This is a genomic window from Thermomonas sp. (assembly GCF_041919455.1).
GTDB lineage: Bacteria > Pseudomonadota > Gammaproteobacteria > Xanthomonadales > Xanthomonadaceae > Thermomonas.
Window position 1 is genome coordinate 1 of the sequence record NZ_JAYRTQ010000003.1, and the last position, 209,548, is coordinate 209,548.

The following is a 209,548-nucleotide window of genomic DNA, read 5'->3' on the forward strand; positions in this document are numbered from 1 at the left end:
CCGCTGCACAACAGCGGCTGAGCAGGCTGGGCATCGAGCGTGATCTGGACGAGATCGGCACCGACCTGGAGGTCGGCCACATGAAAGCCCTCCCAGAACGGTAGGCAAGCTTTACTATCTGACATGGCAACGGTGGCTTCGGTTTAGACGTTTGGTCGCACAAACATCTTCACCCGAATCCGCCGTTCCTTTTTTTGTGGGCGCTCCCCGGACTTCCGTGATGAACCTTAAAATCAGATGATGCCGACCGACGCCGACACCCGCATCGCCGAACTCCGCTCCCGCATCGAGGACGCCAACCGGCGTTACCACGGGCTGGATGCGCCGGACATCACCGATGCGCAGTACGACGCGCTGGTGCGGGAGCTTGAGGCGCTCGAGCAAGCGCATCCTGAACTTGCCCGTACCGATTCGCCGACCCGCAGGGTTGGTGCCGCGCCCTCGGGCCGCTTCGCGGAAGTCGTGCATGCGGTGCCGATGCTGTCGCTGGGCAATGCCTTCGAAGACGGTGAAGTGGGCGATTTCGTACGCCGGATCCGCGAACGTCTGGATCACGATGAACCGGCGTTTTCCGCGGAACCGAAACTCGACGGCCTGGCGATCAGCCTGCGCTACGAGGATGGCGTGTTCGTGCAGGGCGCGACCCGCGGCGATGGCGCCACCGGCGAGGACGTGACCGCCAACCTGCGTACCATCGGTGATATCCCGCACAAGCTCTTGGGCACCGGCTGGCCACGCGTGCTGGAAGTCCGCGGCGAGGTTTACATGGGCCGCGCCGACTTCGAACGCTGGAACCAACAGGCGCGCCTGCATGGCGGCAAGGTTCTGGCCAATCCGCGCAACGGCGCTGCCGGCTCCCTGCGGCAGATCGACTCGAAGCAGACCGCGCAACGCCCCTTGAGCTTCTTCGCCTACGGCATTGGCCAGGTCGAAGGCGGCGCGCTGCCGACCACGCATTCCGCGACGCTGGCCAAACTGCGCGACTGGGGCTTCCCGGTCAGCGACCTCGCCACGGTGGTGCAGGGCGTCGACGGCCTGCTGGGCTATTACCGGCGCATCGGCGAGGCCCGTGATGGCCTGCCGTTCGACATCGACGGCGTGGTCTACAAGCTCGACGACATCGCCGGCCAGCGCGAGATGGGCTTCGTGTCGCGCGCGCCGCGCTGGGCCATCGCCCACAAGTTCCCCGCGCAGGAACAGGCGACCGTGCTTGAGTCGATCGAAGTCAACGTCGGTCGCACCGGTGCGGTCACGCCGTGGGCGTTGATGCAGCCGGTACAGGTCGGTGGCGTCACCGTCACCCGAGCGACCCTGCACAACGCCGACCACGTGGCCAGGCTCGACGTGCGCAACGGCGACACGGTGATCGTCCGTCGCGCCGGCGACGTGATCCCGGAAGTCGTGCAGGTGGTGCTCGAGCAGCGACCGGCGAACACGGTGCCGTGGGCGATGCCGATGGCCTGCCCGGTCTGCGGTTCCGAGGTGGTACGCGAGGAAGGCGCGGCGGTCTGGCGCTGCTCGGGCGAACTGAGCTGCCCGGCGCAACTGGTGCAGGCGGTCTTCCACTTTGCCAGCCGCCGGGCGATGGACATCGACGGGCTGGGCGAACGCTACCTCGAGTCGCTGGCCGACTTCGGCTTCCTGCAGGACGTGTCGGACCTGTATCGACTGAGATTGGACGACCTGCTCGAGATGAAACGCCGCGCCGAGGAGCGCGACGACGCGATCCCGGAAACGGTCAAAGCCGGCAAGGTCGCCACCAAATGGGCCGACAACCTGATCGCCGCGATTGACCGCAGCCGCGACACCACGCTCTCGCGCTTCCTCTACGCGCTCGGCATCGAACACGTCGGCGAGAGTACGGCGAAGGCGCTGGCGCAGTGGTTCGGCGACCTCGAATTGATCCGGCGCCTGCCGTGGCCGCTGTTCAAGCACGTGCCCGACATCGGTGGCGAAGTGGCGCGTGCGCTCGGTCATTTCCTCGATCAACCCGGCAATCAACACGTCATCGATCGCTTGCTGGAACGCGGCGTGCGCATCGGCGACGCGCACGCGCCGAATCCGGCACTCGGCGAAGGACTGGACCTGGCCACGCTGCTGGTCGATCTCGAAATCCCCAAGGTCACCCCCGTCCGGGCGGCGCAACTCGCCGCCGCATTCGCCGACGCCGAAGCGCTGGTCGATGCGCCCGTGCATTCGATGGTCACGGCCGGCCTGCCGAACGACAGCGCCAACGTGCTCGCCGCATGGCTCGAGGACGAGGCCAATGCCGGCTTGCTGCTGCGCAGTGCGCAGGCAATGAAGACGCTGCGCGACCGGTTGCCGGAACGCAGCGGACAGGTCGTCGGCCCGCTTGATGGCAAGACCGTGGTGCTGACCGGCACGCTGGCCGCGATGGGGCGTGACGAAGCCAAGGACAAACTGGAAGCGCTGGGCGCCAAGACCGCCGGCAGCGTGTCGAAGAAGACCAGTTTCGTCGTCGCCGGCACCGAGGCCGGATCGAAGCTGGCCAAGGCGGAGGAACTCGGCATCGAGGTCTGGGACGAGGCCGCGTTGCTCGCCTTCCTGGCCCGGCACGCATGAGGTTCGCCGCGGGCCCGGTCTGGCGCGATGGCCTCGATCCCGATGCCACGTGGACGCCGTCCGCATCCCGCGATGCGCTCAGGCTGCGTGCATGGGTCAATCGGTTGATCCGCGAGTTCTTCCACGCACGCAACGTGCTGGAAGTGGAAACCCCGGTACTGTCGCTGGCCGGCAACACCGATCCGAACATCGCGTCGTTCTCGCTCGAGTTCTCCGGCCGCACCGACGGCGCGCCGCGCACGCGCTGGCTACGCACCTCGCCGGAATTCGCCTTGAAGCGCCTGCTCGCGGCGGGCGTCGGCGATTGCTATGAACTGGGCCGGGTCTTCCGCGACGGCGAGGCGGGAGGGCGGCACAACCCCGAATTCACCATGTTGGAGTGGTACCGCGTCGGCTGGGACCACCTGCGGCTGATCGAAGAGACCGCGGAACTCGTGCGTGCGGCGCTATCGCTGCTGGGTCGCGACGCTTCGCTGCGGGTGATCCGTTATCGGGATCTGTATCGCGGCGGCCTCGGCCTCGATCCACTCACCGCCAGCGACGGCGAGCTTCGCGCTGCATTGGGCGACGTCGTCATCGACCCCGCCGGCCTGACCCGGGACGACTGGCTCGACCTGCTGATGACCCATCGGCTGCAGCCGGCCTTCGATCCGGACGGCCTGCTGGCGATCGTCGATTATCCGGCATCGCAATGCGCGCTGGCCCGACTGCGCGACGATGGCGACGGGTTCCCGGTGGCCGAACGCTTCGAGCTGTACTTCGGGTCCATCGAACTGGCGAATGGCTATCACGAACTGCTGGATGCCAGCGAACAGCGTGCGCGCTTCCAGCGCGACGGCATCGTGCGACAGCAGCGGGGCGATGTCGTCCCGCCGATGGACGTTCGCTTGCTGGCAGGTCTGGAAGTCGGCTTGCCGGCCTGCGCAGGCGTCGCGCTGGGCGTGGATCGATTGCTGATGGCGATGTTGGGCACGTCGCGTATCGCCGACGTGTTGGCGTTCGATTTCGCACGCGCCTGAGCATGCAGCTGAATGGGAGGCTTATGTTCGGCTGGCGTTGGGATTCCCTTCGCGTGTTGTTAATCCTGCAGGCCGGAAAGTGTGGGCCAGGACAACGACCGGAGGGGTCACCATGCGTCGCCTGATCTTTGCTACCGCCATGCTTGCCGCGGCGTCCGCCGCACCCGCTATCGCCGCACCGCAGTCCTGGCAGGAATACGGCCCGGGCACCGGGGTGGTCCGTTGCGAATCCAACGATGGACGCATGAACCGCTGTTCGCTCCCCGGTGGCGGCGGCCGGGTGGTGCTGGAACGCCAGCATTCGCGCACCGCCTGCATCGAAGGCCGGTCCTGGGGGCAGGATCGGGGCGGCGTCTGGGTGGATGACGGCTGCCGCGCCGACTTCCGTGTCGCGGGTTACGGTGGCGGTTACAACGATGGCTACTACGGTGGGGGGTACGGCAACGGCGGCTACAACGACGGTTACGGCAACGGTGGATATGGCCAGACCTTCCGTTGCGAGTCCAACGACGGTCGCACGCGCCAGTGCAACGGTAATGGCCGTGGCCGCGCGGAGCTGGTGAAGCAACTGTCGCGTACGGCTTGTGTGGAAGGCCGCACCTGGGGCTCGAACCGCAACGGCGTGTGGGTCTCGCAGGGCTGCCGTGGTGAATTCGCGATGGGCGGCGGGTACGGCGGTAACAATTACGGTGGTGGGTATGGCGGGCCCAACAATGGCTTCGGTCGCCTTTTCCGCTGCGAATCCAGCGATGGCCGCACCCGCGAATGCGCGGCGAATACCCGCGCCGGCGTGCAACTGGTGCGCCAGTTGTCGCGCGCCGCCTGCATCCAGGGGCGCACCTGGGGCTACGGCCGCAATGGCATCTGGGTGTCGGACGGGTGCCGCGCGGAATTCCGCAGCTACTGAGTCTCTACTTCATGTCCGAAACCGGCGCCTGCATGGCGCCGGTTTTGTTTCACGATGACGGATAATCCGGCGATGGACAACGCCCTCGATTTCGACCGTTACGACCGCATCCGCCCGATCCGCTGGACCGGCGATTCGCTGGAGCTGCTCGACCAGCGCAACCTGCCGTTCGCGGTGGCCTACGAGACCAGCACCAGCAGCGACGACGTCGCCACCGCAATCCACGCGCTGACCGTGCGCGGCGCGCCGGCGATCGGCATCGCCGCCGCCTGGGGCGTGGTGCTGGCGGCGCGCGAGGTGCAGGCCGCCACTGGCCGCGAGGCCGCGCTCGCGCTCGCACCTGCGATGGCCCGCCTCAATGCCTCGCGACCGACCGCGGTCAACCTGGCGTGGGCGCTGGCGCGCATGCAGCGGGCGCTGGAAGCCGCAGGCAGCGACTGGCGCGAAGTGCTCGAACGCGAAGCCCGTGCGATCGAGACCGAAGACCTCGCCGCGAATCGCCACATGGGCGCGTTGGGTGCGGCGCTGATCGCGCCCGGCAGCAGCGTGCTGACCCACTGCAATACCGGTTCGCTGGCGACGGCCGGCTTCGGCACCGCGCTGGGCGTGATCCGCGCCGGCGTGGCGGCGGGCCGCATCGACCAGGTCTTCGCCGGCGAAACCCGTCCGTGGAACCAGGGCGCGCGGCTCACCGTCTGGGAACTGCAGCAGGACGGCATCGACGCCACCCTGATCGCCGATGCCGCGGCCTCGCACCTGATGAAGACCGGGCAGGTGCAGTGGGTGATCGTCGGTGCAGACCGCATCTGCGCGAATGGCGACACCGCCAACAAGATCGGCACCTACCAGCTGGCGATCGCGGCGCGCCATCACGGCGTCAAGTTCATGGTGGTGGCGCCGTCCTCGACCGTGGACATGGACACGGCGTCCGGCGAACTGATCGAGATCGAGGAGCGTGACACCGCCGAGCTGCTGTCGTTCAAGGGCGCGCGCACTGTGTCCGAAGGCGTGCGTGCCTGGAACCCGGTGTTCGATGTCACCCCGCACGATCTGATCGACGCCATCGTGACCGAGCAGGGCGTGGTGGAACGGCCTGATGCTGCATCGATGCAGACGATGTTCCAGCCCTGATTCCCGGCGATCGAAACCCTTTCAGGGCGGGTATGGCGTGGCTCCGTAAAGCGGGCCATGGATGGCCCGCGGCGACGCGTCGAACAGGATGTTCGCACGCGTCGGGAAGGAGCCATGCCGTGCCCGCCGAGCGACGTACTGCCACACCCGCCTTCGTGTACCGGAATCCTCGCGTAAGTCCTTGTTTCTTCGTCGAAATTGGCGATGTTTGAAAGCGCCGGAAATGCTACAATTTCACGTTGCTGAAAACCCCCTTGGAATCCCTGCGCGGAATCGCTTCCGCAGGCGTTTCGCGGGCCGCGGAATTTGCTGACAACCGGACGCACGATGGCCGAGCTCGCCAAGGAAATCATCCCCGTCAACCTGGAAGACGAGATGCGTCGCAGCTACCTCGATTACGCCATGAGCGTGATCGTGGGGCGCGCCCTCCCGGATGTCCGCGATGGCCTCAAGCCGGTGCACCGGCGCGTGCTGTTCGCCATGCACGAGCTCGGCGCGCACAGCAACAAGCCGTACTACAAGTCCGCGCGCATCGTCGGCGACGTCATCGGCAAGTACCACCCGCACGGCGACCAGTCGGTGTACGACACCCTGGTGCGCATGGCCCAGCCGTTCTCGCTGCGCTACCTGCTGGTGGACGGGCAGGGCAACTTCGGTTCGGTCGATGGCGACTCCGCCGCGGCGATGCGTTACACCGAAGCGCGCATGGCGCGCCTGACCCATGAACTCATGGCCGACATCGACAAGGAAACCGTCGATTTCCAGCCGAACTATGACGAAAAGGAACTCGAGCCGACGGTCATGCCGACCCGGTTCCCGAACCTGCTGGTCAACGGTTCCGCCGGCATCGCGGTGGGCATGGCCACCAACATCCCGCCGCACAACCTCAACGAGGTGGTGAACGCGCTGCTGGCACTGATCGACGATCCGTCGATCGACATCGACGGCCTGATGGAGCACATCCCCGGCCCGGATTTCCCCACCGCCGGCATCATCAACGGCGTCGGCGGCATCCACCTGGCCTACCGCACCGGTCGTGGCCGCGTGCGCATGCGCGCGCGCGCGGAGATCGAAGTGGCCGACAACGGCCGCGAGGCGATCGCGGTCAGCGAGATCCCGTACCAGGTGAACAAGGCGCGGCTGATCGAGAAGATCGCCGAGCTGGTGAAGGAAAAGAAGCTCGAGGGCATCAGCGAGCTGCGCGACGAGTCCGACAAGGACGGCATGCGCATCTACATCGAGGTCAAGCGCGGCGAGTCCGCCGAGGTCGTGCTCAACAACCTCTACTCGCAGACCCAGATGGAGTCGGTGTTCGGCATCAACATGGTCGCGCTGGTCGATGGCCGCCCGCAGCTGCTGAACCTCAAGCAGATCCTGCAGGCCTTCGTGCGCCATCGCCGCGAGGTGGTGACCCGCCGGACGATCTTCGAGCTGCGCAAGGCGCGTGCCCGCGCGCACATCCTGGAAGGCCTGACCGTCGCGCTGGCCAACATCGACGAGATGATCGAGCTGATCAAGACCTCGGCGAACCCGAACGAAGCGCGCGAGCGGATGCTGGCCAAGACCTGGCAGCCCGGGCTGGTGGGCGCGCTGCTCAGCGCCGCCGGCAGCGATGCCTCGCGTCCCGACGACCTGCCGATGGGCGTGGGCCTGGTCGACGGGGGGGCTCTTGGAAATGCTTATCAGCTGACCGAGATCCAGGCCCAGCAGATCCTGGAGATGCGCCTGCATCGCCTGACCGGGCTGGAGCAGGAAAAGCTCACCGAGGAATACAAGCTGCTGCTCGAGACGATCCGCGGCCTGATCGAGATCCTCGAGGATCCCGACGTGTTGCTGCAGGTGATCCGCACCGAGCTCGAGAACGTCAAGGAAGAGTTCGGCGATGCACGCCGCAGCGAGATCCGCGCGTCCGAGGAAGACCTCGACATCCTCGACCTGATCGCCCCGGAAGACGTCGTGGTCACGCTCTCCCACGCCGGCTACGCCAAGCGCCAGCCGGTCAGCGCCTATCGCGCGCAGAAGCGCGGTGGTCGCGGGCGCAGCGCGGCGGCGACCAAGGACGAGGATTTCATCGACCAGTTGTGGCTGGTCAACACCCACGACACGTTGCTGACCTTCACCAGCAGCGGCAAGGTGTTCTGGTTGCCGGTGCACCAGTTGCCGGATGCCGGCCCGAATGCGCGCGGCCGCCCGATCATCAACTGGATCCCGCTGGAAGCCGGCGAGAAGGTGCAGGCGGTGCTGCCGGTGCGCGAATACGCGGACGGCCAGTACGTGTTCTTCGCCACCCGCGACGGCACGGTCAAGAAGACCCCGTTGACCGAATTCGCGTACCGCCTGGCGCGCGGCAAGAAGGCGATCAACCTGGACGAGGGCGATGCCCTGGTCGGCGTGGCGCTGACCGACGGCCAGCGCGACGTGCTGCTGTTCGCCAGCAATGGCAAGACCGTGCGCTTCGGCGAAGGCAAGGTGCGCTCGACTGGCCGTACCTCGACCGGCGTGCGTGGCATCCGCATGGCCAAGGGCGAGGAAGTGGTCAGCCTTATCGTGGCGGAGTCGGCCGGCGGCATCGAGCTGGACGAGGAGATCGGCGACGAGGTGGTCGATGACGCGATCGAGGTCCGCAGCGACGTGGTAGAGGCCGTGGTCGACGACGGCGCGACCGCCTACATCCTGACCGCGACCGAGAACGGCTACGGCAAGCGCACCCCACTGGCCGAATACCCGCGCAAGGGGCGCGGCACCCAGGGCGTGATCGGCATCCAGACCACTGAGCGCAACGGCAAGCTGGTCGGCGCGGTCCTGCTGGGCAGCACCGATGAGGTCCTGCTGATTTCGGACGGCGGCACTTTGGTGCGCACGCGTGGCTCGGAGATTTCCCGGGTGGGCCGCAACACCCAGGGCGTGACCCTGATCCGCCTGTCCAAGGGCGAGAAGCTGCAGGCTGTCGAACGCCTGGACGGCTCGCTGGCGGAAGAGGCGGAGGTTATCGGCGAAGCGGTTGCCGGGGATGCAATCGATCCACCCGCGGTGCCTTGATCGTCACCGTGTTGCAAGACGAAAGCCCGGCTGAATGCCGGGCTTTTTGTTTGCGCGCGCCCCGGCCGGCCGGCGTGCCGATCCGCGTCCTATACTCGAAACCGACTGGCAGGAAGGAACCGCGATGCGTATCCGAGGGATGTCGATGGCGCGCGCGTTGCGCCGCTGGTTGGTGGTGTCGCTGGTGCTCTCGCTGGCCCTGGGGTTGCCGGCTTGCAAGCGCGATCCGGCCGGCCAGCTGCCCGCGACCAGTGGCGAGGCGATCCAGGCCAAGCGCGAGGAGGTCAAGGGCTTCGCGGTGGTGCGCGCCTACCCGGACCAGGGGCGCGACGCGCTGGCGATCGCGGTGGAGTTCTCGCGGCCGCTGGTCGGCACCCAGGACTTCGACAAGCTGCTGACCTTCGACACGGCCGCCAGCAACGAGGAAAGCAGTTGGGCCCTGGACGACGACGGCAAGATCCTGCGCTTCCCCCATGTCGAAGCCAACAAGACCTACACGCTCACTGTTGCCGCCGGCTTGACGGCGGCGGATGGCAGCAGGATCGGCCGCGATATCGAGATGAAGGTCTTCACCGGCGAACTGGAACCGGCGGTCGGCTTCGCCTCGCAGGGCAGCGTGTTGCCGGCCAAGGATTCGCGCGGCCTGCCGGTGGTGTCGGTCAACGTGGCCGAGGTCGATGTCGAATTCCTGCGCGTGCGCGAAGCCTCGCTGCCGCGCTTTTTCGCCGAGTACCAGCGTGGTGGTCGCCGTGGCAGTTGGGAACTCGACCCGTCATGGTACGACGAAAGCGACGAGGACAGCCGCCCGCCGATCTCCAAGCTGGCGGAGCCCGTGTACGTCAACCGCTTCGTGCTGGGCGGCGCGCGCAACGAACGCGTGCTGACCCACTTGCCGGTGCAGGACATCGCCGAGTTGCAGCAGCCCGGCCTGTACTTCGCGGTGATGAAGAAGGCCGGTGCGTTCAAGGACGACTACGACACCGCGTTCTTCACCGTCAGCGACATCGGCCTGCATGTGCGCGCATACAAGGACAAGCTGTTCGTGCATACCGCTTCGCTGGCGGATGGCGATGCGCTGGCCAATGCCGAGTTGCGGGTACTGGATGCGCGGGGCGCGCCGGTGTTCAGGGGCAAGACCGACGGCAACGGCAACGCGGTGCTGGACTACACGCTGGACGCGGCCCACGTGCTTACTGCGGCGCGCGGCAAGGACGTGTCGATGCTGCCGTTCAACCAGCCGGCGCTGGACCTGTCCGAATTCGCGGTCAGCGGCCGCGGCCAAGCCTGGTTCGACGTGTTCGCCTGGTCGGGCCGCGACCTGTACCGCCCCGGCGAAACCGTGCGCGTCTCCGCGCTGTTGCGCGACAACGACGGCAAGCCGGTGGTCACCAAGAACGGCAAGGCGCAATCGCTGTTCGTGCGACTGAAGCAACCGGATGGCAAGACCTTCGTCGAGTCGCGCATCGAGCCCGGTGCGCAGGGCTACTTCCGCTTCGAGAAGGCGATCCCGGTGGAAGCGCCGACCGGCAAATGGCAGGTCGAGTTCCGCACCGACCCCGCCAGCAAGGAAGCGGTGCAGGGCATGGCCCTGCGCATCGAGGAATTCCTGCCGGAACGCATGAAGCTGGACCTCGACAGCGCGGATCCGATCCTGCATCCCGGTGAACCGCTGCGCCTGCGCGCTACTGGTGCCTATCTCTATGGCGCACCGGCATCCGGCAACCGCTTCACCGCGAAACTCGCGGTCACGGTCGACCAGCATCCGTTGGCGCAGGCCAAGGGCTACTTCTTCGGCGACCCCACGGTGGAACTGCCGAAGGAAGCCAAGGACGTGGTCGAAGGCACGCTGGATGCCGAAGGCAAGCTGGCGCAGGACATCGCCCTGCCGGCCGAAGTGAAGGGCAACACGCCGGTGAAGGCGATTGTCTCCGGCAGCCTGTACGAGTCCGGTGGGCGCAGCGTCAACCGCAGCGTGGAGCGCGTGCTGTGGCCGGCCGATGCGCTGGTCGGCGTGCGCCCGTTGTTCGACGACGGGGACGGCGCGGACGCGAATGCCAACGCGCGCTTCGAGCTGATGCGCTTCGGTCCCGACGGGACGCCGCGTCCGCTCAAGGGATTGAAGGTCACCCTGGTGCGCGAACATCGCGACTACCACTGGAGCTTTGATGACGACACCGGCTGGGACTACGACTTCACCCGCCGCTTCGAGAACAAGCAGGTGCTCACCCTGGACGCGGGCGCGACCGCGGTGCGCTTCGACGTGCCGGTGGAGTGGGGCGAATACCGGATCGACGTGTTCGATCCGGCGACCAGGCTGACGTCGCGCTACCCATTCCATGCCGGCTGGGGCTGGGACGATGCCAACCGCGGCCTCGATGCGCGTCCGGACAAGGTCAAGCTGGCATTGGACAAGACCGCCTACCGCGCCGGCGACACGCTGAAGGCGACGTTGACGCCGCCGCATCCGGGCAAGGGCCTGCTGCTGGTGGAAAGCGACCGCATGCTGTTCGTGCAGGCGATCGACGTGAAACCCGGCACGGTGGTCGAAGTGCCGGTGACCAAGGACTGGGAACGCCACGACGTCTACGTCACCGCGCTGGTGTTCCGTGGTGGCAGCGCGACCAGCAAGATCACGCCCGCGCGTGCAGTGGGCGTCGCCCATGTGCCGATGGATCGACGTGATCGCAAGGTCGCGGTGGGCTTGGCAGTGAAACCGCGGGTGCGTCCGGAGCAACCGTTGCAGGTGATCGTCAGCGCGCCGGCACTGGCCGGCAAGCAGGCGTACGCGACAGTGTCGGCAGTGGATGTCGGCATCCTCAACATCACCCGTTTCCCGGTGCCGGACGCCAACGCGCACTTCTTCGCCCAGCGCCGTCTCGGCGTGGATGCATACGACATCTACGGGCGCGTCATCGAAAGCTTCGAGGGTGGCATCGCTAAGATGCGCTTCGGTGGCGACATGCCGCTGGCCGCGTTGCCGCAGGCACGCCGACCGACCGCGCGCGTGCAGACTGTCGACCTGTTCGCGGGTCCGGTACAACTCGATGCGAAGGGCAATGCGCGGGTCTCGCTGGCGGTGCCGGATTTCAATGGCACCTTGCGGGTCTCGGCGCTGGTGTACTCGGACACGCAGTACGGCAATCGCGATGCCGAAACCGTGGTGCGTGCGCCGATCGTCGCCGAGGCCAGCATGCCGCGGGTGATGGCGCCGGGCGACCGCGCCACGGTCACCCTCGACATCACCAACTTCACCGGCAAGCCGGGCGAGTTCAAGGTGCGCGTGGACGGCATCGGCCCGGCGTCGGTGGGCGAGGGCAGCCGCACGCTGCAACTCGCCGGCGAGGCCAAGTCCACGCTGAGTTTCCCGCTGGCCGCGCAGGAAGGTTTCAGCGTGGCGCAGGTGCGGGTGCGGGTGGATGGGAACGGGGCGAAGGTCGACCGCAAGTACGACCTGCCGGTGCGGCCGGCATGGCCTTCGGTCGTGCGTTCGCGCACCCAGGTGCTGGGCGAGGGCAGCGCGGCGACGATGGACGCCGGCTTCGCTGACGGCCTGATGCCGGGCTCGGTGAGCGCGCGCATGCTGGTCAGCGCGGTGCCGCCGATCCCGTTCGCCGCCGCGCTCAAGGGCGCGTTGGACTATCCCTACGGTTGCGCCGAGCAGACCACCAGCAAGGGCTATGCGGCGCTGTTGCTGGATGCCGCCAGCGCGAAACAGTTCGGCGTGGGCGGGCTGGATGCGGCAAAACGGCGTGCGCGGATGGAAGGCGCGTTCGGACGGCTGGCCTCCATGCAGGTCGCATCCGGCCATTTCTCGATGTGGGGCAGCGACGACTACGTCGATCCCGCGTTGACGCCGTACATCGTCGAGTTCCTGCTGGACGCGCGCGAAGGCGGCTTCGCTGTTCCGGATGCCGTGCTGCAGAAAGCCCTGCAACGGCTCAGCGAGGACCTGCTGGCTGGCGGCCACGAGTTCTATGGCCGCGACCAGCGCGAATACCTGAAGTTCGCCTACCAGGCGCATGCGGGCTATGCGTTGGCGCGGGTCAATCGCGCGCCGCTGGGCACGCTGCGTGCCTTGTACGACAACGAGCGCAAGAAGGCCTTGAAGGGCTTGCCGCTGGTGCAGCTCGGACTGGCGCTGGCGATGCAGGGGGACAAGGTGCGTGGGCAGAAGGCGATCGCCGAAGGCTTCGCGTTCCAGGGTGATCGCGTGGGCTACCTCGGCGACTACGGCAGCCCGCTGCGCGACGGCGCGCTGATGATCGCGCTCACCCACGAGCGTGGCTACGCGAAGCCGGCGTTCGATGCGAAGGTGATCGACCTCGGCCGCGACCTCGATGCGCGTCGCAACGCGCCGTGGTTCTACCTGAGCACGCAGGAGCAGATCGCGTTGGCGCGTCTCGGCAAGGCACTGCTGGCCGACCAGAAGAAGCAGGTCGCCGGCACGCTGACCACTGCGGCGGGCGTTGAGGCCATCGCCGCGGCCAAGGCCTTCGGGCGCGATTTCGATTTCGCCGCACTGGCCAAGGGCGTGCGCTTCGTCCCGCAGGGCGAGCCACCGTTCTACGCCAGCCTGGACGTGGCCGGCGTGCCGCGCAGTGCGCCGGCGGCCGATGCCAGCGTGATCAAGGTCGAGCGGGCCCTGTACGGCACCGACGGCAAGCCGTGGACGCCGCGGCCGCTGAAGGAAGGCGAGGCGTTGATCGTGCGGGTCAGCATCACCGCCGATCGCGACATGCCCGACGCGCTGCTCACCGACCTGCTGCCGGCCGGCCTGGAGATCGAGAACTTCAACCTGGGCGACGGCAAGCAGTGGGCCGACGTGGTGGTCGACGGCATCGACATCACTTCGCGCGGCGGCGAAGCGGAGATCCGCCACGAGGAGTTCCGCGATGACCGCTACATCGCCGCCCTGAAGCTCGGTGCGGGCAGCCGGGCGCGGTTGTTCTACCTGGTGCGCGCGGTCACCCCCGGCACCTACACCGCGCCGCCCTCGTTGGTCGAGGACATGTATCGCCCGGCATTGCGCGGCGTGGGCAAGGCGGTGCCGGCGAGCATCACGGTGGTGCAGCCGTGACGAATATGGCCCCTCTCCCGCCGGGAGAGGGGGTGGGGTGAGGGTTCGGCGGGCACAGACTGTGGGATTACCACGAACCCTCATCCGGCGCTTCGCGCCACCTTCTCCCGGTGGGAGAAGGGAAAAAGCAACGCTGCGATGCCTGCTGCCCTGGCTGCCCTGGCTGCCCTGGCTGCGCTGGGGCAGCGTCGCACTCCTGTCGACGTTGCTGTTGCTCGATCTGCTGTTCCCGCTGCCGTTGCCGTCCAGGCGCGACACCAGCATCGTGGTTTCGGCACGCGACGGCAGTCCCTTGCGCGCGTTCGCCGATGCGCAAGGCATCTGGCGTTACCCGACCCGCATTGAACAGGTCTCGCCGCTGTATGTGCAGGCCCTGCTGGCCTACGAGGATCGCTGGTTCTGGAAGCATCCCGGCATCAATCCGGTCGCATTGCTGCGCGCGGGTGGCCAGGTGCTGGGCAACCGCAGGATCGTGTCGGGCGGCTCGACCCTGACCATGCAGGTGGCGCGCATCCTCGATCCCGGCTTGCGTGGATCGCGCACGCGCACGCCATTCGGAAAACTGCGGCAGGCGCTGCGTGCGTTGCAACTGGAAGCGCACCTGTCAAAGCGCGAGATCCTCACGCTCTACCTGGAACGCGCACCGTTCGGCGGCACCATCGAAGGCGTGGAAGCGGCGAGTTGGGCCTATCTAGGCAAGCCTGCGGCGCGGCTGTCGCATGCCGAGGCCGCGCTGCTCGCCGTGCTCCCGCAAGCGCCGAGCCGCCTGCGGCCGGACCGCTCGCCCGACGCCGCGCGCCAGGCGCGCGACAAGCTGCTGGCGCGGATGGCGAGCAGCGGCACCTGGACGCAGGCGCAGGTCGAGGATGCGCGCATCGAAAGCGTCGTCTCGCGCCGGTTGCGTCCACCGATGGATGCCGCGTTGCTCGCCCAGCGCCTGCGCACCACGTACCCGAAGGTGGAGCGCATTGCCTCGACGCTGGATGCCTCGCTGCAACGCACGCTGGAGGAGCGCGTCGGCACCTATTTCTCCGACCTGCCACCGCGCACATCGGCCGCATTGCTCGTCGTCGACAACGCAACGCTGGAAGCGCGTGCCTACGTGGGCTCCGTCGCATTCGGCGACAAACCGCGCCTTGGCCACGTCGATATGGTGCAGGCCTGGCGCTCGCCGGGCTCAACGCTCAAGCCGTTCCTGTACGGCATGGCGCTGGATGCCGGGATGATCCACTCCGAAAGCCTGCTGGTCGACGCGCCGCAGTCGTTCGGCGGCTATCGGCCCTCCAATTTCGATGCCGCGTTCAACGGTCCGGTCGGCGCAGCCACTGCGTTGCGGTTGTCGCTCAACGTGCCGGCGGTGGACCTGCTGGAGCGCGTCGGTCCGGCGCGGTTCGCCGCGCGGCTGGAGCATGCCGGCATCATCCTGAAATTCCCGCGCGGTGCGTCGCCCAACCTGTCGATGATCCTCGGCGGCACCGGTGCGCGACTGGAGGACCTGGTCGGTGCGTTCGCGGCGCTGCATCGCGATGGCATCGCCGGCCGCGTGCGCTATTCGCCGGCCGATCCGCGCATCGAGCGCCGATTGCTGTCGCCCGGCGCGGCGTGGATCGTGCGCGAGGTGCTGGCCGCCAATCCGCGACCCGGCGAGGGTGAGGGCACCTTCGACACTGGCCGCCGCCCGCGGGTGGCGTGGAAGACCGGCACCAGCTACGGCTATCGCGATGCATGGGCGATCGGCGGCACCCGTCGCTACACGGTCGGCGTGTGGGTGGGCCGTCCGGATGGCACGCCGCTGCCGGGCCAGTACGGCGCGGTCACCGCGCTGCCGTTGCTGTTCGAGGTGGTCGACAGCCTGCCGCGCCAGCCGGGCGATGCCGGGCGCGTGGCGAAGCCGGCAAGCGTGACGGAAGCCGACATCTGCTGGCCGCTGGGCATCGCCGCCGATGCGCAACCGGCCGCACTGTGCCAGAAGCGGGTGCCGGCCTGGGTGCTGGATGGCGCGATTCCGCCGACCTTCGCCGAACGCGATGCGCGGCTGTGGAATGCCGGCATCGAACGCTTCCAGGTCGATGCGCGCAGCGGCCGTCGGTTGTCTGCCGACTGCGCATTTCCGCATGACACGCGCTCCGCGGAACTCGCCCGCTGGCCAGCGCTGGCGTCACCGTGGTTGCCAGCGGCGTGGCGCCAGGCCTCGCGCCTGCCGCCCCTCGCCGACGACTGCAGCGACGATGGCCGCGATGCTGGCACCGCGCTGCGCATCGAAGGTCTCAACGATGGCGCAACCTTGGTGTCGCCACCCGGCGGCGATGGTGGCGTGCGCCTGTCATTGCGCGCACTCGGCAGCGAGGGGCGCGTGCAATGGCTGCTGGACGGCCGCTGGATCGGCGAAACCGATGGTGGTCGTTCGCTGGTGCATGTCTTCGACACGCCCGGCACGCATGAACTGACCGCGCTGGCGGATTCCGGCGCGTGGCACGGCATCCGCTTCAGCGTGCTGGCACCGGCGCGCTGACGGACGGGCGCCTGCCCTGGTTCAGGCGGGCAGATGCGCCAGCACGTTCTCCGCGGACGACACCCGGAACTCGCCCGGTGCCTCGACGAACAGCTCGCGCACCACGCCGTCTTCGGCATACAGCGCGAAGCGCTTGCTGCGGGTGCCCATGCCGAAGCCGCTCGCATCCATCTCAAGGCCCAGCGCGCGGGTGAAGTCGGCGTTGCCGTCGGCGAGCATGCGCATCCCTGCAGGCACGTGCTGGCTCTCGCCCCAGGCCTGCATCACGAAGGGGTCGTTGACCGCCATGCAGGCGACCTCGATGCCGCGTTCGCGGAACGCATCGAAGTGCTCGACGAAGCCGGGCAGGTGGCGTTCCGAACAGGTCGGGGTGAACGCGCCCGGCACCGAGAACAGCACCAGCTTGCGACCTTCGAACAAGGCCAGGGTGTCGATCTTGTGCACGCCGTCGGCGACGTACTGCAGGATCGACTCGGGGATGCGTTCACCGGGTTGAATCGACATCGCTGGACCTCATCTCGGCAGGGTGCGCCAGTCTACCTGCCGCGCACGGGGCGATCGGTTAACCTCGTCCGCGATTCGCGGCTTGGAGCGCACATGGAGTTCAAGGATTACTACGGAGTGCTGGGCGTGGAGCCGAGCGCGGGCGATGCGGAGATCAAGACCGCCTACCGGCGGCTGGCGCGCAAGTACCACCCCGACGTCAGCAAGGAAGCGGGCGCCGAGGACAAGTTCAAGGCGGTCAACGAAGCCTACGAGGCGCTGCGCGATCCGGAGAAGCGCAAGGCCTACGACCAGCTGCGTGCCGGCGGCTATCGACCGGGCGACCAGGTGCGGCCGCCGCCGGGCGGGTTCCGCGGCGGACCCGGCGGGCACCCCGATTTCGACGAGATCTTCGCCGGCGGTGGCGCGGGCGGCGGATTCTCCGATTTCTTCGAAAGCATGTTCGGGCGTGGCCGCGCCGGGCCGCGCGGGCCGCAGGCCGGCGGACAGCCGCGCGACGGCACCACTCGTGCCAAGCTCGCGGTGCCGCTGGAGTCGGTGTATGCGGGCGGCAGCGTGCGCATCGGCGTCAATGGGCGCACCCTTGAGGTGCGCGTGCCCAAGGGCATCAAGCCCGGGCAGTCGATCCGACTGGCGCGGCAAGGCAACAGCGGGGGCGACCTGCTGCTGGAGATCGAATACGCCGCGCACCCGCAGTTCGAGGTCGATGGTCGCAACGTCATCCACGTGCTCCCGGTGGCACCGTGGGAGGCGGCACTGGGCGCGACGCTCAGCGTGCCGACCCTGGGCGGGTCGGTGGAACTCAAGATCCCCGCGGATTCGGAGGCCGGCCGCAAGCTGCGCCTGCGCGGACGCGGCCTGCCGGGAGGTGCGCAGGGCACGGACGGCGACCAGATCGTCGAACTCGAGATCCTGGCGCCGCGTGCGCACGACGATGCCCAGCGCGCGGCCTACGCGACCATGCGCGATGCCTTCGGCGACGACTGGCGGCGCGCCTGAGCAGGCGACGGTTGACCCATCCGCGCACACGACAACGCCGGCATTTCGCCGGCGTCTTCGTTGTTGCGGATAGCTCGCTCGGCCGCGGATCTGCGGCTGCCGCAGGCCGCAGGCCTCAGGCCAGGTACTGGACGATCAGTTCCGAGAGTTCGGATTCGCTGAAGGGCTTGGTGATGTAAGCCTTCGCGCCTTGGCGCATGCCCCAGACGCGGTCGGTGTCCTGGTCCTTGGTGGTCACCAGGATCACCGGGATGTGCTTGGTGGTGGGCTCGCGGGTGATCGAGCGGGTGGCCTGGAAGCCGTTGAGGTTCGGCATCACCACGTCCATCAGGATCAGGTCGGGGATTTCGCGCTTGGCGGCTTCCACGCCTGCCGCGCCGTCTTCGGCAGTCAGTGCGTCGTGGCCCAGCTTTTCGACGATGCGGCGGATGCCCATCAATTGGGAGGGCGAGTCGTCGACGATCAGGATGCGTGCCATGGAGTTCCCCGTGTTTGTGCCGATTGTAGCGGGCGCGTGAATGCCCGCAAGCCGGTCAGTGCGATTCCGCGAGGCGCACCACGGTCCGGCCCAGCGAACCGCCTGCAAGCATCGTGCCGAAGACCGCGGACAGTCCGTCCAGCGTGGTTTCACGGGTGCAGATGGCGTCCAGACCGGCGGGCTTCCAGTCCGACGAAAGGCGTCGCCAGACCTCGTCGCGGATGTCGCGCGCGGTACCGGCCGAAGCCACCCCGAGCAGCGACACGCCGCGGATGATGAACGGCATCACCGTGGCATGCAGTTCATGGCTTGCCGCAAGTCCCGCGGTCGCCACGTTGCCGTACGGCGCGGTCTGCGCGAGCAGGGCGGCGAGCATCGGCCCGCCCACGTTGTCCAGGCCGCCGCCGAAGCGCGCGTTGTCCATCGGGCGAGTGGTGGAGAGCGCATCGCGGCCGAGTACCTCGTTCGCACCGAGGGACTTCAGGTAATCGGTCTGGTCGGCCTTGCCGCTGATTGCGTGCACCTGGTAGCCGGCCTTGGCGAAGATCGCGATCGCCAGTGAACCCACGCCACCGGTTGCGCCGGTGACGCCCAGCGGGCCAAGCGCGGGCGACTGCCGGTTGTCCTGCATCCGCAACAGCGCCAGCGCGGCAGTGAAGCCGGCGGTGCCCAGGATCATCGACTCGCGCAGGCTCAGGCCGCTGGGCAGGGCAACGACCCACTTCGACTCCAGTCGTGCGTATTCGGCGTAACCGCCGTCGCGGGTTTCGGACAGGCCGCTGCCGGTGACCAGGACCGCATCGCCTTCCTTGAAGGTCGGATCGGTCGATGCGACCACGTGGCCGGCGACGTCGATGCCGCCGACCAGCGGGAACCTGCGCAGGATCTTGCCCTGGCCGGTGCCCGCCAGCGCGTCCTTGAAGTTGACCGAGGAGTACGCGGCCTTGATGACGACTTCGCCGGGATTGAGGTCGTCCAGCGCGATCGTTTCGATGCCGCCGCGGTAGCCATCGGCGTCGTCGTGGATGCGGAAGGCGCGGAAGGTCGCGGGAACGCTCATACATCCTCCGGCGTGAGCTTGAGCTGGCTGCGGCGCTTCTCGTCCAGCCACTTGTCGGCCTGCGCCGGCAAGTAATCGCGCATCCAGGCGAGCAGGATGTCGATGTCGTCGCCGTGCCAGAGGTCGTTGCGTTGTTCCGCGTGCAGGAAGCGTTCGCGCACCATGCTGTCGAGCATCGCCATCAAGGGCTGCCAGAAGCCGTTGACGTCGAGGAACGCGCAGGGTTTCTTGCCCAGGCCCAGTTGCCGCCAGGTCAGCATCTCGAACATCTCGTCCAGCGTGCCGAAACCGCCGGGCAGGGCGACGAAACCGTCGGACAACTCGAACATGCGCGCCTTGCGCGTATGCATCGAGTCCACGACTTCCAATCGGGTGACGCCGCGATGCGCGACTTCCCAGTCGACCAGTTGCTGCGGGATCACGCCGATGACGTCGCCGCCATTGGCAAGCACGGCATCCGCGACGATGCCCATCAGGCCGACGTTGCCGCCGCCGTAGACCAGCGCGATGCCATCGGCCGCAAGTCGTGCGCCGAGCGCTCTCGCTTGCGCCGCGTAGGCGGGATTGTTGCCGGCGTTGGAGCCGCAATAGACGCAGATGGTGTTCATGTGTTCAAGCCCCTCTCCCGCCGGGAGAGGGGTTGGGGTGAGGGTACGGCGAAGCCTTGCCGCTTCCAGGACTCCGAACCCTCATCCGGCGCTACGCGCCACCTTCTCCCGGAGGGAGAAGGAGCTGACATCAATTCGCCTTGTGGATCGCCCGCTTGTGCACCGCCATCGCCGCGTCGTGCACGGCTTCGGACAGCGACGGATGGGCGTGGCAGATGCGCGCCAGGTCGTCGGCGCTGCCCTTGAATTCCATCGCCAGCACGCCTTCGTGGACCAGCTCGGAGACGTTCACGCCGACCAGGTGCATGCCCAGGATCGTATCGGTCTCGGCATGCGCCAGCACCTTCACGAAGCCCGCAGGCTCCGCCATCGCCACCGCGCGACCGACCGCCGCGAACGGGAAGCTGCCGGCCTTGTACGGAACGCCCTCTGCCTTCAGCTGCTCCTCGGTCTTGCCGACCCACGCGATTTCCGGCTCGGTGTAGATCACCCACGGAATCGTGTCGAAATTGACGTGGCCGGGCAGGCCGGCGATCAGTTCCGCCACCGCGATGCCTTCCTCGAAGCCCTTGTGCGCGAGCATCGGGCCGCGCACGCAGTCGCCGACCGCCCACACGCCATCGACGCCGGTGTGGCAGTGCTCGTCGACTTCGACCAGGCCACGATCGGTGAGCTTCACCCCGGTGCCATCGGCCAGCAGGCCCTTGGTCGCCGCGCGGCGGCCGACTGCAACCAGCAGCTTGTCGACCACGATGGTCTGCTCGCCCTTGTCGTCGGTGTAGCTGACGTGGACGCCGTCCTTCTTCACTTCGGTGTTGCTGACCTTGCAGCCCAGCCTGATATCCAGGCCCTGCTTCTTGAACTCGCGGGCGGCGACCTTGGCCACTTCGGCATCGGCGGCAGCAAGGAAATTCGGCAGACCCTCGAGGATCGTGACCTGTGAGCCGAGGCGGTTCCACACGCTGCCCAGCTCCAGCCCGATCACGCCGGCACCGATCACGCCCAGGCGCTTCGGCACCGTTTCCAGATCGAGCGCGCCTACGTTGTCGATGATGTGCTCGCCGAACTTCGCGAACGGCAGTTCGATCGAATCCGAGCCGGCCGCGATGATGACGTTGGTTCCCTTCAGTTCGACTTCGCTGCCGTCGTGCTGCTTCACCTTGACGATGTTGCCCGGCTGCAGCTGGCCGAAGCCGTAGAACGCACTCACCTTGTTCGCCTTGAACAGCGCGGCGATGCCGCCGGTGAACTGCTTCACGATGCCGTCCTTGCGCGCGACCATCTTGGCCACGTCGATCGCCGGCTTCTCGAAGCTGATGCCGTGCTGGTCGAAGATGTGGCCCATGTTCCAGAACTGGCGGCTGGAATCCAGCAGCGCCTTCGACGGGATGCAGCCCACGCGCAGGCAGGTACCGCCCAACGCCGGCTTGCCGTCCTTGCCCAGCGCGGCGTCGATGCACGCGGTCTTCAGGCCCAGCTGCGCGGCGCGGATCGCGGCGTGGTAGCCGGCCGGGCCGGCGCCGATCACGACGACATCGAAATTCTGCACTTCACTCATTGCACTTTTTCCTTTCGTTCAAACAGGAAGCCCCGCATGGCGGGGCTTCGTGCGATCACATGCCCAGCAGCATCCGGTGCGGATTCTCGAGCTGGTTCTTGATGTCGACCAGGAACAGGACCGCGTCCTTGCCGTCGATGATCCGGTGGTCGTAGCTCAGCGCGATGTACATCATCGGCGCGGCGACGACCTGGCCGTTCTCGACGATGGCGCGCTCCTTGATCGCATGCATGCCGAGGATCGCGCTCTGCGGCGGATTGACGATCGGCGTGGACATCAGCGAGCCGAAGGTGCCGCCGTTGGTGATGGTGAACGTGCCGCCCTGCAGGTCTTCCAGCGCCAGCTTGCCGTCGCGCGCCTTCTTCGCGTAGTCGGCGATGGCGCCTTCGATGTCGGCGAAGCCCATGCGCTCGACGTTGCGCAGCACCGGCGTGACCAGGCCCTTGTCGGTCGACACCGCGATCGAGATGTCGGCGTAGCCGTGGTAGATCACGTCGCTGCCGTCGACCGAGGCGTTGATGATCGGGTGGCGCTGCAACGCGTTCGCCGCGGCCTTGGCGAAGAAGCTCATGAAGCCGAGCTTGATGCCGTTGGCCTTCTCGAACGATTCGCCCAGCTCCTTGCGCATCGCCATGACCTTGCCGAGGTTGACCTCGTTGAACGAGGTCAGCATCGCGATGCTGTTCTTCGACTGCATCAGGCGCTCGGCGATGCGGGTGCGCATGCGGGTCATCGGCACGCGCTCTTCCGGGCGCGCGCCACCGCTCGCGCCCGCGGTCTTGCCGCTGGCGTAGTTGACGATGTCTTCCTTGGTCACCATGCCGCGGCGGCCGGTGCCGGCCACGTCGACCGGGTTCACGCCGCTGGTGGTGGCAGCGAAGCGCGCACCGGGCGGCAGGTCGCCGGCGGCGGGTGCAGGCGTGGTGCTGGCCGGAGCCGCGGCATGCGCGGCGGCGGCCTGGGCCTTCGGCTGCACCTGCTCGGCGCCGGCGGCCGGGGCGGCTTTCGGTGCTTCGGCGGCGGGTGCTGCCGCTGCGGCAGCGCCTTCCTCGATGACCGCGATCAGCTGCTGGCTGGTGACGGTGGCGCCAGCTTCGAACTTGATTTCCTTGAGCACGCCATCGACCGGCGAGGGCACTTCCAGGACGACCTTGTCGGTTTCCAGGTCGAGCAGGTTCTCGTCGCGCTTGACCGCGTCGCCGGCCTTCTTGTGCCAGGTGGCGATGGTGGCGTCGGACACGGATTCGGGGAGAACCGGAACTTTGACTTCGGTGGCCATGCGGGCGTCCTGTCGGTGATGCGTTGGAATGATGATGCGTGGGGGCTTATTCGGCGCTGATCTCGGCGCCGACCGGATTGACCAGCGCGTCGGCGACCAGCTTGTTCTGCTCGGCGACATGCTCGGCCAGGTGTCCGGCGGCGGGCGAGGGCGAACGCGGGCGGCCGGCGTAGCTCAGCGACTGCTTGCCCTGCAGGCAGGCCTGCAGGTGATGCTTGATCTGGTACCACGCGCCCTGGTTTTGCGGCTCTTCCTGGCACCAGATGACCTCGGTGGCGGAGGCGAAACGCTTGAGTTCGGCGGCGAGTTCGGGGCGCGGGAACGGATACAGCTGTTCGACGCGGACCAGGGCAACGTCGGTGATGCCCTGCTTCTGCGCCTCGTCAAGCAGGTCGTAGTAGACCTTGCCGGAGCAGGCGACGACACGGCGTACCTTCTTCGCGGAGGCATTGCTGTCCGGGATCAGGCGCTGGAACTCGCCATTGGCCAGTTCGTCCAGCGTCGACACCGCCAGCTTGTGGCGCAGCAGCGACTTCGGGGTCATCACCACCAGCGGCTTGCGCGTGCCCATGCGCATCTGCCGGCGGATCATGTGGAAATCCTGCGCGGGCGTGGTCGGCGCGCAGACGATCATGTTCTCCAGCGCGCACAGCTGCAGGAAACGCTCCAGGCGCGCCGAGCTGTGTTCCGGACCTTGCCCTTCGTACCCATGCGGCAGGAACAGCGCGAGGCCGCACAGGCGATCCCACTTGGCCTCGCCGGAGGACAGGAACTGGTCGATCACCACCTGGGCGCCGTTGGCGAAATCGCCGAACTGGCCTTCCCAGATGTCCAGGGTCATCGGATCGGCGGTGGCGTAGCCGTATTCGAACGCCATCACCGCTTCCTCGCTGAGCAGCGAATCGATGATGGTCACGTCCTCCAGGCTGCGGGTCGGCGTGTCCTTCACCAGTTCGCGCAGCGGCAGGTAGTAATTGTCGGTGGCCTGGTCGTGCAGGATCGCGTGGCGATGGAAAAACGTGCCGCGGCCGCAGTCCTGGCCGACCAGGCGCAGGCGATAGCCTTCCTGGACCAGGGTGGCGTACGCCAGGTTCTCGGCGAAGCCCCAATCGCCGGCCTGCTCACCGGCGGCCATCTTGCGGCGGTCCTCGTAGATCTTGGCGACGCGCGGATGCAGCTTGACCGCGTCCGGGATCGCATTGATGCGGGTGGCGAGGTCGTCGAGGGTGGCGCGCTCGACGCGGGTGTCGACCGGGTCGGACAATTTCGCCGACAGGTACGGGCGCCAGTCGATGGTGAATTCGTCAGCCTTGACCTGCACGACCTCGGTCGTCACGTCGCCGGCGTCGAGCTTGTTGCGGTAGCCATCGACCAGCGCCTGCGACGCGGCCGCGGCCACGCTGCCTTCGCCATCGAGCCGCGCGGCGTAGAGCTCGCGCGTGGTCTTCATCGCGCGGATCTTCTGGTACATCAGCGGCTGGGTCGCCGCCGGCTCGTCGGCCTCGTTGTGGCCATGGCGGCGGTAGCAGACCAGGTCGATGACCACGTCCTTGCCGAAGCGCTGGCGGAAATCGAAGGCCATTTCCGACACGAAGGCCACGGCTTCCGGATCGTCGCCGTTCACGTGCAGGATCGGCGCGCCGATCATCTTCGCCACGTCGGTGCAGTACAGCGTGGAACGCGCGTCTTCCGCGGCGCTGGTGGTGAAGCCGACCTGGTTGTTGATCACGATGTGCACCGTGCCGCCGACGCGGAAGCCGCGAGCCTGCGACATCTGGAACAGTTCCATCACCACGCCCTGGCCGGCGAAGGCGGCATCGCCGTGCAGCAGGATCGGCAGGACCTGCTTGCGCTCCTTGTCGTTGCGGCGCAGCTGGCGCGAACGCACGCTGCCGACCACCACCGGATCGACGATCTCGAGGTGCGACGGGTTGAACGCCAGCGCCAGGTGGACCGGGCCGCCCGGGGTGGCGACGTCGGCGGAGAAGCCCATGTGGTACTTCACGTCGCCGGTGTGCGCATGGTCGCCGGCGCGGCTGTGCTCGAACTTGCCTTCGAACTCGTCGAACAGCTTGCGCGGCGGCTTGCCCATCGTGTTGACCAGCACGTTGAGGCGGCCGCGGTGGGCCATGCCGATCACGATGTCCTTGACCCCGTCGCCGCCGGCGCGCTGGATCATCACGTCGAGCATGGGGATGAGGCTGTCGCCGCCTTCCAGCGAGAAGCGCTTCTGGCCGACGTACTTGGTGTGCAGGTAGCGCTCGAGGCCCTCGGCGGCGGTCAGGCGCTCGAGGATGCGCTGCTTGTCGTCGGCGTTGCGACCGTAATTGCCGGCGGCCTTCTCCAGGCGCTCGTACATCCAGCGGCGCTGTTCCGCGTCGGTGATGTGCATGAACTCGGCGCCGACGCTGCCGGCATAGGTCGCCTTGAGCAGGTTGACCAGTTCGCCCAGCTTCATGCGCTCGCGGCCACCGACGCCACCGGTGCTGAACTCGCTGCCGGTATCGCTTTCGGAGAGGCGGTGGAAGCCCAGTGCCAGGTCGGGTGCCTCGGGCTTGATGGTCAGGCCGAGCGGATCGAGGTTGGCGGCCAGATGACCGCGCGACCGGTACGCCGTGATCAGCTTGCCGACCCCGCGCTCGCGTTCGTCGCCCGCGCCGCTTGCCGCCGTGACCACGCCGCGCGCGGCCAACCGGCCGGCCTGGGCGATCTGGTCGATGACCGCGGAGTGCGGGACGTCGCCGGCTTCGCGGCCCTTGAGGCCGTCGAAGTACTGCCGCCACTTGGCGTCGACGCTGTCCGGGGCGACCAGGTATTGCTCGTAAAGATCCTCCACATAGGCGCCATTGGCACCGAGTTGCGAGGTCTGGGCAAACTGCTTCAGGAGACTGTCCACCATGGCGTGGCTAGCGGCCTTGCGATAAGTGATTGATCCGGATGAAGTTGCCATCCGGTGCGGGCCCGATGAATGGGCGGGCGAAAGGATCGGAATTATAGCCGGAGCGGCTTGCGCACCGCATCACATCCCTTCGTCGAAGGGGCAGAGGGTTCACAGTCCGAGCGCGCGGTACTCGCTCACCGGGCGCGAGCGCTGCCAGCCGTCGTCGAAGCGCGCGGCCAGTTGCCGGACCTTGGCGGGGGCATCCTGTTCGGCCTCGCCCTGCACGCGCTCGCCGAGCCCACGCAGGTAATAGCCGCCGCCATCGCCGGCGATCCAGGCGGCCGGATCGTTGCGGTCCACGGGGTCCTGCAGCTCGCGGAACTGGAAGATGCTGGGCAGGCGCTGGGCCAGCGCCAGCAGGGGCGCGTGCGCCTGCTGCGGGGCGGCGGCATCGTGCAGCAACACCAGCACCTGCTGCCCGCCTCCACGGGTGGCGAAGCCGCGCAGGGCCTGCAACACGCTGCCTTCGTCGTACAGCCACGGGTCCAGCGCGACGCTGCGGATCCACACCGTACGGCGCGCGCGTTCGATGATGCCGATGGCGGCCTCGATGCCGGCCTCGCGGCTGTCGATCCGTGCCGGGCCGGTGAACGCAAGCACCATCGCCTGGTGCTCGATGCCGGCTTCCATGAAGCGCTCGCCCTCGGGCTGGAAACCGTGCCGCGCGTAGAAGCCCATCGCGCTGGCCTGCGAATTCAGCCGCACCTCCGGCCAACCGCGCCTGCGCGCTTCGTCCAGCAGGGCGCGCAACAGCGCATCGCCGATGCCGCGCCCGCGCCAGGCCGCACGCACCGCCATCCGCCCGATGTGGTGGTCCGGGGTCAGTCGCGCGGTGCCGACCGGGCTGCCGTCGAGCAGCCGGGCCAGCACATGCGTGCACAGTGGATCCAGCGCATCGCGTTCCAGGGTGATCGGCACGCCCTGTTCGCCGACGAAGACCTCATCGCGCACACTGCGCAATTCGGCGAGCGCGGTATCGAAGCCGACCACGTCGACCCGGTAGGGCTGCAGGCGCGGGTCGTCTGTCATTCCGCTTCGTCCTCGCCGGTATCCAGTCGGTAGTGCCCGCCTTCCAGCAGGGCGAAGACGACATCGCGCCCGGCGGCGGAGAGGCTGTCGTAGAGCGTGCCATCAACCTCGTTCGCGGCTGCCAGTCGCTGCGCGTCGCGCACCGGCAATGCATGGGCCTGTCCGCCCGCATAGAGGCGGGCACCCTTCGATGCGCGCCGCCACGCCATCCGCGACCAGGGATGGCGTTGCAGCAGTGCGCCGTGGCCCAGGTCCCATTCGACCTCGATGCGCGGCCTCGGGGTATCGTCGGCGGCCGGTTGCACCGCGCTGCGATAGGTGGTCACGAAGCCGCCGAACCAGTCGCCGAAGCGGTCCGGGTCGTCCATCCGCAGTTGGCGCAAGGCCTCGACCACGCGCTGCATCGCCGCCTCGTCGATTTCGTGCGCGTCCCTCGGTGGTTGCAGGTCCGGGTCGGCGTAGCGCAATGCGTCCGGCGCCTCCGCGCAGAGGGCATCAACATAGTCGCCAAGCAGTTCCGCCGTCGCCGGCGCGCGCATGCCGACCGAGAAGGTCAGGCACGGATCCTGGGCAATGCCGTGGTGGGGAACGCCCGGCGGCAGGTAGAGCATGTCGCCGGGGGCGAGCACCCAGTCGTGGTCCGGATGGAAGTCGCGCAGCAATTTCAGTTCCACGTCGTCGCGGAACGCGAGTGGTGGCGCATCCGACGCATCGATCTGCCAGCGCCGGTGGCCCTGGGCCTGCAGCAGGAACACGTCGTACTGGTCGACATGCGCGCCGACCGAACCGCCGGTGGCGGCGAAGCTGACCATGACGTCGTCGATCCGCCAGCGCGGCAGGAAATCGAAGCGGTCGAGCAGGGCGCGCAGGTCGCCGTCCCACTTGTCCATGTCCTGCACCAGCAGGGTCCAGTCGTGGTCGGGCAGGCCGGGAAAGTCCTCTTCCGCGAACGGCCCGTGGCGCACGCGCCAGCCATCGCCGGCCGCGTCGTGTTCGATCAGCCGGGCCAGCACGCCGTCTTCGCAGGCCAGTCCGGCCAGGTCCTCGGGTTGCAGCGGCGACTCGTAACCGGGGAATGCGTTGCGGATCAGTAGCGGCTTCTTCTGCCAGTAGTCGCGCAGGAATTCGGCGGCAGGCATGCCGAGGAAGTGCTTCGCGGTGGCGTGGACTTCGATCATGGCGCGGTTCCCTTGCGTTCCTCGCCGAGGCGCTTGTCGAGGTTGCTGCGCGCGCCCGCCGCGAATCGCCTGCAGGCGGCCGCATCGATCAACGGCGAATCACCCTTGAAGCGCGCCAGCAGGTCGCTGGCCACGGGGTGCGGGGTGATCAGCAGGTCGCATGGCAACGCCTCGACCACGTCGAGGCTGCGCTGGAACGCGGCGACATAGTCCGGATGATCGGAAAACCGGTACGCGTCGTCGGTCAGCGCGCTGTGGCTGTCCACGTAGGCGATGTCCACGCATCGGGTGCCTTCGCAGGCGCGCCAGGTCCAGCTGGTGCCGCCGGGTGCGTGGCCGGGCGTGGCGTGCGAGGCCAGTGCGAGCGTACCCAGGCGCACCACCTCGCCGTCGGCGAGCGCGCGCACGTCGCCCACGGGCGGGAAGCCGGTGAGCTCGCCGAGTTGCGGATCCTCGCGATCGGAGCTGCCGCGGCGCAGGGTGGCGATGGCGGGGCCGCGCGCGAGGAGCGGCGCGCCGGTCTCGCGCTGCAGGCCTGCCAGCCCGCCGGCATGGTCCATGTGTTCATGGGTGTTGAGCAGCCGCTTCACCTGGCGCGGATCGAAGCCCAGGGCGCGGATGTTCGCGAGGATCGCCGCGGGTGCCTGTTCGGTGGCGCCATCGATCAGGATCGCGCCGGCATCGCCCACGACCAGCACAGCGGCGATGCCGCAGGTGCCCACGTAATAGGTGTTGCCGAAGATCTTCCTCGGCGGCGCGCGGTCGCTCCAGCCGTCCATCGGGCTGGCGTCCAGCGGGCAGGCCGGCACATTGGCGAGGTCAGCGACGGCGGCTGGCGTCGCGGCGTGGCGCTCCGCCGGTGCCGCGCAGGCTGCGAGCAGCGCGGTGGCGATCGCCGCGGCGAATCTGTGCGGCCTACTCATACCGTCTGCGCGAGCTGTTTGGCCAGGCCGGTGTAACTGCCCGGGGTCATCTCCAGCAGGCGCTGCTTGTCGACGGCGGGCAGGTCGAGGGTGGCGATGAACTCGCGCATCGAGGCTTCGGTGATGCCCTGGCCGCGGGTGAGCGCCTTGAGTTGTTCGTACGGGTTCGGCAGTCCATGGCGGCGCATCACCGTTTGCACGGCCTCGGCGAGCACTTCCCAACTGGCATCGAGGTCGGCGGCCAGCCGCTCCGGATTGACGCTGAGCTTGCCCAGCCCGCGCTGCAGGGCATCGAAGCCGATCAGCATGTGGCCGAACGCGGTGCCGAGCGCACGCAGCACGGTGGAGTCGGTGAGGTCGCGCTGCCAGCGGCTGACCGGCAGCTTGGCGGCGAAATGCTCGAACAGCGCACTGGCGATGCCGAAGTTGCCTTCCGCGTTCTCGAAGTCGATCGGGTTGACCTTGTGCGGCATCGTGCTGCTGCCGACTTCACCGGCCTTCAGCGCCTGCTTGAAGTAGCCCTGCGAGATGTAGCCCCAGACGTCGCGGCACAGGTCGATGGCGATGGTGTCGATGCGCTTGCAGGCATCGCAGAGTTCGGCGATGCCGTCGTGCGGTTCGATCTGGGTGGTGTAGGGCTGCCAGTCCAGGCCAAGCGATCCCACGAAGCGTTGCGAGAACTCGGGCCAGTCGATATCGGGATACGCGGCGACGTGGGCGTTGTAGTTGCCCACCGCACCGTTGATCTTGCCCGGCATCGGCAGCGCGGCCAGCGCTTCGCCCTGGCGCTGCAGGCGGGCGACCACGTTCGCCAGTTCCTTGCCGACGGTGGTCGGTGAAGCCGTCTGCCCGTGGGTGCGCGACAGCATCGGCAACGCAGCATGTTCGCGAGCCATTTCGCGCAGCTTCGCGATCAGCGCATCGAGCTTTGGCAGCAGCACGTGCTGGCGCGCCTTGCTCAGCAGCAGGGCGTAGGAGAGGTTGTTGATGTCCTCGCTGGTGCAGGCGAAATGCACGAACTCCAGTGCCGGGCCGAGCTCGGCATCGTCCTGCAGGCGTTCCTTGATGAAGTACTCGACCGCCTTCACGTCGTGGTTGGTTGTCGCTTCGATGGCCTTGACCCGCGCTGCGTCCTCGACCGAGAAGTCCTGTGCCAGCGCACGCAGGCTGCCCGTGGCGGCTTCGGAGAACGGCGCCAGTTCGGGGATGCCGGGTTCCGCGGCCAGCGCCAGCAGCCATTCGACTTCCACCTTCACCCGCGCGCGGATGAGGCCGTACTCGGAGAAGATCGGGCGCAGGGCGTCGACCTTCGAGGCATAACGGCCGTCGAGCGGCGACAGGGCGGTCAGGGTCTCGGACATGGGGTTTCGCGCGGGTGGGGAACGCCAATTCTAAACCCCGCCGGCGCTATGCTCGGCCAATTCCCAATGGAGCAGGCCGATGGCCAAGCCGGCCAGCAAGAACCCCCGGATGCGCATCGAACGCGACAGCATGGGCGAGTTGCGCGTCCCGGCATCCGCCCTGTGGGGGGCGCAGACACAGCGTGCTCTGGACAACTTCCACCTGTCCGGCCGGCCGATGCCGTCGGCCTTCGTCCAGGCATTGGCGCTGGTGAAGGCCTCGGCGGCGGTGGTCAATGGCCACCTGGGCCTGCTGGATCGCGCGCGTGCCGACGCCATCATGGAAGCCGCCACCGCCATCGCCGGTGGCGCGCACGCGGACCAGTTCCCGGTCGACCGCTACCAGACCGGGTCCGGCACCTCGAGCAACATGAATGCCAACGAGGTCATCGCCCACGTGGCCGCGGCGGCCTCGCAGCAGGCGATCCATCCCAACGACCACGTCAACCTGGGCCAGAGCAGCAACGATGTCATCCCCACCGCGCTGCGGGTGATGGCGGTGCAAGGCGCCAGGCAGGATCTCCTGCCGGCGTTGCGCCACTTGCGCAAGACCATCGACAAGCGCGCCAAGGCGCTCGGCAGGATCGTCAAGACCGGCCGCACGCATCTGATGGACGCGATGCCGCTGACCGTGGCGCAGGAGTTCGGCGCGTGGTCGGCGCAACTGGATTCCGCGCAGGCGCGCATCGAGGACAGCCTCAAGCGCGTGCGCCGGCTGCCGATCGGTGGCACCGCGATCGGCACCGGGATCAATGCGCATCCGAAATTCGGAAAGGGCGTGGCCAAGGCGCTGTCGGTCGCCACCGGGGCGAAATTCGAACAGGCCACGAACACGTTCGAGGGGCTCGCCGCGCAGGACGACCTGGTGGAGTTGTCCGGCCAGCTCAACGCGCTCGCGGTGGCGCTGATGAAGATCGGCAATGACCTGCGCTGGATGAATTCAGGCCCGCTGGCAGGACTGGGCGAGATCGAACTGCCGGCATTGCAGCCGGGCTCTTCGATCATGCCAGGCAAGGTCAATCCGGTGATCCCGGAGGCGCTGTGCATGGCCTGCGCGCAGGTGATGGGCCTGCATCACGCGATCTCGATCGCCGGGCAGAGCGGCAATTTCCAGCTCAACGTGATGTTGCCGTTGATCGCCTGCGACATCGATGAGTCGCTGCAGTTGCTGTCGACCACCATGGTCGCATTGGCCGACAAGGCGATCGCCGGCCTGCGCATTCGCGAAGGCAATCTTGCCGCGGCGCTTGATCGCAATCCGATCCTGGTCACCGCGCTGAATCCGGTGATCGGCTACGAGAAAGCGGCGTCGATCGCCAAACGCGCCTATGCCGAAGGCCGGGCAGTGCTGAACGTCGCGCTGGAGGACAGTGGTCTGGACGAAAAAACGCTGCGCCGGTTGCTGGATCCCGCCGATCTTGCGAAAGGCGGCATCAAGGCCGGGGCAGTGGCTGGTGCGGGCTGAGCGAAGCGAAGGATCTGCCTGATGAAAAGCAGGTCCTTCACCTTGTTCAGGACGACAGCTTCATCAGTCGCGCGCCGGCCATTCCCCCGGCACCTTCATGCCGCCCAGGAAGGCCAGTGCGCCCTGGCAGGTCTTGGTCTTCTGTTCCGGCGTGCCCGAATCGAGCGCGCCAAGCCGCTTGGCGATGATCCGTTCGCGATAGCTGCGCACCGTTTCGTCGGGCTGCAGTTCGGCGAGGGTGAGCATCCGTCCCCGTTCGATCTGGTCCTGGTGCGTGTTCACGTAACGGAAGTAGAGCGGTGCCGCACGTTGCAGGTAGCCGGCGTCGGCCACGCTGCATTTCTCGATCAGGACCGGCATCGCGAACGTGGCGACGTAGGCGACATGATCCTGGAACGCCTGGTTGAGCTTGGGGTCGTCCGCCGCTTGCGCGACGGTGAACGGCGACGCCAGGGCAAACGCAAGCAGCATGGGTTTCATCATGGTCGTCCGGGTCAGCCGCTGGTGACCGCAACGCCCTTGCCCTTGCCGACATCCTTGCCGCAGTCCTCGATGTCAGCCTGGGTCATGCGCGCGTAGGGTTTGAACTCGGGCAAGGTGGCGGCCAACGACTGCTGGCCGGCCATCAATGCCGGCAGGCGGGAGCAGAGCTTCATCGCCTCGGCCTCGATCTTGGTGGCCTCGGCTTCGATCTTCTTCTCGAATTCCTTTTCGCCGTCCTTGCCGCCGAAGATCGCGCCGACCGCGCCGGAAATCGCATGGCCGGCGATGTTGGCGCCCTGGGCGCCGATCGCCATGCCAGCCTCTGCAATGCCCATGATCTGGCCGCGATAGGCCAGCAATTCGGTGCGTTGCGCCGGGGTGATCGCCACGGCCTTGCCTTCGATCAGCAAGTCGCCCTGCGGGGTGATCTCCGCTTTCGGGAGGCTGCTGTCGCCGGTGTTCCACTCGCGGCCGTTGACGTTGATGTTGACGCCGTCGCTGATGCTGATGTTCTTGGTGGCCAGTTCCTTGCGGGCCTCTTCGATCGCCCCGCCCACGTGGCGGCCGATGAAGCTGTCGTTGCCGCTGGCGACCGGCGGTGCCGGTGCCGCCGGCGGCGCGGGCGGTGCCGGCGGCTGGCTGCAGCCGATCAGCGGGACACCTGCGAGCAGCGCGATGGCGAGGAGGTTGCGGGTCTTCATCGTCTTGTCCTGGAATGAGGGGGGAGGTGGCTCAGTTGTCGTCGCGCCAGCGGCGCAGGCGGACCGCACCGACCAGCATCACGATGCCGGCGGCCGCACCGATCCACAGTTGCGGGGTGGTCAGCACGCTGTAGGTCGAACGCAGCACCATGGCATGGCTGGGCAGGTCGCCCTTGGCAAGCGCGCCGATCTCCATCGCATCGATCCAGGAACCGGGGAACACGCTCAGCAGGCTGCGGGCCACGATGTTCTTCCAGAACCAGCCGCTCTGCAGGTCGAACACGTTCATCACTTCGAACCAGCTGATGAAGATGCCGGCGAACACCGGAATCACGATCGCCCACAGGAAGGGCATGCTCTTCGACCAGGCCGAGCACAGCATCAGCCAACCGACCGCCGGCAGCGCCCACAGGGCATAGATCGGGATCGAGGCCAGCAACAGGCCGGCATTGGCCAGCGGGCTGCCAGGACCCCACAGCAGGGTCAGCGGGTTGCCGTTGTGCAGCACCATCCACGCGCTGATCAGCAACAGGAAGGCGAACATGCAGGCGATCGCGGCGCCCACCGCCAGGGCCGGGGCGACCAGCAGCGCGCTGGCGGCCTTGGAGAACACCGTGTCCCGGTCGGACAGCGGCAGCGACTTCCAGAACAGCACGCTGCGATCCTTGCGTTCGTCGTACAGGCTGCCCAGGCAGTAGAAGAACACCACGAAGCCGAGCACCACGAGGGGCCACATCGACGATGCCAGCATGCTGAGGTCCACGCCCCCGGCCAGCTTGTCCATGTCGCCGGGGTCGATCTTCGAGGTCAGTGCGCCCAGGTCGAGGCCGTTGATCTTCACGTCACCGTCGATCTGCATCTTGCCGCTGGCGATCGCCTTGCGCGCCGCCACCTCGCCGACCACCAGCGCCATCAGCGCCAGCAGCAGGGAGACCGCGCCCGCCCACACCGGGGCCCAGAGGAAGCCGCCCTTGTGCTCCCAGAACTCGCGTTTCAGCAACAGCTTGAACTTGTGCGTGGCATGCGGCGCCGTGCGCGGCGCGCGCGGGGTCGCGACATCCATTTCCATCGCGTCGACGGGGGTGTTCATGCGTAGGTTCCCTTCATGGTGGCGACGAACAGGTCGGCCAGGCCCGGCGTGCGGGTCTCGCCCAGCGCGGCCAGGCGCGCCGGGTCGGTGCCGTCGAACAACATCACGGTCTTGCCGAACGGCAGGGCGCGTTCGTCGATCGGGTTGAGCGCGCGCGCTTCGTCCTGCTTGCCGGCATCGACCAGTACTTCGGTGTAACGGACGGCGAGGGTGTCCATCGGCGCATCCAGGACCATCCTGCCGTCGCGGATGAACATCACGTCGGTGAGGATGTGCTCGATCTCCTCCACCTGGTGGGTGGTGACGATGATCGTCTTGTCCTCGTCGAAGTAATCCTCCAGCAGGCGCTGGTAGAACTGCTTGCGGTAGAGGATGTCCAGGCCCAGGGTGGGTTCGTCCAGGACCAGCAGCTTGGCCTCGATCGCCATCACCAGCGCCAGGTGCAGCTGCACGATCATGCCCTTGGACATTTCGCGCACGCGCAGGTTGTCGGTGAGCTGGGTGCCGTGCAGGAAGCGGCGGCACTTGGCGGCGTCGAAGCGCGGGTGCACGCCGGCGACGAACTCGATGGCGTCCTTGACCTTGATCCAGCGCGGCAGCACGGCGACGTCGGCGATGAAGCAGACCTCGTTCATCAGCTCGTCGCGCTGGGTGCGCGGATCCTTGCCCAGCACCTTCAGTTCGCCGTCGAACGGCACCAGGCCCAGGATCGCCTTGAGCGCGGTGGTCTTGCCGGCGCCGTTCGGCCCGATCAGGCCGACGATGCGCCCGCCGCGGATATCGAAGTCGGTGCCATTCAACGCGACCTTGTTCTTGTAGGCCTTGCGCAGGCCGCGCGCGGTGATCACGGAACGGTCCATGGCGGCGCTCATTTCGCCCCCCACTTGCCCTTCGGGTCGAGCAGTTCCTGCAGGTCCAGCCCCAGCCGCTGGATGCGTTCCAGCACCAGCGGCCATTCCTCGCGGAGGAAGCGGTCGCGTTCGCTGGTCTTCAACCTGGTCGCGGCGCCTTCGGTCACGTACATGCCCAGTCCCCTACGTTTTTCGACGAGTTGGTCGTCCGCGAGCTCCTGGTAGGCGCGCGAGACGGTGATCGGATTCAGCTGGTACTCGGCGGCGACCTGGCGCACCGACGGCAGGGCATCGCCCGGCTTCAGCACACCATCAAGCAGCATCGCCACCACGCGTTCCTTCAGCTGGCGGTAGATCGGAGCCCCATCGCTCCATTCGACGGCGGCCACGGCTCAGCCCCGGGGAACGAACGAGAAGAACGGCATCTGCACCGTCTGCCCGCGAGCGTGGGATTTGCGACGCGGCGCCTCGACGCCGTCGTCGAGCGAAGCGCTGTCGACCGTGCTCGCGTCGGCGATCACGATCATCGAGTGCGGGGCCAGCGACTGTTCGGCGGGCACTGCCGCCAGCAGGCCGAAGACGAGCAGCGCACTGCTCGCGACCACGGCCATCAGGGAGTTGTGGAGCTTGCGGTTCATGAGAACGTCCTGCTCTGGGTGTTCAGTGTTGTAGGCAACTATAACACTAGATTTTCCGCGGTCAAGTCCCCGTGCCCCCAACTGAAGTCATGGTGGGTTCGGCTGGCGGGATTGCCCCGCCAGACGCCTGCACGGACAATGGCGGGCTTGCCGCGCGGCGGCCGACCGGAGACCACCATGAACTTTTCCTTGCGGGCGCTGGCTGCGCTGCTGATCGCGACGCTGGCCACGGGCCTGGCGCATGCGCAGGAGGCGGGGCTGCAAAGCGACCGCGACAAGATCAGCTACATGGTCGGCATGGACGTGGCCAAGTCGGTCGGGCCCGCATTGCCGGACATGGACATCGCCGCCTTCGAGCGCGCGATCGCGAACGGCCTGGCCGGCGGCAAGCCCTTGCTGGACGAGGCCGCGGCCAAGCAGACATCCCAGGTGCTGATGACCAGCATCGACGCGCGCAAGAACGGCAAGCCCGCGCCAGCGATCGATCGGCAGAAGGCCGGCCTGCTGATCGGCGGCAACGTGGGCGGCTCGCTTGCCAGCATCAGCGGCGAAGTCGATGTGCCGATGCTGATGCGTGGCTTCAAGGACGCGACCACTCCCGGTGGCAATACCATGCTCACCGCTGCCGAAGCGGACGCCTTGCGTGCCAGTTTCTCGGCGCGGATCAGCGCGGCGAATGCCGCCCAGCGCATCGCCCGGGCGCAGGCGACCGTGAAGGAAGAAGAAGCGTTCCTCGCCAGGAACAAGACGGTGAAGGGTGTGTTCTCCACGCCATCCGGCCTGCAGTACATGGTGCTGCGGCAGGGCAACGGCGTGCGTCCGAAGCCGGGCCAGCGGGTGAAGGTGAACTACGAAGGCAAGCTGCTGGACGGCACCGTCTTCGACAGCTCCTACGAGCGCGGCCAGCCCGCCGAGTTCGGCCTGAACCAGGTCATCGCCGGCTGGACCGAGGGCGTCGGCCTGATGCCGGTCGGCGGCAAGTACCGGTTCTGGATCCCCGCCAGGCTCGGCTATGGCGAGCGGGGAACTCCGGATGGCTCGATCCCGTCCAATGCCACCCTGACCTTCGACGTCGAACTGCTCGGTGTCGAATAAACAGACAGATACGCCGCACCAACGCATCTTCCCGCCGCCGCATCGCGCCGGCCCAACCCATCGCATGTCCCGGAGTCCGTTCCTGATGAAGCCCTACGCCCGCATCACCCTGCTTGCCCTCGCCACCACGCTCGCGCTGGCCGCCTGCGACAAGGCCGCGCCGAAGCCGGCGGATGGCGCCGACAAGACCGCCGAAGCCGGCAAGGACGCGGCCGCCAAGACCGGTTACCCGGGCCTGCCGACCGAGAAGGAACAGGCCAGCTACATGATCGGCATGTCGATGGGCAAGCAGCTCAGCGAGATCAAGGAAGACGTCAACGTCGATACCCTGGTGAAGGGCCTGCGCGCCTCGATCGCCGGGGAGAAGCTGCTGCTCACCGAAGAGCAGGCCAAGGAGATCGGCGAGGCCTTCGGCCAGCGCATGCAGGCCAAGCAGATCGCCAAGGCGATGGCGGAAGCGAAGGCCAACCTCGAGAAGGGCCAGAAGGCGCTGGCGGAGAACGGCAAGAAGCCCGGCGTGGTGACCACCGCCTCCGGCCTGCAGTACCAGATCCTCACCGAAGGCAAGGGCGCGAAGCCCGCGGCCACCGACGGCGTCAAGGTGCACTACAAGGGCACCCTGCTTGACGGCAAGACCTTCGACAGTTCCTACGATCGCGGCGAGCCGGCGGTGATGCCGCTGCAGGGCGTGATCCCGGGCTGGGCCGAGGGCCTGCAGCTGATGCCCGTCGGTTCCAAGTTCAAGTTCTGGATCCCGGCGCAGCTGGCCTATGGCGAGCAGGCACCGCCCACCATCGGTCCCAACCAGCCGCTGGTGTTCGAAGTCGAGCTGATCGAAATCGTCAAGCCCGGCGCGAAGTAACCTCGCCGTACGACAGGGGACGTATCCTCGCGATGCGTCCCCTTTTTTCTTGAGCCTGGATTCCCCCACGCATGCGCGTCTGCATCTTCGGCACCGGCTACGTCGGCCTGGTCAGTGGTACTTGCCTGGCCGAGGTCGGCCATGACGTGGTCTGCGTCGATGTCGATGCGGCCAAGGTCGCGGGCCTGCAGGACGGCATCATCCCGATCTACGAGCCCGGCCTGACCCCGATGGTCCAGGCCAACCATGCGGCGGGGCGGCTGCGCTTCACCACCGATGCCGCGGTCGGCGTGGCCCATGGCGATGTCATTTTCATCGCGGTCGGCACGCCACCGGACGAGGACGGCAGCGCCGACCTGCAATACGTGCTGGCGGTCGCCAGGACGATTGGCCGGCACCTGCGCAAACCGGCGGTGGTGGTCGACAAATCCACGGTCCCGGTCGGCACCGCCGACAAGGTGCGCGCCACCATCGCCGCGGAACTGGGGACGCGTGGCGAAGCGATCCCGTTCGATGTGGTCTCCAACCCCGAATTCCTGAAGGAGGGCGCCGCGGTCGAGGACTGCATGCGCCCCGACCGCATCGTCATCGGCGCCGACAATCCGGCGGCGGTGGCCACCCTCAAGCGCCTGTACGCGCCGTTCAACCGCAACCACGACCGCATCGTGGCGATGGACGTGCGTTCCGCCGAGCTGACCAAGTACGCGGCCAACGCGATGCTGGCGACCAAGATCAGCTTTATGAACGAGATCGCCAACATCGCCGAGCGGGTGGGTGCCGACATCGAGCACGTGCGCAAGGGCATCGGTTCGGATCCGCGCATCGGCTGGCACTTCATCTATCCCGGTGCCGGCTACGGCGGTTCCTGTTTCCCCAAGGACGTACAGGCATTGGCCCGCATCGCCGACCAGCATGGCGTGCAACCTCGATTGCTCGGTGCGGTGGAAGCCGTGAACGAAGCGCAGAAAGGCCATCTGTTCGAACTGATTGCGCGCCACTATGGTGGCGTCGACGCGCTGCGCGGCAAGACAGTGGCGTTGTGGGGACTGGCGTTCAAGCCGAATACCGACGACATGCGCGAGGCGTCCAGCCGCCGCCTGCTGCAGCAGTTGTGGGAGGCCGGTGCGCGGGTTCGCGCCTACGATCCCGAGGCGATGGAGGAGGCCCGGCGGATCTTCGGCGAGCGCGACGACCTCGCGTTGTGCATCTCCGCGGGCGAGGCACTGAAGGGTGCCGACGCGCTGGTCGTGGTCACCGAATGGAAGCAGTTCCGCAGTCCGGATTTCGCGATGCTGAAGAACGCAGTGCGCGACCAGGTGGTGTTCGACGGCCGCAACCTCTACGAGCCGGCCGAGGTCGAGTCCGCCGGCCTGGCCTATTACGGCATCGGCCGCGGGCGCTCGCTGCGCTCCCCGGCGTGAGCATCGCCCGATGAATGTCGATGCCATCGAGCAGCGCATGATCGATCTGGAAATGCGGCTCGCGTTCCAGGAGCAGGCACTGCAGGATCTCAGCGATGCGCTGGCCGCCGCTCGCGACGAGGAGTCGCGCAATGCGTTGTTGCTGCATCGCGCGCTGGAGGAGCTGCGCCACCTGCGCAGCGCGATGGCCGCCAGCCCGGTGGCCGGCGATGCCGCCAGCGAACCGCCACCGCCCCACTACTGAATCGAAGACGCCGCATGACCATTTCGCTACGCGACCAGTTGCTGGGGCTGGGCTTCAAGGACGCGCCGAAGCCCGAACGGGCGCTGCCGAAGAAGCCGCATCAGGCCGACCCGCGCCGCAGCGGCAAGCCCGCGCAGGCGGATAACCGCCCGCGCAATCAGGCGTCGCAGGCATCCGGGCCGCGCGCGAACGACGCGCACAAACGTTCGCAGCAGAAGTCGCGCAGCCGCGAGGACATCGACCTGGCCAAGGCCTATGCGATCCGCGCGCAACGCGAGAAGGACGAGCGCATCGAGGCCGAACGGCTGAAACAGGAAGAGGCACGCAAGCGTCGCGATGCCAAGGCGAGATTCGCCGAACTCATCGCCGGCAAGGGTTTGAACGCCGCCGATGCCGACCACGTCCGCCACTTCGAGTACGGCGGCAAGATCAAGCGCATCCACGTCACCGCAGACCAGCTCAAGGCATTGAATGCCGGCGAGTTGGGCGTGCTGCAGCACGACGGTCGTTACCTGCTGGTCACCGCCGCGCTGCTCACGGAAGCCGAGGCGATCTTTGCGCCCGGGGTTGCGCTCAAGGTCGATCCCGCTGCGCCTGCTGCCGACGATCCGTATTCCGATCCGCAGTACCAGGTGCCCGACGACCTGGTCTGGTAGTCAGCCGGCGTCGTCGCGCGCTTCCACCACGCGGCCGATGCCTTCCGTCTCCACCGCGTCCCGCAGCTTCGCCATCGAGACCGGCATCGCGTCCAGCCCGATCCGGAAATGCAGTTCGCCGTCCGGCGTGCGCGAGGAATGGATCGATCCCAGGTTGACGCCCAGGCGTTCGAACACTTCCAGCAGCGCACGCAGCGAGCCTGGCCGGTCCTGCGGCAGGTACACGCTCAGGTAGCGCCTGCCCTGCAGGTCGGCCTGCAGGTAACCCATCCGTTCGAAGCCGTGGCTGCGCGCCGCGAGCTCGTCGCCACCGAACCAGGCGGCGGGCTGCTGCAGGAACCTGTCGCGCACCACCGTGCGTGCATCGTCGCTCCCCTCGGTGACCTGTGCGAGGAGCAGGGCGACTGCATCCGACAGCCGTTCGAGCATCGGCATCACATGCGGATTGCCGAACTGGATGTCCTCATAGATCGCCGGGTTGCCGGAGAGGATGCGCCCGGTCACCGTCAGGTCGAGGTCGTGGCCGATCGTGCGCAGCGCGTGCAACCCCGGCAGGCCACCGGCCGCAGGCGCGAGCTCACGCAGCACGGCGGCCTGCGCCATGTGCGATGCATGCACGAGGCCCTGCACCAGCGCCATCGCGCGGTCGTGCGCGAGCGGGTCGATGTCCACGCAATCCGCCTGCGACGTGGCCAGCAAGTGATCGAGCCAGGGTTCCCAGCGATCGATGCGCGCGCGGCACACCGCCATCGTGCGGCCGGCCAGCGTGTCGAGCTTCGGTGGCGCGGTCATCGGGTGAAGGCCTGCGACTTCGGCACTCGAGCGCAGCATCGCCGCGACCGGTTGCTGCTTGATCGAAGTGAGGTCCAGCCAGAGTTTGCCGGCCTCGTCGCCGGCCGCGGCATCGACGTACGTATCGATGATCGCCACGGTGCGACGGATCGGCGCGCTGAACAGCAGTACATCGGCTTGCAGGGCAAGATCGCGCGGCGACAACGTGGTATCGCCGGCGGGATCGTGGCCGATGACCTGCAGGCCCATGCGCTCGCGCAGGAACTGCGCCATCCAGCGCCCGAACGCGCCCCGGCTGCCGACGATGCCGACCACCGGCGGCATGCCGGACGGGCCCGGGAACGCATTCATTCCGGATCGTAGTCGAGGTTCGCCGCCAGCCAGCGCTCGGCCTGCTGCAGCGTGACGCCCTTGCGCCGTGCGTAATCCTCGGCCTGTTCCTTCGAGACCCGGCCGACCACGAAATACTGGCTGCGCGGATGGCTGAAGTAATAACCCGACACCGCCGCGGTCGGCAGCATCGCGAAGCTTTCGGTCAGCTGCATGCCGGCATTGTCCTCCGCCTCGAGCAGTGCGAACAGCGTGGCCTTCTCGCTGTGCTCGGGGCAAGCCGGGTAGCCCGGCGCGGGGCGGATGCCGCGGTACTGCTCGGCGATCAGGCCTTCGTTGTCGAGCGTTTCGTCGGCGGCATAGCCCCAGGCGTCGGTGCGCACGCGCTGGTGCAGGCGCTCGGCCAATGCCTCGGCCAGGCGGTCGGCCAATGCCTTGAGCAGGATCGCGTTGTAGTCGTCATGGTCGGCCTCGAAACGGGCGACATGCGCATCGATGCCGATGCCGGCGGTCACCGCGAACGCCCCGATCCAGTCGCGCTTGCCGCTGTCCTTCGGTGCGATGAAATCCGCGAGGCAGAAATCCGGGCGCTCGACCGGCTTGTCGACCTGCTGGCGCAGGAAGTGCAGGGTGGTCGCGCCGTCGCCGGTATCCACCACCACGTCGTCGCCGATGCTGTTCGCCGGCCACAGGCCGAACACCGCTTTTGCGGTCAGCCATTGCTCGCGGATGATCGTGTCCAGCATCGCGCGTGCGTCGCGGTACAGCTCGCTGGCCTGCGTGCCGACGACCGGATCGGTCAGGATCGCCGGGTATTTGCCGGCGAGTTCCCACGCCTGGAAGAACGGCGTCCAGTCGATCACCTCGACCAGGTCGTCAAGCGGATAGTCGCTGAAGACATGCAGCCCCGGCATGTTCGGCGCGGGCGGGTCGTAATCGGCCCAGCCGCCGTCGAAACGTTGCCCGCGCGCCTTCTCCAGCGAGACCAGTCGCTTGGCATCGCCGCGATTGCGATGGCGCTGGCGGATATCCGCGTAGTCGGCGTCGTTGGCGGCCATGAACGGTCCGCGCAGGTCGGGCGACACCAGCGACTGCGCCACGCCGACCGCGCGCGACGCGTCCTTCACCCACACCGTCGGCGACTTGTAGTGCGGGTCGATCTTCAGTGCGGTGTGCGCGCGCGACGTGGTGGCGCCACCGATCAGCAACGGCACCGTGAAGCCCTGGCGCTGCATCTCGCGCGCCACGTGGCTCATCTCTTCCAGCGACGGGGTGATCAGGCCGGACAGGCCGATGATGTCGGCGTTCTCGGCGCGGGCGCGATCCAGGATGGCCTGCGCCGGCACCATCACCCCCATGTCGATCACTTCGAAGTTGTTGCAGGCCAGCACCACGCCGACGATATTCTTGCCGATGTCGTGCACGTCGCCCTTGACCGTCGCCATCACGATCTTGCCGTTGTTCCTGCCGACGTCGCCGGTGCGCAGCTTTTCGGCCTCGATGAAGGGCAGCAGGTGCGCGACCGCCTTCTTCATCACCCGCGCCGATTTGACCACCTGCGGCAGGAACATCTTGCCGGCGCCGAACAGGTCCCCGACCACGTTCATGCCGTCCATGAGCGGGCCTTCGATCACGTCCAGCGGGCGCGCGGACTGCAGGCGCGCGTCTTCGGTATCGGCCTCGATCCAGGCGTCGATGCCATGCACCAGCGAATGGCTCAGGCGCTCGCGCACCGGCTTGTCGCGCCAGCGCAGGTCTTCGGTTTTCTTCTCGCCCTTCTTGCCCTTGAACCTGTCGGCGATTTCCAGCAGCCGTTCGGTGCCATCACTGCGGCGATTGAGCACCACGTCCTCGACCCGCTCGCGCAATTCGACATCGAGGTCGTCGTACAGGGGCAGGGCACCGGCGTTGACGATGCCCATGTCCATGCCAGCGCGGATCGCGTGGTAAAGGAACACCACGTGGATCGCCTGGCGCACCGGCTCGTTGCCGCGGAAGCTGAAGCTGACGTTCGACACGCCGCCGGAGATGTGGCTGTACGGAAAGCGCCGCTTCAGTTCGCGCGCCGCCTCGATGAAGTCGACCGCATAGTTGTCGTGCTCCTCGATGCCGGTGGCGATCGCGAACACGTTCGGGTCGAAGATGATGTCCTCGGGCGGGAAACCGATTTCCTCGGTCAAGAGTCTGTAGGCGCGCGAACAGATCTCGACCTTGCGCTCGATGCTGTCGGCCTGGCCGACTTCGTCGAAGGCCATCACCACCACCGCCGCGCCGTAGCGGCGTACGAGGCGCGCCTGGCGCAGGAACTCGGCCTCGCCTTCCTTCATGGAGATCGAGTTGACGATGCCCTTGCCCTGCAGGCACTTCAGCCCGGCCTCGATCACGCTCCACTTCGAGGAATCGACCATCACCGGTATTCGCGCGATGTCCGGCTCGGCGGCGATCAGGTTGAGGTACTCGACCATCGCCTGCTGCGAATCCAGCATGCCCTCGTCCATGTTGACGTCGAGCACCTGAGCGCCGTTCTCGACCTGCTGGCGCGCGACCACGACCGCCTCGTCGAGCCGGCCTTCCAGGATCAGCTTCTTGAACTGCGCGCTGCCGGTGACGTTGGTGCGCTCGCCGACGTTGATGAAGTTCGACTCGGGCGTGATCTGCAGCGGCTCGAGGCCGCTGAGGCGGGTGTTGCGTGGCAGGCTCATGCGGCGCTCACCAGTTGCGGAATCGCGCGTGGAGGCAGGCCGCGCACGGCGTCCGCGATCGCGGCGATGTGCGCGGGCGAACTGCCGCAGCAGCCGCCGACCAGGTTGAGCAGGCCTGACTCGGCGAATTCGCGCAGTACGCCGGCCATGTCCTCCGGGGTTTCATCGTAGCCGCCGAACGCATTCGGCAGGCCGGCGTTCGGGTGGCAGCTGACATTCGTGTCGGCGACCTGCGACAGCACGTCGATGTGCTGGCGCAGGTCCTTCGCGCCGAGTGCGCAGTTCAGGCCGATCGCCAGCGGTTGCGCGTGGCGCAGCGAATACCAGAACGCCTCCGCAGTCTGACCGGAGAGCGTGCGCCCGGAGGCGTCGGTGATCGTGCCGGAAATCATCACCGGCAGCCGCGCGCCGATCGCCTCGAACACGTCGTCGATGGCGAACAGCGCGGCCTTGGCATTGAGGGTGTCGAAGATGGTCTCCACCATCAGGATGTCGGCACCGCCCTCGACAAGGCCCTGCGCAGCCTCGCGATAGGCCTCGGCCAGTTCATCGAACGAGGTCGCGCGGAAGCCGGGGCGATTCACGTCCGGACTCAACGATGCGGTTCGGCTGGTCGGACCCAGCACGCCAATCACGAAACGCGGTCTCGCCGGGTCGGATGCCTCGATCGCATCGCATTCGATCCGCGCCAGGCGCGCGCCCTCGCGATTGAGCTCGCGCACCAGGTGCTGCAGGCGGTAGTCGGCCAGCGAGATGCTGGTCGAGTTGAAGGTATTGGTCTCGACCAGGTCCGCGCCCGCTTCCAGGTACTGGCGATGGATGTCGCGGATGATGTCGGGGCGGGTCAGCGTCAGCAGGTCGTTGTTGCCGCGCTGGTCGTGGCCCTCGCAGCCGCAACCCGCGCCGTGGGCATGGCCGTCAACCGCGAAAAACGCGTCGTAACCTTGGGCGAAGCGCTCGCCGCGGTAGTCGGCTTCCTGCAATTCGTGGCGCTGGATCATCGTGCCCATCGCGCCGTCGATGACCAGGATGCGATCGCGCAGCGCGGCTTCAAGTTTCGCAACGCGCTCGGGGTGCCGCCAGGGCAATCCGCTCACGGCTTTTCCCCGATCAGCGAGATCACCTCGAAGTGCGGCGGCCGGCGTTCGCGGGTGACGGTTTCGCAGCTGGCGATGCGCAGGCCGGCCTTCTCGGCGAACTTGCGCAGCTCCTTTTCGCTGAAGCCGAGGTTCTGGTGGCCATAGGCTTCGACCACGTTCCGGTGTTCGTGGCGGGCCAGGCTGGACAGCAGCATGCGGCCACCCTTGCGCAGCACGCGCGCACTCTCGGCGACGGCCTGCGCGGGCTTGGCCGCATAGGTCAGCGCATGCATAAGCACCACCAGGTCGAAACTCGCGTCCTTGAACGGCAGTGCGTGCATGTCGCCTTCGCGCACTTCCACGTTCGCGTAGCGGCGCAAACGCTCCGCGGCAGCGGCGACCACGCGCTCGCTGGCGTCAACGCAGACGTAGCGATGCGCGTGCGGGGCCAGCAGTTCGGCCAGCACGCCGTCGCCGGAGGCGATGTCGAGCACGTCGCCAGGGGTGAGCAAGGGCAACGCGGTGCGCGCCAGCGCCTCCCAGGTGCGGCCGGGCGAATAGTGGCGCTCCATGTCGCCGGCCACGCTGTCGGCCCAGTTCTGGTCGGCGGCGCGCATCGCCAGCACCGCCGGGACGCGTTCGGCATCCTGGCGCAGCAAGGGATCGTCGCTGCCGGTGCTGATCGACTGCCACAACGCGCGTTGCGCGGGGTCGAGTGCGGCGTCGTCGAAGCGGTAATAGGCGGATACGCCGGCGCGACGGTCGCGCACGATGCCGGCTTCCTTGAGCTTGGCCAGGTGCGTCGACACGCGCGGCTGCGCGAGCTGGGTGATCGCCGAGAGTTCGGCCACGGTGAGTTCCTCGCCCTCGAGCAGGGCGAGCAGGCGCACGCGGGTGGCATCCGCGAACACTTTCAGACGGGACGACCAGCCTTCCAGATCCATGTATATCTTTCCATCGCGATTCGGAGATAAGTGTCGTGCGCGATGGGCCGCGGGTCAAGCGATGTCCAGCGGTGGCCACCCCGAGGGTGGGGTTTTGCGATGTCGCGGCGGTACAATTGGTATCGATTGCAACGATGCGGAGCGCGACGTGGAGTTTGGTTTCAGCGAAGAGCAATTGATGCTGCAGGACGTGGCCCGGCGGATCGCGCAGGAGAAGATCGCGCCCAGCGCCGAACACCACGACCGCAGCGGCGAATTCCCGCTCGAGAACATCCGCACCCTGGGCGAGAACGGCCTGATGGGGATCGAGGTGCCGACCGAATACGGCGGCGCCGGCATGGACCCGGTCAGTTACGTGCTGGCGATGGTGGAGATCGCCGCGGCCGACGCCGCGCATTCCACGATCGTCTCCGTGAACAACTCGCTGTTCTGCAACGGCATCCTGACCTTCGGCACCGAGGCGCAGAAGCAGTTGTACGTCCGCGCCATCGCCGAAGGCCGCGAGATCGGCGCGTTCGCGCTGACCGAGCCGCAGTCGGGTTCCGATGCCACCGCGATGCGCTGCAAGGCGACGAAACAGGCCGACGGCAGCTACATCGTCAATGGCAAGAAGAGCTGGATCACCTCCGGCCCGGTGGCCCGGTACATCGTGCTGTTCGCGATGACGGATCCCGACAAGGGCGCGCGCGGGATCAGCGCCTTCATGATCGATACCGAGCGCGCCGGCTTCCACCGTGGCAAGACCGAGCCCAAGCTGGGCATCCGCGCTTCGGCCACCTGCGAGATCGAATTCACCGACTACGTGGTCCAGGCCGACGAGTTGCTGGGCGAGGAAGGCCACGGCTTCAAGATCGCGATGAGCGTGCTGGACGCCGGCCGCATCGGCATCGCCAGCCAGGCGATCGGCATCGCCCGCGCCGCCTACGAGGCGACCCTGGCCTACGTGAAGGAGCGCAAGGCCTTCGGCCAGCCGATCGGCGCGTTCCAGATGACCCAGGCCAAGATCGCCGACATGAAGTGCAAGCTGGATGCCTCGCTGCTGCTGACGCTGCGCGCTGCCTGGTTGAAGGGGCAGGGCAAGCGCTTCACCAACGAGGCAGCGGTCGCCAAGCTGACCGCGTCGGAAGCCGCGATGTGGATCACCCACCAGGCATTGCAGATCCACGGCGGCATGGGGTATTCCAAGGAAATGCCGATCGAGCGGTATTTCCGCGACGCCAAGATCACCGAAATCTACGAGGGCACCAGCGAGATCCAGCGCCTGGTGATCGCCCGCCACGAAACCGGCCTGCGCTGACGGCACGCCACCCACGACGAAATCGACACGCTGGCCGCGCCTTGCGCGGCCTTCTGCCTTTGGAGCGATTGCGACCATGAGCAAGACACAAGACGCCACCCCAGCGACCCACGCCAACCACCTCGACCCGATCCTGGCCGCGCTGGCCCGGCGCGTGGCCAAGGCAAAACTGGCCGAGGCGCGCGCCTTCGCCACCGCGTTCTACCAGCGGATGGACGCCGAGGAATTCGCCCAACACGGTGCCGAAGGCTGGGCCGAGCTGGCTGCCGACATGCTGGAATTCGTCCGCGCGCGCAAGCGCGGCAAGGCCAGCATCCAGTTGTTCAACCCTAGCTTGAAGGCCGAGGGTTGGGAGTCGCCGCACACGGTGGTGCAGGTCGCCAACGACGACATGCCGTTCCTGGTGGATTCGGTGACCATGGCGCTGGCCGAGATGGGCATCGGCGTGCACGTGCTTGGCCACCCGGTGATGCGCCTCACGCGCGACAAGGCCGGCAAGCTGCTCGCCATCGGCGAGGGCGAGCGCGAATCGCTGATGCACCTGGAGATCGACCGCCAGTCGCAGGCGGCGATGGCCACCATCAAGGCACGCCTCGCGCAGGCACTGGAAGATGTCCGCGCCATCGTCGCCGACTGGGAACCGATGCAGGACCGCATGCGCGAAGTCGCCGAGGAACTCGGCACGCGGACGCTGCCGCTGTCGGATGCGGGCAAGCGCGAGGCGCAGGAGTTCCTGCGCTGGGCCGCGAACGACCATTTCACCTTCCTCGGTTACCGCGAATACAAGGTCGCCAAGCAGGGCAAGGACGAAGTCCTCGTGGCCGATGAAGACAGCGGCATGGGCCTGCTGCGCGGCAAGGACGGCGGCAAGCCGCGCCTGCTGAAGTCGCTGGCCGCGCACTACATGCCGCAGTCGGGATCGGTCGATGCGCTGATCCTGACCAAGACCAATGCGCGCGCGACCGTGCACCGCCCCGGCTACATGGACTACATCGGCGTGCTCGGCTTCGATGCCAAGGGCCGGCCGACCAGCGAGCAGCGTTTCCTCGGCCTGTACACCTCCAGCGCCTACAACCGCAGGCCGTGGGACATCCCGGTGGTGCGCCAGCGCCACGAATACGTGATGCAGCAGTCCGGGCTGGATCCAAACAGCCACAGCGGCAAGGCCCTGCGCCACATCCTGGAGACCCTGCCGCGCGAGGAACTGTTCCAGTCCAGCGAGGAGGAGCTGTTCCGCACCGGCATGGGCATCCTGGGCCTGCAGGAACGCGTGCGCAGCAAGCTGTTCCTGCGCCGCGATCGCTACGGCCGCTATTTCTCCGCGCTGGCCTACATCCCGCGCGATCGCATGAGCACCCAGGTGCGGCACAAGATCGAGGCGATGCTGAAGCGCGCGCTCGACGGCGAGCAGGTCGACACCAGCGTGCAGATCGGCGAATCGCCGCTGGCCCAGCTGCACATCATCGTGCGTCCGAAGGGCAACGAGCCGGTCGATGTCGATCTGCCTGCGCTGGAAGCGAAGCTGGCCTCGATCGTGCGCGACTGGCGCGACGAACTGCGCGAGCAACTGGTCAAGCGGCATGGCGAGGAAGCCGGCCTGAAGCTGGCCGACTGCTATGGCCGCGCCTTGCCCGCGGGTTACATCGAGGAAGTCAGCCCCGGCATCGCCGCCACCGACGTCGAACACCTGGCCGCGTTGACCGGGCCGGACGACCTGCGCCTGTCGCTGTATCGCTCGCGCCGCAAGGACGGCGGGCTGCGCTTCAAGCTGTATCGCCAGCTGGACGACATCCCGCTGTCGGATGCGCTGCCGATGATGGAGAACATGGGCCTGCGGGTGATCTCCGAGCATCCGTACAAGGTCGATGCCGCCAGCGGCCTGGCCTACATCCAGGACTTCGAGGTCGAATCCCTGCAGGGCGAACTCGAGGTCGATGCGATCGACGAGGACTTCGAGGATGCGTTCGCCCGCGTGTGGCGCGGCGAGGCCGAGAACGACGGCTTCAACCGCCTGATCCTGACCGCCGGGCTGTCGTGGCGGCAGGTTGCGATGCTGCGCAGTTACTGCAAGTACCTGTTGCAGGTCGGCGTGCCGTTCTCGCAGAGCTACATGGAAGCCACCCTGGCGCGCTACCCGTTGCTTTCGCGCCTGCTGGTGGAACTGTTCGAGGCGCGCTTCGATCCGCGCACCGGCAGCGAAAGCGATGCCGAGATCAAGCGCGGCATGAGCCGTTTCGGTGCGCAGTTGAAATCACTGTCCGCCGATGACGAGGCCGCGATGAACGCGCTGAAGTCGGTGGTCGAGGCACGCGCGAAGGGTCGCAATGCGCAGGTGGACGCCGCGCGCAACGCGCTGCTGGGACTGATGGACCGTGTGTCCAGCCTCGACGAGGACCGCATCCTGCGCAGCTTCATCGGGGTCATCGACGCGACCCTGCGCACCAGTTACTACATCGACTACAAGGACGGTCTGCGCAAGGACGGTGGCCCGTCCGATTACGTCAGCTACAAGCTCGATTCGTCGAAGGTGCCCGACCTGCCGAAGCCGCGTCCGTACCGCGAAATCTGGGTCTGCGGCCCGCGCGTCGAAGGCATTCACTTGCGCTTCGGTCCGGTCGCGCGCGGCGGCCTGCGCTGGTCGGATCGCCGCGAGGATTTCCGCACCGAAGTGCTGGGCCTGGTCAAGGCGCAGATGGTGAAGAACACCGTGATCGTGCCGGTTGGCAGCAAGGGCGGCTTCATCTGCAAGCAGTTGCCGAACCTGGCGCTGGATCGCGATGCGTGGTTTGCCGAGGGCGTGGCCTGCTACAAGCGTTTCATCAACGGCCTGCTGGACGTGACCGACAACCTGGCCGCCGACGGCAAGCTGCTGCCGCCGGCCGGCGTGGTCCGCCACGATGGCGATGACCCGTATCTGGTGGTCGCCGCCGACAAGGGCACTGCCACGTTCTCCGACATCGCCAACGGCATCGCCCAGGCGCATGGCTTCTGGCTGGACGATGCGTTCGCGTCCGGCGGCTCGGTTGGCTACGACCACAAGGGCATGGGGATCACCGCGCGCGGCGCATGGGAATCGGTCAAGCGCCATTTCCGTGCGCTTGGCCGCGACTGCCAGACGCAGGACTTCACTTGCACCGGCATCGGCGACATGTCCGGCGACGTGTTCGGCAACGGCATGCTGCTGAGCAAGCACATCCGCCTGGTCGCCGCGTTCGACCACCGCCACATCTTCATCGACCCCAACCCGGACGCCGCGAAGACCTTCAAGGAGCGCGCACGCCTGTTCAAGCTGCCGCGCTCGAGCTGGGAGGATTACGACAAGGCGCTGATCGGCAAGGGCGGCGGCGTGTTCCCGCGTTCCGCGAAGTCGATCCCGTTGTCGGCCGAGGCGAAGGCGGCGCTGGGCATCGAGTCCGACGCGACCGCGATGAGCCCGAACGAGCTGATGAACGCGATCCTGCGCGCACCGGTCGACCTGCTGTGGAACGGCGGCATCGGCACCTACGTGAAGTCCAGCCGCGAGAACAATGCGGACGTCGGCGACCGCGCCAACAACGGCCTGCGCGTGGATGGCGAACAGCTGCGCTGCAAGATGGTGGGCGAGGGCGGCAACCTGGGCCTGACCCAACTTGGTCGCATCGAGGCCGCGCTGCACGGCGTGCTGCTCAACACCGACTTCATCGACAACTCCGCCGGCGTGGACACTTCGGACCACGAGGTGAACATCAAGATCCTGCTCAACGCCGAGGTGCAGAAGAAGAAGCTCAAGCTGGCCGACCGCAACACCTTGCTGGCGTCGATGACCGACGAGGTCGCGCAGCTGGTGCTCAACGACAACTACCGCCAGAACCAGGCGATCAGCCTGATGGAACGGATGAGCGTGTCGCGGCTCGGCTCCAAGCAGCACTTCATCCGCACGCTAGAATCGCAGGGCCTGCTGGACCGGCAGATCGAGTTCCTGCCGACCGATGCCGAACTCGCCGAGCGCAAGGCGCGCGGACAGGGCCTGACCCGGCCGGAACTGTCGGTGCTGCTGTCGTACTCCAAGCTGGTCGCATTCCAGCAGTTGCTGGACTCCGACGTCCCCGAGGACGCCTACCTCTCCAAGGAACTTGAGCGCTATTTCCCGCAACCGCTGCAGGCGAAGTACGCCAAGACGATGCAGCAGCATCGCCTGAAGCGCGAAATCATCGCCACTGCGGTCACCAATTCCACGATCAACCGGATGGGCGCCACCTTCCTGCTGCGCATGCAGGAAGACAGCGGCCGCTCGCCCGGCGAAGTGGCGAAGGCGTTCACGATTACCCGCGAAACCCTGGATGCACGCGAGCTGTGGGCGCAGGTCGACGCGCTCGACGGCAAGGTCGCCGAATCGGTGCAGATCGATGCCCTGCAGGTGATCTGGGAGCTCCAGCGCAGCTTCACCCGCTGGCTGCTGTCGCGCCCCGGCGCGATCCCGGACATCACCAGCGCGGTCGCGCGTTTCCACGACGGCTTCCGCGACATCCGTGCCGGCGAAGGCATCCTGCCGGCGTCGCAGCGTCCAGCGTATGAGGCCAGCCGCAAGGCCTGGCGCGATGGTGGCGTGCCTGCGGCGCTGGCCGACCAGCTGGCCGCGCTGCCGTACCTGGAGGCCAGCCCGAACATCATCGAGCTGGCGCGCGAGCGCAAGCTGCGCGCGGTCGAAGTGGCCAAGGTCTATTTCCGCCTGGGCGATGCGTTGCGAGAGCCCTGGCTGCAGGAACAGATCGACGCACTGAAGGTCGATGGCCGTTGGCATGCGGTGGCACGTGGGGTCTTGCGCGATGAACTCTTGTCGCAGATGCGCACGCTCACCGACCAGGCGCTGGCGATGCCGGGCAAGGACGCCGAGGCCAAGGTCGCCGCGTGGATGTCGCGCGACGACCAGACCCTGCGCTTCACCCTGGCCATGCTCAACGAACTGGCCGCGCAGAAGTCGCTGGACTATCCGACCGCATCGGTCGCGGTTCAGCGCCTGGCGCAGTTGGCCAGTCGCGGGTGATCCGGGTGCGTCGGGTCGATGGCGGTTCGGCATCGACTCGACGCACTACGCCGGTGTCACCGCATGACGGTATGCTCGGCCCATGAGCACGCTTCGACTTGCCCTGCTTGCCAGCCCTGCCGACGAGGCGCAGGCCGCGCTGATGGCCCTCAGTGGGTTGCACCCGCAACACGCACCGCAGGATGCGGACGTCATCGTCGCCCTGGGTGGCGACGGCTTCATGCTGCAGACGCTGCATCGGCATGGCGCACTGGGCAAGCCGGTGTACGGGATGAAGCTGGGCACGGTCGGGTTCCTGATGAACCAGCATCGGCCCGAGGACTTGCGCGAACGCATCGCCAGCGCCGAACCCGCGGTGCTGCATCCATTGGAGATGCTGGCGCAGACCGAATCCGGGACGACCGTGGGTTCGTTGGCCTACAACGAGGTCTCGCTGCTGCGGCAGACCCGGCAGGCAGCGCACGTGGCGATCGAACTCAACGGCGACGTGCGCCTGGACGAATTGATCTGCGACGGGGTGATGCTGGCCACGCCGGCCGGCAGCACCGCCTACAACTTCTCCGCGAACGGGCCGATCCTGCCGTTGGGCGCCAACGTGATGGCGCTGACCCCGATCGCGCCGTTCCGCCCGCGTCGCTGGCGTGGCGCGGTGCTCAAGTCCGGCACCGAAGTGCGCTTCCGCGTGCTGGATCCGCACAAGCGGCCGGTCAGCGCGACCGCCGATTCGCACGAAGTCCGCGATGTCATCGAGGTGCTGGTGCGCGAGCAGCGCGAGCGCAGCGTGACCCTGCTGTTCGATCCCGAGCACAACCTCGAGGAGCGCATCATGATCGAGCAGTTCACGGTCTGAAGCCGCCTGATGTAGCCCGGGTAAGGCCAATGGCCGCACCCGGGAATCAACGTGCGATCCACCCCGGGTGCGCTTCGCTTACCCGGGCTACAGCGTGACGTGGCCATCGCAGCCTGCGAGACGACCATCGGCCATACTTCACGCATGCCTGAACCCGTCGCCATCCTGACCGTCGCCATCACCGCGCGGGCCCTGTTCCACATGGAGGACAGCCACGGCCTGTTCGAGGCCGAGGGCGTCAAGGCCTACGCGGAATTCCAGCGCGAGCGCGAGGACGACGTGCTGGAGCCGGGGATCGCGTTCCCGCTGGTGCGCAAGCTGCTGGCGTTGAACGACGGGACGCCTGCCGACGCGCCACGCGTCGAGGTGATCCTGCTGTCGCGCAATTCCTCCGACACCGGCCTGCGCGTGTTCAATTCGATCCAGCATCACGGACTCGACATCCGCCGCGCCACGTTCACCTCCGGTGCGCCGGTATGGCCCTACATCGTGCCGTTCGGCGCGCAGCTGTTCCTGTCGGCCAATCCGGAATCGGTGCGCAGCGCGCTGGAAGCCGGCGTGGCCGCGGCCACGATCCTGCCGGCGCTGGCCCCCGAGTCCCGACACGATCAACTGCGGATCGCGTTCGATGGCGATGCGGTGATCTTCGGCGACGAAAGCGAGCGGGTGTCGCGCGAGCAGGGCGTGGAGGCCTTCGGCCGCCATGAGCGCGAACGCGCGCGCGAGCCGCTGAGCGGTGGACCGTTCCGCGGGTTCCTCTCGGCCCTGCACGACCTGCAGGCGGCATTTCCGCGTGGCGAGTCATCGCCGATCCGCACCGCGCTGGTCACGGCGCGTTCGGCCCCTGCGCACGAGCGGGTGATCCGTACCCTGCGCGAATGGGAGGTGCGGCTGGACGAGGCGCTGTTCCTCGGCGGGCGCGGCAAGGGGCCGTTCCTGCAGGCCTTCGGTGCCGACATCTTCTTCGACGATTCGCCGCACAACATCGATTCCGCACGCCTGCACGTGGCTGCCGGGCATGTGCCGCACGGCGTGGCCAACGAGCAAGCGCAGTAGCGCCGATCCGCTGCTCAATCCTCGGGCAGGTCGATCCCGGTGAGCTTCCAAGCCAGTCCGGTGCGACGGAACTCGAACACCACCGGCTGCCCCTCTGCGTTCTGGACCGTGGCGGTGAACAGCGACGGCGAGACGTATCCGGTTTTCGCGCCCTTCAGTGGGTCGACCGCACGCACCTTGCCATCGGCATCCTTCTGGCCACTCACCTGCCTGACCAGGGCGCTGCCGCGCAACAGGGTGGCGACGCCGACCGGGGAGACCATCGCGTCGACCGCCGGTTTCGAGATCAGATCGGTGACACCGGTCAGGGCATCCGTGCTGCCGCCTGGGCCGGTGCGTTCCAGGATGCCGCGGGCGATTTTTTCCTGGATCTGCGGGCGCACGTTCTCGCGTAACCGGTCGAAATCGACGAAGCGCCACAACTCGCCATAGTTGCCGCTGGCCACCACGTTGCGGATGCCATTGATCGCCAGCCACGGGCCCGCAGCCACGAATGCGAGCAGGGCAAGCAGAATGAGTGCCGCGATGGCGAGCAGCCACTTGGTCTTCTTGTTCATTGGCGGATCCGTTGCGGGGTGCCTGCATCCTGCGCAAACGACGACGGCCGGGCAAGCCCGGCCGTCGCGTGCATTGCACCGATCAGAAGCGCGCGCCGCGCGCGCGCGACTCGATCGGAGCGATCCGGCCCTGGTCGTTGAGCTCCAACTGGCGCACTTCGAATGGTGCGCCATAACCCGCTGGCACATGCGCGCGGCCAAACTGCAGGACGAGCATGCCGTCGCCCGCCTCCATCCACGCGGCCGCATGCGCCTGCGAGACCGGGCGCAGGCTGCCGTCCTTCGCGGTGGCGTAGAGCGTGCCGCGGGCTTCATAGCGTCCCGGCGAAGCGGCTTCCACCGGCAGCGACACCCGCAGGTTCGCCGCATCCACGCCGAAGATGCCGCCGAAGCGCGCAGTCGGCTGCCCCACCGCGAAGGCAGTGCGGGCATCGCGCGGCACGTCGCCGACATCGCCGAACACCTGCAGCTCCCACAGCCCCTTGGCCTGGCTGGCGGTGGCAGGCACGGTGAAGATCGCCTCCTGGCCTCCGCCCAAGGCATCGCGCACCGCAACCGGTTGGCTGCTGCCATCCGGCGCGACCAGCAGCGCCTGCGATGCGACGCCGATGTTGCGACCGGCGTCGGTGGCGCCGATGGAAACGCGCATCGGACTGCCGGCCAACGCATGGTTGCGATCGGCGCGCGCGAACAGCACGCGGTCGCTGGCGGGCTCGAACACATGCACGACGTAGCGACCTCGCGCATTCGCCGCGCGCAGGAGGTGGCGACCCGCGCCGCTGCCATCGCCGAGGCGGATCACCTGAGTGCCTGCGCTGGCGTCCATGCCGGCCTTGCGCAGCGTTTCGGCATCCGCCGCCTGTGCTATGCCGATCTTGCGGCTGCCGGCATTGACCGAAAAATCGTTGGCGCGAAGTCCCGCACTGCCTTTGGCCGGACTGACGCGGATCAGTGCGCCGGGTGCGGTCATCTGCAAGGGCACGCCGCGCTGGAGTTCGGCGGCTTCGACCGTCATCCAGTATTCGCGGCTCTCGGCCAGGAAGGGCGCGGGATCCGACAAGGCCTCGTTCGGATCGAGTGCCCAGGAAAACGCCACGGGCTTGCGTTCGATCGCGCCGCCGGGCGCGGGCAGCACGGCAAGCCGTTGCGGAATCTGGTCCGATGCGCCCGCAGGCAGCAGCGGTTGCGCGGCATGGGCGATGCTGGCGACGAAGGTAGTGGCGAATGCGGCCAGGGCCGCGACACGAAAGATCGATGTGCGCATGGTCGTGGCCCTTACTTCATGTCGTTGCGGAGGATGGTGTCCAGGCCGAAGCAGGCGCGCCGGCTCTGGTTGTGGCTCAGCGGTTCGCTGCCGGCCATGCGGGTCTTGTCCTGGAACCAGACGCTGCCAGCGGCGGACTGGCTGCTGCAGTTGAGGAAACCGTCGGAGCAGCTGTTGAGCCAGTTCTGGGTGGTCTCCAAGCCGACGTTCTCCACGTAGCCGGCGCAGTAACTGTCCGAATCCCAGATCGCGGAATCGACATCGGTGCCGACCACGCTGCGGAACAGTTTCGGCAACGCCGGCCGGCCGCTGGTGCCGTACAGGTTGTTGGCGTTGTAGCTCGCCATCCAGCTGACCTGCTGCATGCGCACAGCATCGGACTTGTAGCCCAGCAGCCAGCCAAGCGAGGTTTCGAAGACGTTGCCGTTGATGGTGGCGTCGGCCAGCGGGGTGCCGGCGGAGGACGGCGCGAGCGCGTTGACCCGGATGATCTTGTTGATGATGTTCGGATAGCGGCTGTCGTAGGTCGGATTCGACATGATCCAGCGGACGACATTTCCGCCGTTGGAGTGGGTGATCACGATCAGGCGGGTGATGCCCTTGGCGTTGATGAAGGTGGTCAGTTGCCCGGCCAGGCAGCCGGCGGCGCGGCTGTCCCACATGTACTGGTTGAAGTCGCAGTTGATGACGACATAGTTGGCCGGATTGGCCAGCCCGTTGCGGACGTTGTTGACCATCCTCGGCTGCCAGTAGTCGTTGTAGGCATTGGTCTGGCTGCCGGTGCCGTGGACGAAGGCGACGCCGGTGTTTGCGTTGGCGTTTGAAGCAGCGAATAGCGCGGCGCAGGACAACAGCGCGCCGAATGCGTGGTTGCGCATGGACTCTCCCCAGTCTGTAGCCGCGTCGCCCGCGGCGGGTGCGATGCAGCGCCCCCACGCCGACATCGGGGTCGAGCATACGTAGCGGTATGGGAAAGTCATGACGCACTGCGACAGCCGTCACGTTTTGGCAGGAGTGGCCTATTCCAGCGTCTGCGCGATGCCGTCGCCCCAGGCCTGCAGGCGATCCAGCAGCGCAAGCCTTGCGCGATCCTCGGAATGTGCGATGCGCAGTTGCGCGATCTCGACGCTGAAGGCTTCGTAGCTCGCCTCGGCCAAACCGTTGTCGGCCAGCAGACGCTGCCGACGGTAGTCGTCCCAGCGCGTGCGTTCCGCCGGCAACAGGCTGTCGGGCCAGTTGCGCGCGCGATAGCGGAACAGCAGTTCCGGCAGGCGCGCATCGCGGAACGCGTACTGCGCCTTCGCCAGCAAGTGCGGCGGGGTCCCGCGGACCTGGGCGATCAGCCGCTTGTCGCCGTCGCCGATGAAGCCGTCGTACAGCGCGGCATCGACGTCCACGTCATCGGACGGGCGCTCGCGGGCGAATACGCGGCGCACCTTTTCGGCAATCGCCGGACCCTCGGCGCGGATGCGTGCCGCGCGTGCCAGCGCGACGTCCCGGTCGATGCCGAGCCGGGCGAAGTCGGCATCGCGCAAATGATCCCAGGCGACCAGCGCCGGCGATTTGTTGGCATGTACCGTCTTCAGCGGGACGCGTCGCTCGCCCTCCGGCAAGTCGGCCTGACGGATGTACAGGCGTTCGGCGATGGCGTCGGCGTCGAAGTCGAGCAGGCCATCGGGTTCTTCGCCCAGGTCGAACACGATCACCTGCGAATCGATCTGCGGATGCCGTGCCAGCGGGATCACCGGCGCGGCGCACAGCCGCGACGCGGGGAAGCGCTGCGACACGTGCAGCACCGGCGTCATTGCCACCACGTCGAGCATCGACGCGGCGTAGCGCTTGTCGCGCAGGCGCAGCGCGTAGTCCCACAGCCGCGGCTGGGCCTGCTTGAACAGGCGGGCCAGGCCGATCGTCGCGCGCACGTCGCTCAAGGCCTCGTGGGCGTCGCCGATGCGCAGGCCATTGTCCTCGGCCAGGTGCTCCAGCTTGAAGCTGGTGCCGCCGCCGTCCTCGCGCGGCCGCCACGCGATGCCGTCCGGGCGCAACGCATGCATCAGCCGCAACGCGTCCAGCAGGTCCCAGCGCGAGTTGCCGCCGCGCCATTCGCGCTCGTAGGCATCGTGGAAATTGCGGTACAGGCCATGGCGGACGAATTCGTCGTCGAAGCGCAGGGAGTTGTAGCCGAGGCTGCAGGTCTCGGGACGTCCCATTTCCTCGACGATGCGGGCGAAGGCCTCGGCTTCGTTGACGCCGTCGCGCAGGGCGTCCTGCGGGGCGATCCCGGTGATCAGGGTGGCGACAGGCGAGGGCAACAGGTCGTTGGCAGGCTGCACGAAGAAGCTGACCGGTTCGTCGACCTGGTTGAGGTCGGCATCGGTGCGGATCGCGGCGAACTGGGCGATGCGCGTCTTGCGCGGATCGGCGCCGAAGGTCTCGAGGTCGTAGAACAGGAAACTGGCGGTCATGGCGTCATTGTAGGAGGGGCTTGAGCCGCGATCCGTAGGAATTCCCGCCGATGGCGATGCGACAGACCGCAAGAGCGGTGTCACGCATGCGCCGACGCCTAGCGTCGTGGGTTCGCGACGCCGCTCGAAATGCGGCTGTGCGAATCCCCCGACGGTCTCGTCGGCGCGCCACCCGTCAGGCGATCGGGCTCAGATGCGCGAGCACCGCAGCATCTGCAGCTTGCCAATCGACGTCATCCAGCGAAGCGAGTCCGCGCGTGGCGTCGACCAATATGTCGCGCTGCACCTCGCTGCGATGCAGGGCGACCGAGTACGGAATGCGCATGAAGCTGACCATCGCGTAATGCGGCACGAAGCGGCCGGGATGGCGCTCCTGCAGCGCGAGCTCGAGCTGGCGTTGCAGCAGGAACGCGGCATCGTCCACCTTGTCGCGCATCTCGATGTAGTTTTCCAGTGCCATCTGCTGGATCGCCTCGGCATCCGGCTTGCGCTGCGCCTCGAAGGCAGCGAAGGCCTCGGCCAACGATGGCGATGACTCGAGATGATCGGCCAGCGCCACGCAATCCTCGAACGCGCAGTTCATGCCCTGGCCGTGGAACGGCACCATCGCGTGCGCGGCGTCGCCGATCAGCACGGCGCGGCCTTCCAGATGCCAGCGATCCAGGTACAGCGTGCCCAAGGTGCCGACCGGGTTCGCTTCGTAATCATGGCGCAGTTCGGGGATCAGCGGCACCGCGTCGGGGAATTCGCGTTCGAAGAAGGCCTGCGCCTCGTCCGCGCTGCGCACGGTCTCGAAGCTCGGGTGTTCGCCGGCATGCGGCATGAACAGGGTGACCGTGAAGGTGCGCTCGTCGTTGGGCAGGGCGATGCACATGTAGTGGCCGCGCGGCCAGATGTGCAGCGCGTTCGCTTCGATGCGGAAGCTGCCATCGTTGGTGGGCGGGATCTCCAGTTCCTTGTAGCCGTGGTCCAGCCATTCGGTGCGTTCGCCGAGCGGCAGCACCCTGGCGATCTCGCCGCGCAGGCTGGAGCCGGCGCCATCGGCACCGACCAGCGCACGGAACGGGATGCGCGTCTCGTGGCCATCGCCCTTGAACATCGCGACCTTGTCGACGAAATCCACCGACGCCAGCCCATGCTCGAAATGCAGGCGCGCGCCATGCGATTCGGCGATGTCGAGCAGCACGATGTTGATCTCGCCGCGGCTGATCGACCAGATCACCTCGGAGTCGTCGCGGCCGTAGCGCTGCAGGCCGGGCTCACCCTGCAGCGGATGCACGTAGCGGCCGCGCATCATCACCGCCTGCGCCATCACCGCGCCGTCGGCACCGGCCTGGCGCAGCGCATGCAGGCCGCGTTCGGCCAGAGCGAGGTTGATCGAGCGGCCGCCGGCGTAGCCATGCACGCGCGGATCGCCGCGGCGTTCGTACACATCGACCGACCAGCCGCGCTGGGCGAGCAGGATCGCGAGCAAGGCGCCGGCCAGGCCGCCACCGACGATGGTGATCTCGCGCGCCTCAGCGGTCATCGCGCCACTCCCGCACCGTGTTGGCGAAGCGCAGGACATCGGCGTGGGTGTTGTACAGCGGGACCGGCGAGATGCGGATCACGTCGGGTTCGCGCCAGTCGCCGAGGACACCGCGGGATGCGAGGAAATCGAACAGGTCGCGCCCGAGGCTTCTATCAGACATGTTGCGGCCACCGATGACACAGATCGACAACTGGCAACCGCGCCGGGGTGCCTCGCGCGGGGTGACGACCTGGAGCACATCGCGGAGGTCGGCATCGATCAATGCTTCGAGGTAACCGGTGAGCGATTCCGACTTCGCCCGCAGTGCCGGCATCGTCGCGCGGTCGTACTGGTCCAGCGAGGCACGCAGCGGTGCCAGCCCGAGGATCGGCGGATTCGACAACTGCCAGCCATCCGCGCCGGGCGTGGGGTTGAACTCCGGCCCCATCCTGAAACGCACGCGCTGGTCGTTGCCCCACCAGCCTGCGAAGCGCGGTCGGTCGGTACGCGCATGCCGTTCATGGACGAAGCAACCGGCGACGGCGCCCGGTCCGGAGTTCATGTACTTGTAATGGCACCAGACCGCGAAGTCGGCGCCGCTGTCGTGCAATTGCAGGGGCAAGTTGCCGACCGCATGTGCGAGGTCGAAGCCGACCATCGCGCCTGCCGCATGGCCAAGCCGGGCGATCTCCTTGAGGTCGAAGGCCTGGCCGGTGCGGTATTGCACGCCGGGCCAGACGATGCATGCCAGTCGCGGGCCGTGTTCCTTGATCGCGCGCTCGATGGCGGCCATCGAAAGGGTGCCGTCGGCTTCGTCGGGCTCGACCTCGACGAGAGCATCGGCCGGGTCGAAGCCGTGGACGCGCAATTGCGATTCCAGCGCATAGCGGTCGGACGGGAACGCACCGGCTTCCATCAACAGCACCGGGCGTTCGCGGGTTGGCCGATAGAAGCTGACCAGCATCAGGTGCAGGTTGGCGGTCAGCGAGTTCATCGCCACCACTTCGGATGGTTGTGCGCCCACCACGCGCGCCAGCGGGTCGCGTACCAGTTCGTGGTAGGGCATCCACTGCGCCTGGCCGGTAAAGTGGCCTTCCACGGCCTGCGTCGCCCATTTGTCGAGGACTTCCTCGACATGCGCGCGCGCGCCCTTCGGCTGCAGGCCCAGCGAGTTGCCGACGAAGTACGCCTGCGGTTCGCCGTCGTGCAGGGGCAGGTGGAATTCGTCGCGGAAGTGGCGCAGCGGATCCAAGGCGTCGCGCGCTTGCGCGTAAGCGTCGGAATAAATCTCGGTCATGCAAACCTCGAGGCAGGCAGGCCCAGCCATTCCAGCGCGGTGCCATGGTAGATGCGTGCACGTTGCGCTTCGTCCAGCGCCAGGCGTTCGATGCCTTCGCCCGGCACCTGTTCGCCGAGCGGGAAGGGATAGTCGGTGCCCAGCATCACCCGGTCGATCCCGCATGCCTCCAGCAGGTAGCGCAGCGCGGCGTCATCGGCGACCCACGAATCGAAATACAGGCGCTTCAGGTACTCGCGCGGGTTGCGGAAATTGTCGGTGGCGACCAGGTCCGGGCGCATGTTGAAGCCATGCTCGATGCGACCGATGGTGTACGGAAAACTGCCGCCGCCATGCGCCATGCACACGCGCAGTTTCGGCAGGCGTTCCAGCACGCCGCCGAACACGAGGCAGCAGGCCGCGCGCGATTGCTCCGCCGGCATCCCGACCAGCCACGGCAGCCAGTATTTCGGCATGGTGTCGGTGCCCATCATGTCCCAGGGGTGCACGAGGATCGCCGCACCGAGGTCGCTGGCCGCTTCGAAGAACTCGAACAGTTCCGGCGCGTCCAGGTTCCAGTGCGTGTCGTTCGGGCCGTTGAGATGCGAGCCTATCTGCACGCCCTGCAGGCCGAGCTCGTCCATGCAGCGTTCGAGTTCGCGGATGGCGAGCTGCGGACTCTGCAGCGGCACCGTGCCGATGCCGGCGTAATGACGCGGATAATCGCGGCACGTCTGCGCCATGTGGTCATTGAGCGCCTTGTGCAGTTCCAGCGCCTGGTGCGGCTTGGCCCATTCGCTGAACATCACCGGCACCGTGCTCAGTACCTGCACCTGCACGCCGAAGCTGGCGTAGTCGTCGATGCGGATCTGCGGGTCCCAGGTCTTCGGCCAGATCTCGCGGAAGAACTTGCCGTCCTTGTAGATGCGGTGGCGGCCGTCGTCGCCGTGGTGGATCACCGGGAAGCGGGCGTCGCCGTACTTCGCGGCCAGGTCGGGCCAGTCGCGCGGAAGGTAGTGCGCGTGGGTGTCGATCTTGAGCATCAGGTGATGTCCGCCTGCGTCTGCGCGTCCATCTCGTAACGCGTCGGGCGCGGGTTGAGGGTGCCACATTGCTTGCAGGTGCGTAGCGCGTCATCGCGATAGAAGCGCTCGAACACGCGGAAGAAATCCTGCTCGATGTCGACCAGGTGGAAGAATTCCTCGTACAGCTTGTGGTTGCAGGCCACGCAGAACCACATCAGCGCATCGTCCTCGTGCGCCAGGCGCTTGCGCTCGATCACCAGGCCGATGCTGCCCGGCATGCGCTGCGGGGAATGCGGGACATGCGGCGGCAGGTAGAACATTTCGCCGGCGCGAATCGGGATGTCGCGTGCTGCGCCCTGCTCTCCATCAAAATGTTCCTGGATGCGCAGCACCATCTCGCCCTCGAGTTGATAGAACCACTCCGGGCCATCCTCGAAGTGATAGTCGGTGCGCGCATTCGGGCCGCCGACGATCATCACGATGTAGTCGCCGTCGACGATGCACTTGTTGCCGACCGGCGGCTTCAGCAGGTGGCGATGCTCGTCGATCCAGCCCTGCAGGTTGATCGGGTTCGGCAGCATGTCAGTCCTTCAGCACCGCGATGCACTTGAGTTCGATCGCGATCGGCGTGGGCAACGCGGTGATGCCCAGCGTGGTGCGGCAGGGCGCGCTGGCGGCATCGGGAAAATGTTCCGCCCAGAGTGCGTTGTAGGTCTTGAAGTCGCGGGCCATGTCGGTGAGGTAGACGGTGACGTCGACCAGATCCTCCCAACCCGCACCACTGGCCTTCAGCACCGCGCGCACATTGGCAAACACCGCACGCGTCTGTGCCTCGATGTCGTACTTGCGCAGGCGGCCGTCGGCGAAATAGTCGTTGCCGGGAATCGTGTTGTCGGCCGGATTGCGCGGCCCGATGCCGGACAGGAACAGCAGGTTGCCGACCCACCGCGCATGCGGATAGCTGCCGACCGCTTTCGGCGCGGCATCGGCATGGATCGAACGATCCTGGTCCGCGCCCGACATCAGCGATCTTCCTTGTCGATGCTGATCGCGGCGAGCGCGGCGGCGAACTGTGGTTCCAACTGGTCGGACGCCGCCACGTTAAGGCCGAGGTCGTGCACGCGGCCGTCGCGCAGCGTGTACACCCAACCATGCACCGACAAGGTTTGCCCGCGCGCCCAGGCATCGCGGACGATGGTGGTCTGGCAGACGTTGGCGACCTGTTCGAGTGCGTTGAGCTCGCAGAGGCGGTCATGCTGCAGCGGTTCGTCACCGGCATCGAGCAACAGCTGCGCGTGTTTCGCCGAGACGTCGCCGACGTGGCGGATCCAGTTGTCGGCCAGGCCCACGCGCGCATTGGTCAGCGCCGCATGCACGCCGCCGCAGCCGTAGTGCCCGACCACCAGGATGTGCTCGACCTTGAGCACGTCCACCGCGAACTGGATGACCGACAGGCAATTGAGATCGGTATGCACCACGACATTGGCGATGTTGCGATGGACGAAGACTTCGCCAGGGGCGAGGTCGACCACCTGGTTCGCCGGCACCCGCGAATCCGAACAGCCGATCCACAGGTACTTGGGTGCCTGCTGTCGCGAAAGGCGCTCGAAGAACGTCGGATCCTCGCGCGAGACGCGCTCGGCCCAGGCCTGGTTGTTGCGCAGCAGGTTGTCGAGTCGGTTCATCCGGATTCCAGTGTCAGAGGGCGATGCCGACGTTGCGCGGCTCGGTGAAGAAACGCATGGCCTCCAGCCCGCCTTCGCGGCCCAGGCCGGAGGCGCCGCTGCCGCCGAACGGCGTGCGCAGGTCGCGCATCAGCCAGGTATTGATCCAGACCATGCCCACGCGCAGTTGCGCGGCGAAGCGATGCGCGCGGCCGAGGTCGTTGGTGAACACGGATGCCGATAACCCGTAGTCGCTGGCGTTCGCGAGCATCAGCGCGTCGGCGTCGGAATCGAAGGCCTGCAGCGTGACCACCGGGCCGAAGATTTCCTCGCGATTGGTCGCGCATTCCGGACCGAGCCCTTCGATGACGGTCGGGGCGATGAACCAGCCGGCACGATCCAGTGCCTCGCCGCCACAGAGGACGCGACCGCCTTCGCCGCGGGCGCGTTCGATGCAGGCCAGCACCTTGTCGAACTGCGCCTGCGAGACCAGCGGGCCGAATTGTGCGCCGGCCTGCAGCGGGTCGCCGATGCGCAATGCCTGCACGCGTTCGACGAAGGCGTCGCGGAATTCATCAAGGATGCCGCGCTCGACCAGCAGGCGCGAACCGCACAAACAGATCTGCCCGCTGTTCTGGAACGCGCTGCGCACCAAGGTGTCGAGGTGCTTGCGCCAATCGCTGTCGGCGAACACCAGGGTGGCGTTCTTGCCGCCCAGTTCCAGCGACGTCTTCTTCAGCATTGGCCCGGTGATGCCGGCGATGCGGCGACCGACTGCGCTGCTGCCGGTGAAACTGATCGCCTTGATGGCAGGGTGGCGGACGATCGCTTCGCCGACCTCCGGGCCACGGCCATTGACCACGTTCAGCACGCCGCGCGGAAAGTCGATCTCGGCGGCGACCGCGGCCAGCAAAGTCGCGCTGCGCGGGGTGACTTCGGAAGGTTTGGCGATGACGGTATTGCCGGCGGCCAGCGCGGGCGCGATCTTCCAGGTGAACAGGTAAAGGGGGAGGTTCCACGGGCTGATGCAGCCGACCACGCCCAGCGGCAGGCGCAGCGTGTAGTTCAGGCCGGCCTCGCCGTGGTGGGATTCGCTGGAGAACTGGGTGGCTGCGTGGGCGAACAAGCGCAGGTTGCTGATCGCACGCGGGATCTCGGCGTCGTGGGCGAGGGCGAGCGGCTTGCCGCCATCCTCGGCTTCGATGCGTGCGAACTCGTCGAGACGTGCCTCAACGGCGTCGGCGAGCCGTTCCATCCAGCGCGCGCGGACGCTGTTCGGCAACGCCGACCATGCGGGAAACGCAGCTTGTGCGGCCGAAACCGCGGCATCGACATCGGAGGCGTCGCCATCGGCCACCCGCGCAGCAACCTCGCGCGTGGCGGGGTCGAACACGTCCAGCCATCGTCCGTTGGCGGGCGGGACAGGCGTGCCGTCGATCCAGTGCAGGTCGCGATGCATGCGCCTAGTTTAGAGCGAAAGCTCCGGATCGCCGACCACGCGGCCGGATCAGATCGACTGCATGCGCCCGCCATCGACCGCGATCGACTGGCCATTGACGTAGGCCGCAGCCGGCGTACACAGGAAGGCGATGACGCCGCCGACCTCCGTGGCCTCGGCGAAGCGGCCGACCGGGACGCTGGCCAGCATCGCGCTGGCGATCTGGTCCTGCGGCTTGCCGGTCGCGCTGCTCCGATCGGCCAGGATCTGGTCCAGGCGTTGGGTGCGGGTGTAGCCGGGCAGGACATTGTTGACGGTGATGCCGTCCCCGCCGAGTTCGCGCGACAGGGTCTTGGCCCAGCTCGCCACCGCGCCGCGGATCGTGTTGGACACGCCGAGGTTGGGTATCGGCTCGTACACCGAGGTCGAGATCACGTTGACGATGCGACCCCAGTGCGCGCCGCGCATGCCCGGCAGCACGGCCTGCAGCAGGGTCTGGTTGGCGATGAGGTGCTTGTGGAAGGCGTCGAGGTAGGCCGCGATCTCCGCGCCATGCGCACTGCCGCCGGGCGGGCCGCCGGTGTTGTTGACCAGGATGTGCACCGGATTGATCGCGACGAGTGCCGCAACGGCATCGGCCAGCGCCTGCGTTTGCGACACGTCGGCGATCAGGTAACGGTGGCGCTGCGTGCTGTTGGATGGCAGCGCGGCCACGGCCTCGCGCAGGGCGTCCTCGCGGCGAGCGAGCAGGGTGACGTCGGCACCGAGCGAGGCGAGTTCGATCGCGGTGGCGCGGCCAATGCCCTCGGAACCGCCGCAGACCAGGGCGTGCTTGCCGATCAGGTTCAGCTCCATCGTGTCCAGGTCCTCAAGGCAGGGTAGTGCGCATCAGTGCGGCGACGGCGCGGGCGTCCTCCGCGGCTTGCGACGAGAGTGCGTCGATCACTGCCTGCCGGTTCGCCAAGGGATGGTTCTGGCTCAACTTGAGCTTGATGTCGACACGATCCGGCACGAAGCGAAAGCCGACGATGCCGCGCAACATCGCGTTTTGGCGTGGATCCGTCGCGTCGAACTCCCAGTCGCTGCCGACGCTCGCCTCGAAATGCGCACTGAGGCGCGTGACCAGGTCGGTGAGCGAGGACTCGTCGTCGAACGTGTGCAGTTGGCCGCGCAGGTGCGCCACGGCGTAGTTCCAGGTCGGTACGCGGCCGGCTTCGTGCTTGTCCGGGTACCAGCCCGGCGACACATAGGCATGTGCGCCGTGCACGATCAGCAGCGCATCGCCGGCGTGCCGGGCCTGCGGGTTCGGTTTCGCCCAGTGGCCTTCGATGCGTACCAGCTCGCCGTCGCGGTGGTACAGCACCGGCAGGTGCGAGGCGAATGGCGCGCCGGTCTCGTCCCGGGTGATGAGGGTGACGAACGGGTCGGCAGCAAACAGGGCGTCGAGTTGCGCCGGATCGGTGCCGATGAAGGCGCGCCGCTGGTACATCGCGCTCAGGCGCGGCTGCCGAGTTGCTGGATCATGCGTCCGCGCAAGGCCTCGTCGTCGCGCGCTTGCGGCGGTGCGACCTCGTGCAGCGAGAAACCGCGTTCCAGCGCGTCGTATTCGTCCAGCCCGTCGTACTCCACGAACTCGGCATCCATCAAGGCGGCGCGTGCGGTGTCCAGGCTGTCGTAGGCCAGCGTATTGCCATCGCTGTCGAACACCTCGGCGGTACCGGCCTCGCGTTCGCGCAGGCGTGCCCAGACGAGGGTGTTGCCCAGCGAGGCCAGCCACCAGCCTTCATGTCTCGTGCCGTCCATGTCGATCTCGTTCATGCCAAGGCCTGTCCGATGATCCACAACAGGCCGCCCATGGCGATGCCGGCGAGGATCACCAGCAGCGAGATGCGCGAGGGCGTGGCCAGCCCACTCAGGTTGCGGTCCGGCGTGGCGTAGTAGTCACCGCGCAGCAGCCACCACAGCGCTTTGGGTTTCAGGAACGCGCCTTCGCCAAGTCGCGCGGTGATCTGCGGATGACGGTCGCGGATGTGCACCAGCGCCAGCGGCCAGAAGATCACGAACGCGGTGGCGCCGGCGATCGCGATGGCGAAGGCTGTGAGCGCGAGGAACAGGACGAAGTCGGCATCCACGTAATCAGAACTCCGCGGTGCCCGGCGCGCGCGGGTAGGCGATGGCGTCGCGGATGTTGGCAAGCCCGCAGACGTAGACCACCAGGCGCTCGAAGCCCAGGCCGAAACCGGCGTGCGGGACCGTGCCGTAGCGGCGGAAATCGCGGTACCAGCCGTAGTGCGCCGGATCCAGGCCGAACTGGCCCATGCGTGCGTCGAGGATGTCCAGGCGCTCCTCGCGCTGGCTGCCGCCGATGATCTCGCCGATGCCGGGTGCCAGCACGTCCATCGCGGCGACGGTGCGGCCGTCGTCGTTCAGGCGCATGTAGAAGGCCTTGATCTGCTCCGGGTAATTCATGACCACGACCGGGCGGCCCACGTGTTCCTCGGTCAGCCAGCGCTCGTGCTCGGTCTGCAGGTCCAGGCCCCATTCGACCGGGAAGTCGAACTTCTTGCCGGACTGTTGCAGCAGGGTGATCGCGTCGCTGTAGTCGATCCGCTCGAACGGCGCGTTGATGAAGCTTTCCAGGCGGGTGATCGCGGTCTTGTCGACGCGCTCGGCGATGAAGGCGAGGTCGTCGCCGCGTTCGTCCAGCACCGCGCGGAACAGGTACTTGAGGAAGTCCTCGGCCAGGTTGGCGTCGTCGTTGAGGTCGGCGAAGGCGATCTCCGGTTCGATCATCCAGAACTCGGCCAGGTGGCGCGTGGTGTTGCTGTTCTCGGCGCGGAAGGTCGGGCCGAACGTGTAGACCTTGCTCAGCGCCAGGCAGTAGGCCTCCACGTTGAGCTGGCCGCTCACGGTCAGGAAGGTCTCCTTGCCGAAGAAGTCGCGGCTGAAGTCCACGTTGCCCTTGCCGTCGCGCGGCAGGTTGGCCATGTCCAGGGTGGAGACGCGGAACATCTGGCCCGCGCCTTCGGCATCGGAGGTGGTGATGATCGGCGTGCTGATCCAGTAGAACTGGCGCTCGTGGAAGAAGCGGTGCACCGCCTGCGACAGGCAGTGGCGGATGCGCGTCACCGCGCCGAACAGGTTGGTCCGCGGGCGCAGGTGGGCGAATTCGCGCAGGTATTCCAGCGAATGCTGCTTGGGTTGCATGGGGTAGGTGAGCGGATCTTCCACCCAGCCGGCGACTTCAATGCCGGAGGCCTGGATCTCGTAGCTCTGCCCCTGGCCCTGCGACTTCACCAGGGTGCCGGTGCAGATGACCGCGCAACTGGTGGTGAGGTGCTTCACCTCGGACTCGTAGTTGGCCAGGGTGTCCGGCGCCACGACTTGGATCGGCGCGAAGCAGGACCCGTCACTCACGTTGACGAAGCTCAGGCCGGCCTTGGAGTCGCGGCGGGTGCGCACCCAGCCGCGCACGGTCACCTGGCCGCCTTCCGGCACGCGCCCGGCGAGCGCCTGGGCCACGGAGATCGTCGTCATCTTGAAATCCTGCGTTGCAGCATCGAAATAGGCCGGGCAGTTTACCGGAGCTACAATCCTTCCATGGCCATCACCCTTACCGAATCCGCCCGCGCCCGCATCCGCGGCTACCTCGACGCCGATCCGGCCGCGCTGGGCCTGCGTTTCGGCGTGGCCCGCACCGGCTGTTCCGGCTGGGGCTACAAGGTCGACATGGCCCGCAGCCTGGCGCTTGGCGACACCGTGTTCGATGCCGACGGCATCGGCATCCACGTGGATGCCGACAGCCTGCCGCTGGTGGACGGCACCGTGATCGACTTCATCAAGCAGGGCCTGAACGAGCAGTTCGTGTTCCGCAATCCCAATGTCGCCGGCGAGTGCGGCTGCGGGGAATCGTTCACGACGGGCGCCGACAAGGGTGAGCTGAGGCGCGCTTAGCGCGGCACCGCCGCGCTGCCTTGGCGAACGCCCGGCCAAGGATGGCCGGGCCGGGTGATCCGAAGCCGACGTCTGTATCGCCAAGGATGGCTTCGTGGTCGCAAACAACGCCAAAGGCGCAGGATTTGCGCCCAAGTCATTGAATCTGCCATACTTTGCGGCTCCCGTTCGCGGGAGCTCTTGCCCGAACGCGCCGTGATCACGGTGGCCGAGGGCTTCGGCCGGCATCCCGCCGCCCGATATCCACAAGGAAACGACCATGCGTCATTACGAAATCGTGTTCCTGGTCCACCCGGACCAGAGCGAGCAGGTGCCTGCCATGATCGAGCGCTACAAGAGCTCGATCGAAGCCGGCAACGGCACCATCCACCGCCTGGAAGACTGGGGCCGCCGCCAGTTGGCCTACCCGATCAACAACCTGGTCAAGGCCCACTACGTGCTGTTCAACATCGAAGCCGAGCAGGCTGTCCTTGACGAACTGGTCGACGGCTTCCGCTTCAACGACGCCGTGCTGCGCCACCTGGTGATGCGCCGCGACGACGCGGTGACCGAGCAGTCCCTGATCATGAAGAACAAGGACGAGAAGGGCGACAAGCCCGAGCGTGGCGAGCGCCGCCGCCGTGACGACGAGAGCGACAGTGCCGTGGGCACTGGCGATTCCGAATCCGCCGAAGCCGCTTAAGGAGCCATACCCATGTCCAAGTTCTTCCGCCGCCGCAAGTTCTGCAAGTTCACCGCCGAAGGCGTGACCGAGATCGACTACAAGGATCTCAACACCCTGCGCCAGTACCTGACCGAGACCGGCAAGATCGTGCCGAGCCGCATCACCGGCACCAAGTCGAAGTACCAGCGCCAGCTGCAGTCGGCCGTCAAGCGCGCGCGTTTCCTGGCGCTGATCCCCTACACCGACAACCACAACGTCTGATTGCTGCGCCAGCTCGGTCTGGCGTCGTTGCCGGGCCGGTTTCGCAAATCCTCATTGGCTTATGCCAACTGCGGTTTGCTCACCGGCCCGCGCCTAGCCAGCCCATCGCTGGCTGTGCAATCGACGGTCGTCGCACAAACACCGTCCATTCGGACAGCAACCGTTGCGGCGCGCGATCCGTGCCGCTAACGAATACGGAGCACTGAAATGCAACTGATTCTCCTGCAGAAAGTCGTGAACCTCGGCAACCTTGGCGACAAGGTCAGCGTCAAGCCGGGCTACGGCCGCAATTTCCTGGTGCCGCAGGGCAAGGCCGTGCCGGCCACCGCCGCCAACCTGGCCGAGTTCGAAGCCAAGCGCGCCGACTACGAAGCCAAGGCCCAGGCCACCCTGGACGGCGCGTCCGCGCGCCAGGCCAAGCTGGCCGATGCCAGCGTGACCATCAGCGCGAACGCGTCGACCGAAGGCAAGCTGTACGGCTCGGTCGGCCCGCGCGAGATCGCCGAAGCCGCCACCAAGCAGCTGGGCGTGACCGTCGGCAAGTCGGAAGTGGTGATGGGCGAAGGCCCGATCCGCCACACCGGCGAGTTCGAAGTGCTGGTGCACCTGCATGCCGACGTCGAGTCGAGCCTGAAGGTCATCGTGGTGCCGGACGCGGCGTAATCCCGTCCATCGGGATGTTGTCGAGACGGGCGCCGCAGGGCGCCCGTTTTCGTTTCGCCGGATCGCGGCTGCTGAGATGGGTTATCCACAGGATGTCCCACGACTTGTCTGCAACGCCCGTGGCGGGAACCACCCTACGATGCCTGCCTCGAACAAGAACAAGGCGGTCCGCGATGACGGGCCGTATTCCGGAGCCTTTCAGCCGATGAGCGCACGACCGGGCTCCCGCCCCGACGCCAGTTTCCATACCCGCAACGACGCCATGATCGAGCACCTGCGGGTGCCCCCGCAGTCGCTGGAGGCCGAGCAGGCGGTGCTGGGTGGCCTGATGCTCGATCCGAACGCCTTCGACCGCGTCGCGGATCAACTGGTCGAGGACGATTTCTATCGTCGCGACCACCAGCTGATTTATCGCGCGATCCGCGAACTGGTGGAGAAGAACCAGCCCTGTGATGCGGTCACGGTGGGCGACTGGTTCGACTCGCAGGGCAAGGCCGAGCAGGTCGCGGGTGGCGCCTACCTGGTAGAACTGGCGGCCAGCACGCCCAGCGCCGCGAACATCAAGGCGTACGCGGACATCGTGCGCGACAAGGCGATCCAGCGGAAGCTGATCGATGTCGGCACCGGCATCGTCAACGACGGCTTCCAGCCGGAAGGCCGCGATTCCGCCGAGCTGCTGGCCAAGGCGGAGCAGGAAGTCTTCGCCATCGCCGAGGGGCACGGGCGTGGCCGCCAGGACTTCACCCCGGTGCGCAGCGCCCTGATCGAGGCCTTCGACGTGCTGCAGAAGCGCGCGGAGAACGGCAGTGGCGTGACCGGGTTGCCCACCGGCTACACCGAGTTCGACGAGATGACCGCGGGCCTGCAGCCCACCGACCTGCTGATCCTGGCCGCGCGCCCGGCGATGGGCAAGACCACCTTCGCACTGAACATTGCCGAATATGGCGCGTTGAAGTCGAAGAAGGCGGTGGCGGTGTTCTCGATGGAAATGTCGGCCTCGCAGCTCGCGCTGCGCCTGATTTCCTCGCTGGGGCGGGTCAATGCCACGCGCCTGCGCACCGGCCAGCTGGAGGACGAGGACTGGAGCCGCGTGACCGGCGCGATCGCGCAGATGAACGGGGTCAAGATCTTCATCGACGACACCCCGGCCCTGTCGCCCGACGTGCTCCGCGCCAAGTCGCGCCGGCTCAAGCGCGAGCACGACCTCGGCCTGATCGTGATCGACTACCTGCAGCTGATGGCGGTGCCGGGCAACAGCGAGAACCGCGCCACCGAGATTTCCGAGATCAGCCGCTCGCTCAAGGGCCTGGCGAAGGAGCTCAACGTGCCGGTGATCGCGCTGTCGCAGCTCAACCGCTCGCTGGAAACCCGCACCGACAAGCGTCCGGTGATGGCCGACCTGCGCGAGTCCGGTGCGATCGAGCAGGACGCCGACGTGATCGTGTTCATCTACCGCGACGAGTACTACAACAAGGAAAATTCACCTGACAAGGGCCTGGCCGAGATCATCATCGGCAAGCAGCGAAACGGACCGACCGGTTCGTTCAAGCTCAAGTTCTTCGGCGAGTACACCCGCTTCGACAACCTGGCCCACGATATGGTGGGGAGTTTCGAGTAAGGCAAACCGGGATCCAGCATCGCACCGAAGTCCGCCCCCGTGGGCAGGGTTCGAGCGCGCCATGGATGGCGCGCGCCCGCGCATCGTAGCCGGATGCGAAGCCTAAGCGGCGAATCCCACCCACGGGGGCGGACTTCGGTGCGAGCCTCCAACTTCCCGAAGCCGTTGCTTGAACATCCGACTGCGCCGACGTGGCGATCCGGATATGGTCGAATAGCCGCATGAGCGAAATCGCCAGCCAGCGTCCCAGCCGGATCGTCGTCGACCTCGATGCGATCGGCCACAACCTGCAGGCCATCCGCACCCGCGTCGGCGTGCCAGTGATGGCCATCGTCAAGGCCAATGCGTACGGCCATGGGCTGGTGCCGGTGGCCCGCCACCTGCAGGCACAGGGCGTCGATCAGTTGGGGGTCGCCTTCGTCGAGGAAGGCATCGCGCTGCGCCGCGCGGGCATCACCACGCCGATCCTGGTGCTGGGCGGCATCTTCGGGCCGCAGGTTGCGCAGTTCCTGGAGCACGACCTCGAAATCACCGTGTCGTCGCAGGACAAGCTGCGCCAGGTCGAAGCCACCGCGCAGGCGATGGGCCGCAAGGCGACCATCCACCTGAAGATCGACACCGGGATGGAACGGATCGGCGTGCACAGCTACTGCGCCGGGCCGTTCATCGAGGCCGCGGTGGCCTCGCCCTGGTGCACGCTCAAGGGCATCTATTCGCACCTGGCCTGCGCGGACGATCCGGCGTCGCCGATGACGGCGCTGCAACTGGAGCGCTTCAACGAAGCCTGCGCGCATTTCGAGCGGATCGGTGCGCCGATGCCGCTGCGCCACCTTGCCAATTCCGGTGGGGTGCTGAATTTTCGGGAGACCTGGCTGGACATCGTCCGCCCTGGCATCGTCCTGTATGGCGTGCTGCCGGATCCTGCCTCGCTGCCGACCGTTCCTGTGCGTCCCGCGTTGTCGCTGGTCTCACGGGTGGTGTTCTTCAAGGTGGTCCAGGCCGGCAATCCGGTCAGCTACGGCGCGACCTGGCAGCCTGCGGTGGACACCCGCATCGTCACCGTTCCGGTGGGGTATGGCGATGGCTATCCGCGCGCATTGTCGTCGCGCGGGCAGGTGCTGCTGCATGGACAACCGCATCCGCTGGTCGGCCGCGTGTGCATGGACCAGTTCATGGTCGACATCGGGCCGGAGGGCTCGGCGTATAACGAGGACGAAGTCGTGCTGATCGGTCGCCAGGGCGATGCCGGCATCAGCACCGAAGCGCTGGCCGAGCGCGCGGGCACGATCCCCTACGAGATCCTGACCGGCCTCAACGAGCGCATCCCGCGCGAGTACATCGGTGGCGCGGACTCGCGTTGACCGTCCACCACGGCGCGTGATTCACTCGGCCGATGATCCTGGGGAGGAACGGATGGCCACGTCGAAACTGCGCGCGGAACGCCCGAATGAAGGGCACGGCAGGCGACTGAAGCGCGAGCCGATGTCGCGGGTCGACACCGCCTGGCTGCGGATGGAGCGGCCGACCAACCCGATGATGATCACCGGCGTGATGATGTTCGCCGAGCCGATGAGCTTGGTGCAGCTGAAGCGGGTGGTCCAGCAGCGGTTCCTCTCGTATGCGCGCTTCCGGCAGAAGCCGGTGGACGGCGCGACGGGTGCGCAATGGGTGGAGGACGCCGACTTCGACCTCGATTGGCACGTGCGCATCTCCGGATTGCCCGGCAAGAGCAATCCCGCAGCGGAGAAAAAAGCGCTGGAGCGTTTCGTCAGCCAGTTGGCCTCCAGCCCGCTGGATCCGACCAAGCCGCTCTGGCAGTTCCATCTGATCGAGCGCTACCAGGGCGGTTCCGCGATCGTCTCGCGTATCCATCATTGCTATGCCGACGGCATCGCGCTGGTGCAAGTGCTGCTGTCGCTGACCGACACCAGCCGTGAGTCCTCGCAGGCCAGCCGCCTCGACAAGGCGTGGCTGAAGCAGGATGCGGCGCCGGTGGCGCGCCGCGTCGGTGCCGTCGACAAGTACATGAAGCTGGGCGGCAAGGTACTGGAGCAGGGGATGGCGATGTATCGCGATCCCACCCTGGCTGGCCTGATTGCGAAGGAAGGTGGTGAACTCGCACGCGAGCTGGTCACCGCGTTGGCCCTGCCGGACGATCCGCCGTCGCTGTTGCGTGGTCGATTGGGCGTGAGCAAGCGCGTGGCCTGGGCCGAGCCGCTGGACCTGGAGGAAGTGAAGGCGGTGGGGCGCGCCTGCGACTGCACGGTCAACGACGTGCTGATGGCCGCCGCGGCCGGTGCCTTGCGCGGCTACATGCTGGATCGCGGGGAAAACCTCGACGGCATGACCCTGCGCGCCACCGTGCCGGTGAACCTGCGCCCGCTGGAACATGCCAAGAAACTCGGCAATCACTTCGGCCTGGTGTTCCTCGACCTGCCGGTCGGTGAGGACAACCCGCTACGGCGCCTGGAGCGGGTCGCGGAGTGCATGAATCAGCTGAAGAGTTCACGGCAAGCCATTGTTGCATATGGTCTTTTGGCGGCACTCGGACTGGCGCCGCCGCAGTTGCAGGAAGTCGCACTGGAGATGTTCAGCCGCAAGGCGAGCGCGGTGGCGACCAATGTGCCCGGCCCGCAGCAGCCGCTCTACCTGGCCGGCTGCATGCTGCGCGACATCATGTTCTGGGTACCGCAGACAGGGTCGATCGGCTTGGGTTTGTCGATCCTCAGCTACCGCGGGCAGGTGCATTTCGGCCTGGTGACCGATGCGCGCCTGATCCCGGATCCGGATGCGGTCGTCCGGCGCTTCGGTGCGGAATTCGAGAAGTTGCTCTACCTGTCCCTGATGGGAGGCTGGGAGCATCCCCTGGATGCGGACAGCGCCACCGCGTTGCTGGAAGAGTCAACGCCGGCTTAACGGTGCCGGCAGCGTTCACCTGCCGGCTACGTTTGCCGGCCTAGCCTGTGGCCGCATTCAGGATTTGCCCTGGACGACAAACGTACCCACGGAGCTTCGACGCGCATGAATACCCAGACTTTGAAAGTTGCTGCACTCGCCGCCACTCTGGCTGCCTTCACCTCCGGCTGCGCGACCTACACCGGCCAGACCAACGACCCGAACGATCCCAATCGCACCCGCAACGGTGCCCTGATCGGCGCGGCAATCGGCGCGGCGGCCGGGCTGCTGAGCGGTGGCAACGCGGTCGAACGCCGCCAGCGCGCGATGGTCGGCGTGGGCGTTGGGGCGTTGGCGGGCGGCGCAGTGGGGGCCTATCAAGATCGCCAGGAAGCCGAGCTGCGCCGCGCCACCGCGGGCACCGGCGTCGATGTCACCCGCGACGGCGACGTCATCAAGCTCAATCTGCCTGATGGCGTCACCTTCGACTTCGCCAAGTACGACATCAAGCCGCAGTTCTACCCGGCGCTCAACACCATCGCCAACACCCTGCGCGAGTACAACCAGACCATCGTGGAAGTGAGTGGGCACACCGACAGCATCGGTTCCGATGCCGCCAACCAGACCCTGTCGGAGCGCCGTGCGAATTCGGTCTCCAGCTACCTCGTCGGCCAGGGCCTGCAACGCGAGCGCTTCGAAGTGGTTGGCATGGGCAAGCGCTACCCGATCGCCAGCAACGACACCGAGCAGGGCCGCGCACTGAATCGCCGCGTCGAGATCCGCCTGCTGCCGCTGCAGGGTTGATCGCACTGCACGGTACGTGGGGCGCGAGCTTGTGAAAGCGGCTCGTGCCCCTATACTGATCCAGTCGGCGACAACGACGTTACCCGGGGGTGCACTGGCTTCGACGGGGGCAGCGAAATCGCACGGCGCATGCCGAGGGGGTAGCTTTCCTCGTTAATCCAGCTGCAAAAACCCAGACGCCAACGACGACGTCTACGCTCTCGCCGCTTAAGGCGTAAGCCCCGAACCCACTTGTGCCCGTGCTCGTGGATGTAGGGTCATTATCACGGAACCGGCCCTGGCGGCGACCCGCCAACCAGTGGCTTAACTCAAGCGGGTGTGTCCTGCGGCGTGCTTCGCACACCGTGTTGTCGCAGGCCGAGACCAAACGGTGAGCTAAGCATGTAGTGCCGGGCATGGAGTTCCTTCGGACGGCGGTTCGATTCCGCCCACCTCCACCATCTCCACCGCATCGGGCCGCGCAAGCGGCCCGATGTGTTTCCGGCGTCGACGTGTGCCGCGATCGACCCGGTATGCTGGGGCGATGGCATCGCCGCAAGTCCCGCATCCAGCCGACGCACCGCATGCACTGCGCCGCATGCGTTATGGCTACCCGTTTGCGATCCTGGTGCTGGTGGTGTCGGTGCTGTTCGTGCTGGTAGCGTGGGATCATGCGCGGCAGCGTGAGTTGCGGCTGGCATCCGAGCAATTCCGCGGCATCGCCGGGCAGCAGGCGTCACTGGTGCAGATGCACCTCAACAACATCGAGGTCACCTTGCGTGGGGGCGCGTCCCTGTTCGCGGCGGTCGACCAGCCCACGCCCGAGCAATGGCGCGGTTACGTGGATGGCTTGCGGGTGCAATCGCGCTTCCCGTACGTGCTCGGGCTGGGCTACGCGGTCTACGTGGACGGACGCGAGCTGACCCGCCTGCAGGAAGCATGGCGCGAGGACGGCCGTGGCCTGCTGGAAATCCGCCCGCGCGGCCATCGCGAACACTACGGGCCGATCCTCTACATGGAACCGCAATCGCCGGAGAACCGCGGCGCGGTGGGGTTCGACATGTATTCGGAGGCGACCCGCCGAAGTGCGATGCACGCGGCCATGCACAGCGGTCGATCGCAACTGAGTGGCCGGCTGGTGCTGATGCGCGACGTGGCGAATCCAGAATATTCGCTGGTGCTGTACATGCCGGTCTACGCCGGGCTGGAAGCTGCCGATTCCCCGCAGCTGCGGCGGGCGTCGATGCGCGGTTGGGTGTATGCGCCGTTCCGCATCGGGGCGATGTTGCGATCGGCATTGCGCCCGGCGCAGACGCGGACGATGCTGCGCGTGGTCGATACCACCGATGGCGGCCACGCGGTCCTCCACCAGGATCCGGGGATCGACGACAGCGGCCATGCATTCACCCACAGCCTGGCCATGCAGTTCTACGGACGGCGATGGCGTTTCGATTTCTTCTCCGGACCGACCGAGAGCGCTGCGCCGCAACTGGCGGCCCTGGACAAACTGCTGCTGGCCGGGCTTGCCGCGTCGCTGTTGCTGTTCGCGATGACCTGGATGCTGGCCTCGACCGAAGCACGGGCGCGTCGCATCGCCGCGGACATGACCCAGAGCTATCGCCGCAGCGAACAGCGTTTCCGCAATGCCATGCAGTATTCCGCGATCGGCAAGGCCTTGCTGGATTCGAACGGTGCGATCGTCGAGAACAATCCCGCCTTCGGCCGCATCTTCGGCCGCAGCGAGGATGTGCTGCAGGGACATTCGCTCAACGAATTCCTCGACGAAGGCGATACCCAGCCGCTGGTGACCTCGCAGATGGAGGTGCTCGACGAATCGGGTGGGGTGATCCGGCTGACCCGCACCTTGCGTCGAGGCGATGGCGAGGTGCGCCACGTGCACCTGACCTTCGCTCCCGTGCCGAACGAGCCGGGCATCGACGTGTCCCGGCTGGTGCAGGTCGAGGACGTGACCGAGCGTGTCCGCGCGGAAGCGGCGGTGCAGGCGCTCAACCGCACCCTGGAGGCGCGCGTCGCCGCGCGCACGCGCGAACTCAGCGAGGCCAACCGCGAACTCGAATCCTTCGCCTATAGCGTGTCCCACGACCTGCGCGCGCCGCTGCGCGGGATCGAAGGCTTCAGCCGGATGCTGGGCGAGCGCCACGCACAGGGGCTGGATGCCACCGGGCGCGATTATCTGGAGCGCGTGCGCAGGGGCACGGCGCGGATGGGCGAACTGATCGATGCCCTGCTCAAGCTGGCGCGGATCGGTCGTGCCGAACCCGAGGTGGCCGATGTCGACATGAGCGCGCTGGCGGAGGATGTGGTCGCCGGGCTTGCAGATGCCGATCCCGGGCGCGCCATCGACCTGCGCATCGAGCCCGGCATGCGTGCGCAGGGCGATCGCACGCTGCTGCAGAACCTGCTGGAAAACCTGCTGGGCAATGCCTGGAAGTTCACCCGCGATCGCGACGATGCGCGCATCGAATTCAGCAGCGAGATGGGCGACGATCAGCGCCCGTGGTTCGTGGTGCGCGACAACGGCGCCGGCTTCGATCCCGACTACGCCGGCAAGCTGTTCAAGCCGTTCCAGCGCCTCCACAGCCAGGATGAATTCCCCGGGCACGGCATCGGGCTGGCCTCGGTCAAGCGCATCATCGAGCGCCACGGCGGCGAGATCCGGGCGGAAGGCCGCCCGGGGCAGGGGGCCGCCTTCCGTTTCAGGTTGGGGACGCACCTTCCATCGGCAATCGACCCGGAATGACCATCGTCATCCTGTGAGTCGGCAAGCTCCGCCTTGGAAGCCCCCAGGTTGGCGGTGGATTCGCGCCAAGGGCGCGAACGGGGGACGGAAGCATGCAGTGGGGCCCATGATTCGCTTGCGCATCTTGGGGATGTTTCCGGCGATGCCGGAAACCTCACGCATCCTTGTTGTGCTGGCGCATCACCCGCTGCTTTTCGCGGTTCCAGTCGCGTTCCTTGCTGGCCTCGCGCTTGTCGTGGTTCTGCTTGCCGCGCGCCAGCGCCAGTTCCATCTTCACCTTGTTGCCCTTCCAGTACAGCGCGGTGGGGATCAGGGTATAACCGTCTCGCTGCACCCGGCCGATCAACTCGTCGATCTCGTGGCGATGCAGCAGCAGCTTGCGCGAACGCCGGTCGTCGGCGACCACATGCGTGGACGCCTGGATCAGCGGGGTGATCTGCGCGCCGACCAGGAACAGTTCGCCTTGCAGCACCACCGCGTAGCCATCGGTGAGATTGGCGCGGCCCGCGCGGATCGATTTCAGTTCCCAGCCCTGCAGCGACAGGCCGGCTTCGAATTTCTGTTCGAAATGGTAGTCGTGGCGCGCGCGCTTGTTCAGCGCGATGGTGCCGCCGCCGTTTGGCTTATCCTTGCCCGTCTTCTTGTTCATCCCGCCATTCTCGCCGATATCCGCCCACGTCGCGGCGTATCGGCTCCGTCGGAGTCGCGATGCCGGTCATCCTGCGCAGTGCCCTGGTCGAACATGCCGCCGCGCGCATGTTCGCGCTGGTCAACGATGTCGCCGCCTATCCGCGGCGTTTCGACTGGTGTCGCGAGGCACAGGTGCTGGAGCAGGGCGACGATCGCCTTGTCGCGCGCCTGGACCTGGGGCTCGGTGGTTTCCACACCTGGTTCACGACCGAAAACACGCTGTCGCCACCGCACCACATCGACATGGCCTTGCGTGATGGCCCGTTCCGCCGCCTCGACGGCCGCTGGCAGTTCCACGCGCTCGATGAATCCGCCTGCAAGGTCAGCCTGCGTCTGGAATTCGAACCGCAGAACCGGCTGCTGGGGCCGGCGCTGTCGCTGGGCATGCAGGGCCTGGCCGATCGCATGGTCGACGACTTCGTGCGCGAGGCCGACAAGAGCGGCAGCTGATGCGCGTCGAAGTGCTGCGCGCATGGCCGCATCGCCACGAATCCCGGACGCTGGAGATCAGCGAGGGAACGACGGTGGCGATGGCGTTGGATGCCGCCGGCTGGACGCTGGACGCGGAATTCACCGCGCTGGCGGTGTTCGGCGTGGCTGCCGCCGCAGACACGATCCTCCACGAGGGTGATCGGGTGGAATTGCTGCGTGCCCTGCAGGCAGATCCCAAGCAGGCGCGACGCTTGCGGGCAGAGCGGCGGCCACTGAAATCAGGCCGCTGAAGCTCCTCTCAGCGGCCGCCCTTCTTCTTGTCCTTCGCGAGGTTGCCGAATCTGGACATGGTCTTGGCGAGTTCGGAATCTTGTTCGGGGAAATATTCGCCTTCCCACTTCGACAGGCTGCCGTTGGCGAACCACAAGGTCATGTTCTTGACTTCAGTGGGGCCGCTGCGGCCTGTCTTGCGGCTGGCAACGTAATCCCAGCGTTCCTGGTGGAACGGATCCTGGATCGACGGCGTGCCCAGCAGGGTCATCACCTGGCGCTTGTCCATGCCTTCCTGCAACTGGTCCACCGCCGCCTTGTCGAGCAAGTTGCCCTGGTAGATCGGCTGCCGGTAAAGCACGCCGCAACCGCTGGCGAACAGGACCACGAGGACGATGACGAGCAGCTTGCGCATGGAGGCGGGGGCGAGTGGCGGAAACACCGATGATACACTCCAAGCCCGCTGCGACGGCATTCGCGGCGGCACTGCCGGAGCGGTGCAGGGCGCTGCATTCACCCGACGTTGGCGATCGACGAACCATGCCCGGAGGGCCGATGGAATCGCAGGACTTACGCAAGGCAGGCCTCAAGGTCACCCATCCGCGCATGCGGATCCTGGAACTGCTGGAGCAGACCAAGCCGCGGCACATGACCGCCGAGGACATCTACCGGCAATTGCTGGGCGATGGCGAGGAAATCGGGCTGGCCACGATCTACCGGGTACTGACCCAATTCGAATCGGCGGGGCTGGTGCTCAAGCACAACTTCGAGGGCGGCCATGCCGTCTACGAACTCGACCGCGGCGAACACCACGACCACATGGTCGACGTCGACACCGGCAAGGTGGTCGAGTTCCACAGCGACGAGATCGAGGAACTGCAACGGCAGATCGCCGCCGCGCATGGTTACGAGATCGAGGATCACGCCCTCGTCTTGTACGTCAGGAAGAAGCGCTAGAAGCTTCGAGCAATCGCTTGGCCGCGGCGCGTGCTTCGTCGGTGACTTCGGCACCACCCAGCATCCGCGCGATTTCATCGGTGCGGCCGTCGGTATCGAGCATGGCGACCGAGGACTGGGTCATGCCGTCCGTGGCGGCCTTGCTGACCCGGTAGTGCGCATGCCCGGCCGCGGCGACCTGCGGCTGGTGGGTCACGCACAACACCTGACGCGGCGCACCGAGTGCACGCAACTTCGCGCCCACCGCCGCGGCAACTGCACCACCGATGCCGGAGTCGACTTCGTCGAAGACCATCGTGGGCACGGCGTCGAGGCCCAGCGTGGCGACTTCGATCGCCAGCGAGATCCGCGACAGCTCGCCGCCGGAGGCGACCTTGCGCAACGGGCGCGGCGGTTGCCCGGCGTTGGCCGAGACCAGGAAGTCCGCGCGCTCGGCACCCTGTGGATCCGGCGTGTCGCTGTCGCTGTCTTCCAGTTGCACCTCGAACCGCCCACCTTCCATGCCCAGTTCGGCGATCAGCGCGGCGACCGACTCGCCAAGTGCGTCGCCGGCCTTTCGCCGCGAGGCGCTGAGCTCCGCGGCCGACATGCGCCATGCGGCATGCGCCTGGGCGATGTCGCGTTCGATCCGTTGCAGGCGTTCGTCGGCATCGGCAAGGGTGTCGAGTTCGCGCGCCAATGCATCACGATGCGCGGCCAATCCCTCGGGTGAGACCCGGTGCTTGCGTGCGAGGTCCTGCACGCGTGCCAGGCGGCGCTCCAACGCATCCAGCGCGTCCGGATCCAGGTCAAGGTCGTCGCGGATGCGTTCCAGCAGGGCGAAGGCTTCGTCCAGCTGGATCGCGGCCGAGTCCAGCAGGGCATCGACCTCGCCGAGGCGCGGCTCGTGCGCGATTTCGCGCTGCAAGCTGCCGCGAAGATGGTGCAATTGCGCGGCGATAGCGTGGTCGCCACCCAGTTGTTCGAGCGCCTGTTCGCAGGTCGAGATCAACGAGGCCGCATGGGCTTGCCGGCGATGGCTGGCATCCAGTTCCGCCAACGCCTCGGGCGCAAGGGCTTCGGCATCGAGTTCCTGCAACTGGTGGCGCAGCCAGGCCTGCCGTTCGCCGACGTCGCCGCGGGCGAGCAGGGCGGCGCGTTCCTCGTGCAGCGCCTTCCATTGGATCGCGTTGCTGCGCACGGCTTCGAGCAGGGCCGGGTGGCGTGCATGCGCATCGAGCAGGCGGGTCTGGTGCGCGCGCGACAGCAGGGCCTGCTGCTCGTGCTGGCCATGGATTTCGACCAGCAGGGCGGCCAGTTCCGCCAGTTGCGCCATCGGCACCGGGCGGCCATTGATCCACGCGCGCGAGCCACCATCCGCACGCAGGGTGCGGCGCAGCTGGCAGGCGTCTTCGTCGTCGAGTTCGGCTTCGCGCAGCCAGTCGATGGCGGCGGGGCAATCCACCAGGCTGAATTCGGCGGCCAATTCGGCGCGTTGCGCACCATGGCGCACGGCGCCGGCATCCGCACGCGCGCCACCGAGGAAGCCCAGCGCATCGACCAGCAAAGACTTGCCGGCACCGGTTTCGCCCGATACCACGGTCAGGCCGCGCCCGAAGGCCAGCTCGGCATGGGCGACCACGGCGAAATCGCGGATGGACAGGCGGCTCAGCATCGGCGCGCATTGTGCCTGCCTGCGGGGGCGTTCCGGTAGCGCTTGCATGACAAGGGCGGCGCGCATACAACCAGCGCATGAGCCGCCATCCCGCCGACATCGCCAGCGACCCGCGTGCGCGCCAGTTGCTGCGCACGCTGGTGGCCCGGCATGTGCGCGATGGCGAGCCGGTCGGCTCGCAGACCCTGGCCCGCCATTCGGGGCTGGACGTCAGCCCGGCCACGATCCGCAACATCCTGGCCTCGATGGAAGAGGCCGGCCTGCTGGCGGCGCCGCACAGTTCCGCCGGACGCATCCCGACCGCGCAGGGGTATCGGCTGTTCGTCGATTCGCTGCTGCAGGTCAAGCCCTTGGGCGATGCCGAGTTGCAGCGCCTGCGCAGCGAGCTGCCGGTCGGTGCCGGCACCCAGGCCTTGCTGGGGAATACCTCCGAGTTGTTGTCGGCGATGACCCGTTTCGCCGGCATGGTCAGCGTGCCGAAGCGGGAGGGATTCGCCTTCCGCCAGATCGAGTTCGTCGCGCTGGATCCGCAGCGCGTGCTGGCGATCGTGGTGTTCGCCGATGGCGAGGTGCAGAACCGGGTGGTGCAGGTGCGGCGTGCCTTCGACCCGTCGGAGCTGGAGCAGACCGCGAACTACCTCAATGCGCATTTCGCCGGGCAGCCGCTGGCGCAGATCCGGGCCGTGCTGCTGCGCGACCTGCGCGATGCGCGCAGCGAGATGGAGCGCCTGCTGGCGACATCGCTCGACCTGGCCGAGCAGGCATTCGCACCCGCCCGCGAGGACGCCGCCTTCGACGGCATGCTGGTGGCCGGGCAGACCCGGTTGATGGGCCTGCAGGACCTCAACGACCTCGACCGCCTGCGGGCCTTGTTCGAGGCGTTCGCCGAGAAGCGCGAACTGCTGCAGTTGCTGGAGCGCACCGCCAAGGCACCGGGGATGCGGGTGTTTATCGGCGAGGAAACCGGGATCGCGCCGCTGGAGGGCATGTCGCTGGTGACCGCGCCCTATGGCCGCGACGGCCGGGTATTGGGCGTGCTGGGCGTGATCGGCCCCAGCCGGATGGCCTACGAGCGGGTGATCCCGGTGGTCGAAGCCACCGCGGCCATCCTCGGGGCGGCGCTCGACGCACCGCCCTGATCCGGCACGCCCGGCCCATCCGCATCCCACCTTGAATCCGTTTCGGTGAAGCCCCATCACCATGCCGGGCGCGGCGGAGGCCGCACATCAAGCACGGGAACCAACATGCAGGATCCGATCCAGGACGTGAACGACGTGGCCGGCGAGATGCCGCAGGACGATGAACTCGAAGCGCTGCGCGGCGAGCTCGAGCAGCTGAAGGCGCAATCGCTGCTGGAGCGCGCCGACCTCGAGAACCAGCGCAAGCGCATCGCCCGCGAGATCGACAATGCCCGCAAGTTCGCCAACGAGCGCCTGCTCGGCGACCTGTTGCCGGTGTTCGACAGCCTGGATGCCGGCCTGGCCGCGGCTGGCAGCGAGCCAAGTCCGCTCCGCGATGGCCTGGAAATGACCTTCAAACAGTTGCTGAAGGTGGCCGGCGAGAACGGCCTGGTCGTGCTGGACCCGACCGGGGAGGCGTTCAATCCCGAGCATCACCAGGCGATCAGCCAGATGCAGGCCCCCGGCGTGGCGGCGGACCACGTGGCGCAGGTGTTCCAGAAGGGCTATCTGCTCAACGGCCGTTTGCTGCGCCCGGCGCTCGTCGTGGTCGCGTCCTGAGGCAGCAGCTGAATTGCGTGGTGCGGGGCTCTTGAAGCCGCGCGCCACAACCCCACATCGCAGTCATCGGCGCATGGCGCCCCCGACATCCGGATCCAAGAGGAAAGACTAATGGGCAAGATCATCGGCATCGACCTGGGCACCACCAACTCCTGCGTCGCCATCATGGAAGGCGGCAAGGCCAAGGTCATCGAGAACAGCGAGGGCGACCGCACCACCCCGTCGGTGGTCGCATGGTCCAAGGACAATGAGGTGCTGGTCGGCGCGTCCGCCAAGCGCCAGGCCGTGACCAATCCGAAGAACACCTTCTACGCGGTGAAGCGCCTGATCGGCCGCAAGTTCAGCGACGCGGAAGTGCAGAAGGACCTGGGCCTGGTGCCGTACGCCATCACGGCGCACGAGAACGGCGATGCCTGGGTGTCGCTGGTCGACGGCAAGAAGCTGGCGCCGCAGGAAGTCTCTGCCAAGGTGCTGGAGAAGATGAAGAAGACCGCCGAGGCCTACCTGGGCGAATCGGTCACCGAAGCCGTGATCACCGTGCCGGCCTACTTCAACGACAGCCAGCGCCAGGCGACCAAGGATGCCGGCCGCATCGCCGGCCTCGACGTCAAGCGCATCATCAACGAGCCGACCGCGGCCGCGCTGGCCTACGGCATGGACAAGGGCGACAAGAGCGATCGCAAGATTGCCGTGTACGACCTCGGCGGCGGCACCTTCGACGTCTCGATCATCGAGATCGCGAATGTCGACGGCGAGAAGCAGTTCGAGGTTCTGGCCACCAACGGCGATACCTTCCTCGGCGGCGAGGACTTCGACAAGCGCGTCATCGACTACCTCGTGGAAGAGTTCCAGAAGGAGCAGGGCATCGACCTGCGCAAGGATCCGCTGGCCCTGCAGCGCCTGAAGGACGCGGCCGAGCGCGCCAAGATCGAGCTGTCGTCTTCGCAGCAGACCGACGTCAACCTGCCGTACGTGACCGCCGATGCGACCGGCCCGAAGCACCTGAACATCAAGCTGACCCGCTCCAAGCTGGAAGCGCTGGTCGATGACCTGGTGAAGAAGACCATCGAACCGTGCCGCATCGCCCTGAACGATGCCGGCCTGCGCGCCAGCGACATCGGCGAGGTGATCCTGGTCGGTGGCCAGACCCGCATGCCGCGCGTGCAGCAGGCGGTGACCGAGTTCTTCGGCAAGGAGCCGAAGAAGGACGTGAACCCGGACGAAGCGGTGGCCATCGGCGCCGCGATCCAGGGCGGGGTGCTGCAGGGCGACGTCAAGGACGTGCTGCTGCTCGACGTGACCCCGCTGTCGCTGGGCATCGAGACCCTGGGTGGCGTGTTCACCAAGATCATCGAGAAGAACACCACCATCCCGACCAAGGCCGCGCAGACGTTCAGCACCGCCGAGGACAACCAGTCCGCGGTCACCGTGCACGTGCTGCAGGGCGAGCGCGAGCAGGCCCGCTACAACAAGTCGCTGGCCAAGTTCGACCTGACCGGCATCGATGCTGCGCCGCGCGGCATGCCGCAGGTGGAAGTCGCGTTCGACATCGATGCCAACGGCATCCTGCACGTGTCGGCCAAGGACAAGAAGACCGGCAAGGAGCAGAAGGTCGAGATCAAGGCCGGTTCCGGCCTGAGCGACGACGAGATCCAGCGGATGGTCCAGGACGCGGAGGCCAACCGCGAGGAAGACAAGCGCTTCCATGAGCTGGTCACCGCGCGCAACCAGGCCGACGGCCTGATCCACGCCACCCGCACCGCGATCAAGGACAACGGCGACAAGGTCCCGGGCGACGTGATCGGCCGTGCCGAAGGCGCAATCGCCGAGCTCGAGACGGCGATGAAGGGCGACGACAAGGGCCAGATCGATGCCAAGGCCAAGGCGCTGGAAGAGGCGGGCCAGGCATTGTTCGCTGCGGCGGCAGCGTCCGGGCAGCCGGGTGCGGCTGGCGATGCGGCAGGCCAAGGCTCGTCGGCCGGCGACGACGTGGTTGACGCCGAGTTCACCGAAGTCAAGGACGACAACAACAAGGCCTGATCGCGCAAGCGGTGGGACAACGCGACGGGCAGGCCAGTGGTCTGCCCGTCGCCGTGAAGGATGTAGGCAGGATCGATGAGCAAGCGCGACTACTACGAAGTGTTGGGCGTGGCCCGCAATGCCAGTGATGAAGACCTGAAGAAGGCCTATCGCCGCTGCGCGATGAAACACCATCCCGACCGCAACCCCGGCGACGCCAGCGCGGAAGCGGCGTTCAAGGAGTGCAAGGAAGCCTATGAAGTGCTGAGCGACGGCGGCAAGCGCCGCATTTACGACCAGCACGGTCATTCCGCGTTCGAGCACGGGATGGGCGGCGGCAATGCCGGGCCGGGCTTCGGCGGCGCCGACATGGGCGACATCTTCGGCGACATCTTCGGCAATATCTTCGGTGGCGGCGCGCGCCAGCAGGGTTCGCGCCGCGGTGCCGACATCGGTTACGTGATGGAACTCGACCTCGAGGACGCCGTGGCCGGCGTCGAGAAACGCATCGAGATCCCCACCCTCGCCAATTGCGAACCCTGCAAGGGCAGCGGTTCGGCGGACGGCAAGGTCGAAACCTGCGCCACCTGCCATGGCCGTGGCCAGGTGCGGATGCAGCGCGGGCCGTTCCAGATGCAGGCGCCGTGTCCGCACTGCAGCGGGACCGGCAAGACCATCCCGAATCCATGCCCGCATTGCGACGGTAACGGCCGCGTCGAGGACGAGAAGACGCTGTCGGTGAAGATCCCCGCCGGCGTGGACAACGGCGACCGCATCCGCCTGGCGGGCGAGGGCGAGGCGGGCCCAGCCGGCGCGCCCGCTGGCGATCTTTACGTCGAGGTGCGGGTGCGCCCGCATGACATCTTCGCCCGCGATGGCGACGACCTGCATTGCGAGGTCCCGATCCGCATTTCGCAGGCGGCGCTCGGCGATGCCGTGCGCGTGCCGACCCTCGGTGGCGAGGTGGAGCTGCGCATTCCCGTCGAGACCCAGACCGGCAAGGTGTTTCGCTTGCGAGACAAGGGCGTGAAATCGGTGCGCAGCAGGCACCCCGGCGACCTGTATTGCAAGGTGGTGGTCGAGACGCCGGTCAACCTCACCGCCGAACAGCGCGAACTGCTGGAACGGTTCGAGGCCACCTTCACCGGTGAAAACGCGCGTCGGCATTCGCCGAAATCCAGCACCTTCCTGGATGGCGTGAAAGGGTTCTGGGACCGCATGGTCTCCTGAAACGTGCGCATGGTCGGAAAAACTGTGGCGCAATCGGCAAAACCGAAGGGCGACAGCGACATGTGGTGCAAACCCGCGTAGCCTGACCAATGGCTCAATCCCCCTTTCAGGGCCCCATGTCCTTCCGTACCCCCACGGAGATCCCCAACCAGACCCCGCCCGACCGGGGCCGGCTCCTCGACAGCCTGCAGAAGCAGATGCTGGAGCGGGTGCTGCCGGCGCTCGACCGTGCCTTGGGCAAGGTCGACGACTTCATATTCGACCGAAGCCAGCAGGGAGACGAGGAGTTCGGCCTGATGGCGCTGCGCGAATTGCGCCGCCAGCGCGGGCAGATCGCACGGCGCTATGAAGAGGTGGTGCAGGCGGGTTTCCGCAACCTGCGCAGCGCCAGCGAATGGTTCCCGGTCGATGGTCGTTCGTCCGACCTCAGCCTGCTGTCCGAGCAGGAACTGGAAGAGCAACTCGCGGTGGAGCAACTGGGCGATGCGCTGGTGCGCCTGCATGGGCCCGGCGTGGAGATGGCGAGCAAGCGCATCGCACACGTCGCTGGCCGCGAAGACCTGCAGGCCCAGGACAATCCGCTGGCCCCCGCGTTCCTGGCCGCCGCGTTGCGTACCGCGCTGGCCCAGTCGGAACTGGAAGCCGGCGTCCGCATCGTGGTGTTCAAGTTCTTCGAGCGCGAGCTTGGCGCGGTGCTGGGTGCCGCCTACGAGCGCGCCAATACCCTGATGATCGCCGCCGGCGTGCTGCCCGAGTTGCGTGCAACCGTGAAGGTTTCGCAGCAGGTGCCCGGTCCCGCCGGTGCGCAGGCGCAGGATCCGCATGCGCCCGTTGCACCGCATGGGCAGGTGCAGTTGCCGGCGCAGGTGAGTGCGGTCGACCAGGCCATGTTCGGCAACCTGTTGGGCCTGTTGCAGGGCTGGCGCACGGCGATGGGCGGCAACCAGGCCGATGCCGACGGTGGGCAGGGACAGCCCGGTGCGACGCAAGCGCCGGTGACCAAGCTGGGATCCAGCGAGTTGATGTCGATCCTGTCGCTGATGCAGCAGGACATGCCGAACGCGCCGCTGCCTCCGCGCGAGCATGGCGGCAACCATCGCACGCTGGCCGAACAATTGCGCCAGGAAGTCGCGCAGAACGCGCGCAAGCTGGGCGTGGCTGGCGACAACCTGCACCTGGACGGACTGGACGAGGACGCGGTCGACCTGGTCGCGCTGCTGTTCGACGTGCTGCTCGACGGCCCGCAGTTCGATGCCAACATCCGCCGCAAGATCGGTCGCATGCTGGTGCCCTACGTCAAGGTCGCGGTCAAGGACCGGCGCATGTTCCTGTTGAAGGAGCATCCCGCGCGCCGCCTGTTGAACACGGTGGCGGAGGCTTGCGAAGGCAACCACGGCGATGCGCCGCAGGAACAGGCGTTGCTCAACCGCGTCGACTACACGATCGATCGCCTGGTCGCCGAGTTCAACGAGGACGTGGCGATCTTCGAGACGCTGGAGCAGGAACTCCGCTCGTACATGGCGCAGCACCGCAAGCGCTTCGAGCTTGCAGAGAAGCGTGCCACCGAAGCGCAGCGTGGCCGCGAGCGCCTCGACTTGGCCCGCAGCGCGGTCGCCGCCGAACTGATGCAGCATCGCGGCGAGCGCGAGTTGCCGCTTGTCATGGAAGAATTCATTGGCCGCCATGTGTCCCATCACCTGACCCAGGTGATGCTGCGCGACGGTCACGGCTCGCTGCGCCACGAACAGGCGATCCAGGCCGTCGATCGCCTGCTGCTTGCGTTCGACTACGCCGAGGTTCGCAGCCCCATCGAGGAATTGCCCGCGCTGCCACGCGGCCAGTTCGAGTTGATCCTGTCGAGTTCCGGTTGCACCGGCGATGCCGCGCAACTGGCGATCGACTCCCTGCAGGATGCGCTGGTGCGCTTGTGCTCGGGCGAGCGCGCCGCGGACAACCCCAACCACATGCCCGAGCAGGTCATCCTGCCGGAACCGAAGGCAGTCGAACCCGAGCCGCAGCTCGAAGTGGTGGCCGGCAACGATCACCTGGATTTCGAAGGTGCGATGCTGGATCGCATGCGCAAGCTGCAGGTGGGAAGCTGGCTGCAACTGGCGACATCGGCGGATCGGGTGGAGCCCGCCAAGGTGTCGTGGATCAGTCCGATTTCGTCGCGCTTGTTGCTGGTCAACCGCCGCGGCATCCGCGTGCTGGTGGCTTCGGCCGAGGAACTGGCGGCGATGGCCAAGCTCGGCAAGGTCAGCCTGCGCGAAGGCGACAGCGTGTTCGACAACGCGATGCACCAGGTCGCCGATCGCCTCAAGAGCGCCGCCACCCAGTTGTAGTGCAACGTGCACCCGGCTTGTCGTGGCCGGGCCTGCCCGCTAGCCTGCAGGCATGACGAATCCGGTTCGATTGCTGGTCCATGGTGCCAACGGGCGCATGGGCCAGAGCCTGCAACGCCTTTGCCGCGACGAAGACACCGGCTGCACCGTGGTCGCCGCGGTCTCGCGCAAGGTCGGTGCGCGCGTCGTCGATGGCATTCCGCAGTTCGCCGCCAGCGAACTTGCCGGCGTGCCGGCGTTCGATGTCGCCGTGGACTTCAGCCTGCCCGAGGGCTTCGACGCGATCCTCGGCCTGTGCCTCGCCCGCGGCGCGGCGCTGGTGTCCGGCACCACCGGCTTGTCGGCTGCGCAGGAAACGGACTTTGCCGATGCGGCGACGCATATCCCGCTCGCATGGGCCAGCAACTACAGCCTGGGGGTTGCCGTCCTGCATGACCTGGTGGAACGCGCCGCGCGCGTCCTGCCGGGTTGGGACTGCGACATTGTGGAGTCCCACCACGCCCGCAAGCGGGATGCGCCTTCGGGCACCGCGCTGACGCTGGGTGCATCAGCCGGGCAGGGTGGTGCCACCCCGCATTACGCCTCGATCCGCGCCGGCGACATCGTCGGCGAACACCTGGTGCAGTTCACCGCCGCCGGTGAGCGGATCGAACTCGTCCACCGCGCGACCAACCGCGACATCTTCGCCCGTGGCGCCCTGCACGTGGCGGCACGGCTGAAGGGCCGGGATGCGGGGCGCTATCGGGTCGCCGATTTGCTCTGACGGGCAGTCTCCGCGCGACGTCGGCGGGGTGAATCCGGTTGTGCCCGGATGAATCAGGATGCTGGCGACCGCAGGCACATGCCGGTACAATTCCCGCTCGCCTGAACCCCCTCCGCTCCGAACCGGCACAGCCGCTTCGGCGCTTTTCTGCAACCTCTCGCAGGGCGACACTCTTGAACATACCCGCAATCCTCGTGCTTGAAGACGGAACGGTCTTCGAGGGCATTTCCGTGGGCGCCGCCGGCCTGTCCGTGGGCGAAGTGGTGTTCAACACCGCCATGACCGGCTACCAGGAAATCCTCACCGACCCGTCGTACGCGCGGCAGCTGGTGACCTTGACCTACCCGCACATCGGCAACACCGGCTGCACCACCCAGGATGACGAAGCCGACCGCGTCTGGGCGGCCGGCCTGATCGTGCGCGACGTGCCGCGCCGTGCCAGCAGCTGGCGCAGCGAGATCGCGCTGCCGGAGTGGTTGCGCACGCGCGGCATCGTGGCGATTTCCGGCATCGACACCCGCAAGCTCACCCGCATCCTGCGCGACCGCGGTTCGCAGAACGGCGCGCTGATGGCGGGCGCGTCTCCCGATGAACAACTCGATGTCGACAAGGCGGTGGAAGCCGCGCGCAAGTTCCCCGGTTTGAAGGGCATGGACCTGGCCAAGGTGGTCAGTACCCAGGCGGCCTACGCGTGGAGCGACGGCCAGTTGGACCTGGACAGCAACGCCTTCGTGCGCGCCGAACCGAAGTTCAAGGTCGTCGCCTACGACTTCGGGGTGAAGCTCAACATCCTGCGCATGCTGGCCGAGCGCGGTTGCGACGTCACCGTGGTGCCGGCACAGACGCCTGCCGCCGATGTGCTGGCGCTGCAGCCGGATGGCGTGTTCCTGTCGAATGGCCCGGGCGACCCCGCGCCCTGCGACTACGCGATCGCGGCGATCCGCGACTTCATCGCGGCCGGGATCCCGACCTTCGGCATCTGCCTGGGCCACCAGTTGCTGGCGCTGGCCGCCGGTGCGCAGACATTGAAGATGACGCATGGCCACCACGGCGCCAACCACCCGGTGCAGGACCTGACCGGGGCGAGCGGCGGCAAAGTGATGATCACCTCGCAGAACCACGGCTTCGCGGTGGATGAAGCCAGCCTGCCGGCGAATGTGCGGGTGACCCACCGGTCGCTGTTCGACGGCACCAACCAGGGCATCGAACTCACCGACGCCCCGGCCTTCAGTTTTCAGGGGCATCCGGAAGCCTCGCCCGGCCCGCACGACGTGGCGCCGCTGTTCGACCGATTCGTCGCGCTCATGGAGACGCACTGATGCCGAAGCGCACAGACCTCAAGACCATCCTGATCATCGGTGCCGGCCCGATCGTCATCGGCCAGGCCTGCGAGTTCGATTACTCCGGCGCGCAAGCCTGCAAGGCGCTGCGCGACGAGGGGTACCGCGTGGTGCTGGTGAATTCCAACCCCGCCACGATCATGACCGACCCGGAGATGGCCGACGCCGTCTACATCGAGCCGATCAACTGGCAGATGGTCGAGAAGATCATCGCCAAGGAGCGCCCGGACGCGCTGCTGCCGACGATGGGCGGGCAGACCGCACTGAATTGCGCGCTGGACCTGGCCGACAACGGCGTGCTCGAAAAATACGGTGTGGAGCTCATCGGCGCGAAGCGCGACGCGATCCGCATGGCCGAGGACCGTGAACTGTTCCGGGTGGCGATGAAGGAGATCGGGCTGGAATGCCCGAAGGCCGAAGTCGCGCGCACGCTGGAGCAGGCGCTGGATATCCAGACTCGTGTCGGCTATCCGACCATCATCCGCCCGAGCTTCACCCTCGGCGGCAGCGGCGGTGGCATCGCCTACAACCGCGAGGAACTGATCGAGATCGTCAAGCGCGGCCTCGAACTGTCGCCGACCACAGAAGTGCTGGTCGAGGAATCGGTGCTGGGCTGGAAGGAATTCGAGATGGAGGTGGTCCGCGACACCGCGGACAACTGCATCATCGTCTGCTCGATCGAGAACCTCGACCCGATGGGCGTGCACACCGGCGACAGCATCACCGTCGCACCGGCGCAGACCCTGACCGACAAGGAATACCAGCGATTGCGCGATGCCTCCATCGCGGTACTGCGCAAGATCGGCGTGGACACCGGCGGCAGCAACGTGCAGTTCGGCATCAATGCGCAGACCGGTCGCGTGGTGGTCATCGAGATGAACCCGCGCGTGTCGCGTTCGTCGGCGCTGGCGTCGAAGGCGACCGGTTTCCCGATCGCCAAGGTCGCGGCCAAGCTCGCGGTCGGCTACACGCTGGACGAACTCAAGAACGAGATCACCGGCGGCCTGACCCCGGCCAGCTTCGAGCCGGCGATCGACTACGTTGTCACCAAGATCCCGCGCTTCGCCTTCGAGAAATTCCCGGCCGCCGACGCACGCCTGACCACCCAGATGAAGTCGGTGGGCGAGGTGATGGCGTTCGGCCGCTGCTTCCAGGAATCGCTGCAGAAGGCGCTGCGCGGGCTGGAGACCGGCAAGATCGGACTCGACCCGACCGGCCTGGACCTGGTGGACGAAGACGATCTGGTCAAATTGCGTCGCGAATTGAAGGAGCCGGGTCCGGAGCGCATCTTCCACCTGGCCGATGCCTTCCGCGCCGGCATGTCGGTCGAGGAGGTGCACGCCCTGTCGTTCGTCGATCCGTGGTTCCTCGACCAGATCGAGGAACTGATCGACGCCGAAGTCGACGTGGTCCATCGCGGCCTGGACGGGCTGGACAAGCGCCGCCTGCGCGCGCTGAAGCGCATGGGTTTCTCGGACGCGCGCATCGCCCAGCTGGCGCGCACCAGCGAATCGGCGGTGCGTGCCCTGCGCAAGGCGTTCAATGTGCGCCCGGTGTACAAGCGCGTGGACAGCTGCGCGGCCGAATTCGCGACGACGACCGCCTACCTCTATTCGACCTACGAGGACGAGTGCGAGGCCAACCCGAGCGAACGTCGCAAGATCATGGTGCTGGGTGGCGGCCCCAACCGCATCGGCCAGGGCATCGAGTTCGACTACTGCTGCGTGCACGCCGCGCTCGCGCTGCGCGATGACGGGTTCGAGACCATCATGGTCAACTGCAACCCGGAAACCGTGTCGACCGACTACGACACGTCCGACCGCCTCTACTTCGAGCCGCTGACGCTGGAAGACGTGCTGGAGATCGTGGAGCTGGAGAAACCGTTCGGCGTGATCGTGCAGTACGGCGGGCAGACCCCGCTGAAACTGGCGAAGGCGCTGGAAGCGAATGGCGTGCCGATCATCGGTACCTCGCCGGATTCGATCGACCTGGCCGAAGACCGCGAGCGCTTCCAGAAGCTGGTGGAGCAACTGGGCCTGAAGCAGCCGCCGAACCGCACCGCGCGCAGCGCCGACGAAGCGCTGGCGCATGCGCGCGAGATCGGCTATCCGCTGGTGGTGCGCCCGAGCTACGTGCTCGGCGGGCGCGCGATGGAAGTGGTGCATGCCGATGCGGACCTGGCCCGCTACATGCGCGAAGCGGTGAAGGTCTCGCACGATTCGCCGGTGCTGCTGGACCGCTTCCTCGACAATGCCGTCGAGGTCGACATCGACGTGATCGCCGACCGCGAGGGCAACGTGCTGGTCGGCGGCGTCATGGAGCACATCGAGGAGGCCGGCGTGCATTCCGGCGACTCGTCCTGCTCGCTGCCGCCGTACTCGCTGTCCGCCGACACCCAGGCGCGCCTGCGCGTGCAGGTGGTGCAACTGGCCAAGGCGCTCAACGTGATCGGCCTGATGAACACCCAGTTCGCGGTGCAGGCCAACGAAGCCGGCGAAGACACCATCTTCCTGCTGGAAGTGAATCCGCGCGCCAGCCGCACGGTGCCGTTCGTGTCGAAGGCGATCGGCCAGCCGCTGGCCAAGATCGCGGCGCGCTGCATGGCCGGCATGACCCTGGCGGAGCAGGGTGCGACGAAGGAGATCATTCCTGGCTATTACTCGGTCAAGGAAGCGGTGTTCCCGTTCGCGAAGTTCCAGAACGTGGATCCGATCCTCGGCCCGGAGATGCGCTCCACCGGTGAGGTGATGGGCGTGGGCCGCAGCTTCGAGGCCGCGTTCGCGCGCGCCGAGGAAGCCGCCAACATCAAGGCGCCGCAGCCAGGCAAGGCCTTCATCTCGGTGCGCGATCCCGACAAGGCACGGGTCGTACCGGTGGCGAGGTACATGCTGGACAAGGGCTTCAGCCTGGTCGCCACCGAAGGCACGGCCGACTACCTCGGCGCCGCCGGCATCGAGTGCGCGCGCGTGAACAAGGTGATCGAGGGCCGCCCGCACATCGTCGACCTGATCAAGAACGGCGAGATCTGCTACATCATCAACACGACCGAGGGCCGGCAGGCGATCGCCGACTCGTTCTCGATCCGGCGCGAGGCGCTGCAGCAGCGCGTCACCTATTCCACCACCGTGTCCGGCGCGAGTGCGTTGCTGCACTCGCTGGACCACCGCGGCGCGGGCGACGTGCTCTCGCTGCAGGAACTGCACAAGGAATTGCCCTGATGCGCTTACCCATCACCGCGAAAGGCGCCGTCCGCCTGCGTGCCGAGCTCGAGGAGCTGAAGTCGGTCAAGCGGCCGGAAGTGATCGCCGCGATCGCCGAGGCCCGCGCGCATGGCGACCTCAAGGAAAATGCCGAGTACCACGCCGCCCGCGAGCAGCAAGGCTTCATCGAGGGCCGCATCAAGCACCTGGAGGGCGAACTCTCGCACGCACAGGTGATCGACATCGCCACGCTGTCGGCGGGCGACAAGGTGGTGTTCGGCGCCACCGTGGAACTGGCCGACGTCGACACTGACGAGCAGAAGACCTACCAGATCGTGGGCGACCTCGAAGCCGACATCAAGCAGGGCCTGATCGCGATTTCCTCGCCGGTCGCGCGCGCGATCATCGGCAAGCACGAGGGCGACGCGATCACCATCGAGGCGCCGGGCGGCACCCGCGAATACGAGATCGTCTCGGTCAAGTACCTGGGCTGAGCCCGTGCCGCGGCTGACCCTGCTGCTGCCGGCGACGTCGCGGTTCGCCGGCATTGCGCTGCCGCAAGTGCTTGCACGCGCACTCGGGCGTGCCGATCGCGGCGTGCATGACGCAGGCGAGGACGCACAACTCGCGCGGCATTTCCAGTTGGTGCCGAATCGGTGGGCGCATGCGGCGCTGACCCGCGTGGTCGACGGCGGCGTCGAGGATGCATCGCTCAGCGGTTGGCTGCGTGCGGATCCGGCCTACATCCGCCCGGATATCAACGGCGCGCGCCTGCTGGCCATCGGCGATGCATTGGGCCTGGATCAGACCGACGCCGACGCGTTCCTGCCGGCACTGCGTCCGTTGTTCGGCGATGCCGGGTTCCCGCTGGATGCACCGACGCCCGGCCGCTGGTACCTGCGCTTGCCGAAGGAAGCGAAACTGCCCGCGTTCACGTCGCCCGCGCAGGCCTTGGGCGATGACGTGTTCGAGCATATTCCCGCCGCGCCCGAGGCGCGCCGCTGGCGGGTCCTGTCGAGCGAGGCGCAGGTGGTGCTGCACAACCATCCGCGTAACGCCGCGCGTGCCGCTGCCGGTAGGCCGCCGATCAATTCGCTGTGGTTCTGGGGCGGCGGGGTGTTGCCCGACCACGTGGCAAGCCAATGCCCCACCGTGTATTCCGACGATGTCCTGCTGCATGGACTGGCGCGCGTGGGCAAGCTGGCCTGCATGCCGCTGGATGCCGCCAAGCGATTGAATGCCGATGCGTTGATCGATCTGCGTGCGCAGCGCGATCCGCGGGCGATGCTGGAACACTGGCTGTCACCAACCGCGATGGCGCCGTTGCATGGCGAGGTCGCGTTCGACTTCGCCGATGGCGTGGTGTTCACGCTTGCAGCCGGCCAGCGTTGGCGGTTCTGGCGCAGGCCGCTGGCCGCGATCGACGCATGAGCGCGACCCGGCGCATCGTCCGTCGCGACGCCGTGGAAGCGTGCGGCGACTGGCCGGCATCATGGCCGCCGTTGCTGCGCCGGGTGCACGCCGCGCGCGGCAGCGATGCACGGGAGGCGATGCCGCGACTCGTCGACCTGCTGCCGTTCGCCGGGATGGCCGGCATCGATGCCGCCGCCGAGCTGCTGGGTGAGGCGATCGACCGCAAGGCCCGCATCCTGGTGGTTGGCGATTTCGATTGCGATGGCGCGACCGCCTGCGCCGTCGGCGTGCGCGGGCTGCGCATGCTCAGCGCGAAACACGTGATGCATGCCGTACCAAACCGGATCGTGCATGGCTACGGGATGACGCCGGGCCTGGTGGAGGAACTCGCGGCGCTGCAGCCGGACCTGGTGATCACCGTCGACCACGGCATCGCCTGTCATGCCGGCATCAGTGCCGCCAAGGCGCGCGGCTGGCAGGTCCTGGTCACCGACCACCACCTGCCGGGCCCCACGCTGCCGGCGGCAGATGCCATCGTCAATCCCAACCAGCCCGGCGACACGTTTGGCAGCAAGGCGATGGCCGGCGTGGGGGTGATCTTCTACCTGCTGCTGGCGCTGCGGGCGCGGCTTGGCGCGAGAGTGGACCTGACCTCGCTGCTGGATCTGGTCGCGGTGGGCACGGTCGCCGACATGGTGGCGCTGGATGCGAACAACCGTGCGCTGGTTGGCGCCGGGCTGCGCCGCCTGCGCGCCGGGCAGGGGTGCGCGGGGCTGCGCGCCCTGATCGACGTCTCCGGCCGGCGCGAGGCCACGTTGTCCACCGCCGACATCGGCTTCGCGATCGGTCCGCGCATCAATGCAGCGGGGCGCTTGGAGGACATGGGCATCGGCATCGAATGCCTGCTGACCGACGACGTGGGCCACGCCCGCCATCTGGCCTCAGTCCTGCACAGCATCAACGAAGAGCGGCGAGCGGTCCAAGCCGACATGCAGGACGTGGCGGATTCGCGCTTGGAGGGCGTGGGACAAGGTGCGCCGGCCGCCTGCCTGTTCGACGAAGACTGGCATCCGGGCGTGGTCGGCCTGGTGGCGTCCAAGTTGAAGGAACGCCTGCATCGGCCGGCCATCGCCTTCGCGCCGGTCGAGCCGGGCGGGGCGGCATTGCGGGGCTCGGCGCGCTCGATCCCCGGCTTCCATATCCGTGATGCGCTGGCTTTGGTCGATGCCCGTCATCCGGGCCTGATCGATCGTTTCGGTGGTCACGCGATGGCGGCCGGCTTGAGCCTGCAAACGGAGGCCTTCCCGGCCTTCCGCGAGGCCTTCCTGCAGGTCGCCTCGGACTGGCTCACCGATGACCTGCTGACCGATGTGCTGCGCAGCGACGGGGTCCTGGGCGACGACGATTTCCATATCGACACCGCGCTCGCCCTGCGCGACGGCGGCCATTGGGGGCAGGGCTACGCCGAGCCCCTGTTCGATGGCGACTTCGACGTGCTGGCTTGGCGCATCGTCGGCGAGCGCCACCTCAAGCTGGAACTGGGCATGGGCGCCAGGCGCCTGAATGCCATCCACTTCGGCGGCTGGGACGGCGATGCGCCGCCCTCGCGGCTGCGCATCGCCTATCGACTGGTGCCCGACGATTACCGCGGCAACGGCGCTATCCAGTTGCTGGTCGTGCACCGGGAACCGGCGTCGACTTCGCCTCACGCTTGAGGCCGAACAGTGGCCGTAGCAGCGGGACACGCCGGATGATTTCGTAGCCCAGCAAACACAACCCGAACGTGACCACGATCAGCAGCGGACCTTCCAGCGCGGGCGCGATGTGCAACGGCTTCATGTTGTGGGCCAACAGCACGATCACGGTCTGGTGGAGGATGTAGAACGGGAACACCGCGACGGTGAGGTAGCGCAATAACGGACTGTCCTTGGGGTTCCAGTTGCGCGCATAGCCCAGGATCGCGGCGATCGCAGCCCATTCCATCATTCCCCAGAAGGTCCAGATCAGGCTCATCCACGTTGCCGGGAGGGGGGCGGCGGCGTCGAATTGCAGCCAGACCGTGAGCATCGACAGGTAACTGACCGCCGCCAGCAGCAACATGCGGTGGCGGTGGCGACGCAACTGCTCCCAGGGACCATCCGCAGATGCCAGCAGGTAGCCGAGGGCGAACACCAGCCCGTATTGCAGGTGGTTGTAAGCATCGACCACCAGGTCGTGGCTCGAAGGCGCGTGCGGATACACCAGCACCCGCGCCGCGACCAGCGCCAGCATCGGCCACCACAGGATCCCCTGGCCACTGCATCCCTTGCGCACGAAGGCCGCGCCCGTGTCCCGCCAGGCTTGCGGCAGCAAGCGGCAGATCGCCCACAACATCGCCGAATACACCCACAGGTAGGCGACGAACCAGAGGTGGTTCCAGGTCGGGGCATCGACGCAATCGCCCGGTGCCATGCAATGCAGGTCGCCGGCCTTGAGATAGTCGGCCATGAAGCCGAGGTAGCCGGCGTGGTAGCCGCCCGGGACTTTCTCGACCAGTTCCAGGTAGGCCTGCGGGGGCACCACCACGTACATGCCGAACAGCAACGGCAGCAGCAACCGCCAGGAACGCTGGCGCAGGAAGCCGACCGGGAGTTTCGCCCGCAGGTGGGCAGTTGCCACGCCGGACACCAGGAACAGCAACGCGAGCCGCCACGGCGCGCTGAGGATCATGAAAGGCTCCAGGGCGGGAACCAGCTCCGGGCTTTTGACGTGCCAGTCCCAGCTCACGTAGTACATGCCCACGTGGTACGGGACGAGCAGGGCGAAGGCGAGGATGCGCACCCAGTCGAGATCGAAGCGGCGTTGCATGTGGTCGATTCCGTGACGAAGCAGTCGCCAACATCCGTCGCATCGGATCCTCCCGCCAGCGGGGAGTGACCGCGCGATGCAGTTCTGGGCCGGGTCGCGGGATGCGGGGACGAGCCGCGGGGCCGTGTCGCAGAGCGGCCCGTAGAATGCGCGGATGGATGCAGCGGCCCCGACACCCTTCCAGCGTTACCAGCCGTGGCGGCGCAGTGTCGAAATCGGGTTCTGGGTGGTCTCCTACCTGTTGAGTGCGATCGGCAACAGCGTGACCACCAACATGGACGTGCGCCGGTTGGAACTGGGCTTCGCGAGTTGGCAACCGGTGGCCTGGGAGGCCAGCAGCGCCATCGCCGCGCTGGCGCTTGTCCCGGCCGTGGCCTGGTTCACCAAGCGATGCCCGCTGCACCTGGACAACTGGCGGCGGATGCTGCCTGCGCACCTGTTGGCCAGCGTGGCCTGGTCCGCGCTGCACGTCATCAGCATGGTCGCAATCCGCAAGGCGGCCTATGCCTTGCAGGGCGACCACTACGACTTCGGCACATGGTGGTGGGAATTCGGCTACGAGTACCTCAAGGACATCCGTTCCTATGCCGGGGTAGTGGCCACCATCGAGGCCTACCGCTTCGTGCTGCGGCGCTGGCAGGGTGAGGCCAGCCTGCTCGACGTGCCGGACGAGGGCCCGCCGGTGGAGCCGGTGGATCGCCCCGAACGCTTCCTGGTGCGCAAGCTGGGCCGCGAATTCCTCGTCGCCGCGAACGACATCGAATGGCTGCAGGCCTCCGGCAACTACGTGAACTTGCGCATGCGCGGCCACGATTACCCGTTGCGCAGCACCATCGGCGGCATCGAGGGCAAGCTGGATCCGGAACGCTTCGTCCGCGTGCACCGGAGCTACATCGTCAACCTCGACCAGGTCGGCTCGATCGAGCCGCTGGACACCGGCGATGCCCGCGTGCACATGAAGGACGGCAGCAACGTCCCGTGCAGCCGGACCTATCGCGGCGGGTTGCGGCAGCGGGTCTGGATCGACGCCTGATCGCGCAACCCCGTTGGACGCGGCCACTCGTTGCATGATGGCGACCAACAGGGAGTCCACCGCATGAACCGCCTGCTCTTGACCCTCGCCGCCGGTGTCGCCGCCATCGGCATCGCCCTCGACAGCCCCGCCCAGCATGTACGGCCGCTGCCGCAACCCCCGGCGCCCGGGTGGATCGAGGTGCAGGGCGCGGAAACGCCGGTGACGCTGGAACGGGTGGAGGTCGACGTCGCATCGGTGGGCAGCCAGGCGCGCACCAGCTTGCTGCTGACCTTGCGCAATCCGAATGCCCGCATCCTCGAAGGCATGTTGCAGTTCCCGCTGCAGCCCGGCCAGCAAGTGACCGCGTTCGCGCTGGACATCGACGGCGTGATGCGCGACGCAGTGCCGGTGCCGAAGCAGCAGGGTCGCCAGGTGTTCGAGAGCATCGAGCGCCGCAACGTCGATCCGGCGCTGCTGGAGCAGACCGCCGGCAATCATTTCCGCCTGCGCGTGTATCCGCTGCCGGCGCGTGGCACGCGGCAGGTGCGACTGGTGCTGGACGAAGCGATGCGTCGCGATGGCGATCATTGGCGGCTGGGGTTGCCGGCAGGATTGTTGTCGGCGGCCTCCGCGGTGTCCTTGCGCGTGCACGGCGCGGCGAACGCCCCGATCCTCGACGGCACCTTCTCGCGCCCGCAATGGCGTCGTGATGGCGATGGCCAGCGCACCGAACTGCAGCGTGGCGATGCCGGTTCCGCGGCCGGGCTGTCGCTGCGGTTCCCGGCATTGGCATCGGTGCGTGCCTACGCGGGCCAGCATGGCGATGCGCATTACGTGCTGGCCGAAATGCCGGTCGTCGCCACGGCGAAGCCCCGCGCAATCCCGAAGCAGGTCGGCCTGTTGTGGGATGCCTCCGCATCGGGCCGCAAGCGCGACCATGCCGGCGAACTGGCATTGCTGGATCGTTATTTCCGGGCGATGGGTGATGGCCGCGTCCAGCTCCGCTTGCTGCGTGACCGCGGCATGGATGCCGGATCGTTCACGGTGCGTGGCGGCGACTGGAGCGACCTTCGCGAGGCGTTGTCGGCGGTGATCTACGACGGCGCCACCGACCTCGCGGATTGGACGCCTGCACCAGGCACGGGTGAATACCTCTTGGTCAGCGACGGCCTGCAGAACTACGGCATGCAGGCGATGCCGACGCTGCAGGCGGGCCAGCGCCTGTATGCGCTCGCCAGCACCGTCGCCGATGCAATGCGTCTGTCCGCGCAGGCGGAAGCGCGTGGTGGTCGCTTGGTGGCGTGGCAGGGCCGTGCCGGGCTCGATGACGCCGCCACGGCGCTGTTGGTGGAGGGCACGCATGTGGTCGGGCTGGAAGGCGAGGGCGTCGACCAGCTGGTGGCGCAGTCGCACTGGGTCGACGGCGGCATCCTGCGCGTGGCGGGGCGCCTGCGCGAACCCGAAGGCAGGATCATCGCCACCGTCGAAGATGCCGACGGACGCCGTCGCATCGAGGTGCCGGTGACGAGTCGCGGCATCGCCCATGCGCAAGTGCCCCAGGCGTGGGCGGCATGGTCGGTCGCGCAGTTGTCCGCGGAACCCGAACGCAACCGGGCCGCGATCACGCGACTGGGCAGCGAATTTTCGCTGGTGACCGCAGGCACCTCGCTGCTGGTACTCGATGATCCGGCCGACTACGTCCGCTACGACATTCCGGTACCGCCGGCCTTGCAGGCGCAGGTGGCGGCCATCCGCGACAAGCAGCACCGCGAACGCGAGGTGTCGCAAAGCGGACGGATGGACAAGCTGGCGGCCGCTTTCACTGGCCGCATTGCCTGGTGGCAGCGCGAATTTCCCAAAGGTGCGCGGCCAGTCGCCGAACCCGGGAAAAAGGCCGAAGCCGGTGCCGGCACGCTGGACACGGTCACAGTGACCGGCTCAACGCTCAGGGAGCGGAATGCAGCTCAATCGGTAGCGCCGCCTCCACCGGAGGAAGCGCCCGTCGTGTTCAGCGATCCGAGCCCGATGGATGCGGCGGCAGCGGCCCCGGTTCCATTGCTCGCACCCGGTACCGTGCTGGCACGCGAGCAGGATGCCGGCGGTGGACGAACGACCGAAACGCATGCTGCAACGATTCGCCTGCAACCCTGGGAACCGGACTCGCCCTACGCCCGCCGCCTGCGGAGTGCACCCGCCGACCAGCTCTACCCGCTGTACCTGGACGAGCGCGACAGCCATGCCGCCAGTACCGCGTTCTACCTGGACGTGGCCGATCTGTTGCTGCAACGCGAGCGCCGCGACGAGGCCCTGCGCGTGCTGTCCAACCTGGCCGAACTGGAACTGGAGAACCGCCACGTCCTGCGCGTACTGGGCTATCGACTGATGCAGGCGAAGGCCTATCCGCTGGCGGTGCAGGTGTTCCGCCAGGTGCTGGAGATGGCCGATGAGGAACCGCAAAGCCATCGCGACCTGGCCCTGGCGCTGGCCGCGAATGGCGAGCGACAGGAGGCGATCCGCCATCTGTACGACATCGCCGTTCGCGAATGGGACGGCCGCTTCGCCGAAATCGAACTGGTCGCGTTGAACGAACTCAACCAGATCGTCGCCACCGCACCGACGCCGTTGGATACCGCTTTCATCGATCCTCGCCTGCTGCGCAACATGCCGCTCGACCTGCGCGTGGCCCTGTCCTGGGACAGCGACAACAGCGACATGGACCTGTGGGTGACCGACCCGAACGGGGAGAAATGCTACTACGGCAACAAACTGACCTACCAGGGCGGCCTGATCTCGGATGACTTCACCGGCGGTTACGGGCCGGAGGAATTCGTGCTGCGTGATGCCAAGCCGGGCAAGTACAAGATCCAGGCGCATTACTTCGGCGACCGCCAGCAGGTGGTCACCGGGGCGACGACGCTCTCGCTCAGGCTGAGCACCGGCTGGGGCACGCGCACGCAGCGCGACCAGACCGTCACCCTGCGCCTGTCGGGCAAGGACGAGTCGGTGCTGGTCGGGGAGTTCGAGGTGGAATGAGCATGGGAGGCAGCCGGGTCAAGCTGCCCGGCTGCTATCATTCACGGCCATTTTCAGCCGCCTGCGCCTGCAGGGAATGCCCCATGATCGAGCTCAATCCCGTCCGCAACCGCATCGCCGACCTGATCGGTCGTCTCGATTCGCTTCGGGGGTTTCTTTGACTACGATGCCAAGCGCGAGCGCCTGGAAGAAGTAGAACGCGAACTCGAGAACCCCGAGGTCTGGAACGACCCCGAACGCGCGCAGGCGCTCGGCAAGGAACGTTCGACGCTGGACAAGACCGTCAACGGCATCCGTGAACTCACGGAGGGCCTGGCCGGCGGCAACGAACTGCTCGAACTGGCCGAGATGGAAGACGACGAGGAAACCGCGCTCGCCGTGGTGGCCGACGTCGATCAATACGAAGCGCGCGTGGAGAAGATCGAGTTCCAGCGCATGTTCTCCGGGAAGATGGATTCGGCCAGCGCCTTCGTCGACATCCAGGCCGGCGCCGGCGGCACCGAGGCGCAGGACTGGGCCGAGATCCTGCTGCGCATGTACCTGCGCTGGGCCGAACATCGCGGCTGGAAGACCGAGTTGATGGAAGTCAGCGGCGGCGACGTCGCCGGGATCAAGTCGGCCACGTTCCGGGTCGAGGGCGAATACGCCTACGGCTGGCTGAAGACCGAGATCGGCGTGCACCGTCTGGTGCGCAAGTCGCCGTTCGATTCCGACAACCGCCGCCACACGAGCTTCACCAGCGTGTTCGTCTCGCCGGAAGTCGATGACGACATCGACATCGAGATCAACCCGGCCGACCTGCGCACCGACGTGTACCGTTCGTCCGGTGCTGGTGGCCAGCACGTCAACAAGACCGAGTCGGCGGTGCGCATCACCCACATCCCGACCAACACGGTCGTGGCCTGCCAGAACGGCCGCAGCCAGCACCAGAACCGCGACACCGCGATGAAGATGCTGGCCGCGAAGTTGTACGAGCTGGAGATCCAGAAGCGCAACGCCGAGAAGGACGCGCTGGAAGCGACCAAGTCCGACATCGGCTGGGGCAGCCAGATCCGCAACTACGTGCTGGACCAGAGTCGCATCAAGGATCTGCGCACCGGCATCGAGCGCAGCGATACGCAGAAGGTGCTGGACGGTGACCTCGACGAATTCGTGGAAGCGAGCCTGAAGTCGGGGCTGGAGGCCGGGTCGAAACGGAGCGATGCGGCCTGACCGCATCGACGCCCTGTTTCGACCTTCGACCCCACACGACAAGACGCCCATGACCGACGACACGCAAACCCAGCAACCCGACGAAAACCACCTGATCGCCGAGCGCCGCGGCAAGCTCGCCGCGTTGCGCACGCAGGGCATCGCCTTCCCGAACGACGCGCGTCGTGCGGATTTCGCCGGCGACCTGCAGGCCGATTACGCCGACGTGGAGGCGTGGACCGCGGAGGCGCTGGAGGCAACCGGGCGCCGCGTTGCCATCGCCGGGCGCCTGCTGGCCAAGCGGGTGATGGGCAAGGCCGCATTCGCGACCGTGCAGGACATGACGGGTCGCATCCAGCTGTTCCTGCAGTCGACCGCGCTGGGCGAGGCCTACGATGCGTTCAAGGGCTGGGACATCGGCGACATCGTCGCGGTGGAAGGCGGCGTGACCCGCACCCGCACCGGCGAGCTGTCGGTGAAGGTGGATGCGCTGCGGCTGCTGGTGAAGTCGCTGCGGCCGCTGCCGGACAAGTTCCATGGCCTGGCCGATGTCGAGCAGCGCTATCGCCAGCGTTACGTGGACCTGATCGTGAACCCGGAAGCGCGCGACGTGTTCATCGCGCGCTCGCGCATCGTCGCGGCGATCCGCCGCTGGCTGGACGCGCGCCGCTTCCTGGAAGTGGAGACGCCGATGATGCATTACATCGTCGGTGGCGCCACCGCCAAGCCGTTCACGACACACCACAACGCGCTGGACCTGGACCTGTTCCTGCGCGTGGCGCCGGAGTTGTACCTCAAGCGCCTGACCGTCGGTGGCCTGGAGCGCGTGTACGAGATCAACCGCAACTTCCGCAACGAAGGCGTGAGCACCCGCCACAACCCGGAGTTCACCATGCTCGAGTTGTACGAGGCGTATGCCACGTACATCGAAGTCATGGACCTCACCGAAGGCATGATCCGCGATGTCGCCAGCGAGGCGATGGCGACGACCGTGTTCGAGTGGGACGGCAACCGCATCGATGTCGCGCCCGCGTTCCGTCGCTGGAAGCTGGAAGAAGCGGTGCGCGAACTCAACCCGGAGATCTCGGTCGCCGACTGTCGCGACCGCGACGCGCTGGCCGGTCATTGCGCGCGCCTGGGCGTCCACGTGAAGCCGGCGTACGGATGGGGCAAGCTGCTGCTGGAGATCTTCGAGAAGACGGTGGAAGCGGGACTGATCCAGCCGACCTTCATCACCCACTACCCGGTGGAAGTCAGTCCGCTGGCGCGTGAGTCCGATGTCGAGCCGGGCATCACCGACCGCTTCGAGTTGTTCATCGGCGGCAAGGAGCTGGCGAACGGTTTCTCCGAGCTCAACGATCCGGAAGACCAGGCCGCGCGGTTCCGTGCCCAGGTCGAGGCGAAGGACAGCGGCGACGACGAGGCCATGCATTTCGATGCCGACTACATCCGTGCGCTCGAGGTCGGCCTGCCGCCCACCGGCGGGCTGGGCGTGGGCATCGACCGGCTGGTGATGCTGCTGACCGGATCGTCCTCGATCCGCGACGTGCTGCTGTTCCCGTACATGCGGCCGGAGCACGCGGCAGGCTGAAGCAGGTGGATGGCCGGGGCCATCCGTTGGCCGCGTTGTCACTCGAGCGAGGATGAGGTGACGCAATGCGTCACCCCTGACGACATCCCCTTGCCAAGTGCCCTGCATTGCGCAGACGATGCAAGGACGCGAAGGCCTGCATTCCCCCGAAGTGCAAAGGAGCCGCGCAAGGAGCCGCGCATGGACATAGTCATCGTCGACGACCAGCCTTCCGCGCGAACCATGCTGCGGCACATCGTGCAGGACATCGGTCCGCAGCTCGACGTGCACGATTTCGGCGAGCCCGATGTCGCGCTCGAATGGTGCAACGAGAACCGCCCGGACCTGCTTCTGCTGGATTACCGGATGCCGGGCATGGACGGGCTGGAAATGGCCAAGCAGTTCCGTCGTCCGCTGCGCAACCGCGACGTGCCGATCGTGCTGGTCACCGTGGTGGGCGACGAGCCGGTGCGCCAGGCCGCGCTGGATGCCGGGGTGATCGATTTCCTGGTCAAGCCGATCCGCCCGCGCGAATTGCGTGCGCGTTGCCGCAACCTGCTGCAGTTGCGCCAGCAGTCCGAATCGGTGAAACAGCGTGCGCTGTCGCTGGAGCAGCGCCTGCTGGCGAGCATGCACGAAGTCGAGGAGCGTGAGCGCGAGACGCTGTCGCGGCTGGCGCGCGCCATCGAATTGCGCGACAGCGGAACCAGCGCCTACCTGGAGCGCATGGCGCGGATCGCCGGATTGATCGCGGAATCGCTGGGCCTCCCGGAAGACCAGGTCCGCATCATCGAACTGGCCGCTCCCCTGCACGATATCGGCAAGATCGCCATTCCGGATTCGTTACTGATGAAGCCCGGCGCACTGGACGACGACGAGCGCCGCAGGATGCAGACGCATCCCAGGATCGGCTACGAACTCCTGCAGGACAGCCAGAATCGATTCATCCAGGCAGGGGCCAGGATCGCCCTGCATCACCATGAACGCTACGACGGCACCGGCTATCCGGATCGGCTGGCGGGCAACGAGATCCCGATCGAGGCGAGGGTGGTGACCACCTCCGATGTGTTCGACGCGCTCATTTCGCCGCGTCCCTACAAGGCGGCATGGAGCATCGAGTCCGCGCTCGACTACCTGCGGGAGCAATCCGGTCGCCTGTTCGACCCCGCCTGCGTGGATGCCCTGATCCGCGAGGAAAGGCGCTTGCGCGAAATCTGCGCGGCCACCGCCGTGCCGGCCCGGACGCCCTGGTTGCAGTAGCGATCACGGAAACTGCGAACGGGACGCCACCGGCGACCCAGACAATTCCACTATCCTGCAGTCGATGGGGCTTGGCCATCGATCTTCATGCGATGATCGCCCCGGAACCGGGTCAATACCGGTGCATGCCGGACGGCAGGATGCTGGCCGCTGAGGCAGCGCCCCTGCAACCGTTCGGGAGTTCCGATGCAGCAACAAGTCGCGATCACCGGCCTTGGCGTGATCTCGCCGATCGGCCTTGATGTCCAGTCGGTCGCTGCCTCGCTGCGCGATGCGCGCTCGGGCATCAGCACCATGCAAGCACCCCCGTTGCAGCGGGACGTGGCAGCGGGTGCGATCGACGCGTCGTTCGAGGATGCTTTCACCCGCTTGGAATTGCCGTTCCTGGATCGCTGCCAGCAAATGGCGATCCTTGCCGCCCGTCAGGCGGTGGAGGACGCGGGTTTCGATCGTTTCGATGGCTTCGGCCAGCGTGCCGGGCTCTACTACGGCAATGTCAACGGAGGCGTGGCCTCCGCCCAGGCTTGGTACCAGCAGATGTTGTTGGAAGGCAAGCAGGCCTCGCGTCCGTATTCGGCGATGGCGATCATGGGCAACGCGGGCGCCGCCCAGGTGGCGCTCCGCCACAAGGTGCTGGGACCGGTGGTCACCAATGCCACCGCCTGCGGCTCTTCCGGGGTCGCGATCAGCGATGCCGCGCGGGCGATCCGCGATGGATACCTGGATGTCGCGATCGCTGGCGGCGCCGAGGCGCCGCTGGTGGCAAGCCTGGTCGGCGTCTTCCAGGGGACTCGCGCGATGTCGCCCCCCGATGCGCACGACCCCGCAAGGACGTGCAAGCCGTTCGCCCGCGATCGTTCCGGGTTGGTATTGGGGGAGGGCGCGGCCTTCCTCGTGCTCGAGTCCGTCGCGCATGCGCGGGCGCGCGGCGCCCATTGCCATGGTTATGTCTCGGGGTCCGGCATCTCCAATGATGCGCACCACATCGGCATGCCGGCGAGCGAGGGACAGGTGCGTGCGCTGCGTGCCGCGCTGTCCGATGCATCGCTGCACCCGGGCGATATCGGCTATGTCAATGCGCATGCCACCGCGACGGATGGCGGCGACGTGATCGAGGCGGCCGCACTGCGCGACGTGTTCGGCGCAGGGCCGGACGCTGCGCGCGTGTCTTCGACCAAGTCGGTGCATGGCCACCTGCTGGGCGCGGCCAGCGCGCTCGAACTGCTGCTCACGATCGTGGCGATGGAACGCAACCTGCTGCCCGCCAGCGCCCACCTGGACCAGGTGGACCCGCGTTGCGACCTCAACCATGTCGGCGCGCAACCCATCGCGGATCACGCGATCCGGCATGCCCTGTCTTTTTCGTGCGGTTTCGGCGGCACCAATGTCGCGCTCGTCGTCTCCCGCAGGCCGTCCGATCCTTCCACCTGAGCCCCCGTAGGAGTACGCCATGAACGCCGTCGTCGTCCAGCATCCCAATTCGCTCGCTCTCCGCAACAAGCCTCGCCTCACCACCGAGATCCGCCGCCTGCACGCGGAGGCCCTCTGGATCACGCTCCACAAGGACGCAGCCACCGGCCTGCAGAACTTCACCCCCGACCTGGTGGGCGAGTTCCAGCAGTTGGTGGAAGACCTGCAGTACGAGCGGTCGGCCTCCGCGGGTTATGCGGTGGTGCAGTCGGCCGATCCGGACTACTTCAGCATGGGCGGCGACCTGCGCTTCTTCCGCGACTGCATCCAGCGTCGCGACGCGCTCCGCTTGCGGGACTATTCGATGCGTTGCCTCGATCTGTTGCTGTCGTGGAACGGCAAGCTCAAGGACACCGGCACCTCGATTGCCCTGGTGCAGGGCCGGGCGTTGGGCGGCGGTTTCGAGATGGCGCTGAGCACGGATTACCTGATCGCCGAGGAACACAGCTCGTTCGGCTTCCCGGAAATCATGTTCGGCCTGTTCCCCTGCACCGGGGCGATGGGGCTCCTGTCCGCGCGCATCGGCGCCCGCCAGGCGGAACGCATGATGACCAACAAGAAGATCTACACGGCGATAGAACTGTACGACATGGGCCTCGTCGACGAACTCTGCGGCCGTGGCGAGGGCGAACTGGCGGTGGGAAGGTTCATCGCCAGCCATTCCTCGCGACAAAAGGCGCGGCTGAAGGTGCAGCAGAGCCGGTACCGGCACACGCCGCTGGACCGGGCAGAGGGCAGGCGGATCGTGGAAGACTGGGTGGAGACCGCGATGCAGTTATCGCCGGAGGAAATCCGGGCGATGGACATGCTGATCCTGATGCAGCAGCGCGAGGTTGCAGCACCGGCCCGGAGAGCCGCCGTCGCTTGAGCGGGAAGATCAACCCGCGTTGGCGGTGCCCTGTGTCCGGATCGTCTCGCCGAGCGATTCCAGTGCCGCCAGGCTGAGGTCGACGCTCTTTCGCAGGTCGGCCATGCGCTCGTCGGCGGTGTCCTCCAGTTCGCGTTGGCCGATCTTCATCAGGCGATCGGCCAACGCGGCCACGCGCACGGCACCCACGCTCAGGCTGACCCCGCGCAACGCATGCGCCTGGCGATGCACCGCCGTCAGCTCGCGGGTCATCAGCGCCAGCGACAGTGCCTGGTCGATGCGTTCGATGTCTGCCGTGCCCTCGGCGATCATCCTGCGCAGGAATTCGGGGGTGTCGCGCACTTCGCGCAGGGTTGCGATGGCGCTCGGATCCAGGTATTCGACCGGGATCGGGCGCAGATGCGGTGCGGGGCGCTGGGTCGCAGTCGGCGCCTCCTCGTCGGCATCCTCCCCGAACAGGCCGGACACCGCGGCGCGCAGCTTGTCGAATGTCACCGGCTTGTAGATGACGCCTGCGGCACCGAGCGACTCCAGTCGTTGCGCGGTCACGACGGAGGTATCCGCGGTCACGAAATAGGTCGGGGCCGCGTCCAGGCGCCCGAACCGGTAGGTTTCGTAGACGCTGGCGCCGTCGATGTCGTGCATGTTGAAGTCGAGGAAGACCAGGTCGAAGTCCGCCGACGCGAGCGCTTCCAGGGCTGCCTCCCCGGATTCCACCGCGACCACCGAATGGCCGTCGCTTTCCAGCATCTGCGCGATCAGCAGCAGGTTGGTCCGGTTGTCGTCCGCCACCAGGATCCATTTGCCCCGCACGATCTTCGCCGCAGCGTTGGTCGTCGCGGCTTCCGGCATGGTGGTCGTCTGCAGTCGCAGTTCGAACCAGAAGCGGGTGCCTTCGCCGGGAATGCTGGCGACCTGCAGCTCGCCGCCCATCCGGCGCACATGCGCCATCGCGATCGACATGCCGAGACCGGTGCCGCCGTATTTGCGGACGCTGCCAGTCTCGACCTGGAAGAAAGGTTCGAACACCCTCGACACGAACTCCGGCGCGATGCCGATGCCCGTGTCTTCCACGCTGAAGCGGATCCGGTAGGCATCCGCTTCCTGTTCGACCAGGTCCAGGCGCACGACGACCGAGCCCGCATCGGTGAACTTGACTGCATTGCCCACCAGGTTCAGCAGCACGCTGTTGAGCGACTGCAGGTCGCTGAGCATCGGCACGGAGATGGCGGGGTCGGTCGTGACCCGCAAGGCCAGCGACTTGGCTGCAGCCACCGGCGAAAGCGTGCGCAGGATGTGCCCCGCGAGCTGGCTTGCCTGGAACGCGACATCCTGCCCGCGGTCGCGGCCTGCCTCGATCCGTGAGAGATCGAGCAATTGCTTGATCTCGAGGTCCAGGCCCATGGCCAGTTCGATGATCGAATGCGCGCGCCCGACACTGATCGGATCGGGCGACTTCGCTTCGATCAGGGATGCGGTCGACACGATGCCGGTCAACGGGGTGCGCAACTCGTGGCTCACCTTGGCGAGCAGTTGCGACTTGGCCTGGTTCGCGCGTTCCGCGACTTCGCGGGCATCCTGGAGCTTGCCGATCAGGACGCCCGCGTAAAGCGGCACCACGGTCAACAGGACCAGGTGGGAAAAACCGAACAAAGGGTGGGTATGCCAGTCCGGGGACAGCATCGCCACCAGTCCGAATCCCAGCATGGAAATCGCCTGGCAGAGGTGCATGGCGCTGCGGCCGATGCGGAAGCCGAAGCCCAGGATCGTGAACAGGTAGAAACCGACGAACAACGGCGATGCCTGGCCCACGATGAACAACCACGCCGACAGCATCAGCGGATCCAGCACCGCCGTCACCACGATCAGGTCGCGCGGCGGCAGCAACTGGCTGCGGTGCGCAAGCCAGTAAGCCGCCAAGTTGTACGCCAGGTAGAAGGCTGCGATCCCGCCGACTTCCCATGCCTGGTTCTCCGGCCTCGAAGCGCCCCACCAGCCCACCGCAGCCAGCATCAGCACGACGACGACCAGGCCGAATTTCAGTCGCAACGTGGCCTGCGCGCGCACGCTCTGCAAGAGTTCAGTCGATGACAAGTGGTCCATGCCTCGAACCTCCGGTTACGATACCGCGACCTGCCGAGGCGCAATGGCGGCAGGGTACCCCGATCCGGTCCCCCGCACGCAACCCGGATCGACGAAACCGGAGCAACCAACGATGGAACGAAACGAGATCCTCTCGTATCTCAAGGCGATGCTGCACGAGCGATTCGGCATCGATCCCGCCACGATGTCGGGCAGCACGACCCAGGAACAGCTGGGCATCGACTCGTTGTTGATGGTCGACATGATGCTCGACCTCGAAACCGGCCTGGGCTTCAGCTTCGAGTCCATGGACCTGCCGCGCAATCCGGACCTGGACACGATTGTCAACCTGGTCCAACGCAACATGTCGGGCAAGCCGGCCAGCTAGGCCGGCCATCCCGATCCTGATGCCATGCGGGTTCAGGCCTGCGACGGACTCCGCAGTTCCTTGCGCAGGATCTTGCCGACGTTGCTCTTCGGCAGTTCGTCGCGGAATTCGACGAAGCGCGGCTGCTTGTAGCCGGTGAGTTGCTCGCGGCAGAACGCCTTGACCTGGTCCGCGGTGAGGCTGGGATCCTTCTTGACCACGAACACCTTCACGGCTTCGCCAGACTTGTCGTCCGGCACGCCGATCGCGGCCACTTCGAGCACGCCCGGCATCATCGCGATAACGTCCTCGACTTCGTTCGGATACACGTTGAAGCCGGACACCAGGATCATGTCCTTCTTGCGGTCGACGATATAGAAGTAGCCCTGCTCGTCCATCCGCGCGACGTCGCCGGTGTGCAACCAGCCATCGGCGTCGATCACCTTCGCGGTTTCCTCGGGGCGCTGCCAATAGCCGCGCATCACCTGCGGCCCCTGCACGCACAGCTCGCCGATCTCGCCGACCGGCAGCATGTTGCCGTCGTCGTCCTTGATGCAGGCGTGGGTGGACGGCACCGGCAGGCCGATCGCGCCGTTGAACGCGCCCAGGTCGAGCGGGTTGATGCAGACCGCGGGCGAGGTTTCGGTGAGGCCGTAGGCTTCGGCCAGGGTGCAGCCGGTGACCTGCTTCCACTTGTCGGCGACCGCGCGCTGCACCGCCATGCCGCCGCCCAGGGTCAGGTGCAGCTTCGAGAAATCGATCTCGTCGAAGCCGGGCGTGTTGAGCAGGCCATTGAACAGCGTGTTGACGCCGGTGATCGCGGTGAACGGGATCGACTTCAACTCCTTGACGAAGCCGGGCATGTCGCGCGGGTTGGTGATCAGGTGGTTGTGCGCGCCGAACTTCATGAACACCAGGCAGTTCGCCGTCAGCGCGAAGATGTGGTACAGCGGCAACGCGGTGACGATGAGTTCTTCGCCCAGCCGAACGTTGGTGCCGACCCACGCAGCCGCCTGCTGCATGTTGGCGACCATGTTGCGGTGGGTCAGCATCGCGCCCTTGGACACGCCGGTGGTACCGCCGGTGTACTGCAGGAAGGCGAGGTCGCCGGCGGCATTCCTGATCTCGGGCAACTGGTGCATGCGGCCGAGGGTGAGGGTGTCGCGGAAGCGCACCGCGCCCGGGATCTCGTAGTCCGGCACCATCTTCTTGATGTGGCGCAGCACGAAGTTGACGATCGCGCCCTTCGGGAAACCCAGCATGTCGCCCAGGCCGGTGGTGATCGCGCGCACGCCCGGCGTCTGCGCCAGCACTTCCTGCGCGACGTTGCCGAAGTTGTCCATCACCAGCAGCACGGTGGCGCCGGAGTCCACCAACTGGTGCTTGAGCTCGCGCGCGGTGTACATCGGGTTGGTGTTGACCACCGTCAGGCCGGCGCGGAGGACGCCAAGCACCGCGACCGGGTACTGCAGGCAGTTGGGCATCATGATCGCGACACGATCGCCCTTCTTCAGCTTCAGCTCGCCGAGCAGGTAGCCGGCGAAATCGCGGCTCAAGCGATCAAGGTCGCCGTAGGTGAGCGTCTTGCCCATGTTGGTGAAGGCGGGCTTGTCGCGATACTTGAGCACCGCTGAATCGAAGACATCGTTGATCGAGGCGAACTCGTCCAGGTCGATTTCGGCCGGCACGCCAGCGGGGTAGTGGGCCAACCAAGGACGTTCGGAACTCATGCACGATTCCCCTGCGAGTGAACGCCGTCATATTCGCCGGCGTATGGATTGCGGTCGATTCCAGCATAGGCTCCAATCGTTGACAAGGCGATTCGATCACACGGGAGCAATGCCGCAATGCAGCAATTCCGCGGGTTCCAGCGCATCGCGGCCGGCTTGGCCATGGCCGCCTGCCTGTGGCTGGGCGCATGCGCCAAGGACGATCCCGAGCAAGCAGTGCGCCAGCAGGTGGAGGCCATGCAGGCTGCCATCGATGTGCGCGACGCCGGCGATGTCGAGGACCTGCTGGCCGAGGATTTCGTCGGCAACGAGGGCATGGATCGCCGTGCCATCCGCCAACTGGCCGCCGCGGTGTTCCTGCGCCACAAGAACGTGTCCGCCAAACTGGGTCCGGTGAGCGTGGAGCTGCGCGGCAACACGGATGCCATCGCGCGTTTCAGCGTGCTCGCCACTGGTGGCTCAGGCGGCTTGCTGCCCGAGAGCGGCCAGCTCTACCAGGTCGAAACCGGCTGGCGCCTCGTCGATGGCCGTTGGAAGCTGCTCAATGCGCGCTGGACACCCAATCTGTAAACGCGACACGCGCGACTGGCCTCATTCGGACTGAAGGATCGCAGCGGCATCGACGCCAGCCACCTGCAGTTGCCGCCCGGCCCGTGGCAGAGCGTGCTCGCCGGGCTGTGCGCACGCTTTCCGCGGATCGAACGCGAGGCATGGACGCAGCGCTTCGCGCGTGGACGCGTGCAGGACACGAACGGACTCTCCCTTGCGGCGGATACGCCGTATCGGGCGGGGATGGCGGTGCGTTATTTCCGCGAGGTCGACGACGAGCCGCGGATCCCGTTCGAGGGGAAGATCCTTTTCGCCGACAACGATCTGGTGGTGGCGGACAAGCCGCACTTCCTGCCGGTGACGCCGGCCGGGCGTTTCGTCGCGGAGACGTTGCTGGGGCGGCTGCGGCAGCAACTGGACAACCCGATGCTCGTGCCCCTGCACCGCATCGATCGCGAAACCGCGGGGCTGGTGTTGTTCTCGGCCAATCCGCACACGCGGTCCGCCTACCAATCGTTGTTTCCACGACGCGCGATCGAAAAGACCTACGAGGCGATCGCCCCGCCGCTGCCCGCGTTGTCGATGCCGCATGTCCGCCGTTCGCACCTGCGCGCCGGCGAGCCGTTCTTCCGGATGTGCGAGGCCGACGGCGTGCCCAACAGCGAAACCCGCATCGACGTGATCGGGCGGGAACCACTTGCCTGGCGCTATCGGCTGCAGCCGATCACCGGCCGCAAGCATCAATTGCGCTTGCACATGGCGGCGTTGGGCGCGCCCATCGTCAACGACAGTCTCTATCCCGAGCTGGCAATGCGGGCGCCGGATGATTTCAGCAGGCCGTTGCAGTTGCTGGCCAAGGCACTGCGGTTCAACGATCCGATCGACGGGCAGCCAAGGTCGTTCGAAAGCAGGCACATGCTCTCGACCCTCTGAGTCAGGCCTGCAGCGCGAAGAAACCGGGCTTCCGCCCGGCCTGGTGCGGCTTACACCTCGCGAGCCGCCAACTGCCGCAACACGTATTGCAGCAAGCCGCCGTGGCGGAAGTACTCGACTTCCTTGGGCGTCAGCAGCAAGACCTTGGCCTCGAACGTCACGACGCCGCCACCGGCCTTCGTCGCAGTGACCGCGGCCGTCTTCGATGCGCCGTCGGCGAGGCCGCTGATCGAGAACGTCTCCGAACCGTCCAGTCCGAGTTCCAATGCGGTGTCGCCATCGACGAACTGCAGCGGCAGCACGCCCATGCCGACCAGGTTGGCGCGATGGATGCGCTCGAAGCTCTCGGCGATCACCGCCCTCACGCCCAGCAGGTTGGTGCCCTTGGCAGCCCAGTCGCGGGATGAGCCGGTGCCGTACTCCTTGCCGGCCAGCACCACCAGCGGCACGTCGTCGGCCTTGTACTTCATCGCGGCGTCGTAGATCGCGAGCTTCTCGGGCTTGGCATCGCCACTGAAATACAGGGTATTGCCGCCTTCCTCGCCGCCGAACATCAGGTTCTTGATGCGGATGTTGGCGAAGGTGCCGCGCACCATCACGTCGTCGTTGCCGCGGCGTGAGCCATAGCTGTTGAAGTCCGCAGGCTGCACGCCGCGTTCCTGCAGGAAGCGGCCCGCCGGCGAGCTGCTCTTGATGTTGCCGGCCGGCGAGATGTGGTCGGTGGTGATCGAATCGCCGAACAGCCCGAGCACGCGGGCGCCGTGGATATCGTCGATGCTGCCGACGTGCATGGTCATGCCCTCGAAGTAGGGCGGGTTCTTGATGTAGGTGGACGCGGCATCCCATTCGAACGATTCGCCTTCCGGCGCGTCGATGGTGTTCCAGCGCGAATCGCCCTTGAACAGGTCGGCATAATTCTGCGCGAACAGCTCCGGGCCGACCGTCGCCGCGATGCTGTCGCCGATTTCCTTGTTGCTCGGCCAGATATCGCGCAGGTAGACATCGGTGCCATCTGCAGCCTTGCCAAGTGGCTCGCGGGTCAGGTCGATGTCGACGGTGCCGGCGATCGCGTAGGCAACGACCAGCGGCGGGGAAGCGAGGTAGTTTGCCTTCACTTCCGGGTGGACGCGGCCCTCGAAATTGCGGTTGCCGGACAGCACCGAGGCGACCACCAGTTCGTTTTCGGCGATGCCCTTGCTCACTTCGTCCGGCAGCGGGCCGGAATTGCCGATGCAGGTGGTGCAGCCGTACCCGACCACATAGAAGCCGAGTTGCTCGAGGTCAGTAAGCACGCCGGCCTTCCTGAGGTAATCGGTGACCACCAGCGAGCCCGGGCCGAGCGAAGTCTTCACCCAGGGCGCGGACTTCAGGCCCTTCGCCACCGCGTTGCGCGCAAGCAGGCCGGCGCCCAACATCACCGCCGGGTTCGAGGTGTTCGTGCACGAGGTGATCGCCGCGATCACCACCGAACCGTCGGTCAGTTCGGCATCGGTATCGCGGATGCGGATCTTCGAGATCGGTTTCGCGGCCAGGTGCTCGGCCTGCGGCTGCGCGCCGCCTTCGGCCTTGAGTTCCTCCACTGCGCAGCCGGTGCGTGGCCTGCGGTGCGCGACCAGCGGGCCGAGGTTGTCGGCGAAATTGTCCTGCACGTCCTCCAGCAGCACGCGGTCCTGCGGACGCTTGGGACCGGCCAGCGATGGCTTCACTTCGGCCAGGTCAAGCGCCAGCACGGCTGAGTAGTTCGCCTCCGGGGAAGCAGCGTCGTGCCACAGGCCTTGCGCCTTCGCATAGGCCTCGACCAGCGCGATCTGTTCCTCGCTGCGGCCGGACAGCCGCAGGTAGTTCAATGCCTCGGGATCGATCGGGAAGATGCCGCAGGTCGCGCCGTATTCCGGCGCCATGTTGGCGATGGTGGCGCGGTCGGCCAGCGGCAGGTGTTGCAGGCCCTCGCCGAAGAACTCGACGAACTTGCCGACCACGCCGTGCTTGCGCAGCATCTGGGTGACGGTCAGCACCAGGTCGGTGGCGGTGGTGCCCTCGGGCAATTTGCCACTCAGCTGGAAGCCGACCACTTGCGGAATCAGCATCGACGACGGCTGGCCGAGCATTGCGGCTTCGGCCTCGATCCCGCCCACGCCCCAGCCCAGCACGCCGATGCCGTTGATCATCGTCGTGTGCGAATCGGTGCCGAACACGGTGTCCGGGAACGCCCACAGTTCGCCATCGACCTCACGTTCCATCACGACACGCGCGAGGTTCTCCAGGTTCACCTGGTGGACGATGCCGGTGTTCGGCGGCACCACCTTGAAGTTGCCGAACGCCTTTTGCCCCCAGCGCAGGAAGCTGTAGCGCTCCGCGTTGCGTTCGAATTCGATCTTGCCGTTGAGGTCCAGCGCATCCGGGCGGCCGAACACGTCGACCTGCACCGAGTGGTCGATGACCAGTTCCGACGGGATCAGCGGATTGATCTGGCTGGCGCTGCCGCCGAGCCGGGTCACCGCATCGCGCATCGCGGCGAGGTCGACCACGCAGGGCACGCCGGTGAAGTCCTGCAGCACAACGCGGGCCGGCATGAAGGCGATCTCGGTATCCGGCTCGGCCCCGGCATCCCAGCGGGCCAGCGCCTCGATGTGGTCCTTGCCCACCGTGATGCCGCCGTCCTCGTGGCGCAGCAGGTTCTCCAGCAGGATCTTCAGCGAGTAGGGCAGGCGGGCGATGTCGAAGCGTTCGCCCAGTTTCGCCAGGCTGGCGTAGGTATACGACGTGCCATTGACGTCGAGGCGGGCGCGGGTGGCGAAGGGGTCGGTCATGTGGAGGCTCCGTGGCTGGCGGGGGAGTCGGGCCAGTGTACGTGCGGCCGGATGACCGCGTCGTTGCGGTGGCGCAACGCTCCAGCCGACAGGCGGGTCTCGGTACGCATTTGGAAGTATGTATAATTTCCGCATACTTTTTGCGCGTGGAGATCCCGATGGAAGCCACCGTGGCCGAACGCGGCCAGATCACCCTGCCCAAGGCCGTGCGCGACGCGCTGGGCTTGGCCAAGGGCAGCGTGCTGAAGGTCGAACTGGAAGGCGGCCGCATCGTGCTGAGCAAGCACGTGGACGACGCGATCTCGCGGGTGCGCGGCAAGTTCGCGCTGGACGCCTCGGCCGGCGGCAAGGCTTGAGCCGATGATCGCGGTCGATGCTCCTGTGCTGGTGGAACTGCTCACCGACGGGTCGCGTGCCGACGCCGCGGAAGTCTCGTTGCGGCAAGCACTGGGCAGCGGTCGGGTGGTGGTTTGCGACGCCGCGCTGGCTGGCGTGTGCGCATCCTTGCGTAATGGTGCCGATGCGTTGGCTGCGCTCGAGGAAATGGGCGTGCATTACAACGCCATCGAATCCAAATCCGCGCTGCGTGCCGGGGAGATGCAGCGTCGCCAGCGCCAGCGCAGTGGCGACGTGCACCCGATCGCCGATTTCCTGGTCGGCGCGCACGCACTCCTGCAATGCGACGCGCTGATCACCTACGACACCACCTTCCATCGCGACTACTTCAAGGGCCTGAAGCTGATCGTTCCGAAGGCCTGACACCCGATACCCGTTGCAACTTTCCCCGGAGACGCCCCCATGCTGGAAGCCTATCGCCACCACGCCGCCGAACGCGCCGCCCTCGGCATCCCGCCGCTGCCGCTGAGCGCGCAACAGACCGCCGAAGTCATCGAGCTGTTGAAGGCGCCACCCGCCCGCGAGGAACAATTCCTGGTCGACCTGATCACCAACCGCGTCCCGGCGGGCGTGGACGATGCCGCCAAGGTCAAGGCCAGCTACCTGGCCGCGCTGGCCTTCGGCACGGAAACCAATCCGCTCATTTCGCGCGCGCGCGCCACTGAGCTGCTGGGCACCATGCTCGGTGGCTACAACGTGCACCCGCTGATCGAGCTGCTGGACGATGCGGTGGTCGGCGCCATCGCCGCCGATGCGCTGAAGCACACCCTGCTGGTGTTCGATGCCTTCCACGACGTGCAGGAAAAAGCGAATGCCGGCAATGCCAACGCGCAGGCCGTGCTGCAGAGCTGGGCCAACGCCGAATGGTTCACCAGCAAGCCCGAAGTGCCGGCCTCGCTGACCATCACCGTGTTCAAGGTGCCGGGCGAAACCAATACCGACGACCTGTCGCCGGCGCCCGACGCGACCACCCGACCGGACATCCCGCTGCATGCGCTGGCGATGCTCAAGAACGCGCGGCCCGACGCGCCGTTCGTGCCGGAGGAAGACGGCAAGCGCGGCCCGATCGCGCAGATCCTGGCGCTGAAGGACAAGGGCCACCTGGTCGCGTACGTCGGCGACGTGGTCGGCACCGGTTCGTCGCGCAAGTCGGCCACCAACAGCGTGCTGTGGTTCACCGGAGAGGATATCCCGTACATCCCGAACAAGCGCTTCGGTGGCGTCTGCCTGGGCTCGAAGATCGCGCCGATCTTCTACAACACGATGGAAGATGCCGGCGCGCTGCCGATCGAACTCGACGTGTCGCAGATGCACCACGGCGACGTGGTCGAGTTGCGCCCGTACGATGGCAAGGCGCTCAAGAACGGTGATGTCATCGCCGAGTTCCAGGTCAAGTCCGAGGTGCTGTTCGACGAGGTGCGTGCCGGCGGCCGCATCCCGCTGATCATCGGCCGCGGCCTGACCGCCAAGGCGCGCGAGGCGCTGGGCCTGCCGGCATCGACCCTGTTCCGCCTGCCGCAGCAGCCGGCCGACACTGGCAAGGGCTTCACCCTGGCGCAGAAAATGGTCGGTCGCGCCTGCGGCCTTCCCGAAGGGCAGGGCGTACGCCCGGGCACCTACTGCGAACCGAAGATGACCTCGGTGGGTTCGCAGGACACCACCGGTCCGATGACCCGCGACGAGCTGAAGGACCTGGCTTGCCTGGGGTTCAGCGCCGACCTGGTGATGCAGTCGTTCTGCCACACCGCGGCCTATCCGAAGCCGGTGGACGTCAAGACCCACCACACCCTGCCGGATTTCATCTCCACCCGCGGCGGCATCGCCCTGCGCCCGGGGGACGGCATCATCCATAGCTGGCTCAACCGCATGCTGTTGCCGGACACTGTCGGCACCGGCGGCGACTCGCACACGCGCTTCCCGATCGGTATTTCGTTCCCGGCCGGCTCGGGCCTGGTCGCGTTCGCCGCGGCCACCGGGGTGATGCCGCTGGACATGCCGGAATCGGTGCTGGTGCGCTTCAAGGGTACGCTGCAGCCGGGCGTCACCCTGCGCGACCTGGTCCACGCGATCCCGCTGTACGCGATCAAGTCCGGCCTGCTGACCGTGGCGAAGCAGGGCAAGAAGAACATCTTCTCCGGCCGCATCCTCGAGATCGAAGGCCTGCCGGACCTGAAGATCGAACAGGCATTCGAGCTGGCCGACGCCTCGGCGGAACGTTCGGCCGCCGGTTGCACGGTGCGCCTCAACGAAGCGCCGATCGTCGAATACCTGACCAGCAACATCACCCTGCTGAAGTGGATGATCGCCGAAGGCTATGCCGACGCGCGCTCGCTGGCCCGCCGCATCGCCAAGATGGAAGCGTGGCTGGCCGCACCGCAGCTGCTGCAGCCGGATGCCGATGCCGAATACGCCGCGGTCATCGAGATCGACCTCAACGAAGTGATCGAGCCGATCGTGTGCTGCCCCAACGATCCGGACGATGCCAAGACGCTGTCCGACGTGGCCGGTGCGACCATCGATGAGGTGTTCATCGGCTCGTGCATGACCAACATCGGCCATTTCCGCGCCGCCGCGAAGCTGCTGGAAGGCAAGCGCGACATCCCCACGCGCCTGTGGGTGGCACCGCCGACCAAGATGGACGCGGCCGAACTGACCAAGGAAGGCCATTACGGCACTTTTGGTGCCGCCGGCGCGCGCATGGAGATGCCGGGCTGCTCGCTGTGCATGGGCAACCAGGCGCAGATCCGCGAAGGCGCCACCGCGATGTCCACGTCGACCCGCAACTTCCCGAACCGCCTGGGTCGCAACACCAATGTGTACCTGGGCTCGGCGGAGCTCGCGGCGATCTGCTCGCGCCTGGGCCGCATTCCGACCCGTGAGGAATACATGGCGGACATCGGCGTGGTGAATGCCAATGGTGAGAAGATCTATCGCTACATGAACTTCGACCAGATCGGCGAGTACAAGGACGTGGCGGATACCGTCGCGGCCTGATCGAGATCTGCGATGCATGCAAAACGCCCGGCAATGCCGGGCGTTTTCATTTGCGCGGGAGAATTGGTCATCGCGTATCGCCCGACGGCCGGCCTCCAACCGCGAATGTCCTCCGCCAGCGATGAAGCCGCTGGCTCCCCCTTGATTTCGCGGTTGGAGGCCAGCCATCGGGCGATCTTCATGTCGTGTTGTGGTCTGGCAGAGCGAGCCTTTCCATCACTCGTCTCTGATGGTCGGGCAGGGCGTTTGGCAGCGGGGCTATTTTGGCGAAATCAAGGAGGAGGCAGCGGCTTCATCGCTGCCGGGGGACATTCGCCGGAATAGCCCCGCTGCCGAGCGACCTGCATGCAATGAACAACAACCTCAGCGCAAAAGCCCGTCGATCGCCTCTGCCATCTGCCGACGCTGAAAAGCGAAATCCCACAAACTGCCGCCGTTCTGCCGCCACAACACGGCGGAACGCAAGGCAGCCAACAACAGCGCGCGGACTTCGGCGACCACGCCAGCCTGCCCCAGGTAATGCGGGTTGCCTTGCACCATCACCCGCGGACGCAGGGTGCTGACCGTGTCCGCATACAGGCTGCCGAGGCCGGCGATCACGTCCGGATGCGTGCTGCCCAGTCGCTCGGCGGGCGCCGACAACGCGCTGATCCCGGTCTGCACCTTGTGCACGATGCCGGCATCGCCCTGGAAGCGACGTTCCAGTTGCAGCACCGAGAGCCCGAGCTTGGCCAGGGTTTCGTCGCGCTCGTTGTTGGCCAGGTAATTGCGCAGCAGGCGCAGGCCGGCGTTGACCGCACCGGCATCGCCATAGACTGCCTGGGTCGTGGCGGCGTCGATGCGGAACACGCTGTCCATCGCGACCCGCGCCTGTGCGGTCTCCGACTGTCCGGTCTCGGCGATCCGGCGCACTTGCGCCAGCGCCTGCAGCACGCCGGCCAGGGCGAGTACGCGGTCTTCCATGTCACTCATGCAGCGTCGTTCCTTGTGATTTCGTGTGCAACTGCAGGTGCATCGGTGTGCAGGATGACCGCGCCACCCAGGCAAACGTCGCCGTCGTAGAGCACCAGCGATTGCCCGGGCGTGACCGCGCGTTGCGCGCGCGCGAATCGCACGCCGACGCTGCCGTCCTCGTGCACCTCGACCTCGCAGGCTTCGTCCGGTTGCCGGTAGCGTGTCTGTGCCGTGCAGGCGAAGCGCGTGGCCGGCGCATCGCCGGCGATCCAGTGCATCGCCTCGGTGCGCAAGGATCGCGACTGCAACCACGGACTGTCGTGGCCCTGGTCGACGTACAGCAAGTTGCGCTCGACATCCTTGCCGACCACGAACCACGGTGCCTGCGCGCGGCCGCGCACGCCACCGATGTGCAGTCCTTCGCGCTGGCCGAGCGTGTAATAGAAGACGCCCGGATGTTCACCGACCCGGTTGCCGGCAGGATCGCGGATCTCGCCGCTGCGGGCTGGCAGGTATTGGCCAAGGAACTCGCGGAAATCGCGTTCGCCGATGAAGCAGATACCCGTCGAATCCTTCTTGGTCGCGGTCGGCAGTTGCTGTTCCGCGGCGATCCGGCGCACCTCGTCCTTGTGCAGCTCGCCCAGCGGGAAGCGCGTGGCGGCCAGTTGCCGCTGCCCCAATTGGTGCAGGAAATAGCTCTGGTCCTTGCCGCGATCCCTGGCCCGGAGCAATCGGTAACGACCGTTCACGCAGTCGACGCGGGCGTAGTGGCCGGTCGCAATGGCCTCAGCGCCGAGGTCATGTGCGGCATCGAGGAAGTGCTTGAACTTGATCTCGCGGTTGCACAGCACGTCCGGGTTGGGGGTACGGCCTGCGGCGTACTCGTCGAGGAAATGCCGGAACACGCCGCCCCAGTATTCACTCGAGAAATCGCGGAAACGGATCGGCAGGCCCAGCTTTCCGCTCACCGCGACCGCATCGCGGCGGTCGTCTTCGGCCCTGCAGTCGCCCGAACCGTCATCCGCCCAGTTCTGCATGAACAAGCCAGTGACGTCGAAGCCGGCATCGTGCAGGAGCAGGGCGGCGACCGACGAATCCACGCCCCCCGACATGCCGACGACGATGCGGGCCGCACTCATGCCAGTTGCCGCACCAGGTCCAGCGGATGCCGGCTGCCGCCGAGGTGGTCGGCAACGCAGCGCCAGACCAGCGGACTGCGATGGCGCGGTGCCAATGCCTGCAATTCGGCGGGTGCCAGCCACAGCGCACGCACGATGCCCTCGTCGAGCTTCGCGCCCGGGATTTCGTCGATCGGTTCGGCGCCGAAGGCGAAGCGCAGATAGTGGCGCCCGGTCTCCGCCTTCCATTGGTAGGCCCCGACCAGGTGGGTCACCCGCACGTTCCAGCCGGTTTCCTCGCGGGTTTCGCGCACCGCCGCTTCGATGAGACTTTCGTCCGGCTCCAGGTGCCCGGCCGGCTGGTTGATCACCAGTTGCCCGTTGGCCCGCTCCTCCACGCACAACAAGCGGCCGTCGCGCACCACCAGCGTGGCCACGGTCACGTCGGGCTGCCAGAAACGACCCTCGCGATAACTCATCTCAGAGGTCGTCCTTGCCCGGGGTCAGCTCGTGTTCCATGTCGTCGGCGGTGCCGGCGATCACGTCCACCAGGGTTTCGAAGTGGGCGGCGGAAATCCCGACCGGGATCTTGCCGCCGAAATACAGGTTCTTCCCCGCGAGTTCCCAAGCGCCGAACTTGTATTTGGCATTGTCGCCAAGCAATCGCCTGGCGAGCGCAGGGTCGATCGTCGCGTCGTCGATCACCTTCGCGGGCGAGAAGATTTCGTAGAGTTTCACCCCGTCCAGTTCTTCGGGCGTCCCGGAGATGTAGACCAGTTGCGAGCGCTTGTCCTTGGACCATTCGTACACGACCTTGTAATCGCCGTCGTCGTCGACCTCGAAGGGGATATCCGCGGCCTTCAGCAGCGCTTCGAGGGCGGGATCGGCGGCACTCGCGCACGGGGCCGCAAGCGCGAGAAATGCGGCAATGGCAAGACGGGTGACGTGCATCGCTGGGCTCCTGGTGACGGCACCATTGTGCCGGCCATGGCAGGCCAGCGTCCACGCCGCCGCCGGCGCGGCTCCGTATAATTCGCCCATGCCCCAGACGCCCGACAACCCCCATCACGAGCACGACCATGGCGTCGTGGTCGCGCCCGCCAAGCCGGACACGGCGCGGCCGCCGCTGTATTCCGTCTTCCTGCTGAACGACGACTACACCCCGATGGACTTCGTGGTCGACGTGCTGATGCGTTTCTTCACCCTCGACCTGGAGCGCGCGACGCAGGTGATGTTGCACGTGCATACGCGTGGCCGCGGGGTCTGCGGGGTGTTCACCCGCGAGATCGCCGAGTCCAAGGTGGCGCAGGTGAACGAGTACGCCAGGCTGAACCAGCATCCGTTGCTGTGCACGATGGAGCGGGCGTAGTCGCGGACGGCACTTGTACCGCGGGCGAATGCCCCCTACATAGGAAGCAGTCGTTCCGGAGGGTTTCGCCCCCATGTTCAGCAAGGACCTCGAGCACAGCATCGGCCAGTGCTACAAGCGCGCACGCGATGCGCGCCACGAATTCATGACCGTCGAGCACCTGGTGCTGGCACTGCTCGACAATCCGTCGGCGGAGGCCGTGCTGAAGGCCGTCAACGCCGATATCCCGCGCCTGCGCCATGAGCTGGAAGAGGCCATCGAGGTGTCGGTCAACCGGCTGGCGGAAGACGACGGTCGCGATACCCAGCCCACGCTGGGCTTCCAGCGCGTGCTGCAGCGTGCGGTCTACCATGTGCAGTCGTCCGGCAAGAAGGAAGTCACCGGCGCCAACGTGCTGGTCGCGGTGTTCGGCGAAAAGGATTCGCACGCCGTCTACTTCCTCAACCAGCAGGATGTGCACCGGCTCGATGTCGTCAACTACATCTCGCATGGCGTTGCCCGGCAGGGCGACGAGCAGGCCCCGCAGTCGCAGGACGGCGAGGGCAAGGCCGAGGGTGGCGAGGGCGATTCCAAGAGCGATCCGCTGGCCGAGTTCACCGGCAACCTCAACGACCTCGCCCTGGCCGGCAAGATCGATCCGCTCGTGGGCCGCTCCGAGGAAGTGGAACGCACCATCCAGGTGCTCTGCCGCCGCCGCAAGAACAACCCGCTGTACGTGGGCGAGGCCGGCGTGGGCAAGACCGCACTGGCTGAAGGACTGGCCAAGCGCATCGTCGAAGGCGACGTGCCCGAGGTGCTGGTCGAGGCAGTGATCTATTCGCTTGACCTCGGCGCACTGGTTGCCGGCACGAAGTACCGCGGCGATTTCGAGAAGCGCCTGAAGGGCGTGCTGGCGGCGTTGAAGAAACTCCCGCACGCGATCCTGTTCATCGACGAGATCCACACCATCATCGGCGCGGGCTCGGCGAGCGGCGGGACCATGGATGCCTCCAACCTGATCAAGCCGGTGCTGGCGAATGGCGAGCTGCGCTGCATCGGCTCTACCACGTTCCAGGAATACCGCGGCATCTTCGAGAAGGATCGCGCGCTGGCGCGGCGTTTCCAGAAGATCGACATCGTCGAGCCGACGGTGGGCGAGGCCATCGAGATCCTCAAGGGCCTGAAGCCGAAGTACGAGGCGCACCACGGCGTCAGCTATGCCGATGACGCGATCAAGGCCGCGGTCGATCTGTCGGTGAAGCACATCGGCGACCGCCTGCTGCCGGACAAGGCGATCGACGTGATCGACGAAGCCGGCGCACGCCAGCGGCTGATGCCGGTCGACGCGCGCAAGAGCCTGATCGATGTCGAGGAAATCGAGACCATCGTCGCCAAGATGGCGCGGATCCCGCCCAAGCAGGTCAGCAGTTCCGACAAGGACGTGCTGCAGCACCTGGATCGCAACCTGAAGATGGTGATCTTCGGCCAGGATCCGGCGATCACCAGCCTCACCTCTGCGATCAAGCTTGCGCGCTCCGGCCTGGGCAATCCCGACAAGCCGATCGGCAACTTCCTGTTCGCCGGCCCGACCGGCGTGGGCAAGACGGAAGTGACGAAGCAACTGGCGATGCAGCTCGGCATCGAGCTGGTCCGCTTCGACATGTCCGAATACATGGAATCGCATTCGGTCAGCCGCCTGATCGGTGCGCCACCGGGCTACGTCGGCTTCGACCAGGGCGGCCTGCTCACCGAGAAGATCGTCAAGACGCCGCACTGCGTGCTGCTGCTGGACGAGATCGAGAAGGCGCACCCGGATATCTTCAACATCCTGCTGCAGGTCATGGACCGCGGCGTGCTGACCGACACCAATGGCCGCGAGGCGAACTTCCGCAACGTGATCCTGGTGATGACCACCAACGCCGGCGCGAGCCAGGCCGCGCGGCGCAGCATCGGCTTCACCAAGCAGGACCACAGCACCGATGCGATGGAAGTGATCCGTCGCGGGTTCACCCCGGAATTCCGCAACAGGCTCGATGCGGTGGTGCAGTTCCAGGCGCTCGGCTTCGATCACATCCTGCGGGTGGTCGACAAGTTCCTGATCGAGTTGGAGATGCTGCTGCACGAAAAGCAGGTCACCCTGTCGGCCACCCCGGCCGCGCGCGACTGGCTCGCCCAGCACGGCTTCGACCCCTTGATGGGAGCACGCCCGATGGCGCGCCTGATCCAGGACCGGATCAAGCGCCCGCTGGCCGACGAACTGCTGTTCGGCAAACTGGTCGCGGGTGGCCGCGTGTCGCTGGATGCGGCCGATGGCGAGTTGGCGCTGGACGTGCAGGCCGAACCGGAGAAGCTGCTCCCGGCGGTGGTCGAGTAAGACGATCCAGGCAACAAAAAAAGGCGGCCATTGGCCGCCTTTTTCTTGCCGCCAATCAACGATGGCGGTACGTGATGCGTCCCTTGGTCAGGTCGTAGGGGGTCATTTCCACCTTGACCCGGTCGCCCGTGAGGATGCGGATGTAGTTCTTGCGCATGCGTCCGGAGATGTGCGCGATGATCTCGTGGCCGTTCTCCAGCTTGACCCGGAACATGGTGTTCGGGAGGGTCTCGGAGATCGTGCCTTCAAATTCGATGACGTCGTCTTTTGCCACTGTGGGTGGTATTCCTGCGTTTGGAGCGTGAGGTTGCTGGCTTGAAGCCTGGGCCGCGACCGCGACCCGAAAGCGCGGCATTCTGACACGTGGGGCCGGGGCTTGCAAAAATCCCGTTAATCCGCCGGTGGGTGCGCCAGCAGGGAGGCCGGCATCGTGCCGAAGGCCTTGGTCCACGACCCGGTGTGGCTGGCTTGCGTGCGCAGCTCGGCAAGGGCGCGCAGGTACTCGTCGCGCGGCCAGGCCTGCACACCCAGGCTGCGGGTATGCGCATTGGGCACCTGCGCGTCGATCAACGGCCAGCCCCATGCGTGCAACCGGCGGGCGAGGGCCGCGAGGGCGATGGTGGATGCGCCGGTTTGCGCGGAATACATGCTTTCCCCGCAGAACATCCGGCCGATGGCCAGCCCATACAGGCCGCCGACAAGCAGCTCGCCATCGAAGACCTCGATGCTGTGCGCATGGCCAAGGCGGTGCAGTTCGACATAGGCCTCGACCATCGCGCCGGTGATCCACGTCCCACCGTCCTGGCCGGGTCGGGGCAGGTGGGCGCAGGCTTCGATGACCGTGCGAAAACAGGTGTCGGCACGCACGACCAGCGCGGACTTGCGCAGCTCGCGCCTGCGCCTGGAGGACAACCGGATGCCGTCGGTACGGAACACCGCACGTCGCGACGGACTCCACCACAGGGGCGGCTCATCCTCCGAGAACCACGGGAAGATGCCCTGACGATAGGCGTTGAGCAGGCGAGTCGGCGACAGGTCGCCGCCGAACGCGAGCAGGCCATCGGGGTCGGTCAGCGCCTGCGTGACTGGCGGAAAGGGCGCTTGCGGATCGTCATCCAGTTGGGCGATGCGCAGGCTCATCCCGGTGCAGCCCGGAACGGCGAGTGCGCATACAACTGCTGGAGGTGCTCACGGGTCGAGACGCGTTCCTCCGCGCACCATGCGCCGATCGCTTCGGCGAAGCGCGGATCGGCGATGCGGTGCCGGCTGCGCACGAGGGTCGGCAGGAAGCCGCGGGCGATCTTGTGCCGGCCCTGCGCGCCGGGTTCGAAGCGGGCAAGGCCTTCGCGCAGGCAGTACTCGATCCCCTGGTAGTAGCAAGCCTCGAAATGCAGGCCCGCATGCAGTTCTGCAGCGCCCCAGTAGCGGCCGTAGAGCGTGTCGCTGCCACGCAGGCACAGGGCCCCGGCGACAGGAATCCTCCGTTCGTGGTGAGCCTGTCGAACCACGCGTTCCGCCAGCACGATGACCAGTTGCCGCGGCATCGCCCGCGCAAGGCGGCGGATGAAATCCAGCGTCAGCGCCGGCGAATTGCCGTACTCGGCGAAGGTTTGCAGGTAGAACCCGTGCATCGCAGCCAAGTCCGCTTCGCTGGCCTCGTCGCCATGCACGATGCGGAATGTGACGCCCGCCTCGCGCACCCTGCGGCGCTCCTGGCGGATGTTCTTGCGATGCTTGTGGTCCATCGCCGCGAGGAAGTCCTCGAAGTCGTTCCAGCCCGCATCGTTATGCCAGTGGTACTGGATGTCCTCGCGCAGCAGCCAGCCGTTGTCGAATGCTTTTTCGTCCGCTGCATCGTGGAAATTCACGTGCGCCGAGGACAGGCCGGACTGCTGCAGGAAGCCGTCGATTGCATCCAGCAACGCGCGCTTCGACGCCTCATCGCGCGCGAGCAGGCGCGGTCCGGTCACGGGCGAGTAGGGCACCGCACCGAGCCACTTCGCGAAATAGTCCAGCCCGTGCCGCGCATAGGCGTGCGCCCAAGAGTGGTCGAACACGAATTCGCCGTGCGAATTGGACTTGAGGTAGCCGGGTGCCGCCGCGACCAGCGCATCGCCTTCCCACAGGCCCAGATGGCACGGCGTCCAGCCCCAGTCCTCACGCAAGCAACCGGTTGTTTCCAGCCCGGAAAGGAAGGCATGCGCCACGAACGGGTTGCGCCTGCCGTGCAGGGCATCCCAATCGGCAGCGGGGATCTGCGACAGCGCACGGTGCATGCGAATTTCAGGCATCGGCGAAGACTACCGCGACTCCCGTCCATGGCTCTGTCCTGCCCGGCCATCCATGACCGGTTGCTCGCAGCCGCGCGGATTGCCGATAGGGCAATCCGCAAGCACGGCTACTCGCCGTCCAGGAACTTCTCGGCGTCCAGCGCGGCCATGCAGCCGAAGCCGGCGGAGGTGATTGCCTGGCGATACACCTGGTCGGCGACGTCGCCCGCGGCGAACACGCCGGGCACGCTGGTCTGGGTGGCGTTGCCTTCCAGGCCGGTCTGGATGCTGAGGTAGCCGTTCTTCATCGCCAGCTGGCCGTCGAACAGCGAAGTGTTCGGCGAGTGGCCGATGGCGACGAAAAAGCCGTGCACCGCGATCTCGCGGGTGCTGCCATCGAGCACCGACTTGACCCGCATGCCGGTCACGCCGGCATCATTGCCCAGCACTTCGTCCACGGTGTGGTGCCAGACGGGCTCGATCTTGCCGGCCTCGATCTTGGCGAACAGCTTGTCCTGCATGATCTTCTCGGCGCGCAGGGTGTCGCGGCGATGCACCAGGTAGACCTTGCGAGCGATGTTGGACAGGTACAGCGCTTCCTCGACCGCGGTGTTGCCGCCGCCGATCACCGCCACGTCCTGGTCCTTGTAGAAGAAACCGTCGCAGGTGGCGCAGGCGGAGACGCCGCGGCCCTTGTAGGCCTCTTCGGAGGGGATGCCGAGATACTTGGCGGTGGCGCCGGTCGCGATGATCAGCGCATCGGCGGTGTAGTCGCCGGAGTCGCCCTTCAGCCGGAACGGGCGCTGCGACAGGTCGGCGGTGTGGATGTGGTCGAACACGGTTTCGGTATCGAAGCGTTCCGCGTGCGCCTGCATGCGCGCCATCAGGTCCGGGCCCATCAGGCCGTGGGCGTCGCCCGGCCAGTTGTCGACCTCGGTGGTGGTCATCAGCTGGCCACCCATCGCCATGCCGGTGACGACCACGGGTTTCAGGTTGGCGCGCGCCGCATAGACGGCAGCGGTCCAACCGGCGGGGCCGGAGCCCAGGATCAGGAGACGGGTGTGCTTGGTCGGGGTCATGGGGGTTCGCTTGGGCGCCAGGTTGTTCCGTGCATCGATTGATCCACAGCCGGTGCATAGCTTGGAGGCGGGGTCGCCGCCGCACAAGGCGCGCAGCCCGCAACGCTGTCGTCCGCCCGAGACCAGTGGCCGTGCAATCGGTGTGCGGCGATGTCCTGCAGCGTGGATCACACCGGATGCGCGGGGATGCCGTAGCGAGCGCAAACAGCCGGTCGTACGCTTGCGCAGCGCACGCATGAAACTTTGAAGTATTATCAAAGGCCTAGGGGAACTTCCTGAGGCCTGATCACAGGTGGCACGCACCGCGTCCGAGACCGGCAAGAGCAGTCGCAAACCGGCAACGAAACCCGCGGCTCCGCGCGCGGCGGCGAACCCGCGCCGGCAACGCCTGTGGCGCGATCTGGCCTTGATCGCGGTCGCGCCGTTGCTGCTGTTCCTGCTTGCGAGCCTGGTCACCTATTCGCCCGCGGATCCCGGCTGGTCGCATTCGGGCAGCATTACCGCGCCGCTGCAGAACGCCTGCGGGCGGGTGGGCGCCTGGATCGCCGACGTATTGCTGTACCTGACCGGCTACGTGGCGTTCCTGTTGCCGTTCGTGCTGGGCGCGATCGCCTGGATCGCGCTGTTCGGCATGGACAGCGATGGCGACGGCGATGCCGACCTCGGCCCCGCGTTGCGCCTGGTCGGGATCGTCGGTTTCCTGGTCGCCAGCTGCGGCCTGCTGTACCTGCGGATCAGCGGGTCGAACGATTTTTCGGCGGGCAGCGGCGGCATCCTTGGCCAGTTGACCGGGCGCTCGCTGCTGCGCGGGTTCGGCCCGGTCGGCGCCAACCTGTTCCTGGTCAGCCTGTTCCTGATTTCGGTGACCTTGGCGACCGGTTTGTCGTGGCTGGCGGTGATGGACCGGATTGGCGCCTTTGCATTGTCGTTGCCGGGCCTGTTGACCCGTGGCGCACGCAAGGGCGCCCAGCAGGCCAATGACTGGAGCGAAGCGCGTGCGTTCCGCGAGGAGCGTGTCGAGGCCCGCAAGGTCGACAGCGAATTGCGCGCCAAGCGCGAGAAGGTGCGCATCGAACCGCCGCCGGCACCGGTCGTGGAAAAAAGCGAGCGCGCCAAGCGCGAGCAGCAGATCCCGCTGTTCCATGTGGCCGATGGGTCCGGCATCCCGCCGCTGGCCCTGCTCGACGATCCCAAGCCGCAGCCCAAGGGTTACAGCGAGGAGACACTGGAAACGCTGTCTCGGCAGATCGAGTTCAAGCTCAAGGATTTCCGCATCGATGCCGAAGTCGTCGGCGCCTATCCCGGCCCGGTGATCACCCGTTTCGAGGTGCAGCCGGCGCCAGGCGTGAAGGTCAGCCAGATCTCCTCGCTGGACAAGGACATTGCCCGCGGCCTGAGTGTGAAGTCGGTGCGCGTGGTCGACGTGATCCCGGGCAAGTCGGTGATCGGCCTGGAAACCCCGAATACCCATCGCGAGATGATCTATCTCAGCGAGCTGTTGCGTTCGAAGGAATACGACAAGTCCACCAGTCCACTGACCCTCGCGCTGGGCAAGGACATCGCCGGACGACCGACGGTGGCCGATCTGGCGCGCATGCCGCATTTGCTGGTCGCCGGCACCACCGGCTCGGGCAAGTCGGTGGCGGTCAACGCGATGGTGCTGTCGCTGCTCTACAAGGCGTCCGCGAAGGACCTGCGGATGCTGATGATCGACCCGAAGATGCTCGAGCTCAGCGTCTACCAGGGCATCCCGCACCTGCTGGCGCCGGTGGTCACCGACATGAAGGAGGCCGGCAACGGTCTGCGCTGGTGCGTGGCCGAGATGGAGCGCCGCTACAAGCTGATGAGTGCGGTCGGCGTGCGCAACCTGGCCGGTTTCAACAAGAAGGTGAAGGACGCGCTGGACAGCGGCCAGCCGATGATGGACCCGTTGTTCAAGCCGAATCCGGACCTGGATGAGGTGCCACGCCAGCTGGAGACGCTGCCGTTCATCGTCATCTTCATCGACGAATTCGCCGACATGATGATGATCGTCGGCAAGAAGGTGGAGGAGCTGATCGCGCGGTTGGCGCAGAAGGCGCGCGCCGCCGGCATCCATTTGATTTTGGCCACCCAGCGGCCTTCGGTCGATGTCATCACCGGCCTGATCAAGGCGAATATCCCGACCCGCATCGCGTTCCAGGTCTCCAGCAAGATCGACAGCCGGACCATCCTCGACCAGAGCGGCGCGGAAACCCTGTTGGGCCATGGCGACATGTTGTACCTGCCACCCGGCACCGCGATGCCGGACCGCGTGCACGGCGCGTTCGTCAGCGACGAGGAAGTGCATCGCGTCGTTGAACACCTCAAGCAGAGCGGCGGCCCGGACTACGTCGAAGGCGTGCTGGAAGAATCGCAGACGATGTACGACGGCAGCAGCGTGGGCGCGACCGGCCTGCCCGAGGCGAGCGGCGGCGGCGACGAGTCCGACCCGCTGTACGACGAGGCGGTGAAGATCGTCACCGAGACCCGGCGTGCGTCGATTTCCGGCGTGCAGCGTCGTTTGAAGATCGGCTACAACCGTGCCGCGCGCCTGGTCGAGGCGATGGAGGCCGCGGGCGTGGTCAGCACGCCCGAGCACAACGGCGACCGCACCGTGATCGCGCCGCCACCGCCAAGGCCCTGATGCCTGCACGTGAACCGTGCAGTCGCATTCAGCTTTGCCCGGACACACTGCGGCCAACGTTGCAGGAGACACCTCATGAACACATTTGGCATGAAGCCCGCTACCACCATCCTGTCCGCTGCGCTGCTGCTGGCCGCCAACATCGCCAACGCGGGTGCCCGCGACGAGCTCAACGCATTCACCAAGGGCCTCAAGGGCCTGGACGGGCAATTCAGCCAGCAGGTCTTCGATGCGCGTGGCAAGCAGAAGGAAATCTCCAGCGGCCGGGTTGCGGTCTCGGCACCGCGCCTGTTCCGCTGGGAATACGTGAAGCCTTATCCGCAGTTGATCGTCGCCGATGGCAAGACCGTGTGGGTGCACGACCCCGACCTGCAGCAGGTCAGCCGTCGTGCGCAGGGCGTGGAGGAGGCCAGCAGCCCGTTGGCGATCCTGCTGGATCCGTCGAAGCTCGATCGCGACTTCGTGGTCAAGGACGCCGGTACGACGGGCGGCATCGAATGGCTGCAACTCACCCCGAAACAGGCGGAAGCGCCGTTCAAGTCGGCCCGGCTCGGCTTCGCCAACAAGGGCCTGGCGCAGATGGAGTACGTGGACGCGCTCGGGCAGCGCACACGGATCAGCTTCACCGGCTGGAAGCGCAACCCGGTCTTCGCCCGCGGCACCTTCGTCTATGTGCCGCAGAAAGGCGTGGACGTGATCGGCGGCTGATCGCAGGCCCTGTTCGCCATCGATTCAGGCTGACGCGGTCCACCTCACACTGGCTCCACGTGGCGATGCGCAAATTGACGCAACGCCACGAACGGAAGCCTCGCCATGGATCGCAAGGGACTCAATCGCACCGCCATTGCCGCCGCGTTGGCCATCGTGATGGCCGGTGCGCTGGTCGCGCAGGCGGGAACCCCGACCACGCCGAATGCAGTCGTGGTCGAGGGCCATAGCAACGATCGCGAATCCGCCGGCAATGCGCTCGATTCGCGGATCCTTGCGTCGATCGACGACGCCACCGCCGCTGCATTGATCGGTGCCCTCGAAACCCGCTTCGCCGGTCGCGAGGTCGCGCTGCGGATGGGCAAGGTCGAAAACGAGCGAGCGAGCCTGCGTGACATCGCCCTACACGGCACCGCACAGATCCGACTGGACGGGGACGCGGCCTGGTTGCCGATCCGTTTCGAGGCGCTGTACGACACTGATACCCAAGCGGTGCTGAGTCCGGCCATCGTGCTGGAGGGCACGGGTGTTGCCGCTGCACCCAAGCTGCCGCTGCCCGGCCTGCAGGCGCAGGTGCGCGCGGCGATGGGCGACGAATTCGCGTCGCAAGACGTTGATCTGTCGCTGCGCAAGGCAGAGGTCATCGGCAACGATGGGAGCCGGCTGGTGGTGCGGGCGCAGGGCATCGCCCGCTTCGACGGCAGCGAGACCGCTCCGGTCACGGTTCGCGCGCTGTACGAACAGGGCAGCGGTCGCTGGCTGGACACGCAGTACGATTTCGACGTGGTAGGCGGCTGAAACCCATCATCGTCGCTGCCGGCGAGACCACGCCGAGTAGAATCGGCGCGTGGCCAAACCCGCGAAGCACAAGACCGCCGACGAGATGAGCTTGCTGCCCGCCGAATCGGGCGGCGACAGGACGTCGCGAATCGCGGATGCAGCGGAGGTCCTGGCGATGCGTCCGCTGGCCGAACGCATGCGGCCACGCACCCTGAACGATATGGTCGGGCAGCGTCGCCTGCTCGCGCCGGGATCCGCGCTGCGGCGCGCGGTCGAGAGCGGACGCGTGCATTCGATGATCCTGTGGGGCCCGCCCGGCTGCGGCAAGACCACGCTCGCATTGCTCCTGGCGCGCTACGCCGACGCCGAGTTCGTGGCGATCTCCGCCGTGCTGTCCGGCCTGCCGCAGGTGCGCGAGGTGCTGGCCGAGGCGCAGGCGCGCTTCGAGGGCGGCCGCCGAACCGTGTTGTTCGTGGACGAGGTACATCGTTTCAACAAGGCGCAGCAGGACGCCTTCCTGCCGCATATCGAGCGCGGCAGCATCCTGTTCGTGGGCGCCACCACCGAGAATCCCTCGTTCGAACTGAATTCCGCGTTGTTGTCGCGTTGCCGCGTACACGTGCTCGAAGCGGTTTCCGCCGACGACATCGTCATCGCACTGCGACATGCCGTGGACGATGGCGAACGCGGTTTGGGCGTGCGCAACCTCGATGTTACCGATGCTGCCTTGCGCGAGATCGCCGGTGCGGCCGATGGCGATGTGCGGCGTGCGCTGACCCTGCTCGAGATCGCCGCGGACATCGCCGACGGCGAGGGCGGGACGATCAGCGAGGCAACCCTGCACCAGGTGCTGGCCGATCGCACGCGCCGCTTCGACAAGGGCGGCGACCAGTTCTACGACCAGATCTCGGCGCTGCACAAATGCGTGCGGAGTTCCAACCCGGATGCCGCACTGTACTGGCTGGCGCGGATGCTGGACGGCGGTGCCGACCCGGCCTACCTGGCGCGGCGGTTGACCCGGATGGCGGTGGAGGACATCGGCCTGGCCGATCCGCGCGCCCTGCAGATGGCGATCGAGTCCTGGGACGCCTACGACCGGCTGGGTTCGCCGGAGGGCGAACTTGCGCTGGCCCAACTCACGCTCTACCTGGCCAGCACCGCGAAATCCAATGCGGCCTATCGCGCGTACAACACCGCGCGCGCGGACGTCGATGCGCTTGGCACGCAGGACGTGCCGCTGCATTTCCGCAATGCGCCCACGAAGCTCATGAGGTCGCTGGGCTACGGCAAGGATTACCAGTACGACCACGATGCCGACGGTGGCATCGCGCTGGACCAGACCGGCTTCCCCGACGCGATGGGCGAACGCATTTACTACGCGCCGACGACCCGCGGGATGGAAGGCAAGCTCAAGGAAAAACTGGATGCCTTGCGCACCGCGCGTGAACAGGCGCGCAAGCAGCGGGGTGATGGATGACCGGCGGCTGGACGCAGCAACTGCTGTTGGTGATGGCCGGCGGCGCCCTGGGGGCGGCCGGGCGTTTCTGCCTGGGTGGCGCGTTGCTGCGTTCGTTCGGCAACGGCATTCCGTGGGGCACGCTGGCGGCGAACCTCATTGGTTCGTTCGCGGTGGGCTTCATCGCGGTCTGGCTGGAAGGGCGCGGGACAAGCGCGCTGTACTGGCGCGCCTTCCTGATCGTCGGCGTGCTGGGCGGCCTGACCACGTTCTCGGCCTTGATGCTGGAAGCGCTGCTCTTCACGCGTGCGCAGCGCAACGACCTGTTGCTGGCCTATCTCGGCGGCACCCTGGTCGCGGGCCTGCTGCTGGTCTGGGCGGGTGCGCGGCTGGCCGAGGCGCTGCGTGCGGCTCCACCCTGACCGGGCGCGACGGTCCTACTGGCGAACGGCGTAGGGCCCGAACGTATTGCCGATGAAGCCGCCGGCGCGGTCGACGCTGAGCAGGCTGGCATCCAGCCGATTGAGCAGGCTGTTCCATGCACCTGTTTCGCTGCGCCACGTGACGTCGAGGTGCTGGCTGTCCAACTGGAAACGCAACGACACCGCATCAACGGTCGATGCCAGCGGCACCCGCTTCAACTCGCGTCCCGCGATCGGATCGTCCTTGCCGGCACGCAGGCGCAGCACCAGCGCGGCACCGGCGGCGTTGCGTTCGACCATTGCCAGGACGTGATGGGTCTCGTTCTGCAACAGCGCCAATCCGGCCTGTTCGCCCACATCCAGCGACGCAGGTTCCAGCGTGGCCTCGATGCGCGCGTGATGATGCTGCAGGCGGTGCGCGAGATAGGTCGGCTGGCCATTGCCGGCGCTGCCGTGCGCGCCAAGCGCGGTACGACCGGGCACGATGCGGAGTCCGTCACCGCCGGTACGAAACCACGGCTGTTGCGGGGCATGCAGGGTCAACCATTGCGGGCCGGGCTTCGCAGTGAACCGTTCGCTCCACGCCATCGGCCCGGACATCGGCCTGGTCGCCGGATCGCGCGGCAGGGCGGGACGTGATGCAACGGCCGGCACGCGTGCGCCGCGCGGCAAGACCATCGGCCAGCCATCGTCGGTCCAGCGGACCGGCAGCAGGAACGTCTCGCGGCCCAAGTTGTACTGGTTGCCGCGATACGGCCGCGTGCCCAGGAACACCGTCCACCACGAGCCGTCCTGCAGCTCGATGAACTGCGCATGCCCGGTGGAGGTGATCGGCGAGGGCCGGTTCGGGTCGAGGTCGCGCTGGGTCAGCGAGGGATTGCCGGTCCAGGCCACGTACGGGCCTTCGACATCGCGGCTGCGCCACACCATCTGCGCATGCTGCTCGCCGGTACCGCCTTCGGCGGCGGTGAGGTAGTACCAGTCGCCGCGCCGGAAAATATGCGGGCCTTCGACGTGTTCGGGTTTGCTGGCAGGATCCACGCCGCCATCGACCAGCACCTTGCGTTCGCCGACCAGTTGCATGGTGGCGGTGTCGTAGCGCTGCAGCCAGATCGCGCGGTGGCCGTCGTAGCGCATCGGCACCTGCGGGATGCCGTTGCTGACCAGCCAGGCGCTGCCGTCGTCGTCGAAAAACAGCGACGGGTCGATGCCGTCGAACGACATCCAGTGCGGATCCGACCACGGACCGGCGGGGTTTTTCGCGCTGATCACGAAATTGCCCATGCCTTTGCCAGGGCAATAGAAACAGGTATTGGCGATGTAGAAGGTGCCGTCGTGGTGGCTGATGGTGGCGGCGAACAGGCCGCGGGTGAGTTCTTCGGCCTCGCCATAGGGCATCTGTCCCGGCCGGTCGATGGCGTTGCCGATCTGCCGCCACGACACCAGGTCACGGCTGTGGAACACCGGCAGGCCCGGGAAATAGCCGAAGGTCGAGGTGACCAGGTAGAAATCATCGCCGACGCGGATTGCGGACGGATCCGGATAGAAGCCTGCAAGGACCGGGTTCCGGTACTCGCCGGCAGCGGGAACCGGACCGCCATCGTCGCCGCTGTAGTCGATGCGGGTGAAGCGGGCTTCGCCGGCCGCGGCGGCCACGCTGCAGGCGAACAGGGCGATCGCAAGACCGCAACGATGCATCGTCATCAGACACTCTCCGGAATCGATCGGCCCGCATGGCGCTTCGACCACAGCGCATGCAGGCCATGCGCGGCGAGGTCTTCGGGATGGCGTTGCACGCCGATGCCGAGCGATGTCAACGCATGCGCATACGAGGCGAGCAGGCGGTCGTTGCCGACCAAGTGCACCTGCGCAGGCCGCGGTTTCTGCGAAAACGCACCCGAGGCGCGCAGTTCGTGGCCGATCAGCAGGCCGGAGAGATACGACGGCAAGGCCGTCTCCGCGATCTGCTGGAACAGGCCGGCGGTGCGCACGCCGAACAGATGGTGGAGCAGGCCGCCGTCGTGTTCGCTGCGGCGCAGGCCGGCATCGAAGGCGAAGGCATCGAAGCGGCTGTCTTCGACCGGCATCAGCCGGCCGAGGATGCTGTGTTGGCGCAGCACCGCGTACAACTCGCCGGTCATGGCAGTGGCGATGCGCTGGATGCGGCCGTCGCGCACGCCGACCCACTTGCTGTGCGTGCCCGGTAGGCAGACCAGGTGGCTGCCGACCGCCAGGTGGCCGAGCAGCACGGCGAGTTGGGTTTCCTCGCCACGCATCACGTCCGGCACGCTGTCGGAGACCAGGTCGCGCAGGCCCGGCATCAACCACAGCGCACGGCCGTCGAAGCCGGGCGGATGGAACCGTTGCATGCCGTCGGCGAGTTCGGCGATGCCGGCCGGGCAATCGAGGTACGACACTTCCTGCCAGCCGCCGCGTCCGCCGACCATGCCGCACAGCATGATCACCGGATCGTCCCAGCCCGCGATGCCGCGCGCCAGCACCTCGCCGAAGCGGCCAGCGCTGGCCAACACGCCCTCGTCGCTGCGCCGCCGCTCCAGCACCATGCCGCCCGCATCGAGGCGGTACAGGCGCAGGCTGCTGGTGCCCCAGTCGACGGCGATCATGGCAGTCGCACCCGGTCTTCGCCGCGCGACAGCACCCGGCCCACGTGATGGGCGAAGATGCCGCCGGAGGCCGGCTGCGCGGCCAGTACATGTGCCGGCAGGCCGACGCGCGCACTGCTGATGAACAAGGTGTCGCCACGCAGGGCGACGCGACTCGGCTGCGGCGCGGCGATCCGGACGATGCGGTCGACGCGGCCGTCGGGCAGGTAGCGGACCACCCGGCTTGCGCCCCATTGCGCGTTCCACAACGCGCCTTCCGCATCGACGATGGAGCCGTCGGGCGATGCGCCCTCGGTGTCCAGTTCGACGAAGACCTCGACATCGCCCACTGTCGCGCGTTCCGCGTCGTAGCGGCAGCTGAGGATGCGTGGGTCGATGGAGTCGCAGAAATACATGCGGGTGCCGGCGGCGTCGAAGCAGATCGAATTGGGAATCGCGGAAGGCGGCAAAGCGAGTGCGCGCAGGCCATGCGCCGCGGTGTACTGGTAGAAGCGACCGGCGCGGCGTCCGTCCGGGTGCTCGCTCTTGGTGCCGAACACGAAGCCGCCGCTGCGGTCGGCGCGACCGTCGTTGATCCGGGTCATCGCATCGCCGGGCTCGACCTCGACCAGCTTCGCCAGCGGCAAGGTGGAGGCGTCCGCATGCGCGTCGATGTTGGCGGCGTAGAGACCCTTGGCCAATCCCAGCAACAGCCGGCCGTCATCGCCCAGGCCGATGCAGGCCAGCGGCTGCGGCAGGGTCCAGTCGTGGGTGTGGCCATTGGCCGGGTCGTAGCACCACAGCTTGCAGGCGAGGATGTCGACCCAGTACAGCCGTTGCCGGCGTTCGCACCAGAGCACGCCTTCCCCCAGCTCGCAGCGGCTGTCCAGCAACAGCGTGGCCGTCGCGCCCTTCATCCGTTCACCACTCCGCCACGCTGCCGTCGGCATGCCGCCACAACGGATTGCGCCAGCGTGGTGGCAGCTTGTTGGCGGCGATGAGGCGTTCCTCGTCGATCTCCACGCCCAGGCCCGGCTTCGGCAAGGCGGCGATGCTGCCGGTGCTGTCGCAGCGGAAATCGTCCTTGTTCAACACGTAGTCGAGCAGGTCGGCGCCTTCGTTGTAATGGATGCCGATGCTCTGTTCCTGCAGCATCGCGTTCCAAGACACGAAGTCCACCTGCAGGCAGGCCGCCAGTGCGACCGGGCCGAGCGGGCAGTGCGGGGCCAGCGCCACGTCGTGCGCTTCCGCCATCGCCGCGATCTTCACGCATTCGGTGATGCCACCGGCATGCGAGAGATCGGGTTGCAGGATGGCGAGCCCGCCCGCGGCGAGCACCGGCTTGAACTCGGCGCGCGTATACATGCGTTCGCCGGCGGCAAGCGGGATCGACGTGGCATCGGACAGCGGCCGGTAGTACTCCCAGTGTTCCGGCAGCACCGGTTCCTCGACGAACAAGGGCTTGAACGGTGCCAGTTCGCGCAGCAGCACGCGCGCCATCGGCGTGCTGACCCGGCCATGGAAGTCGATGCCGAAATCGACCGCATCGCCCATCGCCTCGCGGATCGCCGCGACCTTGGCGACCGCGGCGTCGATCGTGCGCGGGCTGTCGATCAGCTTGAGTTCCTCGGTGCCGTTGAACTTGAAGGTATCGAAGCCCTGCGCCTGGTAGGCGCGCATCTGCGCGACGATGTCGGCGGGGCGGTCGCCACCGACCCAGCGATAGGTCTTCATCCGGTCGCGCACCAATCCGCCGAGCAACTGGTAGACCGGCACGCCGAGCGCCTTGCCCTTGATGTCCCACAAGGCCTGGTCGATGCCGGCGATCGCGCTCATCAGGGTCGCGCCGCCACGGTAGAAGCCGCCGCGGTTGAGCATCTGCCAGAGGTCGTTGATGCGTGCCGGATCCTGGCCGATCAAATAGTCGCCGAGCTCGTGCACGGCCGCTTCGACAGTCGCGGCGCGACCTTCGATGACCGGCTCGCCCCAGCCGCTGATGCCCGCGTCGGTCTCGACTTTGAGGAACAGCCAGCGCGGCGCGGCCTGGTAGGTGGTGAGCCGGACGATCTTCATGCCGCGTGGTCCAGCCAGGCCTGTCGGAAGGCGCGCGCATGCGTGCGCGTGGCGTCGACCGATTGGCCGGGCTTGTAGAGTTCGCCGCCGATGCCGGCGCCCGCGCAGCCGGCGGAGAGGTAGCCGGGGAGCGTGTCGGCGGTGACGCCACCGACGGCGAAAAGAGGGACGGGCGGCAATACGCTGCGCAGGGCGCGCACCATCGCCGGCCCGTGGATGGAGGCGGGGAACAGTTTCAGCAGCTGCGCGCCGGCATCGAGCGCGGCGAAGGCTTCGCTCGCGGTGGCGCACCCCGCCGCGACCAGCAAGTCGCGCTCCACCGCGTGACGGATGACAGCGGGGTTGGTATTCGGGGTGACGGCAAGGCTGCCGCCGGCATCGACCAGCGCATCGACATGCGGAAGCGTCAGCACGGTGCCGGCACCGATACGTGCGTCCACGCCGAACTCGCGCGCCGCGATCGCCACGCTCTGCTGCCAGTCGGGCGAGTTGGTCGGGACCTCGACGGCATCGAACCCTTCCTCGACGAGCGCGCGGACGTGATCCGAGGTCTCGTCGGGGGTGATGCCGCGCAGGATCGCGATCAGCGGCAGGCGGAAGGGCGTGGCGAGGGCGTCCATGCGGATCAGTCGTGGTAGACCTGCGAGCGACCGCCATCGATGAGGATGTCGGTGGCATTGATGAAGCGCGCTTCGTCGCTGGCCAGGAACAGCGCGGTGTAGGCGACTTCCTCCGGACGGCCGATGCGCCGTGGCGGCAGCAGTTCGGTCTGGCGCTCGCGTGCGCCGGGTTCGCGCTCGAACCAGTCCTCGATGCGCGGCACCAGGATCAGGCCCGGCGAAATCGAATTGACCCGCACGCCGCGCGCGGCGTACTCGATGCCGAGCGAACGGGTCATGCCGACCAACGCGTGCTTGGCGACCGGGTAGGGGAAGGCGCCGGGGATGGTCTTGTGCCCGTGCACCGAGGCGATGTTGACGATGCTGCCCGCGCCCTGTGCCAGCATCGCCGGCAGCACCGCGCGGCACAGGTGCCAGGCGCCCTTGAGGTTCAGCGACAGGCAGCGCTCCCAGTCGGCATCGCTGAGCGACAGCGGTTCCGAGAACACAGTCGCACTGGCGGACCTGATAAAAGCAGCTGCAAACGCTGACGGCGGCGTCCATTTCGAGCCGCCGAAGTTTCCAAAAGAAGCGCTTGCTCTCGATTACGATGAGGTGTCCACCGCCTTCGGGCAGGCAAATAGCCGGTGGGTTCTAAAGCAGGTTTGCTACATCGTGGTGACCGGCCTGCTGCCACTTGTAGAGGCGATACAGTCCCGCGACACCCCCCGATGAACTGTACTGGCGTCATGTGCAGCCTAGGCAGAGTCACCGGCGATCGGGCCGACGGCGGAGGCGCTACCTGCAAAGCCTGACCCATAGCAGCGTGGAGTCGTGAGTATGCAGAACGTCGCATAATGCATATTCCCGACGGCTGGAATGCCTCTGTGGCTTCCTGAGCCGCCATCCCTGACGCTTTCGCAGGGGTAGCCGCTGGGAGGGTAGCGGCCAGCATCAAGAACACCGCCGCTGCGCTCGCAGCTAGCTTGCGCCACACCGACTTTTCTTCGCGGCTGATCGCGCGGGCTTCGCCCACGATCCCTAGGACACGTGCGAGAGGCACGCCGGTTACGCCCGCAATCGTCGCGCACTGCACCGCGTCGGGGTAATTCCGACCGCTCCGCCAGTTGCTGACAGACGCCCGGGTTACCCCAAGCGATCTGGACAATTCCGCATCACTGCTGGCCTTCATCGCCTTTTTAGCCTTGTCAAGTAGCGCTGCAACATCACTCATCGGTTAGACCCTCTTGACAGCGTGCGTTCAGCGGGACTATACAAGCGCCCGTGCTTAGAGACTCTAAGCAATCGACCATGCCGCGCGGGGCTGGTCACGGGAATGGGGCTGCGCCCTCGTAGTACCGGATTGGCCCCGCCGGCTCCAGCAAGGGGCAGGGGATGACCACAGCACTCGTACTCTCGATTTTGATCGGTGGAACTGCCCTCGGTCTTGTCGTCGTCGGCGTCCTTCGTTTGGTTCGGCAATGAGCCGCCGCAAGCCGCGTGTTCTGACCGATCGCGAGCGTGGCGCGAGGATGGCGCTTCAGGCAGCAACCGACCGCCTGCATCAGCTTTCGACCGAAACGCAGCGTGATCTTTTCGTATCCCGGCGAGCGCTTCTCGCTGAGTGGATGGGCATTCGCGCCGCTGCGCGGCTCGCGCTCGCATGACCACGCGCGACAACCTCCTTGAAGCCGCTGCACGCCGTCGCGAGGACGCAAATCGCGTCTTAGCGCCCGGCATTCCGTGGTCATCGAAGGGGAGCCGCGAAGCGGCGACCCTTGGGCTTGTCCCTTCTTCAACAAGTGGTCACGGCCTCCAGCGAGTGGCGATCACATTGGATCAGGCGCGCATCCGTGCGATGCGGCTTAGAAAATCAATCATCACCGGATCGAGGCTCCATGACCAAGAAGCGCGGGAAGGCTCCATTCGGGGGGCGTGGTACATGCTCACAACGACGTACCGAGAGGGAAGTAACAGCAGCCCTCGCGACGTTAGCGATTTGGTTCGATCAGTCCGGCGCTATTTCAATCGAATTGCAGAACGTAAGCACCGGGCGAATCGTCCGCGCTTCCGTTATCTCTGGGTCGGTGAACTCACAAAGCGGTTGCGCCCGCACTACCACCTGTTGATTTGGATTCCGCGCGGCTTCTGGCTGCCGAAAGCGGATCAAACCGGCTGGTGGCCTCACGGCTCCACGAAAATCGAAAAGGCCCGCAACGCCGTTGGCTATCTCGCGAAGTACGCGAGCAAGTTCACGGGTGCGATGGCCGAAGCATTTCCCAAGGGTTTTCGCACGCACGCCATTGGCGGATTAGGCGAGGAATCCAAGCGGGAATTGCGGTGGTGGAAAGCACCCACTGACGCGCGCAATGCACTCGGCCCCCATGCCGACATTCGCAAAGTTCAAGGCGGATACGCCGACAAGCACACGGGGTCTTTCTGGCCCTCTCCGTGGCGCTGCTTCTTCGATAAGGGTCGGGTTATCGCATGGAAACTGGAACCCATCACATGAGCAATTTCAATTGCATCGTCATCCGCAGCGGCAAGGCCACACCGCGAATCATCAAGAAGAAAGACGGCACCCAAATGATCTTCAACGAACAACGCGCCGCCATCGAAACCGGCGAGGAATTCCCGCGACCGTTCACCATCAACTTGCAGGAGGGACAGAACCCGTTCCCGCCCGGCAATTACGTGCTTGATCCGGCATCTCTCGAAGTGGGCGATTTCGACTCGTTAAAAGTCGGACGCCGCATCGAGTTGATCCGCCTGCCTGACCCGGCACCGGCGAAGTAATCCCCATGCCGCGCGTCCTCGTCTGTCTTGATCCAGAACCCGCGAGTGATGCGGGGACGTGCGCGCAGCAAGCATGGATGGAAGTCAACACGATTCCGCCATTGCCGACTGTCGAAGAAGCCACGATGGTGGGTAGTGCGTTTTTCATTGGCCTCGCGACCCTCGGCGCTCTCCGGGGAATCCTCAAACCAAGGGACTCAGAAGTATGAACAATGTCAACAAAGAGAGCGTGATTCATCGCGCGAAGAACACCGCTCGCAACCTCGCCAATCGTGCGGCTGTGGGGGGTACTGCCCTGATGGGATCGGGCGCTGCGATGGCCGGTGGTGGTGGCTTCGACGGCTCGGAAATCGTGACCACCATCGGCACCTACGTGGCCGCCGGTGTCCTGATCATGACGGCTTTCGTGGTGGGCCGCTGGACCTTGAAGGCTTTCGGCGTCATCAAGTAAGCCGCCCTCGCTGGGGGTGGAACCTCGCCCCGGTTATGCCGGGGCGTTTTAATTTCAGAGGGCGCAAATATGGAAGGCTTGCTAGTGCTGCTGTTCGCCATCATGGCCGGCAACATCGTCGGGGGAATTGGCGATGATTGACTTCTTCCGCGACATTCGACGTGCGATCTCGCGCCGCATCGGGTACTGGATCGCAGGTGTATTGCTTGCGGCCATCCTTGGTCTTGCGGGCATCGGCAAAGCGTCCGCGCAGAATCCCGCGTTGAACTGCGGCGACCTGACGAAAGGGCGCGGAAATCCTGCGACGCCCAGTGACACGCCGGTCTGCGCGGATCATGGCGAAGCGCTAGTTATGGCCAAAGCCGTTGCGATGAAACAGCGAGCGGAGTCGCCATGGGCTAACCAGCCCATCACGAGCGACATTCCCTATGTCGCGAGCTGCGGCGGTCCCGTTGGCGGCATCGTCTACTGCCATGTCAAACACGCGATCTTTTCCGGCGTAGCGAATCTCGGTACCCGGTATTACCGTGGCGGGAACGATTGCCTTTCACGGAATGCTTCGCTCGGGACGGGGACACGGCCAACGAAGTGGATACCAGGCGACGGCGACACGACCTGCATTCACGGATGCACCTATAAAGCGATCGAAGATAAGACCCTGCGAACCGTGCACGCGAACACCGCAGGGCAGCCATCGGTGCAGACGGGCAAGATGCTCGGCAGTAGCGCGTGGGAATACACCGGCGATACCTGCCAGGTGCCGACCGGCGAGGAATCGAAGCCTCGGACGGAAGAGAAGCAGAACAAGCCCGAGTGCGTGCCAGCAGGATCGGGTCGTACCTATTGCATTAAGCCGAATGGCGACTACTGCGCCACGGCGAAGTCCGGCCGGGCGATGTGTTGGGCTCCAGGCGAGCAGGGCATCAAGAATGACGGTGATATTTCCCAGGAGTCGAAGCAGGGAACGCATGCGCCATCGCCGCCGGAGGGATCGACGCATACGAACACGACGAATATCACCAACACTACCAACAACACCACGACCAACACGACGGTCAACAACTACCAGACCAATAACGGTTCGCCAGCGGGTCCGGTTAACCAGGGGCAGGGCACCGATGGTTCTGGCGCGCCAAGTGGGCAACCAGGCGGAACGCCAGGCGGCACGGGAACGAATCCAGGCGACGACGGTGACGACGACACCGCGAGCGGTGGATCAGGCTGCGAATCCCCACCCACGAGCACAGGCAATGCGATTCTTGGTGCAATCCTCAAACAGACCTATGAGACGCGCTGTGCTATCGAAAAAGGACTTGGGTCTTTGGAAGGCGAGGGCGAGTGCAGTGAGCATGGAACCGTGGTTGCTTTTAGCTGTTCCGGCGATACCGTGGGATGTGCGCTTGCATTGCGCGCCCGTGAGCGAGGCTGCAAGGAAGCACAAGCCAATCAGCAATTAGTGCGCGACGGTGAGGGCTCATCAAACGGCGACGAAGGCGGCGAGATTTGGGGAACTGGCGATGGAATTGGCAACCTCAATGGCTCGCTTATCAGCGTCGGTGGTGGCGGTGATTTGGTGCCCATCGTTTCGCTCGGAAGCCAAACTGTTGACCTCAACGGGCCAGTCGGCAATCTGGTCGCGATCCTGAAAATGATCATCATCGCAGCCGCAGCAGCAGCGGCAGCATTCATCGCCGGGGGTCGCAACTAATGGCCGCGTTCGAGCATCCGTTGCTGCAAGGCCTTAGCGGTTTCGTTCAGTGGATCGCAGAGAGCAAGGTCAAGTTGTTTGTCGGCAAAATTTTAGGCGCGCTAGGCCTTGCCTTCGTCGCCGATAAATTCATCTATGACCCGATGATTCAACAGGCGCAGCAGTATTGGTCAATGGTGCCGGCGATGGCGGCAACGTGGGTGCATGCGCTTGGTATCGACACAGCCGTGTCGCTCGTGCTCAGTGCCTACGGGCTTCGCAACGCGTCACGAATTTTCATGCGAAAGGCTGAGCAAGCCGGCGGGGTCGATCAATGATCGGTGATACCGCTTCAATCAACCTGCTCACCGGCTTGCCCGGTGCAGGTAAGTCATTGCGCCAAGTCGAAGCCATCCTGCACGCGCAAGAGAAAGGCTTGTTGGTCTACCACTGCAACATCGACGGCTTGAACGTCGATGGTGTCATGCCGTGGGAAGACCCGAGAAAGTGGCAGGAGCTGCCCCCAGGCGCGATTCTGTTTGTCGATGAGGCACAAGAGTTTTTCCCTGCGCGACGCTCGGGCGAGCCACCCGACTACATCAAGGCGATGTCGAAGATTCGCCATGAGGGCGTGCGGTTAGTTCTTGCAACGCAACAACCCGATTATCTCGATAGCTACCTGCGCGGACTGGTCGGGATGCATGAACACCTCTACCGCATCGCCGGCAAAGACCAGAGTTTCATTTTTCGCAACCATCAGCTAATGGATCAGGTGCGCGTTTCGCTCAAGCGAATCAAGGCGCTCTATGACCATGAAAAATGGACGCTTCCCATCGATCTGTTCAAGTACTACACGAGCGCACAGACGCATACCGTGAAGTACAAAATGCCGGCGCTTATGAAAAAAGTGTTGGTGGCGGCACCGCTCGCATTAGCGTTGTTCGCCGCGCCTATCGGATACCTGATCTACAACGCGATAAAAGCGAAGAGCGACGCTGCCGAAACCGCAGCATCGGCGGGCCCCGTCCCGCCGGGCGAGGATCGGCAAGGAGCGATGAGCGCTGCACAAGGCAATTCATCAGGTGACACAAGGCGCGTCGAAACCGCCGATGAGTTCATTCTTAAGCAGGTGCCGCGAGTCGCGCATCAGTTGTGGTCTGCGCCGATGTTCGATGAGTCCATGCGCTCGCCTGTCGCTAAACCTGAGCTTTACTGCATGTCGTCGGGCGAGGGCAGGATGGCCGATGGCAAATGGCAGGGCGACACGTGTTCATGCCTGACAGAGCAGGGCACTCGGTACCAGTTGGATCAGCAGACCTGTTTCGCGGTGGTGCGCGAGGGTGGTGTCTATAACCCGTACCGTCAGCCGAAGCAGCAAAACGGCGAGGTCAAGCGTGAGCCTGAGCAACGCGAGGAACGGAGCGTTCAGGCCGAGAAGCGCGCATTGGTCGGTGTCACGTCTGAAGAACAGCAAGCGGGCTATGGGCGGATGCGCAACAAGGAGCATCCGACTGAACTTTCGACGTGGAGCATGTGATGGACGCGACGGCAAGGCGGTATGAATTGACGTTCGATCCGGCTGCGTTGCTTGCCTTAAAGCTGCTCGCGTTCGGAGTGATGATCGCGGATCACGCAGACATGTTTTTTGGAACAGGGCAGGGCGTGCATGCGCTAGTTGGGCGCATCGTCTTTCCCATCTTTGGGATCGTCTTTGCGTTCAACCTTGCGCGCATGGCTGAGAAGAAGGTCGAGCAACTTGCTACACGCTTGTTGGCGATTGGCGCTGCGTCACAACTGCTGTACGCCTACCTGCAAGGCGCATGGTTGCCGATCAATGTCTTAGTGAGCTTGGCGCTGGCGGCGCTAATGTTCGGGGCTATCAATCGTCGCGCGTGGCTTCTGGGACTTGCCGCGTTCGGACTGTCGCCATTTGTCGATTATTCGATGTGGGGCGTCTGCGGCATTGTGGGAATGGCGATTGCGTTCCGCGACGGTGCGGCGTGGCAGAAGCACTGTGCGGTCTTCGGATTCGTGTTGTCGCTAGGCCTCACGAACGGGACGCAATGGGCGCTGCTCGCGCTTCCCATCGTCTACGTCGCGGCAGCGGTGCGAGCAGGTGCAGCGCCCCGCCTCAAATGGCTTTTCTACGTTGGGTACCCGGTACACCTGCTGGTGTTGGCGATCTTCAAGCTCGGCGGATAACGTCGCGCGTCACGAAATGCATTAACGTCACGCGTCACTTAATCGTCGGACGGCGGATCAGCAGGCATAGCCGCAATTCGGTTCGCCAGTTCTTCGAGATACATTTCCGCTACGCCCTTCATGCCGCGAGTCATCGCCCAGCGTATCCGATCGGTCAGGGCGCTTACTGTCATTTGGTCACGCGTCACGTAATCTTTGCGCATGCGGTAGAGCTTTGCGCGGAGTGCGCCGGGCATAGGCTTACCGCTAGCCGTTGTCGATGGCCGGCCGCGCTTCTTGGCCAGCGGCAGTTCCAGTGTTCCCGGGTCCTTTTCGTCACGCATCACGTAATCCCCTGTCCGTTGTCGATGGTGAGATATTACGTGACGCGTCACGAAATGTCTAATGACCATTCGTTATAAGTGACATGTCACGAAATGTCACCGGGCCGGACCCAGGTGCGCAACGCGCACGGTGACGCTTCACGCTCTCGGGCTTTGCTTCATCCCATGCAAACCCGCTCTTAGTGCGTTGTCACGCTGATAGACCCATCAGGCAGCGTCGTCATGGTGGCTAGCTTGCCTTCCCATAGACACTCAACGCTCTCAGCTCGCTCTGGAAGTGGCCCCATCAAGCAGTGACTATCAAGCATGAATTCGACCGGCTCGGGCGGCGCGGGCCAGTGCCAAAGAGTCCAGGACAAGCAGCCGGCGAGGGCGAGGGCAAGGCCTCGCCAGAGTAGGTTTCGCATCGCATCCCCCGATCAGGGGCGCAGTTTAAGCGTAGCCGGCGAATCGTTCCCGCGCCGGGATCATCGTCGCCACCGGACACGGTGTCCGCTTTTTTTCCCGGCGGCGGTTGAGGTAGTTCTGTGACGCCTCACGAAATAGCAGCCCCCGCAAGCGCTCCGGGCTGATTCGTTGCCGATCCGGTGCCACAAGGTCACGACCTGCCATCCGCCAGCCTGTCCACGGGCCATGCAAGGCCGTGTGGTTCTCGACCACGCGGCGAAAGTGGTCCTCGGTCGATTCGGCTTTGCAGTAGTGGCAACAGGTCATGCGAACGCCTCCATAGTCTCCGGCGTTGGTTTCGGCCGGCGGTTTAAGCGCCAACGTATCCAGAGCCACAGCAGGGACAACCCTCGTCGCAGACTTCGCATAATGCCTATTATGTAGGATCAGAAGTGACCCAACCACGAATCAGACCCGATGCCCACTTGCTTCCACTGCAAGGCCGAATCCGATGCCGCCCACTACGACCGCGTGGTCTACAACGAAACCCGCCTGCATGGCCCTTGGCAAGACTGGCGGATGTCCGGACGCTATCTGATTGCGCCGAACAAAGCCGGCAGGATCACGCCGGAACTGCTCGGCGCGCAGTTGTTCCTGCAGACGCAGCGCGCAAAGCTGCACGCGCAGACGAAGCCGCAACCCGGCATCACCAGCGGCACGCGGCCCTGACCGGCTCATCCAGGCGGCTCAAGTCCGCATAGGTCCGCTTCAAGCCCAATTGCGCCAAGCGCTGTTCGCGCTTTGCCTTCGCCTGCAGGCACGGATCCGCCTTGGCACCCGCAGCACTGCCAGCACGCCGTGAACCACGTGCGGGCCTCATGCCGGTCGCACTGGAGCGTTTTCCGCGAATGGTCGTCGCCATCGGCTGCGAATCAGGCACGGCCCTGAATTCGACGGTCCGATCCATGCGCTGGCCAGCCACACACGGCTTTGCCTGGTAGCTGACCTGGCTGCCGTCGCCCACGCAGCGGTACAAGGTGCCGGCGGAGGCCAGCGTCGGGAACAACAGGCAAGACAGCAGGATGAGGAATTTCATCGGCGGTTCCGGGCGAATGGACATGCCGTCACCCTGCGCCTCAACCAAGGCGGAGGCTGTCGGAAAACTGCCCGTCCGCACGTGGGCACACCATGGATCGGGTTTGACTCTGGACTCGAGTCCAGACTTCATACTTCGCGCATCCCACGCGTCGAGCGCATTCCCATGCAGATCGGACAACTCGCCACGCAGGCCGGCGTCGCCATCGACACCGTCCGTTACTACGAGCGCCAGGGCCTGCTGCCGCCACCGGAGCGACGCGCATCCGGCTATCGGCAATACGGACAACCGGACATCGCGCGATTGCGCTTCATCCGCCGGGCCAAGGAACTGGGCTTCAGCCTGCAGGAGATCCAGGACCTGCTGCGCTTGAGCGGTCAGGCCGATGCTGATCGCAGCGAGGTTCGTACGCTGGCGCAGCAGCGATTGACCGACATCGAAGCCAAGCTGCGCGAACTCGAGGCAATGCGCGCCACGCTGTCGCACCTGGTCGGCCAGTGTTCCGGACAAGGCTCGCTGGAGGGCTGTCCGATCATCGACACACTCGCAGCGTTCGATCCGAACGCAGCGAGCGATTGATGTCGATGCACGACATCACCGAACACGATGATCGCGGCATCACTCGTCGCAGCCTGTTGCGCGGCCTGGCGCTCGGCGGTGCCGCGGCGGGCCTGGGCCTGTGGCGCGAACCGGTGTGGGCGCTGGCCACGCCGAAACAGACCGGCGTGTTGGCCGGTACCGACTTCGAGCTGAGCATCGGCGCGATGCCGGTCGACATCACCGGCCGCACGGCACGTGCGATCACGGTCAACGGGTCCCTGCCCGGCCCGATCCTGCGCTGGCGCGAGGGCGACACGGTGACGTTGCGCGTGCGCAACACGCTCAACGAGACCAGCGCGATCCACTGGCATGGCCTGTTGCTGCCGGCCAACATGGACGGCGTGCCCGGCCTGAGTTTCCACGGCATCGAACCCGGTGGCGATTACCTGTACCGCTTCAAGGTCCGGCAATCCGGCACCTACTGGTACCACAGTCATTCCAGCCTGCAGGAACAGGCCGGCGTGTACGGCGCGATCATCATCGATCCGATCGAACCCGAGCCCTTCGCGTACGACCGCGACTACGTGGTCCTGCTGTCCGACTGGACCGACATGGATCCGCAGCGGTTGTTCGCGCGGCTGAAAAAGCGCAGCGACTACGACAATCTCTACAAGCGTACCGCCGGCGATTTCCTCCGCGATGCGCGCGAGCAGGGTTTGTCTTCCGCACTCGCCGACCGCAAGGCCTGGGGCGCGATGCGGATGAGCCCGACCGACCTCGCCGACGTCAACGGCCATACCTACACTTGTCTCGCCAATGGCCGCCGCGCGGACGACGACTGGACTGGCCTGTTCGCGCCCGGCGAGCGCGTGCGCCTGCGCTTCGTCAACGGTTCGGCGATGACCTTCTTCGACGTGCGCATTCCCGGGCTGAAGCTCACCGTCGTTGCCGCGGATGGACAACATATCGTTCCGGTCGATGTCGACGAGTTCCGCATCGCACCGGCGGAAACGTACGACGTGATCGTGCAACCGGATCGCGACGAGGCCTGCGTGGTGTTCGCGCAGGCGATGGATCGCAGCGGCCATGCGCGCATCACCCTCGCCCCGCGTGCGGGTATGCGCGCGCCCTCCCCCACCCTCGACACGCGCGCCCTGCTGACGATGGACGACATGGGGCATGGCGGCCACGCGATGGCCGGCGGCGAGATGTCCTGCGGCGCGAACATGGACCATTCGACGATGTCCATGCCGATGCAGGCGCATCCGGCCAGCGAGAACGGCAACCCGTTCGTCGACATGCAGACGATGTCGCCGACGCCGCGCCTGGACGATCCCGGCATCGGCCTGCGCGACAATGGCCGCCGCGTGTTGCGTTACGCGGACCTGCGCAGCCTGCACGCGCCCCAGGACGACCGCGCGCCATCGCGCACGATCGAGTTGCACCTGACCGGCCATATGGAACGCTTCGTCTGGGGCTTCGACGGCATCAAGTTCTCCGATGCCGAACCGGTTCGTCTGAAATATGGCGAACGCGTGCGTGTCGTCCTGGTCAACGACACGATGATGGAGCACCCGGTGCACCTGCACGGGATGTGGAGCGACCTCGAGGATGCCGACGGCAAGTTCCTGGTCCGAAAGCACACCATCAGCATCCCGCCGGGTACGAAACGGAGTTTCCGCGTCACCGCCGACGCGCTCGGTCGCTGGGCCTTCCACTGCCACATGCTGATGCACATGGAAGCCGGGATGATGCGCGAAGTGCGGGTGGAAGAATGATGCGCGGCGCACTCGCCGCCGGACTGCTGCTGTGTGCGCAGACGGCATTCGCGCAGGACCATTCGCAGCACACGCAACACGCGCTGCCGACGTCGCCGCCACCCGATGCGACGGACGAACACGCACGGCATCGCGGCCATGCGGCAGGCGAGGACGCGCGCGGCGCCTATCGTCCGCCTGCCCTCACCGACGCCGATCGTGCGGCTGCATTCCCCGACCTGCACGGCCACGACATGTCCGCGCACATGGACGACGATCCGTTCGCGTGGATGGTGATGGCGGACCGGCTGGAATGGCAGCAAGGCAACGCACTGGCATGGGAAGGCAGCGCGTGGTTCGGGCATGACCGCGGCCGACTGTGGCTGCGCAGCGAAGGCGAGCGCGAATCGGGCCACGCGACCGAAGGCAATGTCGAAGCCTTGTGGGGCAAGCCGGTCAATGCATGGTGGGATCTGCTCGCCGGCGTGCGCCACGACATCGGCAACGACGGACGGGACTGGCTCGCGCTGGGCGTGCAGGGCCTGGCGCCGTACAAGTTCGAGGTGCAGGCCACGGCCTATCTCGGCGAGCGCGGGCAATCGATGTTGCAGGGGGAAGTCGAGTACGAATTGCTGCTGACCAACCGGCTGATCCTGCAACCGCGGATCGAAGCGACGGCGCATGGCCGCAGCGACGCAGTGCGCGGCATCGGTTCGGGCCTGGGTGAAGTGGATGCCGGCCTGCGCCTGCGTTACGAAGTCCGACGCGAGTTCGCGCCCTACTTCGGCATCGAACGCGCGGTTCGCTTCGGCAAGACCGCGGACTTCGCGCGGGCCGCCGGCCACGACGCGCATGAGACGCGCTGGGTGGCGGGCGTGCGGTTCTGGTTCTGATCTCCTGCGAGCGGAATCAACTGTCCTTGCGATAGCGCCAGTACGCGGGCGCGCGCAACCCTTCCCCACCGACGATCTCGACCCGCGTGCCCGGATCGATCGCGATCGACAGCGCGCCATCGCCGAACGCCCAACTGGTGGCCTCGGCGGTGTCGGCATCGCTCGGCAAAGACGTCACGCGTCGCGATTCGCCGGGCAACAGGCCGGTGCCGCTGCGCTTGCCGCGCGCTTCCTTCAGCGTCCACAACCGATGGAATGCGGCGCAATAACCGGCATCGTCCAGGCCATCGAGCCCCGCGACCTCTTCCGGCGAGAAGGTGAAGCGCGCCAACGCCTGCAGGTCGCGCGGGCGACGCGGCAATTCCACGTCGATGCCGACCGGCACCGTCGCCAGGGCGATCGCCAGCCAGTCGCCGCTGTGGCTCAACGACAGCGACAAGGCGGACGGATCGCCGTCCACGGACAGGCAAGGACGCCCGTCGTCGTGGCGATGCAGCGCGATCCGGCGGGCGTGCACCTGCAACCAGCCCGCCGCCAGCACGCGTGCCTGCCAATGGCCGGCGAGGAAACTGCGTCGACGCACGTCGGAGGTCATCGCCTGCAGGCGCGTGGCTTCATCGTCGCTCAGCCAGTCGACGCCTGCATCGATGGCCGTGTCGGCCGCGTCGTCCAGCGATGCCAGCCAGATCCGAGTGGCCGGCTGGGCGTCCATGTCAGTTCCGGGCCGCTGCCAGGCGCACGGCGTCCTCGAGCTGGGCGCGCCAGACCATGTAGTTCGGATGGATCGACCACGTGCCGCTGGCCCGCATGCGGTAATTGAGGTTGGTGCTGTCGACGTATTCGAAGCGGACCTGGCCCGCCGTGTACACCGCCTCCACCACCATCGCGTGCTTGCCGCGCACGCCCTTGCGCAGCAGCAATCGCCCGCGCGGATCGTCCTCCACCGTCCACTGCGCGGACGCGGCACCGGCGAGGATCGCGGCCCGCGTGGCATCGGTATCCAGCGCCACGCCATCCGCGCGCGCCAGCGTCACCGTCTGCGGCGCCTGCAGGGGCGTGCTGCGTGCCAGCACCTGCGACATCGCCAGGGCCAGGAAGGTGGCGAGCAACACGGTCAGGAAACGTTTCATGGTGGCTCCTTGCGGTGGCATGGCGATCATGGGATTCGCTTACTTGACCTTGGCGTACACGCCCTTCAAGGCCACGCCGGCCATCAATCCGCCTGCGCCGCATTGGTACTGCGTCGCGCTGGTGAATACCTGGTTCTTGTAGTTGCTCTCGATGTCGACCACCGCGTTGGCGCCGCGTTCCTTCGCGGCTTCCTGCAGGGCCTTCAGTGCGCCCAGGAACACCCACTGGCACGCCGTGGCGTCGCTTTTGCCGAAGGCGTTGGTCTTCTTGTTGGTCCGCGCCGGTCCGAGCCGTGACGCCACCGCCGGCGCACGCGCACCCTTGAAGTGGAACTGCACGGAACCGTCCAGGGTGCCATCGGCCTTGCCGGCGGCGATCGCGGTGGCGATATCGAACTGCTGGCGGGTGTCGCGTGCATCGGCAGTCGGGGCGATGGCCAGCGTCGCAACGGTGGCAAGGGCAAGGGAGAGTCGGCGCATTCGGGAATTCCTCGTGGTTGTCAGGACCAGCGGCGCAACACCAGCGAAGTGTTGATGCCGCCAAAGGCGAAATTGTTGCTCATGGCGTACTCGCCGTCGATCAGCCGACCGCCGCCCTGCTCCGTCGGCAGGATGTAGTCGAGCGCACCGCAGCGTGGGTCCACCGTGCGCAGGTTGGCGGTGGGATGGAACCAGCCCTCGCGCAGCATCTCCAGCGTCACCCAGGCTTCCAGCGCACCGCAGGCACCGAGCGTGTGGCCAGTGAAACTCTTCAGCGAGCTGATCGGCATCCGTTCGCCGAACACGGCGTGGGTCGCGGTGGTTTCGGCGATGTCGCCGTGTTCGGTCGCGGTGCCGTGGGCATTGACGTAGCTGATCACGTCCGGCGGCAGGCCGGCATCCTCCAGCGCCAGGCGCATCGCCTGCGCCATCGTGGCGGCATTCGGCTGGGTCACGTGCTGGCCGTCGCTGTTGGTGCCGTAGCCGACGATCTCCGCGTGGATGGTCGCGCCGCGTGCGAGTGCGTGCTCGAGATCCTCCAGCACCAGCGTGCACCCGCCCTCGCCGATCACCAGGCCGTTGCGCGACGCATCGAACGGGCGCGGCGTGCTCTCCGGTGCGTCGTTGTCGCTGCTGGTCGCGAACAGGGTGTCGAACACGGTAGTCGCGGTGACGTCGAGCTCTTCCGAACCGCCGGCGAGCATCGCCACCTGCTTGCCGGACTTGATCGCCTCGTAGGCGTAGCCGATGCCCTGGCTGCCAGACGTGCAGGCGCTCGAGGTGGTCACGATGCGCCCGGTGATGCCGAAGAACACGCCCATGTTGACCGGCGCGGTGTGGGCCATCATCCGGATGTACGTGGTCGCGTTGATGTACTGGGTATTGAACTCGGCGAGCATGCGGCCGAAGTCGCTCATCGACGACGGCGTGCCGGCCGACGAGCCGTAGGAGATCCCGACCTTGCCGCTCTTCAGCAACGGGTCGCCGAGCAGGCCGGCATCGATCAGAGCGAGCTCGCTAGCGCGCGTGGCCAGCAGTGCCACCCGCCCCATCGAGCGCGTGGCCTTGCGGTTGTAGTGCTCCGGCAGTTCGAACGGTTGTGCAGGCACGCCGAGCCGCGAATTCAGTCCCTTGTACTCGCCCCATTCGGGGAAGTGGCGGACCGCGTTGCGGCCGGTCTTCAGCCATGCCTGCACGGTCGGCCAGTCGTGGCCGAGCGGGCCCAGCAGGCCACGGCCGGTGACAACCACGCGGCGGTTTCCGTTCGCTGCGCTCACAGCATGCCTCCGTTGACCGAAATCACCTGGCGCGTCACGTACGCGGCATCATCCGACATCAGATAGGCGACGGCAGCCGCGACATCGTCCGGCTTTCCGACGCGGCGCAGCGGGATCATCTTCATCGCTTCGTCGACGATTTCGGCCGGCAGCATCTCGGTTTCGATCAGGCCGGGTGCCACGCAATTCACGGTGATCTCGCGCTTGGCCAGTTCCAGCGCCAGCGCCTTGGTCGCACCGATGATGCCGGCCTTGGCCGCGCTGTAGTTGGTCTGCCCCCGGTTGCCGGCAATGCCGGAGACCGACGACAGGGTGACGATGCGGCCGGGCTTGCGTCGCCGCACCATCGGCATCACGCAGGGTTGCAGCACGTTGTAGAAGCCGTCCAGGTTGGTGTGGATGACGCTGTCCCATTCGTCGCCGGTCATCGCCGGAAACGCGTTGTCGCGCGCGATGCCGGCATTGCAGACCACGCCGTGATACGCGCCGTGCGCGGCGATGTCGGTGTCGATCGCGGTCGCGCAACCGGCGCGGTCGGCGACGTCGAATTCCAGCACGCGCGCGTTGCGACCCAGCGCCTCGACTTCGGCGGCGACGGCCTCCGCAAGATCGCGTCGGCTGCGGCAGTGCACGGCGATGTCGAAGCCGTCGCGGGCAAGCCGCAAGGCGATCGCGCGGCCAATGCCGCGGCTGGCGCCGGTGACGAGGATGCAGCGGTCGGTCATGGGGTCGGGTCGTTGAGGTAGAGGTCGGGATTGGGCGGTTCGAACACGGAGACATTCGCACTGGCGACTTCGTCGTCGCCGTCCAACAGGCGGCAGGCGAACATCCCAAGGCCATTGTCGCCCATCAGTTCGCGCCGGCATTCGATGCGCAGGCGCAGGCCGTATGCGAGCCACGGCCGATGGCACTGGTAGCGCCGCGTGCCCAGCAGGAACCCGGGCTTCACCGCATCGCCGCGCGCCAGTGCGCGTCCGCCCGCCCAGGCGGCGATGCCCTGCGCCATGTACTCGATGCCCAGCCACGCCGGCAGGCCGGGATCGTGTTCGTCGGCCAGCAGGTGGTGCATGTGCACGGTGGCTTCGGCGACGACGCCGTCGGCATCGCAGTGCAGGACGCGGTCGATCCACAGCATGCCACCGCGATGCGGCACCAGGCGTTCGACGGCGGCGTCATGCGCTTCCATCAGGCGGCACTCAGGATCAGCGCAGTATTGCTGCCGCCGAAGGCAAACGACTGGCTCAAGGCATGGCGCAATGGCCGGCCGCTGCGCTCGCCCGGCATCGCCAGGCGGATCGGCGCCAGCGCGGGATCAGCCACGCCATCCCACCAGTGCGGTGGCAGGCGTCGTTCCGGATTGCGTGCCAATGCGATCCAGCACAACGCGGCCTCGATCGCGCCCGCGGCACCCAGCGCATGGCCGGTCAGCGGCTTGGTCGAACTGCAGGGCAAAACGACACCCAGCGTGCGTTGCACCGCACCAGCTTCCATCGCATCGTTCTGCGGGGTCGCGGTGCCATGCAGGTTGACGTAGCCGATGTCCGATGCGTCGATGCCGGCACGCGCCAACGCATCGCGGATCGCGCGTTCGGCGCCCTTACCGTCTGGATCGGGTGCGGACATGTGGTGGGCATCCGATGTTTCGCCCCAGCCCGCAAGGCGCACCGGGCCGGGTTCGCGGGTCATCAGGAACAGCGCCGCGCCTTCGCCGATGTTGATGCCGTTGCGGTTCGCCGAGAACGGATTGCAGCGCTGCGTCGAAACGGAACCGAGCGACGCGAAGCCAGCCACGGTGAAGCGGCACAGCGAATCCGCGCCGCCGGTGACGACCGCATCGGCCATGCCCGCGTTCAACAACCGCGCGGCCGAGGCCATCGCCTTGGCGCTGGACGAACACGCGGTGGAGATCACGTGCGCGGGGCCGCGCAGGCCAAGTTCCGCGGCCACGAACGCGGCTGGCGTGCCCATCTCCTGCTGCCGGTAGTGGAACGTCTCCGGCCACGTGCCATGGGCGAGGAGATGTCGGTGCGCGGCTTCGCTTTCGCCGACGCCGGAGGTGCTCGATCCCAGCACCACCGCCACGCGGTCGGCACCGTGTCGCTCGACGGCGGCGGCCACGGCAGCACGCAACGGCGCCAGCGCAAGGCGCAGCAACTGGTTGTTGCGACCACGCAGCGCCACCGGCACATCGTCCAGCGACGGTAATGCGCCCGGCACCAGGCCGAGCGAGGTCGGCAGGCCGGTGATCGCATCGCTCATCGCCACGCCATGCGGGGCGTCATCCGCGAACAACGCGGCAGCGACCTCTTCGGCATCGCGGCCCAGCGCGCAGGCGATCCCGAGTTCGTTGAGGAAGAACGCATTCATGGCGTGGTCTCCACTTCGATCGGAATGGAGATGATTTCCAGCGTGTAGCCCATCACGTGCTGCTCCAGCCGTGCCTGCAGTGGCTGCGGATAGTCGACGGTGGCGATGATCGCTTCGCCTTGCCGCAAGATCCGACGCTGCTGTTTCTCGTGCAATGACCAACCCGCAGGCAGGCTTGCCGCGATGGCATCGACCGGCCAGAACACCAGTTGCAGGTCCGACAGCACGCGCTCGCCGTCCAGCGCCGCCGGCAGGAACGGCGCGCGTTGCTGCTTCAGTGCCTTGCCATCCCAATCCAGCCGCAGCGCGACCTGGCCCTGCGCGTGGATGACCAGGCGCGTGTTGGCACCATCGCTTTCGACCAGCGCGTCCACCGTGTCGCTGCGCTTGCCGTGGCGGAACGCGAGCCGTTGCTGCAGGGCCAAGGGCGTCGGCAACGCTGACGGTGGCAACCGCAGCACCGGCATCGACGCCACCATCGCCTGTCGCGCGGCGACGCTCGCCTGCGGCGTGGCACAACCGGCGAGCAAAAGCGACAACAACAGCATGGCGATCAGCCGCTGCACAATTCCTCCAGCACCCGCAGCCGGCGCGCTTCGGCGACGTAGGGATTGCCGCGATCCCATGCATAGCCCGCCAGGATCGAACAGATCATCCGGCGGATGTCCGGGTTCTGGTTCGGGTGGAAGATGATCTTCTGGAAACCGCCGGCATACCACGCGTCCACGAAGCGCCGGAACGCATCCACGCCGCCGCGCAGCGGCTTGCCGTACTCGGCTTCCCAGTCGACCGTTCCACCCGCCGCCTGCCGCGCCAGGCAATCGGCGGCGAGGCTGGCCGAGGTGAACGCGATGGTGACGCCGGACGAGAACACGGGATCCAGGAATTCGCCGGCATTGCCCAGCAGTGCGTAGTTCCTTCCCCACAGCGACTCGACATTCGCCGAGTACCCCACGATCTGCCGTGCCGGCGTGTCCCAGTCCGCATCGGCCAGCACGGCGGACAGGCCGGGATCCTCGCCGACGATCGCGCGCAGGCGTTCGCTTTCGCTGCCTTCGTATTGCGCAAGGAACGCTTGCTCCGCGACCACGCCGAGCGAACAACGGCCGTTCGAGAACGGAATCGTCCAGTACCAGACATCCTGGTGCTGCGGATGCACGGTGATCAGGATCTTGTTGCGATCGAAGGCGTCGCTCCCCGGCGGGATGTTGTCGCGCACATGGGTGAAGATCGCGCCGCGCACCGGGAAGCCCGACGGCTTCTCCAGTTTCAGCAGGCGCGGCAGGATCCGGGCGAATCCGCTGGCGTCGAGCAGGAAGCCAGCTTCGACGACGTACTCCTCGCCATCCGGCGCGCGCACGTCCACGCGCGGACGCTCGCCTTCGACATCAACCGCCAGCACTTCATGCCGGTAACGCACGCTCGCGCCCATGCGCGCGGCTTCATCGGCCAGCACCTTGTCGAAGTCGGCGCGTTGCACCTGGTAGGTCGTGCCCCAGCCCGGCGAGGACTTGTCGCGGAAATCGAACTGGGTGCGCCTGTCGCCGTGCGCGAACGCCGCGCCGTTCTTGTACTGGAAGCCGGCCTCCACCACCGCGCGCAACATGCCGGCCTTCTCGATGTAGGCCATGCTCTGCGGCAGCAGGCTCTCTCCGATCGAGAAGCGCGGGAACTGCTCCTTCTCCAGCACCAGCACCTCCCGGCCCTGCTGGCGCAACAGCGCTGCGGCGACGCTGCCGGCCGGGCCGGCGCCGATGATGAGGATGTCGGTGGTTTCGATGCGTGGACTCATGGCGTCTCGATGATGGGTGCCTTCGCAAGCGCGGCGGCGGATGCGTTCGGACAGGCGTGCGGGCGGAAGCAGGGCGACAGCAGCCAGACCAGGCCGATGCCGAACAACAGGGTCAGCCCGAAACCGTGCAAGGCCGGCGTGGCCGACAAGGACAACAGGCCGAAGGCAAGCAACGTGCTGGCCGCACCGAGGCAGACCGCGAGCCAGCTGGCGCCATCGCCTTCGTGTTCGAGCAGGAAGATGCCGTAGTCCACGCCCAGGCCCAGTAACAGCAATTGCGCGAGCACACCGAACAATTGCAGCGGTACGCCCAGCCAGCCCAGCGCGGCAAGGCTGAGCAGCGCCGCCAGCACGGTCGGCACCCACGCACGCCAGGCATTGCGACGGAATCGCGCCAGCAGGGCCAGGCCCACGGCGACATAGCCGGCCAGCAACAGCCAGCCCATCTGCAGGCGGTAGTGATGCAGCAAGCTGGAGAAGGTGGCGGTGCGATCGATCCAGCGCACGCCTTCGATCCCGTTCGCGCCCGCAGCGACCGCGGCGAGATGCGCGGGCGTGAGTCCCTGCAGCATCACGATGCTGGCATGGCGTCCATCGACGGCGCCCAGCCACAAGGGGCGCAGTGGCGCGGCGAGCGGTTGGCGCAGGCCGTCCTCGACCTGCAACGAGGCACGGGGCGATGCCGTCATCGCAGGTGCAGGCTCACCGAGCATTGTCGCCACGCGCGTACGCGCGAGCATCTCCGCCGGAATGACCAGATCACGATCCGCCTGTTGCCGTTGCAGCGACGGCAACGTATCCGAGACTGCGCGCCAGCCTTGCAGGTGGCCGGCATCGACTTTCCTGCGCAACGCATCGGTGAGGCGTTCTTCGTTGCGCAGCACCGCCTGCGCGTCGTCGCCCTCGACCAGGAAATATTGCGCCGGGCTGGGCAGGCCCAGCAATTTTCCGATGGCGATTTCGTCCTGCAGCAACGCCGCAGGCGAGGTTTGCAGTCCGCGCAAGTCATCGCTGGTGCGCAGGCGTTGCAGGCCGCCGCCGATGAAGCACACCGCCGCCAACGCCAGCACACCGCCGACCAGGTTCGGCCGCAAGCGCGGCCAGCGCGCCAGGCTGCTGGCGATGACCGCGGCGAAGCGGCTGTGCCTTGGTGTGCCGGCATCCAGCCACGGGAACCACAACACCGCGGTGATGAAGGTCGCGGTCAATGCCGTCGTCGCGAACACCGCCATCTGCCGCAGGCCGGGGAATGGCGCGATGCCGAGCGCCATGTAAGCCAGCACGCTGGTCAAAAGTGCCAGCGACAATGCGGGCAGCAGGCTGCGCATCATCGAACGCGGCGGCACCTCGGGGTGGCCCTGCCGGCAGGCGAAATAATGGATGCCGTAGTCCTCGGCCACGCCGGCCAGGCTTGCGCCGAACACCAGCGTGATCAGGTGTACCTGGCCGAAGATCCAGCTGGTCACCGCAATCGCCGCGGCCAGGCCGACCAGCAGCGAGGCGCCCACCAGCGCGATCGGCCGCAGGCTGCGGAAGGCCAGCCACACGAGCAGCAACACCGCCAGCAACGAGCCCAGGCCAATCGTGTTCACCTCGAATGCGGCGCGCGATGCCGCGGCCTCCGCATGCAAGGGCACGCCGCCACGCAGCACCTCGAGCGTTCCGCCTGCCGCCTTGCGCGCATCGCCGGTGGCAGCGTCCAGCATGGTCTGCAGTGGCGCATCGCCGTCCAGCCGGAACGCGGGTTGCGCGCTCTTGAAACGCAACAGGGCCCAGTCGCCGCCGTCATCGTCGCGGACGGCGACCAGCCCGTCGCGCAACTGCATGCCCTGCCCTGCGCGTGCCTGCCACCAGGCCGGCCAAAATCCGAGCGGATCGTCCTGCCAGCGTCCGATCCCGCCGCTGACCGGCGAGTACAGGCGCGCCAACGCCATATCGGCGATGGCATCCGGCCTGGCCGAACGCAACCAATCGCGCTGCGCGGGCGTCAGCAAGCCCTGCCGATGCGGCGCAAACGCCGCGATGGCCGTGGACATCGAATCGGCGTTGTTGTCGCCTGCCGGTCGCAAGCCCTTGCCGGCGCCGATGGTCTTCGCGAAGGCATGGGCCGCATCGCGCGTGGATGCCCACTCGCGCGCCGAGAGCAGGACCACGACATCGCCTGTCACCGCTTCCGACAGGCGCTGGTTGGCGGCAGCCAAACGCGCGTCTTCGGTGGCACCGGGCAGCAGCGCCATGATGTCCGTGTCGATCGCCGGTGCACGCCAGAACACGATCTGCTGCACGCCCAGCGCCAGCACCGCAACCAGCCACGCCCAGGCCAGCCAGCGCCATGCGCGGCCGCCCGTTGCGCCTGCCGTGGCAGGCCGATCAATCAAGCTGCGCCGCCTCTTGCCGGGTCGCGGGCGGGGCTTCGCGCAAGCCGCTGAACACGATGCGTGTGCGGTCGCCGGCAGGCTCGACGATCTCCACGCCGCGCACGTAGCGGTCGCCGTCCAGCACGATGCGGGTGAACGCCTGCTTCAGCGCAGCATCGCGCGGTTGCAGGGTCAGCGACCAGCCGCCATCGGGTCGCAGGGTTTCCTTGAGGGTGAAGCGAGTGGCCAGCGCGTCCAGGTCGCCGGCGACAAGCGCCATCAGCAACGCGTTGACCGCGGCCATGCCGGGCGATGCTCCGGCGTCGACCAGCACCTGCGTGCTGCCATCCGGCATGGTCGCCAGCAGGCGCTTGCGGGTCAGCCGGGTCGAGGACGCGAACGGCTTGCGCGTGTTCCAGGCGATCCCGAGATCGCGCAGCAACAGGAAATCGCCGCTGGATGTCAGCGGATTGCGGAACCCCTGCAACTGCTTCTCCTGCTCGAACTGGCCACGCAACACGGCCGGTTTCGCCAGCCGCGCACGCACGCCGTCGCCATCGGCGGCACGCACGGGCGATGCCATCGCGAACAGCATCACGATCGATACCAGGCAGGCACGCAGCATGTTCATGCGATCAACCCCAGGCGACGCCGGAACATCTCGGGCGTGGCGTAGGACATCTCGCCGCTGGCGATCTCCACCGCAACCTGCAGGGTGTGGGCGCGGGTGACGACCTCGTCGGTCTCGGCGTCGCGGATCACGTAATCGATGCGCATGCGCATCTCCCATTCGGTGAGTTCGGCACGGACGCGCAGGCGCTGGCCGTAACGCGCCGAGCGCACGTACTTGCAGCGCAGGTCGACGATCGGCCAAACGTAGCCGGATTCGCGCATCTGCGGGTAGTCGTAGTCAAAGCTCTGCAAAAGCGCACAACGCGCCAGTTCCAGGTACTTGAGCGTATTGCCGTGCCAGACCACGTCCATCGGATCGAGGTCGTGGAAGGCCGGGCTGACTTCGATCTCGGCGACGCGCGAAACCGTGGGCTCGAGCGCGTGCTCAACCGGCATAGAGCCTCCAGGCCTCGCCGCGGATCGCGGCCAGCAGGCCATGCAGGTCACGGTCGAGCGCGCGGTCTTCCTCCACCAGCGGGATGCGTGCCTCGAGGTCGAGGAACATCGCTTCGGCATCGTCGGACAGCTTGGCGCTGCCCTCGTGCGCACGACGCAAGGCCATGCCCTGGCGTGCGGTGACCAGCAACGCGGCCACGACCTGTTCGGTCAGTTCGATAACGCGCAGGCAGTCGCGCGCGGCGATGGTGCCCATGCTGACCTTGTCCTGGTTGTGGCATTCCGTGCTGCGCGAGAACACCGAAGCCGGCATCGTCAACTTGAGCGCTTCCGCGGTCCATGCCGAGGCGCTGATCTGCAGCGCCTTCAAGCCGTGGTTCAGCGCCGCGCGCTCGCCGCGCGCCGCCGACAGGTTGGCGGGCAGGCCGTGGTTGTAGCGCGCGTCCACCAGCAACGCCATCTGCCGATCCAGCAGGTCAGCGAGGTTCGCCACCAGGTTCTTCAGCGAATCCATCGCGAACGCGATGTGCCCGCCGTAGAAGTGGCCGCCGTGCAGGACCATGCCGGCTTCGCCGTCGATGATCGGATTGTCGTTGGCGCTGTTGAGCTCGTTCTCGATGTTGGTGCGCAGCCACGGCAGCGCGTCTTCCAGCACGCCGATCACGTGCGGCGCGCAACGCAGCGAGTAACGGTCCTGCAGGCGCTGTTCGTTGCGCGACGGGCGCGCCGTGGCGAGGTCGGCGCGCAGGCGCGCGGCCACGCGTTGCTGGCCCGGATGCGGCTTCACCGCGAACAGGGCTTCATCGAAATGATGCGCATTGCCAGCGCTGGCCACCACGTTGAACGCGGTGATCCGCGTCGCCAGACGGCCGAGGTAATCGGCGCGCTGCCATGCCAGGCAGGCCAGCGCGGTCATCACCGCGGTGCCGTTCATGATCGCCAGGCCTTCCTTCGGGCGCAGCCGCAGCGGCTGCAAGCCATGCGCCGCGAGCGCCTCACCGGCCGGCTTGACCGCGCCCTCGTGCAGCACCTCGCGCTCGCCGCAGAGCACGGCCGCGACATACGACAGCGGGGTGAGGTCGCCGCTGGCACCAACGGACCCTTCGGCCGGAATGCGCGGCAGGATGTCGTGTTGCAGCAGCGCCTGCAGTTGCCGCAGCAGCGCCACGCTGACGCCGGATGAGCCCTGCGCCAGCGAAACGAGGCGCGCCAGCAACACCGCGCGGGTTTCGTCGGCGTCGAGGAAACGGCCCAGGCCGACGCCGTGATAGGCGTACAAATGATGCGGAAGTTCATGCACCAGCGCCGGCGGGATCGCCACGGTGCAGGAGTCGCCATAGCCGGTGCTGACGCCATAGACCACGCCGTCCTCTGCGATCAGCCGGTCGACCAGGTCGGCACCGCGGCCGATGCGGGCGAGGAAGTCGTCGGCATCGGACAGCCGCGCATTGGCCTCTCCGCGGGCAACGGCGACGACATCCTCGATCGTCAACGGATGGCGGCCATCGACGACGATGGAAACGGAGTCAGCGTGGGTGGCGGGCATCAGCGTGCGGCATCCAGAAATCGTAGAAGTTGAACCAGTCGTACGGCGATTGTCGCAGGCAGCCGGTCAGCCAACCTGAAAATCGGGCGGCGCAGTCGTTCAGGCCCGCCTGGCGATCCGCTCGCGGCAACGTGACCTGTTCCGCCAGGAGTTCGATGCGCGATGCATAGCCGTCGCCATCGTGCAGGCAGGACAGGCCCCACACCGGGCAGCGCAGCAGCGACGCGATGAGCCACGGGCCTGCGGGGAAATCGGCCTCCGCACCGAGGAACGGCGCGCGGCAGGTGCGTTCGCCCTGCACCGGCACGCGGTCCGCGGCGATCGCGATGAATTCGCCGGCGGCCACGCGATCGGCGAGCGCCATCGCCATCGCCGGGGAAAAATCGGTGACCTGCAGCAGGCGCACGGTGGCTTGCGGATTCAGCCGCGCCAGGATGCGATTGAACTGCTGCGCATGCGCGGTATGCACCAGGATGGTCACGCGCAGGCCTTCGCGCCAGCGCGCCGCCATCTGCATGAGCTCCAGGCAGCCCATGTGTGCGGTGGCGATGATCCCGCCCTGCCCCGCCTGCGCGGCATCCAGCATCGCTTGCTGGCCACTGAAACGGATCCGTTCGCGCGGGTAGCGGCCGCCGATCGCCAGCATCTTGTCGAGCAGCGTTTCGCCGAACAGGAAGAAGTGGCGAAGACTTTCGCGCATGCCGGGGCGACGCGGGAACACGCCTTCCGCGGCATGCAGGCGGCGCAGGTAATCCAGCGATGCGCGGCGCGCGGGGCCGCTGCCGAGCCCCCAGAAGAGCACCACGGGATACAGGCAGAGCCGGAACGGCAACCGCCCCAGCAGGCGATACACCGCGTAGAGGAACCAGGTACCGCCGACGAAGGTGGTCTCGCCGAGATCCGCCCAATGCCCGCGGCTCATCGACCTGCCCCTCGCATGCGGCGCGCCAGCAAGCGCGGCAGCCGATGCAGCATCCCGAAAAACAGCCGCGTGTGCATCGCCGAGATCCGCGCGTTGTCGCGCCACAGGCGGAAATGCGAGACGCCATCCATCGGATAGGTCACCCGCGTCGGCACGGTGCGGATCGGCACCCCGGCCCAGTGCAGGCGGACGATGATCTCGATGTCGAAGTCCATGCGCGTACCGACCGGTTCGCGCTCCAGCAAGGCGAGCGTGGCCACCAGCGGATAGACGCGGAAGCCGCACATCGAATCGGCGATGTCCAGCGACAAGGTGTTGATCCAGACCCAGACATGGGTGGCGTAGCGCCCGACCAGGCGACCCAAGGGCACGCTCTCGTCGTAGATCGGCCGGCCATTGATCACGGCATCGGGATGCGCAGCGGATTCGGCGAGGAAGCGCGGCACGTCGGTGGTGTCGTGCTGGCCATCGGCATCGATCTGCAGGACGTGGCTCGCAACCAGCGTCGCCGCCTGGCGCATGCCTGCCATCACCGCCGCGCCCTTGCCGCCATTGCGGTCGAGTCGCAGCAACGACACCCGCCCGGCATGGCGGTCGGCGAGTTCGCGCAATACTGCAGCGCAGGAGGCACCGGATCCGTCATCGACCAACAGGATCGGCACGCCATGCGGCAGCAACTGGTCGACGGTGTGGCCAATGGCATGTTCATGCTCGTACACCGGTACCACGATCCACGGCTGCAAGGCCTGCGTCATGGCGCATCCCCGAAGCGCAGGCGACCACTGGCATGCACGCCGCGCACGGAGGTGAAGCGGAAGCCGAGGTGCCCCGGGTGCCAGTCCAGCTCGGCCGTCAGCAGCGTGGCGGGACGCACCAGTTGCTGGAACTTCAAGGCTTCCATGCACTGCATGTCGCCTGCCGCGCCGAACGCCTCACGGCCGAGACGCACCGCCCAATCGACCAGCACCACGCCGGGGAGCACGGATACTTGCGGGAAATGGCCTTCGAAGGCGGCGAGTTCCGCAGTCGCGAGCAGCGTCGCCGTTGCTTTTTGGTGATCGCGGAACTGCCAGTCGGGCGTCGGCATCAATGGCCGGAACAGCGCCGCAAGGTCGCGCTGTCGAGTCTTGCCGCGGGTGTCCACCGGCATCGATTCCAGGAACCGCCAGCGCCGCGGCAGCGCGATGGGATCGCAGTAGCCGGCCAGCCATGCGCGCAGGCGTTCGACCAGCGCGGGGCGACCGTCGGCATCAAGCAACGCCCGTCCGTGCGCACTCGCCACTGCGGCAACCGCGAGCAGGATGCGATGGCCGGGCAAGGCGAGCACGCGCACGTCGTCCAGCAACTCGCTGTCCTGCAGGCGCGCCTGGATCGCGTCCAGCGAGATGCGACGTTCTTCCAGCTTGACGATGCGATCGGCGCGACCGAGCAACTCGAAGCGACCATCGCCGGCCTCGTGCGCGCGGTCGCTGGTCGACCACCATTCGGTCGAAGGCAAGTGCGGGGATCGCACGTCGAGCAAGCCGTCCTGCACGCGCCACTCCACGCCCGGCAACGGCTGCCACGGTGCGCGGCTGCCGTCGCCGCGCCGCCAGGCGATGCCGCCGGTTTCGGTGCTGCCGAACACTTCGATCGCGGCCTGTCCCCACAACCGCTGCACCGCCAGCGCTGCATCCACCGGCAATGGTCCGCCGGACGAGAACACGACACGCAGCGCGGATGCCAACATCCGCCAGTCCTGTGTGTCCGACAGGCGCTTGAGATGCGCGGGACTGGCGATCAGCACGACCGGCCCGGGACCCAGCGTGGTCAATTGTTCGTTGTAGGCGATGCGTGCCGGCGCGAATGAGTGGCCCGACGACAGCGGCCACAGGATCCGGAACAGCAGGCCGTAGATGTGCTGGTGCGAGACCGTGCCGTGGACCACCGCATCGGCATCGATCATCGGTCCGAACACGGATTCGAGGGCATCGACCTCCGCATCGAGCTGGCGCAAGGACTTGCGGATCGCCGCAGGCTCGCCGGTGGAGCCCGAGGTGAACAACACCAGGGCGCAAGCGTCCGCATCCAGCATGTGCATGCGGGCGTCACTGGACGTGCCTGACTCGCTTGCACGGATGCCACCGGGCAAGTCGGCAGCGAAGAGCAGTCCGTGCGCCCGCAACGTCTCCAGCGTCGCCGGCAACGTATCGCCCGGCAGCCACGGCGTGACCCCGGCCTGCCAGGCGCCGAACAACGCGGCGGAAAACTCGAGGGCGTCATCGCAGGCCAATGCGATGTCCTTGCCTGCATGCGGGCCGAGTGCATCCCGCCAAGCGCCTACCCGCCTGCGCCAGTGTGCGCGGTCGATGCCTGGCGACACCGGTGCAGCGGCATCGACATTACAGAGTCCCGGCAAGGGAATGCGCATCCGGTCAGCCGGCATGGCGCGGCCGCAGCAGCCATTCGCCGCCGAGCATCGCGCCGATCAGGACGTAGGCGATGGCGCCGTTGTACAACGCCCACGTGGCATCGGAGGCCGCCAGCGCCGTCCACAGCGCGATGCCGCCGTTGGCCACGAAGAACAGGCACCACGCCTTCGTCACGTTGGCCACCCAGCGCACGCCGTCCGGCGGCAGGTCGGGATGGCGCAAGCGGGCCAAGCGTTCGATGACGGTGGGCGGCTTCCACAGGCTGATGGCGAACATGCAAAGCAAGGCCGTGTTGACCAGCACCGGGTAAAGCTTGAGCGGCAACCCGTCATTGAAGACGAACGTCGCGATGACCAGCACAAACGCACCTGCTGCTGCAATGAGCCAGACCGGCTCGCGCGACACCGCGGCACGCAACAACGCGACCGCCAACAAGACGCAGCCCAGCCAGCGCGGCTCGAACCGCGCCAGGCCCAGCCAGATCGCCAGCGGATACAGCAGGGTCGCCAGCCACGCCAGGGCCGTCGCTGCACGCACGCGTTACTTGCCCGTGGCGACGTTGCCCGCGTGCAGCATCGTGTGCACGGTGTCGACCACGTCCTGCACGCTGCGCACGGCCTTGAAGGCTTCGGGGCGCAGGTTGCCGCCGAGCATCGGCTTGAGCTGCACGATCAGGTCGACCGCGTCGATGCTGTCGATGTCCAGGTCGCCGGCCAGCATGGCCTGCGGGGTGATGCTGGCCCGCTCGATCCCGAAGGTGTCGTGCAGGATACCGGCGATGCGCTGGAAGATCTCGTCCTTGTCCATGGTGCTGTCCGTTGCCGCCTACTGCGTGCGCGCGGTCGCGACGAACGCGGCCAGGCTGCGCACGCTGGCGAAATGCCGGCGGGTTTCCTCGGAATCGGCGGCCAGGGTCACGCCATAGCGCTTCTGCAGGGCAAGCCCCAGCTCGAGCGCGTCGATCGAATCCAGCCCCAGGCCTTCGTTGAAGAGCGGCGCTTCGGTGTCGATGTCGTCGGCGGCCACGTCCTCGAGCGACATCGTGGTGACGATCAGTGCCTTGATGTCCTGCTCGAGCGAATTATTGTCCAGCACCTGCACGCAGCAGTTCTCCCCTGAAGATGTCCCCGAGCGCAGCGGTCAGGCGGCGTGCGGCCAATGGCTCGGTGATGCCATCCTCGAGGAACGGTGCGACCGGCAGGTCTGGCAGGACGTCCACGCTCAGATGGAAGCGCCGGGCCGGCACAAGATACCATTTCTCCCCCTTTCCCAGCGTCCGCGGCTCGCACCGGACCACCACCGGCGTGACGTCCAGGTGGCCGCGCACCGCGATATTCGCGGCACCGCGTTGCAGTGGCCCCAACCACTCGCCGGCAGGCGTGCGGGTGCCCTCCGGGAAGATCAGCAGGTTGCGACCTGAACGCACCGAGGCGATGCAGTCGTCGATCAATCCGGCGCCGTTGTCGTTGCAGATGTAGCCGGTCGCACGCACCGGCCCGCGGGTGAACGGATTGTTGGCCAGGCGCGATTTCACCACGCAGTCGGCATCCGGCAGGCGCGACACCAGCAGGACCACGTCGACCAGGGTGGGATGGTTGGCCAGTACCAGCAGTCCGCGCCGTTGCAGGCGCTCCAATCCGCGGATCTCCCAGGTCATCACGCCCAAGCGGTGCATCACCCGGATGTGCCCGGCGAAGCTGGCGCGGATCAACGCGCGCGCGCGCCGCTCCAGGGTCTCGCGATCGCGGCTGAACAATGCGACCACGGGGAACACGAGCACACGCAGCAGGAGACCGCCGGCGCCGAATGCGATGAACGACAGCCCGGTGCCGAACGTTCGCCAGCCGCGGTCGAGCGCATCACGCATGCCGTGTCCAACCGCCGCCATCCAAGCCCGGCAAGGACGCATCGCCCGCCAGGAAGAAGCGCAGTACTTCCAGTGAATGCGGCAACGCGCCGGAAGCTGCCGGCTCGCCCGCGCGGAGCGACAAGCGCGGCAGTCCTTGGCGAGGCGCGACGATCCGCCACGCCCAGGCATGCAAGGTGTCGGGCTCGTCGACGAATGCGTCGTAGTCGACAGGCACCGCATCGTCGTACACGACCACCAGGACTGCCGGCGCACCGTCGGCCAGCAGGCCGAGCGCCTCGATGACCGCCGCTTCCGGCGTGGCGCGGATCGCGGACACCGCCAGGTAATTGCCATGGAGCATGCGTCCGATGCTGTATTGCGCGGCGATCGCGTTGTGCGTGGACAGGCCGAACTGGGTCGGCGACAACGGCTCGTCGCGCGCGAGTTCTGCCAGCATCCGGTGCGTGCGATCCAGGTCGCCATGCCGGCTCGCGAACACCAACGGCAGGTCGCCTTCGTCATCCTGCTGGCAATGCCAGGCCACCTGCAACGCGGCGCGACCGAGGCGCTCGACGCGACGCCGCTGCATCGGCGCCATTTCCGCCAGCGCCGGCATCGCGTCGCCAGATGGCAGCCACGGCGCACGCGCCCATTCGCACCATGCGGCTTGGTCGTCCAGCCCGGCGGCGTAGGCCGACCAGGCTTCGACACTGAAGGTGGCGTCCATGTCGGGGGCGTGCTCCGATTGCGTGCAGCCGGTCACAGGGCGCACATCGCGCATTTTCCGCGCTGATGGCGCAAAGAAAAAGCCCGGCGTGAGCCGGGCTTTTGCTTGCATCTCGATTTCGCGGGTTTGGGTGGCGTCCCCACGGGGATTCGAACCCCGGTCGCTACCGTGAAAGGGTAATGTCCTAGGCCTCTAGACGATGGGGACAAAACCGCAAAACGAGCTTGAACGTGGTGGAGCCAGGCGGGATCGAACCGCCGACCTCCTGCATGCCATGCAGGCGCTCTCCCAGCTGAGCTATGGCCCCACGTGCTGGCAAGACGAACATTTTGGAGGACGTTTCCCGAAGCGTCAAGCGCCTGTTTCGATTTCGTCCTGCGACATCGGTCGCAACGTCGCCACGCCATGTCCCTGCTCAGCGAGGTATTGCACCCACTTGCCGAGGAACGTGTTCATGCGCAGGCGATGGTCCAGGATGCGTTCGGGTGGCGGATACATGCCGATCACGTCCTGCCAGCGACGGCCCGCGTAGCAATGCGTGGCCTCGACCTGGCGCGCATCGCTGTACAGGCGCAGGCTGGCCGAAGGATCCGACAGGCCGGTCTGCGGATCGAGCAGGCCGTAGCTCATCCGCAACTCGGTGGTGTAGGCGTGCTGCTCGATGACCTCGAGGCGCACGTCGAGCCCATCGCCGATCGACGACACGTACATGCCGCAACCCAGTTGCGCCGGTTCGAACAAACGCTGCAGGCGTGCATGGTTCTCGCTGTACAGCCCCATCAACCAGCCGAAGCGGCTCATCTTGGGCAGTTCGACGCGGCGGGAAAGCACTCGACTCATGGCCCGATCCTACACGCGTGGATCGCGCCGCGGCAGCATTGACGCTTACCGCGTGGACGCCTAACGTCAGGGTCTGCGTGCGCCGCCTCAATACATCTCGCGATTGATGCCGAGATGTTCCAGGACCCGGCTCGAAATCTCCTCGATCGAGGCATGGGTGGTGCTCAGCATCTCGATGCCCTCCCGCCGCAGCATCGCCTCCGCCTGCGCGACTTCGCGCTTGCAGGTGTCCAGTTGCGCGTAACGCGAATTCGCCCGGCGTTCCTGGCGGATCTGGTGCAATCGCAGCGGGTCGATGGTCAACCCGAACAACTTGCGGCGGTATTGCCGCAGCTTGGCCGGCAACCGCTCGTCTTCCAGGTCGTCCGGCGTCAGCGGGTAGTTGGCCGCGCGCACGCCGTGGTGCAGGGCCAGGTACACGCAGGTGGGCGTCTTCCCCGCGCGCGACACCCCGACCAGGATCAGGTCGGCCTCGTCGTAATCCAGGCGCGCGCCATCGTCATGGGTGAGCGCGTAGTTCATCGCGTTGATGCGGCGGTGGTAGGCCTCGAAGTCGACCATGCCGTGCGCCTGCCCCACCCGCGCCTGCCGCGACTGGCCGAGCTCGCGCTCCAGCGGTTCGATGAAGGGCGCGAACACGTCCAGCATCAGCGCCCCGCTTTCCGCCAGCAACGCCGACAGCCCGGCATCGACGCAGGAATTGACCACGATCGGCCGCAGGCCGTTGGCCTCGCCTGCGATGCGGATGCGCGATGCCGCCTCGCGCGCCTTGTCGGGCGTGTCGACGAAGGGCAAGCGGTCCGTCTGGAAGCGGATCCCGCTGAATTGGGTCAGCATGCTGTGGCCGATGGTTTCGGCGGTGATACCGGTGCCATCGGAGACGTAGAAGACGGGGCGGGCAATATCCATCGGAATTCGTGGCCAGCGTGCGGGACGAGGACTGTAAAATAACGGCTTCGGCGCGGTCGCGCCGCCCTCCCCCGCACTGGAGCCTGTCTTGAGCGCCCCCGCTTCGATCAACAACGTCCTGTGGCTGAACGACCTGCGCCTGACCGACCTCGCCCAGGTGGGCGGCAAGAATTCCTCGCTCGGCGAGATGATCGGCGAACTCTCGGGTCTCGGCGTGTCCGTGCCCGGCGGGTTCGCCACTACAGCGGACGCGTTCAAGGCCTTCATCGCCCACAACAACCTGCATGCGCGGATTTACGACAAGCTCGCCACGGTCGATGTCGAGGACGTACCGGCGCTGACCCGCGCCGGTGCCGAGATCCGCGGCTGGGTGATCGACGCACCGCTGCAGCCGGAGCTGGATGCCGACATCCGCACTGCATACGCCAGGCTGTGTGCGGATGCCGGCGCGGAAGACATCGCGGTGGCCGTGCGTTCGTCCGCCACCGCCGAGGACCTGCCCGATGCGAGCTTCGCCGGCCAGCAGGAAACTTTCCTCAACGTGACCGGCGCCGATGACGTGGTGCACAAGGTCAAGGAAGTCTTCGCCAGCCTCTACAACGACCGCGCCATCGCCTATCGCGTGCATCACGGCTTCGCCCACGAGGACGTGTTCCTGTCCGCAGGCGTGCAGTTGATGGTGCGTTCCGACGTCGGCGCGTCCGGCGTGCTGTTCACCCTCGACACCGAGTCCGGCTTCCGCGACGTGGTCTTCGTCACCGCCAGCTACGGCTTGGGCGAGATGGTCGTGCAGGGCGCAGTCAACCCCGACGAGTTCTACGTCTACAAGCCCACCCTGACCGCCGGCAAGCCGGCGATCCTGCGCCGTTCGCTGGGCAGCAAGCAGTTGCGCATGGTGTATTCCGATGTCCCCGGCGAACGCGTGCGCACCGAGGAAACGCCAGCCGATCTGCGCTCGAAATTCTCCATTTCCGATGCCGACGTGCAGGAGCTGGCGAAGCAGTCGCTGGTGATCGAACGCCACTACGGCCGCCCGATGGACATCGAGTGGGGCAAGGACGGCAACACCGGCAAGCTCTACATCCTGCAGGCGCGCCCGGAGACGGTGAAATCGCGCGCGCATGCCACCCAGATCGAGCGTTACACCCTGCAGCAGCGCGGCGACGTGCTGGGGGAAGGTCGCGCGATCGGCAGCAAGATCGGCAGCGGCACCGCGCGCGTGGTGCGCTCGCTGGCCGACATGGAGCGCGTGCAGCCCGGCGACGTGCTGGTCGCCGACATGACCGATCCCGACTGGGAGCCGGTGATGAAGCGTTCCGCCGCCATCGTCACCAACCGTGGCGGCCGCACCTGCCACGCGGCCATCATCGCGCGCGAGCTGGGCGTGCCGGCGGTGGTCGGTACCGGCAATGCGCTGGACTCGGTGAAGGACGGCGATCCGATCACGGTCAGCTGCGCCGAGGGCGACACCGGCTTCATCTATGCCGGCGCCCTGCCCTTCGAGCGCACCACCACCGACCTCGGCAACATGCCGCCGGCGCCGCTGAAGATCATGATGAACGTGGCGAATCCCGACCGCGCCTTCGACTTCGGCATGCTGCCGAACGCCGGCATCGGCCTGGCCCGCCTGGAGATGATCATCGCCAGCCACATCGGCGTGCATCCAAAAGCACTGCTGGACTACGACAAGCAGGATACGGCGACCAAGGCGAAGATCGACGCACGCACCGCCGGCTATGCCGGTCCGGTCGAGTTCTACGTCGACCGCCTCGCGGAAGGCATCGCCACCATCACCGCGTCGGTGGCGCCGAACCCGGTGATCGTGCGCCTGTCCGACTTCAAGTCGAACGAATACGCCAACCTGATCGGCGGCAGCAAGTATGAGCCGCACGAAGAGAATCCGATGATCGGGTTCCGTGGCGCCTCTCGCTACATCGACCCGAGTTTCCGCGATGCGTTCGCGCTGGAATGCCAGGCCGTGAAGCGCGTGCGCGAGGACATGGGCCTGGACAACCTGTGGGTGATGATCCCGTTCGTGCGCACGCTCGGCGAGGGCCGCAAGGTGCTCGAGGTGCTGCGCGAGAACGGCCTGGTGCAAGGCGAGAATGGATTGAAGGTCATCATGATGTGCGAGGTGCCGTCAAACGCACTGCTCGCCGACGAGTTCCTCGACATCTTCGACGGCTTCAGCATCGGCTCCAACGACATGACCCAGCTGACGCTTGGACTGGATCGGGACTCGGCGATCGTCGCCGGCCTGTTCGACGAACGCGACCCGGCCGTGAAGAAGATGCTGTCGATGGCGATCACCGCCGCGAAGAAGAAGGGCAAGTACATCGGCATCTGCGGGCAGGGTCCGAGCGATCATCCCGACCTGGCGCTGTGGCTGATGGAACAGGGCATCGAGTCGGTGTCGCTGAACCCCGATACCGTGGTCGACACCTGGCTGCAACTGGCCAAGGCGAAGGGCTGATTCTTCCGCGCCTCACGCTGCGCCCGATGATCGGGCGCAGCGGTTTCAACCGCAGATGCGGTTGCGCCCCGCCCGCTTGGCCTCGTACAGCAACGCGTCCGCGCGGCTGACCAGTTTTTCGTGGTGCGACAGGCCGGTGCGTTCGGTGACGCCGGCACTGATCGTCATCGTCCAGCCGGGGGCGAATTCGCTGCAGTCGATCCGCTGCACGCGTTCGCGCAATCGTTCGCAGAGCTGGCGCGCCTCGTCCAGCGGCATGCCTTCGAACAGCACGGCGAATTCCTCGCCACCCCAACGCGCGATGCTGCCGCGGCCTTCGATACCCGCCTGCAGGGCATGCGCCACCGCGACCAGCGCATGGTCGCCGGCGGCATGGGAGTACTGGTCGTTGATGCGCTTGAACTCGTCCACGTCGAACAGCGCGAAGCTCAGCGGTTGCCGAGTGTCCAGCGCGCGATCGAAGGCCTTGGCCAGGCGGTCGTCGAAGCTGCGGCGGTTGCCGATGCCGGTCAACGCATCCTCCAGCGCCATCCGCTCGAAGGCCTCGGATTGTTCCTTGAGCCGCGCCAGCAGGATCGACTTCTCGCGATCGGATTCGATCAGCCGATCGGTCTGTTCGCGCAAGGCGCTGGTGCGCTGGTCGATGACGTCCTCGAGTTCTGTGGCGCGCCTGCGCAGGCTGCCCAGCCGCCAACGATAGATGGCGAACAGCAGCAGCCCCAGCAGCACCGTCGCCAGGGCCAGGAACCAGGCCTGTTGCCACGGCTGCGGCTGGATCTCGATGTCGATGGTGGTGGGACTGCCGCTCCAGTCGCGGCCCAGGGTGGGTGCCGACACGTCGACCAGGAAGCGGTAGCGGCCCGGTCGCAGGTTGGTGTACTGGGCCACGCGCTGGTTGCCGCGTTCGATCCAGTCGGCGTCCACCCCTTCCAAGCGATAGCGGTAACGCAGGAAGCGCGGCATCAGGAAGCTCAACGCCGCGTAGCGGAATTCGAGTTTCTGCGTCCCGGCCGGCAGGCGCAGCAGGCGGTTTTCAGCGGCGACCGGCTGGTCGTTGGCATAGGCCTGTTCGAGGACCACCTGCGGCAACTGGTGGCGGTACGCCTTCAGTCGCCCCGGATTGGTCACCGCCGCGCCGCGCGAGGTCGCCACCCAGATGTTGCCGCGGCTGTCGCGCAACGCCGCCGGCCCCGAACCGCCATTGCACTGCGCGCTGACCAGGCCATCGGCCTCGCCGAAATGGTCGTAGGGCAACTGGGCCAGGCGACCATCGAGCACGGCTTCGGCATCGCTGCGCTTGATCCGCAGCACACCGCGGTTCGAGGTCATCCACAAGTGGCCCAGTTCGTCGTCGACCACGCTGAACAAGGTGTCGACCGGCAGGCCTTCCTTCAGCGCAAGCCCACGCAATACGCCGTTGCGATAGCGCAGCAAGCCACGGTCGGTGGCCAGCCACAAGGTGCCGTCCGCGTCCTCGTGGAAATCGAACACGTCCTGGGCGCCGTTGACCGGGCGCATGTCCAGCGTGCGCACCTTGCCGCCGACGATGTTGGCGGCGCCGTTCGCGGTCCCCACCCACAGGCTGCCGTCGCGGGCGATGTGCAGCGAGATGATGAATTCGCGTGGCAGTCCTTCGGCCAGGCCGTAGGCCTTGAACGCGCCATTGCGCAACCGCGCCAGGCCGCGCGACGTGCCGATCCAGAGCGTGCCGTCGGCTTCCTCGGCGAGGGCACGCACCTGGTTGCTGCCCGGCATGCCGCGCGCATTGTCGTAATGGCCGACGACCTTGCCGTTGCGCATGCGCAGCACGCCGTCGATATAGCTGCCCACCAGCAGCGAACCGTCGCGCGATTCCAGCAAGCTGAGCACCGAATCGCTGGGCAAGCCCTCGGCCGCGCTGTAGGTGGCCTCGATGCGGCCGTCGCGCCAGAGGTTGAGGCCACGGCTGGTGCCGATCCACATGCCGCCGCGCGGTGCCTCGAACAAGGCGCGGACGTAATCGTCGCTCAAGCCCTGGTCGCCGTTCCAGGTGCTGAAGGACGCATCGCTCAGGCGCAGCAGGCCGGCATTGGTGCCGGCCCAGATGCTGCCCTCGCGATCCACCAGCAGCCCGGCGACGCGGTTGTTGGGCAGGCCGCGCACGCTGGTGAAGCGCTCCGCGCCGGATGCCCCCAGGCGCACCAGGCCATTGTTGACGGTGCCTACCCAGAGGTTGCCGGCATTGTCCTTGGCCATGCTCGGCACGCCATCTTCCGGGAGCAGCGGCGATGCGATGGCGAAGCGCTGCCCCTGCATACGATACACACCGCGTTCGGTACCCACGAAGATCGCACCGGTGGCATCCTGGATGAGCCGGAAGATCGGTGCCGCGGGAAGCCCGGCGTCGGCGCGGTAGACCTGGATGCGGTCGTCGTGGAAATGGGCCACGCCGTTCGCGGTCGCGGCCCAGACGCTGCCATCGCGATCCAGCAGCAGGCCGTAGACCACGTCACTGGGCAGGCCGTTGCGTTCATTGAACTGGATCGGCACGTCGCCATCCATGCGGGTGATGCCGGCGCTCTCCGTCGCCACCCACAGGCGCCCCTGCCGGTCCAGCAAGGCATCCATCACCTCTTCCTGGGCCAGCCCGTCCTTTTCCATCCAGGTGCGCCAGCGATCGCCGCGCTTGACCGTCACCCCGCCGCGCGACGTGCCGATGACCACCGCGCCATCGTCGCCGGCGCGCACCGAACGAATGCCGTTGTCCTTCAGTTCCGGGGTGTTGGCGCGATCGAAGACATGGAATTCCAGGCCGTTGTAGCGGACCAGTCCTTCCCAGGTGCCCAGCCACAGGTAGCCGTCGGGCGATTGCGCGATGGCATTGACCTGGTTGTGCGGCAGGCCCTGGCGGGTGGTCCAGGTCTCGCGGTAGAACGCCGACAGCGGCTTGTCCTGCGCAGCCGCGATCAGCGGCAGCAGGCAAGACAGCACCAGCAGGCACGCCAGCGCCTTGCCCCGCCATCCCTGCACAGACGCCATCGGCATCCGCCCCATCCCGACCCCGCTTTACGCCACCGGCAACCCGGACAGCGCCCCCATGTAGCGACGATAGTGCCGCAATTCCTCGATCGAGTCGCGCACGTCGCTGAGCGCGGTATGCGCCGAGGCCTTGCGCACGCCGGCCAGCACCTCCGGCGACCAGCGCCGGGCAAGCTCCTTGACCGTGCTCACGTCCAGGTTGCGGTAGTGGAAGTGGCGTTCCAGCGTCGGCATTAGCCGATGCAGGAAGCGCCGGTCCTGGCAGATCGAGTTGCCACACATCGGCGAGGCACCCGCAGGCACCCACTCGCGCAGGAAATCCAGGGTACGCGCCTCCGCATCGGCCAGCGCCACCCCCTCTTCCAGCACGCGACGCCACAGGCCGGACTTGCCGTGCTGGGTGCGGTTCCAGTCGTCCATCGCCTCCAGCGTGGCCAGCGGATGCGCGATGGCGAATTCCGGGCCGTCTGCAAGGACGTTGAGGTCGCCGTCGGTGACGACGGTGGCGATCTCGAGGATGCCGTCGCGATCCGTGTCGAGGCCGGTCATCTCGAGGTCGATCCAGATCAGTCTGCTGTTGGGTGAATCCGCGCTCATGGGTGCCAGGCTGGTTGCTTGCCGGCATGATACCGGCTGGACAGCACCGCTTCGCCGAACCGGGCCTGGCCGGTAGCGAATCTTTCACCTGCGCCCGTTTAGGATGGCGCTTGTTTCCACCGCGCCCCGTCTTGGGGCGCGCGCATTTCAGGACGCCGATGACACCCGCCACCACCGCAAAAACAGCCGCAGCCGCCCCCCGTGAACTGATCAAGGAGCTCAACGGCGTCGACTGGCTCCAACTGGCAGAGACCTGGGGGCTGAAGCTGTTGGCCGCCGTCGTCATTTTCCTGGTCGGCCGCTGGTTGGCCAGGCGGCTGTCGGTCGGGCTGGACCGGGTCATGGGCCGCGCCGGCGTGGACGTCACCCTGGGCGGGTTCCTGCGCAACATCGCCTACGCGGTCATGCTGGTGCTGGTCCTGATGACCGCACTGACCGCGCTTGGCGTGCCCACCACCTCGATGTTCGCGATCCTTGGCGCAGCCGGCCTTGCGGTGGGCCTGGCGCTGAAGGATTCGCTGTCGAACATCGCCTCCGGGGTGATGCTGATCGTGCTGCGCCCGTTCCGTACCGGCGACCACGTCGTGGCCGCCGGGCAGGAAGGCACCGTGCTGGAGATCCGTGTGTTCCAGACGCGCCTGCGCGCTTTCGACCACCGGGTGATCATCCTGCCGAACAGCGAGATCACCACCGCACCGATCATCAATTTCAGCACCCTGCCGCTGCGGTGCATGGACGTCACCGTGGGCGTCGGTTATGACGATGACCTGCAGAAGGCCCGTGACGTACTGCTGCGCATCGCCGAACAGGAGCCGCTGATCGAGACGGATCCGGCACCGGCGGTGCGCGTGGTCAACCTGGGTGAGAGCAGCGTGGACCTCGTGCTGCAGGCCTTCGCCAAGAACGCCAACTATCTGGATGCGCGCAGCCGGGTCATCGAAGCCGTGCGCAACCAGTTGATCGAACAGGGCTTGAACATCCCCTACCCGCAGCGCGATCTGCATGTCTATCACAGCGATGCCAATGGTCGTCCGATCGCTGACCTGCTGCTGCGTGGCATTGCCGACGACGGCGACCTGCCGGCGAAGACACCGGCCAGCTGACACACGGACGCGCTGCGCGCGCGTTGTCGCATGCACGCCGCCGCGCGGGCATGATGGCCCCTCATCCGGGACACCCATATGCTGCAGAACGCTTCATCCGCCCTTGGCCACTACGCGATCCTCACGGCGATGCTGGCGCCGGCGTTCTTCCTCACCGCCACCGCAGCCTTGCTGGCCGCCGCCAATACACGGCTTGCGCGCGTGGTCGATCGCCTGCGCAGCCTGATCGTCGCCTGGGAGCTGGATGCACCGGATCGCGCCGAGCGCGACGAGCAGATCCTGCGCCATCGCCAGCGTGCGCACCTGGTGCTGCGCGCCTGCCGTCTGCTCTACGGCGGATTCGCCGCCTTTGTCGGCACCAGCCTGGCCTTGGCCATGGATGCCTTCCTCGGTTTCAGGCTGGGCGCGCTACCGACCCTGCTGGCCGTTGTGGGCGTGATGTTCCTGCTGGGCTCCAGCGTGGCGATGTGGCGCGAGGTCAGCCTGGCGGTGAAGAGCTTCGATGCGGAACTGGATCAGGAACTGGCCCGCCGCAGGATCTGAGCCGGCCCCTGCATGCCGCGAGGCCGCAGCTCAGTCCTTGCGTCGCTTGGCCCTGAAGTACTCCGTCAGCATCGGGCCAGCCAGTTCACCCAGCACCCCACCCGTGACCTCGATGCGATGGTTATGTCGCGGGTCGGCCAGCAGGTCGAACACGCTGCCGGCCGCGCCAGTCTTCGGATCGCTGGCCGCGTAAACGACACGCGCCACCCGCGCATGCACCATCGCCATCGCGCACATCGCGCAGGGTTCCAGGGTCACGTAGAGCGTCGCCCCGATCAGGCGATGGTTGCCTAACACTTTGCCGGCCTGGCGCAGCGCCACGATCTCCGCGTGCGCGGATGGATCATGTTCGCTGATGTTGCGGTTCCAGCCTTCGCCGACGAGATTGCCATCGCCATCGACGACCAGCGCACCGACGGGAATTTCATCGTCCTCGTCGCGCGCGCGCGCGGCAAGCGTCAGCGCCTGGTGCATCCAGTGCTGATCGCGCTCAGTCTGCGGCCCAGAATTCACCACGCCCCCTGCCTCCTCGCCCCGGCCCCGCCTATTCGGCGGGGCAATGAAGCGGCCGCGCGCCGGTGGCACGCGAGCAGGTGGTTCGCCCCGGCCCCGCCTACTCGGCGGGGCAATCCCGGCCCCGCCTGCCCGGCGGGGCAATGAACGGACTGCGCGGCATGCCGCGCAAGCAGTCCGTTCATTCCCATTCGATGGTCGCCGGCGGCTTACCGGAGATGTCGTAAACCACCCGCGATACGCCACGCAGTTCGTTGATGATGCGATTGCTCACCGTGCCGAGGAACTCGTACGGCAGGTGCGCCCAGTGCGCGGTCATGAAGTCGATGGTTTCCACCGCGCGCAACGCGATCACCCATTCGTAGGCGCGGGCGTCGCCGACGACGCCCACCGACTTGACCGGCAGGAACACCGCGAATGCCTGGCTGGTGCGGTCGTACAGGCCGGCCTTGCGCAGTTCGTCGATGAAGATGTGGTCGGCCTGGGCCAACAGGTCCGCGTACTCGCGCTTCACTTCGCCGAGCATGCGCACGCCCAGGCCGGGGCCCGGGAAGGGATGCCGGTAGACCATGTCGCGCGGCAGGCCCAGCGCCAGGCCAAGCCGGCGCACCTCGTCCTTGAACAATTCGCGCAAGGGTTCGACGAGGCCGAGCTTCATGTCCTCGGGCAGGCCGCCGACGTTGTGGTGACTCTTGATCACGTGCGCCTTGCCGGTCTTGCTGCCCGCAGACTCGATCACGTCCGGATAGATCGTGCCCTGCGCCAGCCACTTCGCGTTGGCGAGCTTCTGCGATTCCTCGTCGAAGATCTCGACGAACAGGTTGCCGATGACCTTGCGCTTCGCCTCGGGGTCTTCGATGCCCCGCAATTTCTCGAAGTAGCGATCGGCGGCATTCACGCGGACGACCTTGACGCCCATGTGCTGCGCGAACATCGCCATCACCTGGTCGCCTTCCTGCCAGCGCAGCAGGCCGGTGTCGACGAACACGCAGGTCAGCTTGTCGCCGATCGCGCGATGCAGCAGCGCGGCGACCACGGACGAATCGACGCCACCGGACAGGCCCAGGATGACCTCGTCGCCACCGACCTGCTCGCGCACCCGGGCGATCTGGTCTTCGATGATGTTGGCGGCGGTCCACAGCGTCCTGCAGCCGCAGATCTCCACCACGAAGCGGCGAAGCATCAGTTCGCCGGAACTGGTGTGGGTCACTTCCGGGTGGAACTGCACGCCATACCAGCGGCGGGCCTCGTCGGCCATCGCGATGATCGGCACGCTGGAGGTGCGCGCGATCACGTTGAAGCCGGCCGGCAGCGCGGTGACGCGGTCGCCATGGCTCATCCACACATCCAGGCGCGCAGGCGTTCCGGGCTTGTCCTGCAGGCCGTCGAGCAGGGCGCTCGACGTGGTCACTTCGACTTCGGCATAGCCGAACTCGCGATGATGGCCGCCCTCGACCATGCCGCCGTTCTGCATCGCCATCGTCTGCATGCCGTAGCAGATGCCCAGCAACGGCACGCCGGATTCGAAAACCTGTTGCGGCGCGCGCGGGCTGCCGGCTTCAGTGGTCGATTCCGGCCCGCCCGAGAGGATGATGCCGTTCGCGCCGAACGCGGCGATCTCCGCCGGGTCGTGGTCCCAGGCCCAGATCTCGCAGTACACGCCGATCTCGCGGATGCGGCGGGCGATCAGCTGGGTGTATTGCGCGCCGAAATCCAGGATGAGGATCTTGTCGCCGTGGATATCCTGGGTGCTGGTCTGGTTCATCGGTCTTCCGGTGGCGGAAACGAAGAAGGGAAACTCGCGTCTCCCTTCAGTGGTGTGTTCAGGACGCGCGGTAGTTCGGCGGTTCCTTGGTGATCTGCACGTCGTGCACGTGGCTCTCGCGCTGGCCGGCGCCGGTCACCTGCACGAACGACGGCTTCTTGCGCATTTCCTCGATGGTCGCGCACCCCACATAGCCCATCGTCGCGCGCAGGCCGCCGACCAGTTGGTGGACCACGCCACTCAGCGGGCCGCGATACGGCACGCGGCCCTCGATGCCTTCCGGCACCAGCTTGTCGGCGTCGCTGGCGTCCTGGAAATAACGGTCCTTGCTGCCCTTCTCCATCGCGCCCAGCGAACCCATGCCGCGGTAGCTCTTGTAACTGCGGCCCTGGAACAGTTCGGTCTCGCCCGGGCTTTCCTCGGTGCCGGCGAACAGGCCGCCGATCATGACGCTGGACGCGCCTGCCACGATCGCCTTGCCGATGTCGCCCGAGTAGCGGATGCCGCCGTCGGCGATCAGCGGGATGCGGTCCTGCAACGCCTCGGCGACCATCGACACCGCGGTGACCTGCGGCACGCCGACACCGGCGACGATGCGCGTCGTGCAGATCGAACCCGGACCCACGCCGACCTTGACCGCATCCGCGCCGGCATCCATCAGGGCCAGTGCGGCGTCGCCGGTGACAATGTTGCCGCCGACGACCTGCAGCGCCGGGAAGCGCTTCTTGGCCCACGCCACGCGATCGATCACGCCCTGCGAATGACCATGTGCGGTGTCGACGATGACGACATCGACGCCGGCCGCCACCAGCGCTTCGAAGCGCTGCTCGGTATCGCCACCAACGCCGACTGCGGCACCAACCAGCAGGCGTTCGCGGCTGTCGTAGGCGGCATTCGGGTTGTCGGATTTCTTCTGGATGTCCTTGACCGTGATCAGGCCGCGCAGTGCGAACTCGTCGCTGACCACCAGCACCTTCTCGATGCGGTGCTTGTGCAGCAGGCCGATGACCTCGTCGTCGGATGCGCCTTCGCGCACGGTGACCAGACGATCCTTCTTGGTCATGATGTGGTGGACCGGATCGTCGAGTTTCTTCTCGAAGCGCATGTCGCGGCCGGTGACGATGCCGACCAGTTGTCCGTTGTCGACGACCGGCACGCCGGAGATGTTGCGCGCACGGGTCAGGCGCAGGACTTCGCCGATGGTGGTGTCGGGGCCGACGGTGAACGGGTCGCGGATCACGCCCGCCTCGAAGTTCTTCACCCGCGAGACCTGCGCAGCCTGCGCTTCGGCGCTCATGTTCTTGTGGATGATGCTGATGCCGCCGAGCTGGGCCAGGGCAATGGCGAGGCGCGATTCGCTGACGGTGTCCATCGCCGCCGAGACGATCGGCAGGCGCAGCGAGAGGCCTTTGGTCAGGCGGGTCGTCAGGGTGACGTCCTTGGGCAGGATCGTCGAGTGCGCGGGGACGAGCGAGACGTCGTCGTAGGTGAGCGCTTCAGCCTGGATGCGGAGCATGCGGAGTCCGGTGGCTTGTGAAGCGCGCCATTCTAACCGGTTTGGAGGCCCGACGGCTGCGCCACTGGCCGGCGAGGCCTCGCCTTCCCGCCGCTACTTCACCCGGTTTGAAGCATCGGCGAGTTCAGCAGCTTCCAGGGTGTTCTGCATCAGCGTGGCCACGGTCATCGGCCCCACCCCGCCCGGCACCGGGGTGATCCAGCTGGCGCGCGTCGCGGCTTCGGCGAAGCCCACGTCGCCGACGAGGCGACCATCGTCCAGCCGGTTGATGCCGACATCGATCACCACTGCGCCCGGCTTGATCCAGTCGCCGGGAATCAGCCCGGGCCGGCCGACCGCGACCACGAGGATGTCGGCCTCGCCGACATGGCGCTTCAGCACGTCCAGCGGGGTGAACTTGTGGCAGCTGGTCACCGTGCAGCCAGCGATCAGCAGCTCCAGGGCCATCGGCCGGCCGACATGGTTGGACACGCCGACGATGGTCGCGCTCTGCCCGCGCACCGGCCTGTCGGTGTAGGCCAGCAGCGTGGTGATGCCGCGCGGGGTGCACGGCCGCAGGCCGAACTGGCGCAGTGCAAGATGGCCGACATTCTCCGGGTGGAAGCCGTCCACGTCCTTGTCCGGATGGATGCGCTCGATCAGCGCCGTGGCATCGCGGATGCCGGGCAGCGGCAACTGGATCAGGATGCCGTGCACCTGCGGGTCGGCATTGAGGCGATCGACCAGGGCGAGGAGTTCGGCTTCGGTCGTGCCCGCCGGCAGGTCGAAGTCCAGCGCGTCGATGCCGACCTTTTCGGCCGCCCGCCGCTTGTTGCGCACGTAGGACTGGCTGGCGGGATCCTGGCCGACCAGCACCACCGCCAGCCCGGGCCGGGACTTGCCGGCGGCCACGCGGGCGTCGACCTGCGCCTTGAGGGTCAACAAGAGATCGTCGGCGATGCGCTTTCCATCGAGGATCTTGGCGGGCATGCGGTGGCGTTGCGCTACAGTCGGGCGCGCATTATCGCCCACGCAGGCACGTCCATGACCGACACCACCGAACTCGAAGCCGCCACGTTCCGGCGACTGCGCGACCACCTGATGGTCCAGCGGCCCGATGTGCAGAACATCGACCTGATGATCCTGGCCGGGTTCTGCCGCAACTGCCTGGCCGACTGGTACCGCGAGGCCGCCGAGGCCAGCGGCCAGCCGATGACCCGAGACGAGGCACGGGAAGCGGTGTACGGTATGCCCTTCGCTGAATTCAAGGCGCGGCACCAGGCCGAAGCCACGCCGGAGCAGCTCGCCGCCTTCGAGGCGCGGACGCGCTCTTCCTGAGACCGCCGTCGGCCGGCAGCGAGACCCTACAGGGGGCCACATGGCGATGATCCAGGGCGAATGTCCCAAGTGCGGCAAGCGCGTCTTGCACGTCAACATCGAGAACGTCGTCGGCGTGGCCGATGGCAGCACCAACGCGCGCTGCCTGAGCTACAGCTGCATCCACTGCCACGTCGTGCTGGGCGTGCAGGTCGACCACCGCGCCAAGCCGCGGTCGCGCGCCAAGCCGGCGGCGACCACGTCCTGATCCCTCATTCCGATCCCTGCAGCTGCCCCTGGGATTGCGGCTGCAGGGACGGCTGGCCGGGTGCCGGGCAACGCGGCACGCCGGAACCGACCACGCAATTCACGCAGCAGGTTTGCGGCACCGCCTGGTTGGGCATGTAGGTCGGTGGCTGCACCGGGCCGATCAGGGCCAGTTCCGCCTGCGACTTCAACTTGAGCAGCACCGCCCAGTCCTGGCGGTTGAAGTTGCAGGCCGCCTGCGTGTCCGGCGAACACTCGACATCGCCCTCGGTGCGCTGCGGCACGCCCCACAACTGGCCGCTCGCATTGAGGTTGAACTGGCGCATCGTGACCGCCTGCTGCACGTTGCCGCCGATCGCGTAAGCCTTGCCATCACCGCCCGGATTGGCCGCGACCACCGCATCGCAATGCATGGCCAGGCCACTGGTGCCGCCGTCGATGGTGTCGGCCAGGCCGCGAAACCCGTACACGCGGTTGGTCCGCACGTAGCACAGCAGGTCGCCGACCGCGGGCGCGGTGGCCATCGGATCCAGGAACAGGTACGGACTGCGTGCGGGATTGCTGCGCGCCGCGCGCACGTAATCGAAATGGCTGGCCGAACTCACGAAGCCGGGCACGCCGGCGCGTTGCATCACCCAGGTGATGAAGGCCGCCGACCACGGGTTGTCGACCACGAAGCCGCGGCAACCCAGTCCCGGATAGCTGCTGTTGATCGCATAGTTGCAGTCGGTCGCACCGGATTTGCTCGCCATCGGCGACAGCAGGCCGGTGGACTGCCAGTAGAACGCGACACGACGCCAGGGCGAGCCGCCATCCTGCAGGCCGCGACTTTCGGCCTCGTACACTGCGCTGCTGGCCAGGCGGCCGTCGGCATCGATGAAGGGGCGGTTCCAGCGCAGGTGCTCGTCGCAGGCGATCGCCGCGATGCGAATCGCGACCTCGGCGTCGCCTTGGCGGCCACGCAGCGCGGGACATTGGTCCGCGGCCATCGCCCACCCCGAGGACAACAACAGCGCCGCTGCAACCAGCCATCGCCACCTGCGCGACGCCATCCCGGCCCGCTTCGTCTCCACCACCATCAAACCTCGCCTCCGGCGCAGAACGCCGCGTAATCGACATAACCAGGGGAAGCGCGATCCGGCGCACAGACCGGACAGGCCGGATCCGGCAGCAACCGGGTTTCGCGGAAACGCATCGCCAGTGCATCGAACTGCAGCAGGCGTCCACGCAAGGGTTCACCGATGCCGAGCAGCAACTTGATCGCCTCGGTGGCCTGCAGCAGGCCGATCACGCCAGGCAGCACGCCCAGCACGCCAGCCTGGGCGCAATTCGGCGCGGATTCCGGCGAAGGCGGCTCCGGGAACAGGCAGCGATAGCACGGCGCGACACCACGATGGCGACCGGCATCGAACACGCTGGCCTGCCCTTCGAAGCGATGCACCGCTCCGTAGACCAGCGGCTTGCCCAGCTTCACGCAGGCGTCGTTGAGCAGGTAGCGCGCGGGAAAATTGTCGGCACCGTCGACCACCACGTCGATGCCGTCGAGCAGGCGTTCGACATTGTCGGACGTGATGCGCTCGCGGATGGCCTCGACCGTGGTGCGCGGATTCAGCGCGGAGAGTGCGATGGCGGCGGACTCCACCTTGGGCGTGCCGATGCGCGCGTCGGTGTGCAGGATCTGCCGTTGCAGGTTGCTGCGATCCACCACGTCGTCGTCGGCGATGCGCAGCATGCCGATGCCGGCCGCAGCGAGGTAATACGCCGCGGGCGAGCCCAGCCCGCCCGCACCGACCAGCAGCACGCGCGAGGCCTCGAGCGTCTTCTGGCCTTGCAGCCCGACATCGGGCAGGCGCAGATGGCGCGAATAGCGCTCGCTGAAATCGGCATCGACATCGGCGCGTTGCATCGGCAGGCCGGCGGCATCCCACGCATCGGTGCCGCCTTCGACGGAGGAAAGGTTGCGATAACCGCGCGCGATGAGGATCTCCGCGACCTGAAGAGAACGCGCGCCCCGCTGGCAGATCAACAGGATCTCGGCATCGAGATCCGGAAGATATGTAGCGGAATCGGCCTGCAGATCTTCGCGGACGATGCCCAGCGCGTGGTCTGCCATGCCCAATGCACGTTCATGCGCCGCGCGTACATCGACCAGCAATGCGCCGGCGCGCTGGCGCGCGTGTGCGTCGTTCGGACTCAGGAGGCGGATCTGCATGCCGCGATTATCGCCGATCAATACGTGAGCACTTCGACGAGATCGCCTTGCGCCAGCGATCGCGCGCCTTCCGCGAGCACGAGCAAGGCATCCGCATCCGCCGCAGCACGCAGGCGATGCGAACCAGTCGCAGCGTTCGGAGTGACCCATTGCGTACCGGTATCGTCGACCTGCAGTGTCCCGCGCACGAATTCGCGGCGTGGATGCATTTTCTCGATGCCGGATTGCAAACGTGCGAAGCGACTTGGGCGATCTGCCCTGCCCTGCATCCCATCGATCAGGACGCGACCCAAGGTCAGGAACGTCGCGAGCACCGAGACCGGGTTGCCCGGCAGCCCCAGGAACTGCGCCTGCCCCAGGCTGCCCGCCAGCAGCGGCATGCCCGGCTTCATCCGCACTTTCCAGAAATGCACGCAGCCATGCGCCTGCAGCAGTGCGGGGATATGGTCCTTCTCCCCTGCCGACACCGCGCCGCAGGTGATCACCACGTCGAAGCTCGATGCAGCGTCCTGCAGCATCGACGCGATGCGCTCTGGTTCGTCGGGAAGGGTCGGCCACGCGACAGGCTCCAGTCCTTCCGCGCGCAGCAAACCCATCAGCAGTTCGCGGTTGCTGTTGTAGATCTCGCCGGGCTGCAGCGGCATGCCCGGCTCGATCAGTTCATCGCCGGTGGTGAACACCGCCACCGTGGGCCTGGCCGACACCGGCAATCGCTCGACGCCCAGCGACGCCGCCAACGACACCTGCACCGCATTGAGCCGGGTCCCGGCGCGCAGCACCGGATCGCCGGGCAGCGCATCCTCGCCGGCCTTGCGCACGTTGGCGCCCTGGCGAATGCCGGCACGCATCGTCACCGCATCGCCATCGATCTGCGTGTCCTCGCGCATCACCACGGTGTCCGCGCCAGCGGGCATCGGCGCACCGGTGGTGATGCGCACGCATTCGCCAGCACCGACATGCAGGCCAAGCGCGCGACCGGCGAACTGCTCGCCGACCAGCGCCAGCGACGCCGTTCCGGCAGCGCACAGGTCGGCATGGCGGCAGGCGTAGCCATCCATCGCGCTGTTGTCGAACGGCTGTAGCGCGATCGGCGCGACGATGTCCCCTGCCAGTACGCGGCCGTGTGCACGCGCCAATGCGACGTGTTCCACCGGGAGGCGATGCGTCGCCGCGACCTGGCGCAGGATTTCGCGCGCTTCGTCGAACAGGATGGATGTGGCGAATTCAGTCATCGGCATAGCCTGCCAGACGCAGGTCCTCGGGCGTGTTGAGGTTGCCGAAGCGCAGGCCTGCGAAGCGCGCGCGCGGCAACGGGATCCGTGCCTGCATCGCCTGGATCGAGAAGTCGTTCGTCGCGATGGTGGCGTCCACGGCGTCGCGCAGCAGCTCCACGCGATAGAACGCGACGAGCGGCTGCAGGCCGTCATCGTCCTCGGCCACCGCACCCTCGCCGCCCGCGCTCGCCAGCGTGCGCAGCAGGCAGTCGCTGGTGTTGACGACATCCACGGGAATCGTCAACAGCCATGGGGTTGCGCACGCCGAAGCCAGTGCGTCGAGGCCGCCCAGCGGACCGATGTCGAAGACGCGATCCTCGACGGCGAGCAGGCCATGCGCCGCATATCGATGCAGGTCGCGATTCGCGCTGACCAGCGTCGCGCCGCATTCGCCGTCGAAACGCCGCGCGATGCGCAGCACCTGGGCAATGCCGTCGCGTTGCAGCCAGGCCTTGTCGCGCCCGCCGAGCCGGCTGCCGCGACCGCCGGCCAGGATGCCCAGCGTGACGTCGCCGTGCAGCATCATCGAGGGTTACTTGGCGCGCTTCACGCGACGGATCAGGCGCTGCTTCTTCGCGACCTGGCGATCGGTCAGCACGTTCTTCTTGTCCTTGTACGGATTCTCGCCTTCGCGGAACAGGAAGCGGATCGGCGTGCCGACCAGCTTGAAGCGCTTGCGGAAGAAATTCTCCAGGTAGCGCTGGTAGGTGTTCGATAGCGACTTCAGCCGCGTGCCGTGCACGATGAACGTCGGCGGACTTTCCGCCCCCGGATGGGCGAAGCGCATCTTCGGAACATGGCCACGCACCACCGGCGGCGGGTTAGCCTCGTAGGCCGCTTCGATCGCGCGGGTGACATCGGCAGTGCTGAACACCTTGGTCGCCGAAGCGTGTGCGCGGTGGATCGCACGGAACAGCTCGCGCAGGCCGGAGCCGTGCAACGCAGAGATGCGCACGTTCTCGGCCCATTCCACGAAACTCAGCTTGCGCGACACCAGTGTCTCCGCCTGCTGGCGCTCGTAGTCGGTGCGGCCGTCCCACTTGTTGATGGCGATGACCAGTGCCTTGCCGGCATCCAGCACCGCACCGAGCACGGTGGCGTCCTGGTCGGTCACGCCTTCGCTGGCATCCAGCATCAGCACCGCGACCTGGCACTGCTCGATCGCCGCCAGGGTCTTGAACACCGAGAATTTCTCGACCGCCTCCTCGACCTTGGCCCGGCGACGCAGGCCAGCGGTGTCGATCAGCCGGTACTTGCGGCCCTCGCGCTCCAGGTCCACCGCGATCGAATCGCGGGTGGTGCCCGGCACTTCCGAGGCGATCATCCGCTCCTCGCCCAGGATGCGGTTGACCAGGGTCGACTTGCCCACGTTGGGACGGCCGACGAAGGCGATCCGCACGCGCTTGGGGTCTTCGTCGAGGGTTTCCGTCGTGCCTTCCTGCGGAAGCTGCTTCGCCGCCGTCGCCAGCAACTCGTCGATGCCGGTGCGATGCGCGGACGACACCGGCAGTGCATCGCCGAAACCGTAGCGGGCGAATTCGGACATCGCCGCCTGCAGGTCGATGCCGTCGGACTTGTTGACCACCAGCAGGGTCGGCTTGGACAGCTTGCGCAGCCAGCGCAGGATGTCGTCGTCCAGCGCCGAGGCGCCTTCGCGGCCATCGACGATGAACAGGATCAGGTCGGCTTCTTCCGCCGCGGCGCGCGACTGGCGCGCGGTGGCGCCGGCCAGGCCTTCGTCCTCGCCGGCGATGCCGCCGGTATCGACCAGCACGAACGGGCGGCCTTCGACCAGCCGGCAGACGCCGTAGTTGCGGTCGCGGGTCACCCCCGGCTCGTCATGCACCAGCGCGTCGCGGGTACGCGTCAGCGCGTTGAACAGGGTGGACTTGCCAACATTGGGGCGCCCGACGAGGGCGACGAGGGGAAGCATGGATCAACCTTTCCGCGCGGCGCGGATTGCAGTCACGTGGAACGTGTCGTTCGGGACGTACCGTCCTGGAAAAACGCGACGGCCCCGGCAGGGTAGCCGGGGCCGCAGGTGCATGCCAGCCCGGGGCCGGCGGGATGACGCGTACTTACTGCAGCGCGAACGCGGCGAGCTGGCCCTCGGTGGTCTGCACCACCACGATGCCATCGGCCGCCACCGGCTTGCCGGTGATCGCACCGCCCACATTGGAGCGCGCGGCGAAGGCACCGTCGTTCAGCCGCAGCCAATGGACCACGCCGTCCAGGTCACCGACCACCGCGAAATCGCCCTGGACCGCAGGTGCGCTGACATTGCGGTAAGCCAGCCCGGACTGCTGCCAAAGCGCGCCACCGGTGTTCTTGTCCAGGCCGAAGACATTGCCGATCGGGTCGGTGACCACGATCGCCGAATTGCTCACGCCCAGGCCACGGGCGCCACCATTGCCGCGATCCCACATGACCTGGCCGCTGGGGCCGTCGATCGCCACGGTGTGGTTCTTGTGGCTGGTCGCGTACAGCGTGGTGTTCTCCAGCACGGCCTCGCCATCGACATCGGCCATGCGGTCGAGTTCGCTGCGGCCTTCCGGTTCGGCCACCGGCGTGCGCCACACCGGCGTGCCATCGGTGGTCGACAGCGCCACCAGGGTGCCGTTGTCGTTGCCGACGAAGAGGATGCCCGGGCCAGCGGTCATGCCACCGTTGCCGCGCACGGTCAAGGCCGGGATCTCGGCGCTGTAGAACCAGCGGCGTTCGCCGGTCGCGGCGTCCAGCGCGGTCACCCGGCCGTCGTTGGAATGGACGAAGACCAGGCCGCCGGCGACCGCAGGTGCAGCGATGACTTCGTTGGAGACCTTCGACTTCCACTTTTCGGCGCCAGTCGCGGCATCCAGTGCGATCACGTCGCCCTCCAGGCTGCCGACCGCCACCAGGCCTTCGCCGGCACCCGGGCCACCGCTCAACGGCAGTTCCGAGGCGTAGCGCCACAGCGACTGTCCGGTGCGCAGGTCGAATGCGGACACGCCACCTTCGAGCGCCGCCGCATACACGCGGCCGTCGACGATCGCCGGGTGCTGGCCGATGCCGAGCTTGTCTTCGCCCTTGCCCAGCGACGCGCTCCAGAGCTTGCTGACGCTCACGCTGGGGCTGATCTGGACCAGCGGCGTCGGCTCGGTGGACTTGTCCTTGCCGCGGCCATCGAACACGTTCTTGATGGTGGTGCAACCGGACAGCACGGTCACCGCCAGCGCAGTGGCGACGGCGATGCGCAAGGAACGATGCGACGCATGGATCATCAGGTCTTGTCCTCGGTGTGCGGCGGCGTGCCGCCCGCTTCGATCAGCTTCAAGGTGAGCAGGCGGTGCTCCGGATCGCCCACGTCGACCAGGCCCAATGCCTTCATGTAGTCCTTCTGCGCAAGCACCAGTTCGCCGAGGGCGAAGCGCGCGTCGCCACGCACGTCCAACATCGACGGGTTCTTGTCGTCGTCGAGCAGCGGCAGGGCTTCCTTGGCCTTGCCGGCATCGATCAGCAGGCGCGCCAGGCGCTGGCGCACGATCGGTCGCAGGTCGGCATCCAAGTCACGCAGGTTGCGCAGGGTGGCGATGGCGTCGTCGCGCTTGCCGGACTCCGCCTGCGCCTTGGCCAGTTGCAGGGCGGCCAGGGTGCCGAGGGTCGGGTTGCCCTTGCCGATTACCGCGATCGCCTCGCGCCCCTTGTCGGCAGGGACGGTGCCGGCCTCGTAGGCGTTGATGACCTCGGCATAACGGGCATTCACTCCCATTTGTGCCTGCGTCTGCTGGCCCTGCCACCATTGCCAACCGAAGATGGCGCCGAGGCCAAGGCCCACGCCACCGATCAGGCCGATGGCATTGCTGCGGATCCAGCCGCGGACACGCTCACTCTGTTCATGCTCGTTGAGCAGGTCGTCGATCGCCATGCTTTCTCTCGCCCGCCACGCCCGGCCGGGACATTTCTGCTGATTGGGAAGTGCCCGCGAGGATCGACCGGACGGTCAATCGGCTGCCACGAGCGAACCGTCGGAGGATACCGCAAAGCGTGCAACGTTCGCGCGGGCGAACGGTGCAAGGTCCACGGCGCGCCCACGGTGTTCGAGCTGCGCCGCGGACGCGTTGCCGATGGTCAGGCGCGCGACCTGAGCGGCGGCGTAACGACGCTCGGTGCCTGCCGGCAACAGTCCTTTTTCAAGGGCCGAACCATCCGGTGCGATCACTTCAAGCCAGCTTTCGGCGCTGGTCCGCAACACGAAATCGCTCGCCGGCGCAGCCGGCGGCGGGGCGACCGGCGCCATCGACGCCACCACGGTACGCGGGCTGGCCGGTGCGGAGGTGGTCGGCACGCTTGCAGACGGATCCGCGGGCGCATCCAACGGTGTCGTGCTTTCGTTAGTCCCCGACAGGTGCTGCCTGGTTGCCACCCAGGCGGGCACCGCCAGTGACAGGGTCAGGATGATGTAGACCAGCCGACGACCAATCTGCTCGGCCCACCATTGCGCCTTCGGCGTGTGCGTGCGGCTGACCAGCCTGGAAGGTTCGACGGGACCGACATCCAGCGCGGCCATCATCGGTGCGGTGGTCAGCCCCAGCAGGCGCGAGTAGCTGCGTACCTGGCCGCGCACGAACACCGGCGCGCCAAGCCGCGACCAATCCTCCGCCTCGAGCGATTTCACGACGCGCGCGGGCATGTGCAGGCGCGCGGCCACATCGTCCACGCTCAGGCCCGCAGCCTCGCGCGCAAGGCGCAAGCGCTCACCGCACCCGGCGAGGGTGTGATGGGAATCGTCGGGATGGGCGTGTTTCGAGCTCATTGCGCGCGCGGGGCCGGGCCGGAACCGGAGGGGATCGCCTGCAAACGCGAAAGATAGCGTGAAGCGGCCGCATTGTCGCCAAGTTTCTGTTCGACCTGCACCGCCATGCCGAGGCCAGCCAGGTCTTCGGGCTGGATCGCGAGCCAACGCTCGGTGAAGGCACGTGCGTCCAGGTAGTGGCCACGCGCGAATTGCAGGGTCGCCATGCCCGACAAGGCCGCCACATTGGCGGGATCCATCGCCAGCGCCTGCCGCCAGCTCGATTCGGCACGATCCGGCTGGCCGGCCTGCTGCGCGCAGTTGCCGGCATTCGCCATGGCGATGGCGCGGGTCGGATAGGCGGGATCGGCGATGGCGGCATCGAACCAGGCCAGCGACTCCCCCGCCTGGCCGTTGCCGCACAACCACGTGCCGTAGTTGTTTGCGTAGATGCCGGTCTTCGGTGCGATCGCCGCTGCCTTGCCGTAGTGGTTGCCGGCACCCGCCGCATCGCCACGGATTTCGGCGATCGCACCCAGCAGGGTATGCGCATCACCGGAACGAGGATCTGCCTTGAGCGCGCGCTGGGCCATTGCCTGGGATTGCGCGAAGTCGCCCGCCCGGTAGAAGTGCGAGGCCGACAACAGCAACTGCGCGGCATCGGCATTGCCCCGTCGCGTGCTGGCGCCGCTGACATCGTAGGTTGGCGCGATCTTGGTGTATTCGCCGCGTTCCGCAGACGGCCGGACAATCGTGAGTCGTTCCATCTGGCGGCAGCCGGAGACCGTCATGCAGCCCGCAACGAGGGCCAGCAGCAATTCACGCCGCATCCGAGACCCCGGACGCAGCCAGCCGCTTGCGGTGCTCGGCCGAACGCCGGGTGCGATCCAGCACCTGCCCCTTCAGCTGGCCGCAGGCGGCATCGATGTCGTCGCCGCGGGTGCGGCGCACCGGTGCGATCATGCCGGCGTTGTTGAGCTGCTTCTGGAATGCGCGGATCGCCTCGTCCGTCGGCCGGGCGAAACGCGTGCCCGGGAACGGGTTGAACGGGATCAGGTTTACCTTGGCGGCGTCCTTCATCTGCACGCGGCGGTCGAACTCGCGCAGCAGCTTGACCAGGCCCCGCGCATGCTCGGGTTGGTCGTTGACGTCCTTCATCAGGGTGTATTCAAACGTCACCGAGGTGCCGCGCTTGCGCAACGCATAGCGCACGCAGGCGTCCATCAGGTCGGCGATCGGGTACTTCCTGTTGAGCGGCACCAGTTCGCTGCGCAGGTCATCGAACGGCGCGTGCAGCGACACCGCCAGCGACACGTCGCTCACTTCGCCGAGCCTGTCGATCATCGGAACCATGCCGGCGGTCGACAGCGTGACCCGCTTGTTGGCCAGGCCATAGCCGAGGTCGTCGCGCATGATGCTCATCGCGCGCACCACGTTGTCGAAATTGGCGAGCGGCTCGCCCATGCCCATCATCACCACGTTGGTGAGCTTGCGCTGCTGGTGCGGCACGTTGCCCAGGTGGCGCGCCGCCACCCACACCTGGCCGATGATCTCGGCCGTCGAAAGATTGCGATTGAAGCCCTGGGTCGCGGTCGAGCAGAACTGGCAGTTCAGCGCGCAACCGACCTGCGAGGACACGCACAGCGTGCCGCGCCCCTTGTCCGGGATGTAGACGGTCTCGATGGCGTTCTTCGCGTCCATGCCGAGCAACCACTTGTGGGTGCCGTCCTCGGACGCCTTGTCCAGCACCACCTGCGGCGCATGCACGACCGCGCGTTCTTCCAGCTTGGCGCGCAGCACCTTGCCGAGGTCGGTCATGTCGCCGAAGTCGGTCACGTGGCGATGATGGATCCACTTCATCACCTGCTGCGCGCGGAATGTCTTTTCGCCGAGTTCCTCGACGAAGAAGCGCTCAAGCGAGGCGCGGTCGAAATCGAAGATGTTGGTCCTCGACGCGGCGGCGGCCGGAGCCGCCGTCGCGGGGTCGCGCACGCCCGCGGCGTCGCCCAGCAGGGCGATGTCGATAGCCGGGGTGCGCGTATCGCTCATTGCCGGGTCAGCGCGTGTAGACGTCGGTCGACGGGAAGAAGTAGGCGATCTCGATCGCCGCGTTCTCCAGCGAATCCGAACCGTGCACGGCGTTGGCGTCGATGCTGTCGGCGAAATCGGCGCGGATGGTGCCCGGCGCGGCGTCCTTGGGATTGGTGGCACCCATCAGGTCGCGGTGCTTGAGCACGGCGTTGTCGCCCTCGAGCGCCTGGATCATTACCGGGCCGGAAATCATGAAGTTGACCAGTGCGCTGAAGAACGGGCGCTCGCGGTGCACGGCGTAGAAACCTTCCGCTTCCTGCTTGGAGAGGTGCTTCATCTTGGCGGCGACGACCTTGAGGCCGGCCTTCTCGAAGCGGGAGTAGATGTCGCCGATGACGTTCTTGGCGACGGCGTCGGGCTTGATGATCGAAAGGGTGCGCTCCAGCGCCATGGGATTCTCCAGTGAGGCGGGCCGCAAACCGGTAGTTCGCAAGCCCGAAGATAACAGAAAAACCCGCGTACTGGCGCGGGTTTGGCCGATATGGCTGCGGCGAATTCTAGCCTATTTCAGCGCCCTCCTCCATCTCCCGGACAGCAGGCCATTGACGGCCGCATCATCCCCGCCGTACGATCAAACAAGCGTTTGATTCGATGGGGTGAACGATGAGCCTGCCGCATTTCTCGACCAAGGACCGGATCCTGTACGCCGCGGAGGAACTGTTCGCCCAGCAGGGCTTCGCCTCCACGTCGCTTCGGCAGGTGACCAGCCGCGCCGACGTCAACATCGCCGCCGTCAATTACCACTTCGGCAGCAAGGAAAACCTCGTCAACGAGGTCTTCCGCCGGCGCATGGACGACATGAGCCGCGAGCGCCTTGCCGCCCTGCAGCGCGCGGTCGAGGCCCACCCGGGCGAGATCGAACCGATCCTGGCCGCCTTCGTCGAGCCAGCACTGGCGATGGCCCAGGATCGCCACGGTGGCGGCGCCTTCATCCGGGTGATCGCCCGCGCCTACGCGGAAAGCAACGACAGCCTGCGCAAGTTCCTGTCCGACCAGTACGGCCACGTGCCGCGTGAATTCGCCAAGGCGCTGGGTGCTTGCGTGTCCGGCCTCGGCAAGGAAGACCTGTACTGGCGGCTGGACTTCCTGTCCGGCGCCTTGACCTATGCCATGGCGGACTTCGGCCTGATCAAGCGACCGGCCGGCGTGTCCGAAGCCGTCCATCGCCAGCGCGCCGCCAAGGCGCTCATCCGTTTTGCTGCTGCCGGCTTCCAGGCGGACGCAACCTGAAAATTTTCATTAGCATCATCAAGGAGATACCCTACATGTCTCAGAAATTGCATGTACGTCGCGCCGCCGTGCTCGGCGCCGGCGTCATGGGTGCGCAGATCGCCGCGCATCTGGTCAATGCCGGCGTGGACACCGTCCTGTTCGACTTGCCGGCCAAGGACGACGACCCGAATGGCGTCGTCACCAAGGCCATTGCCGGCCTGGCCAAGCTCAGCCCCGCCCCGCTGGCGAGCAAGTCGCTGGCCGAAGCGATCACATCGGCCAACTACGAGACGGGCCTCCACCAGCTCCGCGACTGCGACCTCGTGATCGAGGCCATCGCCGAACGGATGGACTGGAAGCAGGATCTCTACAGGAAGATTGCCCCGTTCATTCCCGCCCACACGGTACTGGCGAGCAATACATCCGGCTTGGGAATCAACAAGTTGGCGGAAGTTCTTCCAGAAGAACTTCGGCATCGTTTCTGCGGCGTGCATTTCTTCAACCCGCCGCGTTACATGCACCTGGCCGAGCTGATCCCGGCCAAGTCCACCGATCCCGACGTGCTGGAGGGGCTGGACACCTTCCTGACCAGCACCCTCGGCAAGGGCGTGGTCTACGCCCGCGATACCCCGAACTTCATCGGCAACCGGATCGGGGTGTTCTCGATCCTGGCCGCGATCCACCACACCGGCGCGTTCAAGCTCGGCTTCGATGAAGTCGATGCGATCAGCGGCCCCCTGGTAGGTCGGCCCAAGTCGGCGACCTACCGCACCTCGGACGTGGTCGGCCTGGACACCATGGCCCATGTCATCAAGACCATGGCCGACACCCTGCCGGACGATCCGTGGCACAAGTACTTCCAGTCGCCGACCTGGCTGCAGGCGCTGATCGCCAAGGGTGCGCTGGGCCAGAAGACCGGCGCCGGCATCTTCCGCAAGGCCGGCAAGGACATCGTGGTCGTCGACATGGAGACGCAGGACTACCGCCCGGCCGACCGCACTGCCGCGCCGGAAGTGGTCGAGATTCTCAAGCTGCGCAACCCCGCGGAGAAGTTCCAGAAGCTGCGCGAGAGCCAGCATCCGCAGGCGCAGTTCCTGTGGGCGACGTTCCGCGACCTGTTCCATTACAGCGCCTATCACCTGGCCGATATCGCCGAGACCGCGCGCGACGTGGACCTGGCGATCCGCTGGGGCTACGGCTGGTCGCTGGGTCCGTTCGAGACCTGGCAGGCCGCCGGCTGGAAGCAGGTGGCACAGTGGATCGCCGACGATATCGTGGCCGGCAAGGCGATGAGCAGCGCGCCGCTGCCGGACTGGGTCTTCGACGGTCGCGAAGGCGTGCACGCCGCCGAAGGCAGCTTCAGCCCGGTGAAGAACGCCAAGCTCCCGCGTTCCACCCTGCCCGTCTACAAGCGCCAGCGCTTCCCCGACCCGTTGCTGGGCGAGGTCTTCGCACCCGGCGAGACCGTGTTCGAGAACGACGGCATCCGCCTGTGGACCGACGGCGACGACATCGCGGTGGCCAGCTTCAAGACCAAGATGCACACCGTCTCCGATGCCGTGCTGGACGGCCTGCAGGAGGCGATCGGCATCGCGGAGCAGAAGTTCAAGGGCATGGTGATCTGGCAGCCGAAGGAGCCGTTCTCCGCCGGCGCCGACCTGTCCGGGGCGCTTGGTGCGCTACAGGCCGGCAAGTTCGCCGAGTTCGAGGCGATGGTCGCCAACTTCCAGGCCACCAGCCAGCGCATCAAGTATTCGCTGGTACCGGTCGTCGCGGCCGTGCGCGGGCTGGCGCTGGGCGGCGGTTGCGAATTCCAGATGCACAGCGCCCGCAGTGTGGCGCACCTGGAAAGTTACATCGGCCTGGTCGAGGCCGGCGTGGGCCTGCTGCCGGCCGGCGGTGGCCTGAAGGAAATCGCGGTGCGCGCTTCGCAGGCAGCCGGCCCGGGCGGCGATGTGTTCGCCGAACTGAAGAAGACCTTCGAGACCGTGGCGATGGCCAAGGTCTCGGCCTCAGCACTGGAAGCGAAGGAACTGGGCCTGGTCCGTGCGAACGACAAGGTCGTGTTCAACGCCTACGAACTCCTGCACATCGCCCGCCAGGAAGCCTCTGCACTGGCCGAAACCGGCTACCGCCCACCGCTGCCGGCGCGCCGCATCCAGGTCGCCGGGGACGTCGGCATCGCCACCTTCAAGATGATGCTGGTGAACATGCTGGAAGGCCGCTTCATCAGCCCGTACGACTACGAGATCGCCGTGCGCATCGCCACCGTGCTGTGCGGCGGCGAGATCGACCGAGGGTCGCTGGTCGACGAGGACTGGCTGCTCAAGCTCGAGCGCCAGCACTTCGTGGAACTGGCCCAGCAGGAAAAAACCCAGGCGCGCATCGCCCACATGCTCAAGACCGGCAAGCCGTTGAGGAACTGAAGATGACCAAGCAAATCCAGGACGCCTACATCGTCGCCGCCACCCGCACCCCGGTCGGCAAGGCGCCCAAGGGCGTGTTCCGCAATACCCGCCCCGACGACATGCTGGCCCACGTGCTGAAGTCGGTGGTGGCGCAGGCGCCGGGCATCGACCTGTCCCGCATCGACGACGCCATCATCGGCTGCGCCATGCCCGAGGGCGAGCAAGGCATGAACGTGGCGCGCATCGGCCTGTTGCTGGCCGGCCTGCCGAACACCATCGCCGCGCAGACCATCAACCGCTTCTGCTCGTCCGGCCTGCAGGCCGTGGCGATGGCCGCGGACCAGATCCGCTTGGGCAATGCCGACCTGATGCTGGCCGGCGGCACCGAATCGATGTCGATGGTGCCGATGATGGGCAACAAGATCGCGATGGCGCCCAGCGTGTTCGACAACGACCACGTCGCGATCGCCTACGGCATGGGCATCACCGCCGAGAAGGTCGCCGAGGAATGGAAGGTCTCGCGCGAGGACCAGGATGCGTTCGCCGTGGCCTCGCACCAGAAGGCGCTGGCCGCACAGGCCGCCGGCGAGTTCCGCGACGAGATCAGCGCCTACGAGGTGATCTCGCGCCAGCCCGACCTGGCCGGCGACGCGGTGCGCCTGAAGAAGCTGCTGGTCGAACACGACGAGGGCCCGCGCGCGGATACCTCGCTGGAAGGCCTGGCCAAGCTCCGCACGGTGTTCCGCAACCAGCAGTTCGGCGGCACGGTCACCGCGGGTACCGCGTCGCAGATGAGCGATGGCGCGGCCGGCGTGTTGCTGGCCTCGGAGCAGGCGATCAAGGACTACGGCCTGACCCCGCTGGCCCGCTTCGTGAGTTTCTCGGTAGCCGGCGTTCGTCCTGAAGTAATGGGCATCGGCCCGATCGCGGCGATCCCGAAGGCGTTGAAGCAGGCCGGGCTCACCAAGGACCAACTGGACTGGATCGAACTGAACGAAGCCTTCGCCGCGCAGGCGCTGGCGGTGATCCGCGACAGCGAACTGGATGCGTCGAAGATCAATCCGCTCGGCGGCGCGATCGCATTGGGCCATCCGCTCGGCGCGACCGGCGCGATCCGCACCGCGACCATCGTCCACGGCATGCGCCGGCACCAGAAGAAGTACGGCATGGTCACCATGTGCATCGGCACCGGCATGGGCGCGGCGGGGATTTTCGAATCGCTGTGACCGCCCTGTAATGCAGCCCCCGTGCCTGCCCGCTCTTCAACAGGCGGGCAGGCACCGGGGCCTGCTCCTACGGATCTATCGTATCGATGTGGCGTGCCCCAGCTGGATGGGGATCAGGTCTCGACCACGCCCATTTCGTCCAGCGCGTTCCTCATCAGGTCGCGCGCGGCGTCGCTGAGTTTCTCGTGATCCAGCGCGTAGCGGATGGTGGCCTCGATCAGGCCGATGTGGGTGCCGCAGTCGAAGCGCGTGCCCTGGAATCGATACGCCTGCACCTGCTTCTCGGCCAGCAAGGCGGCGATGCCATCGGTGAGCTGGATCTCCCCGCCAGCGCCGGGTTTGGTGCTCTCCAGCAGATCGAAGATGCGGCCATCCAGCACGTAGCGACCGACCACGGCGAGCGTGCTTGGCGATGCGTCGGGCGCCGGCTTCTCGACGATCGCATTGATGCGTCCGGACCGCCCCTCGAAGGACTCGGTGGCGACGATGCCGTAACTGCCGGTCTGCGCACGCGGCACGTCCTGCACCGCGATCACGCTGGCGCCGGAAGTTTCAGCCAGGTCGGCCATCTGCTTGAGCGCGCCAGGGCCGCGATTCCAGATCAGGTCATCCGGCAGCAGCACGGCGAATGGCTGGTCGCCGATGATCGGCCTGGCGCAGAGCACGGCGTGGCCCAATCCCAGCGCTTCGGCCTGGGTGACGAACACCGCGCGTACACCCGGCGGCAGCACATTCCGGACAAGCTCGAGTTGTTCGGTCTTGCCGGCGCGTTCAAGCTTCTGTTCCAGTTCGTAGGCCTTGTCGAAGTAGTCGGCCACCGCGTGCTTGTACCGGTTGGTCACGAAGACAAGCGTGTCGCAGCCGGCCTCGATCGCCTCGTCGACCGCGTACTGGATCAGCGGCTTGTCGATGATCGGCAGCATTTCCTTCGGCACCGTCTTGGTCGCCGGCAGGAAACGCGTGCCGAGGCCCGCGACCGGAAAGACGGCGATGCGGATGCGCGGATTGTTGGATGCGGGCATAGAGGTCACTGCGGCTGGCGGGCGCGACGCGCCGGGAAGGCCACGACCGTGGCTACATGCGCCACCTCGGTGTCGTCGCTCGGATTGAACTCGGGGACGGCATCGCGCAAGGCGTCCGCCAGCCGTTCCAGGTCGTAGTCCCGCACGGCACCGCGAAGCACCTCGAGCGCATGTTCGACGCGTTCCGGCACCACGCTGCGGGCCGCCGCCTGAAGGATGTTCGGGTAGGTCGTGGCGCTGTAGCGCTCGTCCGCGTGGAACAGGGTTTCGTGCAGTTTCTCACCCGGCCGCAGGCCGGTGTATTCGATCGCGATATCGCGCTCCGGCTGCTTGCCGGCCAGCCGGATCATCTGCTCGGCGAGCATGGAGATCGAGACGGGCTCGCCCATGTCCAAGGTATAGACCGCCTGCTGCGCACCGATCGAGGACGCCTGCAGGATCAGCTGGCAGGCCTCGGGAATGGTCATGAAATAGCGGGTCACGTCGCGGTCGGTGACGGTGACCGGACCACCCCGGCGGATCTGCTCGCGGAACAGCGGTACCACGCTGCCTGCCGAATCCAGCACGTTGCCGAAGCGGACGGTGACCATGCGCGTCGAGCGCGGGTCGACCAGCGCCTGGCAGACCATTTCGGCCAGGCGTTTGGTCGCCCCCAGCACGTTGACCGGGTCCACCGCCTTGTCGGTCGAGATCAGCACGAAGGTGGCGACCCGGGCATCGCGGCAGGCGCGCGCGACCACGTCGGTGGCCAGTACGTTGTTGCGCACCGCCTCGCGCAGCTGTCCCTGCAGCAGTGGCACCTGCTTGTAGGCGGCGGCGTGGAACACGGCTTCTGGCTCGGCCTTGCGCACGCCATGCGCGATCACCGCCGGATCCCCGCAGTCACCCAGCACCAGGATGCACTCGATGCCCGGGAAATCGCGCTTGAGTTCGGTTTCCGCGGTCAGCAGCGCGAGTTCATCGATGTCGAGCAAGGTGATCCGGTGCGCCCCGTGGCGCGCGCATTGGCGGCACAGCTCCAGGCCGATCGAACCGCCGGCACCGGTGACCAGCACCGAACGCGCACCCAGCCAGCCGCGGATCGCCTTCCAGTCCGGCGTGTGCGGCTGGCGGCCCAGCAGGTCCTCGATCGCGACTTCCTTGAGCTGGCCCGGCAACGAACGACCTTCGAGGATGTCAGCCAGCCGCGGCACGGTGCGGAACGGCAGGCCGCTCTGCTCGCACAGGCCGATGACCCGGCGCATTGCCGTGGCGGAGACCGACGGCATCGCGATCACCAGCAATTGGGCGCCGGTCTCGCGCGCGATCCGCCTGAGGTCATCGATCTTGCCAAGCACCGGCAGGCCCTGCAGGCGGGTCCCGCGCAGGCCGACCGAGTCGTCCAGGAACCCGATCGGGTCGTAGCGACCGGTACGGCGCAGGTCGCGCACCAGCGCCTCGCCGGCCTGCCCCGCGCCGAGGATCAGCACGCGTTCGGCACCTTCGGCGGTCTGCAGCAGGCGGTGGTCTTTCCAGGCGCGGAAGATCAATCGCGGCGCACCCAGCAGGATCGTCAGCACGAACGGATACAGCAACAAGGCGGCGCGCGAGACCAGGTCCAGCCGGCTGTAGAAGAACAAGCCGACCACCACCGCAAGCAGGCCGATCAGGCTGGCCTTGAAGATGTTCATCAGGTCGGGGACGCTGGCGAAGCGCCAGAGGCCGCGATACAGGCCTACCCGCCAGGAGACCAGCCCCTGCGCGACCAGCACGATCAGCACCGTGCTCGAGAAAGGTGCCAGCGAGAGCGGGCTGGGCTGCAGCGCGTAGCGCATGTAGTGCAGGCCCTGCCAGCAGACCCAGACCATGACCAGGTCATGCAGCACCACCGCCAGGCGCGGCAGGCGGTACTTGAGGCGATCCTTCCATGTGCTCATCTGCCGAATCCTTCGGTCGTGGTCGCGCTGCGCCGGTGCATCCAGGTCCACCCCACCAGCCAGGCCACCGCCATCGCGGCGACCACCAGCAACCTGCCGGGCATCCGCATGCCATGCGCGTGAAGCATGATCCCAATGGCCACGCACGTCCATACCGCATACGCGGTGGTGACCCACCCATGCCCCCAACGCCGGCTGCTGCGCTGGAACAGATGCTGGACATGGGGTTCCCACCAACGCTGGCCGGTCGTCACGCGCCAGCCGAGGGTCATGCCGCTGTCGCCCAGCATCGCCATCGGCGGCAACAACAGGAGCGGCCAAACCGTGGCCGGCAGCATGGCCACGCCACCGGCCAGCAATGCCGCGATCGCGTAACCCAATGCACCGCTGCCGACGTCGCCCAGGAAGATACGCGCTGGCGGTCGGTTGAACGGCAGGAACCCCAGGCAGGCGGCTGCCAGCGCGATCGCGGCGAGCTGCCAGCCTCCGCCCAGCAGGCAGGCAAGCCCGACACCGCACAGCAAGGCCTGGCTCGCCGCCAGCCCATCGATGCCGTCCATGAAATTCCAGGCATTGACCAGCACCGGCACCAGCACCAGCGCGGCCATGACCGCCGGCGTTCCCGCGCCCTGCAGATGCAACCCCCATGCCAGTGCGAGGCCCGCGACGACATGCACGAACAGGCGGAGCGCGATCGGCAGGGGTCGATGATCGTCGCCCCACCCCGCTCCGGCGACCAGGAACAGGCCAGCCGCGACCGGCCACCAACCGGCATGCTCCCGCCATCCGAGCCAGGCCAGCACGAGCAGCAGTGCCAGCACGATCCCGATGCCGCCACCGCGCGGGGTCGCCGCCACATGGCTGCGGCGCTCGCCGGGCTGGTCGAACATCCCGCGTCGGCGCGCATAGGCGATCGCCCATGCAGTGCCCGCCGTCGAGATCACCAGCGCAGCGATGGCGCAGGCCGCCAGCAGGCCAGGTTCAGACCACGGCATAGTTCAGCAATGGCTTCACCGTGCCCCACTCCTTGCAGCTCGGGCATTGCCAATGGTGGCTGCGCGCGCCGAAGCCGCAACGCGTGCAGCGGTAGCTGGGATTGCGCACCAGCAACTGGTCGGTGATGTGCTTGAGGTCGTGCAGGGTTGCCTTGGCATCTGCATCCTCGGCGATGGTCAGGTCGATCAACGCCGCCTCGCCGCGCACCGACGGGCGATCCTTCAACTGCTGCCCGAGATAGCGCCGCGCCGCGCCGACACCCTCCTCCGCCTCGATCATCCTGGTCAGCGCCAGCACCGGCGAAATGCCTCGGTAGTGTTCGCTCATCTCGGCCAGGAAGGCGCGCGCGCCGGTGCGTTCGCCGACCTTCGCGTAGCTGTCGAGCAGCGCCGGCAGGATCACCGGCAGGTAGTCCGGGTCGTGCCGGGCGGCGCGCTCGAAGGCGCGCAACGCACCGGTGGGGTTGCCGGCTTCGGCCTCGATCCGGCCTTCGCTGATGCCGGCGCGCACCGAGGTCGAATCCGCGGCGTAGGCCCGCTTGATCGCGGCGCGGGCGGCCTCGATGTCGCCGGCGGCGCGCTGGCGGTCGGCCAGTTCGCATTCGAACTGCGCGACCAGCTTGCCCATCGGCTCGCCGGTGGCGGCCTCGAAGCGCACCGCGTTCTCGATCGCCTTCTCCCAGTCGCGTTCGGCCTGGTAGATCCCGATCAGGTGCTTCAGCGCCTGCGGTGCCCGCTGGTCGAGCTGGGCGAGGTCGCTGAACACGGTTTCGGCACGGTCCAGCAGGCCGGAGCGCATGTAGTCCTCGCCCAGCGCGGACAGCGCCTGCACCTTCTGCGCATCGTTGAGGTCGCTGCGCTGGGCCAGTGCCTGGTGCAGTCGGATCGCGCGATCGACTTCGCCGCGACGACGGAACAGATGGCCCAGCGCGACCTGGGTCTCGAAGGTGTCCTTGTCGAGTTCGGCGATATGCAGGAACAGCTCGATCGCCTTGTCGGGCTGTTCGTTCAACAGGTAGTTGAGGCCGCGGAAATAGGTGGTCGACAGCTTGCTGACCTGGCTGTCGCTGTGGCGTTCGCCACCGCGGCGGCCGATCACCCAACCGGCCAGCGCCGCCAACGGCAGCAGCACGACGAACCAGAACCATTGGTCGAGGAATTCCATGGCGGATCAGTCCTGGTGGCGCGGCAGGCGCGCGGAGGCTTCGGCGCGGCGCAGTCGACGGCGCATCGGCGCGATCACCCCCACGGCGAGGATGGTGCCACCGACCAGCACGCCGAGCAGCAAGGCCAGCAGCACGCCAAGCCCGAGGCTGGTGGGAATGGTGGTGAACCCGAGGTCGAGGACGACGCGTTGGGTGTTGAGTGCGCCGACGATCGCGCCGAGCACGATGCAGGCGAACGCGGCGATGAGGCGGAGCAGGCGCATCGGGAACTCCGGGATCGCCTGTTAGCTTAACGGACTGCGGCGGTTCAGTCGTCCGATGGCAGCGGCACGACCGGGGTCACCCGCTCGCGCAGTTCCTTGCCCGGCTTGAAATGCGGCACGTGCTTGCCCGGCAAGGCGACGGCATCCCCGGTCTTCGGATTGCGGCCGGTACGCGGAGGCCGGTAATGCAGGGAAAAACTGCCGAACCCGCGCACCTCGATGCGCTCGCCCACGGCGAGCGCGCTGCCCATCATCTGCAGCAGCGACTTGACCGACATGTCGACATCGTCAGCCTTGAGGTGTGGCTGGCGTCGCGCCAGCAATTCGATGAGTTCGGACTTGGTCATGGAGCTTCAGGTGTGCTGCCAAGAAAATGGCGGCCCGGCCTGGGCCGGACCGCCATGATCATCAGGCCGACAGGATCACTCGGACTTGCTGTTCAGCTGCTCGCGCAACAGCGCACCCAGCTTGGTGGTTCCGCTGGCCGCGTCGGAAGAGGCCTTGTTGTACTCGGCCATCGCCTCGGCGGTCTCGGCATCGTCCTTGCCCTTGATCGAGAGCTGCAGGCTGCGGCCCTTGCGGTCCATGCCCACGAACTTGGCCTCGACTTTCTGGCCGACCTTCAGGTACTGGCTGGCGTCCTCGACGCGCTCGTCGGCGACGTCGCGGGCCATCACGTACCCTTCCACGCCATCGCCCAGGTCGATGGTGGCGCCCTTGGCGTCCACTTCCTTGACGGTGCCGGTGACCTTGGTGCCCTTGGCATGGGTCGCCATGAACTGGCCCAGCGGATCCTGCTCCATCTGCTTGACGCCCAGGCTGATGCGCTCGCGCTCCGGGTCGACCGCCAGCACCACCGCCTCGAGCGTGTCGCCCTTCTTGTAGTTGCGGGCGATGTCTTCGCCGGTGGAGTTCCAGCTGATGTCGGACAGGTGGATCAGGCCGTCGATGCCGCCGTCCAGGCCGATGAAGATGCCGAAGTCGGTGATCGACTTGATCTGGCCGGACACCTTGTCGTTCTTCTTGTGGATCGCGGCGAAGGTCTCCCACGGGTTGCTGGTGACCTGCTTGATGCCCAGCGAGATGCGGCGACGCTCTTCATCCACGTCCAGCACCATGACCTCGACCTCATCGCCGACCTGCACGACCTTGGCCGGGTTGACGTTCTTGTTGGTCCAGTCCATTTCGGACACGTGGACCAGGCCTTCGACGCCCGGCTCGATCTCGACGAACGCGCCGTAATCGGTGACGTTGGAGACCTTGCCGAACACGCGGCTGTTGGACGGGTAGCGGCGGGCGATGTTGTCCCACGGATCCTCGCCCAGCTGCTTCAGGCCCAGGCTGACGCGGTTGCGCTCGCGGTCGTACTTGAGCACGCGGACGTCCAGCTCCTGGCCGACTTCGACCACTTCGGACGGATGGCGCACGCGCTTCCAGGCCATGTCGGTGATATGCAGCAGGCCGTCGATGCCGCCGAGGTCCACGAACGCGCCGTAATCGGTGAGGTTCTTGACCACGCCCTTCAGCACCGCGCCCTCGACCAGCTTCTCGAGCAGTTGCTCGCGCTCTTCCGAATGCTCGCTCTCGACCACCGCGCGGCGGGAGACGACCACGTTGTTGCGCTTGCGGTCCAGCTTGATGAGCTTGAATTCCAGCTCCTTGCCTTCCAGGTACACCGGGTCGCGCACCGGGCGCACATCCACCAGCGAACCCGGCAGGAACGCGCGGACGTCCTTGATGTCGACGGTGAAACCGCCCTTCACCTTGCCGCTGATGCGGCCGACGATGGTGGCGTTGGCTTCCAGCGCCTCTTCCAGCTCGTCCCACACCATGGCGCGCTTGGCCTTCTCGCGCGACAGCACGGTTTCGCCAAAGCCGT

The 209,548-nt window shown here is 66.8% G+C and carries 189 protein-coding genes, 2 tRNA genes and 1 other RNA gene; 82 read left to right on the top strand and 110 right to left on the bottom strand.

Annotation, left to right across the window (positions count from 1 at the left end; all coding sequences use genetic code 11):
* Positions 1–240: 240 nt before the first annotated feature.
* The 7 genes from ligA to pbpC all read left to right on the top strand — a co-directional run bounded on the left by ligA (position 241) and on the right by pbpC (position 16,268).
* On the top strand, positions 241–2,583 hold the full coding sequence (gene ligA, locus ACE3T8_RS02260) for an NAD-dependent DNA ligase LigA (protein WP_374606467.1): 2,343 nt from the start codon (positions 241–243) through the stop codon (positions 2,581–2,583).
* The gene (gene epmA, locus ACE3T8_RS02265; protein WP_374606469.1) at positions 2,580–3,602 is read left to right on the top strand and encodes an EF-P lysine aminoacylase EpmA; all 1,023 of its coding nucleotides are present in this window, start codon (positions 2,580–2,582) and stop codon (positions 3,600–3,602) included. Before ligA ends, epmA begins: the two co-directional genes overlap by 4 nt.
* A 112-nt stretch (positions 3,603–3,714) precedes the next feature.
* Entirely contained in the window at positions 3,715–4,509 is a 795-nt protein-coding gene (locus tag ACE3T8_RS02270) for a DUF3011 domain-containing protein (protein ID WP_374606471.1), read from the top strand.
* Positions 4,510–4,581: 72 nt separating this feature from the next.
* Positions 4,582–5,640, top strand: a complete 1,059-nt coding sequence (gene mtnA, locus ACE3T8_RS02275) for an S-methyl-5-thioribose-1-phosphate isomerase (protein WP_374606472.1) — start codon at positions 4,582–4,584, stop codon at positions 5,638–5,640.
* A 327-nt stretch (positions 5,641–5,967) separates the two neighbouring features.
* Positions 5,968–8,679 (top strand): DNA gyrase subunit A, encoded by a 2,712-nt coding sequence (gene gyrA, locus ACE3T8_RS02280; protein WP_374606474.1) that lies wholly within the window; start codon positions 5,968–5,970, stop codon positions 8,677–8,679.
* A 124-nt stretch (positions 8,680–8,803) separates the two neighbouring features.
* Positions 8,804–13,756, top strand: a complete 4,953-nt coding sequence (locus ACE3T8_RS02285; RefSeq protein ID WP_374606476.1) for an alpha-2-macroglobulin — start codon at positions 8,804–8,806, stop codon at positions 13,754–13,756.
* Positions 13,757–13,889: 133 nt separating this feature from the next.
* The gene (gene pbpC / locus ACE3T8_RS02290) at positions 13,890–16,268 is read left to right on the top strand and encodes a penicillin-binding protein 1C (protein WP_374606743.1); all 2,379 of its coding nucleotides are present in this window, start codon (positions 13,890–13,892) and stop codon (positions 16,266–16,268) included.
* A gap of 21 nt (positions 16,269–16,289) precedes the next feature.
* Here pbpC and ACE3T8_RS02295 read toward each other — a convergent pair whose 3' ends face one another.
* Entirely contained in the window at positions 16,290–16,772 is a 483-nt protein-coding gene (locus ACE3T8_RS02295; RefSeq protein WP_374606478.1) for a peroxiredoxin, read from the bottom strand.
* Between the two features lie 93 nt (positions 16,773–16,865).
* Here ACE3T8_RS02295 and ACE3T8_RS02300 point away from each other — a divergent pair, with 93 nt between their 5' ends.
* Complete coding sequence (locus ACE3T8_RS02300; RefSeq protein ID WP_374606479.1) at positions 16,866–17,771, top strand: DnaJ C-terminal domain-containing protein; 906 nt, start codon at positions 16,866–16,868, stop codon at positions 17,769–17,771.
* 115 nt (positions 17,772–17,886) lie between these two features.
* Here ACE3T8_RS02300 and ACE3T8_RS02305 read toward each other — a convergent pair whose 3' ends face one another.
* The 10 genes from ACE3T8_RS02305 to purB form a co-directional block, all read right to left on the bottom strand.
* A complete protein-coding gene (locus ACE3T8_RS02305) occupies positions 17,887–18,249 on the bottom strand; it encodes a response regulator (protein ID WP_374352599.1) in 363 nt (120 codons plus the stop codon).
* A gap of 55 nt (positions 18,250–18,304) precedes the next feature.
* Positions 18,305–19,309 carry a YhdH/YhfP family quinone oxidoreductase gene (locus ACE3T8_RS02310; protein ID WP_374606481.1) on the bottom strand — a complete coding sequence of 335 codons (1,005 nt, stop codon included), beginning with the start codon at positions 19,307–19,309 and terminating at the stop codon, positions 18,305–18,307.
* Positions 19,306–19,917, bottom strand: a complete 612-nt coding sequence (locus ACE3T8_RS02315) for a TIGR00730 family Rossman fold protein (protein ID WP_374606483.1) — start codon at positions 19,915–19,917, stop codon at positions 19,306–19,308. Before ACE3T8_RS02315 ends, ACE3T8_RS02310 begins: the two co-directional genes overlap by 4 nt.
* A 130-nt stretch (positions 19,918–20,047) precedes the next feature.
* Positions 20,048–21,475 (bottom strand): dihydrolipoyl dehydrogenase, encoded by a 1,428-nt coding sequence (lpdA, locus tag ACE3T8_RS02320; RefSeq protein WP_374606485.1) that lies wholly within the window; start codon positions 21,473–21,475, stop codon positions 20,048–20,050.
* A 55-nt stretch (positions 21,476–21,530) separates the two neighbouring features.
* On the bottom strand, positions 21,531–22,754 hold the full coding sequence (sucB, locus tag ACE3T8_RS02325) for a dihydrolipoyllysine-residue succinyltransferase (protein ID WP_374606487.1): 1,224 nt from the start codon (positions 22,752–22,754) through the stop codon (positions 21,531–21,533).
* Positions 22,755–22,800: 46 nt separating this feature from the next.
* Positions 22,801–25,650 carry a 2-oxoglutarate dehydrogenase E1 component gene (locus ACE3T8_RS02330; RefSeq protein ID WP_374606744.1) on the bottom strand — a complete coding sequence of 950 codons (2,850 nt, stop codon included), beginning with the start codon at positions 25,648–25,650 and terminating at the stop codon, positions 22,801–22,803.
* Positions 25,651–25,803: 153 nt separating this feature from the next.
* Positions 25,804–26,724 carry a GNAT family N-acetyltransferase gene (locus ACE3T8_RS02335; protein ID WP_374606488.1) on the bottom strand — a complete coding sequence of 307 codons (921 nt, stop codon included), beginning with the start codon at positions 26,722–26,724 and terminating at the stop codon, positions 25,804–25,806.
* On the bottom strand, positions 26,721–27,902 hold the full coding sequence (locus tag ACE3T8_RS02340) for a JmjC domain-containing protein (RefSeq protein WP_374606490.1): 1,182 nt from the start codon (positions 27,900–27,902) through the stop codon (positions 26,721–26,723). Before ACE3T8_RS02340 ends, ACE3T8_RS02335 begins: the two co-directional genes overlap by 4 nt.
* A complete protein-coding gene (bla, locus tag ACE3T8_RS02345) occupies positions 27,899–28,825 on the bottom strand; it encodes a subclass B3 metallo-beta-lactamase (RefSeq protein WP_374606492.1) in 927 nt (308 codons plus the stop codon). Before bla ends, ACE3T8_RS02340 begins: the two co-directional genes overlap by 4 nt.
* The gene (gene purB / locus ACE3T8_RS02350; RefSeq protein WP_374606493.1) at positions 28,822–30,186 is read right to left on the bottom strand and encodes an adenylosuccinate lyase; all 1,365 of its coding nucleotides are present in this window, start codon (positions 30,184–30,186) and stop codon (positions 28,822–28,824) included. Before purB ends, bla begins: the two co-directional genes overlap by 4 nt.
* A gap of 79 nt (positions 30,187–30,265) precedes the next feature.
* Here purB and ACE3T8_RS02355 point away from each other — a divergent pair, with 79 nt between their 5' ends.
* On the top strand, positions 30,266–31,690 hold the full coding sequence (locus ACE3T8_RS02355; protein ID WP_374606494.1) for a class II fumarate hydratase: 1,425 nt from the start codon (positions 30,266–30,268) through the stop codon (positions 31,688–31,690).
* A 63-nt stretch (positions 31,691–31,753) separates the two neighbouring features.
* Here ACE3T8_RS02355 and ACE3T8_RS02360 read toward each other — a convergent pair whose 3' ends face one another.
* Genes ACE3T8_RS02360 through ACE3T8_RS02385 form a run of 6 tightly spaced genes read right to left on the bottom strand, consistent with a single transcriptional unit; the run spans position 31,754 to position 35,453 of the window.
* A complete protein-coding gene (locus tag ACE3T8_RS02360; RefSeq protein WP_374606495.1) occupies positions 31,754–32,170 on the bottom strand; it encodes a hypothetical protein in 417 nt (138 codons plus the stop codon).
* Positions 32,171–32,184: 14 nt separating this feature from the next.
* The gene (locus ACE3T8_RS02365; RefSeq protein WP_374606497.1) at positions 32,185–32,874 is read right to left on the bottom strand and encodes a hypothetical protein; all 690 of its coding nucleotides are present in this window, start codon (positions 32,872–32,874) and stop codon (positions 32,185–32,187) included.
* A 31-nt stretch (positions 32,875–32,905) separates the two neighbouring features.
* Positions 32,906–33,964 (bottom strand): hypothetical protein, encoded by a 1,059-nt coding sequence (locus ACE3T8_RS02370; protein WP_374606498.1) that lies wholly within the window; start codon positions 33,962–33,964, stop codon positions 32,906–32,908.
* Positions 33,961–34,824, bottom strand: coding sequence for an ABC transporter ATP-binding protein (locus tag ACE3T8_RS02375; RefSeq protein WP_374606500.1), 864 nt, complete (start codon positions 34,822–34,824; stop codon positions 33,961–33,963). Before ACE3T8_RS02375 ends, ACE3T8_RS02370 begins: the two co-directional genes overlap by 4 nt.
* An 8-nt stretch (positions 34,825–34,832) precedes the next feature.
* Positions 34,833–35,204, bottom strand: a complete 372-nt coding sequence (locus tag ACE3T8_RS02380) for a GntR family transcriptional regulator (protein ID WP_374606502.1) — start codon at positions 35,202–35,204, stop codon at positions 34,833–34,835.
* Positions 35,205–35,207: 3 nt separating this feature from the next.
* On the bottom strand, positions 35,208–35,453 hold the full coding sequence (locus tag ACE3T8_RS02385) for a hypothetical protein (protein ID WP_374606504.1): 246 nt from the start codon (positions 35,451–35,453) through the stop codon (positions 35,208–35,210).
* A 177-nt stretch (positions 35,454–35,630) separates the two neighbouring features.
* On the opposite strand from ACE3T8_RS02385, the gene ACE3T8_RS02390 reads away from it, so the two are divergent.
* From ACE3T8_RS02390 to ACE3T8_RS02410, 5 genes are all read left to right on the top strand, one after another.
* Entirely contained in the window at positions 35,631–36,548 is a 918-nt protein-coding gene (locus tag ACE3T8_RS02390) for an FKBP-type peptidyl-prolyl cis-trans isomerase (protein WP_374606505.1), read from the top strand.
* 85 nt (positions 36,549–36,633) lie between these two features.
* Complete coding sequence (locus ACE3T8_RS02395; protein WP_374606507.1) at positions 36,634–37,410, top strand: FKBP-type peptidyl-prolyl cis-trans isomerase; 777 nt, start codon at positions 36,634–36,636, stop codon at positions 37,408–37,410.
* A 71-nt stretch (positions 37,411–37,481) separates the two neighbouring features.
* Positions 37,482–38,831, top strand: a complete 1,350-nt coding sequence (locus ACE3T8_RS02400) for a UDP-glucose/GDP-mannose dehydrogenase family protein (protein WP_374606509.1) — start codon at positions 37,482–37,484, stop codon at positions 38,829–38,831.
* 10 nt (positions 38,832–38,841) lie between these two features.
* Positions 38,842–39,075: a SlyX family protein gene (locus ACE3T8_RS02405; protein WP_374606511.1), complete on the top strand. Its 234-nt coding sequence runs from the start codon at positions 38,842–38,844 to the stop codon at positions 39,073–39,075.
* Positions 39,076–39,089: 14 nt separating this feature from the next.
* Complete coding sequence (locus ACE3T8_RS02410) at positions 39,090–39,731, top strand: DUF2058 domain-containing protein (protein WP_374606512.1); 642 nt, start codon at positions 39,090–39,092, stop codon at positions 39,729–39,731.
* On the opposite strand, the gene ACE3T8_RS02415 is transcribed toward ACE3T8_RS02410, so the two are convergent.
* Genes ACE3T8_RS02415 through ACE3T8_RS02430 form a run of 4 tightly spaced genes read right to left on the bottom strand, consistent with a single transcriptional unit; the run spans position 39,732 to position 45,578 of the window.
* On the bottom strand, positions 39,732–40,874 hold the full coding sequence (locus ACE3T8_RS02415; protein WP_374606514.1) for a prephenate dehydrogenase: 1,143 nt from the start codon (positions 40,872–40,874) through the stop codon (positions 39,732–39,734).
* Complete coding sequence (metH, locus tag ACE3T8_RS02420) at positions 40,871–43,555, bottom strand: methionine synthase (RefSeq protein ID WP_374606516.1); 2,685 nt, start codon at positions 43,553–43,555, stop codon at positions 40,871–40,873. The genes ACE3T8_RS02415 and metH overlap by 4 nt, the downstream gene beginning before the upstream one ends.
* Positions 43,552–44,652, bottom strand: a complete 1,101-nt coding sequence (locus ACE3T8_RS02425) for a homocysteine S-methyltransferase family protein (RefSeq protein ID WP_374606517.1) — start codon at positions 44,650–44,652, stop codon at positions 43,552–43,554. The genes metH and ACE3T8_RS02425 overlap by 4 nt, the downstream gene beginning before the upstream one ends.
* Positions 44,649–45,578 carry an ArsR/SmtB family transcription factor gene (locus ACE3T8_RS02430; RefSeq protein WP_374606519.1) on the bottom strand — a complete coding sequence of 310 codons (930 nt, stop codon included), beginning with the start codon at positions 45,576–45,578 and terminating at the stop codon, positions 44,649–44,651. Before ACE3T8_RS02430 ends, ACE3T8_RS02425 begins: the two co-directional genes overlap by 4 nt.
* A 61-nt stretch (positions 45,579–45,639) precedes the next feature.
* On the opposite strand from ACE3T8_RS02430, the gene ACE3T8_RS02435 reads away from it, so the two are divergent.
* From ACE3T8_RS02435 to ACE3T8_RS02450, 4 genes are all read left to right on the top strand, one after another.
* Entirely contained in the window at positions 45,640–46,875 is a 1,236-nt protein-coding gene (locus ACE3T8_RS02435) for an acyl-CoA dehydrogenase family protein (protein ID WP_374606521.1), read from the top strand.
* A gap of 76 nt (positions 46,876–46,951) precedes the next feature.
* Positions 46,952–51,898, top strand: a complete 4,947-nt coding sequence (locus ACE3T8_RS02440) for an NAD-glutamate dehydrogenase (RefSeq protein ID WP_374606522.1) — start codon at positions 46,952–46,954, stop codon at positions 51,896–51,898.
* A gap of 82 nt (positions 51,899–51,980) precedes the next feature.
* Positions 51,981–52,748, top strand: a complete 768-nt coding sequence (locus tag ACE3T8_RS02445) for an NAD kinase (protein WP_374606523.1) — start codon at positions 51,981–51,983, stop codon at positions 52,746–52,748.
* A 144-nt stretch (positions 52,749–52,892) separates the two neighbouring features.
* Positions 52,893–53,804, top strand: a complete 912-nt coding sequence (locus ACE3T8_RS02450; RefSeq protein ID WP_374606525.1) for a 5'-nucleotidase — start codon at positions 52,893–52,895, stop codon at positions 53,802–53,804.
* A 14-nt stretch (positions 53,805–53,818) separates the two neighbouring features.
* Here the strand turns inward: ACE3T8_RS02450 and ACE3T8_RS02455 are convergent, their stop codons facing one another.
* From ACE3T8_RS02455 to asnS, 16 genes are all read right to left on the bottom strand, one after another.
* On the bottom strand, positions 53,819–54,361 hold the full coding sequence (locus ACE3T8_RS02455; RefSeq protein WP_374606527.1) for a DUF2939 domain-containing protein: 543 nt from the start codon (positions 54,359–54,361) through the stop codon (positions 53,819–53,821).
* An 82-nt stretch (positions 54,362–54,443) separates the two neighbouring features.
* Complete coding sequence (locus ACE3T8_RS02460) at positions 54,444–55,625, bottom strand: DUF4785 domain-containing protein (RefSeq protein WP_374606528.1); 1,182 nt, start codon at positions 55,623–55,625, stop codon at positions 54,444–54,446.
* A gap of 11 nt (positions 55,626–55,636) precedes the next feature.
* Entirely contained in the window at positions 55,637–56,503 is an 867-nt protein-coding gene (locus ACE3T8_RS02465; RefSeq protein ID WP_374606530.1) for a hypothetical protein, read from the bottom strand.
* A gap of 141 nt (positions 56,504–56,644) precedes the next feature.
* Positions 56,645–58,090 carry an exodeoxyribonuclease I gene (sbcB, locus tag ACE3T8_RS02470; RefSeq protein WP_374606531.1) on the bottom strand — a complete coding sequence of 482 codons (1,446 nt, stop codon included), beginning with the start codon at positions 58,088–58,090 and terminating at the stop codon, positions 56,645–56,647.
* A 175-nt stretch (positions 58,091–58,265) separates the two neighbouring features.
* Positions 58,266–59,618, bottom strand: a complete 1,353-nt coding sequence (locus ACE3T8_RS02475; RefSeq protein ID WP_374606533.1) for an FAD-dependent oxidoreductase — start codon at positions 59,616–59,618, stop codon at positions 58,266–58,268.
* Entirely contained in the window at positions 59,608–60,897 is a 1,290-nt protein-coding gene (gene kynU / locus ACE3T8_RS02480; RefSeq protein WP_374606535.1) for a kynureninase, read from the bottom strand. Before kynU ends, ACE3T8_RS02475 begins: the two co-directional genes overlap by 11 nt.
* Positions 60,894–61,919 carry an amidohydrolase family protein gene (locus tag ACE3T8_RS02485; protein WP_374606536.1) on the bottom strand — a complete coding sequence of 342 codons (1,026 nt, stop codon included), beginning with the start codon at positions 61,917–61,919 and terminating at the stop codon, positions 60,894–60,896. Before ACE3T8_RS02485 ends, kynU begins: the two co-directional genes overlap by 4 nt.
* The gene (locus tag ACE3T8_RS02490; RefSeq protein ID WP_374606538.1) at positions 61,919–62,482 is read right to left on the bottom strand and encodes a 3-hydroxyanthranilate 3,4-dioxygenase; all 564 of its coding nucleotides are present in this window, start codon (positions 62,480–62,482) and stop codon (positions 61,919–61,921) included. Before ACE3T8_RS02490 ends, ACE3T8_RS02485 begins: the two co-directional genes overlap by 1 nt.
* Position 62,483: 1 nt before the next feature.
* Complete coding sequence (locus ACE3T8_RS02495) at positions 62,484–62,924, bottom strand: RidA family protein (protein WP_374606540.1); 441 nt, start codon at positions 62,922–62,924, stop codon at positions 62,484–62,486.
* Positions 62,924–63,586 (bottom strand): carbonate dehydratase, encoded by a 663-nt coding sequence (gene can / locus ACE3T8_RS02500; protein WP_374606542.1) that lies wholly within the window; start codon positions 63,584–63,586, stop codon positions 62,924–62,926. The genes ACE3T8_RS02495 and can overlap by 1 nt, the downstream gene beginning before the upstream one ends.
* Before the next feature lie 13 nt (positions 63,587–63,599).
* A complete protein-coding gene (locus ACE3T8_RS02505) occupies positions 63,600–65,024 on the bottom strand; it encodes an aldehyde dehydrogenase (protein WP_374606543.1) in 1,425 nt (474 codons plus the stop codon).
* Between the two features lie 48 nt (positions 65,025–65,072).
* The gene (locus ACE3T8_RS02510; RefSeq protein WP_374606545.1) at positions 65,073–65,858 is read right to left on the bottom strand and encodes an SDR family oxidoreductase; all 786 of its coding nucleotides are present in this window, start codon (positions 65,856–65,858) and stop codon (positions 65,073–65,075) included.
* 13 nt (positions 65,859–65,871) lie between these two features.
* On the bottom strand, positions 65,872–66,492 hold the full coding sequence (locus ACE3T8_RS02515) for an FMN-binding negative transcriptional regulator (RefSeq protein ID WP_374606546.1): 621 nt from the start codon (positions 66,490–66,492) through the stop codon (positions 65,872–65,874).
* 5 nt (positions 66,493–66,497) lie between these two features.
* Complete coding sequence (locus ACE3T8_RS02520; protein ID WP_374606547.1) at positions 66,498–66,821, bottom strand: hypothetical protein; 324 nt, start codon at positions 66,819–66,821, stop codon at positions 66,498–66,500.
* Complete coding sequence (locus tag ACE3T8_RS02525) at positions 66,818–67,135, bottom strand: hypothetical protein (RefSeq protein WP_374606549.1); 318 nt, start codon at positions 67,133–67,135, stop codon at positions 66,818–66,820. Before ACE3T8_RS02525 ends, ACE3T8_RS02520 begins: the two co-directional genes overlap by 4 nt.
* A gap of 4 nt (positions 67,136–67,139) precedes the next feature.
* Positions 67,140–68,540 carry an asparagine--tRNA ligase gene (gene asnS, locus ACE3T8_RS02530; protein ID WP_374606550.1) on the bottom strand — a complete coding sequence of 467 codons (1,401 nt, stop codon included), beginning with the start codon at positions 68,538–68,540 and terminating at the stop codon, positions 67,140–67,142.
* 63 nt (positions 68,541–68,603) lie between these two features.
* Here asnS and ACE3T8_RS02535 point away from each other — a divergent pair, with 63 nt between their 5' ends.
* The 10 genes from ACE3T8_RS02535 to ACE3T8_RS02580 all read left to right on the top strand — a co-directional run bounded on the left by ACE3T8_RS02535 (position 68,604) and on the right by ACE3T8_RS02580 (position 78,602).
* Positions 68,604–68,957 carry a HesB/IscA family protein gene (locus ACE3T8_RS02535; RefSeq protein WP_374606552.1) on the top strand — a complete coding sequence of 118 codons (354 nt, stop codon included), beginning with the start codon at positions 68,604–68,606 and terminating at the stop codon, positions 68,955–68,957.
* 259 nt (positions 68,958–69,216) lie between these two features.
* On the top strand, positions 69,217–69,639 hold the full coding sequence (gene rpsF / locus ACE3T8_RS02540) for a 30S ribosomal protein S6 (protein WP_374606553.1): 423 nt from the start codon (positions 69,217–69,219) through the stop codon (positions 69,637–69,639).
* Between the two features lie 12 nt (positions 69,640–69,651).
* The gene (gene rpsR / locus ACE3T8_RS02545) at positions 69,652–69,882 is read left to right on the top strand and encodes a 30S ribosomal protein S18 (protein WP_139714952.1); all 231 of its coding nucleotides are present in this window, start codon (positions 69,652–69,654) and stop codon (positions 69,880–69,882) included.
* Positions 69,883–70,089: 207 nt separating this feature from the next.
* Complete coding sequence (gene rplI, locus ACE3T8_RS02550) at positions 70,090–70,545, top strand: 50S ribosomal protein L9 (RefSeq protein ID WP_374606555.1); 456 nt, start codon at positions 70,090–70,092, stop codon at positions 70,543–70,545.
* A 205-nt stretch (positions 70,546–70,750) separates the two neighbouring features.
* Positions 70,751–72,163 (top strand): replicative DNA helicase, encoded by a 1,413-nt coding sequence (locus ACE3T8_RS02555; protein ID WP_374606557.1) that lies wholly within the window; start codon positions 70,751–70,753, stop codon positions 72,161–72,163.
* Positions 72,164–72,384: 221 nt separating this feature from the next.
* Positions 72,385–73,524 carry an alanine racemase gene (alr, locus tag ACE3T8_RS02560; RefSeq protein WP_374606559.1) on the top strand — a complete coding sequence of 380 codons (1,140 nt, stop codon included), beginning with the start codon at positions 72,385–72,387 and terminating at the stop codon, positions 73,522–73,524.
* A gap of 52 nt (positions 73,525–73,576) precedes the next feature.
* Positions 73,577–75,079, top strand: coding sequence for a wax ester/triacylglycerol synthase family O-acyltransferase (locus ACE3T8_RS02565; protein WP_374606560.1), 1,503 nt, complete (start codon positions 73,577–73,579; stop codon positions 75,077–75,079).
* 105 nt (positions 75,080–75,184) lie between these two features.
* A complete protein-coding gene (locus ACE3T8_RS02570) occupies positions 75,185–75,862 on the top strand; it encodes an OmpA family protein (protein WP_374606562.1) in 678 nt (225 codons plus the stop codon).
* A gap of 85 nt (positions 75,863–75,947) precedes the next feature.
* Positions 75,948–76,302: a transfer-messenger RNA gene (ssrA, locus tag ACE3T8_RS02575) on the top strand.
* 83 nt (positions 76,303–76,385) lie between these two features.
* A complete protein-coding gene (locus ACE3T8_RS02580) occupies positions 76,386–78,602 on the top strand; it encodes a CHASE domain-containing protein (protein WP_374606563.1) in 2,217 nt (738 codons plus the stop codon).
* Positions 78,603–78,756: 154 nt separating this feature from the next.
* Here ACE3T8_RS02580 and smpB read toward each other — a convergent pair whose 3' ends face one another.
* Positions 78,757–79,251: an SsrA-binding protein SmpB gene (gene smpB / locus ACE3T8_RS02585; protein WP_374606564.1), complete on the bottom strand. Its 495-nt coding sequence runs from the start codon at positions 79,249–79,251 to the stop codon at positions 78,757–78,759.
* 59 nt (positions 79,252–79,310) lie between these two features.
* Here smpB and ACE3T8_RS02590 point away from each other — a divergent pair, with 59 nt between their 5' ends.
* Positions 79,311–79,742 carry a type II toxin-antitoxin system RatA family toxin gene (locus ACE3T8_RS02590; protein WP_374606566.1) on the top strand — a complete coding sequence of 144 codons (432 nt, stop codon included), beginning with the start codon at positions 79,311–79,313 and terminating at the stop codon, positions 79,740–79,742.
* On the top strand, positions 79,742–80,014 hold the full coding sequence (locus ACE3T8_RS02595; RefSeq protein WP_374606567.1) for an RnfH family protein: 273 nt from the start codon (positions 79,742–79,744) through the stop codon (positions 80,012–80,014). Before ACE3T8_RS02590 ends, ACE3T8_RS02595 begins: the two co-directional genes overlap by 1 nt.
* An 8-nt stretch (positions 80,015–80,022) precedes the next feature.
* On the opposite strand, the gene ACE3T8_RS02600 is transcribed toward ACE3T8_RS02595, so the two are convergent.
* Positions 80,023–80,409: an outer membrane protein assembly factor BamE gene (locus ACE3T8_RS02600; RefSeq protein WP_374606569.1), complete on the bottom strand. Its 387-nt coding sequence runs from the start codon at positions 80,407–80,409 to the stop codon at positions 80,023–80,025.
* A 140-nt stretch (positions 80,410–80,549) separates the two neighbouring features.
* On the opposite strand from ACE3T8_RS02600, the gene fur reads away from it, so the two are divergent.
* The gene (gene fur / locus ACE3T8_RS02605) at positions 80,550–80,951 is read left to right on the top strand and encodes a ferric iron uptake transcriptional regulator (RefSeq protein WP_374352431.1); all 402 of its coding nucleotides are present in this window, start codon (positions 80,550–80,552) and stop codon (positions 80,949–80,951) included.
* On the opposite strand, the gene recN is transcribed toward fur, so the two are convergent.
* Positions 80,935–82,605: a DNA repair protein RecN gene (gene recN, locus ACE3T8_RS02610; protein ID WP_374606571.1), complete on the bottom strand. Its 1,671-nt coding sequence runs from the start codon at positions 82,603–82,605 to the stop codon at positions 80,935–80,937. The two genes, fur and recN, sit on opposite strands and share 17 nt — an antisense overlap.
* Positions 82,606–82,682: 77 nt before the next feature.
* Between recN and hrcA the strand changes: the two genes are divergently transcribed.
* From hrcA to recJ, 11 genes are all read left to right on the top strand, one after another.
* Complete coding sequence (gene hrcA, locus ACE3T8_RS02615; protein WP_374606573.1) at positions 82,683–83,744, top strand: heat-inducible transcriptional repressor HrcA; 1,062 nt, start codon at positions 82,683–82,685, stop codon at positions 83,742–83,744.
* A 105-nt stretch (positions 83,745–83,849) separates the two neighbouring features.
* Positions 83,850–84,344, top strand: a complete 495-nt coding sequence (gene grpE, locus ACE3T8_RS02620) for a nucleotide exchange factor GrpE (RefSeq protein ID WP_374606575.1) — start codon at positions 83,850–83,852, stop codon at positions 84,342–84,344.
* A 111-nt stretch (positions 84,345–84,455) separates the two neighbouring features.
* On the top strand, positions 84,456–86,384 hold the full coding sequence (gene dnaK / locus ACE3T8_RS02625) for a molecular chaperone DnaK (RefSeq protein ID WP_374606577.1): 1,929 nt from the start codon (positions 84,456–84,458) through the stop codon (positions 86,382–86,384).
* Positions 86,385–86,459: 75 nt separating this feature from the next.
* Positions 86,460–87,593, top strand: a complete 1,134-nt coding sequence (dnaJ, locus tag ACE3T8_RS02630) for a molecular chaperone DnaJ (protein WP_374606579.1) — start codon at positions 86,460–86,462, stop codon at positions 87,591–87,593.
* Positions 87,594–87,709: 116 nt separating this feature from the next.
* Complete coding sequence (locus ACE3T8_RS02635) at positions 87,710–89,935, top strand: DUF1631 family protein (RefSeq protein ID WP_374606580.1); 2,226 nt, start codon at positions 87,710–87,712, stop codon at positions 89,933–89,935.
* A 52-nt stretch (positions 89,936–89,987) separates the two neighbouring features.
* Positions 89,988–90,698, top strand: a complete 711-nt coding sequence (locus tag ACE3T8_RS02640) for a 4-hydroxy-tetrahydrodipicolinate reductase (protein WP_374606581.1) — start codon at positions 89,988–89,990, stop codon at positions 90,696–90,698.
* Positions 90,699–90,871: 173 nt separating this feature from the next.
* A complete protein-coding gene (gene carA / locus ACE3T8_RS02645; RefSeq protein ID WP_374606582.1) occupies positions 90,872–92,017 on the top strand; it encodes a glutamine-hydrolyzing carbamoyl-phosphate synthase small subunit in 1,146 nt (381 codons plus the stop codon).
* Positions 92,017–95,256 carry a carbamoyl-phosphate synthase large subunit gene (gene carB, locus ACE3T8_RS02650; protein ID WP_374606583.1) on the top strand — a complete coding sequence of 1,080 codons (3,240 nt, stop codon included), beginning with the start codon at positions 92,017–92,019 and terminating at the stop codon, positions 95,254–95,256. The genes carA and carB overlap by 1 nt, the downstream gene beginning before the upstream one ends.
* Complete coding sequence (gene greA / locus ACE3T8_RS02655) at positions 95,256–95,732, top strand: transcription elongation factor GreA (protein ID WP_374606584.1); 477 nt, start codon at positions 95,256–95,258, stop codon at positions 95,730–95,732. Before carB ends, greA begins: the two co-directional genes overlap by 1 nt.
* A gap of 4 nt (positions 95,733–95,736) precedes the next feature.
* Complete coding sequence (locus ACE3T8_RS02660; protein ID WP_374606586.1) at positions 95,737–96,669, top strand: phosphoglycerate mutase; 933 nt, start codon at positions 95,737–95,739, stop codon at positions 96,667–96,669.
* The gene (gene recJ, locus ACE3T8_RS02665; protein ID WP_374606588.1) at positions 96,666–98,366 is read left to right on the top strand and encodes a single-stranded-DNA-specific exonuclease RecJ; all 1,701 of its coding nucleotides are present in this window, start codon (positions 96,666–96,668) and stop codon (positions 98,364–98,366) included. The genes ACE3T8_RS02660 and recJ overlap by 4 nt, the downstream gene beginning before the upstream one ends.
* Here the strand turns inward: recJ and ACE3T8_RS02670 are convergent.
* Positions 98,311–99,498 carry an acyltransferase family protein gene (locus ACE3T8_RS02670; RefSeq protein ID WP_374606589.1) on the bottom strand — a complete coding sequence of 396 codons (1,188 nt, stop codon included), beginning with the start codon at positions 99,496–99,498 and terminating at the stop codon, positions 98,311–98,313. The genes recJ and ACE3T8_RS02670 overlap by 56 nt on opposite strands.
* A 154-nt stretch (positions 99,499–99,652) precedes the next feature.
* On the opposite strand from ACE3T8_RS02670, the gene ACE3T8_RS02675 reads away from it, so the two are divergent.
* From ACE3T8_RS02675 to ACE3T8_RS02705, 7 genes are all read left to right on the top strand, one after another.
* A complete protein-coding gene (locus ACE3T8_RS02675) occupies positions 99,653–100,531 on the top strand; it encodes a LytTR family DNA-binding domain-containing protein (RefSeq protein WP_374606591.1) in 879 nt (292 codons plus the stop codon).
* Between the two features lie 63 nt (positions 100,532–100,594).
* Complete coding sequence (locus tag ACE3T8_RS02680; protein ID WP_374606593.1) at positions 100,595–103,546, top strand: VIT domain-containing protein; 2,952 nt, start codon at positions 100,595–100,597, stop codon at positions 103,544–103,546.
* A gap of 83 nt (positions 103,547–103,629) precedes the next feature.
* Positions 103,630–104,758 (top strand): peptide chain release factor 2 gene (gene prfB, locus ACE3T8_RS02685; protein WP_374606595.1). Its coding sequence is split into 2 segments (ribosomal slippage): positions 103,630–103,704 and positions 103,706–104,758, totalling 1,128 coding nucleotides; the frame shifts between segments, so codons are not numbered across the junction.
* 49 nt (positions 104,759–104,807) lie between these two features.
* The gene (gene lysS / locus ACE3T8_RS02690) at positions 104,808–106,328 is read left to right on the top strand and encodes a lysine--tRNA ligase (protein ID WP_374606596.1); all 1,521 of its coding nucleotides are present in this window, start codon (positions 104,808–104,810) and stop codon (positions 106,326–106,328) included.
* A gap of 180 nt (positions 106,329–106,508) precedes the next feature.
* Entirely contained in the window at positions 106,509–107,567 is a 1,059-nt protein-coding gene (locus tag ACE3T8_RS02695) for an HD domain-containing phosphohydrolase (RefSeq protein WP_374606597.1), read from the top strand.
* 186 nt (positions 107,568–107,753) lie between these two features.
* Entirely contained in the window at positions 107,754–108,998 is a 1,245-nt protein-coding gene (locus ACE3T8_RS02700; RefSeq protein WP_374606598.1) for a beta-ketoacyl synthase, read from the top strand.
* Positions 108,999–109,017: 19 nt separating this feature from the next.
* Positions 109,018–109,905, top strand: coding sequence for a crotonase/enoyl-CoA hydratase family protein (locus tag ACE3T8_RS02705; RefSeq protein ID WP_374606599.1), 888 nt, complete (start codon positions 109,018–109,020; stop codon positions 109,903–109,905).
* 9 nt (positions 109,906–109,914) lie between these two features.
* Here ACE3T8_RS02705 and ACE3T8_RS02710 read toward each other — a convergent pair whose 3' ends face one another.
* A complete protein-coding gene (locus tag ACE3T8_RS02710) occupies positions 109,915–112,008 on the bottom strand; it encodes an ATP-binding protein (RefSeq protein WP_374606600.1) in 2,094 nt (697 codons plus the stop codon).
* 112 nt (positions 112,009–112,120) lie between these two features.
* Here ACE3T8_RS02710 and ACE3T8_RS02715 point away from each other — a divergent pair, with 112 nt between their 5' ends.
* On the top strand, positions 112,121–112,375 hold the full coding sequence (locus tag ACE3T8_RS02715) for an acyl carrier protein (RefSeq protein ID WP_374606601.1): 255 nt from the start codon (positions 112,121–112,123) through the stop codon (positions 112,373–112,375).
* A 32-nt stretch (positions 112,376–112,407) separates the two neighbouring features.
* On the opposite strand, the gene ACE3T8_RS02720 is transcribed toward ACE3T8_RS02715, so the two are convergent.
* Complete coding sequence (locus tag ACE3T8_RS02720) at positions 112,408–114,084, bottom strand: long-chain fatty acid--CoA ligase (RefSeq protein ID WP_374606603.1); 1,677 nt, start codon at positions 114,082–114,084, stop codon at positions 112,408–112,410.
* A 117-nt stretch (positions 114,085–114,201) separates the two neighbouring features.
* Here ACE3T8_RS02720 and ACE3T8_RS02725 point away from each other — a divergent pair, with 117 nt between their 5' ends.
* A complete protein-coding gene (locus ACE3T8_RS02725; protein ID WP_374606604.1) occupies positions 114,202–114,654 on the top strand; it encodes a nuclear transport factor 2 family protein in 453 nt (150 codons plus the stop codon).
* 15 nt (positions 114,655–114,669) lie between these two features.
* Complete coding sequence (locus ACE3T8_RS02730; RefSeq protein ID WP_374606746.1) at positions 114,670–115,566, top strand: pseudouridine synthase; 897 nt, start codon at positions 114,670–114,672, stop codon at positions 115,564–115,566.
* A 50-nt stretch (positions 115,567–115,616) separates the two neighbouring features.
* Here ACE3T8_RS02730 and acnA read toward each other — a convergent pair whose 3' ends face one another.
* Positions 115,617–118,376, bottom strand: a complete 2,760-nt coding sequence (gene acnA / locus ACE3T8_RS02735; RefSeq protein ID WP_374606606.1) for an aconitate hydratase AcnA — start codon at positions 118,374–118,376, stop codon at positions 115,617–115,619.
* Positions 118,377–118,534: 158 nt separating this feature from the next.
* On the opposite strand from acnA, the gene ACE3T8_RS02740 reads away from it, so the two are divergent.
* The 3 genes from ACE3T8_RS02740 to acnB are packed head-to-tail and all read left to right on the top strand — an operon-like array spanning position 118,535 to position 121,766.
* Positions 118,535–118,732, top strand: a complete 198-nt coding sequence (locus ACE3T8_RS02740; RefSeq protein WP_374606607.1) for an AbrB/MazE/SpoVT family DNA-binding domain-containing protein — start codon at positions 118,535–118,537, stop codon at positions 118,730–118,732.
* A gap of 4 nt (positions 118,733–118,736) precedes the next feature.
* Positions 118,737–119,135 (top strand): type II toxin-antitoxin system VapC family toxin, encoded by a 399-nt coding sequence (locus tag ACE3T8_RS02745; RefSeq protein WP_374606609.1) that lies wholly within the window; start codon positions 118,737–118,739, stop codon positions 119,133–119,135.
* Between the two features lie 39 nt (positions 119,136–119,174).
* The gene (acnB, locus tag ACE3T8_RS02750) at positions 119,175–121,766 is read left to right on the top strand and encodes a bifunctional aconitate hydratase 2/2-methylisocitrate dehydratase (RefSeq protein WP_374606611.1); all 2,592 of its coding nucleotides are present in this window, start codon (positions 119,175–119,177) and stop codon (positions 121,764–121,766) included.
* Positions 121,767–122,129: 363 nt separating this feature from the next.
* On the opposite strand, the gene hflD is transcribed toward acnB, so the two are convergent.
* From hflD to ACE3T8_RS02770, 4 genes are read right to left on the bottom strand one after another with little or no spacing between them, the layout of a single operon-like run.
* Positions 122,130–122,729 (bottom strand): high frequency lysogenization protein HflD, encoded by a 600-nt coding sequence (gene hflD / locus ACE3T8_RS02755; RefSeq protein ID WP_374606747.1) that lies wholly within the window; start codon positions 122,727–122,729, stop codon positions 122,130–122,132.
* Between the two features lie 5 nt (positions 122,730–122,734).
* Entirely contained in the window at positions 122,735–123,859 is a 1,125-nt protein-coding gene (gene mnmA, locus ACE3T8_RS02760; RefSeq protein ID WP_374606613.1) for a tRNA 2-thiouridine(34) synthase MnmA, read from the bottom strand.
* Positions 123,856–124,317 carry an NUDIX hydrolase gene (locus ACE3T8_RS02765; RefSeq protein ID WP_374606615.1) on the bottom strand — a complete coding sequence of 154 codons (462 nt, stop codon included), beginning with the start codon at positions 124,315–124,317 and terminating at the stop codon, positions 123,856–123,858. Before ACE3T8_RS02765 ends, mnmA begins: the two co-directional genes overlap by 4 nt.
* Position 124,318: 1 nt before the next feature.
* Entirely contained in the window at positions 124,319–124,789 is a 471-nt protein-coding gene (locus ACE3T8_RS02770; RefSeq protein WP_374606616.1) for a YbjN domain-containing protein, read from the bottom strand.
* An 88-nt stretch (positions 124,790–124,877) separates the two neighbouring features.
* Here ACE3T8_RS02770 and clpS point away from each other — a divergent pair, with 88 nt between their 5' ends.
* Positions 124,878–125,207 carry an ATP-dependent Clp protease adapter ClpS gene (clpS, locus tag ACE3T8_RS02775; protein ID WP_374352342.1) on the top strand — a complete coding sequence of 110 codons (330 nt, stop codon included), beginning with the start codon at positions 124,878–124,880 and terminating at the stop codon, positions 125,205–125,207.
* A gap of 73 nt (positions 125,208–125,280) precedes the next feature.
* Entirely contained in the window at positions 125,281–127,560 is a 2,280-nt protein-coding gene (gene clpA / locus ACE3T8_RS02780) for an ATP-dependent Clp protease ATP-binding subunit ClpA (RefSeq protein WP_374606618.1), read from the top strand.
* Positions 127,561–127,615: 55 nt separating this feature from the next.
* Here clpA and infA read toward each other — a convergent pair whose 3' ends face one another.
* From infA to trxB, 4 genes are all read right to left on the bottom strand, one after another.
* On the bottom strand, positions 127,616–127,834 hold the full coding sequence (gene infA, locus ACE3T8_RS02785; RefSeq protein ID WP_028839405.1) for a translation initiation factor IF-1: 219 nt from the start codon (positions 127,832–127,834) through the stop codon (positions 127,616–127,618).
* Positions 127,835–127,950: 116 nt separating this feature from the next.
* Positions 127,951–128,700, bottom strand: a complete 750-nt coding sequence (gene aat, locus ACE3T8_RS02790; protein WP_374606619.1) for a leucyl/phenylalanyl-tRNA--protein transferase — start codon at positions 128,698–128,700, stop codon at positions 127,951–127,953.
* Entirely contained in the window at positions 128,697–129,851 is a 1,155-nt protein-coding gene (locus ACE3T8_RS02795; RefSeq protein WP_374606620.1) for a GNAT family N-acetyltransferase, read from the bottom strand. The genes aat and ACE3T8_RS02795 overlap by 4 nt, the downstream gene beginning before the upstream one ends.
* A gap of 107 nt (positions 129,852–129,958) precedes the next feature.
* Positions 129,959–130,909 (bottom strand): thioredoxin-disulfide reductase, encoded by a 951-nt coding sequence (gene trxB / locus ACE3T8_RS02800; protein ID WP_374606621.1) that lies wholly within the window; start codon positions 130,907–130,909, stop codon positions 129,959–129,961.
* A gap of 292 nt (positions 130,910–131,201) precedes the next feature.
* Here trxB and ACE3T8_RS02805 point away from each other — a divergent pair, with 292 nt between their 5' ends.
* From ACE3T8_RS02805 to crcB, 5 genes are all read left to right on the top strand, one after another.
* Positions 131,202–133,574: a DNA translocase FtsK gene (locus ACE3T8_RS02805; protein ID WP_374606622.1), complete on the top strand. Its 2,373-nt coding sequence runs from the start codon at positions 131,202–131,204 to the stop codon at positions 133,572–133,574.
* 90 nt (positions 133,575–133,664) lie between these two features.
* The gene (lolA, locus tag ACE3T8_RS02810; protein WP_374606623.1) at positions 133,665–134,282 is read left to right on the top strand and encodes an outer membrane lipoprotein chaperone LolA; all 618 of its coding nucleotides are present in this window, start codon (positions 133,665–133,667) and stop codon (positions 134,280–134,282) included.
* 105 nt (positions 134,283–134,387) lie between these two features.
* Positions 134,388–135,080 carry a hypothetical protein gene (locus ACE3T8_RS02815; RefSeq protein ID WP_374606624.1) on the top strand — a complete coding sequence of 231 codons (693 nt, stop codon included), beginning with the start codon at positions 134,388–134,390 and terminating at the stop codon, positions 135,078–135,080.
* Positions 135,081–135,237: 157 nt separating this feature from the next.
* Complete coding sequence (locus ACE3T8_RS02820) at positions 135,238–136,539, top strand: replication-associated recombination protein A (RefSeq protein ID WP_374606748.1); 1,302 nt, start codon at positions 135,238–135,240, stop codon at positions 136,537–136,539.
* A complete protein-coding gene (gene crcB, locus ACE3T8_RS02825; RefSeq protein WP_374606625.1) occupies positions 136,536–136,940 on the top strand; it encodes a fluoride efflux transporter CrcB in 405 nt (134 codons plus the stop codon). Before ACE3T8_RS02820 ends, crcB begins: the two co-directional genes overlap by 4 nt.
* Positions 136,941–136,955: 15 nt before the next feature.
* Here the strand turns inward: crcB and ACE3T8_RS02830 are convergent, their stop codons facing one another.
* Genes ACE3T8_RS02830 through ACE3T8_RS02860 form a run of 7 tightly spaced genes read right to left on the bottom strand, consistent with a single transcriptional unit; the run spans position 136,956 to position 143,449 of the window.
* Complete coding sequence (locus tag ACE3T8_RS02830) at positions 136,956–138,644, bottom strand: glycoside hydrolase family 43 protein (protein ID WP_374606627.1); 1,689 nt, start codon at positions 138,642–138,644, stop codon at positions 136,956–136,958.
* A complete protein-coding gene (locus tag ACE3T8_RS02835; protein ID WP_374606629.1) occupies positions 138,644–139,564 on the bottom strand; it encodes a 2-dehydro-3-deoxygalactonokinase in 921 nt (306 codons plus the stop codon). The genes ACE3T8_RS02830 and ACE3T8_RS02835 overlap by 1 nt, the downstream gene beginning before the upstream one ends.
* Entirely contained in the window at positions 139,561–140,460 is a 900-nt protein-coding gene (locus ACE3T8_RS02840; RefSeq protein WP_374606630.1) for an SMP-30/gluconolactonase/LRE family protein, read from the bottom strand. The genes ACE3T8_RS02835 and ACE3T8_RS02840 overlap by 4 nt, the downstream gene beginning before the upstream one ends.
* Before the next feature lie 4 nt (positions 140,461–140,464).
* A complete protein-coding gene (dgoD, locus tag ACE3T8_RS02845; protein ID WP_374606632.1) occupies positions 140,465–141,616 on the bottom strand; it encodes a galactonate dehydratase in 1,152 nt (383 codons plus the stop codon).
* Positions 141,613–142,236 carry a 2-dehydro-3-deoxy-6-phosphogalactonate aldolase gene (locus ACE3T8_RS02850; RefSeq protein WP_374606634.1) on the bottom strand — a complete coding sequence of 208 codons (624 nt, stop codon included), beginning with the start codon at positions 142,234–142,236 and terminating at the stop codon, positions 141,613–141,615. Before ACE3T8_RS02850 ends, dgoD begins: the two co-directional genes overlap by 4 nt.
* Before the next feature lie 5 nt (positions 142,237–142,241).
* On the bottom strand, positions 142,242–142,745 hold the full coding sequence (locus ACE3T8_RS02855; RefSeq protein ID WP_374606750.1) for an SDR family oxidoreductase: 504 nt from the start codon (positions 142,743–142,745) through the stop codon (positions 142,242–142,244).
* Entirely contained in the window at positions 142,667–143,449 is a 783-nt protein-coding gene (locus ACE3T8_RS02860) for a helix-turn-helix domain-containing protein (protein WP_374606635.1), read from the bottom strand. The genes ACE3T8_RS02855 and ACE3T8_RS02860 overlap by 79 nt, the downstream gene beginning before the upstream one ends.
* A gap of 247 nt (positions 143,450–143,696) precedes the next feature.
* On the opposite strand from ACE3T8_RS02860, the gene ACE3T8_RS02865 reads away from it, so the two are divergent.
* From ACE3T8_RS02865 to ACE3T8_RS02900, 8 genes are all read left to right on the top strand, one after another.
* A complete protein-coding gene (locus tag ACE3T8_RS02865; RefSeq protein ID WP_374606636.1) occupies positions 143,697–143,882 on the top strand; it encodes a hypothetical protein in 186 nt (61 codons plus the stop codon).
* Positions 143,879–144,727 (top strand): replication initiation protein, encoded by an 849-nt coding sequence (locus ACE3T8_RS02870; RefSeq protein WP_374606638.1) that lies wholly within the window; start codon positions 143,879–143,881, stop codon positions 144,725–144,727. The genes ACE3T8_RS02865 and ACE3T8_RS02870 overlap by 4 nt, the downstream gene beginning before the upstream one ends.
* Positions 144,724–145,011 carry a single-stranded DNA-binding protein gene (locus ACE3T8_RS02875; RefSeq protein ID WP_374606640.1) on the top strand — a complete coding sequence of 96 codons (288 nt, stop codon included), beginning with the start codon at positions 144,724–144,726 and terminating at the stop codon, positions 145,009–145,011. The genes ACE3T8_RS02870 and ACE3T8_RS02875 overlap by 4 nt, the downstream gene beginning before the upstream one ends.
* A gap of 205 nt (positions 145,012–145,216) precedes the next feature.
* On the top strand, positions 145,217–145,462 hold the full coding sequence (locus ACE3T8_RS02880) for a hypothetical protein (protein WP_374606642.1): 246 nt from the start codon (positions 145,217–145,219) through the stop codon (positions 145,460–145,462).
* A gap of 133 nt (positions 145,463–145,595) precedes the next feature.
* Positions 145,596–147,170, top strand: coding sequence for a hypothetical protein (locus tag ACE3T8_RS02885; protein ID WP_374606644.1), 1,575 nt, complete (start codon positions 145,596–145,598; stop codon positions 147,168–147,170).
* Positions 147,170–147,487 carry a DUF2523 family protein gene (locus tag ACE3T8_RS02890; protein WP_374606646.1) on the top strand — a complete coding sequence of 106 codons (318 nt, stop codon included), beginning with the start codon at positions 147,170–147,172 and terminating at the stop codon, positions 147,485–147,487. The genes ACE3T8_RS02885 and ACE3T8_RS02890 overlap by 1 nt, the downstream gene beginning before the upstream one ends.
* Positions 147,484–148,686 (top strand): zonular occludens toxin domain-containing protein, encoded by a 1,203-nt coding sequence (locus tag ACE3T8_RS02895; RefSeq protein WP_374606647.1) that lies wholly within the window; start codon positions 147,484–147,486, stop codon positions 148,684–148,686. The genes ACE3T8_RS02890 and ACE3T8_RS02895 overlap by 4 nt, the downstream gene beginning before the upstream one ends.
* Entirely contained in the window at positions 148,686–149,351 is a 666-nt protein-coding gene (locus tag ACE3T8_RS02900; RefSeq protein WP_374606649.1) for a TraX family protein, read from the top strand. The genes ACE3T8_RS02895 and ACE3T8_RS02900 overlap by 1 nt, the downstream gene beginning before the upstream one ends.
* A 38-nt stretch (positions 149,352–149,389) precedes the next feature.
* Here the strand turns inward: ACE3T8_RS02900 and ACE3T8_RS02905 are convergent, their stop codons facing one another.
* The gene (locus tag ACE3T8_RS02905; RefSeq protein ID WP_374606651.1) at positions 149,390–149,674 is read right to left on the bottom strand and encodes a hypothetical protein; all 285 of its coding nucleotides are present in this window, start codon (positions 149,672–149,674) and stop codon (positions 149,390–149,392) included.
* An 864-nt stretch (positions 149,675–150,538) separates the two neighbouring features.
* Between ACE3T8_RS02905 and ACE3T8_RS02910 the strand changes: the two genes are divergently transcribed.
* A complete protein-coding gene (locus ACE3T8_RS02910; protein ID WP_374606652.1) occupies positions 150,539–150,790 on the top strand; it encodes a hypothetical protein in 252 nt (83 codons plus the stop codon).
* On the opposite strand, the gene ACE3T8_RS02915 is transcribed toward ACE3T8_RS02910, so the two are convergent.
* Positions 150,768–151,157 carry a hypothetical protein gene (locus tag ACE3T8_RS02915; protein WP_374606654.1) on the bottom strand — a complete coding sequence of 130 codons (390 nt, stop codon included), beginning with the start codon at positions 151,155–151,157 and terminating at the stop codon, positions 150,768–150,770. The genes ACE3T8_RS02910 and ACE3T8_RS02915 overlap by 23 nt on opposite strands.
* A gap of 165 nt (positions 151,158–151,322) precedes the next feature.
* On the opposite strand from ACE3T8_RS02915, the gene ACE3T8_RS02920 reads away from it, so the two are divergent.
* Genes ACE3T8_RS02920 through ACE3T8_RS02930 form a run of 3 tightly spaced genes read left to right on the top strand, consistent with a single transcriptional unit; the run spans position 151,323 to position 154,347 of the window.
* On the top strand, positions 151,323–151,736 hold the full coding sequence (locus tag ACE3T8_RS02920; protein ID WP_374606655.1) for a heavy metal-responsive transcriptional regulator: 414 nt from the start codon (positions 151,323–151,325) through the stop codon (positions 151,734–151,736).
* Complete coding sequence (locus tag ACE3T8_RS02925; RefSeq protein ID WP_374606657.1) at positions 151,736–153,475, top strand: copper resistance system multicopper oxidase; 1,740 nt, start codon at positions 151,736–151,738, stop codon at positions 153,473–153,475. Before ACE3T8_RS02920 ends, ACE3T8_RS02925 begins: the two co-directional genes overlap by 1 nt.
* A complete protein-coding gene (locus tag ACE3T8_RS02930; RefSeq protein WP_374606659.1) occupies positions 153,475–154,347 on the top strand; it encodes a copper resistance protein B in 873 nt (290 codons plus the stop codon). Before ACE3T8_RS02925 ends, ACE3T8_RS02930 begins: the two co-directional genes overlap by 1 nt.
* A 16-nt stretch (positions 154,348–154,363) precedes the next feature.
* Here the strand turns inward: ACE3T8_RS02930 and ACE3T8_RS02935 are convergent, their stop codons facing one another.
* The 25 genes from ACE3T8_RS02935 to ACE3T8_RS03055 all read right to left on the bottom strand — a co-directional run bounded on the left by ACE3T8_RS02935 (position 154,364) and on the right by ACE3T8_RS03055 (position 174,022).
* Positions 154,364–155,059 carry a 4'-phosphopantetheinyl transferase superfamily protein gene (locus ACE3T8_RS02935; RefSeq protein ID WP_374606660.1) on the bottom strand — a complete coding sequence of 232 codons (696 nt, stop codon included), beginning with the start codon at positions 155,057–155,059 and terminating at the stop codon, positions 154,364–154,366.
* 1 nt (position 155,060) lies between these two features.
* Positions 155,061–155,477 carry a hypothetical protein gene (locus ACE3T8_RS02940; protein WP_374606662.1) on the bottom strand — a complete coding sequence of 139 codons (417 nt, stop codon included), beginning with the start codon at positions 155,475–155,477 and terminating at the stop codon, positions 155,061–155,063.
* Positions 155,478–155,516: 39 nt separating this feature from the next.
* Positions 155,517–155,957, bottom strand: a complete 441-nt coding sequence (locus ACE3T8_RS02945; RefSeq protein ID WP_374606664.1) for an excinuclease ATPase subunit — start codon at positions 155,955–155,957, stop codon at positions 155,517–155,519.
* A gap of 20 nt (positions 155,958–155,977) precedes the next feature.
* Entirely contained in the window at positions 155,978–157,207 is a 1,230-nt protein-coding gene (locus tag ACE3T8_RS02950; protein WP_374606665.1) for a beta-ketoacyl-ACP synthase, read from the bottom strand.
* Positions 157,208–157,230: 23 nt separating this feature from the next.
* A complete protein-coding gene (locus tag ACE3T8_RS02955) occupies positions 157,231–157,959 on the bottom strand; it encodes a 3-ketoacyl-ACP reductase FabG2 (RefSeq protein ID WP_374606667.1) in 729 nt (242 codons plus the stop codon).
* The gene (locus ACE3T8_RS02960) at positions 157,956–158,420 is read right to left on the bottom strand and encodes a hypothetical protein (RefSeq protein ID WP_374606669.1); all 465 of its coding nucleotides are present in this window, start codon (positions 158,418–158,420) and stop codon (positions 157,956–157,958) included. Before ACE3T8_RS02960 ends, ACE3T8_RS02955 begins: the two co-directional genes overlap by 4 nt.
* Positions 158,420–159,601, bottom strand: a complete 1,182-nt coding sequence (locus ACE3T8_RS02965; RefSeq protein WP_374606671.1) for a beta-ketoacyl-ACP synthase — start codon at positions 159,599–159,601, stop codon at positions 158,420–158,422. The genes ACE3T8_RS02960 and ACE3T8_RS02965 overlap by 1 nt, the downstream gene beginning before the upstream one ends.
* Positions 159,598–160,149, bottom strand: a complete 552-nt coding sequence (locus ACE3T8_RS02970) for a DUF3261 domain-containing protein (RefSeq protein WP_374606673.1) — start codon at positions 160,147–160,149, stop codon at positions 159,598–159,600. Before ACE3T8_RS02970 ends, ACE3T8_RS02965 begins: the two co-directional genes overlap by 4 nt.
* Before the next feature lie 5 nt (positions 160,150–160,154).
* Positions 160,155–161,393 (bottom strand): NAD(P)/FAD-dependent oxidoreductase, encoded by a 1,239-nt coding sequence (locus ACE3T8_RS02975; RefSeq protein ID WP_374606674.1) that lies wholly within the window; start codon positions 161,391–161,393, stop codon positions 160,155–160,157.
* Positions 161,390–163,771, bottom strand: coding sequence for an MMPL family transporter (locus tag ACE3T8_RS02980; RefSeq protein ID WP_374606675.1), 2,382 nt, complete (start codon positions 163,769–163,771; stop codon positions 161,390–161,392). Before ACE3T8_RS02980 ends, ACE3T8_RS02975 begins: the two co-directional genes overlap by 4 nt.
* Complete coding sequence (locus ACE3T8_RS02985) at positions 163,764–164,381, bottom strand: outer membrane lipoprotein carrier protein LolA (protein WP_374606676.1); 618 nt, start codon at positions 164,379–164,381, stop codon at positions 163,764–163,766. Before ACE3T8_RS02985 ends, ACE3T8_RS02980 begins: the two co-directional genes overlap by 8 nt.
* Positions 164,378–164,818, bottom strand: a complete 441-nt coding sequence (locus ACE3T8_RS02990) for an acyl-CoA thioesterase (RefSeq protein WP_374606677.1) — start codon at positions 164,816–164,818, stop codon at positions 164,378–164,380. The genes ACE3T8_RS02985 and ACE3T8_RS02990 overlap by 4 nt, the downstream gene beginning before the upstream one ends.
* Positions 164,808–166,364 carry a histidine ammonia-lyase gene (gene hutH, locus ACE3T8_RS02995; protein WP_374606679.1) on the bottom strand — a complete coding sequence of 519 codons (1,557 nt, stop codon included), beginning with the start codon at positions 166,362–166,364 and terminating at the stop codon, positions 164,808–164,810. Before hutH ends, ACE3T8_RS02990 begins: the two co-directional genes overlap by 11 nt.
* Positions 166,345–167,286 carry an acyltransferase gene (locus ACE3T8_RS03000; protein WP_374606680.1) on the bottom strand — a complete coding sequence of 314 codons (942 nt, stop codon included), beginning with the start codon at positions 167,284–167,286 and terminating at the stop codon, positions 166,345–166,347. The genes hutH and ACE3T8_RS03000 overlap by 20 nt, the downstream gene beginning before the upstream one ends.
* Positions 167,283–168,041: a glycosyltransferase family 2 protein gene (locus tag ACE3T8_RS03005; RefSeq protein WP_374606681.1), complete on the bottom strand. Its 759-nt coding sequence runs from the start codon at positions 168,039–168,041 to the stop codon at positions 167,283–167,285. The genes ACE3T8_RS03000 and ACE3T8_RS03005 overlap by 4 nt, the downstream gene beginning before the upstream one ends.
* Positions 168,038–169,696 (bottom strand): AMP-binding protein, encoded by a 1,659-nt coding sequence (locus tag ACE3T8_RS03010; protein ID WP_374606682.1) that lies wholly within the window; start codon positions 169,694–169,696, stop codon positions 168,038–168,040. Before ACE3T8_RS03010 ends, ACE3T8_RS03005 begins: the two co-directional genes overlap by 4 nt.
* Positions 169,697–169,700: 4 nt before the next feature.
* Positions 169,701–170,234, bottom strand: coding sequence for a hypothetical protein (locus ACE3T8_RS03015; protein ID WP_374606684.1), 534 nt, complete (start codon positions 170,232–170,234; stop codon positions 169,701–169,703).
* 3 nt (positions 170,235–170,237) lie between these two features.
* Positions 170,238–170,504, bottom strand: a complete 267-nt coding sequence (locus ACE3T8_RS03020) for an acyl carrier protein (RefSeq protein WP_374352247.1) — start codon at positions 170,502–170,504, stop codon at positions 170,238–170,240.
* Positions 170,505–170,522: 18 nt separating this feature from the next.
* Complete coding sequence (locus ACE3T8_RS03025; RefSeq protein ID WP_374606752.1) at positions 170,523–170,738, bottom strand: phosphopantetheine-binding protein; 216 nt, start codon at positions 170,736–170,738, stop codon at positions 170,523–170,525.
* Positions 170,739–170,778: 40 nt separating this feature from the next.
* On the bottom strand, positions 170,779–171,564 hold the full coding sequence (locus ACE3T8_RS03030) for a lysophospholipid acyltransferase family protein (protein ID WP_374606686.1): 786 nt from the start codon (positions 171,562–171,564) through the stop codon (positions 170,779–170,781).
* The gene (locus ACE3T8_RS03035; protein WP_374606688.1) at positions 171,557–172,273 is read right to left on the bottom strand and encodes a beta-ketoacyl synthase chain length factor; all 717 of its coding nucleotides are present in this window, start codon (positions 172,271–172,273) and stop codon (positions 171,557–171,559) included. Before ACE3T8_RS03035 ends, ACE3T8_RS03030 begins: the two co-directional genes overlap by 8 nt.
* 131 nt (positions 172,274–172,404) lie before the next feature.
* Positions 172,405–172,480, bottom strand: a tRNA-Glu gene (locus ACE3T8_RS03040).
* Between the two features lie 24 nt (positions 172,481–172,504).
* Positions 172,505–172,580: transfer RNA gene (locus ACE3T8_RS03045), tRNA-Ala, on the bottom strand.
* A gap of 44 nt (positions 172,581–172,624) precedes the next feature.
* Entirely contained in the window at positions 172,625–173,113 is a 489-nt protein-coding gene (locus ACE3T8_RS03050) for a DUF1249 domain-containing protein (RefSeq protein ID WP_374606690.1), read from the bottom strand.
* A gap of 87 nt (positions 173,114–173,200) precedes the next feature.
* Positions 173,201–174,022, bottom strand: a complete 822-nt coding sequence (locus tag ACE3T8_RS03055; RefSeq protein WP_374606692.1) for a pyruvate, water dikinase regulatory protein — start codon at positions 174,020–174,022, stop codon at positions 173,201–173,203.
* A gap of 106 nt (positions 174,023–174,128) precedes the next feature.
* On the opposite strand from ACE3T8_RS03055, the gene ppsA reads away from it, so the two are divergent.
* Complete coding sequence (gene ppsA, locus ACE3T8_RS03060; protein WP_374606754.1) at positions 174,129–176,495, top strand: phosphoenolpyruvate synthase; 2,367 nt, start codon at positions 174,129–174,131, stop codon at positions 176,493–176,495.
* A gap of 45 nt (positions 176,496–176,540) precedes the next feature.
* On the opposite strand, the gene ACE3T8_RS03065 is transcribed toward ppsA, so the two are convergent.
* Entirely contained in the window at positions 176,541–179,519 is a 2,979-nt protein-coding gene (locus ACE3T8_RS03065; RefSeq protein ID WP_374606694.1) for a two-component regulator propeller domain-containing protein, read from the bottom strand.
* 21 nt (positions 179,520–179,540) lie between these two features.
* Entirely contained in the window at positions 179,541–180,110 is a 570-nt protein-coding gene (gene orn, locus ACE3T8_RS03070) for an oligoribonuclease (RefSeq protein ID WP_374606696.1), read from the bottom strand.
* Between the two features lie 158 nt (positions 180,111–180,268).
* Between orn and ACE3T8_RS03075 the strand changes: the two genes are divergently transcribed.
* Positions 180,269–181,213, top strand: a complete 945-nt coding sequence (locus tag ACE3T8_RS03075) for a mechanosensitive ion channel family protein (protein ID WP_374606698.1) — start codon at positions 180,269–180,271, stop codon at positions 181,211–181,213.
* A gap of 78 nt (positions 181,214–181,291) precedes the next feature.
* Positions 181,292–181,756, top strand: a complete 465-nt coding sequence (locus ACE3T8_RS03080) for a DUF2721 domain-containing protein (protein WP_237049649.1) — start codon at positions 181,292–181,294, stop codon at positions 181,754–181,756.
* Positions 181,757–181,786: 30 nt separating this feature from the next.
* Here ACE3T8_RS03080 and tadA read toward each other — a convergent pair whose 3' ends face one another.
* From tadA to folD, 4 genes are all read right to left on the bottom strand, one after another.
* Positions 181,787–182,272, bottom strand: coding sequence for a tRNA adenosine(34) deaminase TadA (gene tadA / locus ACE3T8_RS03085; protein WP_374606700.1), 486 nt, complete (start codon positions 182,270–182,272; stop codon positions 181,787–181,789).
* A 178-nt stretch (positions 182,273–182,450) separates the two neighbouring features.
* Positions 182,451–184,034 (bottom strand): glutamine-hydrolyzing GMP synthase, encoded by a 1,584-nt coding sequence (guaA, locus tag ACE3T8_RS03090; protein WP_374606702.1) that lies wholly within the window; start codon positions 184,032–184,034, stop codon positions 182,451–182,453.
* 58 nt (positions 184,035–184,092) lie between these two features.
* Positions 184,093–185,550, bottom strand: a complete 1,458-nt coding sequence (gene guaB, locus ACE3T8_RS03095) for an IMP dehydrogenase (protein ID WP_374606704.1) — start codon at positions 185,548–185,550, stop codon at positions 184,093–184,095.
* 93 nt (positions 185,551–185,643) lie between these two features.
* On the bottom strand, positions 185,644–186,519 hold the full coding sequence (gene folD, locus ACE3T8_RS03100; RefSeq protein WP_374606705.1) for a bifunctional methylenetetrahydrofolate dehydrogenase/methenyltetrahydrofolate cyclohydrolase FolD: 876 nt from the start codon (positions 186,517–186,519) through the stop codon (positions 185,644–185,646).
* Positions 186,520–186,573: 54 nt separating this feature from the next.
* Between folD and ACE3T8_RS03105 the strand changes: the two genes are divergently transcribed.
* Both ACE3T8_RS03105 and ACE3T8_RS03110 read left to right on the top strand, forming a co-directional pair.
* The gene (locus ACE3T8_RS03105; protein ID WP_374606707.1) at positions 186,574–186,867 is read left to right on the top strand and encodes a DUF1244 domain-containing protein; all 294 of its coding nucleotides are present in this window, start codon (positions 186,574–186,576) and stop codon (positions 186,865–186,867) included.
* Positions 186,868–186,907: 40 nt separating this feature from the next.
* The gene (locus tag ACE3T8_RS03110) at positions 186,908–187,114 is read left to right on the top strand and encodes a hypothetical protein (RefSeq protein WP_374606709.1); all 207 of its coding nucleotides are present in this window, start codon (positions 186,908–186,910) and stop codon (positions 187,112–187,114) included.
* A 4-nt stretch (positions 187,115–187,118) separates the two neighbouring features.
* Here the strand turns inward: ACE3T8_RS03110 and ACE3T8_RS03115 are convergent, their stop codons facing one another.
* The 11 genes from ACE3T8_RS03115 to ndk form a co-directional block, all read right to left on the bottom strand.
* Positions 187,119–188,165: a DUF2272 domain-containing protein gene (locus tag ACE3T8_RS03115; RefSeq protein ID WP_374606710.1), complete on the bottom strand. Its 1,047-nt coding sequence runs from the start codon at positions 188,163–188,165 to the stop codon at positions 187,119–187,121.
* A gap of 26 nt (positions 188,166–188,191) precedes the next feature.
* Positions 188,192–189,325, bottom strand: coding sequence for a molybdopterin-synthase adenylyltransferase MoeB (gene moeB / locus ACE3T8_RS03120; RefSeq protein WP_374606712.1), 1,134 nt, complete (start codon positions 189,323–189,325; stop codon positions 188,192–188,194).
* A 17-nt stretch (positions 189,326–189,342) separates the two neighbouring features.
* Positions 189,343–190,557, bottom strand: a complete 1,215-nt coding sequence (gene glp, locus ACE3T8_RS03125) for a gephyrin-like molybdotransferase Glp (RefSeq protein ID WP_374606714.1) — start codon at positions 190,555–190,557, stop codon at positions 189,343–189,345.
* Complete coding sequence (locus ACE3T8_RS03130; RefSeq protein ID WP_374606716.1) at positions 190,550–191,125, bottom strand: molybdenum cofactor guanylyltransferase; 576 nt, start codon at positions 191,123–191,125, stop codon at positions 190,550–190,552. Before ACE3T8_RS03130 ends, glp begins: the two co-directional genes overlap by 8 nt.
* Before the next feature lie 6 nt (positions 191,126–191,131).
* Positions 191,132–192,532, bottom strand: coding sequence for a ribosome biogenesis GTPase Der (gene der, locus ACE3T8_RS03135; RefSeq protein WP_374606717.1), 1,401 nt, complete (start codon positions 192,530–192,532; stop codon positions 191,132–191,134).
* Positions 192,533–192,677: 145 nt separating this feature from the next.
* On the bottom strand, positions 192,678–193,859 hold the full coding sequence (gene bamB, locus ACE3T8_RS03140) for an outer membrane protein assembly factor BamB (RefSeq protein WP_374606719.1): 1,182 nt from the start codon (positions 193,857–193,859) through the stop codon (positions 192,678–192,680).
* The gene (locus ACE3T8_RS03145) at positions 193,859–194,503 is read right to left on the bottom strand and encodes a tetratricopeptide repeat protein (protein ID WP_374606721.1); all 645 of its coding nucleotides are present in this window, start codon (positions 194,501–194,503) and stop codon (positions 193,859–193,861) included. Before ACE3T8_RS03145 ends, bamB begins: the two co-directional genes overlap by 1 nt.
* Positions 194,504–194,578: 75 nt before the next feature.
* Positions 194,579–195,391: a helix-turn-helix domain-containing protein gene (locus tag ACE3T8_RS03150; protein ID WP_374606723.1), complete on the bottom strand. Its 813-nt coding sequence runs from the start codon at positions 195,389–195,391 to the stop codon at positions 194,579–194,581.
* Positions 195,388–196,200 carry a tetratricopeptide repeat protein gene (locus ACE3T8_RS03155; protein WP_374606725.1) on the bottom strand — a complete coding sequence of 271 codons (813 nt, stop codon included), beginning with the start codon at positions 196,198–196,200 and terminating at the stop codon, positions 195,388–195,390. Before ACE3T8_RS03155 ends, ACE3T8_RS03150 begins: the two co-directional genes overlap by 4 nt.
* Positions 196,190–197,419, bottom strand: a complete 1,230-nt coding sequence (gene rlmN / locus ACE3T8_RS03160; protein WP_374606726.1) for a 23S rRNA (adenine(2503)-C(2))-methyltransferase RlmN — start codon at positions 197,417–197,419, stop codon at positions 196,190–196,192. Before rlmN ends, ACE3T8_RS03155 begins: the two co-directional genes overlap by 11 nt.
* A 7-nt stretch (positions 197,420–197,426) precedes the next feature.
* Positions 197,427–197,852: a nucleoside-diphosphate kinase gene (ndk, locus tag ACE3T8_RS03165; protein WP_374352174.1), complete on the bottom strand. Its 426-nt coding sequence runs from the start codon at positions 197,850–197,852 to the stop codon at positions 197,427–197,429.
* 212 nt (positions 197,853–198,064) lie between these two features.
* Here ndk and ACE3T8_RS03170 point away from each other — a divergent pair, with 212 nt between their 5' ends.
* Genes ACE3T8_RS03170 through ACE3T8_RS03180 form a run of 3 tightly spaced genes read left to right on the top strand, consistent with a single transcriptional unit; the run spans position 198,065 to position 202,307 of the window.
* Positions 198,065–198,691, top strand: a complete 627-nt coding sequence (locus ACE3T8_RS03170) for a TetR/AcrR family transcriptional regulator (protein ID WP_374606728.1) — start codon at positions 198,065–198,067, stop codon at positions 198,689–198,691.
* Positions 198,692–198,726: 35 nt separating this feature from the next.
* Positions 198,727–201,099, top strand: a complete 2,373-nt coding sequence (locus ACE3T8_RS03175) for a 3-hydroxyacyl-CoA dehydrogenase/enoyl-CoA hydratase family protein (RefSeq protein WP_374606730.1) — start codon at positions 198,727–198,729, stop codon at positions 201,097–201,099.
* Positions 201,100–201,101: 2 nt separating this feature from the next.
* Positions 201,102–202,307, top strand: a complete 1,206-nt coding sequence (locus ACE3T8_RS03180) for an acetyl-CoA C-acyltransferase (RefSeq protein ID WP_374606732.1) — start codon at positions 201,102–201,104, stop codon at positions 202,305–202,307.
* A gap of 113 nt (positions 202,308–202,420) precedes the next feature.
* Here the strand turns inward: ACE3T8_RS03180 and galU are convergent, their stop codons facing one another.
* The 7 genes from galU to rpsA all read right to left on the bottom strand — a co-directional run.
* Positions 202,421–203,329, bottom strand: a complete 909-nt coding sequence (galU, locus tag ACE3T8_RS03185) for a UTP--glucose-1-phosphate uridylyltransferase GalU (RefSeq protein ID WP_374606733.1) — start codon at positions 203,327–203,329, stop codon at positions 202,421–202,423.
* A gap of 5 nt (positions 203,330–203,334) precedes the next feature.
* Positions 203,335–205,245 carry a polysaccharide biosynthesis protein gene (locus ACE3T8_RS03190; RefSeq protein ID WP_374606735.1) on the bottom strand — a complete coding sequence of 637 codons (1,911 nt, stop codon included), beginning with the start codon at positions 205,243–205,245 and terminating at the stop codon, positions 203,335–203,337.
* Entirely contained in the window at positions 205,242–206,240 is a 999-nt protein-coding gene (locus tag ACE3T8_RS03195; RefSeq protein ID WP_374606736.1) for a lipopolysaccharide biosynthesis protein, read from the bottom strand. Before ACE3T8_RS03195 ends, ACE3T8_RS03190 begins: the two co-directional genes overlap by 4 nt.
* Positions 206,227–207,405, bottom strand: a complete 1,179-nt coding sequence (gene lapB, locus ACE3T8_RS03200; protein ID WP_374606738.1) for a lipopolysaccharide assembly protein LapB — start codon at positions 207,403–207,405, stop codon at positions 206,227–206,229. Before lapB ends, ACE3T8_RS03195 begins: the two co-directional genes overlap by 14 nt.
* Before the next feature lie 6 nt (positions 207,406–207,411).
* Complete coding sequence (locus ACE3T8_RS03205) at positions 207,412–207,669, bottom strand: hypothetical protein (protein ID WP_374606739.1); 258 nt, start codon at positions 207,667–207,669, stop codon at positions 207,412–207,414.
* Between the two features lie 44 nt (positions 207,670–207,713).
* Entirely contained in the window at positions 207,714–208,016 is a 303-nt protein-coding gene (locus tag ACE3T8_RS03210; protein WP_374606741.1) for an integration host factor subunit beta, read from the bottom strand.
* 75 nt (positions 208,017–208,091) lie between these two features.
* On the bottom strand, positions 208,092–209,548 hold a 1,457-nt coding region (gene rpsA, locus ACE3T8_RS03215; RefSeq protein ID WP_374606742.1), incomplete at its 5' end, for a 30S ribosomal protein S1.

Bases quoted from the DNA above. Each gene is read 5' to 3' on its own strand.
- ACE3T8_RS02440 (WP_374606522.1), top strand. From the start codon at position 46,952: ATGAGCAAGACACAAGACGCCACCCCAGCGACCCACGCCAACCACCTC.
- ACE3T8_RS02930 (WP_374606659.1), top strand. From the start codon at position 153,475: ATGCGCGGCGCACTCGCCGCCGGACTGCTGCTGTGTGCGCAGACGGCA.
- ACE3T8_RS02670 (WP_374606589.1), bottom strand. From the start codon at position 99,498: ATGCAACGCCGCTTCGATCTCGACTGGGTGCGCATCCTCGCCTTCGCC.
- ACE3T8_RS02510 (WP_374606545.1), bottom strand. From the start codon at position 65,858: ATGGAGCTGAACCTGATCGGCAAGCACGCCCTGGTCTGCGGCGGTTCC.
- ACE3T8_RS03055 (WP_374606692.1), bottom strand. From the start codon at position 174,022: ATGGATATTGCCCGCCCCGTCTTCTACGTCTCCGATGGCACCGGTATC.
- recJ (WP_374606588.1), top strand. From the start codon at position 96,666: ATGAGCGCGACCCGGCGCATCGTCCGTCGCGACGCCGTGGAAGCGTGC.
- ACE3T8_RS02285 (WP_374606476.1), top strand. From the start codon at position 8,804: ATGCGTATCCGAGGGATGTCGATGGCGCGCGCGTTGCGCCGCTGGTTG.
- ACE3T8_RS03210 (WP_374606741.1), bottom strand. From the start codon at position 208,016: ATGACCAAGTCCGAACTCATCGAATTGCTGGCGCGACGCCAGCCACAC.
- ACE3T8_RS02515 (WP_374606546.1), bottom strand. From the start codon at position 66,492: ATGTACCAGCGGCGCGCCTTCATCGGCACCGATCCGGCGCAACTCGAC.
- ACE3T8_RS02600 (WP_374606569.1), bottom strand. From the start codon at position 80,409: ATGCGCAAGCTGCTCGTCATCGTCCTCGTGGTCCTGTTCGCCAGCGGT.
- ACE3T8_RS02465 (WP_374606530.1), bottom strand. From the start codon at position 56,503: ATGCGCAACCACGCATTCGGCGCGCTGTTGTCCTGCGCCGCGCTATTC.
- sucB (WP_374606487.1), bottom strand. From the start codon at position 22,754: ATGGCCACCGAAGTCAAAGTTCCGGTTCTCCCCGAATCCGTGTCCGAC.
- aat (WP_374606619.1), bottom strand. From the start codon at position 128,700: ATGAGCCTGCGCATCGCCCAACTGGATGACGATCCGCAAGCGCCCTTT.
- ACE3T8_RS02580 (WP_374606563.1), top strand. From the start codon at position 76,386: ATGGCATCGCCGCAAGTCCCGCATCCAGCCGACGCACCGCATGCACTG.
- ACE3T8_RS03010 (WP_374606682.1), bottom strand. From the start codon at position 169,696: ATGCGCATTCCCTTGCCGGGACTCTGTAATGTCGATGCCGCTGCACCG.
- asnS (WP_374606550.1), bottom strand. From the start codon at position 68,540: ATGACGACGATCTCCGTGGCCCAGGCGCTCGCCGGGCGCGTGCCGGAA.
- ACE3T8_RS02535 (WP_374606552.1), top strand. From the start codon at position 68,604: ATGGCCATCACCCTTACCGAATCCGCCCGCGCCCGCATCCGCGGCTAC.
- ACE3T8_RS02945 (WP_374606664.1), bottom strand. From the start codon at position 155,957: ATGCGCCGACTCTCCCTTGCCCTTGCCACCGTTGCGACGCTGGCCATC.
- ACE3T8_RS03050 (WP_374606690.1), bottom strand. From the start codon at position 173,113: ATGAGTCGAGTGCTTTCCCGCCGCGTCGAACTGCCCAAGATGAGCCGC.
- ACE3T8_RS02865 (WP_374606636.1), top strand. From the start codon at position 143,697: ATGAGCCGCCGCAAGCCGCGTGTTCTGACCGATCGCGAGCGTGGCGCG.
- purB (WP_374606493.1), bottom strand. From the start codon at position 30,186: ATGTCCGAGACCCTGACCGCCCTGTCGCCGCTCGACGGCCGTTATGCC.
- ACE3T8_RS03150 (WP_374606723.1), bottom strand. From the start codon at position 195,391: ATGAGCTCGAAACACGCCCATCCCGACGATTCCCATCACACCCTCGCC.
- ACE3T8_RS03110 (WP_374606709.1), top strand. From the start codon at position 186,908: ATGGCGATGATCCAGGGCGAATGTCCCAAGTGCGGCAAGCGCGTCTTG.
- ACE3T8_RS02675 (WP_374606591.1), top strand. From the start codon at position 99,653: ATGGATGCAGCGGCCCCGACACCCTTCCAGCGTTACCAGCCGTGGCGG.
- mnmA (WP_374606613.1), bottom strand. From the start codon at position 123,859: ATGAGTGCGGCCCGCATCGTCGTCGGCATGTCGGGGGGCGTGGATTCG.
- ACE3T8_RS02315 (WP_374606483.1), bottom strand. From the start codon at position 19,917: ATGAACACCATCTGCGTCTATTGCGGCTCCAACGCCGGCAACAATCCC.
- rpsF (WP_374606553.1), top strand. From the start codon at position 69,217: ATGCGTCATTACGAAATCGTGTTCCTGGTCCACCCGGACCAGAGCGAG.
- ACE3T8_RS02860 (WP_374606635.1), bottom strand. From the start codon at position 143,449: ATGAGTGATGTTGCAGCGCTACTTGACAAGGCTAAAAAGGCGATGAAG.
- ACE3T8_RS02355 (WP_374606494.1), top strand. From the start codon at position 30,266: ATGGCCAAGCCGGCCAGCAAGAACCCCCGGATGCGCATCGAACGCGAC.
- crcB (WP_374606625.1), top strand. From the start codon at position 136,536: ATGACCGGCGGCTGGACGCAGCAACTGCTGTTGGTGATGGCCGGCGGC.
- smpB (WP_374606564.1), bottom strand. From the start codon at position 79,251: ATGAACAAGAAGACGGGCAAGGATAAGCCAAACGGCGGCGGCACCATC.
- dgoD (WP_374606632.1), bottom strand. From the start codon at position 141,616: ATGAAGATCGTCCGGCTCACCACCTACCAGGCCGCGCCGCGCTGGCTG.
- guaA (WP_374606702.1), bottom strand. From the start codon at position 184,034: ATGAACCAGACCAGCACCCAGGATATCCACGGCGACAAGATCCTCATC.
- grpE (WP_374606575.1), top strand. From the start codon at position 83,850: ATGCAGGATCCGATCCAGGACGTGAACGACGTGGCCGGCGAGATGCCG.
- ACE3T8_RS03080 (WP_237049649.1), top strand. From the start codon at position 181,292: ATGCTGCAGAACGCTTCATCCGCCCTTGGCCACTACGCGATCCTCACG.
- moeB (WP_374606712.1), bottom strand. From the start codon at position 189,325: ATGCAGATCCGCCTCCTGAGTCCGAACGACGCACACGCGCGCCAGCGC.
- ACE3T8_RS02895 (WP_374606647.1), top strand. From the start codon at position 147,484: ATGATCGGTGATACCGCTTCAATCAACCTGCTCACCGGCTTGCCCGGT.
- ACE3T8_RS03170 (WP_374606728.1), top strand. From the start codon at position 198,065: ATGAGCCTGCCGCATTTCTCGACCAAGGACCGGATCCTGTACGCCGCG.
- dnaJ (WP_374606579.1), top strand. From the start codon at position 86,460: ATGAGCAAGCGCGACTACTACGAAGTGTTGGGCGTGGCCCGCAATGCC.
- ACE3T8_RS02490 (WP_374606538.1), bottom strand. From the start codon at position 62,482: ATGCTGCCGAACCCGATCAACCTGCAGGGCTGGATCGACGAGCATCGC.
- ACE3T8_RS02880 (WP_374606642.1), top strand. From the start codon at position 145,217: ATGAACAATGTCAACAAAGAGAGCGTGATTCATCGCGCGAAGAACACC.
- ACE3T8_RS02340 (WP_374606490.1), bottom strand. From the start codon at position 27,902: ATGATCGAAGTCCACGCCACCGCGAAGCACTTCCTCGGCATGCCTGCC.
- ACE3T8_RS02405 (WP_374606511.1), top strand. From the start codon at position 38,842: ATGAATGTCGATGCCATCGAGCAGCGCATGATCGATCTGGAAATGCGG.
- gyrA (WP_374606474.1), top strand. From the start codon at position 5,968: ATGGCCGAGCTCGCCAAGGAAATCATCCCCGTCAACCTGGAAGACGAG.
- ACE3T8_RS02410 (WP_374606512.1), top strand. From the start codon at position 39,090: ATGACCATTTCGCTACGCGACCAGTTGCTGGGGCTGGGCTTCAAGGAC.
- ACE3T8_RS02455 (WP_374606527.1), bottom strand. From the start codon at position 54,361: ATGAACAAGAAGACCAAGTGGCTGCTCGCCATCGCGGCACTCATTCTG.
- folD (WP_374606705.1), bottom strand. From the start codon at position 186,519: ATGCCCGCCAAGATCCTCGATGGAAAGCGCATCGCCGACGATCTCTTG.
- ACE3T8_RS02915 (WP_374606654.1), bottom strand. From the start codon at position 151,157: ATGAAATTCCTCATCCTGCTGTCTTGCCTGTTGTTCCCGACGCTGGCC.
- ACE3T8_RS02990 (WP_374606677.1), bottom strand. From the start codon at position 164,818: ATGCCGGTTGAGCACGCGCTCGAGCCCACGGTTTCGCGCGTCGCCGAG.
- ACE3T8_RS02450 (WP_374606525.1), top strand. From the start codon at position 52,893: ATGCCTGAACCCGTCGCCATCCTGACCGTCGCCATCACCGCGCGGGCC.
- ACE3T8_RS02415 (WP_374606514.1), bottom strand. From the start codon at position 40,874: ATGAATGCGTTCCCGGGCCCGTCCGGCATGCCGCCGGTGGTCGGCATC.
- ACE3T8_RS02955 (WP_374606667.1), bottom strand. From the start codon at position 157,959: ATGACCGACCGCTGCATCCTCGTCACCGGCGCCAGCCGCGGCATTGGC.
- lapB (WP_374606738.1), bottom strand. From the start codon at position 207,405: ATGGAATTCCTCGACCAATGGTTCTGGTTCGTCGTGCTGCTGCCGTTG.
- ACE3T8_RS02740 (WP_374606607.1), top strand. From the start codon at position 118,535: ATGGAAGCCACCGTGGCCGAACGCGGCCAGATCACCCTGCCCAAGGCC.
- ACE3T8_RS03005 (WP_374606681.1), bottom strand. From the start codon at position 168,041: ATGACGCAGGCCTTGCAGCCGTGGATCGTGGTACCGGTGTACGAGCAT.
- ACE3T8_RS02835 (WP_374606629.1), bottom strand. From the start codon at position 139,564: ATGATCGCCGTCGACTGGGGCACCAGCAGCCTGCGCCTGTACCGCCTC.
- bamB (WP_374606719.1), bottom strand. From the start codon at position 193,859: ATGATCCATGCGTCGCATCGTTCCTTGCGCATCGCCGTCGCCACTGCG.
- ACE3T8_RS03105 (WP_374606707.1), top strand. From the start codon at position 186,574: ATGACCGACACCACCGAACTCGAAGCCGCCACGTTCCGGCGACTGCGC.
- ACE3T8_RS02920 (WP_374606655.1), top strand. From the start codon at position 151,323: ATGCAGATCGGACAACTCGCCACGCAGGCCGGCGTCGCCATCGACACC.
- ACE3T8_RS02725 (WP_374606604.1), top strand. From the start codon at position 114,202: ATGCAGCAATTCCGCGGGTTCCAGCGCATCGCGGCCGGCTTGGCCATG.
- ACE3T8_RS02970 (WP_374606673.1), bottom strand. From the start codon at position 160,149: ATGCTGTTGTTGTCGCTTTTGCTCGCCGGTTGTGCCACGCCGCAGGCG.
- ACE3T8_RS03065 (WP_374606694.1), bottom strand. From the start codon at position 179,519: ATGCCGATGGCGTCTGTGCAGGGATGGCGGGGCAAGGCGCTGGCGTGC.
- ACE3T8_RS02850 (WP_374606634.1), bottom strand. From the start codon at position 142,236: ATGGACGCCCTCGCCACGCCCTTCCGCCTGCCGCTGATCGCGATCCTG.
- ACE3T8_RS03130 (WP_374606716.1), bottom strand. From the start codon at position 191,125: ATGATGCTGCACGGCGACGTCACGCTGGGCATCCTGGCCGGCGGTCGC.
- ACE3T8_RS02745 (WP_374606609.1), top strand. From the start codon at position 118,737: ATGATCGCGGTCGATGCTCCTGTGCTGGTGGAACTGCTCACCGACGGG.
- ACE3T8_RS02900 (WP_374606649.1), top strand. From the start codon at position 148,686: ATGGACGCGACGGCAAGGCGGTATGAATTGACGTTCGATCCGGCTGCG.
- ACE3T8_RS02975 (WP_374606674.1), bottom strand. From the start codon at position 161,393: ATGAGTCCACGCATCGAAACCACCGACATCCTCATCATCGGCGCCGGC.
- ACE3T8_RS02295 (WP_374606478.1), bottom strand. From the start codon at position 16,772: ATGTCGATTCAACCCGGTGAACGCATCCCCGAGTCGATCCTGCAGTAC.
- ACE3T8_RS02815 (WP_374606624.1), top strand. From the start codon at position 134,388: ATGGATCGCAAGGGACTCAATCGCACCGCCATTGCCGCCGCGTTGGCC.
- hflD (WP_374606747.1), bottom strand. From the start codon at position 122,729: ATGGAAGACCGCGTACTCGCCCTGGCCGGCGTGCTGCAGGCGCTGGCG.
- can (WP_374606542.1), bottom strand. From the start codon at position 63,586: ATGAACCGACTCGACAACCTGCTGCGCAACAACCAGGCCTGGGCCGAG.
- ACE3T8_RS02570 (WP_374606562.1), top strand. From the start codon at position 75,185: ATGAATACCCAGACTTTGAAAGTTGCTGCACTCGCCGCCACTCTGGCT.
- dnaK (WP_374606577.1), top strand. From the start codon at position 84,456: ATGGGCAAGATCATCGGCATCGACCTGGGCACCACCAACTCCTGCGTC.
- ACE3T8_RS02300 (WP_374606479.1), top strand. From the start codon at position 16,866: ATGGAGTTCAAGGATTACTACGGAGTGCTGGGCGTGGAGCCGAGCGCG.
- ACE3T8_RS03205 (WP_374606739.1), bottom strand. From the start codon at position 207,669: ATGCGCCTGCTCCGCCTCATCGCCGCGTTCGCCTGCATCGTGCTCGGC.
- ACE3T8_RS02820 (WP_374606748.1), top strand. From the start codon at position 135,238: ATGCGTCCGCTGGCCGAACGCATGCGGCCACGCACCCTGAACGATATG.
- bla (WP_374606492.1), bottom strand. From the start codon at position 28,825: ATGAGTAGGCCGCACAGATTCGCCGCGGCGATCGCCACCGCGCTGCTC.
- lpdA (WP_374606485.1), bottom strand. From the start codon at position 21,475: ATGAGTGAAGTGCAGAATTTCGATGTCGTCGTGATCGGCGCCGGCCCG.
- ACE3T8_RS03075 (WP_374606698.1), top strand. From the start codon at position 180,269: ATGACACCCGCCACCACCGCAAAAACAGCCGCAGCCGCCCCCCGTGAA.
- metH (WP_374606516.1), bottom strand. From the start codon at position 43,555: ATGAGCCTGCCACGCAACACCCGCCTCAGCGGCCTCGAGCCGCTGCAG.
- rpsR (WP_139714952.1), top strand. From the start codon at position 69,652: ATGTCCAAGTTCTTCCGCCGCCGCAAGTTCTGCAAGTTCACCGCCGAA.
- ACE3T8_RS02890 (WP_374606646.1), top strand. From the start codon at position 147,170: ATGGCCGCGTTCGAGCATCCGTTGCTGCAAGGCCTTAGCGGTTTCGTT.
- rplI (WP_374606555.1), top strand. From the start codon at position 70,090: ATGCAACTGATTCTCCTGCAGAAAGTCGTGAACCTCGGCAACCTTGGC.
- ACE3T8_RS02985 (WP_374606676.1), bottom strand. From the start codon at position 164,381: ATGAACATGCTGCGTGCCTGCCTGGTATCGATCGTGATGCTGTTCGCG.
- ACE3T8_RS02310 (WP_374606481.1), bottom strand. From the start codon at position 19,309: ATGAGCGTTCCCGCGACCTTCCGCGCCTTCCGCATCCACGACGACGCC.
- ACE3T8_RS02335 (WP_374606488.1), bottom strand. From the start codon at position 26,724: ATGACAGACGACCCGCGCCTGCAGCCCTACCGGGTCGACGTGGTCGGC.
- ACE3T8_RS02770 (WP_374606616.1), bottom strand. From the start codon at position 124,789: ATGCACGTCACCCGTCTTGCCATTGCCGCATTTCTCGCGCTTGCGGCC.
- ACE3T8_RS02700 (WP_374606598.1), top strand. From the start codon at position 107,754: ATGCAGCAACAAGTCGCGATCACCGGCCTTGGCGTGATCTCGCCGATC.
- ACE3T8_RS02965 (WP_374606671.1), bottom strand. From the start codon at position 159,601: ATGAATGCGTTCTTCCTCAACGAACTCGGGATCGCCTGCGCGCTGGGC.
- mtnA (WP_374606472.1), top strand. From the start codon at position 4,582: ATGGACAACGCCCTCGATTTCGACCGTTACGACCGCATCCGCCCGATC.
- ACE3T8_RS02495 (WP_374606540.1), bottom strand. From the start codon at position 62,924: ATGTCGGGCGCGGACCAGGATCGTTCGATCCATGCCGATGCCGCGCCG.
- ACE3T8_RS02395 (WP_374606507.1), top strand. From the start codon at position 36,634: ATGAAGCCCTACGCCCGCATCACCCTGCTTGCCCTCGCCACCACGCTC.
- lysS (WP_374606596.1), top strand. From the start codon at position 104,808: ATGACCGACGACACGCAAACCCAGCAACCCGACGAAAACCACCTGATC.
- ACE3T8_RS02565 (WP_374606560.1), top strand. From the start codon at position 73,577: ATGGCCACGTCGAAACTGCGCGCGGAACGCCCGAATGAAGGGCACGGC.
- ACE3T8_RS03180 (WP_374606732.1), top strand. From the start codon at position 201,102: ATGACCAAGCAAATCCAGGACGCCTACATCGTCGCCGCCACCCGCACC.
- ACE3T8_RS02710 (WP_374606600.1), bottom strand. From the start codon at position 112,008: ATGGACCACTTGTCATCGACTGAACTCTTGCAGAGCGTGCGCGCGCAG.
- guaB (WP_374606704.1), bottom strand. From the start codon at position 185,550: ATGCTCCGCATCCAGGCTGAAGCGCTCACCTACGACGACGTCTCGCTC.
- ACE3T8_RS03030 (WP_374606686.1), bottom strand. From the start codon at position 171,564: ATGCGTGATGCGCTCGACCGCGGCTGGCGAACGTTCGGCACCGGGCTG.
- ACE3T8_RS02400 (WP_374606509.1), top strand. From the start codon at position 37,482: ATGCGCGTCTGCATCTTCGGCACCGGCTACGTCGGCCTGGTCAGTGGT.
- sbcB (WP_374606531.1), bottom strand. From the start codon at position 58,090: ATGACCGCCAGTTTCCTGTTCTACGACCTCGAGACCTTCGGCGCCGAT.
- acnA (WP_374606606.1), bottom strand. From the start codon at position 118,376: ATGACCGACCCCTTCGCCACCCGCGCCCGCCTCGACGTCAATGGCACG.
- carB (WP_374606583.1), top strand. From the start codon at position 92,017: ATGCCGAAGCGCACAGACCTCAAGACCATCCTGATCATCGGTGCCGGC.
- kynU (WP_374606535.1), bottom strand. From the start codon at position 60,897: ATGACCGAGATTTATTCCGACGCTTACGCGCAAGCGCGCGACGCCTTG.
- ACE3T8_RS03035 (WP_374606688.1), bottom strand. From the start codon at position 172,273: ATGGACGCCACCTTCAGTGTCGAAGCCTGGTCGGCCTACGCCGCCGGG.
- fur (WP_374352431.1), top strand. From the start codon at position 80,550: ATGGAATCGCAGGACTTACGCAAGGCAGGCCTCAAGGTCACCCATCCG.
- ACE3T8_RS02505 (WP_374606543.1), bottom strand. From the start codon at position 65,024: ATGCATCGCGACCTGCACTGGATCGACGGCACGCCTGTCCCGCCCGCC.
- ACE3T8_RS02640 (WP_374606581.1), top strand. From the start codon at position 89,988: ATGACGAATCCGGTTCGATTGCTGGTCCATGGTGCCAACGGGCGCATG.
- ACE3T8_RS02635 (WP_374606580.1), top strand. From the start codon at position 87,710: ATGTCCTTCCGTACCCCCACGGAGATCCCCAACCAGACCCCGCCCGAC.
- rlmN (WP_374606726.1), bottom strand. From the start codon at position 197,419: ATGAGCGATACGCGCACCCCGGCTATCGACATCGCCCTGCTGGGCGAC.
- hrcA (WP_374606573.1), top strand. From the start codon at position 82,683: ATGAGCCGCCATCCCGCCGACATCGCCAGCGACCCGCGTGCGCGCCAG.
- orn (WP_374606696.1), bottom strand. From the start codon at position 180,110: ATGAGCGCGGATTCACCCAACAGCAGACTGATCTGGATCGACCTCGAG.
- ACE3T8_RS03115 (WP_374606710.1), bottom strand. From the start codon at position 188,165: ATGGCGTCGCGCAGGTGGCGATGGCTGGTTGCAGCGGCGCTGTTGTTG.
- ACE3T8_RS02390 (WP_374606505.1), top strand. From the start codon at position 35,631: ATGAACTTTTCCTTGCGGGCGCTGGCTGCGCTGCTGATCGCGACGCTG.
- ACE3T8_RS02590 (WP_374606566.1), top strand. From the start codon at position 79,311: ATGCCGGTCATCCTGCGCAGTGCCCTGGTCGAACATGCCGCCGCGCGC.
- ligA (WP_374606467.1), top strand. From the start codon at position 241: ATGCCGACCGACGCCGACACCCGCATCGCCGAACTCCGCTCCCGCATC.
- acnB (WP_374606611.1), top strand. From the start codon at position 119,175: ATGCTGGAAGCCTATCGCCACCACGCCGCCGAACGCGCCGCCCTCGGC.
- ACE3T8_RS02765 (WP_374606615.1), bottom strand. From the start codon at position 124,317: ATGAGTTATCGCGAGGGTCGTTTCTGGCAGCCCGACGTGACCGTGGCC.
- glp (WP_374606714.1), bottom strand. From the start codon at position 190,557: ATGACTGAATTCGCCACATCCATCCTGTTCGACGAAGCGCGCGAAATC.
- ACE3T8_RS03000 (WP_374606680.1), bottom strand. From the start codon at position 167,286: ATGAGCCGCGGGCATTGGGCGGATCTCGGCGAGACCACCTTCGTCGGC.
- galU (WP_374606733.1), bottom strand. From the start codon at position 203,329: ATGCCCGCATCCAACAATCCGCGCATCCGCATCGCCGTCTTTCCGGTC.
- ACE3T8_RS02375 (WP_374606500.1), bottom strand. From the start codon at position 34,824: ATGGACCGTTCCGTGATCACCGCGCGCGGCCTGCGCAAGGCCTACAAG.
- trxB (WP_374606621.1), bottom strand. From the start codon at position 130,909: ATGACCCCGACCAAGCACACCCGTCTCCTGATCCTGGGCTCCGGCCCC.
- ACE3T8_RS02875 (WP_374606640.1), top strand. From the start codon at position 144,724: ATGAGCAATTTCAATTGCATCGTCATCCGCAGCGGCAAGGCCACACCG.
- clpS (WP_374352342.1), top strand. From the start codon at position 124,878: ATGCCCCAGACGCCCGACAACCCCCATCACGAGCACGACCATGGCGTC.
- clpA (WP_374606618.1), top strand. From the start codon at position 125,281: ATGTTCAGCAAGGACCTCGAGCACAGCATCGGCCAGTGCTACAAGCGC.
- ACE3T8_RS02935 (WP_374606660.1), bottom strand. From the start codon at position 155,059: ATGGACGCCCAGCCGGCCACTCGGATCTGGCTGGCATCGCTGGACGAC.
- ndk (WP_374352174.1), bottom strand. From the start codon at position 197,852: ATGGCGCTGGAGCGCACCCTTTCGATCATCAAGCCCGACGCCGTCGCC.
- ACE3T8_RS02925 (WP_374606657.1), top strand. From the start codon at position 151,736: ATGTCGATGCACGACATCACCGAACACGATGATCGCGGCATCACTCGT.
- ACE3T8_RS02840 (WP_374606630.1), bottom strand. From the start codon at position 140,460: ATGAAGGGCGCGACGGCCACGCTGTTGCTGGACAGCCGCTGCGAGCTG.
- der (WP_374606717.1), bottom strand. From the start codon at position 192,532: ATGCTTCCCCTCGTCGCCCTCGTCGGGCGCCCCAATGTTGGCAAGTCC.
- ACE3T8_RS03020 (WP_374352247.1), bottom strand. From the start codon at position 170,504: ATGGACAAGGACGAGATCTTCCAGCGCATCGCCGGTATCCTGCACGAC.
- ACE3T8_RS03175 (WP_374606730.1), top strand. From the start codon at position 198,727: ATGTCTCAGAAATTGCATGTACGTCGCGCCGCCGTGCTCGGCGCCGGC.
- ACE3T8_RS02485 (WP_374606536.1), bottom strand. From the start codon at position 61,919: ATGCTCAAGATCGACACCCACGCGCACTACCTTCCGCGCGACTGGCCC.
- ACE3T8_RS02555 (WP_374606557.1), top strand. From the start codon at position 70,751: ATGAGCGCACGACCGGGCTCCCGCCCCGACGCCAGTTTCCATACCCGC.
- ACE3T8_RS02445 (WP_374606523.1), top strand. From the start codon at position 51,981: ATGAGCACGCTTCGACTTGCCCTGCTTGCCAGCCCTGCCGACGAGGCG.
- ACE3T8_RS02430 (WP_374606519.1), bottom strand. From the start codon at position 45,578: ATGGATCTGGAAGGCTGGTCGTCCCGTCTGAAAGTGTTCGCGGATGCC.
- ACE3T8_RS02475 (WP_374606533.1), bottom strand. From the start codon at position 59,618: ATGACCGCTGAGGCGCGCGAGATCACCATCGTCGGTGGCGGCCTGGCC.
- ACE3T8_RS03145 (WP_374606721.1), bottom strand. From the start codon at position 194,503: ATGGCGATCGACGACCTGCTCAACGAGCATGAACAGAGTGAGCGTGTC.
- ACE3T8_RS02680 (WP_374606593.1), top strand. From the start codon at position 100,595: ATGAACCGCCTGCTCTTGACCCTCGCCGCCGGTGTCGCCGCCATCGGC.
- ACE3T8_RS02370 (WP_374606498.1), bottom strand. From the start codon at position 33,964: ATGAACACCCCCGTCGACGCGATGGAAATGGATGTCGCGACCCCGCGC.
- ACE3T8_RS02460 (WP_374606528.1), bottom strand. From the start codon at position 55,625: ATGCGCACATCGATCTTTCGTGTCGCGGCCCTGGCCGCATTCGCCACT.
- ACE3T8_RS02940 (WP_374606662.1), bottom strand. From the start codon at position 155,477: ATGAAACGTTTCCTGACCGTGTTGCTCGCCACCTTCCTGGCCCTGGCG.
- recN (WP_374606571.1), bottom strand. From the start codon at position 82,605: ATGCTGAGCCGCCTGTCCATCCGCGATTTCGCCGTGGTCGCCCATGCC.
- ACE3T8_RS02595 (WP_374606567.1), top strand. From the start codon at position 79,742: ATGCGCGTCGAAGTGCTGCGCGCATGGCCGCATCGCCACGAATCCCGG.
- ACE3T8_RS02385 (WP_374606504.1), bottom strand. From the start codon at position 35,453: ATGAACCGCAAGCTCCACAACTCCCTGATGGCCGTGGTCGCGAGCAGT.
- ACE3T8_RS02705 (WP_374606599.1), top strand. From the start codon at position 109,018: ATGAACGCCGTCGTCGTCCAGCATCCCAATTCGCTCGCTCTCCGCAAC.
- greA (WP_374606584.1), top strand. From the start codon at position 95,256: ATGCGCTTACCCATCACCGCGAAAGGCGCCGTCCGCCTGCGTGCCGAG.
- ACE3T8_RS02885 (WP_374606644.1), top strand. From the start codon at position 145,596: ATGATTGACTTCTTCCGCGACATTCGACGTGCGATCTCGCGCCGCATC.
- ACE3T8_RS02270 (WP_374606471.1), top strand. From the start codon at position 3,715: ATGCGTCGCCTGATCTTTGCTACCGCCATGCTTGCCGCGGCGTCCGCC.
- ACE3T8_RS02960 (WP_374606669.1), bottom strand. From the start codon at position 158,420: ATGGAAGCGCATGACGCCGCCGTCGAACGCCTGGTGCCGCATCGCGGT.
- ACE3T8_RS02715 (WP_374606601.1), top strand. From the start codon at position 112,121: ATGGAACGAAACGAGATCCTCTCGTATCTCAAGGCGATGCTGCACGAG.
- ACE3T8_RS02830 (WP_374606627.1), bottom strand. From the start codon at position 138,644: ATGACGATGCATCGTTGCGGTCTTGCGATCGCCCTGTTCGCCTGCAGC.
- ACE3T8_RS03190 (WP_374606735.1), bottom strand. From the start codon at position 205,245: ATGAGCACATGGAAGGATCGCCTCAAGTACCGCCTGCCGCGCCTGGCG.
- ACE3T8_RS03025 (WP_374606752.1), bottom strand. From the start codon at position 170,738: ATGTCGCTCGAGGACGTGGCCGCCGACGACATCGACACCGAAGCGCCG.
- ACE3T8_RS02695 (WP_374606597.1), top strand. From the start codon at position 106,509: ATGGACATAGTCATCGTCGACGACCAGCCTTCCGCGCGAACCATGCTG.
- ACE3T8_RS02365 (WP_374606497.1), bottom strand. From the start codon at position 32,874: ATGAAGACCCGCAACCTCCTCGCCATCGCGCTGCTCGCAGGTGTCCCG.
- alr (WP_374606559.1), top strand. From the start codon at position 72,385: ATGAGCGAAATCGCCAGCCAGCGTCCCAGCCGGATCGTCGTCGACCTC.
- ACE3T8_RS03155 (WP_374606725.1), bottom strand. From the start codon at position 196,200: ATGCGGCGTGAATTGCTGCTGGCCCTCGTTGCGGGCTGCATGACGGTC.
- ACE3T8_RS02305 (WP_374352599.1), bottom strand. From the start codon at position 18,249: ATGGCACGCATCCTGATCGTCGACGACTCGCCCTCCCAATTGATGGGC.
- ACE3T8_RS02905 (WP_374606651.1), bottom strand. From the start codon at position 149,674: ATGCGTGACGAAAAGGACCCGGGAACACTGGAACTGCCGCTGGCCAAG.
- ACE3T8_RS02520 (WP_374606547.1), bottom strand. From the start codon at position 66,821: ATGAACGAGATCGACATGGACGGCACGAGACATGAAGGCTGGTGGCTG.
- ACE3T8_RS02795 (WP_374606620.1), bottom strand. From the start codon at position 129,851: ATGCCTGAAATTCGCATGCACCGTGCGCTGTCGCAGATCCCCGCTGCC.
- ACE3T8_RS02910 (WP_374606652.1), top strand. From the start codon at position 150,539: ATGCCCACTTGCTTCCACTGCAAGGCCGAATCCGATGCCGCCCACTAC.
- ACE3T8_RS03195 (WP_374606736.1), bottom strand. From the start codon at position 206,240: ATGCCGTGGTCTGAACCTGGCCTGCTGGCGGCCTGCGCCATCGCTGCG.
- epmA (WP_374606469.1), top strand. From the start codon at position 2,580: ATGAGGTTCGCCGCGGGCCCGGTCTGGCGCGATGGCCTCGATCCCGAT.
- hutH (WP_374606679.1), bottom strand. From the start codon at position 166,364: ATGCCCGCCACCCACGCTGACTCCGTTTCCATCGTCGTCGATGGCCGC.
- ACE3T8_RS02720 (WP_374606603.1), bottom strand. From the start codon at position 114,084: ATGAGTTCCGAACGTCCTTGGTTGGCCCACTACCCCGCTGGCGTGCCG.
- ACE3T8_RS02360 (WP_374606495.1), bottom strand. From the start codon at position 32,170: ATGAAACCCATGCTGCTTGCGTTTGCCCTGGCGTCGCCGTTCACCGTC.
- ACE3T8_RS02870 (WP_374606638.1), top strand. From the start codon at position 143,879: ATGACCACGCGCGACAACCTCCTTGAAGCCGCTGCACGCCGTCGCGAG.
- ACE3T8_RS02435 (WP_374606521.1), top strand. From the start codon at position 45,640: ATGTCCAGCGGTGGCCACCCCGAGGGTGGGGTTTTGCGATGTCGCGGC.
- lolA (WP_374606623.1), top strand. From the start codon at position 133,665: ATGAAGCCCGCTACCACCATCCTGTCCGCTGCGCTGCTGCTGGCCGCC.